The 177,396-nt window shown below is 70.0% G+C and carries 168 protein-coding genes, 1 tRNA gene and 1 other RNA gene (1 of these 170 only partly in view); 83 read left to right on the top strand and 87 right to left on the bottom strand.

Translation table 11 applies throughout. From position 1 onward, the window contains the following. Positions 1–113: 113 nt before the first annotated feature. Both JUB13_RS18020 and JUB13_RS18015 read left to right on the top strand, forming a co-directional pair. Positions 114–1,250 carry a carboxylate-amine ligase gene (locus JUB13_RS18020; RefSeq protein ID WP_207481447.1) on the top strand — a complete coding sequence of 379 codons (1,137 nt, stop codon included), beginning with the start codon at positions 114–116 and terminating at the stop codon, positions 1,248–1,250. Between the two features lie 89 nt (positions 1,251–1,339). Continuing rightward, a complete protein-coding gene (locus tag JUB13_RS18015; RefSeq protein ID WP_207481416.1) occupies positions 1,340–1,597 on the top strand; it encodes a DUF2312 domain-containing protein in 258 nt (85 codons plus the stop codon). Between the two features lie 75 nt (positions 1,598–1,672). On the opposite strand, the gene JUB13_RS18010 is transcribed toward JUB13_RS18015, so the two are convergent. Both JUB13_RS18010 and JUB13_RS18005 read right to left on the bottom strand, forming a co-directional pair. Further along, positions 1,673–2,635, bottom strand: coding sequence for an AraC family transcriptional regulator (locus JUB13_RS18010; protein ID WP_207481414.1), 963 nt, complete (start codon positions 2,633–2,635; stop codon positions 1,673–1,675). 279 nt (positions 2,636–2,914) lie between these two features. After that, positions 2,915–3,853: an AraC family transcriptional regulator gene (locus tag JUB13_RS18005; RefSeq protein ID WP_207481412.1), complete on the bottom strand. Its 939-nt coding sequence runs from the start codon at positions 3,851–3,853 to the stop codon at positions 2,915–2,917. Positions 3,854–4,056: 203 nt separating this feature from the next. Between JUB13_RS18005 and JUB13_RS18000 the strand changes: the two genes are divergently transcribed. Genes JUB13_RS18000 through JUB13_RS17985 form a run of 4 tightly spaced genes read left to right on the top strand, consistent with a single transcriptional unit; the run spans position 4,057 to position 8,391 of the window. Then, positions 4,057–4,671: a (2Fe-2S)-binding protein gene (locus JUB13_RS18000; RefSeq protein WP_207481410.1), complete on the top strand. Its 615-nt coding sequence runs from the start codon at positions 4,057–4,059 to the stop codon at positions 4,669–4,671. A 3-nt stretch (positions 4,672–4,674) separates the two neighbouring features. Then, positions 4,675–5,670 (top strand): FAD binding domain-containing protein, encoded by a 996-nt coding sequence (locus JUB13_RS17995; protein ID WP_207481408.1) that lies wholly within the window; start codon positions 4,675–4,677, stop codon positions 5,668–5,670. Positions 5,671–5,672: 2 nt separating this feature from the next. After that, complete coding sequence (locus tag JUB13_RS17990; RefSeq protein WP_207481405.1) at positions 5,673–7,895, top strand: xanthine dehydrogenase family protein molybdopterin-binding subunit; 2,223 nt, start codon at positions 5,673–5,675, stop codon at positions 7,893–7,895. A 16-nt stretch (positions 7,896–7,911) separates the two neighbouring features. Then, complete coding sequence (locus JUB13_RS17985; protein ID WP_207481403.1) at positions 7,912–8,391, top strand: hypothetical protein; 480 nt, start codon at positions 7,912–7,914, stop codon at positions 8,389–8,391. Positions 8,392–8,522: 131 nt separating this feature from the next. On the opposite strand, the gene JUB13_RS17980 is transcribed toward JUB13_RS17985, so the two are convergent. The 5 genes from JUB13_RS17980 to JUB13_RS17960 all read right to left on the bottom strand — a co-directional run bounded on the left by JUB13_RS17980 (position 8,523) and on the right by JUB13_RS17960 (position 18,317). Further along, positions 8,523–8,918 carry a (R)-mandelonitrile lyase gene (locus tag JUB13_RS17980; RefSeq protein ID WP_207481402.1) on the bottom strand — a complete coding sequence of 132 codons (396 nt, stop codon included), beginning with the start codon at positions 8,916–8,918 and terminating at the stop codon, positions 8,523–8,525. A 197-nt stretch (positions 8,919–9,115) separates the two neighbouring features. Beyond that, positions 9,116–11,998 (bottom strand): ATP-binding protein, encoded by a 2,883-nt coding sequence (locus JUB13_RS17975; protein WP_207481400.1) that lies wholly within the window; start codon positions 11,996–11,998, stop codon positions 9,116–9,118. 168 nt (positions 11,999–12,166) lie between these two features. Beyond that, positions 12,167–15,658 carry an indolepyruvate ferredoxin oxidoreductase family protein gene (locus JUB13_RS17970; RefSeq protein ID WP_207481399.1) on the bottom strand — a complete coding sequence of 1,164 codons (3,492 nt, stop codon included), beginning with the start codon at positions 15,656–15,658 and terminating at the stop codon, positions 12,167–12,169. 273 nt (positions 15,659–15,931) lie between these two features. Beyond that, the gene (locus JUB13_RS17965) at positions 15,932–16,495 is read right to left on the bottom strand and encodes a dihydrofolate reductase family protein (RefSeq protein ID WP_207481398.1); all 564 of its coding nucleotides are present in this window, start codon (positions 16,493–16,495) and stop codon (positions 15,932–15,934) included. Beyond that, positions 16,488–18,317 (bottom strand): AMP-dependent synthetase/ligase, encoded by a 1,830-nt coding sequence (locus tag JUB13_RS17960; RefSeq protein ID WP_207481397.1) that lies wholly within the window; start codon positions 18,315–18,317, stop codon positions 16,488–16,490. The genes JUB13_RS17965 and JUB13_RS17960 overlap by 8 nt, the downstream gene beginning before the upstream one ends. 80 nt (positions 18,318–18,397) lie before the next feature. Between JUB13_RS17960 and JUB13_RS17955 the strand changes: the two genes are divergently transcribed. The 3 genes from JUB13_RS17955 to JUB13_RS17945 all read left to right on the top strand — a co-directional run bounded on the left by JUB13_RS17955 (position 18,398) and on the right by JUB13_RS17945 (position 22,472). Next, positions 18,398–20,206, top strand: a complete 1,809-nt coding sequence (locus JUB13_RS17955) for a M3 family oligoendopeptidase (RefSeq protein ID WP_207481396.1) — start codon at positions 18,398–18,400, stop codon at positions 20,204–20,206. Positions 20,207–20,284: 78 nt separating this feature from the next. Next, positions 20,285–21,625, top strand: a complete 1,341-nt coding sequence (locus tag JUB13_RS17950) for an ABC1 kinase family protein (RefSeq protein ID WP_456237114.1) — start codon at positions 20,285–20,287, stop codon at positions 21,623–21,625. Between the two features lie 64 nt (positions 21,626–21,689). Then, positions 21,690–22,472 carry a hydroxypyruvate isomerase family protein gene (locus JUB13_RS17945; protein ID WP_207481394.1) on the top strand — a complete coding sequence of 261 codons (783 nt, stop codon included), beginning with the start codon at positions 21,690–21,692 and terminating at the stop codon, positions 22,470–22,472. 21 nt (positions 22,473–22,493) lie between these two features. Here JUB13_RS17945 and JUB13_RS17940 read toward each other — a convergent pair whose 3' ends face one another. Further along, positions 22,494–24,755: a TonB-dependent receptor gene (locus JUB13_RS17940; RefSeq protein ID WP_236025031.1), complete on the bottom strand. Its 2,262-nt coding sequence runs from the start codon at positions 24,753–24,755 to the stop codon at positions 22,494–22,496. 176 nt (positions 24,756–24,931) lie between these two features. Beyond that, positions 24,932–26,017, bottom strand: coding sequence for a FecR family protein (locus JUB13_RS17935; protein ID WP_236025030.1), 1,086 nt, complete (start codon positions 26,015–26,017; stop codon positions 24,932–24,934). A gap of 207 nt (positions 26,018–26,224) precedes the next feature. Between JUB13_RS17935 and JUB13_RS17930 the strand changes: the two genes are divergently transcribed. The 4 genes from JUB13_RS17930 to JUB13_RS17915 all read left to right on the top strand — a co-directional run bounded on the left by JUB13_RS17930 (position 26,225) and on the right by JUB13_RS17915 (position 30,043). Next, entirely contained in the window at positions 26,225–26,737 is a 513-nt protein-coding gene (locus JUB13_RS17930) for an RNA polymerase sigma factor (protein ID WP_207481393.1), read from the top strand. Between the two features lie 304 nt (positions 26,738–27,041). Beyond that, positions 27,042–28,193 (top strand): Re/Si-specific NAD(P)(+) transhydrogenase subunit alpha, encoded by a 1,152-nt coding sequence (locus tag JUB13_RS17925; protein WP_207481391.1) that lies wholly within the window; start codon positions 27,042–27,044, stop codon positions 28,191–28,193. Between the two features lie 10 nt (positions 28,194–28,203). Beyond that, complete coding sequence (locus JUB13_RS17920) at positions 28,204–28,626, top strand: NAD(P) transhydrogenase subunit alpha (RefSeq protein WP_207481389.1); 423 nt, start codon at positions 28,204–28,206, stop codon at positions 28,624–28,626. Positions 28,627–28,639: 13 nt separating this feature from the next. Next, a complete protein-coding gene (locus JUB13_RS17915) occupies positions 28,640–30,043 on the top strand; it encodes an NAD(P)(+) transhydrogenase (Re/Si-specific) subunit beta (RefSeq protein ID WP_207481387.1) in 1,404 nt (467 codons plus the stop codon). 52 nt (positions 30,044–30,095) lie between these two features. On the opposite strand, the gene JUB13_RS17910 is transcribed toward JUB13_RS17915, so the two are convergent. Both JUB13_RS17910 and JUB13_RS17905 read right to left on the bottom strand, forming a co-directional pair. Next, entirely contained in the window at positions 30,096–31,466 is a 1,371-nt protein-coding gene (locus tag JUB13_RS17910) for an HlyD family type I secretion periplasmic adaptor subunit (protein ID WP_207481385.1), read from the bottom strand. A 10-nt stretch (positions 31,467–31,476) separates the two neighbouring features. Then, a complete protein-coding gene (locus JUB13_RS17905) occupies positions 31,477–33,198 on the bottom strand; it encodes a type I secretion system permease/ATPase (protein WP_207481383.1) in 1,722 nt (573 codons plus the stop codon). A 165-nt stretch (positions 33,199–33,363) separates the two neighbouring features. Here JUB13_RS17905 and JUB13_RS17900 point away from each other — a divergent pair, with 165 nt between their 5' ends. Next, complete coding sequence (locus JUB13_RS17900; protein ID WP_207481381.1) at positions 33,364–33,585, top strand: hypothetical protein; 222 nt, start codon at positions 33,364–33,366, stop codon at positions 33,583–33,585. Positions 33,586–33,753: 168 nt separating this feature from the next. On the opposite strand, the gene rpsU is transcribed toward JUB13_RS17900, so the two are convergent. Continuing rightward, positions 33,754–33,957, bottom strand: a complete 204-nt coding sequence (gene rpsU / locus JUB13_RS17895) for a 30S ribosomal protein S21 (protein WP_012974546.1) — start codon at positions 33,955–33,957, stop codon at positions 33,754–33,756. 175 nt (positions 33,958–34,132) lie between these two features. Here rpsU and def point away from each other — a divergent pair, with 175 nt between their 5' ends. Further along, complete coding sequence (def, locus tag JUB13_RS17890; protein ID WP_207481379.1) at positions 34,133–34,675, top strand: peptide deformylase; 543 nt, start codon at positions 34,133–34,135, stop codon at positions 34,673–34,675. 5 nt (positions 34,676–34,680) lie between these two features. Then, entirely contained in the window at positions 34,681–35,367 is a 687-nt protein-coding gene (locus JUB13_RS17885; RefSeq protein ID WP_207481377.1) for a COQ9 family protein, read from the top strand. Here JUB13_RS17885 and JUB13_RS17880 read toward each other — a convergent pair. From JUB13_RS17880 to ssrA, 3 genes are all read right to left on the bottom strand, one after another. Continuing rightward, entirely contained in the window at positions 35,337–35,690 is a 354-nt protein-coding gene (locus JUB13_RS17880) for a TfoX/Sxy family protein (RefSeq protein ID WP_207481375.1), read from the bottom strand. The two genes, JUB13_RS17885 and JUB13_RS17880, sit on opposite strands and share 31 nt — an antisense overlap. A gap of 26 nt (positions 35,691–35,716) precedes the next feature. Continuing rightward, entirely contained in the window at positions 35,717–36,208 is a 492-nt protein-coding gene (locus JUB13_RS17875) for an SspB family protein (RefSeq protein WP_207481373.1), read from the bottom strand. Positions 36,209–36,234: 26 nt separating this feature from the next. Next, positions 36,235–36,559, bottom strand: a transfer-messenger RNA (tmRNA) gene (ssrA, locus tag JUB13_RS17870). Between the two features lie 100 nt (positions 36,560–36,659). On the opposite strand from ssrA, the gene JUB13_RS17865 reads away from it, so the two are divergent. The 3 genes from JUB13_RS17865 to JUB13_RS17855 are packed head-to-tail and all read left to right on the top strand — an operon-like array spanning position 36,660 to position 39,317. Beyond that, a complete protein-coding gene (locus JUB13_RS17865; protein ID WP_207481371.1) occupies positions 36,660–37,622 on the top strand; it encodes an ABC transporter substrate-binding protein in 963 nt (320 codons plus the stop codon). A 7-nt stretch (positions 37,623–37,629) separates the two neighbouring features. Next, the gene (locus JUB13_RS17860) at positions 37,630–38,523 is read left to right on the top strand and encodes an ABC transporter permease (RefSeq protein ID WP_207481369.1); all 894 of its coding nucleotides are present in this window, start codon (positions 37,630–37,632) and stop codon (positions 38,521–38,523) included. Beyond that, complete coding sequence (locus tag JUB13_RS17855; protein WP_207481368.1) at positions 38,520–39,317, top strand: ABC transporter ATP-binding protein; 798 nt, start codon at positions 38,520–38,522, stop codon at positions 39,315–39,317. The genes JUB13_RS17860 and JUB13_RS17855 overlap by 4 nt, the downstream gene beginning before the upstream one ends. A 48-nt stretch (positions 39,318–39,365) precedes the next feature. Here the strand turns inward: JUB13_RS17855 and apbC are convergent, their stop codons facing one another. Then, complete coding sequence (apbC, locus tag JUB13_RS17850; protein ID WP_207481367.1) at positions 39,366–40,535, bottom strand: iron-sulfur cluster carrier protein ApbC; 1,170 nt, start codon at positions 40,533–40,535, stop codon at positions 39,366–39,368. Between the two features lie 143 nt (positions 40,536–40,678). Here apbC and hflK point away from each other — a divergent pair, with 143 nt between their 5' ends. The 5 genes from hflK to JUB13_RS17825 all read left to right on the top strand — a co-directional run bounded on the left by hflK (position 40,679) and on the right by JUB13_RS17825 (position 45,597). Next, entirely contained in the window at positions 40,679–41,854 is a 1,176-nt protein-coding gene (gene hflK, locus JUB13_RS17845) for an FtsH protease activity modulator HflK (protein ID WP_207481366.1), read from the top strand. A gap of 10 nt (positions 41,855–41,864) precedes the next feature. Further along, positions 41,865–42,836 carry a protease modulator HflC gene (gene hflC / locus JUB13_RS17840; RefSeq protein ID WP_207481365.1) on the top strand — a complete coding sequence of 324 codons (972 nt, stop codon included), beginning with the start codon at positions 41,865–41,867 and terminating at the stop codon, positions 42,834–42,836. Positions 42,837–42,892: 56 nt separating this feature from the next. Then, a complete protein-coding gene (locus tag JUB13_RS17835; RefSeq protein WP_207481364.1) occupies positions 42,893–43,078 on the top strand; it encodes a DUF2065 domain-containing protein in 186 nt (61 codons plus the stop codon). A 297-nt stretch (positions 43,079–43,375) separates the two neighbouring features. Then, positions 43,376–44,866 carry a DegQ family serine endoprotease gene (locus JUB13_RS17830; RefSeq protein WP_207481444.1) on the top strand — a complete coding sequence of 497 codons (1,491 nt, stop codon included), beginning with the start codon at positions 43,376–43,378 and terminating at the stop codon, positions 44,864–44,866. 161 nt (positions 44,867–45,027) lie between these two features. Next, on the top strand, positions 45,028–45,597 hold the full coding sequence (locus JUB13_RS17825) for a DUF2380 domain-containing protein (protein WP_207481363.1): 570 nt from the start codon (positions 45,028–45,030) through the stop codon (positions 45,595–45,597). Between the two features lie 407 nt (positions 45,598–46,004). Here the strand turns inward: JUB13_RS17825 and JUB13_RS17820 are convergent, their stop codons facing one another. Then, positions 46,005–46,895, bottom strand: a complete 891-nt coding sequence (locus JUB13_RS17820; protein WP_207481362.1) for a LysR family transcriptional regulator — start codon at positions 46,893–46,895, stop codon at positions 46,005–46,007. A gap of 190 nt (positions 46,896–47,085) precedes the next feature. On the opposite strand from JUB13_RS17820, the gene JUB13_RS17815 reads away from it, so the two are divergent. After that, positions 47,086–47,334 carry a hypothetical protein gene (locus tag JUB13_RS17815; protein ID WP_207481361.1) on the top strand — a complete coding sequence of 83 codons (249 nt, stop codon included), beginning with the start codon at positions 47,086–47,088 and terminating at the stop codon, positions 47,332–47,334. A gap of 82 nt (positions 47,335–47,416) precedes the next feature. Here the strand turns inward: JUB13_RS17815 and trxB are convergent, their stop codons facing one another. From trxB to JUB13_RS17795, 4 genes are all read right to left on the bottom strand, one after another. Then, positions 47,417–48,421, bottom strand: a complete 1,005-nt coding sequence (gene trxB / locus JUB13_RS17810) for a thioredoxin-disulfide reductase (protein ID WP_207481359.1) — start codon at positions 48,419–48,421, stop codon at positions 47,417–47,419. Positions 48,422–48,434: 13 nt separating this feature from the next. Beyond that, positions 48,435–50,354: a hypothetical protein gene (locus JUB13_RS17805; RefSeq protein ID WP_207481357.1), complete on the bottom strand. Its 1,920-nt coding sequence runs from the start codon at positions 50,352–50,354 to the stop codon at positions 48,435–48,437. A gap of 190 nt (positions 50,355–50,544) precedes the next feature. Then, positions 50,545–51,234, bottom strand: a complete 690-nt coding sequence (locus JUB13_RS17800; protein WP_236025029.1) for a 2OG-Fe(II) oxygenase — start codon at positions 51,232–51,234, stop codon at positions 50,545–50,547. A gap of 64 nt (positions 51,235–51,298) precedes the next feature. After that, the gene (locus JUB13_RS17795) at positions 51,299–52,279 is read right to left on the bottom strand and encodes a mitochondrial fission ELM1 family protein (RefSeq protein ID WP_328702958.1); all 981 of its coding nucleotides are present in this window, start codon (positions 52,277–52,279) and stop codon (positions 51,299–51,301) included. A gap of 179 nt (positions 52,280–52,458) precedes the next feature. On the opposite strand from JUB13_RS17795, the gene JUB13_RS17790 reads away from it, so the two are divergent. Further along, a complete protein-coding gene (locus JUB13_RS17790) occupies positions 52,459–52,971 on the top strand; it encodes an Lrp/AsnC family transcriptional regulator (protein ID WP_207481354.1) in 513 nt (170 codons plus the stop codon). A gap of 81 nt (positions 52,972–53,052) precedes the next feature. Then, positions 53,053–53,433, top strand: coding sequence for a response regulator (locus tag JUB13_RS17785; protein ID WP_207481352.1), 381 nt, complete (start codon positions 53,053–53,055; stop codon positions 53,431–53,433). 367 nt (positions 53,434–53,800) lie between these two features. Here the strand turns inward: JUB13_RS17785 and JUB13_RS17780 are convergent, their stop codons facing one another. The 4 genes from JUB13_RS17780 to carA all read right to left on the bottom strand — a co-directional run bounded on the left by JUB13_RS17780 (position 53,801) and on the right by carA (position 60,839). Beyond that, positions 53,801–55,582 carry a histidine kinase dimerization/phosphoacceptor domain -containing protein gene (locus JUB13_RS17780; RefSeq protein ID WP_207481350.1) on the bottom strand — a complete coding sequence of 594 codons (1,782 nt, stop codon included), beginning with the start codon at positions 55,580–55,582 and terminating at the stop codon, positions 53,801–53,803. Positions 55,583–55,687: 105 nt separating this feature from the next. After that, entirely contained in the window at positions 55,688–56,161 is a 474-nt protein-coding gene (gene greA, locus JUB13_RS17775) for a transcription elongation factor GreA (RefSeq protein ID WP_207481348.1), read from the bottom strand. Between the two features lie 68 nt (positions 56,162–56,229). Beyond that, entirely contained in the window at positions 56,230–59,469 is a 3,240-nt protein-coding gene (gene carB, locus JUB13_RS17770) for a carbamoyl-phosphate synthase large subunit (protein WP_207481346.1), read from the bottom strand. 167 nt (positions 59,470–59,636) lie between these two features. After that, positions 59,637–60,839: a glutamine-hydrolyzing carbamoyl-phosphate synthase small subunit gene (gene carA, locus JUB13_RS17765; RefSeq protein WP_207481344.1), complete on the bottom strand. Its 1,203-nt coding sequence runs from the start codon at positions 60,837–60,839 to the stop codon at positions 59,637–59,639. A gap of 256 nt (positions 60,840–61,095) precedes the next feature. On the opposite strand from carA, the gene JUB13_RS17760 reads away from it, so the two are divergent. From JUB13_RS17760 to JUB13_RS17745, 4 genes are all read left to right on the top strand, one after another. Continuing rightward, on the top strand, positions 61,096–61,551 hold the full coding sequence (locus JUB13_RS17760; RefSeq protein WP_207481342.1) for a GatB/YqeY domain-containing protein: 456 nt from the start codon (positions 61,096–61,098) through the stop codon (positions 61,549–61,551). A gap of 19 nt (positions 61,552–61,570) precedes the next feature. Continuing rightward, positions 61,571–63,538, top strand: coding sequence for a DNA primase (gene dnaG / locus JUB13_RS17755; protein ID WP_207481340.1), 1,968 nt, complete (start codon positions 61,571–61,573; stop codon positions 63,536–63,538). A gap of 132 nt (positions 63,539–63,670) precedes the next feature. Further along, a complete protein-coding gene (gene rpoD / locus JUB13_RS17750) occupies positions 63,671–65,635 on the top strand; it encodes an RNA polymerase sigma factor RpoD (RefSeq protein ID WP_207481338.1) in 1,965 nt (654 codons plus the stop codon). A 103-nt stretch (positions 65,636–65,738) separates the two neighbouring features. Then, a tRNA-Ile gene (locus JUB13_RS17745) sits at positions 65,739–65,814 on the top strand. Positions 65,815–65,955: 141 nt separating this feature from the next. Here the strand turns inward: JUB13_RS17745 and JUB13_RS17740 are convergent. From JUB13_RS17740 to JUB13_RS17695, 10 genes are all read right to left on the bottom strand, one after another. Continuing rightward, positions 65,956–66,309 (bottom strand): response regulator, encoded by a 354-nt coding sequence (locus JUB13_RS17740; RefSeq protein WP_207481336.1) that lies wholly within the window; start codon positions 66,307–66,309, stop codon positions 65,956–65,958. Positions 66,310–66,421: 112 nt separating this feature from the next. Continuing rightward, complete coding sequence (locus JUB13_RS17735; protein WP_328702957.1) at positions 66,422–68,773, bottom strand: PAS domain S-box protein; 2,352 nt, start codon at positions 68,771–68,773, stop codon at positions 66,422–66,424. 59 nt (positions 68,774–68,832) lie between these two features. Beyond that, positions 68,833–69,921 carry a cache domain-containing protein gene (locus JUB13_RS17730; protein ID WP_207481332.1) on the bottom strand — a complete coding sequence of 363 codons (1,089 nt, stop codon included), beginning with the start codon at positions 69,919–69,921 and terminating at the stop codon, positions 68,833–68,835. Positions 69,922–70,459: 538 nt separating this feature from the next. Continuing rightward, complete coding sequence (gene copM / locus JUB13_RS17725; RefSeq protein WP_207481330.1) at positions 70,460–70,825, bottom strand: CopM family metallochaperone; 366 nt, start codon at positions 70,823–70,825, stop codon at positions 70,460–70,462. Between the two features lie 97 nt (positions 70,826–70,922). Beyond that, on the bottom strand, positions 70,923–72,056 hold the full coding sequence (locus JUB13_RS17720) for a sensor histidine kinase (RefSeq protein ID WP_207481328.1): 1,134 nt from the start codon (positions 72,054–72,056) through the stop codon (positions 70,923–70,925). Then, positions 72,049–72,924, bottom strand: coding sequence for an alpha/beta fold hydrolase (locus JUB13_RS17715; RefSeq protein ID WP_236025028.1), 876 nt, complete (start codon positions 72,922–72,924; stop codon positions 72,049–72,051). Before JUB13_RS17715 ends, JUB13_RS17720 begins: the two co-directional genes overlap by 8 nt. A gap of 160 nt (positions 72,925–73,084) precedes the next feature. Next, positions 73,085–73,600, bottom strand: coding sequence for a GNAT family N-acetyltransferase (locus tag JUB13_RS17710; RefSeq protein WP_207481326.1), 516 nt, complete (start codon positions 73,598–73,600; stop codon positions 73,085–73,087). 36 nt (positions 73,601–73,636) lie between these two features. Next, positions 73,637–74,113, bottom strand: coding sequence for a DUF488 domain-containing protein (locus tag JUB13_RS17705; protein WP_207481324.1), 477 nt, complete (start codon positions 74,111–74,113; stop codon positions 73,637–73,639). After that, positions 74,110–75,066: a nickel/cobalt transporter gene (locus JUB13_RS17700; protein ID WP_207481322.1), complete on the bottom strand. Its 957-nt coding sequence runs from the start codon at positions 75,064–75,066 to the stop codon at positions 74,110–74,112. Before JUB13_RS17700 ends, JUB13_RS17705 begins: the two co-directional genes overlap by 4 nt. Next, complete coding sequence (locus JUB13_RS17695; RefSeq protein ID WP_207481320.1) at positions 75,063–75,731, bottom strand: DUF1007 family protein; 669 nt, start codon at positions 75,729–75,731, stop codon at positions 75,063–75,065. Before JUB13_RS17695 ends, JUB13_RS17700 begins: the two co-directional genes overlap by 4 nt. Positions 75,732–76,049: 318 nt before the next feature. Between JUB13_RS17695 and JUB13_RS17690 the strand changes: the two genes are divergently transcribed. Beyond that, entirely contained in the window at positions 76,050–76,718 is a 669-nt protein-coding gene (locus tag JUB13_RS17690; protein WP_207481318.1) for a LuxR C-terminal-related transcriptional regulator, read from the top strand. Between the two features lie 105 nt (positions 76,719–76,823). Here the strand turns inward: JUB13_RS17690 and gltX are convergent, their stop codons facing one another. The 4 genes from gltX to JUB13_RS17670 form a co-directional block, all read right to left on the bottom strand. Continuing rightward, positions 76,824–78,320: a glutamate--tRNA ligase gene (gene gltX / locus JUB13_RS17685; RefSeq protein ID WP_207481316.1), complete on the bottom strand. Its 1,497-nt coding sequence runs from the start codon at positions 78,318–78,320 to the stop codon at positions 76,824–76,826. A gap of 146 nt (positions 78,321–78,466) precedes the next feature. Continuing rightward, on the bottom strand, positions 78,467–78,919 hold the full coding sequence (locus JUB13_RS17680) for a hypothetical protein (protein WP_207481315.1): 453 nt from the start codon (positions 78,917–78,919) through the stop codon (positions 78,467–78,469). Then, positions 78,916–79,713, bottom strand: a complete 798-nt coding sequence (locus JUB13_RS17675; RefSeq protein WP_207481314.1) for an anti-sigma factor family protein — start codon at positions 79,711–79,713, stop codon at positions 78,916–78,918. The genes JUB13_RS17680 and JUB13_RS17675 overlap by 4 nt, the downstream gene beginning before the upstream one ends. Continuing rightward, positions 79,710–80,228, bottom strand: coding sequence for a sigma-70 family RNA polymerase sigma factor (locus JUB13_RS17670; RefSeq protein ID WP_207481313.1), 519 nt, complete (start codon positions 80,226–80,228; stop codon positions 79,710–79,712). Before JUB13_RS17670 ends, JUB13_RS17675 begins: the two co-directional genes overlap by 4 nt. Before the next feature lie 406 nt (positions 80,229–80,634). Between JUB13_RS17670 and JUB13_RS17665 the strand changes: the two genes are divergently transcribed. Both JUB13_RS17665 and JUB13_RS17660 read left to right on the top strand, forming a co-directional pair. Next, entirely contained in the window at positions 80,635–81,354 is a 720-nt protein-coding gene (locus tag JUB13_RS17665) for a Bax inhibitor-1/YccA family protein (protein ID WP_207481312.1), read from the top strand. Positions 81,355–81,463: 109 nt separating this feature from the next. Next, a complete protein-coding gene (locus JUB13_RS17660) occupies positions 81,464–81,904 on the top strand; it encodes a hypothetical protein (RefSeq protein ID WP_207481311.1) in 441 nt (146 codons plus the stop codon). Positions 81,905–82,448: 544 nt separating this feature from the next. Here the strand turns inward: JUB13_RS17660 and JUB13_RS17655 are convergent. Beyond that, positions 82,449–83,411 (bottom strand): GlxA family transcriptional regulator, encoded by a 963-nt coding sequence (locus JUB13_RS17655; protein ID WP_207481310.1) that lies wholly within the window; start codon positions 83,409–83,411, stop codon positions 82,449–82,451. Positions 83,412–83,546: 135 nt separating this feature from the next. On the opposite strand from JUB13_RS17655, the gene JUB13_RS17650 reads away from it, so the two are divergent. Continuing rightward, a complete protein-coding gene (locus JUB13_RS17650) occupies positions 83,547–84,266 on the top strand; it encodes a DJ-1/PfpI family protein (protein ID WP_207481308.1) in 720 nt (239 codons plus the stop codon). Between the two features lie 80 nt (positions 84,267–84,346). Here the strand turns inward: JUB13_RS17650 and JUB13_RS17645 are convergent, their stop codons facing one another. After that, positions 84,347–84,835, bottom strand: coding sequence for an Lrp/AsnC family transcriptional regulator (locus tag JUB13_RS17645; protein WP_207481306.1), 489 nt, complete (start codon positions 84,833–84,835; stop codon positions 84,347–84,349). Between the two features lie 136 nt (positions 84,836–84,971). Between JUB13_RS17645 and phhA the strand changes: the two genes are divergently transcribed. From phhA to JUB13_RS17630, 3 genes are all read left to right on the top strand, one after another. Continuing rightward, entirely contained in the window at positions 84,972–85,850 is an 879-nt protein-coding gene (phhA, locus tag JUB13_RS17640; RefSeq protein WP_236025027.1) for a phenylalanine 4-monooxygenase, read from the top strand. 141 nt (positions 85,851–85,991) lie between these two features. After that, on the top strand, positions 85,992–86,696 hold the full coding sequence (locus JUB13_RS17635) for an SDR family NAD(P)-dependent oxidoreductase (RefSeq protein ID WP_207481302.1): 705 nt from the start codon (positions 85,992–85,994) through the stop codon (positions 86,694–86,696). A 96-nt stretch (positions 86,697–86,792) separates the two neighbouring features. Continuing rightward, entirely contained in the window at positions 86,793–88,559 is a 1,767-nt protein-coding gene (locus JUB13_RS17630) for a monovalent cation:proton antiporter-2 (CPA2) family protein (RefSeq protein ID WP_207481300.1), read from the top strand. 99 nt (positions 88,560–88,658) lie between these two features. Here JUB13_RS17630 and JUB13_RS17625 read toward each other — a convergent pair whose 3' ends face one another. Then, positions 88,659–90,293: a fumarate hydratase gene (locus JUB13_RS17625; RefSeq protein WP_207481298.1), complete on the bottom strand. Its 1,635-nt coding sequence runs from the start codon at positions 90,291–90,293 to the stop codon at positions 88,659–88,661. Positions 90,294–90,456: 163 nt separating this feature from the next. Between JUB13_RS17625 and JUB13_RS17620 the strand changes: the two genes are divergently transcribed. Together JUB13_RS17620 and JUB13_RS31835 are read left to right on the top strand one after the other, a co-directional pair. Then, entirely contained in the window at positions 90,457–91,221 is a 765-nt protein-coding gene (locus JUB13_RS17620) for a tellurite resistance TerB family protein (protein WP_207481296.1), read from the top strand. 135 nt (positions 91,222–91,356) lie between these two features. Further along, positions 91,357–93,228: an Ig-like domain-containing protein gene (locus JUB13_RS31835; protein WP_207481295.1), complete on the top strand. Its 1,872-nt coding sequence runs from the start codon at positions 91,357–91,359 to the stop codon at positions 93,226–93,228. Between the two features lie 60 nt (positions 93,229–93,288). Here JUB13_RS31835 and JUB13_RS17610 read toward each other — a convergent pair whose 3' ends face one another. After that, entirely contained in the window at positions 93,289–93,771 is a 483-nt protein-coding gene (locus JUB13_RS17610; protein WP_207481293.1) for an Lrp/AsnC family transcriptional regulator, read from the bottom strand. 126 nt (positions 93,772–93,897) lie between these two features. Here JUB13_RS17610 and JUB13_RS17605 point away from each other — a divergent pair, with 126 nt between their 5' ends. Further along, on the top strand, positions 93,898–96,342 hold the full coding sequence (locus tag JUB13_RS17605) for a transketolase-like TK C-terminal-containing protein (RefSeq protein ID WP_207481291.1): 2,445 nt from the start codon (positions 93,898–93,900) through the stop codon (positions 96,340–96,342). Between the two features lie 57 nt (positions 96,343–96,399). Here JUB13_RS17605 and JUB13_RS17600 read toward each other — a convergent pair whose 3' ends face one another. Beyond that, complete coding sequence (locus tag JUB13_RS17600) at positions 96,400–97,347, bottom strand: DMT family transporter (RefSeq protein ID WP_207481289.1); 948 nt, start codon at positions 97,345–97,347, stop codon at positions 96,400–96,402. A gap of 88 nt (positions 97,348–97,435) precedes the next feature. Further along, positions 97,436–98,050 (bottom strand): cold-shock protein, encoded by a 615-nt coding sequence (locus tag JUB13_RS32080; RefSeq protein WP_207481287.1) that lies wholly within the window; start codon positions 98,048–98,050, stop codon positions 97,436–97,438. 314 nt (positions 98,051–98,364) lie between these two features. On the opposite strand from JUB13_RS32080, the gene JUB13_RS17590 reads away from it, so the two are divergent. The 3 genes from JUB13_RS17590 to JUB13_RS17580 all read left to right on the top strand — a co-directional run bounded on the left by JUB13_RS17590 (position 98,365) and on the right by JUB13_RS17580 (position 101,229). Then, on the top strand, positions 98,365–99,066 hold the full coding sequence (locus JUB13_RS17590; RefSeq protein WP_207481285.1) for a hypothetical protein: 702 nt from the start codon (positions 98,365–98,367) through the stop codon (positions 99,064–99,066). A gap of 338 nt (positions 99,067–99,404) precedes the next feature. Continuing rightward, complete coding sequence (locus tag JUB13_RS17585) at positions 99,405–100,499, top strand: porin (protein WP_207481283.1); 1,095 nt, start codon at positions 99,405–99,407, stop codon at positions 100,497–100,499. A gap of 121 nt (positions 100,500–100,620) precedes the next feature. Further along, entirely contained in the window at positions 100,621–101,229 is a 609-nt protein-coding gene (locus tag JUB13_RS17580; protein WP_207481281.1) for a GDSL-type esterase/lipase family protein, read from the top strand. A gap of 17 nt (positions 101,230–101,246) precedes the next feature. On the opposite strand, the gene JUB13_RS17575 is transcribed toward JUB13_RS17580, so the two are convergent. The 4 genes from JUB13_RS17575 to JUB13_RS17560 form a co-directional block, all read right to left on the bottom strand. Then, the gene (locus JUB13_RS17575) at positions 101,247–102,191 is read right to left on the bottom strand and encodes a DMT family transporter (RefSeq protein WP_207481279.1); all 945 of its coding nucleotides are present in this window, start codon (positions 102,189–102,191) and stop codon (positions 101,247–101,249) included. Continuing rightward, positions 102,188–103,663, bottom strand: coding sequence for an MDR family MFS transporter (locus tag JUB13_RS17570; protein WP_207481277.1), 1,476 nt, complete (start codon positions 103,661–103,663; stop codon positions 102,188–102,190). Before JUB13_RS17570 ends, JUB13_RS17575 begins: the two co-directional genes overlap by 4 nt. Before the next feature lie 164 nt (positions 103,664–103,827). Next, the gene (locus tag JUB13_RS17565) at positions 103,828–105,111 is read right to left on the bottom strand and encodes a cystathionine gamma-synthase family protein (RefSeq protein ID WP_207481276.1); all 1,284 of its coding nucleotides are present in this window, start codon (positions 105,109–105,111) and stop codon (positions 103,828–103,830) included. A gap of 101 nt (positions 105,112–105,212) precedes the next feature. After that, positions 105,213–106,637: a DHA2 family efflux MFS transporter permease subunit gene (locus JUB13_RS17560; RefSeq protein WP_236025026.1), complete on the bottom strand. Its 1,425-nt coding sequence runs from the start codon at positions 106,635–106,637 to the stop codon at positions 105,213–105,215. Between the two features lie 311 nt (positions 106,638–106,948). Here JUB13_RS17560 and JUB13_RS17555 point away from each other — a divergent pair, with 311 nt between their 5' ends. Continuing rightward, entirely contained in the window at positions 106,949–107,158 is a 210-nt protein-coding gene (locus JUB13_RS17555) for a hypothetical protein (RefSeq protein WP_207481272.1), read from the top strand. Here JUB13_RS17555 and JUB13_RS17550 read toward each other — a convergent pair. Next, positions 107,142–108,734, bottom strand: a complete 1,593-nt coding sequence (locus tag JUB13_RS17550) for a bifunctional metallophosphatase/5'-nucleotidase (protein ID WP_207481270.1) — start codon at positions 108,732–108,734, stop codon at positions 107,142–107,144. The genes JUB13_RS17555 and JUB13_RS17550 overlap by 17 nt on opposite strands. 327 nt (positions 108,735–109,061) lie before the next feature. Between JUB13_RS17550 and JUB13_RS17545 the strand changes: the two genes are divergently transcribed. Beyond that, complete coding sequence (locus tag JUB13_RS17545) at positions 109,062–109,571, top strand: TspO/MBR family protein (RefSeq protein ID WP_207481439.1); 510 nt, start codon at positions 109,062–109,064, stop codon at positions 109,569–109,571. 80 nt (positions 109,572–109,651) lie between these two features. Here JUB13_RS17545 and JUB13_RS31415 read toward each other — a convergent pair whose 3' ends face one another. Next, entirely contained in the window at positions 109,652–111,103 is a 1,452-nt protein-coding gene (locus JUB13_RS31415; protein WP_236025025.1) for an oxidoreductase, read from the bottom strand. A 231-nt stretch (positions 111,104–111,334) separates the two neighbouring features. Next, a complete protein-coding gene (locus JUB13_RS17535) occupies positions 111,335–111,523 on the bottom strand; it encodes a hypothetical protein (protein WP_207481269.1) in 189 nt (62 codons plus the stop codon). A gap of 129 nt (positions 111,524–111,652) precedes the next feature. Here JUB13_RS17535 and JUB13_RS17530 point away from each other — a divergent pair, with 129 nt between their 5' ends. Both JUB13_RS17530 and JUB13_RS17525 read left to right on the top strand, forming a co-directional pair. Further along, positions 111,653–112,693 carry an AI-2E family transporter gene (locus tag JUB13_RS17530; RefSeq protein WP_207481268.1) on the top strand — a complete coding sequence of 347 codons (1,041 nt, stop codon included), beginning with the start codon at positions 111,653–111,655 and terminating at the stop codon, positions 112,691–112,693. 100 nt (positions 112,694–112,793) lie between these two features. Continuing rightward, on the top strand, positions 112,794–113,336 hold the full coding sequence (locus JUB13_RS17525; protein ID WP_207481267.1) for a hypothetical protein: 543 nt from the start codon (positions 112,794–112,796) through the stop codon (positions 113,334–113,336). A 27-nt stretch (positions 113,337–113,363) separates the two neighbouring features. Here the strand turns inward: JUB13_RS17525 and JUB13_RS17520 are convergent, their stop codons facing one another. Together JUB13_RS17520 and JUB13_RS17515 are read right to left on the bottom strand one after the other, a co-directional pair. After that, entirely contained in the window at positions 113,364–115,661 is a 2,298-nt protein-coding gene (locus JUB13_RS17520) for a bifunctional salicylyl-CoA 5-hydroxylase/oxidoreductase (protein ID WP_207481266.1), read from the bottom strand. A gap of 121 nt (positions 115,662–115,782) precedes the next feature. Continuing rightward, positions 115,783–116,028, bottom strand: a complete 246-nt coding sequence (locus JUB13_RS17515) for a hypothetical protein (protein ID WP_207481265.1) — start codon at positions 116,026–116,028, stop codon at positions 115,783–115,785. Positions 116,029–116,224: 196 nt separating this feature from the next. On the opposite strand from JUB13_RS17515, the gene JUB13_RS17510 reads away from it, so the two are divergent. Beyond that, the gene (locus JUB13_RS17510) at positions 116,225–116,527 is read left to right on the top strand and encodes a hypothetical protein (protein WP_207481264.1); all 303 of its coding nucleotides are present in this window, start codon (positions 116,225–116,227) and stop codon (positions 116,525–116,527) included. A 45-nt stretch (positions 116,528–116,572) separates the two neighbouring features. On the opposite strand, the gene JUB13_RS17505 is transcribed toward JUB13_RS17510, so the two are convergent. Further along, positions 116,573–116,746 (bottom strand): hypothetical protein, encoded by a 174-nt coding sequence (locus tag JUB13_RS17505; RefSeq protein WP_207481263.1) that lies wholly within the window; start codon positions 116,744–116,746, stop codon positions 116,573–116,575. A gap of 351 nt (positions 116,747–117,097) precedes the next feature. Between JUB13_RS17505 and JUB13_RS17500 the strand changes: the two genes are divergently transcribed. Further along, on the top strand, positions 117,098–117,658 hold the full coding sequence (locus JUB13_RS17500; protein WP_207481261.1) for a hypothetical protein: 561 nt from the start codon (positions 117,098–117,100) through the stop codon (positions 117,656–117,658). A gap of 22 nt (positions 117,659–117,680) precedes the next feature. Here the strand turns inward: JUB13_RS17500 and JUB13_RS17495 are convergent, their stop codons facing one another. From JUB13_RS17495 to JUB13_RS17445, 11 genes are all read right to left on the bottom strand, one after another. Next, positions 117,681–118,472 carry a hydroxypyruvate isomerase family protein gene (locus tag JUB13_RS17495; protein WP_207481259.1) on the bottom strand — a complete coding sequence of 264 codons (792 nt, stop codon included), beginning with the start codon at positions 118,470–118,472 and terminating at the stop codon, positions 117,681–117,683. A gap of 10 nt (positions 118,473–118,482) precedes the next feature. Then, positions 118,483–119,787, bottom strand: coding sequence for a TRAP transporter large permease (locus JUB13_RS17490; RefSeq protein WP_207481257.1), 1,305 nt, complete (start codon positions 119,785–119,787; stop codon positions 118,483–118,485). Between the two features lie 7 nt (positions 119,788–119,794). Continuing rightward, complete coding sequence (locus JUB13_RS17485; RefSeq protein WP_207481255.1) at positions 119,795–120,310, bottom strand: TRAP transporter small permease; 516 nt, start codon at positions 120,308–120,310, stop codon at positions 119,795–119,797. Beyond that, entirely contained in the window at positions 120,310–121,374 is a 1,065-nt protein-coding gene (locus tag JUB13_RS17480; RefSeq protein WP_207481253.1) for a TRAP transporter substrate-binding protein, read from the bottom strand. The genes JUB13_RS17485 and JUB13_RS17480 overlap by 1 nt, the downstream gene beginning before the upstream one ends. Then, a complete protein-coding gene (locus JUB13_RS17475; RefSeq protein ID WP_207481251.1) occupies positions 121,371–122,282 on the bottom strand; it encodes an NAD(P)-dependent oxidoreductase in 912 nt (303 codons plus the stop codon). Before JUB13_RS17475 ends, JUB13_RS17480 begins: the two co-directional genes overlap by 4 nt. Next, a complete protein-coding gene (gene ilvD, locus JUB13_RS17470) occupies positions 122,279–124,003 on the bottom strand; it encodes a dihydroxy-acid dehydratase (RefSeq protein WP_207481249.1) in 1,725 nt (574 codons plus the stop codon). The genes JUB13_RS17475 and ilvD overlap by 4 nt, the downstream gene beginning before the upstream one ends. Positions 124,004–124,189: 186 nt before the next feature. Beyond that, a complete protein-coding gene (locus JUB13_RS17465) occupies positions 124,190–124,480 on the bottom strand; it encodes a hypothetical protein (protein ID WP_207481247.1) in 291 nt (96 codons plus the stop codon). Positions 124,481–124,670: 190 nt separating this feature from the next. After that, positions 124,671–124,961 (bottom strand): hypothetical protein, encoded by a 291-nt coding sequence (locus JUB13_RS17460; RefSeq protein ID WP_207481245.1) that lies wholly within the window; start codon positions 124,959–124,961, stop codon positions 124,671–124,673. 360 nt (positions 124,962–125,321) lie between these two features. Next, positions 125,322–125,639 (bottom strand): hypothetical protein, encoded by a 318-nt coding sequence (locus tag JUB13_RS17455; RefSeq protein ID WP_207481243.1) that lies wholly within the window; start codon positions 125,637–125,639, stop codon positions 125,322–125,324. Positions 125,640–125,836: 197 nt separating this feature from the next. Further along, complete coding sequence (locus JUB13_RS17450) at positions 125,837–126,964, bottom strand: lytic transglycosylase domain-containing protein (RefSeq protein WP_236025023.1); 1,128 nt, start codon at positions 126,962–126,964, stop codon at positions 125,837–125,839. A gap of 115 nt (positions 126,965–127,079) precedes the next feature. Further along, positions 127,080–128,015: a LysR substrate-binding domain-containing protein gene (locus JUB13_RS17445; protein ID WP_207481241.1), complete on the bottom strand. Its 936-nt coding sequence runs from the start codon at positions 128,013–128,015 to the stop codon at positions 127,080–127,082. 163 nt (positions 128,016–128,178) lie between these two features. Between JUB13_RS17445 and argE the strand changes: the two genes are divergently transcribed. The 9 genes from argE to JUB13_RS17400 all read left to right on the top strand — a co-directional run bounded on the left by argE (position 128,179) and on the right by JUB13_RS17400 (position 138,795). Further along, a complete protein-coding gene (gene argE, locus JUB13_RS17440; protein ID WP_207481239.1) occupies positions 128,179–129,333 on the top strand; it encodes an acetylornithine deacetylase in 1,155 nt (384 codons plus the stop codon). Positions 129,334–129,416: 83 nt separating this feature from the next. Then, a complete protein-coding gene (locus JUB13_RS17435; protein ID WP_207481237.1) occupies positions 129,417–131,021 on the top strand; it encodes an ABC transporter substrate-binding protein in 1,605 nt (534 codons plus the stop codon). 78 nt (positions 131,022–131,099) lie between these two features. After that, positions 131,100–132,077, top strand: a complete 978-nt coding sequence (locus JUB13_RS17430) for an ABC transporter permease (RefSeq protein WP_207481235.1) — start codon at positions 131,100–131,102, stop codon at positions 132,075–132,077. 3 nt (positions 132,078–132,080) lie between these two features. After that, positions 132,081–133,016: an ABC transporter permease gene (locus tag JUB13_RS17425; RefSeq protein ID WP_207481233.1), complete on the top strand. Its 936-nt coding sequence runs from the start codon at positions 132,081–132,083 to the stop codon at positions 133,014–133,016. Positions 133,017–133,026: 10 nt separating this feature from the next. Further along, positions 133,027–134,805 (top strand): dipeptide ABC transporter ATP-binding protein, encoded by a 1,779-nt coding sequence (locus JUB13_RS17420; protein WP_207481231.1) that lies wholly within the window; start codon positions 133,027–133,029, stop codon positions 134,803–134,805. Positions 134,806–134,834: 29 nt separating this feature from the next. Further along, positions 134,835–136,010 carry a metal-dependent hydrolase family protein gene (locus JUB13_RS17415; RefSeq protein WP_207481229.1) on the top strand — a complete coding sequence of 392 codons (1,176 nt, stop codon included), beginning with the start codon at positions 134,835–134,837 and terminating at the stop codon, positions 136,008–136,010. A 79-nt stretch (positions 136,011–136,089) separates the two neighbouring features. Continuing rightward, the gene (locus JUB13_RS17410) at positions 136,090–137,028 is read left to right on the top strand and encodes a bifunctional helix-turn-helix transcriptional regulator/GNAT family N-acetyltransferase (protein ID WP_207481227.1); all 939 of its coding nucleotides are present in this window, start codon (positions 136,090–136,092) and stop codon (positions 137,026–137,028) included. A 22-nt stretch (positions 137,029–137,050) separates the two neighbouring features. Then, positions 137,051–137,950, top strand: a complete 900-nt coding sequence (locus JUB13_RS17405; RefSeq protein WP_328702956.1) for a DMT family transporter — start codon at positions 137,051–137,053, stop codon at positions 137,948–137,950. Positions 137,951–138,000: 50 nt separating this feature from the next. Further along, positions 138,001–138,795 carry a 2-keto-4-pentenoate hydratase gene (locus JUB13_RS17400; protein WP_207481225.1) on the top strand — a complete coding sequence of 265 codons (795 nt, stop codon included), beginning with the start codon at positions 138,001–138,003 and terminating at the stop codon, positions 138,793–138,795. Between the two features lie 471 nt (positions 138,796–139,266). Here JUB13_RS17400 and JUB13_RS32075 read toward each other — a convergent pair whose 3' ends face one another. Beyond that, on the bottom strand, positions 139,267–141,291 hold the full coding sequence (locus tag JUB13_RS32075) for a lytic transglycosylase domain-containing protein (RefSeq protein ID WP_207481210.1): 2,025 nt from the start codon (positions 141,289–141,291) through the stop codon (positions 139,267–139,269). 195 nt (positions 141,292–141,486) lie between these two features. Further along, positions 141,487–142,152 (bottom strand): dienelactone hydrolase family protein, encoded by a 666-nt coding sequence (locus tag JUB13_RS17390; RefSeq protein ID WP_207481208.1) that lies wholly within the window; start codon positions 142,150–142,152, stop codon positions 141,487–141,489. A 93-nt stretch (positions 142,153–142,245) separates the two neighbouring features. Between JUB13_RS17390 and JUB13_RS17385 the strand changes: the two genes are divergently transcribed. After that, positions 142,246–143,313, top strand: coding sequence for a dienelactone hydrolase family protein (locus JUB13_RS17385; protein WP_236025022.1), 1,068 nt, complete (start codon positions 142,246–142,248; stop codon positions 143,311–143,313). 39 nt (positions 143,314–143,352) lie between these two features. Here JUB13_RS17385 and JUB13_RS17380 read toward each other — a convergent pair whose 3' ends face one another. Genes JUB13_RS17380 through JUB13_RS17350 form a run of 7 tightly spaced genes read right to left on the bottom strand, consistent with a single transcriptional unit; the run spans position 143,353 to position 149,279 of the window. Continuing rightward, positions 143,353–143,775: a RidA family protein gene (locus tag JUB13_RS17380; protein WP_211115581.1), complete on the bottom strand. Its 423-nt coding sequence runs from the start codon at positions 143,773–143,775 to the stop codon at positions 143,353–143,355. Then, positions 143,768–144,238, bottom strand: coding sequence for an acyl-CoA thioesterase (locus JUB13_RS17375; RefSeq protein ID WP_207481205.1), 471 nt, complete (start codon positions 144,236–144,238; stop codon positions 143,768–143,770). Before JUB13_RS17375 ends, JUB13_RS17380 begins: the two co-directional genes overlap by 8 nt. A 4-nt stretch (positions 144,239–144,242) precedes the next feature. Then, positions 144,243–145,910 carry an AMP-binding protein gene (locus JUB13_RS17370; protein WP_207481203.1) on the bottom strand — a complete coding sequence of 556 codons (1,668 nt, stop codon included), beginning with the start codon at positions 145,908–145,910 and terminating at the stop codon, positions 144,243–144,245. A gap of 25 nt (positions 145,911–145,935) precedes the next feature. Continuing rightward, a complete protein-coding gene (locus tag JUB13_RS17365; protein WP_207481201.1) occupies positions 145,936–147,129 on the bottom strand; it encodes an acyl-CoA dehydrogenase family protein in 1,194 nt (397 codons plus the stop codon). A gap of 1 nt (position 147,130) precedes the next feature. Further along, positions 147,131–148,009 (bottom strand): enoyl-CoA hydratase family protein, encoded by an 879-nt coding sequence (locus JUB13_RS17360; RefSeq protein ID WP_207481199.1) that lies wholly within the window; start codon positions 148,007–148,009, stop codon positions 147,131–147,133. After that, complete coding sequence (locus JUB13_RS17355; protein WP_236025021.1) at positions 148,006–148,509, bottom strand: MarR family winged helix-turn-helix transcriptional regulator; 504 nt, start codon at positions 148,507–148,509, stop codon at positions 148,006–148,008. The genes JUB13_RS17360 and JUB13_RS17355 overlap by 4 nt, the downstream gene beginning before the upstream one ends. Continuing rightward, positions 148,506–149,279, bottom strand: a complete 774-nt coding sequence (locus JUB13_RS17350) for an SDR family NAD(P)-dependent oxidoreductase (RefSeq protein WP_207481197.1) — start codon at positions 149,277–149,279, stop codon at positions 148,506–148,508. Before JUB13_RS17350 ends, JUB13_RS17355 begins: the two co-directional genes overlap by 4 nt. Positions 149,280–149,444: 165 nt before the next feature. Between JUB13_RS17350 and JUB13_RS17345 the strand changes: the two genes are divergently transcribed. Then, positions 149,445–149,846: a hypothetical protein gene (locus JUB13_RS17345; protein WP_207481195.1), complete on the top strand. Its 402-nt coding sequence runs from the start codon at positions 149,445–149,447 to the stop codon at positions 149,844–149,846. 75 nt (positions 149,847–149,921) lie between these two features. Here the strand turns inward: JUB13_RS17345 and JUB13_RS17340 are convergent, their stop codons facing one another. Beyond that, on the bottom strand, positions 149,922–150,308 hold the full coding sequence (locus tag JUB13_RS17340; RefSeq protein ID WP_207481193.1) for a PRC-barrel domain-containing protein: 387 nt from the start codon (positions 150,306–150,308) through the stop codon (positions 149,922–149,924). 81 nt (positions 150,309–150,389) lie between these two features. Next, positions 150,390–151,025, bottom strand: coding sequence for a septation protein A (locus tag JUB13_RS17335; protein WP_207481191.1), 636 nt, complete (start codon positions 151,023–151,025; stop codon positions 150,390–150,392). Positions 151,026–151,234: 209 nt separating this feature from the next. Here JUB13_RS17335 and JUB13_RS17330 point away from each other — a divergent pair, with 209 nt between their 5' ends. The 5 genes from JUB13_RS17330 (at position 151,235) to JUB13_RS17310 (ending at position 154,958) form a co-directional block, all read left to right on the top strand. Further along, positions 151,235–152,305, top strand: a complete 1,071-nt coding sequence (locus JUB13_RS17330; RefSeq protein ID WP_207481189.1) for a ParA family protein — start codon at positions 151,235–151,237, stop codon at positions 152,303–152,305. Positions 152,306–152,401: 96 nt separating this feature from the next. Then, the gene (gene ccoG, locus JUB13_RS17325) at positions 152,402–153,859 is read left to right on the top strand and encodes a cytochrome c oxidase accessory protein CcoG (RefSeq protein WP_207481188.1); all 1,458 of its coding nucleotides are present in this window, start codon (positions 152,402–152,404) and stop codon (positions 153,857–153,859) included. Between the two features lie 209 nt (positions 153,860–154,068). Next, entirely contained in the window at positions 154,069–154,278 is a 210-nt protein-coding gene (locus JUB13_RS17320) for a cold-shock protein (protein WP_207481187.1), read from the top strand. 120 nt (positions 154,279–154,398) lie between these two features. Then, positions 154,399–154,581: a hypothetical protein gene (locus JUB13_RS17315; protein ID WP_207481186.1), complete on the top strand. Its 183-nt coding sequence runs from the start codon at positions 154,399–154,401 to the stop codon at positions 154,579–154,581. Further along, the gene (locus JUB13_RS17310; RefSeq protein WP_207481185.1) at positions 154,578–154,958 is read left to right on the top strand and encodes a DUF6481 family protein; all 381 of its coding nucleotides are present in this window, start codon (positions 154,578–154,580) and stop codon (positions 154,956–154,958) included. The genes JUB13_RS17315 and JUB13_RS17310 overlap by 4 nt, the downstream gene beginning before the upstream one ends. Positions 154,959–155,066: 108 nt before the next feature. On the opposite strand, the gene JUB13_RS17305 is transcribed toward JUB13_RS17310, so the two are convergent. The 4 genes from JUB13_RS17305 to JUB13_RS17290 all read right to left on the bottom strand — a co-directional run bounded on the left by JUB13_RS17305 (position 155,067) and on the right by JUB13_RS17290 (position 159,091). Beyond that, on the bottom strand, positions 155,067–155,795 hold the full coding sequence (locus JUB13_RS17305) for a helix-turn-helix domain-containing protein (protein WP_207481184.1): 729 nt from the start codon (positions 155,793–155,795) through the stop codon (positions 155,067–155,069). Positions 155,796–155,984: 189 nt separating this feature from the next. After that, the gene (locus JUB13_RS17300; RefSeq protein ID WP_328702955.1) at positions 155,985–156,413 is read right to left on the bottom strand and encodes a response regulator transcription factor; all 429 of its coding nucleotides are present in this window, start codon (positions 156,411–156,413) and stop codon (positions 155,985–155,987) included. A gap of 136 nt (positions 156,414–156,549) precedes the next feature. Then, complete coding sequence (gene fixJ / locus JUB13_RS17295; protein ID WP_207481183.1) at positions 156,550–157,191, bottom strand: response regulator FixJ; 642 nt, start codon at positions 157,189–157,191, stop codon at positions 156,550–156,552. Further along, positions 157,181–159,091: a PAS domain S-box protein gene (locus JUB13_RS17290; RefSeq protein WP_236025020.1), complete on the bottom strand. Its 1,911-nt coding sequence runs from the start codon at positions 159,089–159,091 to the stop codon at positions 157,181–157,183. Before JUB13_RS17290 ends, fixJ begins: the two co-directional genes overlap by 11 nt. Positions 159,092–159,346: 255 nt before the next feature. Between JUB13_RS17290 and JUB13_RS17280 the strand changes: the two genes are divergently transcribed. From JUB13_RS17280 to JUB13_RS17265, 4 genes are all read left to right on the top strand, one after another. Then, on the top strand, positions 159,347–160,135 hold the full coding sequence (locus JUB13_RS17280; protein WP_207481182.1) for a rhomboid family intramembrane serine protease: 789 nt from the start codon (positions 159,347–159,349) through the stop codon (positions 160,133–160,135). A 173-nt stretch (positions 160,136–160,308) separates the two neighbouring features. Then, positions 160,309–160,818, top strand: a complete 510-nt coding sequence (locus JUB13_RS17275) for a molybdopterin-dependent oxidoreductase (protein ID WP_207481180.1) — start codon at positions 160,309–160,311, stop codon at positions 160,816–160,818. Positions 160,819–160,859: 41 nt separating this feature from the next. Then, a complete protein-coding gene (locus tag JUB13_RS17270) occupies positions 160,860–162,662 on the top strand; it encodes an ATP-binding response regulator (RefSeq protein ID WP_207481178.1) in 1,803 nt (600 codons plus the stop codon). Between the two features lie 69 nt (positions 162,663–162,731). Further along, on the top strand, positions 162,732–163,790 hold the full coding sequence (locus tag JUB13_RS17265) for an Ldh family oxidoreductase (protein ID WP_207481176.1): 1,059 nt from the start codon (positions 162,732–162,734) through the stop codon (positions 163,788–163,790). Positions 163,791–163,850: 60 nt separating this feature from the next. Here JUB13_RS17265 and JUB13_RS17260 read toward each other — a convergent pair whose 3' ends face one another. Further along, the gene (locus JUB13_RS17260) at positions 163,851–164,027 is read right to left on the bottom strand and encodes a hypothetical protein (RefSeq protein ID WP_207481174.1); all 177 of its coding nucleotides are present in this window, start codon (positions 164,025–164,027) and stop codon (positions 163,851–163,853) included. Between the two features lie 308 nt (positions 164,028–164,335). Here JUB13_RS17260 and JUB13_RS17255 point away from each other — a divergent pair, with 308 nt between their 5' ends. Beyond that, positions 164,336–164,638 carry a tetratricopeptide repeat protein gene (locus JUB13_RS17255; protein ID WP_207481172.1) on the top strand — a complete coding sequence of 101 codons (303 nt, stop codon included), beginning with the start codon at positions 164,336–164,338 and terminating at the stop codon, positions 164,636–164,638. Between the two features lie 30 nt (positions 164,639–164,668). Here JUB13_RS17255 and JUB13_RS17250 read toward each other — a convergent pair whose 3' ends face one another. Further along, a complete protein-coding gene (locus JUB13_RS17250) occupies positions 164,669–165,130 on the bottom strand; it encodes an HAD family hydrolase (protein WP_207481170.1) in 462 nt (153 codons plus the stop codon). 73 nt (positions 165,131–165,203) lie between these two features. Here JUB13_RS17250 and JUB13_RS17245 point away from each other — a divergent pair, with 73 nt between their 5' ends. Then, on the top strand, positions 165,204–165,545 hold the full coding sequence (locus JUB13_RS17245) for an HNH endonuclease (protein WP_207481168.1): 342 nt from the start codon (positions 165,204–165,206) through the stop codon (positions 165,543–165,545). A gap of 8 nt (positions 165,546–165,553) precedes the next feature. On the opposite strand, the gene JUB13_RS17240 is transcribed toward JUB13_RS17245, so the two are convergent. Beyond that, positions 165,554–166,747 (bottom strand): urate hydroxylase PuuD, encoded by a 1,194-nt coding sequence (locus JUB13_RS17240; RefSeq protein ID WP_207481166.1) that lies wholly within the window; start codon positions 166,745–166,747, stop codon positions 165,554–165,556. 163 nt (positions 166,748–166,910) lie between these two features. On the opposite strand from JUB13_RS17240, the gene JUB13_RS17235 reads away from it, so the two are divergent. The 4 genes from JUB13_RS17235 to JUB13_RS17220 all read left to right on the top strand — a co-directional run bounded on the left by JUB13_RS17235 (position 166,911) and on the right by JUB13_RS17220 (position 169,285). Then, positions 166,911–167,381, top strand: coding sequence for a Fur family transcriptional regulator (locus JUB13_RS17235; protein WP_207481164.1), 471 nt, complete (start codon positions 166,911–166,913; stop codon positions 167,379–167,381). After that, complete coding sequence (gene znuC, locus JUB13_RS17230) at positions 167,374–168,225, top strand: zinc ABC transporter ATP-binding protein ZnuC (protein WP_207481162.1); 852 nt, start codon at positions 167,374–167,376, stop codon at positions 168,223–168,225. Before JUB13_RS17235 ends, znuC begins: the two co-directional genes overlap by 8 nt. After that, positions 168,222–169,034 (top strand): metal ABC transporter permease, encoded by an 813-nt coding sequence (locus JUB13_RS17225; protein ID WP_407928154.1) that lies wholly within the window; start codon positions 168,222–168,224, stop codon positions 169,032–169,034. The genes znuC and JUB13_RS17225 overlap by 4 nt, the downstream gene beginning before the upstream one ends. 104 nt (positions 169,035–169,138) lie before the next feature. Next, positions 169,139–169,285: a hypothetical protein gene (locus tag JUB13_RS17220; RefSeq protein ID WP_207481160.1), complete on the top strand. Its 147-nt coding sequence runs from the start codon at positions 169,139–169,141 to the stop codon at positions 169,283–169,285. Here the strand turns inward: JUB13_RS17220 and JUB13_RS17215 are convergent. Then, complete coding sequence (locus JUB13_RS17215; protein ID WP_207481158.1) at positions 169,260–169,826, bottom strand: MarR family winged helix-turn-helix transcriptional regulator; 567 nt, start codon at positions 169,824–169,826, stop codon at positions 169,260–169,262. The two genes, JUB13_RS17220 and JUB13_RS17215, sit on opposite strands and share 26 nt — an antisense overlap. Before the next feature lie 159 nt (positions 169,827–169,985). On the opposite strand from JUB13_RS17215, the gene JUB13_RS17210 reads away from it, so the two are divergent. The 6 genes from JUB13_RS17210 (at position 169,986) to JUB13_RS17185 (ending at position 175,919) form a co-directional block, all read left to right on the top strand. Next, positions 169,986–171,659: an alpha-amylase family glycosyl hydrolase gene (locus JUB13_RS17210; RefSeq protein WP_207481156.1), complete on the top strand. Its 1,674-nt coding sequence runs from the start codon at positions 169,986–169,988 to the stop codon at positions 171,657–171,659. A gap of 90 nt (positions 171,660–171,749) precedes the next feature. Continuing rightward, positions 171,750–172,172, top strand: coding sequence for a hypothetical protein (locus tag JUB13_RS17205; protein WP_207481154.1), 423 nt, complete (start codon positions 171,750–171,752; stop codon positions 172,170–172,172). 115 nt (positions 172,173–172,287) lie between these two features. Continuing rightward, a complete protein-coding gene (locus JUB13_RS17200; RefSeq protein WP_207481152.1) occupies positions 172,288–172,608 on the top strand; it encodes a DUF1244 domain-containing protein in 321 nt (106 codons plus the stop codon). A 5-nt stretch (positions 172,609–172,613) separates the two neighbouring features. Further along, positions 172,614–173,876 carry a molybdopterin molybdotransferase MoeA gene (locus JUB13_RS17195; RefSeq protein WP_328702954.1) on the top strand — a complete coding sequence of 421 codons (1,263 nt, stop codon included), beginning with the start codon at positions 172,614–172,616 and terminating at the stop codon, positions 173,874–173,876. Between the two features lie 116 nt (positions 173,877–173,992). Next, positions 173,993–174,862, top strand: a complete 870-nt coding sequence (locus tag JUB13_RS17190; protein WP_207481150.1) for a manganese catalase family protein — start codon at positions 173,993–173,995, stop codon at positions 174,860–174,862. Between the two features lie 112 nt (positions 174,863–174,974). Next, positions 174,975–175,919 (top strand): NAD(P)/FAD-dependent oxidoreductase, encoded by a 945-nt coding sequence (locus tag JUB13_RS17185; RefSeq protein WP_207481148.1) that lies wholly within the window; start codon positions 174,975–174,977, stop codon positions 175,917–175,919. A gap of 38 nt (positions 175,920–175,957) precedes the next feature. Here JUB13_RS17185 and JUB13_RS17180 read toward each other — a convergent pair whose 3' ends face one another. Beyond that, entirely contained in the window at positions 175,958–176,731 is a 774-nt protein-coding gene (locus JUB13_RS17180; RefSeq protein ID WP_207481146.1) for a ferredoxin--NADP reductase, read from the bottom strand. 200 nt (positions 176,732–176,931) lie between these two features. Between JUB13_RS17180 and JUB13_RS17175 the strand changes: the two genes are divergently transcribed. Next, positions 176,932–177,102, top strand: coding sequence for a hypothetical protein (locus JUB13_RS17175; RefSeq protein ID WP_207481144.1), 171 nt, complete (start codon positions 176,932–176,934; stop codon positions 177,100–177,102). 67 nt (positions 177,103–177,169) lie between these two features. Here the strand turns inward: JUB13_RS17175 and JUB13_RS17170 are convergent, their stop codons facing one another. Next, a protein-coding gene (locus tag JUB13_RS17170; RefSeq protein ID WP_207481142.1) for a hypothetical protein crosses the window boundary here: on the bottom strand, positions 177,170–177,396 show its 3' end. Its footprint extends 286 nt past the window's final position; only the last 227 of its 513 coding nucleotides appear in the window; the start codon falls outside the window, past its right edge; it ends in the stop codon at positions 177,170–177,172.

Raw genomic sequence — 177,396 nt, 5'->3', positions numbered from 1 at the left:
CAACCCCCGAAGGCGAGGCCGAATGGGCAGCCCGCCTCGCCGATGCCCTGAAGCCCATCCTCGCCGATCCCGCACTCTACCGCGTCGAGCATTTCTGAGGACCCGCAATGGCAATCGCCCCGCCGAGCTTCACCCTGGGAATCGAGGAGGAATACCTCCTCGTCGACCTTCGGACGCGCGACATCGTCCCGGCCCCGCCCGAGGAGATGCTGGCGGCCTGCCAGGCCATAGCGCCCGAGCAGGTCCATCCCGAGTTCCTGCGCTGCCAGATCGAGGTCGGGACGAAGGTCTGCGCGACCCTGGCCGAGGCGCGCGCCGATCTCGCCAGGCTCCGCGGCACGATCTGCGAGGTCGGCTCGCGCTACGGGCTGGCGCCCATCGCCGCCTCGACCCACCCCTTCGCGACCTGGGCGCCGCTGCAGCACACGGACCGGGACCGCTACAACATGCTGGCCCGCGACATGGGCGCCCCCGCGCGGCGCCTGATGATCTGCGGCATGCACGTGCATGTGGGGATCGAGGATGCCGACCTGCGCATCGACCTCATGAACCAGGCGCGGTATTTCCTGCCGCATCTGCTGTCGCTCTCAACCTCCTCGCCGTTCTGGCAGGGGCACGACACCGGGCTGAAGAGCTACCGGCTGGCGGTCTGGCGCGAGATGCCGCGCACCGGCATCCCCGAGCATTTCCAGAGCTATGGCGAGTTCCGCCAGCAGCTCCAGATGCTGATCGACGCCGGCGTGATCGAGGACGGAACCAAGCTCTGGTGGGACCTCAGGCCCTCCTGGCGCTTCCCGACGCTCGAGATGCGGATCTCGGACGTGTGCACGCGGCTCGACGACGCCGTCTCCGTGGCCGCGCTCTTCGCCTGCCTGCTGCGTATGCTCTGGCGCCTGCGCACCCTGAACCAGACTTGGCGGCCCTACCGGAACCTGTTGATCGAGGAGAACCGGTGGCGCGCGCAGCGCTACGGGTTCGGGGACGGGCTCGTCGACTACGGCCGCGGCGCTGTCGTCCCCTATTCCGAACTGCTGGAAGAGATCCTCGCCCATACGGCCGAGGACGCCGAGGCGCTGGGCTGCGCCAACGCTCTCGCCAACGCCCGCGACATCGTGCGCCGGGGGACCAGCGCGGACCGGCAGCGGGCCGTGCGCCTGGACGCCCTGGCCGCCGGCGCGAGCGAGGAGGAGGCCTATCAAGCGGTGGTGGACTGGCTGATCCAGGAGACGCGCCACGGTCTCGACTCCTGAGCCGCCGGTGACTATAAGAACCTCCCCGAAAGTCCTACTCCTGCGGGCCGGTTCCTCCCCGGCCGATCTTCCCGAGGATGAGTGCGAGCATGGCTGATACGACAAACGACGTCGGCGGCATCGCGGGCGACCGCCTGAGGTCCTTCGTCGAGCGCATCGAGCGCCTGGAGGAGGAGAAGAAGGGTCTGCAGGACGACATCAAGGACGTCTACGCCGAGGCGAAGGGCACCGGCTTCGACGTCAAGATCATTCGGCAGATCATCCGGCTGCGCAAGCAGGCCAAGGAAGAGCGCCAGGAGCAGGAGGAGTTGCTGGAGCTCTACAAGGCCGCCCTCGGCATGGACTGACGACGCGGGTACCCGACGCGGACGCCCGGCCGGCCGCGCTTCCGGCTGGCCGGGCGTCCCGCCTCCTGCGCCGATTTACGCTGTGCCTTCCGCCAGCCAGGCGTTCTGTACGACCTCTGCCGGAATGGCATGGCCGTTCCAGGGGATGCTCCGCGTGGCGGCCATCGCGCCGGCCAGGTCCTTGCTGGGCGAGACCCCGAACTGACGCGTGTATTCGCGGCTGAACTGGGATGGGCTCTCGTAGCCGACCTTGAAGGCCGCGCCGGACACGGAATAGCCCGCGTTCATCAGCAGGTGGCGCGCCTCGGTCAGCCTCAGCTGCTTCTGGAACTGCAGTGGCGTCGTGCCGGTCACCGACCGGAAATGCTCGTGGAACGCCGAGACGCTCATCCCTGCCACGCGGGCCAGTTCGGCGACGCGCAGGGGGCTGGTGAACTCGCCCTTGATGCGGGCGATGGCCCGGGCGATCTGGGCGGCATGGGTGTTGGTATGCGCGAGGTCCTTCAGCATCGCGCCATGCCGGGAATTCAGCAGCCAGTAGTGGATCTCGCGCACGATCAGGGGCCGCAGCACCGGCACGGCCTCGGGCCGCTCGGTCAGGGCGAAGAGGCGCCGCATGGCATCCACGATCTGCTCGTCGCCTGCGAGCGTTTGCGCGGCGCAGCCCGCCATGTCCCCTGCCGGGAACCGGGCCTCGTGCACGAGCCCGCGCAGCTCCGCCATGTCCAGGTCCAGCGCCAGGGCGACATAGGGCTGCTCGGGGCTCGCATCGATGACTCGTCCGAGGACGGGAACGTCGACGCTGACGACCAGGGATTCCATCCGGCCGAAGTTCAGCGTGTTCCTTCCGACCACCAGCTGCTTCGTCCCCTGCAGGACGAGACAGAAGAGAGGCCGGTAGATCGTGGGCGTCGAAGTGCTGGGCACGCGGCTGCGCACCATCTTCAATCCTGCGACGGGCGTCGCGACGGGCTCATCGCCGAAACGGTTCGCATCCGCATAGGACATCACCCGGGCCGCAAGGTCGTCGAGCTGCATCAGATGCTCCTTCCGTCATCGTCGTCGCTGAACATCGTACCGCTTGCCTCATTGTGCGACTTGTGAATACGCCGTTCCGGAGGATCAGGCAGATTTCCCGGAACTTGAGGCAGGCTGCTCTACGCAGCCCCTGTCGAGGCGGACCGCCACCGGAAACAAGGCGTCCAGGGGCAGCGAGAAACCTGCAAGAATCGCGCTAGTCTCCGGCCCGGGCGACGGGCGCGTTGCCGGCGGGAAGCAGGTGCGGGGTGGCAATCCGCGTCTCCCTCGCTCCGGTCCTCAGCCCGGACCCGCGGGGCTGCGGCCGGCCAGACCGTTGCCGGCCGCGGCGACGGAGCCCCGTCCCGCTGACCGTGTGTCCCGGCGCGGCGAGGCGCCGAACATGCGCCCGTATTCGCGGGTGAACTGCGAGATGCTCTCGTAGCCGACGTCGAAGGCTGCCCGGCTGGCGGAATAGCCCTCGGCGAGCATCAGCCGCCGCGCCTCGATCAAGCGAAGCTGCTTCTGGAACTGGACCGGCGTGAGCGAGGTCACGGCCTTGAACCGCCGGTGAAAGGCGGAGGTGCTCATCCTGGCGGCCGCCGCGAGCCGCTGCACCGGGATGCGCTCGTGGAACTCGGCGCGCAGGATCCTGACCGCGGCCGCGATCCGCTGCGCATGGCTGTCCGGGAGCGCCAGCCTGCGGATCGCCGCGCCGTTACGCCCCGCGAGCAGCCAATAATGCAGCTCCTTCAGGATCGCCGGGCGCAGGGCCGGCGCCGCCTCGGGACGATCGAGCAGACGCATCAGACGCATGCCGCAATCGAGGGCCGCCGTCTCCGTGTCGTCCACGAACAGTGCCGTGCCTCCGCGGCCGGCCGGCGTCTCGGCGATCTCCAACTCCGCAGCGAGATCGCGGATGGCACCGACGTCAAGTTCCACCGCCAGCGCGATATAGGGCTCGTCCAGGGACGCGCGGACGATCCGTCCGGTGACCGGCATGTCATGGGCGACGATCACCGACTGTCCGGCGGAGAACTCTCCGGCCTCTGGGCCGACAGTCATCTGCTTGGTGCCCTGCAGCACCATGCAGACCAGCGGCCGGTAGACCGATCTCATGACGCCACCCGGCGCGCGCACGCACATCACGCGCACGCCGGCGATGGGTGCGACCGCCAGCCCGTCGGCATTCGCGTGCATGTCGGCATACCGGATGATCGCCTGCTTCAAAGCGTCCATGCGCCACCGTCCCCTGGTTGGACTGCATCTAATGCCGTGCCGGGATGCGCGCCAGCGCCACGGCAGCAATAGGCAAATTTCGTGTGGGATCCGGCAAGTCCCCGTCGAACCCATTCGGTATCGTTCCTACCCGGAGGTCGGCGCGGCACGAGTGCGAACCGACACACTCCATGCACGCTCCACAGCGCCTAGGGAGGTTGGTCATGAGCGATGCCGAAGGTGATTGCGGGACGCAGGGGCTGCCCCACCCCAATCGACGCGAAGTGATCGCTGCCGGCATCTCGCTGCCGGTCGTCGCGGGCGTCGCGAGCGGCATCGCCCAGCCGGCCTCGACACCGGCGCCGGAACGGATCCCCCTGCGCGTGACAATTAACGACGCCCCGTACGAGCTGAGCCTGGACCCGCGGACCTCGGCGCTGGACATGCTGCGCGAGCAGCTCAGCCTGACTGGCGCCAAGAAGGGCTGCGACCACGGGCAGTGCGGCGCCTGCACGATCCATGTCGACGGCCGCCGCGTCGTGTCCTGCCTGACGCCGGCGCTTCAGCTCGAAGGCCGGCAGGTCGTGACGATCGAAGGCCTTGCCCCTTCGTCCGGCGAACTGCACCCGATGCAGCAGGCCTTTATCGACCACGACGGCCTGCAGTGCGGCTACTGTACCCCTGGACAGATCATGTCAGCGGTGGCCTGCGTGCGCGAGGGCCACGCCGGATCGGCCGACCAAATCCGCGAGTACATGAGCGGGAATCTCTGCCGCTGCGGCGCCTATGCGGGGATCGTCGCCGCGATCCAGCAGGCCGCCCCCCGGATGGGGGGCTGAGCCATGCACCCCTTCACCTACACCCGCGCGGCCACCTCCGAGCAGGCCGTCCGCGCCCTCGCGGCAGCCGGGCCCGGCGCCCGCCTGCTTGCCGGCGGCACCACGCTCTACGACCTCATGAAGCTCGGCGTCGAGCGCCCAAGCCATGTCATCGACATCAACGCCGTGCAGGAGCTCTCTGGTTTCGACACCTCCGGCCCGCGCGAGCTGGTCTTCGGCGGCCTGTCGCGGATGAGCGACGTCGCCGCGGACAGGCGGCTGGTCGAGGGCTATCCCGCGCTCTCGGAGGCGCTGTGGCGCGCGGCCTCTCAGCAGCTCCGCAACATGGCGAGCCTCGGCGGGAACCTCCTGCAGCGCACGCGCTGCCCCTATTTCCGGGGCGGCGCGCCCTTCGCCTGCAACAAGCGCGAGCCCGGAAGCGGATGCGACGCCATCGGCGGGATCGACCGCGGCCACGCGCTGCTCGGCGGCAGCCGCTCCTGCATCGCCACGTATCCCGGCGACTTCGCGGTGGCCCTCGTGGCCTTCGACGGAGAGATCGACGTGCTCGGCCCGAATGGCGCCCGCAGCCTGCCCGTCGAGCAGCTCCACCGGGATCCCGGCGACACGCCGCATGTGGAGACCAGCCTGAGGCCCGACGAGGTCATCACCCGCATCCGCGTGCCCGCGACGCGCGCAGGCCGCGCCTCGACCTACCACAAGATCCGCGACCGCGAATCCTACGCCTTCGCCTTGGCCTCGGCCGCGGTGGGGCTGGAGATGGACGGGGACGTCGTCCGCCAGGCCCGGATCGCGCTCGGTGGCGTCGCGACAAGGCCGTGGCGCGCCCGCGAGGCGGAGGAGATGCTGCGCGGCCGGCGGCTGACCGGCCGGGCGGCCGAGGAGGCCGGGCGGATCGCCATGCGGGACGCGCAGCCGGGGAGCCACAACGAGTTCCGCATCGAGCTCGCGCGCCGCACGGTGGCGGACGCGCTGACGATTGCCGCGGGGAGGGCCTGAGCATGCCGGACGGGAAGTATCCGTCGACGCCGCGCGTCGACGCGTGGGACAAGGTCCGGGGCGCCGCGATCTATGCCGCGGACGACGCCCGGCCGCGCATGCTGCACGGCGCCCTCGCCGTCGCCGCGGTGAACCGGGGCCAGATCGTGTCCCTGGACGTGGAGCGCGCCCGCGCCGCGCCGGGCGTGCGCCTGGTGCTGACCCATCAGGACATGCAGGGCGTCCAGTCGGCGGGCTTCCTGCTGGGCGGTGGCTTCGCCTTCCAGAGCTTCCAGCCCATGCTCTCGCCGGCGATCCACTACCGCGGGCAGCCTATCGCGCTCGTCGTGGCGGACACCGTCGAGGCAGCCCAGCATGCCGCGTCGCTGGTCGCAGCGACCTACGCGGTCGAGCCCTTCCAGCTCTCGCTCGATGCCCCGGCGCAGGACATTGTCGCGCAGCATGGCTCGCCGCTGCCGCAGGCGACGTATGCGGACAAGGTTGCGGGCGATGCCGACGGGGCCTACGCCGCGGCGGCGGTGAAGGTCGATGCGACCTATCTCAGCCCGCCCCAGCATCCGAATCCGCTCGAGCTGCTCTCGACGGTGGCCGAATGGCGTGACGGCACGCTGATCGTCAAGGAGGGCTCGCAGAACTCGGGGGCCGTGCGCCATGGCCTCGCGCGGCAGCTCGGCCTGGACCCGGCGCGGGTCCAGGTGCTTTCGCCCCAGGCCGGCGGCGCGTTCGGCCAGAAGAACTCGCACCAGTCGCACACCGTCCTGGCGGCCGTTGCTGCCCGGCGCCTCGACGCCCCGGTCAAGCTCGTCGTCAGCCGCTCCCAGGGCTTCCACGGCGCGAGCTTCCGGCCGGCGAGCCGCCACCGCGTCAGGCTCGGCGCCGACCGCGCGGGCAGGATCGCGGCCGCGATCCACGAGGCCGACCAGCAGACCTCGCGCCACGATCTCTTCCCCGCATCCTTCACCGAGATGACGGCGCGGCTCTACGGCATCCGGAACTTCCGGGGGCACGAGCGCATGGTGCGGACCGATGTCCAGACGCCCGGCTACATGCGCGCGCCCTTCGAACATCCTGCCGGCTTCGCCTTCGAGTCGGCCATGGACGAGCTGGCCTACGCGCTGGACATGGATCCGGTCGCCCTGCGCCTCGCCAACGACACGACTGTGGACCCTCTCACCGGACGGCCCCTGTCCTCGCGCCATCTCGCCGAGTGCCTGCGGCGTGGCGCGGAGCGGTTCGGCTGGGCCCGGCGGAGCATGGCGCCCGCTTCCATGGTCGAGCGCGACGGCACGGCCATCGGATGGGGCGTCGCCTGCGGCGCCCACAAGGCCGCGGCCTCCCCTGCGGCCGCCCGTCTCGAGGCCTTCGCGGACGGCCGCATCCGCCTGGCCGTCGCGGGCCACGAGATGGGGCAGGGCATCCGCACCGCCCTTGCGAACGTCCTGGCCCGCCGCCTTTCGGTCGATCCGCGCACGATCGAGATCATCGTCGGGGACACGCGCGCGGCGGACCAGCACCTGACGGCGGGCTCCTGGGGCACGGCATCCGCGACGCCCGCAGCCGATGCCGCGGGCGAGCGGCTGATCCAGGCGCTCCGCTCGCTGGACCCCGGCTATTCCGGCGGTGCGCCCGCCGAGGTCTTGCGGCGCGCGGGGCGCGCCAGCGTCGCGGTGGAGGTCGCCACGAAGGCGCCGGGGCAGCCGGACGCGGTGTTCCAGCGCCTGCAGGGTGGACTTCCGGCCGTGCAGGGGCCGGAGTTTCCGGATTTCGTTTCCATGAGCTACGCCGCCCATTTCGCGGAGGTCAGGGTGGAGCCGCGGACCCGGCGGGTGCGCGTGCCGCGGATCGTGACCGTCGTCGACTGCGGGCGGGTGGTGAGCCCGCGGACCGCCGAGAGCCAAGTGCGCGGCGCCGCAATCTGGGGCCTCGGCAGCGCGCTGCGGGAGATCAGCGAAACCGATGGTCGCTATGGCGGCTTCGTCAACGCGGACCTGGCCGAGTACGTGGTGCCCGTTCACGCCGACGTCCCCGAGATCGACGTGGGCTTCATCGACGAGCCGGACCCCAGGCTCAACGCCCTCGGCGTCAAGGGGCTCGGCGAGGTCGCGATGACGGGCGTCGCCGCGGCCCTGGCCAATGCGGTGCACCACGCGACGGGCCTGCGGATCCGCGAGCTGCCGATCCGCCTGGACCAGCTCCTGGCCGCCCCGGCCGCACGGCCGACCTGACGGGGCGCCCCCAGCGTTGGCCGCGAGGGGCGTCGGGCAGGGCGGCGCCCGCACCATTGGCATCGGGGACGGGCTGCGGGGGGCCGCCCGCGGGCTCGGGCCTGGCCCGGGTTCAGGCCGTAGCCGGGCTGCGCGCGACCAGAGAAAAGCGTTCGGCCGCCTGGTCGACCACGATGCCGCTGGCGGGCACGAACAGCGCGCCGAAGCCGCGGATGTGCGGCTCGCGCCGCCTCAGCTCGGCGCATCCAGCCGCTCGATCCTGAGGCCGTTCTCCGACGCGCGGTCGTGCAGGGCTTCCATCCGGCCGAGCTGGTCCTCCGAGGCCGCGACCAGAAGCTTGGCGCTCGCGGCAGACGGTCATGGTCGCGGCCGAGCCCTCGCGGCAGAACCGGCCGCCGCGGCCGAGGTTCTTTCTGCCGCCGGCGGGCTCGCCAAGGAGGCCGAAACGCTTCGGGCCGATGTCAACGGCTTCATCGCCGTGGTGCGCGCCGCCTGACCGTGCGCATCACCTGACGACATGCTGCGGCCGCGGCCCAGGCGCCGCGGCCGTCCTTTTTCCGGGATCATCCGACCCGACCGGATCCCGCCGCGGCACTCGGCCCGGACGGCAGGCGCGGGGAATGCGCCTTACCGGCCGTACTGCTCGTCTGTCACCTTCTCCAGCCAGTCGACGGCCCGGCCGTCGAGCTGCTCCTGGATCGCGATATGGGTCATGGCGGTGGTCGGCGACGCGCCGTGCCAGTGCTTCTCGCCAGGCGGAAACCACACCACGTCGCCAGGGCGGATTTCCTCGATGGGACCGCCCTCGCGCTGACACCGCCCGCAACCGGCGGTCACGATCAGGGTCTGGCCCAGCGGGTGGGTATGCCATGCGGTCCGGGCACCGGGCTCGAACGTGACGCTCGCGGCGGCCGCACGGGCGGGCGCGCTTGCCTGGAACAGCGGGTCGATGCGGACGGTCCCCGTGAAGTACTCGTCCGGCCCGCGGCCAGAGGGCTGGGAGCCGGCTCTCCTGAGTTCCATTGCCTTGATCCTTCCTTTGCCCTGCATGCTGCGCCGCCGACGGCGATCAATCCAGGGGACCCGGGGGCGGACGATCCGGGACGGGGCTGCGCCCGAACGCCCATGCCTGCATCAACCTGCGCCTGCCGACCTGCGGCGGCCTGTATCCATGGGAGTTTCGAGACGGACGGCCGCGGTGGCAAGGGGCGGCCGCGTGGTCACGCGTGCTGTCGCACGACGCCGGCGAGGGCCGCCTGCAGCACGTCCGGCGCGACCGGCTTGCTGATCACAGTGTGGCCGGAGCTCCGGATCTCGCCCATGGCCTCGGCCGAGGTCTCGCCGGTCAGGACGATGGCGGGAACCGTGACGCCGATCTCGGACCGCACGGCCTTGATCACCTCAAGCCCCGTCTCTCCGGCGCGCAGGCGATAGTCCGCGAGCATCACGTCGGGCCTGAGCCCCGCCGTCCCGCGCAGGGCGGCCACCGCCTCCTCCATGGAGGCCGCGGGTGTCACCTCGTAGCCCCATTCGCGAAGCACGATCTCCAGCCCGGCGCGCACCAGTGCATCGTCCTCCACCAGCAGGGCCTGGCGCCCGCCGCCGTCCTGGGACTGCCGGGACAGCCGCTCCTCCGGCCGGTAGGCCACCGCCGAGACGACCGGCACCGAAACGCTGAAGGTCGAGCCTTCGCCAAATCGGGATTCGACCGAGACCGGAATGTCGAGCAGCCGCGACAGGCGCTGGACGATCGCCAGGCCCAGCCCCAGCCCGCGGCTGCGGTCGCGCTCGGGATTGCCGACCTGGTGGAACTCGTCCCAGATGCGGCCGAGATGATCGGGCGGGATGCCGGGCCCGGTATCGGCCACCGAGATCTGCAGCAGCGGCCCGTCCAGGCGCGCGTCGACGGCGATGCGTCCGTCGTCCGTGTACTTGATCGCGTTCTCGATCAGGTTCCCCAGCATGCGTCCCAGAAGCCCGGGGTCGGTGCGCACCACCGCCTTGCTGTCCGCGATCCTGAGCTCCAGCCCCTTCTGGACGGCGACCGGACGGTGAATCGCCAGCTCGTCCAGGACGCGCGACAGCGGGAACTCCTCGACATGGGGAACGATCAGGCCCGCGTCGAGGCGCGACATGTCCAGCAGGGTGTCCAGGAGGTGCCGCATGGCATCCGCCGCCTGGCGCGCCGTCGCGAGGATCGTCCGGCCGAGCGGCGAGGCCACGTGGTCGGCGAGCGTCGGCAGGAGAAGGACCAGGCCCTGGACAGGCTGGCGCAGGTCGTGGCTCGCCGCGGCGAGGAAGCTCGACTTCGCGCGATTGGCCCGTTCCGCCGCGATGCGCGCCTCGACCGCGGCGCGCTTGGCCTCCTCCATGGCCCGCTCTGCCTCGATCGCCGCCGTCACGTCGGAAACGACGCCGATCAGGCGCACGGCCCTGCGCGTCAGGCCCGTCCCCGTGAAGATCGCGCGTCCCTTGGTGGCGACCCAGACGACGGTTCCGTCAGGGCGGATGCACCGGTGCCGCAGGTCGTAGTCCCCGCCGCCCGCGGGGTCCAGGGCCGCCTCGAAGGCGGCGCTGGTCCGCTTCCGGTCGCCGGGATGGACGAGCGAGCGGAACAGCTCCGCCGTCACGGGGACATCCGGCGCGACGCCCAGGAGCTCTCGGTGGCGGTCCGACCAGGTCAGCGCATCCGTCGTCAGGTCATGGTCGAAGAGACCCAGCCGTGCTGCCTGGAGCGCGACGTGCAAGCGCTCGGCGCCGATGCGCGATGCCGCCTCCGCCTCCTTCTCGGCGGTCACGTCGAGCAGGACGCCGTCCCACACCACGCCGCCGCCGGGTTCGGCCCGGGTATGAGCGTAGCTGCGCAGCCAGTGCGAGCGCCCCGCGATGATCACCTCGTATTCGAGGTCGAAGGCCGTCAAGGTCCGTGCGGTATGCGCCAGGGCCGTGCGCCAGGCCTCCGCCGACGCCTTGGTCATGCTGGCGATCAGCAGCCGGACCAACCCGGGCCCGTCGGTGAACTCGACCCCGAGCGTCGCCGCGAGGCCGGCGCCATTGCTGATGAACGGAAACTCCATGCTCCCGTTCGGATGGCGGATCCGCCGGTAGATCATGCCGGGCAGGTTCGCCGAGATGTCCGCGAGCCGAGTCTCGATGGCGCGTTCCGTCGCGAGTACATCGAGCGCGCGCTCGGCCGCGCGGCGCCGGTAGATCGTATGCCCCACGCTGAAGGCGAGCAGGCCGGCGAGAATGGCTGCAAGCACCCCGCCGCCCATCACCAGGATGACCGGTGCTGGGCCGGGACCCGCTGCGCCCCGCGGAATGGCCGCCACGATCGTCCAGTTCGCGAGCTGGGTCGGGATCGCGAAGCCTTCGTACCAGGGGCTGCCCGGGGGATCGCTGAAGAAGCCGGGTGCAATGGTGTCCGTGCCGAGCCCGGCCCAGGCGGAGGTGGGCGGGGCGGGCAGGGGGAGCCCCGGCTCGGGCAGGGCCGCTCCTGCCCAGGCGAACAGACGGTGCTCCACGTCGAAGGCGGCCGCCTGCCAGTTTCCGCGCGGAAGCTGGTCGCGCAGCAGGTCGGCGAAGACGCCGGCGCGCACCACCGCGGCGAGCACCTGGCGGACCTCTCCCCCGCGCACCACGGGGACTCGGATCACGATCACCGGCTCGGGCCAGTCGGACGAAGTGACGAGATTGCCGACGAAAGGGCGGGCAAGGTCGAAGGCGGTCCTGAGGTCATCTGCGTCCGCGGGGCGCGTGCCGGCAGCTGGGGGGCGCGTGTCGAACAGCTTCCGGTCGCGGTCGACCAGGATCAGGTCCAGCCAGTCCCTGCGCTGGTCCAGCGTACGCCGCGCATGCTCACCGAAATTCGCGAGGTCGAGGGTGTCGAGCTCGGGCGATGCCGCGAGCGCTTTCAGCGCCTCGATCTCGTTTCCGACCTGCCGGTCCACTGCGAGCTGAAGGCGCTCGGCATAATGGCGCAGCGTCGCGTCGCGCGAGCGACCCTGCTCCCGGATGTAGAGCCCTGCGACCACGATCGCGAAGATCAGCAGCGGCAGGGCCGCCGTCAGCATGGCGATAGGCAGGCTCAGTCGGATCTTCATGCAGTCGTCGCCTCCCCTGCGGCAAGAGACGACGATTAGGGTTAACGGCTCATTAACCTTCCACGGCTCTATGCCTTCAGGTCAGACTGCCTGCGCGACCAGGCGCGACGCCCGGGGCGGCAGCCTTGTGGCGGCGGCCGCCACCCAGCGACCGCTACACGGCAACCATCACTCGGCGGCCAGCCGCGGGGCGGGCTCAGGCCGCCGGAAGGCTTCCATCAGGCGCGCCTCCCGGTCCTTGGCGGCCTTGGCGCTGGCCTCCTTGATGTGTCCGTAGCCGCGGATGTCCTCGGGAATCGAGGCGATCTCGACCGCGAGGCGGTGGTTGTCGGGGGTGAGCCCGTCGAGCAGCTCGGCCACCGTTCGCTCGTACTCCGCGATCAGCCGGCGCTCCATCTTCCGCTCCTCGGTCCATCCGAAGGGATCGAGACGCGTGCCGCGCAGCCGCTTCATCCGGGCCAGCACGCCGAGCGCCTTCAGCATCCAGGGGCCATAGGTCTTCTTCCGGGGCTCGCCGGTCGCCTCGTCGGCCTCGGCCAGCAGCGGCGGCGCCATATGGAATTCGAGCCGGTAATCGCCCTCGAAGGTGTCGCGGAGCTGCTTCAGGAAGGTTCCGTCGGTGTAGAGCCGGGCGACCTCGTACTCGTCCTTGTATGCCAGGAGCCTGTGATAGGACCGGGCGACCGCCTCGACGAGCCCGCCGTGCCCGCGCGCCTTCTGTCCCTCGACGGTCCGCACCCAGTCGACGAGGTGCCGGTAGCGTGCCGCATAGGCCTCGTCCTGATACTCCGCCAGATGCGCTATGCGGCGGGCGATCATTTCGTCGAGCCCCTGGGACAGGCGCCGGTGGGCAGGGGTCGCCGTCTCGCCGGCTTCGCCGCGCGGCGCCGCGGCCGCCTCGACCGCCGCCAGATCCACCGCGGCGCGACGGCCCCACAGGAAGGCGCTCCGATTCATCTCGACCGCAACGCCGTTCAGCTCGATCGCGCGCAGCAGCGCCTCGTCGCTGAGCGGGATCAGGCCCTTCTGCCAAGCATAGCCCAGCATGAAGGGGTTGGCGGCGATGGAATCCCCCAGCAGCGCTGCGGCCAGCCGGCTGGCATCGATCACGAACAGGTTCGAGCTGCCGCCGACCTGCGCCTCCACGTCGGCCAGGAGCTGGCCGACGGGAACCTTGAAGTCGCGGTTGCGCGTGAAATCGGCGGTGATGGTGTCGGTCGCGTTGATCACGGCGACCGTCGAATCTGGCGCCATCTTGGACAGGGCGTCGCCGCCGCCCGCCACGACCACGTCGCAGCCGAGCACGACCTTGGCCCCGCCGGCGGCGATGCGGACCGCATGGATCTCGTCCTGACGGGGCGCCAGCCGGATGTGGGTCGTCACCGGACCGCCCTTCTGGGCCAGCCCGGCCTGGTCGAGCACCGTGCAGCCCTTGCCCTCGAGATGGGCGGCCATGCCGACCAGGGCGCCGATGGTCACGATGCCGGTGCCGCCGACGCCGGTCACCAGGATGCCGTACGGGCCCTTGAGCTGCGGCAGGGTCGGCGCGGGCAGGGAACCCTGCCAATCGCCGCCCGCGCGTCCGGCCGAGGACTTGCGAACTTTGCCGCCATGCACGGTCACGAAGCTCGGGCAGAAGCCCTTCACGCAGGAGAAGTCCTTGTTGCAGGTGGACTGGTCGATCTGCCGCTTGCGCCCGAACTCCGTCTCGACCGGCACCACGCTGAGGCAGTTCGACTTCTTCGAGCAGTCGCCGCAGGCCTCGCAGACCTGCTCGTTCACGAAGACCCGCTTGGGCGGGTCGACCATGATCCCGCGCTTGCGCCGGCGCCGCTTCTCCGAGGCGCAGGTCTGGTCGTAGATCAGGATGGTGACGCCCTCGGTCGCGCGCAGCTCCTTCTGGACGCGGTCGAGGTCGTCGCGGTGATCCACGCTCGTGCCCGCGGGCAGGCCGACCGGGCCCTGGTACTTCTCGGGCTCGTCCGTGACCACCATGATGCGCTTCACGCCCTCGGCCGAAAGCTGCTTGGCGATCATGGGCACGGTCAGGGGACCGTCGTGCGGCTGGCCGCCGGTCATGGCGACCGCGTCGTTGTAGAGGATCTTGTAGGTGATGTTCACCTTGGCGGCGATGGCGGCGCGGACCGCCAGGATGCCGGAGTGATAGTAGGTGCCGTCGCCGAGATTGGCGAAGACGTGGTTCTCCTTCGTGAAGGGCGCCTGGCCGATCCATGGCACGCCTTCGCCGCCCATCTGCGTGAAGGTCTCCGTCCTGCGGTCCATCCAGGTGACCATGTAATGGCACCCGATTCCGCCCAGGGCGCGCGAGCCCTCGGGGACGACGGTCGAAGTGTTGTGGGGGCAGCCAGAGCAGAACCACGGCTTGCGCTCGACCGGCGCCTTGTGCGCCTTGGCCTTCTCCTGGCGGTCCAGGAACTCCACGCGCTGGCGGATGCCCTCGTGGTCGAGGAAGCGCAGCAGCCTCCGCCCGATCGTCACGGCGACCCTGGCGGGCGAAAGCTCGTTGTAGGAGGGAAGCAGCTCGCCACCCTGCTCGTCGAACTTGCCGACGACGCGCGGACGCACCTCGGGCCGCCAGTTATAAAGCTGCTCCTTGAGCTGGTTCTCGATGACGGCGCGCTTCTCCTCGACGACCACGATCTCGTCGAGGCCCTCGGCGAAGTGGCGCATGCCGTCGCGCTCCAGCGGCCAGGGCATGGCGACCTTGTAGACCGTCAGGCCGATATCGGCCGCCATCTCCTCGGAGATGCCGAGGTCGTCGAGAGCCTGGCGGACGTCCAGGTAGGACTTGCCGGTGGTGACGACGCCCAGGCGCGGGCGCGGCGACGGGATCACGATTTGGTCGAGCCGGTTGGCCCGGGCGAAGGCCAGCGCCGCATAGAGCTTGTACTTCATCAGCCGCTCCTCCTGCTGGAGGGGCGGGTCGGGCCAGCGGATGCTGAGCCCGCCGGGCGGCATCTCGAACTCCGGCAGCACGAGCTGGACGCGTGCCGGATCGACGTCGACCGAGGCCGAGCTGTCGACGGTCTCGGCGATCGTCTTCATGGCGATCCAGCAGCCGGAATAGCGGGACATTGCCCAGCCGATCTGGCCGTAGTCCAGGATCTCCTGCACGCCGGCAGGGTTCAGCACCGGGATCATGGCCGCGACGAAGGCGTGCTCGGACTGGTGGGGGAAGGTCGAGGACTTGCAGGAATGGTCGTCGCCCGCCAGCAGCAGGACGCCACCGTGTCTAGATGTGCCGGCGGCGTTCCCGTGCTTGAAGACGTCGCCAGAGCGGTCGACGCCCGGGCCCTTGCCGTACCACATCGAGAAGACGCCATCGACCGTGGCGTCGGGGAACAGGGCGTTCTGCTGGCTGCCCCACACGGCCGTGGCGCCGAGCTCCTCGTTGACCCCCGGCTGGAAATGGATCTGGTTTCCGGCGAGGAACTTGCGGGCCTTCCACAGGGCCTGGTCCAGGCCGCCCAGCGGCGATCCCCGGTAGCCCGAGATGAAGCACCCGGTGTTCAGCCCCGCCGCGGCATCGCGCTGGCGCTGCACCATGGGCAGGCGGACCAGCGCCTGGGTTCCGGTCAGGAAGACGCGCCCCTTTTCGAGGGCGTACTTGTCGTCGAGCGAGACAGCCGCGAGCGCCATTGCCTGTCCTCCTGCGAACACCCGGCCCCAGGGTCGGCACCCGGGCCGGGTGCGGTTCCGCATAATCGGTTCGCCCCCATGAAAGGTAACGTCTGCTGCCCTATCCCACAATTGGCAGGCCTGATGCTGGCGAAGAAAGCAAGGACCCGTCGCTGGCGCCTGCCGGGCGGCATGGGTCTTGCCATGGCGGCCCTGCGCCGGAACTTTCCCGTCCCGCCGTCCGGTGCATAAGCCTCCGGCGCCGCGTCCGGCCGGTCGAATCGCCGCCGGCAGTCAGTCCGGGACCGGACCGTAGGTCAGCCGGACCATGCCCATGGGGAGGGCCGCCGTGCCCTCCAGCCGCAGCCGGTGCCGGCGCGCAGAGCGCGGGAACAGCGGAATGCCCTCTCCCAGCAGCTCGGGCACGATGAAAAGGTCCAGCCGGTCGATCGCGCCGATATCCATGAAGGCCTGCTGCAGACCGGCGCCTCCGACGATCCACGCATCGCCCGCCCACGCACCGTCCTGGCCGCCCCGGCGCAGCGCCCCCGCCAGCCCGGGAATCCCGCCGTTCCAGGCGGCGACGTCCTCGGGCGGGTCGTGCAGCGGGCGCGAGGTCACCACGATGCCGCGCTTCCCGGGATAGGGCCAGCCGATTCCGAAGCCCATGGCCTGTTCGAAGGTGGTGCGCCCCAGCACCACGGTCCCGATCTCCGCTATGAAGGCGCCGTAGCCGGCCTCCACCTCCTGATAGGGCGCGAGCCATTCGACCCCGCCGTCCGGTGTCGCGATGAAACCGTCGAGGCTGGCGGCGATGTAGCCGCGGATGCGCGGCGCGGTTTGCGGCGGCTCAGCCATAGAGCGCGTCCAGCCGGTCCATGTAGCGCTGGCGGATCACGTGGCGGCGGATCTTCAGCGTCGGCGTCAGCTCGCCGTTCTCCACCGAGAAGGGCTCGGGCAGCATCGCGAAGCGCCGGATGCGCTCCAGGGGAGCCAGGCCGCGGTTCACGCGCTCGATCGCCTCGCCGACGACCTTGCGGAACTCGGCATCGTCGGCGAGCTGCGCCATGTCCCCAGGGTGGTCGTGTCGGCGCGCCCAGGCCAGCGCCGTCTCACGGTCCGGGACCACCAGCGCCACGAGGTAGGGCCGCCGGTCGCCGCTCACCATGACCTGCCCGATCACGGGCTCCAGCGTCAGCAGGTTCTCCAGGCGTTGCGGGGCGACGTTCTCGCCGCCGGAGGTGACGATCAGGTCCTTCTTGCGGTCCGTGATCACCAGGGAGCCGTCGTCCTCGACCCGGCCGATGTCGCCGGTCCGCAGCCAGCCGTCCTCGACTGCCCGCTCGGTCGCGGCCTCGTCGTTCCAGTAGCCCAGCATGATCTGGGGGCCGCGCACCTGGATCTCGCCGTCCTCGGCGATGCGGATCTCGGTGCCGAGCACAGGCGGGCCCACGGTCTCGTGGCGGATCCGGCTGGGCCGGTTCACGCTGATCAGCGGTGCCGCCTCGGTCTGGCCGTAGCCCTGCAGGATGCGCAGGCCGAGCGCGTGGAAGAACAGCCCGAGCTCGGGGCTCAGCGGCGCGCCGCCGGACACGAAGGCCTTGAGCCGGCCGCCGAACCGCGCCCGTGCCTTGGACCGGACCAGCCTGTCCAGGGCCCAGTCCTGCACCGCGTCGAGCGGACCCAGGCGCCCGCCCTGGCGGTAGCGCCGCGACCCGAGTTCCAGCGTCTTCTCGAAAAGGGCGCGCCGCAGGCGGCCGGCCTTCTGCATGTCGCGCTGGATGCGCGCCTGCAGCACCTCGTAGAGGCGCGGCACCGCCGTCATGATGGTGGGCCGCATCTCGGTCAGGTTGGCGGCGAGCCGGTCCACGGATTCCGCGTAGGCGATCTCGGCGCCCAGCGACAGGGCGAAGAACTGGCCGCAGGAATGCTCGTAGGCATGCGAGAGCGGCAGGAAGGAGAGGAACCGCTCCTGCTCCAGCCCCAGCTCCAGGATCAGCTCCAGCGCGGCCCGGCAGTTCGCCATCACGTTGGCGTGGCTCAGCAGCACGCCCTTGGGGGCGCCGCCGGTCCCGGAGGTATAGATGATGCAGGCGGGATCGTCGCGCCCGAGATCGCGCCAAGCCTCGGCCGGGTCGGCGGCGTCGGGCGTGCCTGCGGGATCGGCCGCGCCGCGCTCCAGCAGCTCGTCCCAGCCCAGCACGCTCACGTCCGGCCGCCCGGCCTGGGGCACGGCGTCGAAGCCGATCAGCGTCACCGGACCGGCAAGCTGCAGCGCCGCCGGCACCACCTTGCGCATCAGGGCCGGCGTCGAGACGAGGACCACCCTGGCGCCGCTATCCCCGAACAGGTGGACGTAGTCCTGCGTGGTGCTGGTGGTGTAGGCGGGCACGGTGATGGCGCCCAGCGCCATGGTCGCGAGATCCGCCTCCAGCCATTCCGGGCGGTTCTCCGCCACGATGGCGACGCGGTCGCCGCGCCCGACCCCCAGCGCGGCGAGGCCGCGCGCGGCGGCCCGCACCCGGCCGGCGGTCTCGGTCCAGGACCAGGCGCGCCATTGCCCGTCGCGCTTGGCCTGGAGCAGCGTCGCGCCGCCGCTGCGCGCGGCCTGGTCGAAGAACATGGCGGGGAGGGACGGCCAGCCATTGAACCGGGCCCTCAGCACGTCGGGATCGATCATCTCTGGGATCTAAACCAATCGCTGGGTTGGCCGAAGCCGCAGACCTGCTTATATCGGCAGTTCCGAAATGGAGGAAGAGCATGACCGGTTCCGCCAAGGCCGTCGGCAATCAGCAAGACCCCGCGCTGGGGCAGCTTCCGAGCTGGAACCTCGACGACCTCTACCCCGGTCCCGAGAGCGCGGCGCTGGCGGGCGACCTGGACCGGATGGACGGCGCCTGCAAGGACTTCGCGAAGCGCTATGCCGGCCGGCTGTCCGGCATGAACGGCGCCACGCTGGGCCGGGCCGTCGCCGAGTACGAGGTAATCGACGAGACGCTTTCGCGCATCATGAGCTACGCGAACCTCGTCTATGCCACGGACATGAGCGATCCGAAGACGGCGAAGTTCTTCCAGGGCATCCAGGAGCGGGTCAACGCGATCTCCACCCACCTGTTGTTCTTCACGCTGGAGCTGAACCGCCTGGACGACGCCCAGGTCGAGGAGGCGCTGAAGGCGCCGGAGCTCGCGCGCTACCGCCCGTGGCTTCGCGACCTGCGGGTCTTCCGCAGGCACCAGCTCTCCGACGAGCTCGAGCGGCTGCTCCACGAGAAGTACGTGACCGGCCGGGCCGCCTGGAACCGGCTCTTCGACGAGACCATCGCCGGGCTGCGCTTCCAGGTGAGCGGCCGCGACATGACGGCGACCGAGGCGCTGAACTGCCTGTCCGACCGAGACGGCGCCAAGCGGCGCGAGGCGGCCGTCGAGATCGGCAAGGTCCTCGGCGCGAACATCCGCACCTTCGCCCTGATCACCAACACCCTGGCGAAGGACAAGGAGATCGAGGACAAGTGGCGGGAATACCCGCAGCCCTGGTCCAGCCGGAACCTCGGCAACCATGTCGAGGACGAGGTCGTCGACGCGCTGGCCACGGCGGTGAAGTCGGCCTATCCCAGCCTCTCGCACCGCTACTACCGGCTCAAGGCCAAGTGGTTCGGCGGTGACCGGCTGGACTACTGGGACCGCAACGCGCCGCTGCCGGACGACGAGGACCGCGTGATCCCCTGGGACCGTGCCCGCGACATCGTGCTGGACGCCTATGGCCGCTTCTCGGGCGACCTGGCGGCGGTCGGCAGGCGCTTCTTCGACAACGCCTGGATCGATGCGGGCGTGCGCCCTGGCAAGGCGCCGGGCGCCTTCGCGCATCCGACGGTTCCCTCGGTCCACCCCTACCTGCTGCTGAACTACCAGGGCAAGACCCGGGACGTGATGACGCTGGCCCACGAGCTCGGCCACGGCGTCCACCAGGTTCTTGCCGGCCGGCAGGGGCACCTGCTGGCGGACACGCCCCTGACGCTGGCCGAGACCGCCTCGGTATTCGGCGAGATGCTGACCTTCCGCTCGCTGCTGGATGCGGAGAGCGACCCGGTGCGCCGCCGCACCATGCTGGCCTCCAAGGTCGAGGACATGCTGAACACGGTCGTGCGCCAGATCGCCTTCTTCGACTTCGAGCGGCGGATCCATACCGAGCGCCGCCAGGGCGAGCTGACGCCCGAGCGGATCGGCGAGATCTGGCTGGACGTGCAGACCGAGAGCCTGGGTCCGGCGCTGCGCTTCGACGAGGGCTACCGCAGCTACTGGTCCTACATCCCGCACTTCATCCATTCGCCCTTCTACGTCTACGCCTACGCCTTCGGCGACTGTCTGGTGAACTCGCTCTACGCGGTCTACCAGGACGCCCACGAAGGCTTCGCCGAGCGCTATCTCGCCATGCTCTCGGCAGGCGGCACGCTGCGGCACAAGGATCTGCTGAAGCCCTTCGGGCTCGATGCCTCGGATCCGGCGTTCTGGCAGCGCGGCCTCGGCGTGGTGCGCGGCTTCATCGACGAGCTCGAGGCGCAGAAGGGCTGATCCCTTCGGGTCGGACGGAAGGCGGCGCCGGCACTGGCCGGCGCCGCCCGCGCGCCCCATCTTCCTCCCATGAGCGACATGAGAGACGACAACAGGCTGGGCGGACGGCTTGCGCGCTACGCCCGGGTCGGAAGCGCCATGGCCGGCGTCGGGGCGCGCCTCGCCGGCGAGCGGTTCCTTGGCATCCGCCTCGAGAAGGCCGAGCACGCGGCGGATCTGCGCGCAGCTCTCGGAGGGCTGAAGGGGCCACTGATGAAGGTGGCGCAGCTTCTTTCGACGATCCCGGACGCCCTGCCCAAGGAATACGTGCAGGAGCTCCAGCAGCTCCAGTCCGACGCCCCGGCGATGGGATGGCCCTTCGTGCGCCGGCGCATGGCGGCCGAGCTGGGGCCGGCCTGGCGCGGACGCTTCGCCAGCTTCGAGCAGCACGCCGTATCGGCCGCCTCGCTCGGGCAGGTGCACCGGGCGACGGGTCTTGATGGGCGCCAGCTCGCCTGCAAGCTCCAGTACCCCGACATGCAGTCGGCCGTGGAGGCCGACCTGCGCCAGCTCAGGCTGGTCTTCTCGATCTACGAACGCGCCGACCGCGCGATCTCCACGCGGCAGATCCACGCCGAGATCGCCGCCCGCCTGCGCGAGGAGCTCGACTACGACCTGGAGGCCCGGCACATGGCGCTCTATGGCGCCATGCTGGCGGGCGTCGAGGGCGTGCACGTGCCGGAGCCGGTCGCCGCGCTCTCGACCCGCAGGCTGCTGACCATGACCTGGCTTGACGGGCGGCGCATCCTGGACTTCGTGCGCGAGGAGCCGGAGGCCCGAAACGACCTTGCCATGAACATGTTCCGGGCCTGGTACGTCCCCTTCTACGGCTATGGCGTGATCCACGGGGACCCGCATCTCGGCAACTACACGGTCCGGCCCGACCGCGGCATCAACCTGCTGGACTTCGGCTGCGTGCGCGTGTTCCGGCCGGACTTCGTGGGCGGCGTCCTCGACCTCTACCGCGCGCTCGACCGCGGGGACGAGGAGCTGGCCGTCCATGCCTACGAGGCCTGGGGCTTCAGCAATCCCAGCCGGGAGCTGATCGAGGTCCTGAACCTCTGGGCGCGCTTCGTCTACGCTCCGATCATGGACGACCGGGTGCGCTCGATCGAGGAGACCAACAGCACGGTCTACGGCCGCGAGACCGCCGAGAAGGTGCACCGGCGCCTGCGCGAGGTCGGCGGGGTCGAGATCCCGCGCGAGTTCGTCTTCATGGACCGGGCGGCGATCGGACTCGGGGCCGTGTTCACGCATCTCAAGGCCGAGATCAACTGGTATCGTCTCTTCCACGAGCTCGTCGAAGGCTTCTCGGTCGAGACGCTCGCGGCCCGGCAGGCCGAGGCGCTGACCCGCCACCGGGTGCCACTGCCGGCCTGAGCGTCCGTCCCGGACTTGGCCTGGACAACCCGGGCGGCCACGAGATAGGGGAGGGGGAGGCGCGATGATCCGGCTTTCGGCGAATCTGGGTTTCCTTTGGCCGGACCGGCCACTGCTGGACCGCATCGACGCTGCGGCCCGGGCGGGCTTCCGGGCCGTCGAGCTGCACTGGCCCTACGACGTGCCGGCGGCCCGGGTGCGCGAGGCCTGCGCGCGCAACGGCCTTGCCCTGCTGGGGCTGAACACGCCAGTGGGCGATGCCGCCGCGGGCGAGTTCGGCCTAGCGGCGGTTCCCGGGCGCGGGCGCGATTTCCGGGATGGCTTTGCCCGCGCGCTGGACTACGCGCGCGAGGCGGGGGCGGGCGCCATCCACGTCATGGCGGGCGTGGTGGCCCCGGGGAGCGAGGCGGCCGCGCGCGATGCCTTCGTCGAGAACCTGGCCGGCGCCGCGCCTCAGGCCGAGGAGGCCGGCGTGGTCCTGCTGCTGGAGCCCATCAATCCCGTCGACAAGCCGGACTATTTCTATGCCCGCGCCGAGGACGCCCTGCCCGTGATGGACGCCGTGGGCAGTCCCGCCCTGCGCCTGATGTTCGACTGCTATCACGCCCAGCGCACGACGGGCGACGTCACGCCCCGGCTGGCGCGTCTCATGGACCGGATCGGCCATGTGCAGATTGCGGCCGCCCCCTCCCGCGCCGAGCCCGACGAGGGCGAGCTTGACCACCGCGCCGTCTTCGCGGCGCTGGAGCGCCTCGGCTATGCCGGATGGGTCGGCTGCGAGTACAGGCCCCGCGCCGACACCGACGCGGGGCTGTCCTGGATCGGACGCCTCGGGCTTTCCCTTTGAGGTCGTCCGGGCCGGGCGGGCTCAGAACTGCGCCGAGGCCGTGAAGAGGAAGGCGCGTCCCGGCTGGTAGAGCGGCGTGACCGTTCCGAACTCCTGCCCGTATGTCGCGCGATCCGCATAGGTCTCGTCGAACAGGTTGCGGATATCGGCCCTGAGCAGAAGGTTCGAGTAGGCCGACGGCTGGTATTCCACGAACAGATTGAAGACCTCGTATCCCTCGAGCGGGCGCTGGTCGGCCAGCACGTCGTCGTAGTCCAGCACGATCTCGAGATCGGCGCCGAAGGTCAGGTTCCAGTCCGCGACGGCATGCGCCCCACCCAGGGTCAGGATCCGCCCCATGGGTGTCGCCAGATAGGTCCCGGTATCGGAATCGGCAGGCTGGCCATTGATGGTCACGTCGATATCGGCGTATTTCGCGCGGACATAACCGGTGTTCCAGGCGTAGCCGATCCCGATCTCGTAGCCTTCGGAACGCACGTCATGGGCCTGCGTCGCGCTCGCGACGGCGAAGCGCGCCGCCCGTGCGTCATCGATGTCGGTGCGGAAGACGCGGCCTTCGGCGGTGACGCCCTGGTAGCGCGCTTCCAGGCCGGCCGTCACGTTGTCGGACGTCACGGGCTCGGGGCCGCGGGCTCCGTAGCGCCATGCCGTGTTCATGATGAAGTTCTCGGCCAGGGGAATGCCGCCCCAGCTGTGCGAGTAGCCGGCCTTGGCGGTCAGGAACTCGGGGTGGAGGTCGAATTCGCCCGAGGCGTTGTAGCTGACACCCGAGTTGGTCCAGTCCTCGCCGGTGGTTCCCTCGAAGACCTGGCGGTCGCCGCGCAGGCCGGTCGACAGGCGCAGCCGGTCGACGGGCGCTACGCGTGCCTGGGCGTAGAGGCCTGTGTTGTTGGCGCGCTCGCCGACGGAATAGGTCTCGTCCTCGTAGGTCCCCTCGTCGCGATAGAAGTCGGCGCCGGCGGTGATCGATCCGAAACCGAGCGAGAACCGGTTCTCGACCTTGCCGTTGAGCGAGCTGGTCTCGCCGCCGCCGGGATAGCTGCCGGGCACGGTGCTGGCTCCGACGGGGCGCGTGAAGATCGTCGTGTCCACGTCCGAGCGGCCGTAGGCGAGCACGACCTTCGGGTCCCACAGTTCGGTCGGGCGCGTCTCGGTGAAGGTGAACACGGCGTTCTTGCGGTCCAGCCTGTAGTCGCGCACGCGCGGCTCCCAGGCCGGGCGCCCCGAGATTGCCCCGATATTCGCGCGGAACGGCCGCGAGGCATCGTCGCGGACCTGCTCGTAGCTGAGCTGGAACCGGCTGCCGGCCTCGGTCTCCATGGCGACCTTGCCGAGCCCGCTCACGAGGTCCGTCGCCGTGCCGCGGACGGTCTCTCCGTTTCCGGCCTCGAACCGGCCGCCCTTTCCGTAGGTCGCGTAGCCGAGCGCCTCGAAGCCCTGATGACGGCCGTAGCCGGCACCGCTGGTGGTCAGGCTCGGCCCGTTGGTGTTGAGCGTGGATTTCACGAAGGCGCCGACGCCGTCACCCTCCAGGAGGTCACGCGCGTCCTTCGTCTCGTAGGCGATCGCGCCGGCCAGCGCTCCGGGGCCGGCGTCGGCGGGGGCCACCCCGGCATCGACGCGCACGACCTTCAGGAAGGCGGGATCGATCAGCGTCGTCCCGTTGTGATGGAAAACCTTGTTGTTCTGGCGGCTGCCGTCGACGGTGACGGCAAGGTTCGTCTCCTCGACGCCGTTCACATACACCTTCTGCGACATCGGGACGGAACTGCCGACCCGGATCGACGGCTCGCCGGCGAAGACATCGCGAATGTCCGTGGGGTTCTTCCGGTCGAGATCATCCTGCGTGATGAGGGTCTGGCCGATCCCCGACCCATGGCCGGCCGCAGAGACCGTGACGGGGTCCAGCATCATCGCGCCCGTGGCCGCGGACGGCCTTGCAGCGGGCGCCGGATCCCCCGTCGCAACGATGGATGCGGTGGATGGGCCGGCCATGCGCAAGCCAAGCCCCGTCCCGGCCAGAAGCGTCTCCAGGGCGCGGGCGGGCGTCATCGTTCCATTGACCGCGCTCGAGGTGCGCCCGGTCGCCAGCGCGCTGGCGTAGCCGACCTGCCAGCCTGTCTGACGCGCGAAGGCGTCCAGCGCCGATGGCAGCGGCTGGGCGGGGATCGTAAACTCCATCCGGCCGGCGTCACCGGCCTGTCCCGGCTGCTGCGCCAGCGCCCCGACCGGCATGGCCAGCGCACCGCCGAGAGCGGTCGATGCCATGAGGGCGAAAGCCATGTGCCGGGCGACTGCCCCCTGCACGCGTGGTGTGGCTTTCCGTGGCGACGCCGTCCGGCAGTGCATACCTCTGATCTCCTCTCTCGTGCTGTCCACGGGGAGGCGATCGCACCAGCCGAAAGCCGCCCCGTTTCGGCAGACGTTCGAGGGCGGCATTTCTCACAAAAATAGGGAACCTATCCCAGGACGATCAGGCCGCCGGGCAGGACCGTCATGCGGATCCCGGTGATCGCCGCGAGGGAGCGGAGCGCGCCGACCGGATCCTCCAGGCGGTAGTTTCCGCTGACCCGCTGCTGGTTGACGCGTCCGTCGAGGACCAGGATAGGGGCCGCATGGTACCGTCTCAGATTGTCCACGACCGCCGACATGGGCTGCTCGTGGAAGACGTACCGCCCCTCGCGCCAGGCCAGCGCCAGCTCGGGCCGGACGCGGGCGACCGGCGACAGACCAAGGGCCGACGCGATCACCTGCTCGCCGGGAGCCAGCGGCTGCGTCCTGTCCGGCTGCTCGTCGTCCCGGACGGTGACGCGGCCGCGCTCGAGGAAGACGGAGTCCGCGTCCCCGTCCGTGCGGACGGAGAAGGCGGTCCCCGTGACCTCGACCGTGCTGAACCCGGCCAACACGTGGAACGGCCGGGACGGGTCGGGGACCACGTCGAAGAACGCTTCGCCCCTTAGCAGCCGGACGTGCCGCCGGCCTTGGCCGAAGTCGAGCGCGACGGCCGATGCGGTGTTCAGGAGCAGGCGCGATCCGTCTGGCAGGCCGATCTCAAGCCGATCTCCCGCGGCGGTCGCGAAGTCGGCGCGCCAGTCCACGGTCAGCGCCGGCACGAGACTGAGGGCGAAGACGGCCAGCAGCACGGCAGCCGCGAGGGAGCCCAGGCGGACCCAGGCGCGGGCCGGCCTGCGCCTGCGGGCGGGCATGCGGGCGACGGCATCCCGCGGGAGGGCCGGGAAGGCATCATCCTGTAGCGGCGAATGGCCGTGGCTCGCGAGCGTTGCCGCGGTCAGCTCGGGCATCCGGCTGATGCTCGCCAGCCGGTCGAAGGCCGCGGCGTGGCGGGGATCGCTCCGGCGCCAAGCCTGGTAGGCGGCAAGCGTCTCGGCGTCGGCGGCCGCATCCTGCAGCGTGACGAACCACGTGAGCGCCGCGTCGGCGATGGGGTCCGGGTGCCGATAGGCGTCTGCTTCCGACCTGCCTGTGTCCTCCGGCTCCTGCCGCACCCGGGTCATCCGCCGCTCTGTCTCGAAGCTTGTATCCATCTTAGACGCACCAGCCGGCCCATGTCACAAAGCAGCCCGTCGCCTTGACAGAGTAAATCCGCGAATGATAATCGTTCGCATAATTGTCCTGCATGCCTGCGGCGCGAAGGGCTAGCACGTCCCACGTCGCTGCGGTCGGCAGCCACGCGCCGCGCGGGCGCTCATTGGTTGGGCAAGACGGGGCCTCGGAGAGACGACAGCCTGACCATGCCGGCAAGTCTGAACGCCATCTACCTCGATCATCGGCATTCCCTTCTCGGGCGGGCCATGAGGATCGTGCGCGACGTGCAGACGGCCGAGGATCTGATCCAGGAGAGCTATCTGCGGGCCCGGCGCGCGGCGGAGAGCGGACAGATCGACAACATCGTCGCGTTCCTGCACCGCACGGTCCACAACTTGGCGCTGGACCACATCCGGCGCCGGAGGACGAAGGAGCGCTTCGAGGTTCCGTGCGAGGACTTCGATCCGCTGCAGATCGCGGCCGAGATCCCATCGGCGGAAGAGCATCTGCTGCACCGCGAGCGGCTCGGCAGTTTCAAGGCGGCCCTCGACGCGCTTCCAGAGCGGGCGCGCCGCGTGTGGGTCCTCAACAGGGTCGAGGGCTGGACCTATCCCAGGATCGCCGAGCATCTCGGCGTGTCCCCGGGAACGGTATTCAACGACATGAAGCTCGCGATGGGGCATTTTCTCGACGCCCTGTCCCGTTCCGGGCGCGACTGATCCCGGCGCGCGGGTCGCGGGAGCAGCCGTCGACCCCGGAACGCACCGTCCGTCCACCCATTCGCCACGACATCATGGCCGTGACTCCAGGCCCCTGGACGCGGCTGCTTGTCGCGTCGCGCAAGCTTTGCTCGTCCGAAATTAGCGTTCTCTGTATGTGAATTCTGCCTCCCAGCCCAAGCCGCGTTGAACAAGTCCGCCATGGTTCCCGTGAAACTTCACAAATGAGATTCGTTAGGGCATGGTGCCGTCGCCATCGAGCGGCGCCCTGGCAGCGGCGCAAGCGTTCAAGGGGTGTGACAGGATGAAGATCGCCGTTCTCCGGGAACGGCGCGCCGGTGAACGGCGCGTCGCGGCCTCCCCGGACACCGTGAAGAAATACAAGGCGCTCGGCCTGGACGTCGCCGTCGAGACAGGTGCCGGGGAAGGGGCCTCCGTCCCGGACCAGGCCTTCGCCGACGCCGGCGCGACCATCGCTCCGGATGCCGCTGCGACCCTGGCGGATGCCGACGTGATCCTGAAGGTCCAGCGGCCGATGACCGCTGCCGAGGGGCTGGACGAGCTCGCCGGCGCGAAGCGCGGCGCCGTCCTGATCGGCATCCTGAACCCCTACGGCGCGCGCGACCTGCTGCCGGCGTACAACGCGGCCGGGGTCACCGCCATGGCGATGGAGCTGGTGCCGCGCATCACCCGCGCCCAGGTGATGGACGTGCTGTCGTCTCAGGCTAACCTGGCGGGCTACCGTGCCGTGCTGGACGCCGCCTACGAGTTCGGCCGCGCCTTCCCCATGATGATGACCGCGGCCGGCACCGTCCCGCCCGCGCGCGCCTTTATCATGGGTGTGGGCGTCGCGGGGCTGCAGGCGATCGCGACCGCGAGGCGCCTGGGCGCCGTGGTGTCCGCGACCGACGTGCGCCCCGCCGTCAAGGAGCAGGTCCAGTCCCTCGGCGCGACCTTCGTCGCCGTGGAGGACGAGGAGTTCCGCCAGGCCGAGACGGCCGGCGGCTATGCCAAGGAAATGAGCAAGGAGTACCAGGCCAAGCAGGCCGCCCTCGTCGCCGAGACGCTGCGGAAGCAGGACCTCGTGATCACCACGGCCCAGATCCCGGGCCGCCCGGCGCCCCGCCTGATCACCGACGAGATGGTGCGGACCATGCGGCCTGGCGCCGTCATCGTCGACCTGGCGGTCGAGAGCGGCGGCAATGTCGAGGGCTCGGTCGCCGGCGAGGTCGTCGAGCGCCACGGCGTGAAGATCGTCGGCCACACCAACGTGCCCAGCCGCATCGCGGTCGACGCCTCCGCCCTTTACGCGCGCAACCTGCTGGCGCTGGTCCTGACCTTTTTCGACAAGGACAAGGCTTTCGCGCCGAACTGGGACGACGAGATCCTGAAGGCGGTCACCCTGACCCGAGACGGTGCCGTCGTCCATCCCGCCTTCGCCACCACGCCGGCCTGAGGGAGGCCCCATGAACCCAGAGTCCATCTCCCAGAGCGCGGCCGACCTCGCGACGACCGCGCGCACCCTGGCCGATCAGGCCGCAGCGCTGGCCAACCAGACGACCCAGCTCGCCGCGGCGGGCGCCCACGAGGGCCCCGGCTTCTTCGTGTTCGGCCTGACCGTCTTCATGCTGGCCTGCTTCGTCGGCTATTACGTCGTCTGGCGCGTGACGCCGGCCCTGCATTCGCCCCTGATGGCGGTCACCAACGCGGTGTCCTCGGTCATCATCGTGGGCGCCATGATCGCGGCCTCGCCCGAGACCTTCAACTTCTCGACGGTGATGGGCTTCCTGGCGGTGATCCTGGCCTCGGTCAACATCTTCGGCGGGTTCATCGTCACCCAGCGGATGCTGGCGATGTTCAAGAAGAAGCCCCAGCCGGCAAAGTCCTGAGGAAGCAAGACCCATGGCAACCTTCGCCACGCTGGCCTATCTCGTCGCCGCCGTCTGCTTCATCCTCGCGATCAAGGGACTCGCAAGCCCCGAGACGGCGCGCCAGGGCAACTTCTTCGGCATGGCCGGAATGGCCATCGCCATCGTCACCACGCTGATCCTGCCGGGGGCGCTCTCCGGCCTTTCGTACGTCCTGATCTTCGCGGGCATCGTGATCGGCGGCGCCATCGGCACCATCGTCGCCCAGCGGATCCAGATGACGGCGCTGCCCCAGCTCGTCGCCGCCTTCCACAGCCTCGTGGGCCTCGCGGCGGTGTTCGTCGCCCTGGCCGCGTTCTACACGCCCGAGGCCTACGGCATCGGCCGCTTCGGCGAGATCCGGGCCGGCTCGCTGGTCGAAATGGCGCTGGGCACGGCGATCGGCGCCATCACCTTCACGGGTTCGGTGGTCGCCTTCGCGAAGCTGCAGGGCCTCGTCAGCGGCAAGCCGCTGGTCTTCCCGATGCAGCATCCGCTGAACGCCGCGCTGGGCGTGCTGCTGCTGGTCCTGATCATCTGGCTGTGCCTCAGCAACGCGCCGGCCGCGATGTGGCTGATCGTGCTGGTCTCGCTGGCCTTGGGCCTGCTGCTGATCCTGCCCATCGGCGGCGCCGACATGCCCGTCGTCGTCTCCATGCTGAACAGCTATTCCGGCTGGGCGGCGGCCGGCATCGGATTCACCCTGGAGAACAACCTGCTGATCATCACCGGCGCGCTGGTGGGATCCTCGGGCGCGATCCTGTCCTACATCATGTGCAAGGGCATGAACCGCTCGATCTTCAACGTGATCCTGGGCGGCTTCGGCGGCGAGGCCACCACGGCGGGCGCCGCCGGGGGCGGCGAGCGCGGCGCGGTCAAGTCCGGTTCGGCCGAGGACGCGGCCTATATCATGAAGAACGCCCAGTCGGTGATCATCGTCCCCGGCTACGGCATGGCGGTGGCCCAGGCGCAGCACGCCCTGCGCGAGATGGCCGATGTCCTGAAGCACGAGGGCGTCCAGGTTCGCTACGCGATCCATCCCGTCGCGGGGCGCATGCCCGGGCACATGAACGTGCTGCTGGCCGAGGCGAACGTGCCCTACGACGACGTGCTGGAACTCGAGGAGATCAACCGGGACTTCGGCCAGACCGACGTGGCCTTCGTGATCGGCGCCAATGACGTCACCAACCCCGCCGCCAAGACGGACCCGGCCTCGCCGATCTACGGCATGCCGATCCTGGACGTGGAGAAGGCCAGGACGGTGCTGTTCATCAAGCGCTCCATGGCCTCGGGCTATGCCGGCGTCGAGAACGAGCTGTTCTTCCGACCCAACACCATGATGCTCTTCGGCGACGCCAAGAAGATGACCGAGGAGATCGTGAAGGCGCTCGAGAGCTGAGCGCCTTCACGGGGGCACCCGCCGGGCCGGCCGTGGCCGGCCCGGCACGCCCTCAGCTCTCGCGGAAGCTGCGGCGCAGGCTGTCCAGGAACGGCTGGACGAGATAGTCCAGCATGGTCCGCTCGCCGGTCGCGATCATCACCTCCGCCGGCATGCCGGGCGTCATGGCGAGACCGGGCGCCAGCCGGGCCATCTCCTCCCGGGGCACCACGACGCGCGCCAGGAAGTAGGGCTGGCCGGTGCGCTGGTCGGTAAGCCGGTCGGCGGTCACGTCGCGCACCGTGCCGGTCAGGCGCGGAAGGTTGCGCTGCTTGAAGGCGCTGAGCACCACATGCGCCTCCAGCCCCACATGGACGTCGTCGATGTCCATGGGCGAGACCTGGGCATCGATCACCAGCTCGGCATCGGCCGGGACCACGTCCATGATCGGGTCGCCCGCGCGGATCACGCCGCCGCTGGTGGTGATGCGCATCTCCATGACCTGGCCGGCCACCGGGCTGCGCACCAGCGTGCGCTCCAGGGCGTCGCGGGTCGCCTGGATCTCGCTGCGCGTGGTCGCGAGCTTGGTGCGGGTGTCCGCGAGATCGGCGCCCACCTGGTTCTGCCAGCGCTCGGTCTCTGCCAGGATCTGGGCGCGGGCCTCGCCGATGGCCTGCTCGGCGCGGGCGATCTCGGCGCGGCTGGTCGCGCGGTCACCCTCGATATCGGCCTTGGCGCGCTCCAGCGCCAGCAAGCGCGGACGGCGCTCCAGCCCCTTGTCGACGAGCTCGCGCACGCCCTTGGCCTCCTCGACGATCAGGGCGAGCTGGGCATCCTGGCTGCGAATGCGCGCCTGATGGCCGGCGATCTCCTCGCGGAGCTGCAGGATGCGCTGGTCGAGCACGACCTCCTGGCTGCGCCGCGCCGCGCGGCGGGTCTCGAACAGCTCGCTCTGCAGCGTCACCACCTCGACCACGCGCGGGTCGGAGCTGGCCGTCAGCTCGGCCGGGAAGGCCGGTGCCGGCAGGTTCTTCTGCTCGGCAACCAGCCGCGCCTCGATCGCGGACAGGATGCGGACCTGCTGCTCCAGCGACTCGTTCTGGGAGCGCGCACGCACGTCGGCGAGCCGCAGGACCGGCTGTCCCGCCGCGACCTGGGTGCCTTCGCGAACCAGGATCTCGTCGACGATCCCGCCTTCAAGGTGCTGCACGGTGCGGCGCTTGCCGTCGGGTGCCACGACGCCCGAGGCGACCGCGGCGCTCGTCAGCGGTGCCTGCCATGCCCAGCCGCCGAAGCCCCCGAAGAAGATCGCGATGGTCAGCCAGCCGACCCGGCGCAGCCCGCGCACGCTCTGAGAGGCGGTGGCCGGAAGCTCGGGGAAGGCGGCCGCGGTGCGCGGCGCGGGAAGGGCGGTGGCCGGCGCGCCGGTCGTCAAGCTCGACATGTTCAGTTCCTCACTCGCCGCCATTGCCCGAAGCAATGGCGGCCTGCTGGCCGGCGGCGCGCAGCGGCGCGACCTTGGGACGCGACAGGCGCGCCAGGACGGCCTCGATGGGGCCGAACAGGCGTAGCATGCCGGCCTCCATCACTGCCGCGTGGTCGCAGGCCTTCAGCAGTCCGGTCCGGTGCGTCACCACCAGGACGGTGCAGCCCTCGTCCTTCAGCCCCAGCAGGGCGCGGGCGAGCGCTTCCTCCCCCTCGGAGTCGAGGTTGGCGTTGGGCTCGTCCAGCACCAGCAGGCGCGGACTGCCGTAGAGGGCGCGGGCCAGCGCCACGCGCTGCCGCTGCCCCGCCGAAAGCCGTTCGCCGAAGCGCCCGATCTCGGTCTCGTAGCCTTCGGGCAGGCGCAGGATCATCTCGTGGGCGCCGGCGCGCCGGGCGGCCTCGACCACCGCCTCGGCCGGGCCATCGCCCATGCGCGCGATGTTCTCGGCGACCGTGCCGGCGAACAGCTCGATGCCCTGGGGCACATAGCCGATATGGCGGCCGAGCTCGTCGGGCGACCAGCGGGCCACGTCGGCGCCGTCAAGGCGCACCGCGCCCTGGCTAGGCTTCCAGGCACCGACCAGCAGCCGGCACAGGCTGGACTTGCCCGATCCCGACGGGCCCATCAGCGCGCAGACGCTGCCCGGCAGCAGCTCGAAGGAGACCTGGCGCAGGATCGGCGTCTCGCCCGCGCGCCGCTGGAACCCGACATTCTCCAGCGTCAGGCGGCCCAGGGGGGCGGGCAGGGAGGTGCGCTGGCGCTCGACGGGCACGGTCGCGAGCAGCCGGCTGAAGCCGCGCCAGCCGGCCCGTGCCGCGACGAACTGCTTCCAGGCGCCGATCGCCTGCTCGACCGGCGCCAGTGCGCGGCCCATCAGGATCGAGGCCGCGATCATGCCGCCGCCCGTCAGCTCGTGCTGGAGCACCAGCCACGCGCCGACGCCCAGCAGCAGGATCTGCAGGACCTGGCGGACGGCCTTGGTGATGCCCAGCAGGATCGCCGAGCGCTCCTCGGCCTGGCCCTGGCGGGACAGCGTCAGCGCGTGCAGCCCCGTCCACCGGCGCATCAGCGTGCTGCCCATGCCAAGCGCGTGGATGGACTCGGCGTTCCGGATCAGCGCATCCGCGGTGTCGCGCTCGCGCTGCGCCGCCTCGCGGTTGTCCCGCAGGGGAGCCCGGGTCAGAGCCTCGTTCAGTACGGCCAGGCTGAACAGCACCACGGCTCCGGCCAGCGCGACCGCGCCGAGCCAGGGATGCATGATCCAGATCACCGCGAGGAACAAAGGCAGCCAGGGCGCGTCGAACAAGGCGTTGATGCCGTTCCCGCCGATGAAGGAGCGCACCGCGGCGAGGTCCGACAGGCCACGGCTGCCAGCATCGACCCCGCGCAGCGTCAGCACTTGCGAGGCCGCGAGGATCGGCGGAGACAGGCGCCGGTCCATCCAGCCCGAGAGCCGGCTCAGCATGCGGCCGCGCAGCATCTCCAGGACCGCGTAGATCGCCAGCGCGAAGCAGGCGACCACCGTCAGATAGACCAGCGTCTCGACCCGGCCGGCGCTCAGCACGCGGTCGAAGACCTGCATCATGTATATGGAACCCGTCAGCAGCAGGAGGTTCAGGAAAAGGCTGAACACCCCGACCACGACCAGTTCGCGCCGGAGCCCTCTCAGAAGGTCACGGACCTGGTCCACGCATCCCTCGCACTGAATTTACCCTGCGGCAGATAAAGCTTCTGGAGCCCTCGGAAGGAAGGCGTGCATACGGGGGCCGACTAACTCTTTGGATGCCGCGACCGGAGATGCCCCTGCGCTGTTGAGTGCATGACGGAGTTATCCCGGCACGCATCAGGAGGCGGAATGAGCGGCGGAGAGAACGAGATGGACCGGGCCCCGGCAGGCGGTGGGGCAGGCCGTGACAAGGCTGTGCCACAGGGAACGCCGGCGGAAGGCACGGGCATCGATACCGGCATCGACGAGGACGGGAACGCCGGCACCGATGGAAAAATCAGCAGCGGCGGCTCCGGCTCGCTGCGCACGCCGCCCAGCGGCGCGACGGACGAGGGGCGAGACTACCCTTGAGCCCCGGCACGGGCCGGGTCCGGGCAGGCGGGTCCGCGGATGGACCCGGCCGGGTGGGGTCCGCGGCCCGCGCGAACGCCGAAAGCCGCCACCGTACCGGACGGGGCGGCCAAGACATCGGCCTGGCGACGGCGCTCCCTGGCCGGGAGCGCGCTGCCGGAACGGGCTTTAGTAGCCCTCGCGCTCCATGCGCTTGCGGAGGAGCTTGCGCGTGCGGCGCACGGCTTCCGCCTTCTCGCGGGCGCGCTTCTCCGACGGCTTCTCGTAGTTCCGACGCAGCTTCATCTCGCGGAAGATACCCTCGCGCTGCATCTTCTTCTTCAGCGCGCGGAGGGCCTGATCGACATTGTTGTCACGAACCAGAACTTGCACGTTCGTTATCTCTCCTTCCGTTGAGCCGAAAGCGGAAACGGCTTGCGGCGCACCGCCGTCAAGGTGGCGCGCCTTCTATCATGTCCGGATGCCCTGGGAAAGGGACAAATCGGGCTAGGACGCGCCCTCGCGACGCGGCCTTTGCATCGCGCGACCATACACCGGATACTGAGGCATGGCCATCCTGAAGATCGCCCGCATGGGGCATCCCGTCCTCCGGCGCGTCGCCGAGCCGGTCGCCGATCCCGCCGACCCAGAGATCCTGCGGCTCGCCCGCGACATGGCGGAGACGATGCTGGACGCCGGCGGCGTCGGACTTGCCGCGCCGCAGGTCCACGTGCCGCTGCGGCTGATCGTGTTCCGGGTCCCGCAGGACCGGGTCGGCGAGGGCGAGGAGGCCGCGCCGGGCATCAGCATCCTGATCAACCCCGAGATCGAGCCTCTGGGGGACGAGACCCTCCTGGCCTGGGAGGGGTGCCTGTCAATTCCCGGACTGCGCGGCGCCGTGCCGCGCCATGCGCGGATCCGCTACACCGGGTTCGACATCGGCGGCAACCCGGTGTCGGTGGAAGCCGCGGGCTTCCATGCGCGCGTGGTCCAGCACGAGCTCGACCATCTCGACGGCGTGCTCTATCTCGACCGCATGGAGGATTTCGGGCGCCTCGCCTTCGAGGAGGAGATGCGCCGCTACCACCTGCCCGAACCCACGGAAGGCTGAGCGACATGACGGGAGCCGCTTACGACGAGACCGAGACGGCGTTGCGCGACGAACTGTTGCTGGCGACGCTGCCGAACATCGCCTTCGACGGCTGGAGCGCCGAGGCCCTGCGCGCGGGCGCAGCCTCCGCCGGGCAGGACTGGGCGACCGCCCGGCGCCTGTTCCCCGAGGGCGTGCCCGAGCTGGTCGACCATTTCGCCGACTGGGCGGACAGGCAGATGCTGGCCGGGCTCGCCACCCTGGACCTGGATTCCATGCGCGTGCGAGACCGGATCCGGACCGCCGTGCGGCTGCGCCTGGAGATCCTCGCCCCGCACCGCGAGGCGGTGCGGCGCTCCATCGCCTGGTTCGCGCTGCCGCAGAACGCGTCGCAGGGAGTGCGGCAGCTCATGCGCACGGTGGACCGCATCTGGATTGCGGCCGGGGACGTCGCGACGGACCACAACTGGTACACGAAGCGCGGCCTGCTCGCAGGCGTCGTCTCGGCGACGACGCTCTATTGGCTCGATGACGCGTCGGAGGATCTCGGCGACAGCTGGGGCTTTCTTGACCGTCGCCTGGACGACGTGATGCGCGTCGGACGCGCCACCAGCCGGATCGGCGGGCTCGGCAATCTCGGACGCATCGCCAGGGTGCTGCCCTCGCCCGCGCGGTTCCTGCGTCAGTTCCGCCGCGACATGCGGGAGGCCTGAGCGCCGCGCGGGCTCCGTGGCTTCCGGGGCGCCGCGGCGTCCCGGGTCCTGCGGGCGGCCTCGACCGCCAGCCGGGCCCAGGGCAGCAGCGCCTCGGGATCCTCGAGCGCGTCGTCGGGCGGCGGGTAGTAGGGCAGGGCGGGCCTGTCGGCCATGGGGCGGAAGGGCTCCAGCCCCTCGGCCTCGAAACGGGCGCGGGTGACGTCGTCAGCCTTCAGGTACAGGACGTCGTCCGAGACGATCGCGAAGAACAGCCCGCCGCAGCGGAGGCCCCAGCCCCCGAACATCCTGCGCGCCGTGACGTCACCGAGGGGCGCCAGCATCTCTAGGGCGAAGCGGAGGAAGTCGCTCAGTGCTTCTTCCTGAAGGCGTCGAGCGCCACGACCTCGCCCTTCTTGGGCGGCTCCTCCGGGCGGGCGGCCTCGGCCACGCGCTCGGTCACCTCGGCCTCGATCTGGTCGACGGCATCCGCCGCGTCCGCCGCGTTCAGCGGCTGGAACTGCAGGGCGAAGTTGACAGAGGGGTCGGCGAAGGTGGTGATCGCCGAGAACGGCACGACCAGCCGCTCGTGCACATTGTTGAAGCTCAGCGTGACGCCGAAGGCCTGCTCCGTCACCTCAAGCGCGTAGAACTGGTACTGCAGCACGATCGTCATCTCGGACGGGTACTGCTCGCGCAGGTAGGGCGGGATGTCGACCCCGGAGTGCCGGGTGCGGAAGGTGATGTAGAAATGGTGATTGCCGGGAAGCCCGTGATCCGCCGCTTGGCGCAGGGCCTCGCGGACGACGCCGCGCAGGGCGCTTTCCACCATCACGTCGTAGCGCAGGTACTCGGTGCCCATCGGATCCCAGCGTCGCCAGAGAAGCGAGTGGGGGGACTTCTGTTGCCCGGCGCCCCCCGAGCCGCGCGCTACTTAGCCGTTAGGCGGCAGCGCGGAGTGCAACGTTGTCGTTGGCACTTCTGAGATGGCCCGATAACGGCGGAACCATGCCGAGCGAAAACTATGCCTTTACCACGCGCGTCGATCCTATTTCGCCCCCCAAGGTCCGTGCTCCGGAGAACACGGTGGATTGGTGGAGGCGCCGGGTACCGCCCCCGGGTCCGCAACGCTTATTCCACACAGCGTTTATCGCCATAGTCGGGCGAACCCGACGAACCCAATATAGGGGCTTCGGCGGGCCGGCAAAAGGGGGGAACTTCGGTCCCCTCGCGCGGCTCGGCGTCCGCTCGGCGATTGACGGGGGCCCCGCCGCGGTCTACCGCGTAGGGAAACAGCACACAGGGAGCCTTCCATGCGCGTCCTCCGCGCCGTCCTGCCGGCGCTCGCCCTCGCCGTGGCGGCATTTCCGGCTGCCGCCCAGCAGCCGATCGTCGCGATCACCGCGATCATCGACCATCCCTCGCTGGATGCGGTGCGCGAGGGCGTGCGCGCCAAGCTGCGCGAGGCCGGCTACACCGAGGGACGGGATCTCCGCGTGGAATACCAGTCGGCCCAGGGCAACCCGGCGACGGCTTCCCAGATCGCGCGCCAGTTCGTCGGGATGAACCCGGCCGTGATCGTGCCCATCGCCACCCCCTCGGCCCAGGCCGTCGTCGCCGCGACCCGCGACGTGCCGGTCGTCTTCTCGGCCGTCACCGACCCGGTCGGGGCCCAGCTCGTCCGCGACATGGCCAAGCCTGGCGGCAACGTCACCGGCGTGTCCGACTTCCCGCCCGTGGCCGACCACCTGAAGCTGATCGCCGAGATCCTGCCCGGCGCCAAGCGGATCGGCGTGCCCTACAACCCCGGCGACGCCAACTCCGTGAGTCTCCTGAAACACCTGAAGGAACTCGCGGCCCCGCTGGGGCTGACGGTGGTCGAAGCCACCGCGAACAGGACGGCCGAAGTCCCCGCCGCCGGGCGCAGCCTGCTCGGCAAGGCGGACGCAATCTACACCATGCTCGACAACACGGTGATCTCGGCGCTGGAATCGCTGATCCTTGTGGCCAACCAAAACCGCATGCCGATCTTTTCCGGCGACGTCGAAAGCGTGAACCGGGGCACCATCGCCAGCATCGGCTTCGACTACGGGGATATCGGTCGCCAGACCGGCGAGATCGTCGTGCGGGTAATCAAGGGCGAGAAGCCCGGCGCCATCCCGGTTGCGCTCGCGGCGAAGCGCGACCTGGTGGTCAACCCGAAGGCCGCCGCGACCCAGGGCGTCACCCTGCCGCAGGCCGTGCTGGCCCGCGCCAGCAGGGTCGTCGGGCAGTAGGACGGCGATGAGCCAGATCGCGCTGCTGGGGGCCGTCGAGCTGGGGCTGGTCTATGCGCTGGTCGCGCTGGGCATCTACCTGTCTTTCCGGGTCCTGGACTTCCCAGACCTCACCGTCGACGGGAGCTTCCCCCTGGGGGCTGCCGTCGCCGCGACGCTGATCGTCTCCGGGCACGATCCCTGGCTCGCCACGGCCCTCGCGGTGATCGCCGGTGCGGCCTCCGGCGTGCTGACGGCGGTGCTCGCCGTGCGCTTCGGGATCCTCCACCTGCTCGCCAGCATCCTCACCATGATCGCGCTCTATTCCGTGACGCTGCGGGTCATGGGGAGGCCGAACGTCGCGATCCTGACGCAGGACACGGTGCTGACCCCGTTCTACGGGATTGGCGTCACGGACGCGGTGGCGCGTCCGCTCGCGGTCGGGATCTTCGTGGTCGCTGCGGCCCTGCTGGTGGCGGCCTTCCTGGAAAGCGGCGTCGGGCTCGCGATGCGGGCCACCGGTGCCAATCCGCGCATGGCCCGGGCCCAGGGCGTCCCGACTGGCCTGATGGTCGGGGCCGGCATTGCCATCAGCAACGGTCTGGTGGCGCTCGGCGGCGCGCTTTTCGCCCAGGCCAACGGCTTCGCGGACGTGACGGCCGGCGTCGGAACCATCGTCGTCGGCCTGGCCGCCGTGATCGTGGGCGAGACGGTGGTGCGCACGCGCTCGATCCTGGGGGCGCTGATCGGCTGCGTCGTCGGATCGATCCTCTACCGGATTGCCGTCCAGCTCGCCCTCTCGGCCGATGCCGTCGGGCTGCAGGCCTCGGATCTCAACCTGGTCACCGCGGTGCTGGTCGCCGCGGCGCTGGTGCTGCCGCGCATTCGCCGGCGCAGGAGCGCGGGGAGGGCCGCCGCATGATCACGGTCCGCTCGGTCGAGGTCGTCTTCGGCCCGGGCACCCCGCTGGAAAAGCGGGCGCTGCGCGGTGTCGACCTGCAGATCCCCGCGGGGGAGTTCGTGACGGTGATCGGCTCCAACGGGGCCGGAAAGTCGACGCTGCTTGGCGTGCTCGCGGGCGACGTGCCCGTGGCCGGCGGCAGCGTCGCCATCGACGAGGTCGACGTGACCGCGTGGCCGACGCCGCGCCGCGCCGGCTTGGTCGCGCGCGTCTTCCAGGATCCGCTGGCGGGAAGCTGCGCGACGCTGACCATCGAGGAGAACATGGCCCTGGCGGCGGCGCGCGGAGGCCGCCGCGGCTTCGGCCGAGCCCTGGACCGGCGCCGGCGCGAGGAGTTCCGAGCCCGGCTGGCCGAGCTCGGCCTCGGGCTCGAGAACCGGCTGGGGGACCGGATGGGGCTCCTCTCGGGCGGGCAGCGGCAGGCCGTCAGCCTGCTGATGGCGACGCTCGCGCCTTCCAGGATTCTGCTGCTGGACGAGCATACGGCGGCGCTCGACCCCGGCACGGCCGGCTTCGTCCTGGATCTCACGCGCCGCATCGTGGCCGAGCATGGGATGACCGCGCTGATGGTGACGCACAGCATGCGCCAGGCGCTGGATCTCGGAACCCGCACCGTGATGCTGCACGAGGGGCGCGTGGCCCTCGACGTGGCTGGCGCGGAGCGGGCCGGGATGGACGTCCCCGACCTGCTCGCGCTGTTCGCCCGCAGCCGCGGCGGCGAGCAGATCGCTGACGACGAACTGCTCGCCGGCTGACCGGCTGATAGGCTGACAGGGAGCCGGGGTGGCGCCCCCGGCCGGCCCTCAGCCCACGACGATCCGCGGAGCGGCGCGTCCCGAACCCCCGGCGCCCTGGCCCGAGAGCTTCTCCCAGACTCGCGCGGCGAGCGCCAGATAAGCCTGCGCATGGGGGCTGTCGGGCGTGCTCACGACGATCGGACGGCCCTCGTCGCTGGTCTCGCGGATCTCGATGTCGAGCGGGATCTCGCCCAGGAATTCGGTGCCCAGCCGCTCGGCCTCCTTGCGCGCCCCGCCATGGCTGAAGATGTCCGAGCGGTGGCCGCAGTTGGGGCAGCAGAAATAGCTCATGTTCTCGATGATGCCGAGCACCGGCACGTCGACCTTGCGGAACATGTTGAGCCCCTTGCGCGCGTCCAGCAGCGCGATGTCCTGCGGTGTCGAGACGATCACCGCGCCGGCCAGAGGCACCTGCTGGGCCATGGTGAGCTGCGCGTCGCCCGTGCCCGGCGGCATGTCGACCACCAGCACGTCCAGCTCGCCCCAGTCGACGTCCCGCAGCATCTGCTGCAGCGCGCTCTGCACCATGGGGCCGCGCCAGATCATCGGGGTGTCCTCGGCCACCAGGAAGCCCATGGACATGACGCGCACGCCGTAGTTCTCCATGGGGCGCAGCGTCTTGCCGTCGGGCGAAGTCGGGCGGCCCGAGATGTTCATCATGCGCGGCATGGACGGGCCATAGATGTCGGCGTCCAGCAGGCCGACGCGCTGGCCGTTGGCGCGCAGGCCGAGCGCGAGATTGACCGCCGTCGTCGACTTGCCGACCCCGCCCTTGCCCGAGGCGACAGCGACGATGTGGCGCACCCCGGGCACCAGCGCCCGCTGGCCGCCCGCACCCTGGCCGGGTGCCTGCGCGCCTGCGGGACCGTGAGCATGGCCATGCGAATGTCCCTGCGCGTGGCCGTGGCCGCCGGCGGCGCTGGCCTCTCGGTGCGCGGTCAGCACGGCGGTCACGGACCTGATGCCCGGTATGGCTTCCACGGCCTTCTCGGCGCTGCGCCGCAGGGGCTCCAGCGAGGGGCCGCGCTTGGGGTCGACCTCGAGCGCGAACTGGACCATTCCGTCGCGGATCGCCATGCCCGAAACCATGCCCAGGGAGACAACGTCCGCCTTCCGGTCCGGGTCGATCACGGTCCTGAGGGCGGCCAGGATCTGCGATTCCGTGATCTCTGCCATGTTGAAAACTCCGATCTTTTCCCGATATTGGCGGTATTGTCCTGCCGGCCCGTGGGCGCGGTCGGCATATAAGGCCGGCGGAGCTGCCTGCATAGACTGGCATCCACCCACCGGCCCTACAAGAACGAGAGGATGGACCGGCCATGCCGTGGAACAGTCAGGGAGGCGGTGGGGGGCCCTGGGGCCCGCCGCCAGGGGGGAACAACCCTTGGGGGCGCCCGAGCGGCGGCCCGACGCCACCCGACATCGAAGATTTCCTCCGGCGCGGACAGGACCGTCTGAAGCGCGTGATGCCCGGCGGCTTCGGCAGCGGGCGCGGGTTCGTGATCATCGCCCTGCTGCTGGTCGTGGCCTGGGCGGCCACCGGCATCTACCGCGTCGATTCCGACGAGAAGGGCGTGGTGCTGCGCTTCGGGCAGTGGGTCCGCACCGAGGAGCCGGGCCTGCGCTACCGGCTTCCCTATCCCATCGAGACCGTGCTGCTGCCCAAGGTCACGCGCGTCAACCGGATCGAGGTCGGCTTCCTCACCGGGGCCAGCGACCGGCGCGGCATCGGCGAGCGCGACGTCCCGGACGAGAGCCTGATGCTCACGGGCGACCAGAACATCATCGACATCGACTTCACGGTGCTCTGGGTCATCAAGGACCCCGGCGAGTTCCTGTTCAAGATCAGGGATCCCGAGAACACCGTGAAGAAGGCCGCCGAAAGCGCGATGCGCGAGGTGATCGGCCAGACCGACATCCAGCCGGCCCTGAACGAGGCGCGCCAGCAGATCGAGACCCAGACGCGCCAGACGCTGCAGAGCATGCTGGACGAGTACCAGTCGGGCATCGAGATCACGCAGGTCCAGCTCCAGAAGGTCGATCCGCCCGCTCCGGTGGTGGACGCCTTCAACGACGTCCAGCGCGCCGCTCAGGACCGCGAGCGCCTGCGCAACGAGGCCGAGGCCTACCGCAACGACGTGATACCGCGCGCCCGCGGCGAGGCGGAGCGCCTGATCCAGGAAGCCTCCGCCTATCGCGAGCAGGTCGTCAGCCTGGCACAGGGTGACGCCCAGCGCTTCACCTCGGTCTACGAGGCTTACCGCGCCTCGCCGGACGTGACCTCGCGGCGGATCTATCTCGAGACCATGGAGCAGATCCTGCGCGGGACCAACAAGGTGATCATCGACGGCCAGGGCACCGAGGGCGGGCAGAGCGTCGTGCCTTATCTGCCGCTCGACGCGCTGCGCCAGCAGCGTTCCCAGGGGCCGGGGGCTCCCCAGCAGGGGCAGCAGCCGTCCCTGCAGCAGCCGCAGCCGCAGCAGCAGCGCCGGTGAGGATCGCGAGATGACCAGAAAGCTCACCTACGCCGCCCTGGCGCTCGTCGTCGCCCTCGTGGTCGCCTCGGCCTCGCTCTTCACCGTGACCGAGGCGCAGCAGGCGCTGGTCCTGCAGTTCGGCCAGCACGTCCGGACCATCCAGTCGCCCGGCCTGCACGCCAAGATCCCGCTGCTGCAGACCGTGGTGATGTACGACTCCCGCGTCCTCGACCTGGATCCCCCTGCCGAGCAGGTGATCCTGGCGGACCAGCGCCGTATCGAGGTCGACGCCTTCGCCCGCTGGCGGATCACCGATCCGCTGCGCTTCTACCAGGCCGTGCGTTCCGAGCAGGTGCTGGGACAGCGGCTGAACACCGTCGTGAACTCGGCGCTGCGCCGCGTGCTCGGCAACGTGACCCTGCTGGCGGTGCTCTCGGACGAACGCGCCCAGGTGATGACCGACCTCCGCAATCAGGTGAACGCCGAGGCGCGGGGCTTCGGCATCGAGATCGTCGATGTCCGGATCCGCCGCGCCGACCTGCCGGACGAGACCAGCAATGCGGTCTTCGCCCGGATGCGTTCGGAGCGCGAGCGCGAGGCGGCCGAGGCGCGCGCCCAGGGCCAGGAGCAGGCCCAGCAGATCCGCTCGCGTGCGGAGCGCGAACGCACGGTCATCGTGGCGGAGGCGCAGCGCGACGCGCAGATCCTGCGCGGCGAGGGCGACAACCAGGCCCTGCGCATCATCTCCGAGGCCGTCGGCCGCGACCCGGAGTTCTACTCCTTCTACCGCACGCTCGAGGCGTACCGGAACGCACTGAACCGCGACGACACCACGATGGTGCTCTCGCCGACGGGCGATTTCTTCCGGTATTTCAGCGACATGCAGGGCCGGGCCGCGACCGCGGCCGAGGCGGCGCGCCCCGGCGGCGTGCCGCCAGCCGCGACCGGCGCACCGCCCGCCAACGCCGCGCCCGGCAGCGCGGCCCAGGCGGCGCAGTAGGGCCGGGGTCCCGGGCGATGGCCCGGGACCAAGGTCCCCGCGCGGGGCGGCTGCACATGGACGACCTTCTGACCGCGCTCGCGCTCGTGCTGGTGATCGAGGGCAGTCTCTACGCCCTGTTCCCCGGCACCATGCGCCAGGCGCTGGAGGCGGCCCTTGCCCTTCCGGCCGGGGTCGTCCGGACGGCCGGACTCGTTGCAGCCTGCCTGGGCGTCGGGCTAGTCTGGATGCTGCGCGGCTGAGGGGCCGCGCACCGGGGCGGGAGCGCGCCATAGTTTCGACGAAGCTGTATGGTGCGATGGGCGGGAACGTACCTCGCTTGAAGGTGGCGGTACGCTCCCATACATCCTTCATGCGACGTCGTTTTCCGGGCATACGGTCCCGGGCGCGTCTCAAGGCCGAGGCGCCGATCACCGGGCGGTTCAGGTGAGAGCAAGGAGAGACCTTTCGTGACCATACGCGCTCGTCGGACCGCGGCCGCGGCGGCAGCCGCCGAATCCCTCCATGCCCAGTCGTCGCGGGTCCTGGCGGCTTGGCTCATGGCGCTCCCGCTGCTCGCGGCTCTGCTGCTCGGGCCGGGCCTGGCCCACGGACAGGTGACGCCGCGGCCCAATGCGCCCGAGAGCTTCGCCGCCCTGGCCGAGCGGCTCCTGCCGGCCGTCGTCAACATCTCGACGACCCAGAATGGCAACGGCGAGCAGCCGGGACCGCGCGGAGAGAGGCGCCTGCCCGAGATGCCGCAGTTTCCGCCGGGCTCGCCCTTCGAGGAGTTCTTCCGCGACTTCTTCGAGCGCAACGGCCCGCCGGACCGAGGCCAGCCGCAGCGGCGCGCGACTTCGCTGGGCTCCGGCTTCATCATCGATCCCGCTGGCCTGGTGGTCACCAACAACCACGTGATCCAGGACGCCGACGAGATCTCGGTGATCCTGCACGACGACACGAACCTGAAGGCGGAGCTGGTCGGCCGCGACCCGAAGACCGACCTTGCGGTGCTGCGCGTCAAGGCCGACAAGGCGCTGCCCTTCGTCCGGTTCGGCAACAGCGACGAGATGCGCGTGGGCGACTGGGTGCTGGCCATCGGCAATCCCTTCGGCCTCGGCGGCACCGTCACCGCCGGCATCATCTCGGCCCGGGCGCGCGACATCAACGCCGGCCCCTATGACGACTTCCTGCAGACGGACGCGTCGATCAACCGTGGCAATTCCGGCGGCCCCATGTTCAACATGCGCGGCGAGGTGATCGGCATCAACACGGCCATCTTCTCGCCGACGGGCGGGTCGGTCGGCATCGGCTTCGCGATCCCGTCCTCCCTGGCGCAGCCGGTCGTCGCCCAGCTCCGCGACTTCGGCAAGACGCGCCGCGGCTGGCTGGGGGTCCGGATCCAGGCTATCACGCCCGAGATCGCCGAGAGCCTGGGGCTGCCGCGGCACACGGGCGCGCTGGTCGCCAGCGTCACGCCGGACGGCCCGGCTGCGCAGGCTGGCATCAAGGCCGGCGACGTGGTGCTGACCTTCGACGGCAAGGAGGTCGGCGAGATGCGGCGGCTGCCGCGCGTGGTGGCCGAGACGTCGGTCGATAAGCGCGTTCCCGTGACGATCTGGCGGAACGGCCGCCAGGAGAGCCTACAGGTGAAGGTCGGAGAGCTCGAGGCGGCCGAGGAATCGGGCGTGCTGGCCAATGCCCCGGCGGACCGCACCGGCCCCGGACGGAACGAGCGCGGGCAGCCCAGCGAGACCGTGGGCCAGGTCGGCCTGAAGCTGACGGGCCTGACGCCCGAGGCCCGGCGCCAGTTCAACATCGGCGAGCAGGTCAAGGGCGTCGTCGTCTCGGAGGTCGCGCCCGACAGCCCGGCCGCCGAGAAAGGCATCCGCGCGGGCGACGTGATCGTCGAAGTCGCGCAGGAGGAGGTTCGGGCGCCGCAGGACGTGGCGGCGAAGCTGAAGGCCGCAAAGGATGCCGGGCGCCGGTCCATCCTGCTTCTGGTGGATCGGGGCGGCGACCTCCGCTTCATCGCGCTCGGCTTGGGCTGAGGCGGCAGAGGCGGCCATGGAACGAGGGGCGGCCCCGCGGGGCCGCCCTTTCTTTTTGCCTTTCTGGCCCGAAGTAGGATGGTCCGGCGCCGCGCGCCGGTGTCCCATGGGCGGAGCACTGCCGCTGCGCGGCGGGATCGCGTCTTCGGGAGGGCCAAGCCTTGGCAGGACCGCTCCAGCCCCGTTTTCCCACCGTCGTACGGATCCTGGCCCGCGCGCTGGCCTGCGCCAGCCTGGCGGTTCCGATCGTGGCCACGGCCCAGGGGAGCGGTGCTCAAGGCGCGGGCGTCGCAGGCCCCGGTGAGGGGATCGCCGTGGCGATCGTCGAGTTCGCCAATCAGGACACCGCCGGCGAGGACGGCGAGCGCACGGCCAGTCATGCCGCGCGCGTGCGGGACTTCTCGGGCCTCCTGGGACGGACGCTCGCGGCCCGGGGCCGCTTCAAGGTCGTCGCGCTGCCCTGTCCCGGAGCAGGGTGCCCGTCGGCCGGCACGACCTTCCAGGAGGTGCTGCAAGAGGCCAGGGGCAGCGGGGCCAAGCTCCTGGTTCATGGCGGCATCCACAAAATGAGCACGCTGGTCCAGTGGGGCGCCGTGGAAGCCGTCGACGTGGAGCGCGGGCAGCCCGTGCTCGAGCGCTCCTTCTCGTTCCGGGGCGATACCGACGAGGCCTTCCGACGCGCGGCGGAGTTCATCGCGCGTTATTTCGAAGCGCTCCCGGCGGCGCGCTGAAGCGCACCTGCATAAGTAAGTGGCCGTTGGCGACGCTGAAGATCCGGAATCCGGGCCTTTTGCAGGCGCGGCGCGCTCGTGCGGCGGCGCCCGGTGGGCGCAGCGGAACTTCCGGCGGCGCAAAAAAAAACGCCGCCAGGTCAGGGACTTGGCGGCGAGTTGAACAGGGAGGCTTCACGTCTGGGAGACGCAGGGTCCGAAGACCCAACCCCGGGCCGGAGCCCGAGGCGAAACGTGGTTGCTGCGTCGCAGCACCCACGGCCTATTAATTGGTCACGGCCTGCCCGACTTCCATGCACAAAATCGCCGCGCCACATATGCGCGTGTTGCATGGCTCGCGCTGAATACGAATGTAATTTGCAGACCTAGCCATACGGCGCTCCCGAACGGGCCGGGAGCGCCGCCGCTCAGAACGCGGTTTCGGCGACCTTGCGCACGAGGAAGTCGCGGAAGACCGCGATTCGCTTGGAATTGCGCAGCTCCTCGGCATAGACGAAATAGGCCTCGACCTGCGGCCCGTCCACGTCCGGGAGAACGCGCACGATCTCGCGGTCGCCCTCGACCATGTAGTCCGGCAGGGCGGCCATTCCGAGGCCGCTCTGCACGGCCTTGTAGACGGCATAGGCGTTGTTCACGCGCAGGATCGCCTTCCGCCCGCCTTCGGGCGCGTTGCCGGCCTCGAGCAGCCAGTTCACGTTGGAGGTCGGCCAGCGCGCATCCGGTGGGAAGGCAAGAAGGTCGTGGTTGTCCAGCTCCTCCACCGTCCGCGGCATGCCCCGCCGCTGGATGTAGCTGGCATGGGCGAAGATGTGGAAATTGACCGTCATCAGGTGGCGCTGCACCAGGTCGGGCTGACGTGGCGCCGACATGCGAATCGCGATATCCGCCTCGCGCATGCCGAGATCGAGCTCGCTGTCGTCCAGAAGGACGGTGAGCTGCACGTCGGGATAGATCGACAGGAACTCGCGGATCCGGGGCACCAGCCAGGTGGTTCCGAAGCCGACGGTGGTCGTCACCTTCAGCGGGCCGCGCGGATGCTCGCGGCTTTCGGAGAGCATGGCCTCCGTCATGGACAGCTTGGCGAAGACTTCGCGGGCCGTCCGGTGCAGAAGCTCGCCCTGCTCGGTCAGGATCAGGCCGCGCGCGTGCCGGTGGAAGAGCGGTACGTTCAGGCTTTCCTCGAGCGCGCTGATCTGACGGCTGACCGCCGACTGGCTGAGGTTCAGCGTCTCGCCGGCATGCGTGAAGCTGCCGGCCTCCGCGACAGCGTGGAAGACCCTAAGCTTGTCCCAGTCCATGACCATCCCGTTGGCGCGGGCCGGCGGAGGAATTCTGGCCGACCCCGTTCGTCTTGGGCGGACCGTTAGGCCGCGTCATGCGATGATATAACGCAACCTCGGGCGAAATCACGTACATCCCGGGGGTTTATTGCTTCGTGAGCAAGTTTCCGCCCGAAAACCGGGCGGTCGCGTTGGGAAAGAGGATGGAATGGCCGAGCAACTGGACCTCGTGGACCGGCTCTGCGACTGGCTCGAGGAGCTGTCGGACGAGCAGCGCGAATCACTGACCCCCGAAGACATTGCGCGTGCGGTGCCCGAGGTGGCGCGCCTCGGCGACGAGGACATCCATCTGGTCGCCGAGACCTTCCTGTCCCGCGTCGACTATGCCGAGACGCCGGTTCGGACCATGCACGATCTGCTGGTCGCGGCCCGCGCCGCCGCAGGCGGGCCGCGCTGAGTTCAAGCGGTTGGAGGCGGTGCGGGGTCGCTCCGAACCTCGCACCCGCTTCGGGCACGCCGCGGCCGCACGGCTGCCGGCGCTACTCCCAAGCCCCGATCATGTCCCTGCGGCGCCGCTCCTCGCTGGCGGCCGGCCCGGCTTCGTGCTCGGCCAGCCACTTCTCGGCCTCCAGGGCGGCCATGCACCCCATGCCGGCCGCCGTGATCGCCTGGCGGTAGACCTTGTCCCGGACATCGCCGGCGGCGAAGACGCCGGGAACGCTGGTGGCGGTCGAATCGGGCCGCGTCAGCACGTAGCCCTGATCGTCCATCTCGACCTTGCCGCGGAAGATGGCGGTGGCCGGGTCGTGGCCGATGGCCACGAAGACGCCGTCCGTGGGCAGGTCGCTCAGCGTGCCGGTCTTCACGTTGCGCAGGCGCACGCCGGTCACGCCCTTGGGCGGGCCATCCTCGCCCAGGATGTCCTCGACCACGCTGTCCCAGACCACCGAGACCTTCGGGTTGCGGAGCAGGCGGTCCTGAAGGATGCGCTCGGCCCGGAAGCTGTCGCGGCGGTGCACCACCGTGACCTTGCTGGCGTGGTTCGTGAGGTAGAGCGCCTCCTCGACGGCGGAATTGCCGCCGCCGACCACGACCACCTCCTTGCCGCGGAAGAAGAAGCCGTCGCAGGTCGCGCAGGCCGAGACGCCGAAGCCGGCGAAATGCCGCTCGCCTGGCAGGCCGAGCCAGCGCGCCTGGGCGCCGGTCGCGATCACCACCGTGTCGCCGGTGTAGGTGTCGCCCGAATCGCCCTTGGCAAGGAAGGGATGCCGGCTGAAGTCGACCTCGGTGATCACGTCGAAGACCATGCGGGTCCCGACATGCTCGGCCTGCTTCTGCATCTGCTCCATCAGCCAGGGGCCCTGGATCACGTCCGCGAAGCCGGGATAGTTCTCGACATCGGTCGTGATCATGAGCTGGCCGCCGGGCTGCATGCCCTGTACGACCATGGGCGCCAGATTGGCGCGGGCGGCATAGATCGCGGCCGTATAGCCGGCGGGGCCCGCGCCGATCACGAGGACCTTGGTGTGGTGGTTCTGGGGCATCGGGGCGGTCTCGTCAGAATCCGAACATGTGGTCGAGGCTGAAGGCGGCCTCGCCGGCCATCAGCCCATGATAGCCGAAGAGGCGGCAGGTCAAGTCCCTGATCAGCACGTAGGCATCCGGACCGGCGGCTGCCAGCTCCTCGGGAGAGAAGGTCGCGCTGGCCTGGAAGAGGTGCGAGCCCGAGGCCGGGATCTCCACCCGGCGGCGCGCCACCTCGCGCCCGTCGGCCCCATGCAGGATCAGGTCGGTCTCGCTGACGGGGCGCCACGGCGTGGAGTTCGGATAGACCAGGCAGCAGAAGGCATCGTGCCCATTCCGCCCGAGGCGAAGGAACAGCCTTGTCGTCAGCCCGGGCGGCCGGCCGGCGTAGCTCTGCGGCTCGTTCCGGTAGGTCAGCACGGTGTTGTAGATGTGCGAGCCGAAGCTGGTCTCGGCGCCGTGGCCGCCATGGCGCTGCTCGTAGCGGAAGATCGCGTGAAGCCAACCGTCGCCTTGCTCACCGGCTTCCCAGTCGTAGACGATCTCCATGTGCCCGCGGCCCGATGGAAGGCTGGCCCCGGCAGTGGCCATCCAATCGTCGACCTCGAGCGCGACGCTGTCACGGCGCGCAAGGTTGCCGAAGCGATGTTCGGCGACCTGGCGGCCCGTGGCGTCGAACAGCAGCGCCTTGATGGGCAGATGCTCCTGGCTGCGGGCCATGGGCGTCGGCAGGGCGATGGTGCGGAAGCGGTCGAGCGGCAGGACCGGCGCCGGCAGGATGAAGCCCTTGCCCATCAGCCCGGCGAGCCGCGGCAGGCGCGGATCGGGCCGCGTATCCGTGCGCTCGACATTGGCGTGGGCGATGCGGGTCCGCCCCGAGGCCGCGAGGACCTCGTAGCGGGGCCGCACGAAGTGGCGGCCCGCCACGACCTCGAGCTGCTGCGGCCAGCGGGCGTCCGGCATCAGCCGGCCGACGTCGAGCGCCACCGTCCCGAAGGGCGGCACCACCTGCGGATAGGGGACGAAGCTGTCGTCCCGGCCCATCAGGTTCAGACCGATCGCGCCCGCCGGAATCGGGCAGGGGTGGCTGTTCTGGACCCAGAGCAGGACCCGCTCGCCGTCGCGCGGCGCCGGCAGCCCGGCATAGTAGTCGGACGGCCAGGCGTTGGCGTCATGGGTGCAGGACAGCTCCTCGGCCGCATCGCCGTAGGTGTCGAGCGCGTACTTGACGATGTCGTGCCCGGCCGCGCCCAGCACATGCACGAAGAGGGATCCCGTGAACTCGGGCAGGCCGAAGCGCGCCCGGACATCGGCGCTGTCCACCACGACGGTGGCGTTGGTGCCGGGCAACGGGTCGGTCCATTCGGCCAGTGTTGCGCCCTCGGCGTCGAGCAGACGGCACCAGAGGCGCTGGCCGCCGGTGCCGCCATAGGCTGCCCAGTAGTTGGCGGTGACCAGGCGCGTGTGCCGCCCGGCGCCGTCGCGGAAGAAGACGAAGTTGGTGGCCCAGTTGATTCCGGCGAGATAGTTGCGCCGGTCGCTCAGCATCTCGGCGGGCAGGCGCATCGCGTCCAGGGTCAGCACGGCGGCGCCAGGCGGAATCAGGTGGGCTGCGTTGGCCGTGGGCCGGTCTGCGTCGAAGGTCGCGACCAGCACGGCGCGCGCGCCGCTGGCGGGCAGCTCCGTGACCGGCTTCGCGACTGTTCCAAGGAGCTCCGCCCCGACCTTCTCCACGTCCTGAACGTAGATGCCAGCGATCCGCACCCGCGACAGGTCGTAGAGCTCGGTGAAAGAGGCCAGGAAGCCGTAGGGGTCGTAGATCGCGACCGGGCCCGCCGCCTCCAGCCGCGCCACGAGGTCACGGGCGAGGGGGGCCGCCACCGGGTGGCCGGCTGCCTTGAAGAAGCTGCTGCCGCCGCTGGTGTTGCTGAAGGTCTCGATCCTGAGGGCCATGCGCTGGGACTCGCCTTGAAGAGCTCGCGCCGGGACGGCCGCGGAATGCCCGCCCGGACGCTCGCAGCCCCCCGTTGTGCTCGGATCCGGACCGCCCTGTCAACGACCGGTCTGTTTCAGCTGTTTCAACGGCGGGTCTGCCGATGGCTCCCGACGGCGATGTCCCTCCGGGCGGCTCGGCCGCCGCGGCTCAGGCGACCGGGGTGTCGGGAAAGGCGAGTTCGTGCCGCGCGCGCCATTCCGAGGTGACGTAGTTGACGATGATGGACTTGCGCACGCCGCGGATCGGCCGCTTCCGGAAGCCGTGCCACGACCGGTCGGAGGGCACGAAGATCAGGCCCCCATTGAAGGCGAAGGGGGCGCTGTAGAGGAACTTGTCAGGGCCGTCCAGCACGTCGGTTCCCCAATCCTCGGTCCCCGGGCCGCTGGAGAGATAGACGAGCATGGTGTAGCGCTTCACGCCGATGTCGGTATGCGGCTCCAGCCAAAACCCGTCGGTGTCCTGGCAGTACTCGATCCTTAGCGAGGTCCCCGACAGGTCGATGCCGCAGCTCCGCTCGATGGCGTCGACCGCCGCGCCACCCTGCAGCGTGCGGGCCAGACGGTCGCAGACCGCAAAGCGCTCGCGGTTCTCGGGCGAGAAATAGACCCGGGTCTGGTTGTTCGTGTCGCGTTTGCCGCGGGTATCGCCGATCTCGGCGGGGGAGAAGGGCAGTGCCGCGATCCCGGCTGCCATGTCCTCGGGCAGGACGTCGCTCAGCAGCCAGTGCGGGTAGGGCCGCGGGCGCAGCTCGGCCGCGGCGAGGCTCGCGACGAAGCGGGATGCCGTCTCCGCGTCCTGAGGGAGAGCGGGCGGGGCGAGATCTGCGGTCGGGGCCATGGTCGGCGTCGTGGCTCGGTTTGCGAGTGATGCCAACCCGAGATACGCGGCCCCGGCCGCGAACTCAATCCGCGCCGGCGGGGGCGAGACGTTTCGCCGCGAGCCGCCGGCGGACCTCCCGCGCCACGTCGGCCGTGTCGTCCAGGGGAGGGTAGGTCCAGGTCTCGAGCTCGCCCGTGAAAGCGCGGATGATGCCATCGGCGCGCAGCCCGTCGTGGAAGCTCCGGAACTTGTCGGAGCCGCCTTCGAGATCGACCACGTAGACGGGTTTTCCCGTCGACGCCGCCTCCGAGACCATGGACACGCTGTCGCAGGTGACGACGACGTAGTCCGCCAGTCCGAGATAGCCGAGATAGGGGTTCTCGCCCTTGCCGTCCCAGACGACGGCCGGCTTGCCGGCCAACCGCTCGCGCAGGACCTTCTCGTTTGCGGCGCCGGTGCGGCGTGACGGCGTCACCATCAGGCCGGCGCCGTGCCGGTCGCACAGCATCGCGAGGCGGTCGGCCAGAGTCGCCGTGATCTCGGGCGTCAGGGCGTAGACGCCGTTGTCCCCGCCCACCAGCACGGCCACCCGCGGGCGCGGCAGGTGGGCGAGCTGCGGCGCAAAGCGCTCGGCGGCCGCGTCCAGCGCCGCCTTCGTCACGTGGTGCAGCGCGCCGCGCGTCACCATCACGTTGGGCCCCCGGAGCCGGTCATGCCGCGGCACGACGACGAGATCGAAGTTCCTCGGCGAGATCTGCGGCTCCTGGATCTTCACCGTGAAGGTCCTGCCGCCGCTGAGTTTGCGTGCGGCCAGCAGCGGCGCGATGGAGCTGCGCCCGGTCCCGATCATCAGGTCTGGCCATGGTGGGGCGATGGGGTCTCCGCCGGGCCCCGCGGCAAAGCGGCTTCCCAGCTTCAGGAACGGGCTGAGCTGGCGCCATGGCGTGCGCAGCTTGACGCGCTTGACCACCGGGTCGAGACCGAGCGCCCATGCGAGGCCGAGGCACTGGTTCTCCATCCCGGCCGCGCCTTCCGACACGACCCAGCAGGTGAGGGACTGCACGATCCAGCGAGCTCCTGTTCCGGGCGGGCGCCTGCCCATGCGGCATCCCAGGCAATCCACGATGCTCCGGCATGGGCCGCCGGCTTATAAAGTTTCACTCTTGTGCGGAAGCGGTATCTTGGCGTACACCAAGCCTCACGCAATATCCTTTCCAAACCGACACTATCCGAGAGACCCAAATGCGGCGAGTCAAGCTCGACCGGATCGACCGGCGAATCCTGCGCGACCTCCAGAACGACGGCCGCATGACGAACGTCGAACTGGCCCGGCGGGCCGGAATCTCGGCGCCGCCTTGCCTGCGTCGCGTGCGTGCGCTGGAGGAATCCGGCTATATCCGTGGCTACCACGCCGACATCAATCCCGAGGCGCTCGGCTTCGGGGTCACGGTGTTCGCGCAGGTAGGGCTGACCAGTCAAGCGGAAGCCGACCTCAGGAAATTCGAAGAGCTCGTGAACAGCTGGCCGCTGGTGCGCGAATGCCACATGCTGGCCGGCGAGACCGATTTCCTTCTCAAGATCGTGGCCGAGGACTGGGACGCCTATCAGCGCTTCCTGACCACCAAGCTGACCGCGGCCCCCAACGTCAGCCACGTGAAGTCGGCCCTGGCCATCCGCAACTCCAAGTACCTGCCCGGAGTTCCGATCGACACGGAGGTCGGGGATATGCCGGAAGAGGCCGAGTTGGAGGAGTAGGCTCTTACTTTCCGGAGGATTGTGCCGCCCTCGGCGGGACGGCACTTTCTGGGCCTCGTTTCGGTTTCGCCGCGGGATGCGATGTCTCTTTCGCACACAAAGCTCCAGGGAAAGCGCATCCTCGCTGTCGAGGACGAGCTTCTTGTCTGCATGGATCTCGAGGCGATCCTCGAGGGCGCCGGCTGCGTGGTGATCGGCCCTGCGGCAAATCTCGACCAGGCGCTGGACCTGGCCCGGTCCGAGTCGATCGACGCGGCGGTGCTCGACGTGAACCTCGACGGGCGCCCAGTATTTCCGGCAGCCGAGATCCTGCGTGAGCGCCAGGTGCCGTTCGTCTTCGCTTCGGGCTACGGCGGCGAGCTCAGCGTGCCGGAGCTGCTGCGCGGCGTTCCCCGCGTCGCCAAGCCCTATTCCGATGATGCGATCCTGGCGGCGCTGTCCCAGGCGATCCACGGAGCCTAGGGCGATCTAAGGCTCGCCCCGAACCTCGAATCGCTGCCAACTCGTTGAAGCTGAAGCGGTTGAACGCGATCTGGTTCCACGCCGGATCGCGATCCGCTCTATGCCGCGCCCCGCGGCTGCAAGTCACGCGCGCAGGCGGTCGTGACGCCGATCCGGCCAGACCAGGAACACGATGGCCCTCGCCAGCGCCCTCCGTCTCAGGGGCTCGCTGCGCGGCGGCTTGTTCCGAAGCAGCGCTCTCGCCTGCAGTCGGCATGTCGCACGGATCGCCGCATTCGTCGTAGTCGATTTGGCCAAGTCCGCCCCCATAACTCTAACGAAGGTACTACATTCCTTCGTATGAATCTAGGAATTCGAGCGGAATGCCTCAGAAACTGATGGCGAAGCGCGTGCCGGTGGGCAGCCGCTCGACCGAGAGCCGGCCCTCCACCTGACGCATCAGCGCCGATACGAGCTTCATGCCCAGGGTGCGGGCCCTCGTCGGGTCGAAGTTGTCAGGCAGGCCGACGCCGCGATCGCTGACCGACAGGCGGTGGCCACCCTCCGGCAGCGCCTCGAAGACGACCTCCGCATAGGCCGGGGCCTCGCCGGGATAGGCATGGTGCAGTACGTTGCTGAGCAGCTCGTTGGCCACGAGGGCCAGCGGGACGACCCGTTCGGTGGGCAGCTCCACGCGCGTCGTACGCACCTCGATGGTGCAGTCCCGGCCGCTCAGAACGGCGCCCCGTTCCGCGTCCTTGCAGAGTCCGCACAGGAAATCGCCGAACTCGACGGCCGAGACGCGTCCTGTCCGGTACAGGCGCTCGTGCACGTTCGCGACCGTCAGGACCCGCCGATAGGCCTCGCCGAACTGGACCTCGGCCGCCTCGCCGAGCATCCGCCCCTGGAGGTTCAGGAGGCTCGCGACGAGCTGGAGGCTGTTCTTGACGCGATGGTGAACCTCGCCGAACAGCTCGCGGGAACGCGCCAGCGCCGCCTCCTTCTCGGCCAGGGCCTGGGCCAGCGCGTCCTGCTCGAGCTTGCGCCGGGTGATATCCATTGCGACGCCGATCAGGCGCTGCGGCCGTCCGTTCTCGGCGTCCAGCGCCTCGCCGCGGACCGCCAGCCAGGTCACCGGGCCGTCCTCGGCGCCGACGCGGATCTCCACGTCGATGGGCTGGCGCCTGAGCCGCGCCTCGGTCAGCGCCTCGACCAGCGTGGGGCGGTCATCGGGATGGACCTGCTCCAGCAGAAGCGGCGCCGGAAGTGGCCCGGGCCCCGCGATGCCGAACAGGCGGTCGGTCTGGGGGGAGCGCTCGACCAGATCCGTTTCCAGGTCGATTTCCCAGTCGCCCATCAGGGCTGCGGCAAGGGCCAGACGGTGGCGCAGCTCGCTGGCCCGCAGGTCGCCCTCGGCCCGCTTCAGGGCGCTGATGTCGCGCCAAGCCGCGACGCCACCCACGATCGCGCCCGAGGCGTCGCGCACCGGGCCGGCGCTGCACAGGATCGGTATGCGCCTTCCGTCGGCGTGCTCCAGCAGAAGCTCGGTGTCTGTGATGACCTCTCCGTACCACGTCGCCCGGGTCAGCGGCATGTCCTCGTCCGCGGCGGGCGTGCCGTCCGGGCGGAAGATCCTCCAGGCCGTCACATGCTTGTCCGCCGTAAGGCCGAGCACGGCCTCGGGCCCGCCCCCGGCCTGGGCGAGGCCATAATCGCTGACGAGCCGGACCGTGACGTCGGGCCCCTCGGCGATGATCAGGCCTTCCGGCAGGTAGCGCATCAGCGCATCCAACCATCCGGAGGCGCGGTCGACGTCGGCGAGTTGGGCCCCGCCACCGAGCAGCACGAGGACAGCGGGGCCGTCCGGCCCCGCCAATGCCATCAGGATCACTTCGCGGGGGACGTCCGCGATAGTCAGCGCGGGCAGGCGATGCCACATGCCGGCATTCCGGACGCCTTCGACCAGGGCCGGGTCCAGGTTGGGGATCGCATCCGCCAGCGCCGTGCCGACCGCGGCGGGAAAGCCGCGGGACACATGCGCGATCCGGGGCCCGGGCCAGCTCAGCAGCGCGGCCGGGACCGGGAGCTCGTCGAGCGCGGCGAAGCCCGGGGCGAGCGTCTCCGAACCCTGAACCGGGGCGCGGCCCGCCCCGGTGAGCCTCTTTTTCATGAATGAAGTCCCGAACCGATTATGTCCCGCCGGTCAGCACAAGCTTGCGCGAGACCACAGGCCTTGGACATGGCTCGGTGGGGGTATGGCGAAAGACCGGCGAGCCTACTTGAACTCGACCTTGACGATCTCGTAGCTCTTGGAACCGCCGGGCGTGCTGACCTCGACCATGTCGCCGACCGACTTGCCGATCAGGGCGCGGGCCAGCGGCGAGGTCACCGAGAGCAGCCCCTGCTTGATGTCGCTCTCGTCCTGGCCGACGATCTGGTAGGTCGTCTCCTCGTCGGTGTCCTCGTCGGCGATGGTCGCCGTCGCGCCGAACTTGATGACGTCGCCCGACAGCTTCGAGACGTCGATCACCTCGGCCCGGCTGATCTTGTCCTCGAGCTCCATGACGCGGCCCTCGATGAAGCCCTGCCGCTCGCGGGCCGCGTGGTACTCGGCGTTCTCCGACAGGTCGCCGTGCTCGCGGGCCTCGGCGATCGCCTTGATCACCGCGGGGCGCTCCACCGCCTTCAGGTGCCTCAATTCCTCCTGAAGCCGGTTGTAGCCGGCCGCCGTCATCGGAACCTTTTCCATTTCACGGTCCACTAGCGTTGACGGGAATACGCGGCACGGCCGGGGGCCGTACCGTCACGCCCGGTTCTTCAATACGATCCGCTGAGGTATGACTGCAGCGGGGCCACTTCAAGGCTGCCGTTCCGTAGTGCCGCGATCGCCTCCACGGCCGCCCGGGCGCCTGCCACGGTGGTGTAATACGGAATGTTATTGACCAGAGCTGTCCTGCGCAAGCTGAAGCTGTCGGCCAGCGCGACGGCGCCCTCGGTCGTGTTGAAGACGAGATTCACCCCGCCGTCGATCATTGCATCGACGATATGCGGCCGCCCTTCGACGACCTTGTTCACCCGGACGCAATTCAGCCCCCATTCGCCGAACTTCTTGGCGGTCCCTTCGGTGGCGAGGATCCGGAAGCCCATCTCGGCGAGGCGCTTGGCGGCAGGGAAGACCGCGGCCTTGTCGCGGTCCTTGACCGAGATGAAGACCGTGCCGCCCAGCGGCAGGGTCACGCCGGCGCCGAGCTGCGACTTGGCGAAGGCGCGGGCGAAGTCGCGGTCCAGGCCCATGACCTCGCCCGTGCTCTTCATCTCGGGGCCAAGGACGATGTCGACGCCGGGGAAGCGCGCGAACGGGAACACGGCCTCCTTGACCGCGGTGTGCGGCGGGAAGGGGCCCTGCAGGCGGAAGTCAGCCAGCTTCTCGCCGGCCATCACGCGCGCCGCGATCTTCGCGATCGGGGTGCCGGTCGCCTTGGCGACGAAGGGCACGGTGCGCGAGGCCCGCGGGTTTACCTCCAGGATGAAGACGGTTCCGTCCTTCACCGCGAACTGCACGTTCATGAGGCCGCGCACGCCCAGCGCCTCGGCCAGCATGCGGGCCTGCTGTGAGATCTCGTCGACAGTGGGCCGCGGCAGCGAGTGCGGCGGCAGCGCACAGGCGCTGTCGCCGGAATGGATCCCGGCCTCCTCGATGTGCTCCATGATGCCGGCAACGTAGACCTGCTCGCCATCCGCGACCGCGTCGACATCGACCTCGATCGCGTCCTGCAGGTAGCTGTCGATCAGCACCGGGTTCTTGCCCGAAACCTTCACGGCCGTGCCCATGTAGCGGCGCAGGCCGGCCATATCGTGCACGATCTCCATGGCGCGCCCGCCGAGCACGTAGGAAGGGCGGATCACCACGGGGAAGCCGATGCGCTCGGCAACGGCCTCGGCCTCCTCGAGGCTGCGCGCGAGGCCGTTGGCGGGCTGCTTCAGGCCGAGCCGGTGCAGGAGCTGCTGGAAGCGCTCGCGATCCTCGGCCAGATCGATGGCGTCGGGCGAGGTGCCGAGGATCGGGATCCCGGCCTTCTCCAGCGCATCGGCCAGCTTCAGCGGCGTCTGGCCGCCGAACTGGACGATGGCGCCCAGGACCTCGCCCCTGGCCTGCTCGCCGCGCACGAGCTCGATCACGTCCTCGGCGGTCAGGGGCTCGAAGTAGAGCCGGTCCGAGGTGTCGTAGTCGGTCGAGACGGTCTCGGGGTTGCAGTTGACCATGATCGTCTCGTAGCCGGCCTCGCGCAGGGCGTAGACGGCATGGACGCAGCAGTAGTCGAACTCGATGCCCTGGCCGATGCGGTTGGGCCCGCCGCCCAGGATCACGACCTTGCGCCGGTCGGTGGGCTGCGCCTCGTTCTCGGAGACGCCGAGCCCGTCGGCCTCGTAGGTCGAGTACATGTAGGGCGTGTCCGAGGCGAACTCGGCCGCGCAGGTGTCGATGCGCTTGTAGACCGGCCGGACACCGGACGAACGGCGCGCCTCGGCCACCTCCGCCTCGGTGGTGCCCGCCAGCGCCGCGAGCCGCGCGTCCGAGAAGCCCATGGACTTGATCCGCAGCCAGCGGCGGGAATCGGCCGGCAGCCCGCCGGCACGGATCTCGGCCTCGGCCGCCACGATGCCCTCGACCTGGCGCAGGAACCAGGGGTCGTATTTGCAGATCGCCTGAACCTCCTCGACCGAGAGCCCTGCCCGGAAGGCCTGGGCGATGGTCAGCAGGCGGTCGGGGGTGGGCTTCGCGAGCTGCGCGCGGATGGCCGCCGCGTCGCCGTCGCCGATCGCGACCTCGTCGAAGCCGGTCAGGCCCGTCTCCATGGAGCGCAGGGCCTTCTGGACGCTCTCCTGGAAGTTCCGGCCGATCGCCATGGCCTCGCCGACCGACTTCATGCTGGTGGTCAGCGACGGGTCCGAACCCGGGAACTTCTCGAAAGTGAAGCGCGGCATCTTCGTGACGACGTAGTCGATCGTCGGCTCGAAGCTGGCCGGGGTCACCCCGGTGATGTCGTTGCTGAGCTCGTCCAGCGTGTAGCCCACGGCGAGCTTCGCGGCGACCTTGGCGATGGGGAAGCCCGTCGCCTTGGAGGCCAGCGCGGAGGAGCGGCTGACGCGCGGGTTCATCTCGATCACGACCAGACGGCCGGTATCGGGATTCACCGCGAACTGGACGTTGGAACCGCCGGTGTCCACCCCGATCTCGCGGAGCACCGCGATCGAGGCGTTCCGCATGATCTGGTATTCCTTGTCGGTCAGCGTCAGCGCCGGGGCCACGGTCACGCTGTCGCCGGTGTGGATTCCCATGGGATCCAAGTTCTCGATGGAGCAGATGATGATGCAGTTGTCGGCGCGATCGCGCACGACCTCCATCTCGTACTCCTTCCAGCCCAGCACCGATTCCTCGATCAGCACCTCGCTGACCGGGGAGGCGCGCAGGCCGCCGCGCACGATCTCCTCGAACTCAAGCTTGTTGTAGGCGATGCCGCCGCCCGTGCCGGCCAGCGTGAAGGAAGGCCGGATGATCGCCGGCAGGCCGACCGCCTCCAGCGCCTCCAGCGCCTCCTCGTAGGTCTTCACCAGGCGCGACTTCGGGCTTTCGAGCCCGATCTTGTCCATGGCGTCGCGGAACAGCAGCCGGTCCTCGGCCTTGATGATCGCCTCCTCCTTGGCGCCGATCAGCTCGACGCCCAGGCGGGCCAGGGTGCCGTCGCGCGACAGGGCCATGGCGGTGTTCAGCGCGGTCTGGCCGCCCATGGTGGGCAGCAGCGCATCCGGCCGCTCGCGTTCCAGGATCTGCGCCACCGTCGCCGGCGTGATCGGCTCGATGTAGGTGGCGTCCGCCAGGTTCGGGTCCGTCATGATCGTGGCGGGGTTGGAGTTCACCAGGATGACCCGGTATCCCTCCTCGCGCAGCGCCTTGCACGCCTGGACGCCCGAATAGTCGAATTCGCAGGCCTGGCCGATCACGATCGGCCCGGCGCCGATGATGGCGATGGACTTGAGGTCAGTGCGTCTGGGCATGGTCGGGCGCTCGGGTGTTGGCGGACGCGCAAAAAAATCCCTCGCGGTCGAGCCGGGAGGGGGGCGGCGATCGGTCGATCCTTATAGAGGCATCGTCCGATGGAGTGAAGACCCCGCGGGTACCCCTTCAGGGCGTTCGCGGGGCATCGCGGACCTGCGCCCCGGGCTCACGAGCCGCGGCTGTCGATCAGGTCCATGAAGCGCTTGAAGAGGTAATGGCTGTCCTGCGGCCCGGGCGAGGCCTCGGGATGATACTGGACCGAGAAGACCGGCCGGTCCTTCACCTTGATGCCCTCGTTGGTGCCGTCGAACAGGCTGACATGGGTCACCTCGGCCTCGGGCGGCAAGCTCTCTGGCACCACCACGAAGCCGTGGTTCTGGCTGGTGATCTCGACCTGGCCGGTCGCAAGGTCCTTGACCGGATGGTTGGCGCCCCGGTGGCCGCGGTCCATTTTCTCGGTCCGCCCGCCCAGCGCCAGGGACAGGATCTGGTGCCCCAGGCAGATGCCGAACATCGGCACTCCGCTGTCCAGCAGGCCACGCACCGTCGGCACGGCATAGGCGCCGGTCGCGGCCGGATCCCCGGGGCCGTTGGACAGGAAGACGCCGTCGGGCTTCTGCGCGATCACCTCCTCGGCTGTGGCCGTCGCCGGCAGCACCGTGACGCGGCAGCCCGCAGCCGCCAGGCAGCGCAGGATGTTGCGCTTGGCGCCGAAATCCAGCGCGACGACATGGCGTGTCGGCGCGTCCTGGGTGCCGTACCCGCTGCCGAGGTCCCAGAGCGTCTCGCTCCAGGTGTAGGTCTGGCGGCACGACACCTCGCGCGCCAGATCCATGCCTTCGAGGCCGGGCCACTCGGCGGCCTGGCGCCACAGCGCCTCCAGGTCGAGCCTGCCGTCCGGCGCATGGGCGACCACGCCGTTGGGCGCGCCGCCGTCGCGGATCAGCCGGGTCAGCCGGCGCGTGTCGACGCCCGTGATGCCGACGAGGTCGTAAGACTTCAGCCACTCGTCCAGGTGCCGGGTCGCGCGCCAGTTGGAGGGCTCGGTGACGTCGGCCCGCAGGATCAGGCCGCGCGCCGCCGGCGTCGTCGTCTCGACGTCCTCGGCGTTTGTGCCGACATTGCCGACATGGGGAAAGGTGAAGGTGATGATCTGGCCGGCGTAGGACGGGTCGGTCAGGATCTCCTGGTAGCCCGTCATGGAGGTGTTGAAGCAGACCTCGCCGACGCGGCTTCCGAAGGCCCCGACGCCACGTCCCCACAGCACGGTTCCGTCGGCCAGCACGACCGCGGCGGTCGCCCCCTCGGGGCGGGCGGCCGCAGCGGCCCGGAGCTTCTCGGCGGGGCCGGCGGGGATCGGGTCGGTCATCGGCTTACCTCGTAGACGGCGCAAACGGCGGGCGGCACATGGGTTCCGCGAGGGCAGCGGTCAACCCCGGACCTGCTGCCGAGGTCCGGTGCGCCGCGTGTGCTAGAGCAATCGCACCGAAGGGTCAAGGGGACTCACCCGCGGGGTGGCCCGGGCGGGGTGCCTCACGGGATCGGCGGGCTTTCCGAGGCCCGGTGGCGGCGGCGCCTGTTATCGTCTAGGATCCACCGCTCCCATACCCGAGGATACCGAAGACATGCTCCGCACCCGGCTCAACGAGGCCCTCAAGGAGGCCATGCGGGCCAAGAACCAGCGCGCGATCTCGACCGTGCGCCTGATCCTGGCGGCGCTGAAGGACCGCGACATCGCGGCGAGGACCCGGGGCGTGACCGACGGCATCGGCGAGGACGAGATCCTCCAGATGCTGCAGACCATGATCAAGCAGCGCCGCGAGGCGATCGCCCTCTACGAGCAGGGCGGCCGGCTGGAGCTGGCCGAGCAGGAGCGCGAGGAGATCGTCGTGATCGAGGGGTTCATGCCCCGCCAGCTCTCCGAGGCCGAGGCGCGTGCCGCGATCGCCGCCGCGATCCAGGAGACCGGCGCTGCCGGCATCAAGGACATGGGCAAGGTGATGGCCGAGCTGCGCGCGCGCTACGCGGGGCAGATGGATTTCGGCAAGGCCAGCGGCTGGGCGCGCGAGGCGCTCGGCTGACCGCGCGGCCCGGCCCCCTATGGCCTTCCCTCCGCAGTTCCTGGACGAGCTGCGGGCGCGGCTGACGCTTTCCGACATCGTCGGCAAGCGCCTGCGCCTGATCCGGGCCGGCCGCGAGTTCAAGGCGCCGTGCCCTTTCCACAACGAGAAGACGCCCAGCTTCTACGTCAACGACTCGAAGGGCTTCTTCCACTGCTTCGGGTGCGGTGCGCACGGCGACGTCGTGGGCTTCGTGATGCGCCACGACAATCTCGGCTTCGTCGAGGCGGTCGAGCTGCTGTCCGGGGAGGCCGGGCTCCAGGTCCCGCGGGCGAACCCCGAGGAGCTGCGCCGGATCGAGCGGCAGAGGAGCCTCTACGACCTGGTCGAGGCCGCCTGCCGGTTCTTCGAGGAGCGGCTGCGCCGGCCCGAGGGGCGGGTGGCGCTGGACTACCTGATGCGCCGCGGAGTCACCGAGGACGAGATCGTCCGCTTCCGCCTTGGCTACGCCCCTGCCGACAGGATGGTGCTGCGCTCGCACCTTCTGAAGACCGGCTTCACCGAGGACGACGCGGTCGAGGCGGGCGTGCTGCGCCGGCCGGATGGCGGCGGCGACGCCTACAGCTTCTTCCGCGACCGCGTGCTGTTCCCGGTCCAGGACCGGCGCGGGCGCGTCGTCGCCTTCGGCGGCCGCATCCTGGACGGTGACGGGCCGAAATACCTGAACTCCGCGGACAACCCGCTCTTCCACAAGGGCCGCCTGCTCTACAACATGAGCCGGGCGCGGGCCGCGGCCGGCGACGGCAAGCCGGTCATCGTGGCCGAGGGCTACATGGACGTGATCGCGCTCGTACGTGCCGGGTTCGAGGGCGCCGTGGCGCCGCTGGGCACGGCGCTGACCGAGACGCAGATCCTGGAGCTCTGGAAGCTGTCCCCGCCAGGACGCCGGGTCCCGATCCTGTGCTTCGACGGCGACGCCGCCGGCCGGCGCGCGGCGTTCCGGGCGGTGGAGCGGGTGCTGCCACATCTGGTGCCGGACCAGACCGTCCGTGTCGCATTCCTGCCGGAGGGGCAGGATCCCGACGACCTGGTGCGGACGGCCGGAGCTCCGGCCATGCAGGAGGTCCTCGACCGGGCGCGGCCGCTTTCGGACGTCCTCTGGGACATGGAGGCGCAGAGCCGCGCGCTCGACACCCCCGAGGACCGCGCCGGCTTCGAGGCCGCGCTCGAGGAGCGCGTTCGGCTGATCGCGGACAGGACGGTCCAGGCCCATTACCGCAACGAGATCCGCCAACGCCTGCGCGAGGCCTTCCAGGCACGCCGCTCCCCGTCTGGCGGTGGTGGCGCCGGTGCCGGTGGCGAGGGCAGGGCGGGCTCGTTCAGGTCGGGACCGGCGCCGCTGGCCGTGAGCGCGCCCGACGCCCGGAGCAGCGTCAGCTACGCCGAGTTCAAGCCGCGCCCCTTCCGCGGCCGGCCGGTCAGCCTGCTGCCCCAGCCGCGCGAGGTGCGGGTGACGCGCCGCGCGATGCCGGCCCTGAAGGAGAACCGCGAGCGCGTCCTGCTGGCGCTGCTGCTGAACCACCCCTCGCTCTTCGACGAGGTGGCCGAGCAGGCCGTCTTCGCCTCCTCCTCAGAGGGCCGATATCAAGGGATCTGGCGCGCGGTGGTAAGTGCGCTGACCCATGATTCCCTGCTTGACGCGCAGTCGCTTTATAGCCATTTGTGCGACCTGGGCTTTTCCGGAAGTTTGGAAGAATTGCTCGGCGCAGGGTTGTTTGACCACCCACGGTTCGCCGGCCCGCAGGCAACGCCCGAGGAGGCGCGCCGGTGCTGGGATCACGTTTGGGCATGGGCGCTCAGGGAGCATTTGGAGGCCGAACTCGAGGAGGCCAGGAACGCGCTGGCTCGCGATCTCAGCGAGGCGAACGTCCTTCGCCTTCAGGGGGTCAAGGGCGAGTTGGAGGGTCTGAAGACCGGGTCGTCCGATCCGGACTTCGACGGCCGGTAAGAGCCGGGTGAAAGAGAGAGCGCGAAGCTTGGCAGAAAGGCCGGTCGTTGACGGTTGGGAGCGAGGCGGGTCGCGGAAGACGCGAAGCCCGTCCTGTTGCGTTCGAGTTTCCTGAGCGGGGGCAGTTGCCGTATGGCCACCAAGACGACGACCAGCACGGACGTTTCGGAGAACCGGGAAGAGTCCGTGGACGGCCCGCTGATGGACGGGATGGTCCAGTCGATCAAGAAAATGATCGCGCGTGGCAAGGAGCGGGGCTACGTCACCTATGACGAGCTGAACGCCGCGCTCCCTCCGGACCAGTCGTCCTCCGAGCAGATCGAGGACACCATGGCGATGCTGAGCGAGCTCGGCATCAACATCGTGGAGGCCGAAGAGGCCGAGGACGCCCAGGCGGCGGCCGAGGCTGACGGCGAGGGCGGCCGCGCCGTCGGCAACCTGGACGACGACGACATCGGCCGGACCGACGACCCCGTGCGCATGTATCTGCGCGAGATGGGCTCGGTCGAGCTGCTGTCCCGCGAGGGCGAGATCGCGATCGCCAAGCGGATCGAAGCCGGCCGCGAGATGATGATCGGCGGCATCTGCGAGTCCCCCCTGACCGTCCGCGCGATCATGGAGTGGCACGACGCCCTGAACGAAGGGAAGATGCTGCTTCGCGACATTATCGATCTGGACGCGACCTATGGCGGCGGTCCCGAGGGCGGCGAGATGCCCGAGGGAACCGAGGCCGCCGCCCCGGCCGCGGATGGCGCCGCCCCCGAGGAGGGCGCCGAGCCCGAAATGCCCGAGGGCGAGGAGGAGGGCGAAGGCGACGACGAGGCCAATGCCCTGTCGCTCTCGGCCATGGAGGCGGCGCTCAAGCCCCAGGTGCTGGAGACCTTCGAGAAGATCGCGGCGACCTACGACAAGCTGCACCGGATCCAGGAGGAACGGCTCCAGGCGATCCAGCGCGGCGAGGACCTGCCCAAGGGCCAGGACAAGAAGTACGACAAGCTCCGCCACGAGCTCGTCGAGCTCGTGAACAAGGTGCGCCTGAACAACGCCCGTATCGAGCAGCTCGTCGAGCAGCTCTACGGCATGAACCGCCGCCTGCTCGGGCTCGAGGGCAAGCTGCTGCGCCTGGCCACCGAAGCCAAGGTGAAGCGCGAGGACTTCCTGCACCACTATTTCGGCAACGAGCTCGATCCGGCTTGGGTGGACCGCGTGCGCGGCCTGTCCGGCAAGGCCTGGCAGCGCTTCGTCGAGAAGAGCCTGGACGACGCCGTGGCCCTGCGCGAGCAGGTGGCCATGGTCTCGCGCGAGTTCGGCCTGCCCGTCGCCGAGTTCCGGCGAATCGTCTCGACCGTCCAAAAGGGCGAGAAGGAGGCGAGCCGCGCCAAGAAGGAGATGGTCGAGGCGAACCTGCGCCTCGTGATCTCGATCGCGAAGAAGTACACGAACCGCGGCCTGCAGTTCCTGGACCTGATCCAGGAGGGCAACATCGGCCTGATGAAGGCCGTGGACAAGTTCGAGTACCGCCGCGGCTACAAGTTCTCGACCTACGCCACCTGGTGGATCCGGCAGGCGATCACCCGGTCCATCGCGGACCAGGCGCGGACGATCCGCATCCCGGTCCACATGATCGAGACCATCAACAAGCTGGTGCGCACCAGCCGCCAGATGCTCCACGAGATCGGCCGCGAGCCGACGCCGGAGGAGCTGGCGGAACGGCTGATGATGCCGTTGGAGAAGGTTCGCAAGGTCCTGAAGATCGCAAAGGAGCCGATCAGCCTCGAGACGCCCATCGGCGACGAGGAGGACTCCCATCTCGGCGACTTCATCGAGGACAAGAACGCGGTTCTGCCGCTGGACGCCGCGATCCAGGCGAACCTGCGCGAGACCACGACCCGCGTCCTCGCAAGCCTGACGCCCCGCGAGGAGCGCGTGCTGCGCATGCGATTCGGCATCGGCATGAATACCGACCACACCCTGGAGGAGGTCGGCCAGCAGTTCTCGGTGACGCGCGAGCGCATCCGGCAGATCGAGGCGAAGGCCCTGCGAAAGCTCAAGCACCCGAGCCGTTCGCGCAAGCTGCGCTCCTTCCTGGACACCTGATCTCCGGTCCGGGCGGGCCTCGTTCGGCCCGCCCGCCCAGTTCCGCGGCGGTGTTGACGCCATGCGCCGCGGACGCCACAGTGCGCCACGCCGCGACGGGCGTGGGCCTGTAGTTCAGCGGTTAGAACGCGCCGCTCATAACGGTGTTGTCGTCGGTTCGAATCCGGCCGGGCCCACCACTCCGCCGACGCATCCGCCACTTGCAAGGGCAACCCATAACTTGCCCGGGAAGCACGACCCGGGGCGGGGTGCTTGTCGCTTCCCGAAGCGGGACGGGCGCTCGAGGGCTTGCTGCGGACGAACAGGTCGCGGGTCCAGCCTCAGGCTATGCGCTTCACCGTGTCAGCAAGCTTTTCGGGCATGAAGGGCTTTGCGATGAAGGCGTAGGGCCGGACCGCAGCCATTTCCTTCATCAGCCAGCCGTCGATGTGCCCGCTGACGAAGATCGAGCGGATGCCCCAGCGTACGTAGCCGTACGAAGCGACGTCGATGCCGCTGCCGATGCCGTCGAGCTCCACGTCCACGAGCAAGGCGTCCGGTCGAAGCGCCTCGATCATGCCGTAGGCAAGGGTCGCCGAACCGGCGGTCCCCACCACCTCGTGTCCGAGATCCTCGAGCATCTGGCGGAGCACCTCCGCCACGACCTCATCGTCCTCAACAACCAGAAAACGCATTTCACACCGTCGCGGCCACGGGTCGCGAGCTTCATTCATTGGTTCAAAAGGAACCGGGCTCAGGCATCTCGGCGGCCGGCGCATGCAAAGGGATGGGGGTGGCGCCGGACGGCTAAGGCAGTCGGTTCGGGCTGGTGCCCCCGGCTTCCTCCAGGCACTGCAGGATCGCGAGGTGCAACTGGTCCGGCAGGATCGGCTTGAGGGCCAGGTCCATGCCGCGCGCGGCGATTTCGGAGCGCGCCTCGGGACTGCTCTCGCCGGTCAGGATGATTCCGGGCACGCGCCGGCCGAGGCGCTCCCGCACCCGCTCGACGGCCTCCAGCCCCTTCACATTTCCCCGAAGCCGGTAATCCGAGACCACGACGTTCGGGATGCGTCCCGACCGCTCGAGGACATCGAGCGCCTCCTCGGTCGATGCGGCGGACAGCACCGCGTATCCGAACTCCTCCAGCATCGCCTCGACTGCGAGGAGGACGATCGCATCGTCGTCGATCGCCAGGACGAGACGTCCCTTTCCATCCTTCTCCTGGGGGGCGACGGCAGGGGCGGGGGGCGAGGCGGCGGAGGTTCCGAGCGGCACCAGGACCGAGAAGGTCGAGCCTTGTCCCGGTTCCGAGCGGACCTGGATCTCATGGCCGAGCAGGCGCGAGAGCCTTCGCACGATGGCCAGGCCGAGCCCGAGACCCAGCGTCCGATCGCGCTCGGGATTGCCGACCTGATGGAACTCCTCCCAGATGCGCTCGAGCTGGTCGGCCGGGATGCCGACGCCGGTATCCCTCACCTCGACGCGGATGCCGTCCCCGGTCGGCTGGCATTTGAGGCTGACCCGCCCCTCCGGCGTGTAGCGGATCGCGTTCTCGACAAGGTTCCGGACCATGCGCCCCAGCAACGTGCGGTCCGTTCGGACCACGACCCCGCAGGGCGTCTCGACGTCGATCACAAGTCCCTTGACCTCGGCGACCGGACCATACGCCGCTGCAATCTCGTCGAGCACGGGCCCCAGCGCCACATCCGCGATCTCCGGTTCGACGGCGCCCGCATCCAGCCGGGAAATGTCCATCAGGCTGTCGAGAAGGTCCTTGAGGGTGTCGAGCCCCTGCTGGAGCAGGGCCAGATGCCGGCGCCCGTCCTCGTCGACATGCCGGGCAAGGACGCCCGACATGAGCAGGACCGACTGGATGGGCTGGCGCAGGTCATGACTGGCTGCGGCAAGGAATTTCGACTTCGCGAGGTTGGCCTTCTCCGCCTCGTCCTTGGCGGCCGCGAGCTGCTGCTCGGCGGCCTTCCGGTCGGTGATGTCGCGGCCTACGGCCTGGATCTCGGAAAGATCCCCGCGTTCGTCGACGATCGCGTACCCGTCCCAGGCGTACCAGCGCGGCCCGGCGACGGACAGCACCGTGTTCTCCACAATCGCGCGATGGCCCGGAGACGTAAGCGTGCTCCGGATCGCCTGCTCCGTCGCCGAAACGGTTTCATGCCCGATGAACTCGTCCCACGGGGCTCCGATCAGGTCTTCCCGGGAGCGGCCGAGCACCTGGCAGGTCGTGTCGTTGACGAAGGTGAACCGCCCGGCTGCGTCGAACCGGAGCACCATGTCGGTCTGGGACTCCACGAGACCTCGGTAGCGCTCCTTGCTGTTCCGCAGCGCCTCCTGTGCGGCCCGCTCCGGCGAAACGTCGATGATCGTGATGACGCCGCCCTGGACCGTGCCGTTGGCACCGCGGACGGGCGCCGCGTCCACACGCACCCACGCCGTTGATCCGTCGCCCCGGCGATAGAGCAGCTCCTGCCCATTGACGGGTTCGCCGCGAAGTGCCCGCGCCATCGGAAGCTCGTGCGGCTCGAGGCGGCGCCCGTCCGGGAGGAGAATCGGCCAGTCCTGGTAGGCCGCCACATTCGGCGACGGCAGCACCGGATGTCCTAAGATCCGCTCCACCCAGGCATTGCCCATGACGATGCGTCCGCTCGGTGCCTCGGCCAGGATCACGCCGACGGGCATTGTCTCGAGGATCGCCGACAGACGGGCGCGCTCGGCCTCGATCTGCGCCAGGAGTTCCTCGCGCTCCCGCTCGGACGCCTTGCGCGCGCTCACGTCGCGCATGATGCCGGTGAAGAACGTCTCGCCACCAGCGGACCAGGACGCGACCGAAAGCTCAAGCGGGAAGACTGAGGCGTCTTTGCGACGCCCCTCAACCTCGCGCCCGACGCCGATAATCCTTCGTTCCCCCGTTGCGAGGTGGTGGGCCAGGTAGCCGTCGTGGGCCGTTCGATGCGGCTGCGGCATGAGCAGGCTGATGTTGCGGCCGACGATCTCCTCCGCCGCGTAGCCGAAGATCCGCTCGGCGGCCTTGTTGAAGAACAGCACCGTGCCGCGGGAGTCGATCACCGCCATGGCGTCGACTGCGGTGTCGACGACGGAGCGGTAACGGGCCTCGGCGCCCTCAGCGGTGGTCGTGGCCTTCACGAACTGCCTGCTTGCATCGGCGAGGGTCCGCCAAAGGCGATCGAGCTCGGCTACGGGAATCATGTCCGGGGGGAGACGGGCACCCCGGAGGCCAGGGCCGATCCAGCGGCCTCGAGCGCCACCAGTGGCCGGGAGATGCGGCGCGCGGCAACGGCCGCGAACATGAACGAGGCGATCAGGAGGACCGCACCGAGCCCCGCAGCGGTCGCAAGCGTGTGGGCGAACCTCTCTTCGATCTCGCCGCGTGGTGCACCGATGAACAAGGTCCAACCGGACATCCGCGATGCCTGGAAGGCAGCCACCACTTCCTGTCCATCGAGGGCCGCTCCCCGTGCCAGCCCCGTGTCGTCGCTCTCCCGCGCAGCGACGAGCCAATCCGGCCCCGGCCTGCCGAGGAACGCGTCCGGATCCCGGTTTCGCGCAAGCACCCGGCCTTTGCCATCCAGCGCGACCGATATGCCTGCCGAATGCCTGTGGATCTCGGCGAGCATCGCGCTCCAGGAATCCGGGGCGATCATGGCAGTGAGCGTGTACCGGGGGCGGCCGTCACGGAGGACCGGGACCGTTATGGGGATCATGGGCCTTCCCGCGACGGCCCCCACGACCAAATCTGAGACGACGGGCTGCCTGGTCTCGCGCACCCGTTCTATGGCTTCGAGGTGGGCTGCCCGCGGAAGGACCGTGCCCGGCGCACGGGCCGTGTGGACCAGGATCTGCCCCATCTCGCCTTCCAGCGCGATGTTTGCCCAGTGCGAACGCTTCCCGAGAATAAGCCGTGCGCGGTCGTGGAAGGCGACGAGATCGCCCCGGTCGATCTCGGGCGAGGTCGCCAGCATCTCCAGCGCGGAGATGTTGGCTGCGATCTCGCGATCGACGGCCAGCGCGAGCGCCTCCGCCGTGCCCTGCGGGCCGTGCGTCACCGCCTTGCGCTGCTCGGCTACCAACCAGGAGGTGAGCACCGCGCCGAGGGCGATCATCGGAACCAGGGCCGCCAGGACCAGGACCAGCAGATGCCCCCGGAGGGTCAGTCGCGGGAAGCCAAGCTGCATCTGGTGAAAGTCCTGTCGAATACGGATGGCCCGCCCGCCTGTCGCCCGCCGCGGTGCCTCTGCTGCTTCAATTTCGAAGCTTTGGCGGCTCAGCAACATGGCCGCGCATGGTTAATGATTCATCACTGAACGAATTGGGAAAAGGAGGGGGGCGAGCGGCGATATCGCCCAAGGCCGAGGCTGGCGAAGAAGGCCCTTCGTTGGGCAACGGAAACACATCGTTCGTGGACCACCGGCCGGCACCACGGCCTAGTCCAGGATGCCGAAGACTCTCCCGAACAGCAGCAGGAGCACCATGGCGGCAGTCAGAATGAGCAGCACCGCGTCATTGCTCATTGTTTTGCGTCCCGATGGCACGGGAAACCGGCGGTGCCTATGCGCGGCCGAACTGCCCACCGGTGCGCGATGCTGCCTTCGATCAGTTGTGGAAGGCTGCGTCTGAACCGTCTTATCGAAGGCGCCGACGGAATACACATTCGTGCATTGGCGTCAGGGACTGCCAAAGTTCCCTCATCCCGTGAACATGCGCACCGGGGAAAAACAATCCTGAGTCTCTATCTCCCCAATTTGCAACCGAGGTATGTCGGAAGCATCATGCTTAATGATGAGTCGAGGTCCGCGCAAGAAACTCTCCCGATCAGCGCCGGGTGCCGTTCCCCAGCAGCCAGTCCTGGAGCTCAGCGATCTCCGCCTGCTGCTCCTTCACGACCTTCTCGGCCATCTCGCGGAGCCGGCGGTCCTTTCCGTCGCTGAGATAAGCCTGCGCCATGTCGATGGCGCCCTGGTGATGGGCCGCCATCATGCGGGCGAAGTCGTGGTCGGGATCGCCGGTCAGGCCCTGGGTCATGTCCCGGTTCATTCTCTCCATGGCCTGCATCATCTCGCGTGAGGAGGCGCCGCCGGCCATGCCATGGCCTGGCATCGTGCCGTGGGGCTGCTGCGCGAAGACGGGGCCGGCGAGCACGGCCAGGAGGGTTGCCGCGGCGAGGCATCCGAGGTGCATGCTGTGATCCCTGGATCCGGATGGAGGATCCCGGAACAACAGGGCGGGGCGGCGGTCCTTCCGCCTGCGCCGTTAAAGTCGGGTTCGCCGGGACCGCTCAGGCCTTCATGAGGCGCAGGCGGAAACCGAAGGTCGTGCCGCGGCCGGGCTCGCTCTCGACCTCAAGCCGGCTGCCGTAGAGCCCGAGCAGCCGCTGGCAGATCGCAAGGCCAAGGCCCGCGCCGCCATGCTCCAACCCGGTTTCGTAGCTCTCCTGGGTGAAGGCCTCGAAGATCCTGTGCAGCCGTTCCGCGGCAATGCCGATCCCGGTGTCCGAGACCCGGAAATCCAGCAGGACCGAATCGCAGAGATCGGCCGCGAGCCACGCCTCGGCCCGGACGGAGCCCACGCGCGTGAACTTCACGGCATTGCCGAGCAGGTTGCCAAGGACCTGGCCGAGCTTCACGGGATCCCCTATCAGCCGATCCGGGATCGCAGGGTCCGTCTCGGCCGTCAAAGAGAGTCCCTTTTCCTCGGCTCGTGGGCGCAGCAGGTCGCAGCTCCGCGCGACCAGCTCGCGCAGGTCGAACTCCCGCTCCTCGGGGACGAGGCCGCCGGCCTCGATGCGGCCGGCCCGGAGAACGTTGTCCGAGAGGTCGAGCAGCGTGCGCGCCGCCTGCTGAACGAAGCGGAGGAACTCCTGCTGCTCGTCCGAAAGGTCGGTGTCGGCGAGCAGCGCCGCTCCGCCCAGGATGCCGTTAAGGGCGCTGCGGATGTCGTGCCCGACCATGTGGACGAGCTCGGCCTTGGATTCGGCTGAGCGCTCGGCCCGGGCCCGGGCGCGCAGCAGGTCGCGCTCGAACTGGCGGCGCTCGGTCGCGTCCAGGATCGTGAAGCGGAAAAGGACCGGCGCGCCGTCGGCGTCCAGCTTGGCCGCCCCGGTCAGGAGCACGGGGATCCTCCGCCCCTCCGGCTCCAGCAGGTCGAGCGCGACCTCGTGCATCTGGCCCTGCATCCGGAGCATCGGGAACAGGTGCTTGTCCCAGAAGACCCGGCCCGCGATGCTCAGGAGCTCCTGGATCCGGATCCGTTGCAGGACCTGGTCCCGCCGGCGCCCGGTCCAGGCGAGCAGCGTGTCGTTGGCCGCGACGATGGTGCCGTCCGGACGCGTCGAGAGGAGGCCGCAGGGGGCCTCATCGTAGAACTCGAGGATGTTCTCGACCGTGGTTTCCGGCAGGCGCGTCTCAGCCATGGCGGATGCCGAGATAGGTCCGGATGGCCGCGATGGTGTCTTCGGGTGCGCTCAGCTGCGGGCAGTGCCCGGAGGCCGACAGCGTGACGAGCCGGCTGTCCCGCATCGCGCGGTGCATGTAGGCTCCGACCGTCTCGGGTGCGATCACGTCCTGGGCGCACTGCAGGATCAGCGACGGCGTCCTGACCTGGGGGAGGTCCTCGCGGTTGTCGGACAGGAAGGTGACCCGCGCGAAGCTCCGCGCCACCTCGGGGTCGGTCCGGCAGAAGCTCGCCTCCAGCTCGGCCGTCAGATCCGGCCGCTCCGGGTTTCCCATGACCAGCGGCGCCAGGGCGGCGGGCCAGCCGAGGCGGTTGTTCTCGAAGAGCTCGAGCAGCTCGTCAATGTCCTCGGGTTCGAAGCCGCCGGCATAGCCCTCGGCGTTCAGGTAGCAGGGCGAGGGTGTCACCAGCACCAGGCGGGAGAACCGGGTCGGCTCGCGGATCGCAGCCAGAAGGCCGATCATTGCGCTAACGGAATGACCGATGAAGACCGCATCCTTCAACGACAGGGCCGCGCAGATGGCCAGAAGGTCGTCGGCATAGCCCTGCAGCGTCCGGTGCCGGACGGGATCGAACGCCTCGGCCGGTGCGCCCCCGCAGCCGGGCCAGTCGAACAGGGCGAGCCGGTGCGTCGCCGAGAAGGCAGGGGCGACCAGCCGCCAGATGTTCTGGTCGCAGCCGAAGCCATGGGCGAAGACCAGGGTTTCGGCACCGCTCCCGGCGACGGTCACGTTGTGGCGCAGCAAGGGATCCCGCAGGGCGGCGGGGCTGGCGGCGGGCGATGCCCGCTCGTCCTGCTCGCGGCCCGGTCCACGTGAGCCGATCATGGCAAGCCCGCGTCTCGATCTTGGCCGAACATCCGCACTCCTCCCATGCCGTTCGCAGTGCACCGCGATTGCACCCAAAGGATGATCTTTGGATTATATACCGAAGGCGGAGGATTGCATGCCTTCGAAGCTCGGTCCCCACAAATGAGCGGACCGGTCGCTATGGTGCCGGCGCCAGATTACACCCGAAGAGCTTCTTTGCCGTAGCGTCCCCTGGCAGCTGGACCATTCTCTCGAACTCCATGCCGAGCGTCTGGAGCAGGCGGATCGAGCGCTCGTTCCCCGGCGCCGCGATCGCGACGATGCGCGTCACGCCCAGCCGGGTATCGGCGTAGTCCAGCGTGGCGGCCGCGGCCTCGCGGGCGTAGCCGCGGCCGTGATGGCGCGCGAGGAAGGCGAAGCCGAGTTCGACCTCGTCCAGGTCGTCGCGGCGGAGCAGGCCGCAGACCCCGATCGGCTCGCCTGCCTGCCGGAGCGCCGTCAGGTAGAGGCCGAATCCGAACCGGGCATAGAGGGCGGCCGGGCCCGTCGCGATGTATCGGCGGGCGTCGTCCAGCGTCCGGACGCCGCGGTCGCCGATGAAGGCGAGCCAGGACGGATCGCTGAGGAGTTCCAGGATGAAGTGTGCGTCGTCCTCCACCATGCGGCGCAGGACCAGCCGCCGCGTCTCGATCACGGGATCCGCTGTGCTGTCCTTCAGGGGCGCACTCCTTCAGACCCGCAGGTGCTCGACGCGAAAGCCGAAGCGGTCGCGCAGGGCCTCGGCGACGCGACGGCGATGGCAGATGCAGGGATCCGCCTCGAAGCACAGCAGCGCCGCCGGCCGGACGGCTGCGATCTCCGCGGCCTCGCGCAGGGCGAATTCCGCAGCCGGCTCCTGCATGCGCTCCTCGACGATGCGCCAGAAGGTCTCCCAGTCGCGCCGCCGGTTGGCAAGCCGGCCCTCCTTGGGTGTGCCGAGGGGCTTCAGGTGCACATAGTCGATGCCGGCTGCGGCCAGCGACGCGCGCAGGGTCCCCTTCGAAAAGCCGGCCCTGCGCGACAGCGGCAGGTCGCGCACGTCCACCACCACGGCCACGCCGGCCTCCCGCAGCGTTGCCAGGAAGCGGTCGAAGCCGCTGGCCTCGTAGCCGATCGTGAAGACGACCGGACCGCTCTGCGCACCGACTGCGCCCGGGGATTCGCTCATCGCAGCAGGCCCCCGACCGGCGCTGGCGGCGGCGCCGTCAGCAGCGCCAGACCCAGCAGCAGCATCAGCGTCCAGCCCAGGAAGGAGAGCAGGGCTCCGGCCAGCGCCGCGCGGCGGCCGCCCGCGGCGGCCAGCGCGCCACGGCGCAGTCCGGCCGCCAGCACGGCAAGGGCCGACACGGTCACGGCCGTGCCCAGCCCCATCGCAAGCGCAGCGGCGATGCCCGCGGGATAGATGCCGAGCGCCCGGGAAAAGACCAGCGCCAGGATCGCGCCGGAGCATGGGCGAAGGCCCACGGCCAGGATCGCCGCGGCGGCCCCGCGCCAGGATCCCTCCGCCGCCTGGGGCGGCGGCATGTGGGAATGGCCGCAGCCGCAGTCCGGCCCGTGGGCATGCCCGTGGTGATGGTCGTGGTGATGGCCGTGCTCGTGTCCCGCGGCGGCGCTGGATGCTGCCGCAAGCCGCACGCGCAGCGCCGCGCGCACCGCCATGACGGCTCCGAAGGCCGCGATGGCGGCGAAGCTCGCGCGCTCCAGCCAGAGCGCGGCCGCCTCGGCCCCGCGGGCCGTAGTCTCGAATACGAACAGCGCCCCGGTGACGAGAGCGATGGCCGTCAGCGCCTGCACCATCGAGGCCGCGAAGGCCAGTGCCACGGCGCGCCGCAGGAGGCGCGTCTCCGCGAGCGCGTAGGCGGAGACGACGGCCTTTCCGTGCCCGGGGCCCGCGGCGTGCAGCACGCCGTAGAGGAAGCCCGCCAGCGCCAGCGGCCCCGCGCCCGCCCATCCCGTCTGCTGCACCGCGCGGAGCGCTGCGGTCAGCGATTGCTGCAGCGTGCGCTGGCCTGCGACGATCGCCGCGGAGAAGGGGGGATCCACGGCCGGCATCAGCAGGAGCGCCATGGCAATCACCGCCACGGGCAGGGCCACGGCGAAGCCGGTGCGCAGTGCTCTCATCGGGAAGACCCGCAATCGACGGCGATCCAGCGGGCAAAGCGGGCCCCGATGCTGGCATCCACGTCGTCCTCGGGGCCGATGTCGAGCTGTCGCGCCGTGGCGTCGGGGACGTAGCGCGGCCCGCCGCCAGCCGCCGGGTCGGGTCCTGGCACGGCCCGGCAGTCCGGCGGCGCCGCGCCGGCGGTTGCGAAGCCGTCGCGCTCCAGCGGCGTGACGTCGATGTAGAAGGTGGGGTCGAAGCTGGAGAAGGTGACGCGCGTCCCGCGCGGATCGACGGGCTCGGCCAGCGGGAGCGTGAAGCGCATTTCGATCCGACCCTGTTCCAGGCGCGAGGCGTGCGCCCCGGCGGGGCCCAGCGGGATGCGACGGCCATCGCTCTTGAGATAGGTGAAATAGCTCCACTCCGCGAGCTGCGCCAAGTTCTCGGCCGCCAGCGGCGCCAGCTCCTCGGGGTCGATGCGGCCGTCGCCGTTCGTGTCCAGCCCGTCCGAGGCGTAGGCGCTGTACATCTCGTCGAACAGCCAGAGCATCTCGATCGCCGCAATCCGCTGCGCATTGTCGAAGCGCAGCGTGGCGCCATACACGACATAGGCGTGGGGATGGGCTGACGCGACGTCCGGTGCGGCAAGCAGGATGCCGGCCGTCGCGGCGGCGCGGATGGACAAGCTGTGCCGGCCCTGCGGCATAGGTGACACCCCGGTCGTCTGCCAGATTCCTCGGTCGCGGGTCATAGATCCCCTCGGCCGCGGGCAGTCTATCCCACCCCCTCGGAGCGGGGGAAGGGCGCGGAAATCCTCGGAAAACGGGGGAGGTCGATCTCGACCTGGGCAGCCCGGCCACCCGTCATAGCTCCGGCCTTTGCGCCCGTGCCGGGTGCCTAGCCGGAAAAATCGGTTAAGATATTCCTAACGGAGTATTGGCCAGCTCGCCGCCGACGGGGTAAACATAGTGCAACGCTAACTAATTTGAAGCCGAAGCCGCCCATGCAGCCCGTGACCGTCGCCCTGATCGACCCGAACAAGCTGTTTCGCGAAGGCCTGAAGGCCCTTCTGCGAGGCGGCGATTTCCAAATTGAAGGCGAGGCCGCTTCGATCGACGAGGCGCTGGCCCCGCTTTCCGCCAATCCGCCGCAGCTGATCCTGGTCGATCCGGCCAGCATGGGCGACGTGTCGGATTCCATCGGCCGCCTGCGGGCGATGCTGGCGCAGACGCGGATCGTCGTGTTGACGACCGTGCTCGAGCCGCAGAACCTCGCCGCCGCGATCCAGGCGGGCGCCGACGGCTTCCTGATGAAGGACGTCTCGCCGGACGCGTTGCAGCAGTCGCTGCGCCTGGTGATGCTCGGCGAGAAGGTGTTCCCGACCCATCTCGCGGCGCTGCTTGTCAGCGGCCGGGTGCAGGGCGGCGAGCTGGCGGTGCCGGCCTCGCGCAAGGGCCTCTCCCCCCGCGAGGTGGAGATCCTGCGCTGCCTCGTGAACGGCGACAGCAACAAGATGATCGCCAACCGGCTGGGCATCACCGAGGCGACCGTGAAGGTCCACCTCAAGAGCCTGCTGCGCAAGATCAGCGCGTCCAACCGCACTCAGGCCGCCATCTGGGCGCTGAACAACGGCCTGGCCGAGGAGAACGCGGCCCTCGTCGCCGCCGGCTGAGGCCGGACGGCTTCGGCAGAAAAGCAAAGGGCCGCGCGGTCTCAGCCGCGCGGCCCTTTGCCTTTTGCGGGGATCGGCCGCCCAGCGGCGGGCCGCTACCGGGCCTTAGCCCTCCTCGGCCTCGTCCTCGGCCTTCAGGAGGGCCTTCCAGGCATCGGCCTCGGAGGAGGTGACGCCGCCCAGCGTCTGCAGCGCCTGGCGCAGCCGCTCGCGGCAGATGTCGCGCCCCAGCAACGCCATGGAATCGAAGAGCGGCGTCGATCCCGGGCTGCCCGTGATCGCGATGTAGAAGGCACGGACGGCATCCCGGAACTTGGCGCCGATCCGGTCGCCGGTGTCGCGGAGGACACGCTCGATGGCGGGCAGCTCCCACGCGGGCAGCGCATCGAACTGCCACATGGCGAGCTGGTAGGCTTGGCGCTGCTGGAGCTCGGAGAGCTTGTTGTCGCGCAGGCGCTCGACCGGCAGGTTCAACGTCCCGCTGAAGAAGAAGGACACCAGAGGTCCGAGATCGCTCAGCCGCTCGATCCGCGTCTGCGCCAGCGCCGTGATCGGCAGCAGGTAGTCGCGGTTCAGGGCCCATGCCTCGACCCGTCCGAGCAGGGCCGCGGGATCCATGGTCTCGCGGATGTAGCGCCCGTTCAGCCAGTTCAGCTTCGCGACGTCGAAGACCGGACCGCCTAGCGAGATGTTGTCGAGCTCGAACTGGCTGACGAGCTGGTCGAGGGTCGCCATTTCCTCGCCCTCGGCCGAAGACATGCCGAACAGGCCAAGGAAGTTCAGCATCGCCTCGGGCAGGTAGCCCATGCGCTTGTAGAACAGGATGCTGGTCGGGTTCTTGCGCTTGCTGAGCTTGCTTCGGTCGGCGTTGCGCAGCAGCGGCAGGTGCCCGAGCGCCGGCATCTCCCAGCCGAAATACTCGTAGAGCAGCTTGTGCTTCGGTGCCGAGGAGATCCATTCCTCGCCGCGCATCACGTGGGTGATGCCCATCAGGTGGTCGTCGACCACATTGGCGAGGTGGTAGGTCGGCATGCCGTCGGACTTCAGCAGCACCTGCATGTCTACGGTCGCCCATTCGATCTCGATGGGCCCGCGCCGCAGGTCGTCGATCACGCAGACACCCTCGGAGGGAACCTTCATGCGCACGACGAAGGGCTTGCCGGAGGCGCGCTCGGCCGCCTCCTCCTCAGCCGACAGGTGCAGGCAGTGGCCGTCGTAGCGCGGCCGCTCGCCGCGGCGGCGCTGCTCGGCGCGCATCTGCTCGAGCCGCTCGGCCGTGCAGTAACAGCGGAAGGCGTGCCCGCCGGCGATCAGCCTGTCCACGTGCTCGCGGTAGATCTCGGTGCGCTCGCTCTGCCGGTAGGGGCCGTGCGGGCCGCCCACGTCGGGCCCTTCGTCCCAGGACAGGCCGAGCCAGCGCAGTGCCTCGAGGATCACCTTCTCCGACGCGGCCGAGCTGCGCTGCTGGTCGGTGTCCTCGATCCGCAGCAGGAACTCGCCCCCGTGCTTCTTGGCGAAGCAGTAGTTCATCAGGGCGACATAGGCCGTGCCTACGTGCGGGTCGCCGGTCGGGGAGGGCGCGACGCGCGTGCGGACTTTCATGGATCGGCGTTCCTGTGGCGGGCCGTGGGGCGGCCGTGAAGGCCGGCGGCACGTTATTCGGTGCGATGGCCTTAATCAAGCGCGCCCCCCAGGCGCTGCAGGGCCGCTGCCCGGCGGCGCTACGTCCGGGGAGGGGCGCCCCTGGCTCAGCCGCGGCTGACCGGCAGGCGCGTCGCCGTGGCGCCATGGCGATAGATCACGCTGGAGATGGCGCCGTCGCGGCAGGCCAGGGTGATCGCGTCCGGCAGCCGTCCCCCGGCGAGGCGTGGCGGCAGCGTCAGGACGCCGTCGCGCAGCCGCGCCTCGCCTTCCGCCGCCAGGGCGGGATCGAAGCGCACGAGCACGGGCGGTCCGGCGCCGGGGACCGAGATGGGGCCCAGCAGCAGCGGCACCTGGGCGGGCCCGGACAGCAGCTCGGGCGGCAGCGAGAGGGTATCGCCGCCCGAGATCCCGCAGGGCGTCGCGGCCAGAAGAGTCGGCGGGTCCGTCTCGGCCCGGCCGGTCATGTACCCCGCGAGGCAGGCGACACCCAGCGCCGCCAGCCCGGCGAGCACCGCTCCCCGACCCGGCGTCAGCGACGTGCTGCCATCGGGGGTCATGGCTGCGGCAGGCTTGCCTTCTCGATACGGCGCCAGGGGGCCGCGATCTCGGCGGCAATGCTCTGGATCTGGAGGTCCGTGGTCCGCGCCGCCAGGACGTAGCTCAGGCTCTGGTCGCTCCAGTAGCCGAGCTTCACCCCATGGTGCTCGACGACCACGGGGGCGGTGTTGCCCTCGTAGCTGTGTGGCCAGATCGAGAGCGTCATGCGGTGGCCTGTGCGGTCCTCGTAGACGAGATGGGCCAAGGGGCCCTCGCGGGTGCCCAGCAGCCGCCCGCCGACGAGGTCGATCCCGATGGCGTCCAGCGTGGGGACGGGCACGGGCTCGCCGAGCCGGTCCGAGAACCAGGCTGCCATCTCCGCGCGCCGGCCGCCTTCCATCTCGACGGCATGGTCCTTCAGCTCGGCGAAGACCTCGTGCGCGCCGGCCGCCTCGGTCACGAAGCTGGGCAGCGGGTCGCTTGCCTGCTCGTAGGCCAAATGGGCCATCCATCCTGCGCCCATTACCAGCAGCACCGCGGCGGCCCTGGCCAGCACGGCGGGACGGCGCGCGGCGCGGCGGTGGACCAGCCGGCGGGCGAGCTCCGTCACCAGGGCATCGGTCTCGGCCGGCGCGGGGCCGGGATCCATGGCCGATGCCGCCTCGCGCAGGAGCGTCCGGTCCGCCATCTGGCCGGAGACCTCGGCGCGGGCATCGTCATCGACGGCGAGCAGCGCTTCGACACGGGCCGCCTCCTTGGGGGAGAGCCGCCCGTCCACATAGGCCTGCAGCTCCGCCTCGTTCACGGCGTTCATGGCGCGCGTCCTCCGACCAGGCGCAGCCGGGGCAGCCGGGCGCCCTCCATGACGCGCCGCAGCGCTTCGCGCCCGCGCGCCAGACGGGACATGAAGGTGCCCAGCGGCACGCCCATGACCCGGGCCGCGTCGGCATAGCGCATATCCTCCACCGCGACCATCAGGATCGCCTGGCGCTGCGCCTCGGGCAGGGTTTCCAGCGCCTCGAGAGCCTGCCGCGCCTCCACCCGCAGGGCCTGGGAGGCCTCGGCCACGGCGTTCGGCAGCCCCGGCCGGGCCGCCTCGCGCACCTGGCGCTTGCGCAGCGCGCTCAGATGAAGGTTGTGCATGATCTTGAAGAGCCAGGCGCGCAGGTCCGTTCCAGGCTCCCAGCCGTCGGCCGCGGCGATCGCCCGCATCAGCGTCTCCTGGACCAGATCCTCGGCCTCGTCGCGGTTGCGCGTCAGCACCAGCGCGAAGCGCCGCAGGCTTGCGGTGTGGTCGTGAAGAAGATCGACCGTCGATCGCTCGTCCATGGCTGTCCTGGTCTCCGTCCCCACACCAACGCACCAGCGCTGAATTTAGTCCCAATCGTCGGCGCGCCAAAGGGGGTTGCCCCGGCGCGCCGCGTTCCGACCCTCCACCCGGTCCGGAACGCGGCGCTCCGACAGGTGGAGAGGGCGGGGCACCTGCCGGCACCCCGTCCCGGCGCAACGCCGGAACCGGGGCCCGTCTGCAGGCACGGGGAGATCGGAACCCGTGCCTGCGGACAGTTCGAGAACGCCGAGGCGCGCACTTTCATCCGCCCGGAAATCAGACGGATGAAAGGCGGGGGGCACGCGTTGTCGGCATCAAGGTGAAGTCCGAGCCCGCCTCGCCGCGGGAGGGCGACTGGAACACAACCCGCCGTCGGCGGGCGATGAGGATGAAGGAAGGGGAAGCATGGCTCTTTGGGCGAACAGGCCGGCTGCGGCCGGCGCACGGGTCGACCAGGACGTCTTCGACGCCGGTCTGCGGGCGCACATGCTGCGCATCTACAACTACATGGCGGTCGGCCTGGGACTGACCGGACTCGTGTCGTTCCTGGTGGCGAACAGCCCGCTCGGCGCGGCGATCTTCGGCAGTCCGCTGCGCTGGCTTGCCATGCTGGCCCCGCTCGGGTTCGTCTTCTTCATGTCGTTCAAGGCGGACAGCATCAGCTTCGCGCGGCTGCAGGGGCTGTTCTGGGCCTTCTGCGCCGTCATGGGCGTGTCCATGGCCTCGATCTTCATGGTCTTCGCGGGCGCCGACATCGCGCGGGCCTTCTTCTCGGCGGCGTCGGTCTTCGCGGCGGCGAGCCTATGGGGCTACTCGACCCGCAAGAGCCTCGACGGCATCGGCAGCTTCATGTTCGTCGGCCTGATCGGCATCGTCGTGGCGAGCCTGATCAACATCTTCGTCGGCTCGACGGCGCTGCAGTTCGCGATCTCGATCGCGGCGGTGGTGATCTTCACTGGCCTGACCGCCTGGGACACCCAGCGCCTGAAGGAGCAGTACGCCGAGAACTACGGCTACGAGGCCGCGGGCAAGCTCGCCGTGATGGGCGCGCTGTCGCTGTACCTGAACTTCATCAACCTGTTCCAGTCCATGCTCATGCTCTTCGGCATGAGCCGCGACGAGTGACGGACCGGCCGCAGCAATAGGCCGACAGGACTGGCCACGGGGCCCGGGAGCGATCCCGGGCCCTTCTTCGTCCTGGCCTCCTGCCTCGCCTTCGGGCAGGGTGCGGCCCATGTCGGACCGCCCTTACCTTGATCCCGATGCCGATCCCGACGCCGCGCCCACGGCCGTGCGGAGCTGCGGCGCCTGCACGATCTGCTGCAAGCTCGTCGCCGTGCCGGAGACCGGTAAGCCCAACGGTGCATGGTGCCCCGCCTGCATTCCGGGCACGGGCTGCGGGATTCATGCGATCCGCCCCCAGTCCTGCCGGAATTTCGAGTGCTTCTGGCTGATGGAGACGGCCTTTCCCGACGACCTGCGGCCGGACCGTTGCGGCGTGGTCGTGGCCTTCAACGACGATCCCGACAGCGTCGTCCTGCACGTGGACCCCGATCGTCCGGAGGCGTGGCGGACCGAGCCGGGATCACACCTGGTGCCGGCGCTCCTTAGGGTCTACGAACGGCTCTTCATCGTCTGCGGCGACGACAGGACCATGGTCACCCGCGCGTCCTGACCCTGGTTCGCCCAGTCTTCGGCGAGCAGTGGCCATTGTGGAAAACCTTGTGAGCAATGGATCGGCGATGCCGGCAACTAGGTGCCGCATGAAGGCCTCCACGGCCCCTTGCCGGTAGTCTATTGTGCGCTGCACACCGCAGAAACGGCTGCTTTGCGCAAACATCGTCATGAAGTCGTAACAAGGGAAACGCGGATGGCGGGGCCTTCGCAGGGATGTGAATAACCTGGGGTTGACCTCCTCGCGGTGGCATAGCTGGTCGCCTATGGCATGTCTTCAGAGATGTCGGCGCCGGATCGCGCAGTGGCATCCGGCTTGGTTCGCATCTATTCGGTCGCGGCCTGCCTCATCCCTCCTGCCGCCGGTCCGTATCCTCAATCCTTACGGCAATGCCGCGAACCGAGGGCCGCGCTCTTGACGCAGCTTTCATGCGCTCCGTCCAAGACTGGGCACGGCATCATGCCGCCTTCTCCTTTCGCGGATCGTGGCGGCCGGCGCAGCATGCCACGATGCCCAATCTGGTGCTTTCCGGGTGCAGATTCGATCAATCGCTGAAGCGATGGCGATAGTCGGAAGGAGCGCTTCCAAACGTCTCATGGAAAGCGCGGCGCAGGGTTTCCTCCGTGCCGAAACCGCAGCGATCGGCAATCCGCTTCAGGGGAAGCTCTGTTTCGACGACAAGCTGGCGTGCGACTTCGATCCGGATTCGTTTCACGGCCTGGGCAGGGGTGATGCCGGTCTGCTCGCGGTACTTCCGGGAGAAGCTGCGTTCGCTCATGCCGACCTGTTCCGCAAGACGCGGCAACGACAGCTCGGTGGACAGGTGCTCGCGGATCCAGGCATGCAGGTTCGGGAAGCGATCATCGGATGCCTGCAGGGTCAGCATGGCGCTGAACTGGGCCTGCCCGCCCGGTCGCTTGAGAAACATGACGAGGTGCTGCGCAACGGCAAGCGCCAGCGCGTGGCCGAGATCCTCTTCGACGAGAGCGAGCGTCAGGTCGATTCCGGCCGTCACTCCGGCGGACGTCCAGACATGGCCATCCCGAATGAAGATTCTATCGGGCTCGACCTTGGCCAGTGGGAAACGCCGCGCCAATCGCTCGCAATACTCCCAATGCGTCACCGCCCGGCGCCCGTCCAGCAAACCGGCGGCCCCGAGCAGGAAGGCCCCGGTGCAAACCGCTGCCACGCGGCGTGATGCGCGGGCCCGGGTCGCGACCCAGGAAACCAGATCCGTGTCTTCGGCCGCGCGCATGACGCCCTGGCCGCCGGCGACGATGAGGGTGTCGACGGGATCGTCAGTCCCGGACAAGGCATCGGTCGCGAATGAGAGCCCGGCCGTCGCCCGAATATCCGGTTTAGGTGCGACGACGCGCATGACGTATGACGACGCCCGTCCCTGGCGTCCCAATTGCTCGTTAGCGGAGCTCAGCGCCTGAAGGGGCCCCGCGACGTCGAGCAGTTGAACGTCAGGAAAGCACAGGATCTCTACCTTCCTGACGGTCATGGCCCTTTCTCCGGCTTTGGTCGAACCGAGGCCAAGCTCTACCACACTGGCGGAAATCGTGGGCTGATTGGCGATTTCGCCAGACGTCACGCTCGTAGACTGGCCCTGGCGCCAATCGAGGATGGGCATTCCACGATGAACGACGGTCCGAAGACGATAGAGATCGGTGCACTGGTGTTTCCGGGGATCGACCAGATCGATCTGACCGGCCCTTTCGAGGTGCTGTCCCGCATGCCCGGTGCCAGATACCGCCTCTACGGGCTGACCAGCGACCCGGTGCGCGATGTCATGGGGCTGCTTCTGACACCCGACGCCGCGCTCGCCGAGGCCCCCCGGCTCGACATCCTTCACGTTCCCGGAGGACCCGGCCAGCAGGCCCTGATGGAGGATGAGCGGGTGATGGACTGGCTGCGGCAGAGCTCCGCCGATGCCGGCCGTGTTCTCTCGGTCTGCACGGGAGCACTGCTGCTCGGCGCGGCGGGGCTTCTGAAGGGCCGGCGAGCGACCACGCACTGGGCATCGCATCACCTGCTGCCGTACTTCGGTGCGACGCCCGTCGATCAGCGCGTCGTGGTCGATGGAAAATGGACCTTCGCCGCCGGCGTGACCGCCGGCATCGACGGCGCGCTGCGACTGGCGGCTGATCTGCTGGGCGACGAAATTGCCCAGGAAATCCAGCTCGCGATCGCCTATGCGCCCGAACCTCCGTTCCAGAGCGGAACGCCGGGAAACGCCCCGCCCCAGGTCCTGCAGACGGCGCGCAAGGCCGTGGCGTCCCTGACCGCGCAGCGGCAGGCCACGGCGGAACGTGTCGCCGAGCGCCTGGGTATCGATGCCGGAACGCTCGATATGTGAAGGGAAGAAAGCCGATGAACGGGTCTCTGGATCGGCGATCGCTTCCGGCGATCACCGCCCGTTGAATCTACGGACATCCTCTAGTCCACCAGGGTCACCGGCACCGCCGGGGCATCCTTGACGGTGTTCAGCACGATCGACGAGCGCACGTCCTTGACCCCGGGCAATCGCGTCAGCCGCTTGAGCACCGTGTCGCCGAGATCGTCGAGGTCCCGCGCCACCACCCGCAGCAGATAGTCGTGGTCGCCGGTCAGCGCGTGGCACTCCGTCACCTCGTCGAGCCTGTTCACGGCCTCGCTGAAGCGCGCCACCGTCTCGTCCGTGTGCTGGTGCAGGTTGATCTGGACGAAGGCCTGGACGCCGAAGCCGGCAGCGCGGCGGCTGATGCGCGCGCCATAGCCCTCGATGAAGCCGTCCTCCTCCAGCGCCTTGACCCGGCGCAGGCAGGGGGAGGGCGCCATGCCGATGCGCTCGGCCAGGTCGACATTGGCGATGCGTCCCTCGGCCTGGAGGATCCGCAGAATCCGGCGGTCCGCATCGGACAGCGGCCGTTTGTTGCGCACGGTCATGATGGCGCGTTCCTGCCCGGATCCCGGTCACGAAGTGACCAGAATTACCCCATTGCGCCGCAATGAAGTCAAGTCTGGACCGGTGCTGCACCCTACAATGCTGGCCGTGCCAATCATCTGGCCGATGGAGGAATGCATGGAGAAGGTCAAGCACGGGCTGGCGGCCGGCGAGCCCGGCCGTCCCGAGAACCCCGACTGGACGATCGACCAGAACTGGGATTCCTACACGGCCGTCGACCACGGCGTGTGGCGCACGCTTTACGAGCGGCAGTCCCGTCTGCTGCCGGGCCGCGTCTGCGCGGAGTTCCAGCGCGGCATGGCGGAGCTGCCGATCGGCCCCGATGAGATCCCGGATTTCCGCCGCCTGTCCGAGGCGCTGGGCCGCAGGACCGGCTGGAGCGTCGTCGCGGTCCCCGGCCTGGTGCCGGACGAGGTGTTCTTCGACCATCTCGCGAACCGCCGGTTCCCTGCCGGGCATTTCATCCGCCGGCCGGAAGAGCTCGATTATCTCGAGGAACCCGACGTCTTCCACGACGTCTTCGGCCACGTGCCGCTGCTGACGGACCCGGTTTTCGCCGACTTCCTCCAGGCCTACGGCCTGGGTGGCCTGCGCGCGCAGTCCATGGGCGTGCTGCCGAACCTGGCGCGGGTCTACTGGTACACGGTGGAGTTCGGCCTCGTCCGCGAGGGCGGCGACCTGCGGATCTTCGGCGCGGGCATCGCGTCCTCGGGCGGCGAGACCCTGTTCTCCCTCGAGGATCCGTCGCCGAACCGCATCGCCTTCGACCTGGAGCGCGTGATGCGCACCCGCTACCGGATCGACGACTATCAGGAGACCTACTTCGTGATCGAGGGCCTCGACGACCTGCTCGCGCTGGCCGAGATCGACTTCGCGCCAATCTACGAGCGCGTCCGTGGCGCCGCGGAATACGAGCCCGGCGACATCCTGCCGACGGACCGCGTCCTGACCCGTGGCACCGGCGCGTACCACGCCGCGCGGCGCAAGGTCGCCTGACTCCCGGCACGATGGCTGGAGCGGATCGTGATCCGGTGTGGACAGCTGGTTGCGTGAACCCGCTCCAGCTTCGATGATCTGGGGGCGAACCGAGGTCAAGGGCGAGCCCCGGGCCGCTCCAGGCCATAAATGGAGGACCGGATGGACTTCAGGGACCGTGCCGTGCTCGTCACGGGCGCCGCCGGCAATCTCGGCAGGGCCGTCGCCGCAGGCTTTGCGGCGCGCGGCGCCCGGCTCGCGCTGCTGGGACGCGACCGCGCCTCGCTGGAGCGGACTCATGGCCCCGATTCGGCGGACAGGCTGCTGCTGGCCGCCGACCTGCGCGACGCCGCGGCGGTCGAGGCAGCCGTCGCGGAGGCCGCCGCGCGCTTCGGCGGGATCGACGTCCTCTGCAACATCGCGGGCGGCTTCCGCATGGGCGAGGCCGTGCACGAGACCTCTGCCAAGACCTGGGACCTGCTGATGGACATGAACGCCCGCAGCGTGCTGAACGCGTGCCGGGCCGTGGTGCCCCGGATGCTGGCGGCCTCGCGGGGCAGGATCGTGAACGTGGGCGCCGCCGGGGCGCAGAGAGGCGCCGCGCGCATGGGCGCCTATACGGCTTCCAAGGCCGCCGTGCAGCGCCTCACCGAGGCGATGTCGGCGGAGCTGCGCGAGCGCGGCATCAACGTGAACTGCGTGCTGCCCAGCATCATAGACACGCCCGAGAACAGGGCCGGCATGCCTGGCGCCGACCCCGCGCGCTGGGTCTCGCCCGAGGATCTGGCGCAGGTCATCCTGTTCCTCGCCTCGGACGCGGCGCGGGCGATCCACGGTGCGTCGGTTCCCGTGACCGGGCTGAGCTGAGGCGTCAAGGCAGGGACGCGGCATCGCTCCTGGCGGGCTCCGGCACGGACGCGCTATATCGTCGCGGCCGTCCATTCCGAAGGGGCCCGCGCCTCCATGCTCACCGTCGTCGTCCTTCTCGCCGCAGCCGTGCTGATGGTGCCGATCGCGCGGGCCCTCGGCCTCGGCAGCGTACTTGGCTATCTCGCTGCCGGCCTGGCGATCGGGCCGGCGGGCCTCGGCCTGGTGGGCGACGTGGAGGCGATCGCACATGCCTCGGAACTCGGCGTGACGCTTCTGCTCTTCCTGATCGGGCTCGAGCTGCGGCCGGCACGCCTCTGGGTGATGCGGCGGTCCGTCTTCGGGCTGGGCGGGGCGCAGGTCGTGGCCTCGGCAGCGGCGATCGGCCTTGCCGCCTGGATGGTCGGACTGCCGCCCGAGGCCGCCGTCGTGTCCGGCTTCGGACTGGCCCTGTCCTCGACGGCCATGGTCCTGCCGATGCTGTCCGAGAAGGGCATCGTGCGGGCACAGGCCGGGCGCGATTCCTTCTCGATCCTGCTGTTCCAGGATCTCGCGATCATTCCGGCCGTGGCGCTGCTGCCACTGCTCGTGGGCGGAGAGGCACTGCCGCGCGATCCCTGGGGAGCCGTCGGCATCGGCCTCGCCGCGGTCGCCGCGGTGCTGGTCGGCGGCCGCTTCCTGATCCGCCCGATCTTCCGCCTGGTGGCCGCCGCCAGGGCGCCCGAGATCTTCACGGCCACGGCCCTGCTTGTGGCGGTCGGCACCGCGGCGCTGCTCTACACGGCGGGGCTCTCGAGCTCCCTGGGAGCCTTCATGGCCGGCGTTCTGCTGGCGGATTCCGAGTACCGGCACCAGCTCCAGGCCGATATCGAGCCGTTCGAGGGCCTGCTGCTGGGGCTCTTCTTCGTCTCCATCGGAATGGGCGCGGATCTCGGCGCCCTCATCGCGGATCCCTGGACCGTCGCAGCGATGGTCCTGGGGCTGGTTGGCATCAAGATGCTGGTCGTCCACGGCCTGGCCCGGGCCATGGGCCACGATGCGCTGTCGGCCTCGCGCATGGGCGTCGTCCTGGCCCAGGGTGGCGAGTTCGGGTTCGTCCTCTTCGGGGCCGCGGCCAGCGAGGGGATCCTCGGCCGCGCCGATGCGAGCCTGCTGATGCTCGTGATAACCCTCTCGATGCTGACGACGCCGGTGCTGTTCGCGTTCGAGGAGCGCTGGCTGGCGCCGCTGCTGAGCCGGCGCCCCAGGCGCGCCTACGACCAGATCGAGGAGACCGGCAACCCGGTCATCATCTGCGGCTTCGGCAGGGTCGGGCAGATCGTCGGACGCATCCTCAGCCTGCGCGGCATTCCCTACACGGCGCTCGACATCGACAGCGAGCAGGTGGATCTCGTCCGCCGGTTCGGGAACACGGCCTATTTCGGCGATCCCTCGCGCCCGGACATCCTGAGGGCCGCGGGCGCCGAGGAGGCGCGGCTTCTCGTGGTCGCGCTCTCCAACGTCGAGGCCTCGCTCAAGGTGGTGGAGGTCGCGCGGCGCATGTTCCCGCACCTCGTGATCCTGGCCCGCGCCCGCAACCGGCGGCACGCGCACCTGCTGATGGATCTCGGCGTCCGGCTGATCGTGCGCGAGACGCTGCATTCCAGCGTCGTGCTGACAGAGAAGGTCCTGGCCGAGCTGGGGGTGCCGCAGTCCGACATCAACCGGACCATGCAGGCCTTCCTGGACCTGGACCAGCGCACGCTGGAGGCGCAGCACGCCTTCTATCAGGACGAGAAGCAGATGATCCAGACGTCGCGCCAGGCGATCCAGGAGCTGATGGACCTCTTCGAGGCCGACCGCCGGGAGCGCCAGGGCCCCTGAGGCGACTCGAGGATTGCCCCGAACCCCGGACGCCGCCAACTCATCGAGCCTGGAGCGCCGGGGCTTCGGAGCGCCGGGCCTTGGGGCCCGACGGGGGTCTCAGCCGAGCTTCAGCTCCTGGAAGAAGTCGTTGCCCTTGTCGTCGATCACGATGAAGGCCGGGAAGTCCTCGACCTCGATGCGCCAGACGGCCTCCATGCCGAGCTCGGCGAACTCGACGCACTCGACCTTCCTGATGCAGTCCTGGGCCAGCCGGGCGGCCGCGCCGCCGATGGAGCCTAGGTAGAAGCCGCCGTGGCGCTTGCAGGCCTCGCGGACCTCCGCGCTGCGGTTCCCCTTGGCGAGCATCACCATGGACCCGCCCGCCACCTGGAACTGGTCGACGAAGCTGTCCATGCGCCCAGCGGTCGTAGGTCCGAAGGAGCCCGAGGCGAAGCCGTCGGGCGTCTTGGCGGGGCCGGCATAATAGATCGGATGGTTGCGGAAATAGTCCGGCAGGCCCTGCCCGGCCTCGAGCCGTGCCCGGAGCTTCGCATGCGCGAGGTCGCGGGCGACGATCAGCGGCCCGGTCAGCGAGACCCGCGTGCGGATCGGATAGCGGCTCAGCGTAGCCCGGATCTCGTCCATAGGCCGCGTCAGGTCGATCCGGACCACCTCGTCCGCCAGGTGTTCGTTCCCGATCTCCGGCAGGAAGCGGGCCGGGTCGGTCTCGAGCTGCTCCAGGAAGATGCCGTCCCGGGTGATCTTGCCCAGCGCCTGCCGGTCGGCCGAGCAGGAGACGCCGATCCCGATGGGCAAGCTGGCGCCGTGGCGGGGCAGGCGTACCACGCGGACGTCGTGGCAGAAATACTTGCCGCCGAACTGGGCGCCGATGCCCATGATCCGCGTCAGCTCATGGATCTGGCGCTCCATCTCCAGGTCGCGGAAGGCGTGGCCGAGCTCGGAGCCCTCGGTCGGCAGCGCATCGAGATAGCGCGCGGAGGCGAGCTTGACCGTCTTCAGGGTCGTCTCGGCGCTGGTTCCGCCGATCACCACCGCAAGGTGATAGGGCGGGCAGGCGGCGGTGCCGAGCGAGCGGATCTTGTCCTCGAGGAACTTCAGCAGCCGGTCGGGGGCGAGCACCGAGGGGGTCGCCTGGAACAGGAAGGTCTTGTTCGCGGATCCGCCGCCCTTGGCCATGAAGAGGAACTTGTAGGCGTCCTCGCCTTCCTCGTAGATCTCGATCTGGGCCGGCAGGTTGTTGCGCGTGTTGCGCTCCTCGAACATCGAGACCGGCGCGAGCTGGCTGTAGCGCAGGTTCCGCTTCAGATAGGCATCCCGGGCGCCGGACGCGATCGCGCCGTCGTCGCCGCCGCGCGTCCACACGCGCCGGCCCTTCTTGCCCATCACGATGGCGGTGCCGGTGTCCTGGCACATCGGCAGGACGCCGCCAGCCGAGATGTTCGCGTTCTTGAGCAGGTCGAGCGCGACGAAGCGGTCGTTGGCCGAGGCCTCGGGGTCCTCAAGGATCGCCGCGAGCTGGGCCAAGTGGCCGGGGCGCAGCAGGTGGTTGATGTCGACGAAGGCCTGCTCGGTCAGCAGGCGTAGCCCCTCCGGATCGACCTTCAGCACCTCCTCGCCTTCGAAGACGGCGGTGGAGACATAGTCCGAGGTCAGCTTGCGGTAGGTCGTCTCGTCCTTGCCCAGCGGGAACAGGCTGGCCGCGGAACGGCCGAGGCTGGAATCGTCCGGCATCTTCGTCCTCATTCTTCTTGGGCCGCAGGGGGCATGGGGCGGCTCGGGCGCAGTTATACACGCGCCCCTGCCGGCCGCAATGTGGTGCGACCGCGCACGGGACGAAGGCCCGGCGCCGCTGTTTGCATGGGTCCTTGAGCGACGAAACGGATGGAGGGATCCGATGGCGGATCTGACGCGTCTTCTCGGCTCCATGCTCGCGACCGGGATGGCCGGCCGCAGCCACCGCGGTGGCGGCTTCGCAAGGGCGCCCTTCGGCGGTTCGGGGGCGGGCGTACTGGGCGGTCTCGGCGGGCTGGGCGGCATCGCCGGCGCGGCGGCCGGGCTCGGCGCGGCGCGGGCGGCCACGGGGGGCGATTCCCGCAAGGCGCTCGGCCTCGCGGCGCTGGGCTATCTCGCCTACAAGACCTACCAGGACGTCCAGGCGCAGCGCGCGAGCCAGCCTGCGCAGGGGGCTGCCACCCCGTCCACGGGCCCCTCTGCGGAACGGCCGGCGGAGGCCGGCGGCCCCTCGCTCGGCGAGAGGCTCGGCGCGCTGCTGGGCGGCGGGCCCAAGGAGCCTACGGCCTATCCCGAGGCGCAGATCGGCGACGCCAAGGCGCTTCTACTGATCCGTGCAATGGTCGCCGCGGCCAATGCCGACGGCCGCATCGACGAGGGCGAGCGGCGCCGCATCCTCGACCATCTCGACCGTGCCGGCGCCGGCCCCGACGAGCACCAGGTGCTGGAGCAGGAGCTGCGCCGCCCCGTCGCCATCGACCAGCTCGTGGCGCAGGTCGACGGGCCCGAGACCGCCGAGCAGGTCTATCTCGCCTCGACCCTTGCGATCGAGGCGGACTCGGCGGCCGAGCGGTCCTACCTGCAGTTCCTGGCGGCCCGGCTGGGCCTTCCCGAGGACCGCGCGGAGGCCCTGCGCCACGTGGCCTGACGTCCGGTCCGGCGGGTTCGGCATAGTATTGCGCCGACCGTGGGACAAATTTTCGATATACCTGCTTCGTCACGGGGCCGGCCGCGCCGGTGCAATTAGGGTCCCTCTCCGAAAGTTCCTCAACCGGAGAGAGAGATGCCGAACGCGATCTGGGTCGGCCCCAACGACGCCTACAAGACCCTGTCCAGCGCCATCGCCGCGAGCGCCGCGGGCGATACGATCTATGTGCGCGCGGGCACCTACGTGAACGACTGGTCGAGCATCACCAAGCCGCTCACCATCGTCGGCGTCGGCGGAAAGGCCGTGCTTCAGTCCACCGGCAACATTCCCAACGGAAAGGCGATCCTGGTCACCCGCGCCGACGTGACGATCGACAACGTCGAGTTCGCGGGCGCGAAGGTTTCGGACCAGAACGGCGCCGGGATCCGGCACGAGGCCGGCAACCTGACCATCCGCAACAGCTATTTCCACGACAACGAGAACGGGATCCTGGCGGGCGACAACGCCGCCGGCCGCATCACCATCGAGGGTTCCGAGTTCGCCCGCAACGGCTATGGCGACGGCTACACCCACGGCATCTACGTGAACAAGATCGACCAGCTCACGGTGACGGGAAGCTACTTCCACGACACCCGGATCGGTCACCAGATCAAGAGCCGCGCTGCGAACACGCTGATCGAGGGCAACCAACTGACCGACGGTGGCACGGGCACGTCGAGCTACCTCATCGACATGCCGAACGGCGGCAACGGCATCGTGCGTAACAACGTGCTCCACAAGGGGGCGGGCGCCGACAACAACGTGATGATCGCCTTCGGGATGGAGGCGCCGCGCGCCACCAACAGCCTGACGGTCGAGGGCAACACCTTCACATCGGATCTCGCGGGCACGGTGGCGATCAAGAACGCCACCACGGCGACGGCCCTGGTGTCCGGGAACGCCATGAACGATCCCCAGATCACCACCACCGTCTCCGGGCCGCACAAGCTCGTCACCACGCCCACCCCGATGCCGGGCAATGCCGCGCCGGTCGCCAATGACGACGTCGGCGCGACCATCGGCACGGCCGCCGTGAAGATCGCGGTGCTCGCCAACGACCACGATGCCGACGGCGACGTGCTGTCGCTGGCCTCCGTGGTGAAGCCCGCCCATGGCACCGTCGTGATGAACGGGGACGGGACCCTGACCTACACCGCCGATAGCGGCTTCGCCGGGACGGACAGCTTCGGCTACACCGTGAAGGACGCGAAGGGCGCCACCGATACGGCGGTCGTCAAGGTGACCGTCGGCGCCGCCCCCACGCCCGTCCCGCCGCCCGCGCCCGATCCCGTCGAGCCCCCGGCCTCCGGCGAGTTCGACTTCGCCGCGCGCGATGCCGTGCCGACCGCCACCCAGATCGGCGGCGCGGTGTCCAAGGCCGCCAGCTACACGTTGACGTCCAGCCAGACGAACCTGGTGCTGACGGGCACCGGCAGCTATTCCGGCACAGGTAACGGCGGCGACAACGTGATCGTCGGCAACGAGGCCGCCAACACGCTCCAGGGCAACTGGGGCAACGACCGCCTCTATGGCGGTGCGGGCAACGACCGACTCTCGGGCGGCAGCGGCGACGACGTCCTGTTCGGCGGCAAGGGGAACGACGCCCTGGTCGGCGACGGCGGCAAGGACTACCTGGCCGGCGGGTCCGGGGCCGACCGCTTCGTGCTGTCCATCGCCAGCCAGAGCGGCCGCGGTGCCGATCACCGCGACGTGATCCTCGACTTCGTCAGGGCCGAGGGCGACAAGATCGACCTGTCGGGCATGGATGCCAGCACCAAGGCCAGCGGCAACCAGGCGTTCTCGTTCCTCGGCACGGGCGCCTTCACGGACAAGGCAGGCCAGCTCCATGTCGCCGGCACCGACGGCGGCGTGCTGGTCGAGGGTGACGTGAACGGCGACAAGGTCGCCGACTTCCAGATCGAGGTCCAGGGCGTCACGGGCCTCCAGGCCTCCGACATCATCCTCTGAGCCGCCTCAGGGCATCAGGGAAAGGAACGGCCGGCGCCCGACGGGGCGCCGGTGTTCCTCTCAGGTCTCGCAGTGATGAAGGGGCAGGGCGGTGTCGTAGCGCACCTGCTTCAGGGCGAAGCTCGACCGGATGCTGGCGATGCCCGGGATCCGCGTCAGGTATTCCTTCAGGAAGCGCTCGTAGGTCGGCAGATCCGGCACGACGACCCGCAGCAGGTAGTCGGCCTCGCCAGTCATCAGGTAGCACTCCAGGACCTCCGGCCGTTCCATCACGGCCGCCTCGAAGGCGTCCAGCCGGTCCTCCACCTGCCGTTCCAGCGTCACGTTCACGAACACGTTCACGGGCAGGTTCACAGCCGCCGGGTCCACCAGGGCCACGTAGGTGCGGATCACGCCCGCATCCTCCAGCGCCTTCACGCGCCGCAGGCAGGGCGAGGGCGAAAGGCCGACCTCAGCGGCGAGATCGTTGTTGGCCATGCGGCCATCGCGCTGGAGCGCATCGAGGATCTTCCTGTCGATCCGGTCGATTCTGAATTTTGGCATCCGATGCCGTCTCCATCGGAATAGTGAAATTCTCTTCCAAAAGAGTGACGCATTGCGCACGGCTTCGCAAACACCTGTCGCGGCGGGGGTGCTAATCTGCGCCTGAAAACCCGACAGGAAGATGCCATGGACGCCGTGCCCCCCCGGTCCGCCGATCTCCCCACCGCCCCTTCCGCGGACGACCTGGCCTGCCTCCGGGAGCTCGAGCGCAAGATCCTCTGGCTCGCCTCGTGGACGATCCACAACGCGAACCACGTCCGGCCGAACCTGGACGGGCTGAAGGTCGGTGGCCACCAGGCCTCCTCGGCCTCCATGGCGACGATCATGACGGCGCTCTACCTGTGGGTGCTGCGGCCCGAGGACAGGGTGGCGGTGAAGCCGCATGCCAGCCCCGTCTTCCACGCCATCCAGTACCTGCTGGGCAGGCAGAGCCGCGAGAAGCTCGAGGCGTTCCGCTCGTACAAGGGCGCGCAGTCCTACCCGTCGCGGACGAAGGACGTGGACGACGTCGATTTCTCCACCGGCTCGGTCGGGCTCGGTGTCGCCCAGACGCTCTTCGCCTCGCTCGTGCAGGACTACCTGAAGGCCAAGGGATGGGCGCCCGAGCTGCCCGAGGGGCGCATGGTGTCGCTGGTGGGCGACGCCGAGATGGACGAGGGCAACATCTTCGAGGCGCTGCTCGAGGGCTGGAAGCACGGACTGCGCAACACGTGGTGGATCGTCGACTACAACCGGCAGAGCCTGGACGCCGTGATCCGCGAGGGGCTGTGGGAGCGGCTTGAGAGCATCTTCCGCGCCTTCGGCTGGGACGTGGTGATCCTGAAATACGGCGAGCTCATGCAGGAGGCCTTCCGTGAGCCCGGCGGCGAGCGGCTGAGGACCTGGATCGACACCTGCCCCAACCAGCTCTATTCGGCGCTGACCTTCCAGGGCGGGGCGGCATGGCGCAGGCGCCTGCTGGACGATCTCGGCGACCAGGGGCCGGTCACGGCCCTGATCGAGCGGCGATCGGACGAGGAACTCGCGCGGCTGATGGGGAATCTCGGCGGGCACGACCTGCCCTCGATTCTGGACGCCTTCGCCCAGGCGCGCCGCCATAACCGCCCTGTCTGCTTCATTGCCTACACCATCAAGGGGTTCGGCCTGCCGCTGGCCGGCCACAAGGACAACCACTCCGGCCTGCTGACGCCGCAGCAGATGGACGGCTACCGGGCCGCCCAGGGTGTCCGCCCCGGGCATGAATGGGACCCCTTCGAGGGGCTGGCCCTGCCCGAGGCCACGTTGCGCGGCTTCCTGGACCGCGTTCCCTTCGCGGCCAAGGGGCACCGGCGCTACGCGGCGCCCGTCGTGCCGGTGCCGGACGCGCTGCCGGTGCCGTCGGGACGCGTGCTGTCGACGCAGGCGGGCTTTGGCCAGATCCTGAACGAGATCGGACGCGAGCGGAGCCCGCTGGCCGAGCGGATCGTCTCGACCGCTCCGGACGTCACCGTCTCGACAAATCTCGGGGCCTGGGTCAACCGCCGCGGGCTCTTCGCCAAGGAGGCCATGGCCGACCTGTTCAAGCGCGAGCGCATCCCTTCGACCTACAGCTGGGAGTTCTCGCCCCAGGGCCAGCATTTCGAGCTCGGCATCGCCGAGTCCAACCTCTTCATCCTGCTCTCTGCGCTGGGCCTGTCACACTCGCTATTCGGCGAGCGGCTGCTGCCGGTCGGAACCCTCTACGACCCCTTCATCTATCGTGGGGCCGACGCGCTGAACTATGCCTGCTACCAGGATGCGCGCTTCATGGTGATCGCGACGCCCTCGGGGGTGACGCTGGCGCCGGAGGGCGGCGCCCACCAGTCCATCGGGACGCCGCTGGTCGGCATGGCCCAGGACGGGCTGGCCTATTTCGAGCCCGCCTTCGTGGACGAGCTTTCCGTGATCATGCGCTGGGCCTTCGACTACATGCAGCGCGACGGCGAGGGGCAGCCCGACGAGCGGAGCTGGCTGCGCGACGAGACGGGCGGCTCGGTCTACCTGCGCCTGTCCTCCCGTGCGCTGGAGCAGCCCGGGCGCAGCATCGATCCCGAGCTCCGGCAGGACATCATCGATGGCGCCTACTGGATGCGGCGCCCGGGCCCCAACGCCCAGGTGGTGGTCGCCTATACCGGCGCGGTCGCGCCGGAGGCGGTCGAGGCCGTGGGGCTGCTGGGCGAGGATCGCCGCGATGTCGGCCTGCTCGCCGTGACCTCGGCGGACCGGCTCCAGGCCGGGTGGAGTGCCGCCCAGCGGGCGCGCGAGCGCGGGCTCGTGCATGCTAGGTCCCATATCGAGCGCCTGCTCGACGGCGTGCCCTCCCACTGCGCCCTGGTCACGGTCGTGGACGGCCATCCGGCGACGCTGGGATGGCTGGGCTCCGTGCTTGGCCACCGGACGCGCGCGCTGGGTGTCGAGCATTTCGGCCAGACCGGCACCATCGCCGACCTGTACCGCCACTACGGCATCGACGCGCAGGGGATCGCGCTTGCAGCCCAGGCCATCTCGCCCGGCCGGCCGGTGCGCCACCTGCGCAGCGCCGGGATTGGCTGAGCCCCGAAGCGGCTTGAGGTTCGCCCTGAACCCCGGGCCGCTTCCGACCCGCTGAGGCTAGGGCTGGGTTTCGCCCGCCGCCGGGACCGGGGCAGCGTCGGTGCGCGCAAGCGGGGCCCGGGCAAGCGGGGTCCGGGAGGGCGACCTGCGCCCTTCGGAGCGCAGGTTCCACAGGATGCCCGCGATGATCAGGCCGGCCCCCGCGAAGACCAGCGGGTCGAGCGGCTCGCCGTAGAACTGCCACCCCGCGAGCGCGATCAGCGGGATCCTCAGGAAGTCCAGCGGCACGACCGTCAGCGCGTCGCCGTGGCGGTATGCATTGGTCAGGCACCAGTGGGAGGCGAGGCCACCGAGCGTGATGCCCGCGAGCGCGCCGGCATGCTCGGGCCCCAGCCCGGACCAGCGCGCGGGATCGCTGCCCAGCAGGGCCAGCGGAAACTGGATCAGGTTCATCCAGAACAGGATCGTGAAGGTCCCTTGGATGCGCGTCAGCGACTTGGTGGTGACGCTCGCGCCGGCGAAGGCGATCGCGCCGCCCAGGACGACCAGCGCCGCAGGCTGGATCGTCTCGGCACCCGGGCGCAGGATCACCAGGACTCCCGCGATCCCCAGCACGACCGCGGCGATCCGGCCGGATGTCAGCCGCTCGCCCAGCACCAGCGGCGCCAGCACCGCGACCCAGGCGGGCGTGGTGAACTCCAGCGCGAAGACGGTCGCGAGAGGCAGGAGCGTGACGCCCAGCGACCAGGCGTATGTGCCCGCGAAATGGATGAGGTTGCGGACCGCATGCAGGGCAGGGCGGCGTGGCGCCAGCGCCGCGCGGAGGCCGGGCCGCGACAGCGCGATGCCCGTCAGCAGCACGAGGGCGATCCCATACCGCAGCGACAGGATGTCGAACACCCCGATGGTCCGGGACAACTCGCGCACCGCGACGGCCGTGGCTGAGAACGCCACAAGGGCGCCGCCCATCCACGCCACCACGGCGGGAACGTTCCGATCGGTCAAGGCACGGCCAACGAGAAACTACGCGGGCGAACGTCACCGTCGCCCGAAGGGATTCCCGCCGCCCGGAGGCGGCGGGAAAGGCCTGCCGTCAGATCAGCTCGATGCTGGCGGCTTCCGGACCCTTGTTGCCCTGGCGCACCTGGGCGCGCACCGGCGCGCCTTCGGCGAGCGTGGCGAGGCCGGAGCGCTGAAGGGCCGTCATATGGACGAAGATGTCCTTCCCGCCGGTGTCGGGCGCAATGAACCCGAAACCCTTGTCGGGATTGAACCACTTCACCGTGCCTTCGACAGGCTCGGTCGGGCCCTGGTCGCGGTCGCCGAAGCCGCCGCGCGAGAAGCCGCCGGCCCGCGGAGCGCCGCCGCCGAAGCCGCCGCGGCCCGAGGACGGGGTCGCCGTCGTCAGGTCCACGTCATGCACGGCGCCGACCTGCGGACCCTTCTGGCCCTGGACGAGATCGACCGTGAGGGTTGCGCCTTCGGGCAGATCCTGGTGGCCCAGGAAAGCCAGCGTCGAGGCGTGGAGGAAGGCGTCGGCGGAGCCGTCCTCAGGTTGCACGAAGCCGAAGCCCTTCGTCGCATTGAACCACTTGACCGTGGCCTTCACGTTGCTGGCGATGGGGGTGGGCTGATCGAAGGAACGGCGCGGCCGGTCGAAATCGCGGCGAGGCTCGTCGAACGGGCGGCGGGGCTTGTCGAAGCGCATGGGAAACACTGCTTTATTCTATCACGGGTGTCGTAGGTTAAGGGTAGCGGGGCCCGTTGGCAAACGCCCGATGGGCCAGGAACACGGTAAAGAGACGTTTTTCCCCATAATCGCCTAGCGGAAGGGCCGTGGCCTATGCCCTAGGTGCAGGAGAAGCAGTCCGATTCGATCCGTTTTCCTTGGATCGGAAAACGACTCGGCGGTTCCCGGTCCGCTTCAGGGATCCTGACGCCTTCGCGATCGGATGTCACTGGAAAGCTGATGCGGGAAATGGTTAAGTCTGGGCGCCTAACCCCAATTTGCATGCCAGGCCCATGAACAAGTCCGTCGTGATCGTTACGGCCCTCGCCGCCGCCGTGCTCGTCGGCTGCACGTCCAAGAACGAGCCGCCGCCCTCGGCCGCGGCGGCCGAGCCGCCTCCCGCTCCGGTCAAGGACCTGCTGACGGAGCCGCCCAGCAGCTTCCACGTGGCCGCCTTCAATGCGACGCCGACCTCGTGCACGGGCGAGAGCGGCCGGCACTGGGCGACGGTCGGCCTGCAGGTCGAGATGATGGTGACCTCGCTGAACTGCGGCGCCTATTTCGGCAATCCCAACGCCTATGCCGAGTACCGCGCCATGGCCGGCCAGAACTCCGAAGTGCTGGCCGGCGCGACGCGCGCCGTGGCGGCCTCCTTCGGCAAGGGTCAGGACGGCATCCGCCGCTTCGACAGCGAGCAGACGCGCGTCGCGAACGCGCTGGCGCTCAGCGCCGGCGGGTTCAACCAGGCCGCCTTCTGCGAGCCTCGGCGCGAGTGGTTCGAGCGGCTGAAGAAGGCGACCCGCGCGGAGCTCGAGGCGTACAGCGCCGTCGTGGCGCCGGCGCTGTGCGCGCGCCAGCAGGTCGTGCTGGCCGAGGCCGAGGCTGCCCGCAAGCTCGCTGCCGAGGCGAAGGCCAAGGCCGATGCCGAGAAGAAGGTGGCCTCCAAGGCCAAGAAGGCCCCGGCCGGCAAGAAGCAGGTGGCCTCGTCCAACTGAGTCGGCGCGCGGCGCCCGCGCGCCGCGTCCATGATCGACGGCCCGGTGCGCGAGCGCCGGGCCGTTCTGTTTTCGGGTCAGTCCTCGAACGCCGTTTTCTTGGTCAAACCTGTAGGCAATTGCCCAAGGAATAGTCCCTGCCCGGTGGGACTCAATAATCGCCCTAATACCTTGGTTGCCGCACATGTGGCTGGATCGCCACACGGCTGCCCAACTTTGCCGCGAAAGCCGCGCGCCGACTCTTACAATTGCAAAAAAGAGGATACGGTCCTCCCCCGTGAGCGACTTGGTCGGCTCGACCAAGAGGGGTTTTGGGCTTCCAACCTAGGGACCGAACAATGAAGAAAATCCTCCTCGGCACTGCGGCCCTGCTGGGTACGGCGGTGATGGCGCAGGGTGCGGCTGCGCAGGTTACCGTGAAGTTCGGCGGCGACATCCGGTTCGACGCTGCCTGGATCGACGACGACCTGAGCAATGCCAAGGACGTCAACTTCGTGCAGGAAGTGCGCTTCCCGATCTCGGTCGAGGGCAAGACCGACAACGGCCTGACCTACGGCGCCTTCATCCGCCTGCGCAACAGCGGCTCCAACCACGGCGCGAGCTCGACGCCGAGCGCGACCAACGGCGAGAACTTCTACGCCGAGCGCAAGTACGTCTATGTCGAGAGCGCCTTCGGCCGCGTCGAGATGGGCGACGAGTGGGGCGCGGTCACCAAGCTGTCGGGCTTCGCTCCGGCAGTCGGCATCGGGCAGCTCGACGGTGACTGGGGCAAGTGGTCGGACTTCGGTCTCTTCCAGTACGTTCCCGCCGCCTACTTCGACCGCTCGACCAAGGTCACCTACTACACGCCGCGCCTCGTCGGCGTGCAGGCCGGCGTCAGCTACACCCCGAGCGTGGGGCAGATCGGCGACAACAACAGCCTGGCCCGCCGCCTGAACACGGCGACCGCCTATCAGGACCGGGTCGAGCTCGCGGCCAACTACAAGGGCGAGTTCGGCGGCTTCACGGTCGACCTCGGTGGCGGCTACGCCTTCGCCGACGAGACCAGCGTCGCCCTCGACAGCTACAAGAGCTGGAACGTCAGCGCCGCGGTCGGCTATGCCGGCTTCATCGTGGGCGGCACCTACTTCGACAACAACCGCACCCTGGAGTCGCTCCTGGACATCGCGGACCTCGAGAACAAGGGCTGGAACGCCGGCGTGTCCTATGACGCCGGGCCCTTCGCTCTCGGCGTCTCGTACGGCCGGACCAACTCGGAGTCGGCGGACGGCACGATCGGCGACGACAGCATGTGGGCGATCGGCGGCACCTACAGCGTTGCCCCGGGCCTCGCGCTGCAGGCGGACGTCTATCTGCTCGACTCCGACAACGCCTTCGGCGGGACGGGCAACGACGCGACCGTCGTCATGCTGCGCACGAACCTGCTGTTCTGATCGCCGAGGATCGCTCATCGGGTCAGGGGGCCGGCTTCGCCGGCCCCCTTTTTCTTTGCCCCTTTCATTGCCCCGCCGAGCCGAGGTTGTTCCTGTCCGCGCCCGGGCTCATTGTCGCTGTATGCGCATCTGCTTCATCGGCGACAGCTTCGTGAACGGGACGGGCGACGACGCCTGCTTGGGCTGGGTCGGCCGGATCGGCGCCGCGATGCGTGCCGCAGGCTGCGACGTCACGCTCTACAATCTCGGCGTCCGGCGCGACACCAGCGCGGATATCGCCCTGCGCTGGCGCCGCGAGGCGGAGGCCCGGCTCCCGGCGGACCAGGACGGACGGCTGGTCTTTTCTTTTGGCGCGAACGACTGCGCGGCTGGCGACGACGGCGCGGCGCGGCTGCCGCTGTCCGTCTCACTGGCGAATGCAGGGGCGATCCTGGCCGCGGCACGCGCCTGGCGGCCGACGCTGATGCTTGGGCCGCTGCCCGTGGGCGACGCCGGGACCGACCCGCGCATCGGCATCCTATCCCGCGAACTCGGTCCCCTCTGCGCGCGGCTGGACGTTCCCTATCTCGCGGTCTTCGACGCGATGCGGGCATGCGCGCCATGGAGGGACGAGGCCGCCGCGGGCGACGGCAGCCATCCCGGCGCCAAGGGATACGCGGCGCTGGCGGAGCTGGTCGGCAGCTGGGCTGCCTTGCGCGACTGGATGGCGGCCTCGGCGACCGAGCGCTGAGGCCGGCGCCTCCGCCTTCAGCCGCGCCGCGCGGGCTGGCGTCGGTTGACCAGGAAGATCCCGGCGCAGACGAGGACCAGCGACAGGACGAGAAAGGCCGAGACCCGCTCGCCCAGAAGCAGCGCCCCCGCAAGCACGCCGAAGAGCGGCGTCAGGAACGAGAAGGCTGAAAGGCGGCCCGCGGGATACTTCGCGACCAGCCGGAACCAGGCGAGATAGCTCGCGAAGGCCACCACCAGCGTCTGGAAGGCGAAGGCCACCAGCACCGTCGCATCGAGCGGGCCGGCTGCGGCCTCGCCCAGGAGAGGGGAGAGCGGCGTGAGCGTCAGCGCGGAGACCGCGAGCTGGTACAGCAGGACCTTCTCGGCCGGGGCGCGCACCAGGCGCGTGGTCTTGATCAGCAGCGTCGTCGCCGCCCAGAACGCCGCGGCGACGAGAAGCATGGCATCGCCCGCCAGCTCGCGTGCGGTGGGAAGCCGGAGGGCATCCCCGAAGGCCAGCGCCACGCCCGCGAAGGCGCAGACCAGGCCAAGCACCTGGATCGCGCCCAGCCTTTCTCCGGGAATCAGCACATGGGCGCCGATCGCCACCATGAAGGGCGCCGTATAGATGAACAGGACGCCACGGGATGCCGTCGTGTGGCCGAGGCCGACATAGATCAGGCCGAATTCGGCGGCGAACAGCGCGCCGGCAAGGAGACCCGGCAGCAGGGTGCCGTCGCGTGCGAAGATCGGTACGCCGCGCCAGGTCGCCCAGCCCCAGACGAGCGCCGCCGCCAGCGCCGAGCGCAGACCGCATTGCAGGATCGGCGGCATTCCCGCCAGGGCCGCCTTGACCGCGACCTGCTGCAGGCCCCAGCACAGGCACAGCACGGTCATCGCCACCGCGGCGGCCAGGTCGAGCTCGGTTGCCGGCTGATTGGCCGCGCGGATGGCGTCCCGGCCGCGCGGCTCCGCGGTCATTCGGGGACGCTCGGAGCGGCGATGCCCGCGTGCTGGCGCAGCGGCCGTTCCTCGACACGGGCGAACAGGGCAAGGCCCGCGACCAGGATCGCCGCGACGGCCCAGAACAGGACCGCGAATGCCGAGCCGATGGCGGCCCTGGCCTCGGCCGAAGGCGTCGCCCGCGCGAGCTCCTCGAGCGTCGCTGCACCCGACCCTGGCATGGCACCGGCGTAGAGGCCGAGCACCAGGGCCGACGCCGCGGCGATCAGGACCGCGCCGCCCAGGGCGCGGGAGAAGCTGATCGTCCCGCTGACCGTGCCGAGGTCCCGCCCCTCGACCGCGTTCTGCGCGGCCACCATGCTGCACGGAAAGATCGGCCCCATGCCAAGCCCGGCGACCATCAGCAGCGCCGATGCCGCCCAGGGCGTCACGGCCTGCGCCTCGAAGCCGAGCACGATCAGCGCCAGGACGGCTACCGGCAGGCCGATCAGGGCCGGAAGCTTGTAGCGCCCCGTGGTCTTTGTGCTGCGGCCGGCGAACCCGGCGCCCAGGGTCGTCGACACCATCAGCGGGATCATCAGCAGCCCGGACTCGCTGACGGGAACGCCCAGCGCCATCTGGAGGTAGACCGGCGCCAGAACGGCGACCGCGAGATAGCTGCCGAAGACCAGGAAGAGCGAGGACAGAACCGGCCCGATCACCGGATGCGTGACGAAGCGGGGCGGCAGGATCGGCTCGGCCGAGAAGCGCTGCTTGATCGCGAACAGGACGGCGAAGCCCGTGGCGGCCAGGGCCAAGCCCAGCGATGCCGGCGACAGCCAGGGAAAATCCTTCCCCGCGAGCGAGAGCAGGAGAAGCAGCGCCACCGTCCCGGCCGAGAGCAGCAGGATCGCCGCATAGTCGATGTGGGCCCGGCGCCGGTTCGAAGGTAGGCGGCGCAGAGCCCGGTCGCAGATCGCCAAGGCCAGCATCGCCAGGGGCACGTTGAGCCAGAAGATCCACTCCCAGCCGACATGCTCGGCCAGGACGCCCCCGACCGAGGGGCCCAACAGCCCCGCCACCGCCCAGACGCCCGAGAAGAACGCCGCGTAGCGGCCGCGCTCGCGCGGGGGGACGACGTCGCCGATCACGGTCTGGGCGAGGGTGATCAGCCCGCCGCCGCCGATCCCCTGGAGCCCGCGCGCCAGGATCAGCGTCAGCATGGTGGGCGCCAGGGCGCAGAGGACGGAGCCCGCGAGGAAGACCAGCAGGCTCGTCGCCAGCACGGGCCTCCGGCCGTAGACGTCGCTGAGCTTGCCGAAGATCGGCGTCGCGCAGACCGAGCTCAGCAGATAGGCCGTGACGACCCAGGAGATCAGGTCGAAGCCGCCGAGATCGGCCGCTATGGTCGGCAGGGCGGTGGCGACGATCGTCTGCTCGAGCGCGGCCAGGAACAGGGCAAGCAGTGCGCCGGTCAGGATCGTCTTGATGTCGGCTTGGCTGGGGGGCATCGGATAGGGAGCCTGAGAATTCGGCGGGCCGGCGGGCTCGGGCCCGAAGAAGCCCTAGGACGGTTCGTCGCAGCCATCAAGCGCGCACTGGCCGGCGCTCCGCGGCCGGCGGGCATGGCAGGTCTGCACCCCCCATGCCCGCCGGCCTCGTCGGCATGCGGCGGTCAGCCGGCCGCCTCCAGCGCCTGGGTCAGGTCCGCGATGAGGTCGTCGGCATGCTCGATGCCGATGGACATGCGGATGGTGGCGTCGGTGATGCCGATGCGCTCCCGGGTCTCGCGCGGGACCCCCGAATGGACCGTCGTCGACGGATGGCAGACCAGGGATTCGGTCCCGCCCAGGCTGACCGCGAGCTTGAAGATCCGCAGCGCGTTCAGGAACCGGAACGCCTCGGCCTCGCCGCCGGCGATGTCGAAGGAGAAGGTCGTCCCGGCAGCCGTGCACTGGCGCTCGAACACCGCGCGCTGCGGGCTGCCGGCCGCCAGCAGCGCCGGGTAGTAGACATGGCCCACCCGCGTGTGGCCGGCCAGGAACCGGGTCACCGCCTCGGCGTTCCGGCAGGCGGCCTGCATGCGCAGGGACAGCGTCTCGAGCGAGCGGCCGATCATCCAGGCCGAGTGCGGGTCGAGCTGCGTCCCGATGGCGCCGCGCAGGAGCTTCACGGGGCGTACCAGCTCCCGGGCGCCGAGCACCGCCCCTGCCACCAGGTCGCTGTGCCCTCCCACGTATTTGGTGAGGGAATAGACGACGAGATCGGTGCCATGGCGCAGCGGCTTTTGGAAGATCGGGCCCAGCAGCGTGTTGTCGCAGACGACGAGCGGCCGGTGCCCCTGGCGCTGCGCGATCTCGTCGGCGACGGCGCGGACCAGCGGCAGGTCGACCAGGCTGTTCAGCGGGTTGGACGGCGTCTCGACCAGGATCACGGGGACGCGGCCACGGGCCATGGCGGCCTCGGCCGCGGCGCGGACGGCGCCGCCGTCCACGCCGTCGGAGAAGCCCTCGGATCCGATGCCGAACGGCGCGAGCGTCTTGGCGACCAGCGTCTCGGTCCCGCCGTAGAGCGGCTGCGAGTGCAGGATCACGTCGCCCGGCCGCGCATAGGCCATCAGCGTGGTCGCGATGGCCGACATGCCGCTGGAGAAGATCGCCCCCATCTCGGCGCCTTCGTAGACCGCAAGGCGGTCCTCCACGATCTCGCTGTTGGGGTGGTTGAACCGCGAGTAGACCAGGCCCGCCTCGGCGCCGGGCGGCGGCTCGCGCCGGCCCGCCGTGTAATCGAAGAAGTCGCGCCCCTCCTCGGCCGAGCGGAAGACGAAGGTCGAAGTCAGGAAGATCGGCGGCTTTACCGCGCCTTCGGAGAGCGCGGGATCGAAGCCGTAGCCCAGCATCAGCGTCTCGGGGTGAAGCTGGTGCGCGCCGATCCGGTCCTTGTGGTAGGTGTCCGTCATGGGTGTGTTCCTCCTTGTTCGGCTCGGCTTACCAGCGTGTCCCGCCGTGCACATGGCCGTGGTTTAGCGGGCGGGCCCCCGCGCGTCCACGGCCCTCGGCCTCAGTCCGAGGCGTCGGGCTGCAGCGGCGCGGGGCTCCGATAGCCGCTGACCGCGTCGCCCGCGCCGGGTGGCAGAGTGCGGAACACCAGCACCGAGGACAGTGCCACGAGGCCGATGGCCGCGAAGGCGATCGCGAAATCCTGCGCCTCGGGGACGCTGCCGCCGCGCCCGATCATCACGAGCTGGACCAGCGCGGCGCCCAGCCCCACGCCCAGCGTCAGGAAGAGCTGCTGGGCCGTGCTCGACAGGCTGCTGGCCTGGCTGACGCGCCGGTCGGGGATGTCCGCGAAGGCAAGGGTGTTCACGCTGGTGAACTGCAGCGAGCGGAAGAAGCCGCTGACCAGCAACAGGACGAAGATCGCGGCGGGTGGTGTATCGGGGCGCAGCAGGCCGTAGGCCATGATCAGCAGCCCGCTCAGCACGGCGTTCCCGACCAGCACCGGACGGAAGCCGAAGCGGCGAAGGATCGACGGGGCGGTCGCCTTCATGGACAGCGCGCCGACCGCGCTGGCCAGGGTCAGCAGTCCGGAATCCAGCGGCGACAGGCCGAAGCCGAGCTGCAGCATCAGCGGAAGCAGGAGCGGAATCGCGCCGATGCCGACGCGGTACACCGCCCCGCCCAGGATGGCGACGCGGTAGCTCGGGATCCGGAACAGGTCGACGGGCAGGATCGGCCGCGTGACCCGCCCGGCATGCCTGACATAGAGAAGCAGCAGCCCCAGGCCGAGCGCCGCGATCGCGGCCGTCGCCGCGGGCGGCATCAGCCCGCGCCCGACGGTCTCCACCGAGAGGACCACCAGGGCGAGGCCGAGGCCGCTGAGAATCCAACCCATCAGGTCGAAGGGAGGCGGATCCTCGGTGCGGTCGTCGGGGACGAAGGCATAGGCGAGTGCGAGGCCGGCGAGGCCGATCGGCAGGTTCAGGTAGAAGATCCAGCGCCACGAGGCATAGGTCGCGATGAAGCCGCCCAGCGGCGGGCCGAGCACCGGCCCCATCAGCGCCGGCAGCGTCACGAAGGCCATGGCGCGCACGAGGCCGCTGCGCGGCGTCGAGCGGATCAGCACGATCCGACCGACCGGCGACATCATCGCCCCGCCGATGCCCTGCACGGCACGCGCCGCGATGAGCTCGACCAGGCTGCCAGCTTGGCCGCACAGGGCCGAGCCCAGGGTGAAGATCACGATGGCGGCCATGAACACGCGCCGGGCTCCGTACCGGTCCGCCATCCATCCGCTCAGCGGGATGAAGACGGACAGGCTCAGAAGGTATGCCGTGATCGCGCCACTGAGATGGAGCGGGCTGGCGTGCAGCGCCTCGGCGATGGTCGGCAGCGCCGTCCCGATGATCGTGGAATCGAGCTGCTCCATGAACAGCGCCGCCGCGATGATATAGGGGACCAGCAGCGGCTTCTCGGCGGATCTCAAAGCAGAACTCGTCTGGGCGGAACTCGTCCGGGCGGAACGCGCCTGGCCGCACGCCATGCGAAGCGTCAGGGCGGCCGATCATGCGCCCGACGGCGCCGCGGGAGGACTGCGCATTGGTCTTGGGTGCCCGGCGGAAGGCGTATGGGCAGGCGGTCGGTTCTCGGCAACGCCCGATCTACGGGCTGCGCCGATGCGCAAACAGGCAGCGGAACATCTTTTCGCTGTCCCGACAGGAACGCGACCGAAGATTGCAACCACTGTTCGGCGGAAGACGGCTAGGCTCCAGCCATTGATTGCACTTGTAGGCAGCCATGGACTTCACCGACATCGCAGCGAGATGCCGCGACGCGATCCAGGATCTGCGCGGCCTATCCGGTCCCGAGACGGCCGGAGAGCGTGCACAGCTCGCGCGGACGATCCGCACCCTGCGCGCCGCCATCCACGCCATGCCACGGCGGGGCGGGGCGCCCTTGCGCGCCGGCCCGCCCCCTCGCCAGCTCCGCGTCAGTTCCGGCGCGTGATCCTTCCCTCGATAGCGGGCGCGACCGGTCCGTGGGCCTTGATGTAGTCGGCGACCACCATCTCGATGTTCGGGCCGTAGTCGTAGGCGTTGCGGCCCGCCGCGAAGACGGCGTAGCCGTCGCCGCCCGTGCGCATGAAGTTGTTGGTCGCGACCTTGTAGGTGGCGCTGGGATCGAGGGGGGCATAGCCGCCGGACGTGCGGATCTCGACCGAGCTGATGCGGCCGCCCTCGGGCTTCGCCGCGTCGAATGCGAAGCGCATTCCCGCTACCTGCGGGAAGCGGCCGGTACCCGACGCGTTGGGGTCATGGGCGCGGCTGACGCCCAGCTCGAGCGCCTTCAGCAGGTCGGCCCCGCTGAGCTCCACCGTCGCAAGCGTGTTGGAGAAGGGCAGAACCTCGATCACCTGTCCCATGGTGACCTGGCCTGCTGGAATGCTGGTACGGATGCCGCCGCCGTTCATGATGGCGACCTGCGCCCCGCGGCTGCTGGCGCCCCAGAGCAGCGCGTCGGCGACCAGGTTGCCGATGTTGCACTCGGTTGCGCGGCAGGCGGCGGCCTGGAGCTCGACGGTTGCCTCGCCCACGGGCTGCCTGCGGAGCTGGGCGAGCGGCACGCTCAGCTCCTCCACCTTGCTGGCGACCTCCGGGTCCTTGGCGATCCCGGGGGACAGCAGGATCGGCTTTCCCTCCCAGCGGACCGGCACCCCGGCATCGTCGAAGGTGACGTCGATCTGGCCGAGATACAGGCTGTAGGCGGCGGCCTGGACGACGAGCGACGGCGCGCCCGAGGGCGACTTCACCACGGTGGGGTAGGGGCCGCCCGCCTTGGCGTTGCCGGTCTCCAGCAGCGTGTGGCTGTGCCCGCCGACGAAGACGTCGACGCCATCCACCTGTGCGGCAAGCTTCAGGTCCTCGCCGTAACCGACATGGGTCAACGCGATGATTCGCTTCACGCCGCGGGCGCGCAGCGTGTCCACAGCCTTCTGCAGCGCCTCGGCCTCGGGCGCGAAGCTCACCGTGGGGCCCGGGGTCGAGGTGATCGGGGTGTCGACGGTGGTGAGGCCCACGACGCCGATCCGGCCGTCAGGCCGGTCGATGATCGTCCAGGGCTTGTACTTGCCGCGGAGCTTCGGCTCGCGCCTGGTATCCAGGTTGGCGCTCAGCACCGGCCAGGGCGCGTAGTCGAGATAGGGCGCAAGGCCGCCGGGCCCATCGTCGAACTCATGGTTGCCCAGCGTCTGCGCATCCGGCTTCAGCATGGACAGGATCGTCTGCACCGCGCCCGACTTGTAGAAGGTGTAGTAGAGCGTGCCCTGATACTGGTCGCCGGCATCGAGGAACAGCGAGTCCGGAGTGCGCAGCTCGCGCAGCTTGGTCTGGAGCCGGGCGGCCCCGCCCAGGCATTTGTTTTCGGCCCGGTCCTTGTCCGTGCAGAAGGATCCCTGGGAGGTCGTCTCGTCGTAGCGCGCATGCACGTCGTTCACGTGCAGGATCCGCAGCGTCGTCTCGGCCGAGGCCGTCGCGGGCAGGCCGGCGAGAAGAGCCAGGATCGGCAGGGACTTCAGCGGGGTCATGGGCGGTCCGGCTTCCTGTTCGAGGGGCCGCCCCCAGGGGGTGTCCGGGCCTGGGCCCGGCCGCCCGCAGGAGGCGTGGGAAAGAGCTAAAAGCATCTTTGCTGTCCCCGCAAGCGGGCCCCGGGACCGTGTTACGGCTATCACCATTTTCAGCCTCCCGGTTGCCCCGAGCCCAACCCGACCTCGCGCGGCCATGATGCGATGGCGCCCGGCGCGCTCGCCGTGATCGAGGGGCGGAGCAGCGGCGATGCCGAATCCGGCGCGCGGGGCGCCCGCCCGCCAGGGCCCGGTCTTGACCCGCGCCATCGGAGCACCAGCTTGTCTGAGATGCAGACCATGGATCTTGCGCCCCGCCCCACGTCCGGCCCTGCCGCCCAGGTCGCGGCCTTCGTCGCCTTCCTTGTGGCCGTGGCCGTGGCCGGCGCCATCGGCTCGGCGGCGACGCTGCCATCGATTCCGACCTGGTATGCGGGGCTCGTGAAGCCCGGCTTCACGCCGCCCAACTGGCTGTTCCCGCCGGCCTGGACGGCCCTTTACGTGCTGATGGCCGTATCCGCATGGCTCGTCTGGCGGCAAGGCGGCCGGGTGCCGGTGCGCGGCCCGCTCGCCGCATGGGGCATCCAGCTCGCCCTCAACGCCCTGTGGTCGGTGCTGTTCTTCGGCCTGCACAGGCCCGGGCTGGCGCTGGTCGAGATCCTGCTGCTGTGGGCCGCCGTCGCATGGACGCTGCTGTCCTTCCGTGCTGTCAGCCGGCCGGCCGCCTGGCTGCTCGTGCCCTACCTCCTGTGGCTCAGCTACGCCGTCGCTCTGAACGCGGGCGTCTGGCTGCTGAACTGAATGGCAGCCTGCGAGCCGCGCTTCGCCTGGACATCGGCCCGTCCCGCGTCCGGCATGGCGCCGGAGCCGCGGGACGGGGCCTAGGGGGTCCAGGCCGGGGCGACCAGCCGCCGCCGGCCGTCCTCGGTGAGCATCGCGCCGGGTTCGTCCAGCGCCTGGCGGTCCCACAGCCGGCAGGTCACCGCCTTGTGCATCTGGTCTAGGCCCTCGCAGTAGTTCGTGTAGGCGCAGACCCTGACCGTATCGCCGCGGCCCAGCCGCACCTTCAGGAACCAGTCCGGGTCGGCCAGCGCCTGGCGGGCCAGCGCCACCAGGTCGGCCTCGCCGCGCCGCAGGATGGATTCGGCCTGCTCGAACCCGTGGATGCCGCCGGCGACGATCACCGGGGTGGTATGGCCCGCCCCGCGGAGCCCGGCGCGGATCCGCGCCGTCGGATCCAGGTTTCGGCCGTAGGGCCCGCGGGCGTCGGAGATGAACTGCGGCATGCACTCGTATCCCGAGGGGCCGGTATAGGGATAGGCCGCGGCGCCGGGCTTGGGCTGGGCCGCATCCTCGAAGCGCCCGCCCCGCGAGGTCGACAGGAAATCCATTCCAGCCTCGGCGAAGCGGGCGGCGAACCAGGCGGCATCCTCCACGGTGCCGCCGCCGGGGATGCACTCCTCGGCCAGGAAGCGGCAGCCGACCGCGAAGTCCCGCCCGACCCGCTCACGGACCCGGGCATGGACTTCCAGCGGCAGGCGGACGCGGTTCCCCGGCGGCCCGCCATAGCCGTCGGGCCGGTCGTTCCGCGCCGACAGGAACGAGGCCATGGTGTAGGCATGGGCGTAGTGAAGCTCGACGCCGTCGAATCCCGCCTCGCGCGCGCGCCGCGCCGCCTCGGCGAAGAGCCCGGGCAGCACCCGCGGCAGGTCGCGCACATGCGGCAGATGCATGTCGGTCACCCGCTCGCGATAGCCCATGCGCAGGGTCTCGCGTTCCCGTTCGTCCAGGACGGCCTCGGCTTCAGCGGCCGGCATTTCCAGCAGGCGGCGTCGCACCGCCTCCTCGGGCCAGTCCCGCGCGCCGAGCGCTTGCCGGTGCCGGTCCGTGACCGCCAGATGCGACAGGAAGAACTTCTCGGGCGTGGGGCGCCGCCGGATCGCCAGGAAGTCGATGACCTGGATCAGCAGCCGCGTCTGCCCTTCCGACGCGCGGCGCACCGTCGCGGCCAGCTCGGCCAGCCCGGGAACGAAGCGGTCGTGCCCGATGCGCAGCAGCGGCCCCGATGGCACGTCGCGGATCCCCGTGGCCTCGACCACAATGGCGCCGGGGCGCCCGCGCGCCAGGCGCTCGTACCAGGCCAGGACCCTGGGTGTGACGAACCCTTCGGGGCTCGCGCGCCAGGGCACCATGGCGGGAACCCAGGTCCGCTGTGCAAGGGCCAGCGGCCCCAGCGCCACGGGCTGGAACAGGAGGGACGCGGCGGCCTCCTGCGCGTCGGGCCAGCGGCCCGGGCGGGGCGGGTGCTCGATCCGCTCGGGCGGTCTCCACATCCCTGGGCGGCCTCCGGCACGATACTTCAAGCTTAAAACATCATCACGAAGCTAACCACGCGGATGGGGCGCCCGTCCAGCGGCGAAGCGGTAGACCCGTCCCGGCGCGAGGCATGGGCCAGGTGGCGGCAGGGGATCGCGAGTGGTGTCGGAACGGGCGGGGCGGGGCCGACGGATGGGGAAGCGGCGCCTCGAGCGCCGCGGGAGCAGGGCAGCGTGGCGGCGTGCCGCTCAGACCCGGATGTCGAGAAGCTGGCCGCGACCTGTGCGTTCCGCCTCGGCCTTGCGCGCCCGGTCCTCGGCGGCGGGATCGGTCTTCGGCTCGGACGACGGGTCCGGCAGGCCGGCGCGCGCCTGGGCGGCCGGCGAGATCGCCGCGAAATCGGCGGGCGAACGCATCACGTCGGTGATGGCGGACATCGCTGGTACCCCCTCGTCCAATGCACCGACTTTAAACCTTTTCCCGGGAATCGCAACCCGGGCGGGGCGCCGCACGTTCCCCATCGGGGATTCGAGGCAGGGAGCCGGTGCATGGACGGCGGAGGGGGTGTGCAATCCGCGCCGCGGAGCGAGGTAGCGTTCCTGCGCAAGGTCCTGATCGTGGCCGGCGTGGGTGCCGGCGCCTTCGTGCTCTGGCTGGTCCGGGACGTCATTCTCCTGGCGATCGCGGCGGTGGTGATCGCGACCCTGCTGGTCGCGGCATCCGAGCCGTTCCAGCGCTATGCGCGGCTGCCGCGGCGCTGGGCGCTGCTGCTCAGCGGCACGCTGATCCTGCTGGCCCTCGCGGGGATGGCACTGCTCGTCGGCGCCGAGCTGCGCGAGCAGGTGCACGAACTTGTCGACCGCCTGCCTGACGCCGCCCGGACCATCGAGGAGCGCCTGGGCTTCCCGCTCATCGGCGATCTTCCCGATGCCTCCTCGGTGCGGGAGCTGGTCTCGGGCGACCTGGCGAGCTGGATGCTCTCCTACGGGACGACCCTGCTGGGCGGGCTGTCGGGCATCGTCCTGATCGCGATCACCGGTGCCTTCCTGGCCGGCGACCCCAGCGAGTACGTGCGTGGCGCCGTTAAGCTCTTCCCCAAGGCGCAGCAGGCGCGCGTCGAGGGGGCGCTGGCGGATTGCGGGCGCGCCCTGCGCCTGTGGCTCATCGCGCAGCTCGTCGCCATGGCGATCGTCGGCCTGCTGATCGGCGTTGGCGCCTGGGCGGTGGGGCTCCCGGGCCCGCTGGCGCTCGGCCTCTTCGCTGCGCTGGCCGAGTTCGTGCCGGTGATCGGGCCGATCGTGGGCGCGGTGCCTGCCCTGCTGCTGGCCCTGACCCAGGGCCTCGGCCCCTTCGCCTGGACGCTCGGCCTGTTCCTGGCGGTCCAGCAGCTGGAATCCAATGTGATCACCCCCATTCTCGAGAAGCGCATGGTGTCGCTGCCGCCCGCCCTGCTGGTGCTTTCGGTCGCGGCCTTCGGCGCGCTGTTCGGCATCATGGGCGTGATCGTGGCGGCCCCGCTGACCGTCGTCTGCTTCGTGCTCGTGAAGAAGCTCTACGTGCGCGAGACCCTCGGCGAGGCGACCGAGGTGCCCGGCGAGCGGCGCTGAGGACCGCCGCCTCGGCCGGGCATCTCTTTCGCGCCCGACCGACGGCACGGCACATGCATCCCTGGCGGCCAGTCAGTCGGCAATCAGGGGGGATACCGCCGTGACCATCATTTCCTCGGGCCAGGGCCCGTCAGTCTTGGGACTGCGGCGGCTGGACACAAGTCAGATACGTGCCGTCCCTTCCTCGGAACTGCCCGACAATCTCTACACCCGGCTGATTGCCAGCCAGACAGCGCTCCTCGAGCACAAGTATTCGCAGCCCCCAGATCTGTCGGATAGTCCGGCATATAAGAAGTATGCTCGCGTGGTTGTGAGTGGGAAGGTCGTGGCCGAACTCGATAACAACGGAATTCTAGCGACGTCGAATGCCCTTGCCACCAAGCTCAAGAGCCTGCCAGGTGACGTGAACGGCGTGACCGGGCCGATCCTTGCCCAGGCCCGGGCGGAATTTATTGCCCGGCAGCTCGGGGGCGAGATCGAGAAATTCCCTACCGCCCTGACGCAGTCAGCCTACAACGCCATCGCGAAGCCTGTGGCGCGGATCGATCGGGCGGCCATGGAGCGGGATCCCATGTTCCAGCAGCTCCAGAAGACGATCTCGGCGCGGACCCTTTATCTCGCACAGCAGGGCGGGGCGGCCTGAACGTCGCAGCCCTGGCCGGCGCCGCGGTCAGGAGGGGGCCTCCTGGCCGCCGCCCGCCGCCCTCCGCGACCGGGTCCTGAGAAGCTGGTCCCGTCCGGCGCGGTACTGCACGGGCCAGGGCTGCGCGTCCTGGCCGAGCTGCGCCGCCGCATGCAGCGTCCAGTACGGGTCGGCGAGGTGAGGACGGGCCAGCGCGCAGAGATCGGCCCGGCCCGAGGCGATGATCGCGTTCACATGGTCGGGCTCGATGATGTTGCCGACTGCCATGGTCGCGATCCCGGCCTCGTTCCGGATGCGGTCCGAAAACGGCGTCTGGAACATGCGCCCGTAGACCGGGCGGGCGCGGGTCGAGGTCTGGCCCGCCGAGACGTCGATCAGGTCCGCGCCGGCCGCCGCGAAGGCGCGCGCAACCGCAACCGCGTCCTCGGGGCCGATGCCGTCCTCGCACCAGTCCGTCGCCGAGATCCGCACCGACATCGGCCGCTCCACGGGCCAGGCGGCACGCATGGCGGCGAAGACCTCAAGAGGGAAGCGCAGGCGGTTCTCCAGGCTGCCGCCGAATTCGTCGGTGCGCCGGTTCGTCAGCGGGGTGATGAAGGCCGAGAGCAGATAGCCGTGGGCGGCGTGCAGCTCGATCATGTCGAAGCCGGCTTCCACCGCCATCAGCGTCGCGCTTCGGAACTGCGAGACCACCGCGTCCATGTCGTCGCGGGTCATCTCGCGCGGGATCTGGTTCGCCGGGCTCCAGGCGACGGGCGAGGGGCCCATCACCGGCCAGTTGCCGGTCTCCAGCGGCAGGTCGTAGCCGTCCCAGCCGCGCCGGGTCGACCCCTTGGGCCCGCTATGGCCGAGCTGCAGACAAATCCGCGCGCCGGTGTGATCGTGCACGAAGCCCGTGATCCGCTGCCACGCCGCGACGTGCTCCGGCGCGTACATGCCGGTGCAGCCCGGGCTGATCCGACCCTCGGGGGAGACGCAGGTCATCTCGGTCACCACGAGGCCGGCGCCGCCCTGGGCGCGTGCTCCGAGATGGACGAGATGAAAATCTCCGGGCGTGCCGTCGACCGCGCTGTACATCGCCATGGGCGAGACGACGACGCGGTTCGCGAGATCCATGCCGCGCAGCCGGAACGGCGTGAACATGGGGGGAACCGGCTCGGGCGCGGATGCTCCGGCGCGCGCGGCGAGCCAGCATTCCACCTGGTCGACATAGCCGGGGTCGCGCAGGCGGAGGTTCTCGTGGCTCACCCGCTGGCTGCGCGTCAGCAGCGAATAGGCGAACTGCTCGGGCTCGAGCGCGGCGTAGCGCGAGACGTTCTCGAACCATTCCATGGAGTTGCGCGCGGCGGACTGCAGCTTCAGCACCTCGACCCGGCGCTCCGCCTCGTACGCGCGGAGCGCCGCCGGCACGTCCCCCGGCCGCTCGCCGAGGATGCGGGCGAGGGCGATCGCGTCCTCGAGCGCCAGCTTTGTCCCCGAGCCGATGGAGAAGTGCGCCGTGTGGGCCGCGTCGCCCATCAGCACGATGTTGTCCTTGACCCAGGTGCGGTTGGAGATGCGCGGGAAGCTGATCCATTCGGAGCCGCGCAGGTGCCGGCTGTTGGCCATCAGGCCCTGGCCGTCGAGCAGCTCGGCGAAGTGCCGCTCGCAGAAGGCGATGCTCTCGGCCGTACCGGTCCTGTCCAGGCCGGCGCGCTGCCAGGCTTCGCGGGTCGTCTCGACGATGAAGGTCGAGGTCTCCCCGTCGAAGCGGTAAGCATGGGCCTGGAACCAGCCGGCGTCCGGCACCTCCACGAAGGCGAAGGTGAAGGCGTCGAAGAGCCGGCGCGTGCCCAGCCAGATGTAGCGGTTGGGCCTGACGTCGATCTCGGGGAGGAAATGGTCGGCATGGCGGCCGCGCGTCCGGCTGTTCACGCCATCGGCGGCGACGATCAGGTCCGCATCCGGGAACTGGTCCGGGTCCGCGACCTCGGTCTCGAAGACCAGTTCGACGCCGAGCTCCTGGGCCCGGCGCTGCAGGATCGTCAGGAGCTGGCGGCGGCCGATCCCGCAAAACCCGTGCCCGTGCGATCGGATCCGCGACTTCTTGAAGTGGATGTCGATCGCGTCCCACTGGGCGAGGCTCGCGATGATCTCCTGCTTGGTCGGCGGATCCGCCGAGGCGAGGTTCTGCAGCGTCTGGTCCGAGAAGACCACGCCCCAGCCAAATGTGTCGTAGGGGCGGTTGCGCTCGTAGACCCGGATATGGTGGGCCGGGTCCGCCTTCTTCATCAGGATCGAGAAGTACAGCCCAGCCGGCCCGCCGCCGATGCAGACGATCCGCATGCCCGATCCTCCCACCCTGCCGACCGGGGATAGTTTAAGCCTGAAATATCCTGCGACAAGGAGGAAAGCTGCGCCCACGACGGGCGACCAGCGATCGGCAGCGGCATTGGGGCCCAGCCTGTCAGTCCGGCTCGTCCTCGTCCTCCGCCATGACGGCGTCGATCTGCGTCTCGAGCAGCTCCACGACCTGGTCCGGGGTGTAGCCGATCTCGCGCGCGAGCTGGGCGCCGACCTCGTAGATCGCGCTCACCAGGATCGGCAGCGGCAGGCCCCGGACCTCGCCCTCGGCGACCACCATGCGGAGCTGCGGCACCAGCAGCTCGGCCCAGGCCGCGGCGGCCTCGTGCTCGTCCATCGCCCCGTTCATCTTCGTGCTCGTCTCCTCATGCCCAAGCCATATGGACCGTGCCGGCGGCCTATAGCCGAACGGACCGGCCTTGTCGCGGGGCGCGGTGAGTCTCCCCGGCAACACCCTGCGGCGACGTGCTTGCGGCTACCACTTCGGCGTGGACGCGGGACTCGGCCCTGGGCAGCATCCGGTCCTCCGACATTCGAGGACAACCATGGCATCGCGCAGGCCCGCACCTCCCCCGTCCAACCACGAGCTCCATGCCCGCCGCTTCGCCGCCGCCGTGGCGCGCGGCGTGTCCCGCGACGCGCGGCCCCTGCCGGAGCCGACGGAGCTTCCAGGCGGCCTCCTCGCCTTTCCCGAGGTCGTCAGCTACGCCGCCGAGGACGGCACGCTCTCCCCGGTCCCGCCGGCGGGCGAGGGTGCGCGCTACCGGGCGGTGGTGCATGACGTCGCCATGTACGACCGGCTGGTCTCCGCCGGGGCCATCGGCCCCCGCAGCTTCTGGAGCCGCTGAGCGTCACGCGGCACGGCCGGGAAGGGCTCTGCCCTCCCGGCCGGCTCAGTAGCGCGCGCCGCCGGCGCGCCGGACCAGTGCCTTGTAGTCCTCGTCGATGCGCTTCGCGCGCCGCCGCCGCACCAGGTGGAGGATGTAGGCCACAGCGAGCGCCGCCAGCGCGGCGAGGGACGCAGCGAAGACCGCCGCGGAGGCCATCAGCGCGGTCGGGATATCCATGTTCAGCGCCCCATGCTCCGTTCGGCGCGGGCATGTGCGCGGATGCAGGCTGGCAGGCGGGAGGAGACGGCAGCGGATGCGGTCGGCTTCCGGGACACGTTGGCGGCTCCGAAGGAATGGGGGCGCCAAATTGCCATTCCGGCCGCGTGCCGAGCGGGGCAAGCGCGTGACAAAGCGCTTGGCGCCCGCGCACCCGCCGAGGTCGCGTCGATCAAGGATTTCGACGCGCCCCAAGGACACCGGCAAGGGTGGTGCCGCCTCCGGTTCTGGCAACCAGAACGGGCCGGCCGCCGTTTCCAGCCTGAGCGCCGTGCTTCCGGCCCGGCGCGGATGGCTCCGGAACGGTGTGCGATGCGGTTCGTCGACCTGGTGACGCGGTCTGTCTTCGCTCTGGTCAGCCTGATTCTGATGCTGCTCGCCGCCGCCCTGATCGTGTCCGGCGCCGGCGACGTCCTGACCGTCTTCGGCGCGGGCGGAGGCGCGCTTGGCTCTGCGCTGCTGGAGGCCGTCGGCTACACGATCATCGCGATCGCCATCTTCGACGTGGCCAAGTACCTGCTGGAGGAGGAGGCCATCCGGGGCCGCGAGCTCCGGCATGCGGGCGAGGCCCGCCGCAGCCTGACCAAGTTCATCTCGACGATCACGATCGCCGTATTCCTCGAGGCGCTGGTCGCCATCTTCGAGGCGGCGAAGCAGGACATGGCGATGATGCTGTACCCCACCCTGCTGCTGTTCTGCGGGGTCCTGCTGGTGGTCGGGCTCGGCATCTACCAGCGTCTCAGCGCATCGGCCGAGGCGGAGATCGGCGGCGCCCGGGAAGAGGCCAGGGACGAGGCCGAGGCGGAGGCGGCGCGGCAGGAGGAGGAGGGCGCGCAGCAGGGCGGCCGGGTCGGGCGCCTCGCGGGACACTGAGCGCGCCGCTCGCGGGCTGGCCTTAGCCGATCTCGGCGAGCAGTCGCCGGAATTCCGGAAGCCAGCCGAGGCCGTCCTCCGTCCGCCCGACCGGCCGGTACTCCGCCGAGACCACGTCGTCGTACCGGGCCGCTCCCAAGGCGCGCAGCGCCGCAGCGAAGTCCAGTCCGCCGGTTCCCGGCTCGTGGCGACCGGGCGCGTCTGCGAACTGCACGTGGCCGATCCGAGGCCCCGCGCGCCGGACCGCTGTCTCGAGCGAAGGCTCCGTCAGGGCCATGTGATAGAGGTCGAACTGCAGGTGCAGGTTCGGATGGTCCGCCGCCGCGATGGCCTGGAGCGCGTGATCGAGGCCCGTCAGGAGGAAGCCCGGCACGTCGATGGGGTTCACGGCCTCGACCTGCACCGCGATGCCGGCTTCGCCGAAGCGATCGCCCGCGGCCCGCAGGTTGGCGGCAAGTGTCCGCATGACCCGTGCGTCGCCCATATCCGGCGGCCGTCCGGCCAGGACGTTCACCTTGCGCACGCCCAGCGGGCGCGCGTAGCTCAGGCACAGATCGACCGCCGCGCGGAACTCGGCCTCGCGGGATGGAAGCGACGCCAGCCCGACCTCGCCGGCCGCGAGATCGCCGGCGGGAAGGTTGATCAGGACCAGCGGCAGGCCCGCATCCTCGGCGGCGGCGCGCAGGGCGTCGACGGGCTGGTCATACGGGAACTGGATCTCGACCGCATCGAAGCCGGCCGCCGCGGCCGCGGCGAAGCGACCGGCGAGCGGGCGCTCCGTGAACAGCATGGACAGGTTCGCTGCGATCCGCATGCGGGTGCCCTCAGGGCGCGGCCAGACGCGGCAGGAACAGCGCGGTCGCGGGGAAGGCGATCAGGATGGCGAGCCGCACCATGTCCATGGCGATGAAGGGCATGACGCCCCGGAAGATCGTCCGGCCGGGGATGTCGCGGAACAGCCCCTTGATCACGAAGAGATTGATGCCGACCGGTGGCGAGATCATCCCGAGCTGGGTGATGAACACCACGTAGATGCCGAACCAGACAGGGTCGTAGCCGAAGGAGGTGACGATGGGGAAGAAGACCGGCACGGTCAGGAGCACCATCGACAGCTCCTCCATGAAGGTGCCGAGCACGACGTAGATCACGGTGATCAGGGCGATCACGCCGATCCCCGGGAGGCCCCAGCCCGTCACCAGGCCGCTCAGGACGTTCGTCAGCCCCGTCACGTTCAGGAAGTTCGAGAAGACGATGGCGCCGATCAGCACGAAGAACAGGTTGGCCGTGACCTTGGCCGTCTCGGTCACGGCCTCCACCAGGGTGCGGACCGAGAGGCTGCGGTTGACGAGGGCGATCACGAGCGCCCCGAAGGCCCCGATGCCGGCCGCCTCGGTCGCCGTGAAGATGCCGCCGTAGATGCCCCCGATCACCACAAGGAACAGGATCAGCGTCTTGTAGATCTCGCGCAGCGCGCTCCGCCGCTCCGCCCAGGAGGACCGTTCCCCCCTGGGTCCCGCCTCCGGCCGGAGGGCGCAGACGATGGCGATGGTCACGATGTAGAGGACGGCGCCGAGCACGCCCGGCACGATCCCCGCGATGAAGAGCTGGCCGATGTCGGTGCCCGTCTGGATGCCGTAGAGCACCATCAGCACCGAGGGCGGGATCAGGATGCCCAGCGTGCCTCCCGCGGCGATCGCCCCGGAGGCGAGATCGTCGGCATAGCGATAGCGCCGCATCTCCGGCATTGCGACCCGGCCCATGGCCGCCGCGGTGGCGATGGAGGAGCCCGAAAGCGCGGCGAAGCCCGCGCAGGCGGCGATCGTCGCCATGGCGAGCCCGCCGCGGAGGTGGCCGAGGAAGCGGTAGCAGCTCCCGTAGAGGCGTCCGGCCTCGCCGGAGCGGACGATCAGCTCACCCATCAGGATGAACATGGGCACGACGGAAAGCTCGTAGCTCACCGGGGTCATGCTGACGGTCTGCCCGACAGTGGAGAATGCAGCCCGCCAGCCCAGGGCCACGATGGTGCCGACCCCGCCGGTGATGATCATCGAGATCCCGATCGGCCAGCCGATGGCGATCAGGACCAACAGGGCCGCGAATCCCAGCGCGGCGATGCTCCAGGGTTCCATCATGTCCTCAGCTGGGCGCCCGTTCGCCCAGGAACAGCGCGCGCATGGCGCGGATCAGGAACAGGGCCACGAGCAACCCGAGAATGATCGACGCTCCGGCGGGGATCGCTCCGCGCGGCACGCCGAGCTCCAGCGTCCGCTCGCCGGAGCCGAACAGGCGCTCGCCGTAGAGCCAGGCCCGCCACGACAGGATTCCGCAGGTCAGGGCCGAGGCGATCTCGCCGGCCGCCGTGCTGAGGGACTGCAGGAAGGGCGGCATCCGCTCGTACAGCACGGTGACGACCACGTGCTCGCGCCGCCATGTGACCGCCGGCAGGGCCAGGAAGACGATGGCGGCCATCATCAGCTCGATGGCCTCGAAGGCGCCCGTGAGCGGGCGGTTCGCAAGGAACCGGCCCGCGACGTCCAGGACGGTCACCGCCATCATCACGGTCGCGATCAGTCCCGCGACGAAGGCGAGCGCCCACATCGCGCGGTCCAGCCTCGCCGCGAGACCGTGCCCGTGCACGCGGCCTGACGCCATCACGGCTCCTTGAGGCCGGGGATGTTGACCCGGCGCTCGTTGCGGTAGGACTGCGCCATGACGCGGGCGTAATCGAGGATCTCCGGGCCGGGCAGGCTGCGCTTCTGCGCCTCCGCGAGCCATTCCTGCTCCATGACCTTCAGCGTCTCCTTGGCCTTGGCGGTCTCCTCGGCCGAGAGGGTGTAGGTCTGGAGCCCCTGGAGCGCGTTGAAGGCCCAGCGGTCACCGGCGCTCCAGGCGAGGCCGGCGCGGATCGCGATGGCGAGGCCCGAATGCTTCTCCACGGCCGCCTTCTGGGACGGCGTCAGCTGGTCCCAGACGCCCTGGTTGAAGGCCAGCCAGAAGGTGTCGGTGTAGAGGCCGCCGGGAAAGCGGATGGCGCTCTTGATCACGGGGTGGATGTTGAAGAACACCAACGATTCCGCGGGGAAGGTGATGCCGTCGGCGATGCCGCGCGTCATCGCCTGCTGGGCCTCGGTCGGCGGAAGCTGCACCGGCGTGGCGCCGAGCATGGACACGATGCGCCCGGTCACGTTCCCGCCGATCCGGATCTTCTTCCCGGCGAGATCGGCCAGCGAGGACACCTTCTCCGAGCGCATGAAGATGTAGGGCTCGCTGTGCACCCACAGCCCGACCACCTTGGCGCCCTTGTGCTCGCCGTAGCGCGCGCCGTAGCGCTCGTAGGTCAGCCAGGCAGCGGCGCTGCCCGCCGCCGGGTCCGGCGACATGAAGGGCAGCTCCATCACCTGCGTCATGGGGAAGCGGCCGGGATTGTGCCCGGACACACCAAAGCCGACGTCGACCGCCCCGTCGAGCACGAGGTCGAAATACTGGGGCGGGCCGGCGAGCGCGCTCGACATGATCTCGAACTTGAGCTCGCCGTTGGTCTCCCTCTCGATGGCGCGCGCCCACGGCTCGATGATGCCGCTGACGTTCAGGTGGTGCATCGGCAGCCAGTTGCCGACCCGGATGGTGCGGCTCTGGGCATCCGCGGTGGACGCGCCCGTCAGCAGGGCCAACGCCGTGAGGGCCATTGCCACCACGCCCGAGATCTTCGCCATCATCTTTCCCCCTGATCCTTTCCCTGGTCCCGCGCGCCGAGCTTGTAGATTTCCAGCGCGTCGCTTTCTTGGCCCCGGCTCGCCGCGAGCATGCGGAAGAGCTGCGCCGCGAGCCCGGCCATCGGCACCGGCGTCCCTGTCCCGACAGCAAGGTCGAGCGCGGTGTCGAGGTCCTTGAGCATGGTGTGGGTGTGGCCCAGCGGCGGGTCGTGGATGCCCGCGGCCATGCGCGGCACGAAGAGCTGCAGAGGCTTTGAATCCGCGAAGCCGCCGGCCAGCGCCTGGGGCAGCCTGGTCGGGTCGATCCCCGAATTGGCGGCAAGACGCGTCGCTTCGGCGAGCACCGCCATGCCGCAGCCGACGATCACCTGGTTGCACAGCTTGGTTGTCTGCCCGGTGCCCACCGGACCCATCAGGGTGAAGCGCTGGGCCATCAGCAGCACATGCGGCTCGACCCGTGCGAAGTCGGCGGGATCGCCCCCGGCCATCACGGCCAGCGTTCCCTTCTCGGCGCCGTCGACACCGCCCGAGACCGGGGCGTCGATCCAGCGCATGCCGTTCGCGGCCTCCAGCCGCGCCGCAATGGCCCGCGTGGCGTCCGGACGGATCGAGGAGAAGTCGACCACCAGCTTTCCATGGCCGGGCAGGGTGGCAAGCCCGGCCGGGCCGAAGACGACCTCCTCGACGGCGGCCGTATCGGTGACGCAGAGGAAGACGATGTCGGCCTCGGCCGCCACGCCGGCCGGTCCGTCCGCGACGCGCGCGCCGGCGTTGCGTGCCGCCTCGGCCTTGGCGGGCGATCGGTTCCACACCGTCACCGTCCGGCCGGCCGCAAGCAGGCGGCGCGTCATCGGAAGGCCCATAAGCCCGAGCCCGACGAAGCCCAGGCGCTCGCCGCCGATGTCGCTCATTCCCGCTCCCCGCCGTGATCAGGACGGTCGGCCGGCCAGACGGCGCCGCCCGCATGGGTGACGGCGCCGATATCGGCCTGGCTGACGGTCTGCATGTATTTCGAGAGCAGCCCCGCGCGGTGCCGCGGCGGCGGCGCCACCCACCCGGCACGGCGACGGGCCAGCTCGGCCGCGTCCACGAGCAGGTCGAGCCGGCGCGCCGCCCCGTCGACCCGGATCCGGTCGCCGTCGCGCACCAGGGCGAGCGGCCCCCCGGCCGCCGCCTCCGGCGCGATGTGGCCGACGCAGATCCCGCGCGTCGCGCCCGAGAACCGGCCATCGGTCAGAAGGGCGACCTTTTCTCCCATCTGCTGGCCGTAGATCAGGGCGGTGACGCCGAGCATCTCCCGCATGCCGGGTCCGCCGCGCGGACCCTCGTGGCGGATCACCAGGACGTCGCCCTCGGCGTAGGCGCGCCGGCGCACGGCGTCGGCGCAGTCCTCCTCGCTGTCGAAGACCCGCGCCGGCCCCTCGTGAACGAGCGTCTTCAGCCCCGCGACCTTCAGAAGCGCACCGTCGGGCGCAAGGTTGCCCTTCAGCACCGCAAGGCCGCCGTCCGGGCGGATTGCCTCGGCCACGGAACGGATCACGCGTCCGTCCGGCTCGGGCGCGCCCGCATGCTCCTCGGCGAGGCTGCGGCCGGTGACGGTCGGGCAGGTGCCGTCGAGCACGCCCGCCTCGATCAGCGCGCGGATGATCACCGATGCGCCGCCGACCTCGTGGACGTCCTTGGCGACATATCTGCCGCCGGGACGCAGGTCGCCGATCAGGGGCGTCCGTGCGAAGACCTCGGCCACGTCGTCGATGGTGAACCGGATCCCGGCCTCGTGGGCGATGGCGGGGATGTGCAGCGCCGCGTTGGAGGATCCGCCGGTGGCGGCCACGATGGCGCAGGCATTCTCGAGGGATCGGGGTGTCACCAGGTCGCGGGGCAGCGGCCCGCCGCGGCGGATGATCTCCATCACGAGCGCGCCGGCGCGCCTGGCGATCGCGGTGCGGGCTGCGTAGACGCCGGGCACCATGGACGCGTTGGGGACCGTCAGGCCGAGCGCCTCGGACACCATGGCCATGGTGTTCGCGGTGAACTGGCCGGCGCAGGCGCCGACCGTCGGCTTGCACACGCGCTCCAGCTCGGCGAGGCTGGCCTCGTCCATGGCGCCGGTCTGCACGGCGCCGACCGCCTCGTAGGCGTCCAGGACTGTGACGTCGCGCCCCCGGAACAGGCCCGGAAGCGCGCTTCCGCCATAGAGGAACACGCCGGGGACGTTGCAGCGGACCAGCCCCATCATGGCGCCCGGCAGCGTCTTGTCGCAGCCGCCGAAGGCCACGAGCCCGTCATAGGCATGGCCGTGGACGACGGCCTCGATCGAATCGGCGATCAGCTCGCGGCTGACCAGGGAGAACTTCATGCCCTCATGGTTCATGCCGATCCCGTCCGAGATCGAGATCGTCGTGAACTCGCGCGCCGTGCCGCCGGCCTCGGCGATTCCTTGCTTCGCGGCCTCTGCCTGCGGGCCGTGGGTCATGTTGCAGGGGGTGATGTCGCCCTTCATGCTGACGACGCCGACCATCGGCCGCGCGATCGCGGCGTCGTCGAGCCCTGTGGCGCGCATGAAGGCGCGGTGCGGCGTGCGGTCGAGACCCTCGCGCGTGACATCGGAGCGCAGACGGGGTTTCGACATTCTGGGGCCTCGGTGCGCGACAGGACACCGGTACTCTATCGGCTCGCAGGGCTGCTGCAAGCGGTTTGCCCATCACCCGTTATGCAGCCGGCGGCGCTGTGCGAAAGCGTTGCGCCAGGCGGCCCGCTGATGTCCGGACCGGCCGGCACGCGCCGTCGGTCCCGGGGGGACTCGGTGCGTGGGGATTCAGTCCTGGGGACGTTCAACGAGCTGGACCGCGCGGGCGGACACCGCGCGCAGCCGGGCCGCGTCGGCATGGGCGGCGTAGACCGGCGCGCCCTGGAGCGCGGGGTGCAGCGCAGTGGCGGCGGCGCGGCGGCAGGGGCTTTTCGCGAGAAGGCGCGAGCCATCGGCATGGGCGGCGTAGACCGGCGGTCGCTGCAACGCCGGATGCAGCGGCGTGAGGTCGGTCGCCCGGGCGATGTCCGGCAGGATCGCCGGCGCGAGCGCGGCGAGGCTAAAGAGGATGATCTTCATGGTGCACCTGCGATGGTTCGACTGGGGCGCTCGCGCATCGGGAAACGAGCGCAGCACTGCCATTCGTCGCATCGCAGATTGCGGGACGATTTCGTCCCGTGGCGATCCGGCTACGACTGAAGCCGGCGGGATCGCGGCCGCGCCGGGTGGCGTCGCACGGCCCGGTGCCGGGCCGTGCGCTCGCGCAACCTTATTCCGGCTTCTGGACGAGCTGGACCGGCGTCAGCACGGCGGCCCGCAGCCGCATCGCATCGGCATGCGCGACATAGGCCGGCGCGCCCTGCAGCGCGGGATGCAGCGCGGTGACCACCGTCGGCATGCGCTCGGCGGGCGCCACGAGGCGGGCGCCATCGGCATGCGCGGCATAGACGGGCGCGGCGAGCAGCGCCGGGTGGAGCGGGGTGAGATCGGCCGCAAGGGCGGCGCCGGACACGGTCGTCAGCGCGATGGCCGCGGTCATGGAGGTGATGAAGGTCTTCAAGATGCACCTGTATCGGTTCGGATGGATGGCTCGCGCATTAGCGGCTCTGAGCTCGGGTCCCAGCGGGACGTCTCCATTCCGGAAGCGCCCGCTATAAATAGCGCAGCTTTGTGCGGCGCACCATGGGACAAAATGCTGCAGGCCCACTTGTCATAAAGACGAAGGCAAGCATTTCTTTGGGTCGCTGATCAATTCTGGAGCCAACCATCACCATACCCTGCTCTGCAGTGATTGTTGGTTGGTGGGGCGAATATTCTTGGGGGGGGCGACTCGCTCCAATCCGCCTGTTTCTTTCAATGCCCGTTTCCGGACCGAAAGGGGCGCGTGGTGGTGCGCCGGCGCAATTCTCTGCCGGGTTTTCTACGCGGTCGGCGCATTCACGAGCCCCGGGGCGTTCAGCGCGTCTTTGAGACCCTTGAGAAGCATCATGAACGCGTTCTGCCGGATGTCGCTGGACGCCAGGATCGTCGAGGCGCCGGTGAGCCACAGGACGAAGATGGGCAGCATCGGAGGATCGCTTGCCAGCAGGCTGATCAGAAACGATGCCAGGTTCGAGGACACGGTCCCGACGAGCTCCAAGCAGAAGGCGCCGCGATTCGTTGCCCAGTCGCCTCGCCACTGGGCCAGAAGGCCGTCACGCGTCCCGTTGGTGTCGTTGGCAAATGCTGCGGAGGTCAAGCTCCCCCTCAAATCGCGAAGGAATGTGCGGCGCGGTATAGGGTGTGATGCTTAACCGGAGGTGAACTGCCACGCCGTGACCGGTGACGGGGATGAGCCATCATGTAGAGGCGGCGCGGATATCAATCCGTGCCGCCTCTACATGATTGTTTGGCATTGCGGCCGTCGGCCCGGCGTTCAAATGGCCAGTGCGGCCATCAGTCCAGATCCTCGGCCGGGACGCAGGCGCCGGACGTGCGGCCCAGGCTGCCGCAGGCTTTCCAGCCGCCCTGCGGGACGAAGCGGACGACGACGCGCCGCGGCGGCTCCGCATCGGTCTCGACGGCCTTTGGCGCAATGGGTGCGGCAGGCGGGGCCAGCTCAGCGACCTGCACGCGGGGGGCCGCCCTGTCCATACCGTCGCGGGGCCGGGCGGATGCGGACAGGACGGGTGCAGACAGGGGGCGCGCCGAGGGGGCGGGCGATGCCGGCTCGGCCATCGCCACGGCGGTGGCGGACGGCGCGGACATGCCCGGCTTCGGCCGGCCGGGCGGTGGCGTCACGGCGACGACGACGGTCTCGACGGCTGCCGCCTTGTCCTCGGCCCGGGCGATCATGCGCGCCTCGCGGGCCTCGCTGACCTGGGCCAGCGCCGTGGCCGAGACCTGCAGCGGGCTGGTGGAGGGCAGGTCGGGCAGAATGGCGACGAGCGTGTTCGTCGACAGGATCTCGTCGGGCCGGCGCGGCGCCGCCTTGCCGACGACCGGGGCCAGCGCCGCATGATAGGCCCGCGTCTCCGCAGGCAGCTTCCGATTCCTGGTCAGATGCTTGTAGTAGCAGCCGGGGCCGCAGTTGTAGGCCGCCAGGAAACCCGGCGAGCCGAAGACTTCGTAGAGCTCTCGGATATAGGCGGTGCCGGCCAGCACGTTGTCGCGTGGATCGGTCATGTCGGGACCGAGGTCGTAGCGCCAGCGCAGCTCCTCATACGTGTCCGGCATCACCTGCATCAGGCCAATCGCGCCGGCAGGGCTGGTGACCGGACGGCCGTCGACGAAGGCTCGCCCGCCGCTCTCGCGCTTCATCACCGCCCGGATCCAGAGTTCGGGAACGTCGAAGCGCTCGGCCGCCTCGCGGATGTGCCGGCCCCAGGGGTCCTTGGGATCCGTGGGCTCGTCTGCCGCAGCTGGGGCAGGCGCTACGGCGGTCGTCGTCGCGACCGGCGGCGGGGCCGGCATGCTGGTCCCGGCGCAGGCGCTCAGCACGGCTCCGGTCAGGGCGAGAAGGCTGAAGCTGCGGATCTGTCCGGCGAAGGGGAGTGCGCGGGCGGGGAGTTCGGTCGGAAGCATGTCGGCCGTGCAGCTGTGGCTCAGGGCGGCCCGGGGCAGGCTCGCACCCTCTAACCTCCGGAAAGCTCCTTTCGATTGGATTAATACAAATGATTAAGACGACATGGGGCGGGCATCATCCGGCTTCCGGCTCGATGAGGGCATCGGGGCCGTTCAGAGCCGGCGGGCTCTCGCGTAGCTGCGCGCGCAGGCAGCGGGCGAAATCCTGGACGAGCGGCGAATCGCTGCCGGCCTCCGGCAGGCACAGCGCGTAGGTGAAGCGCAGGTCCACCTCCAGGGGGCGGAGCACGACGCCGTTGGCGGTCCATGTCTGCGCCGCAAAGGGCTCGAGCAGCGCGATGCCCAGCCCTGCGGCGACCAGCGCATAGGCGGTGTGCGAGTGCGGGGTGGAAACGATGCGCCGGGGGCGCACGCCGGCCGCCTCGAACAGGCGGTCGACGCGGCTCCAGTCCAGCGGGACCGAGGGCATGAGCCCGACATAGTCCTGGTCGTGGAAGTCGTGGATCGAGACCGCCGGCTTCTCGGCCAGGGGATGCCCTGCCGGCAGGGCGCAGAGGAATCGCACGGTGATCAGGGGCTCCTGGCGCACCCCCGCCACCACGGCGAAGCGCACGGACATGGCGAGATCGGCCTGCCTGTTCTGCAGCATCTCCTGGATCTCGGGCGGGTGCAGCACCTCCAGGCTGATGCCGACTCGCGGGTTCCGGGCCAGGAAGCGCTTGATGGCGCCCGGCATCACCGCCGAGGAGAGGACGGGCAGGGCGCAGACCGTGAGCTGGCCCGTCCGCGCCTCGCGGATCTGCTCGGCGGCGCGCTCCAGCGTCTCGAGGCCCAGGAACGCGCGGTCCACGGCCTTGTAGAAGCGCAGCCCCTCGTCCGTCGGAGCGAGCCGTCCTCCCTGCCTGCGGAACAGCGGGAAGCCCACGGCGTTCTCGAGATCCGCGATCAGTCGGCTGGCCGAGGGCTGTGCGATCGACAGCAGGTTCGCCGCGCCCGTGACGGAGCCCGTCATCATAGCCGCACGGAAGGCCTCGACCTGACGGAACCGCATGCTGCCCTCATCCTGGATCCATGTTACATCCATAGTATTTGCGTATGAATCGTGCGGGAAAAGCTATTTGACACTCTGATTTCGCCCTCCTCATAGTTTCACCGGCAATTTTCGCTCCGGGCGGGCCGCCGGCGGGCGGTGTGGGCAGGGAAAGGACGCGGGTTTGGACGGTATTTCGAGGGAGATGATCGCCCGGCTGGTCGGCTTCGACACGGTCTCGCGGCGGTCCAACCTGCCGCTGATCCACTGGGTGCGGGACTATCTCGCCAGCCACGGCATCGAGAGCCGCCTGGTTCCCAGCCCGGACGGCGAGAAGGCGAACCTCTTCGCCACCATCGGGCCGCGCGTCGAGGGCGGTGTCATCCTGTCGGCGCACACGGACGTGGTTCCCGTGGACGGGCAGGCCTGGGATACCGATCCGTTCTCGCTGGTCGAGCGGGACGGCCGCCTCTACGGCCGCGGGACCGCCGACATGAAGAGCTTCCCGGCCGTGGCGCTGGCGCTGGTGCCCGAGATGCTGAAGGCCGGCCTTCGGCGCCCGGTCCATCTCGCCCTCTCCTATGACGAGGAGGTCGGCTGCATCGGCGCGCCCTTCATGATCCACCGGATCGTCGAGGAGCTGCCGCGTCCGGGCGCCGTGATCGTCGGCGAGCCGACCAGCATGGAGGTCGTGGTGGCCCACAAGGGCTGCTATGCGCTGCACACCCGTGTGATCGGCCACGAGGCTCATTCGAGCCAGCTCCAGCGCGGGGCGAGCGCCGTCATGACGGCGGCGCGGCTCGTTACCTTCATCGACGACATCTGCGCCGAGAACCGGGCGGCCGCGGATCCGGCCTCGCCGTTCGAGCCTCCCTACACGACGCTCCATGTCGGCAAGATCCAGGGCGGGACTGCGCTGAACATCATCTCGCGGGAATGCGAGTTCCTCTGGGACATCCGCACGGTGCCCGGCGACGACGCCCACCGCTACATCGCGCGCGTCGAGGCGTTCTGCCGCGAGAGGCTGCTCCCGGCCATGCGCGCGGTGGCGCCTGAATGCGACATCCGGACGGAGCTTCTGGCCGGCGCGCCCGGGCTGATCGCCGAGCCCGAGGGCGAGGCGGCGCAGATCTGCCGGGCGCTGACCGGACGCAACGCGATGACGGTCGTGCCCTACGGCGCCGAGGCAGGGCAGTTCCAGGAGGCCGGATTCTCGACCGTGATGTGCGGGCCCGGCTCCATCGACCAGGCCCACCAGCCCAACGAGTTCATCGAGATCTCCCAGGTCGCCGCCTGCGAGCGGTTCCTGCGTGGGATGATCTCCAGGCTGGCCGCGTGAGGCGGCCGTCCGGCAGGCGGCCGGCAAGAGCCGCATAGCCCGGCCACGACAATTCGCCAGACAGGGAACAGGAGGCAGCAGCCATGACCATCACCGCGACCCTTCGACGATCCGCCGCCGCCATCGCCCTGCTGGGGGCGCTCTGCGCCGGCGCCGCCGAGGCCAAGACCCTGCGCTGGTCCTACCAGGGCGACGCCACGACCATGGATCCCCACGGTCTGAACGAGACCTTCACGCTGGGCGTCCAGAGCAACATCTACGAACCCCTGGTCGGCTACGACGAGAAGCTGCAGCTGACGCCGCTGCTGGCCGAGAAGTGGGAGAATCCCGAGCCCAACAAGTGGGTCTTCCACCTGCGCCGGGGCGTGAAGTTCCACAACGGCAGCGACTTCACCGCGGACGACGTGATCTTCTCGTGGAAGCGCTCGCTGACCGAGGGCTCAGACATGAAGGGTTACGGGGCCAAGGCCTCGGAGATCCGCAAGGTCGACGACTTCACGATCGAGGTCCTCACCAAGTCGCCGAACCCGATCCTGCCGCGGGAATGGGTCTTCCTCTACATCATGGACGAGGACTGGTCGAAGCAGAACAACACGACCGAGGCGACCAACGTCAAGAACGCGAACCAGGGCAACTACGCCAACCTGAACGCCAACGGCACCGGTCCCTTCATGGTGGCCGAGCGCCAGCCCGACGTGCGGACCGTCCTGAAGCGGAACCCCAGCTACTGGGACAAGGGCATCAGGACCAACGTGGACGAGGTCGTGTTCACGCCCATCACCCAGCCGGCGACGCGTGTCGCGGCGCTGCTGTCGGGCGAGATGGACGTGATCCAGCCGGTGCCGGTGCAGGACTGGGACCGCCTGGACCAGGCGCCGGGCGTCAGCCCGCTGACCGGCGCCGAGGCCCGCGCGATCTTCATCGGCATGGACCAGGCGCGCGACGAGCTTCTGTATTCCAACGTCAAGGGCAAGAACCCCTTCAAGGACATCCGGGTCCGCGAGGCCGTGGTGCGCGCCGTGAACCTGGACGCCATCAACAAGCAGATCATGCGCGGCGCCGCCGTGCCGCTGGGCTCGCTGATCCCGCCCGAGCTCAACGGCTATGACAAGTCCTTCGGCGAGCCCTACAAGCCCGACCCCGACAAGGCGAAGAAGCTGCTGGCCGAGGCCGGCTATCCCAACGGCTTCGAGGTCTCGCTCGACTGCCCGAACGACCGCTACGTCAACGACGAGAAGGTCTGCCAGGCGGTGGCGGGCATGCTGGCGCGCGTCGGCATCAAGGTGAACCTGCTGGCCCAGACCAAGGGCAAGTACTTCGGCAAGGTGCTGGCGCAGGCCGGCTACGACACCAGCATGTACCTGCTGGGCTGGACCGCCGCGTCCATTGATGCCCACAACTCGATGCTGAACCTCGCGTCGTGCCGCAACAAGGACACGCAGGCCGGCCTGTTCAACCTCGGCGGCTATTGCAACCCCAAGGTTGACGCGCTGACCGAGAAGGTCGGCAGCGAGACCGACCAGGGCAAGCGCAACGCGATGATCAAGGAGGCCTGGGAGATCGTGAAGGCGGACTACGGCTATCTGCCGCTGCACGCCCAGCCAATGTCCTGGGGCGTCCGCGACGGCGTGAAGGTGGTCCAGCGCGCCGACGACGTCCTCGACCTCCGCTCGGTCGTGCTGCCGTAATTTCCCGAGGCGGCCCGTGGATCCTTCCAGCCCTCGACGCGAGGGAGGCGGGACCCGCGGGCCGGAGGCCCATTCGCCATGATCTCCTTCGTCCTGCAACGCGTGTTGCAGTCCGTGCTCGTCATCCTGGCGGTGGCGCTGATCGCCTTCTCGCTGTTCCGCTACGTCGGCGACCCCATCAACGCCATGGTCGGCCAGGACACGACGCTCCAGCAGCGCGAGGAGCTGAAGGAGCGGCTCGGGCTGAACGATCCCTTCGTGGTCCAGTACGGCCGGTTCGTGGCGAATGCGGCGCAGGGCGAGTTCGGGATCTCCTACCGGCACCGGCGGCCCGTGAGCGAGCTGCTGGCCGAGCGCCTCCCGGCGACGCTCGAGCTCTCGATCGTCTCCATGGTGCTGGCTCTGGCCCTCGGCATTCCCATGGGCGTCTACACGGCCCTGCGCCGAGACGGCGCGCTCGCCAAGTCGTTCATGACGATGTCCCTGGTGGGCGTGTCGCTGCCGACCTTCCTGATCGGCATCCTGCTGATCCTGGTCTTCGGCGTGATCCTGCGCTGGCTGCCGACCTTCGGGCGCGGCGAAGTCGTCGACCTCGGCTGGTGGAGCACGGGGCTGCTGACGCGGTCCGGGCTCGCGGCGCTGATCATGCCCGCGATCACGCTGGCGCTGTTCCAGATGACGCTGATCATGCGGCTCGTGCGCGCCGAGATGCTGGAGGTGCTGCGTGCCGACTTCATCAAGTTCTGCCGCGCGCGTGGCCTGCCCAGCCGGCTCGTGAACTTCCGTCACGCCCTCAGGAACACGCTGGTGCCGGTGATCACGATCACCGGCCTCCAGCTCGGCTCGATCATCGCTTTCTCGATCATCACCGAGAGCGTCTTCCAGTGGCCCGGCATGGGCCTGCTGTTCATCCAGGCCATCGGCACCGTCGATATCCCGGTCATGGCGGCCTACCTGTGCCTTATCGCGCTGTTCTTCGTCCTCATCAACCTGATCGTCGACCTGCTGTACTTCGCGGTCGACCCGCGGCTGCGCGTGCGCAGAGGAAGGGCCTGAGCCATGGCGGAGATCCAGGCCGAGACTCGCGGCAGGCTGGCATCCCTGGCGGACAGCGACCTCTGGCACAGCTTCAAGGGCTCGCCGGTCACGATCGCCTCGGCCCTTGTCGCCCTGCTGCTGGTGCTGGGGGCGCTACTGGCCCCTGTGGTCGCGCCGCACAACCCGTTCGACCTCGCCTCGCTCGACATCATGGCGGCGAACCTGCCCCCGGTCTGGGCCGAGGGCGGCGATCCGGCCTATCCGCTGGGCACCGACGACCAGGGGCGCGACGTGCTGTCGGCGATCCTCTATGGCGCCCGCATCTCGCTGCTGGTGGGCTTCGCCTCGGTTCTGCTGTCCATCCTGATCGGCGTGTCGCTGGGGCTCGTCAGCGGCTATGTGGGCGGGCGGCTGGATGCGGTGATCATGCGCGTCGCCGACGTGCAGCTCTCCTTCCCGGCGATCCTGATCGCGCTGCTGATCGACGGGGCAGCGCGCGGGCTGCTCCCGCGCGACCTGCACGAGAGCCTCGCGCTCTACGTGCTGGTCTTCGCGATCGGCTTCTCGGGCTGGGTGCAGTACGCGCGCACGGTGCGCGGGGCCACCATGGTCGAGAGCCGGAAGGAATACGTGCAGGCCGCCCAGATCATCGGGATCGGGCCCGCCACCATCCTGCGGCGCCACATCCTGCCCAACGTGATGGGACCGGTGCTCGTCATCGCGACGATCCACCTCGCCATCGCCATCATCACGGAGGCGACGCTGAGCTTCCTCGGCGTCGGCGTGCCGCCGACCTCTCCCTCGCTGGGGACACTGATCCGGTTCGGCAACGAGTACCTGTTCTCGGGCCAATGGTGGATCTCGATCTTTCCGGGGGTCGTCCTCGTGCTGCTGGTGCTCTCGGTGAATCTGCTGGGGGACTGGCTCCGCGACGCGCTCAATCCAAGGCTTCGCTGAGGCAGGACCCATGTCGCTCCTGGAGATCAGGGACCTCGAGGTCCAGTTCCCGACCCGCCGCGGCCTCTTCGTTGCGGTGGCGGGCGTCACCCTGACGGTCGAGCCCGGGCAGATCCTCGGGGTCGTCGGCGAGTCCGGGGCCGGCAAGTCGACGATCGGCAACGCCGTGATCGGGCTGCTGGAGCCGCCCGGGCAAATCGGCGGCGGACAGGTGCGCCTGGACGGCCGGCGCATCGACGACCTGCCGGATGCCGAGAAGCGGCGGATCCGCGGCCGGCGGATCGGCATGATCTTCCAGGATCCGCTGACCTCACTCGACCCGCTGCAGACCATCGAGAGCCAACTCGTCGAGACGATCCAGATCCATCTCGGCCTCGACCTGGCCGCGGCTAGGTCCCGGGCGGTGGACCTGCTGCGGCAGGTCGGCATTCCCGAGCCCGAGCTGCGGGTGAAGCAGTACCCCCACCAGTTCTCGGGCGGCATGCGCCAGCGCGTGGTGATCGCGCTGGCACTGTGCGCCGAGCCCGAGGTGGTGATCGCGGACGAGCCGACCACCGCGCTGGACGTCTCGATCCAGGCGCAGATCCTCGACCTGCTGCGCCGCCTGTGCCGCGAGCGCAGCGTGGGCATGATCATCATCACCCACGACATGGGCGTGATCGCCGAAGTCACCGACCGTGTGGCCGTGATGTATCGCGGCCGCGTCGTCGAGGAGGGGCCGACCGCCAAGATCCTGGGCGACCCCGACCACGCCTACACCCGTGCGCTGATCGGCGCCGTGCCGCGCCCGGATGTGCGGCTGCATCGCTTCCCCTATGTCGACTATATCGAGGGCTTGGCCGGCAAGCCGCGGGCGACGCTATCCCTGCGCGAGCACTGGCTGGGCCGCTCGCGCGACTTCGGGCAGGCTCCAGGCCGGGACGGAGGTCCGCTGCTGGAGATCGAGGGGCTGGGCATCCGGTTCCCCATGAACAACGCCTGGCTGCCGCGCAACCGCCGCTACCTCGATGCCGTCCAGGACGTGGCCTTCTCCATCGGCGAGGGCGAGACCTTCGGCCTCGTCGGCGAGAGCGGCAGCGGGAAGTCGACCATCGCCCGCCTGATCACGGGTCTCTACCGGCCGAGCACCGGCCGCATCCGCTTCGCCGGGACGGAGGTTTCCGCCCTGACGCGGGACCGCGACCTGAATCCGTTCCGGCGGCAGATCCAGATGATCTTCCAGGATCCCTTCTCGTCGCTGAATCCGCGCCTGCGGGTCATGGACATCGTCGCGGAGCCCATCCGCTTCCACCGCCTCGCGGGCAGCCGGCGGGAGGTCGAGACGGTGGTCCGCGACCTTCTGGAGCATGTGGGGCTGGGCGCCCGGGCCGCAGAGAAGTTCCCGCACGAGTTCTCGGGCGGGCAGCGCCAGCGCATCTGCATCGCCCGCGCGCTTGCCACCCGTCCCCGGTTCCTCGTGTGCGACGAGCCGACCTCGGCGCTGGACGTGTCGATCCAGGCGCAGATCCTGAACCTCCTGAAGGACCTCCAGGACGAGCTGCGCCTGACCATGCTGTTCATCAGCCACGACCTGCCGGTGATCCGGCAGATGTGCGACCGGGTCGGCGTGATGCGGCACGGCAGGCTGCTGGAGATCGCTGCGACCGAGGATCTCTTCGAGCGGCCGCAGCACCCCTACACGCGCGAACTGCTGTCGCTGATGCCGCGTTTCGACGGGCTGTCGCGGGAGGGGCTCCAGGTCGAGGATTCCGGGGACGCCGCGTCACCTTCGGCACGCGATCTCGGGTGAGCGCGACCGCGTAGCGGAAAGGGGCGGGAATGCTGTTTCGGGGTGGGTCGGTGTTCGACGGCCGCGGCGGGTTCGTCGAGGGGGCGGGCGTGCTGGTGGAGGACGGCCGCATCCGGCGCGTTGGCCCGCTGGCGGAGTTCGCGGGCTATGCGGGGCCCGTGGTCGACACCGCTGGCGGCACGCTGCTGCCGGGACTGATCGATTGCCATGTCCATCTCTGCTATACCGGCAGCGCCGATCCGCGGGCCGCGCTGGAGCGGATGTCCGCTGCGGAGATCACGCTCACGGTTCTCGCCAACGCCCAGGCGAGCCTGAGCGGCGGCATCACCGCGGTGCGCGACTGCGGCGGCAAGGACCATCTGGAATTTGCCGTGCGGGATGCGATCGAGCGCGGCGTGTTCCCCGGCGCGGCCATCCGCGCCGCCGGCCGCATGATCTGCATGACGGGGGGCCACGGCAACCAGTGGGCCCGCGTGGCCGACGGCTCGGACGAGATCGTGAAGGCCGTGCGCGAGCAGGTCCATGCCGGCTGCGACCTCGTGAAGATCATGGCGACGGGCGGGGTGATGACGCCCGGCGTCGATCCGCGCGACGCCCACTACACGGCCCCCGAGATGGCGGCCGGCGTATCCGAGGCCAGGCGCCTTCGCCGCCGCACCGCGAGCCATGCCCAGGGCACCCAAGGCATCCTGAACGCGGTCCGGGCCGGCATCGATTCGATCGAGCACGGCATCTACATGGACGAGCAGTGCCTGGAGGAGATGCTGGCCGCCGGGACCTTCCTGGTTCCGACGATCGCGGCCGTGCGCAACATCCTCGGCAACGCGGATCGCGGTATCCCGTCTTACGCCGTGGAGAAGGCCCGCGCGGTCGCCGAGCGCCACCGGGAATCCTTCCGCATGTACCATCGCGCCGGCGGGCGGATCGCCATGGGCACGGATGCGGGCACGCCCTTCAACCTCCACGGCGCCAATGCGGTCGAACTCGCCTACATGGTCGATTGGGGCATGAGCCCGGCCGAGGCCCTGATCGCGGCCACCAGCCGGGGGGCCGAGCTGATAGGCTTCGATGACCGCGGCGTGATCGCCGAGGGCGCCCTGGCCGATCTGCTGCTGGTCTCCGGCAATCCGGTCGAGAACATCTCCCGCGCCGCCGACCGCGCCCATCATCGCGGAGTGTGGAAGGCCGGCGTTCCGGCCGGCTGAGCGGGGTCCCGCTATAGAAAGTTGACTCCGTCAACAAAGTTGTTGATCCTGTCCATCGTCACTGGTGGAGGGCGCGGCGATGAGCCATGGGCCTGGACAGGACCTCGAGGCTGCGATCGCAGCCGTACGCCGATTCAGCCGGTTCTACACCCGCCAGATCGGCCTCCTCGACGAGGGGCTGCTGAAGAGCGAGTTCTCGCTGACGGAGTGCCGGGTCCTCTACGAGCTCGCCCATCGCGCCGGACCGAGCGCGGCCGAGCTCGGCCGGGATCTCGGCCTCGACGCCGGCTATCTCAGCCGGATCCTCAGGAAGTTCGAGGCGCGGGGCCTCGTCACCCGCGCGCCGTCTGAGGCCGATGGGCGCCAGTCCGTGCTCGCCCTCACCGAGGCGGGCGGGGAGGCCTTCGCGCCGCTCGACCGGGCCTCCCACGACGAGGTCGCGGTCATGCTCGGCGGGCTCGGGCCCGAGCAGCGGGCACTGCTGGTCAGGTCCATGGCAGCCATCGAAAGGCTGCTCGGTCAGGGCGGCGAGCCACGCGTGCCCTATGTGCTGCGGCCGCTCCAGGTCGGCGACATCGGCTGGATCACGCATCGCCAGGGCCTTCTCTACGCCCGCGAGTACGGCTGGGACGGGACCTACGAGGCGCTGGTCGCCGAGATCGCGTCCGGCTTCGTGAAGAACTTCGATCCCAGGCACGAGAGCAGCTGGATCGCGGAGCGCGAGGGTGAGGTCGTCGGCTCCGTCTTCCTCGTCCGCCAGTCCGAGGAGGTCGCCAGGCTCCGCCTGCTCTACGTCGAGCCCGAGGCTCGTGGGCTCGGCATTGGACGCCGCCTGGTCGAGGAGTGCATCCGTTTCGCCCGCGCCAAGGGCTATCGGACGCTCACGCTCTGGACCAATGACGTCCTGGTGGCGGCCCGGCGCATCTACGAGACGGCAGGCTTCGTCCTGACGAAGGAGGAGCGGCACCATTCCTTCGGCAAGGACCTGGTCGGGCAGCACTGGGACCTCGCCCTTTGACCGCGGCGCCGGTCGGGCCGCCGTGAGCGCCGCGCGCGAGCGCCTGGCACTCGCCGCGGCCGCCGCGACCGGGATCCAGGTCGGGGCGGCGATGGTTGCGACCCGCGCGGTGGTCGACGATCTGGGGCCGGCCTCGCTGGCCTGCCTGCGCTATGCCATCGGGGCGCTGTGCCTTATTCCGCCCCTGCTCGCCCTGAGACGCGTGCGCTTCGCTCCGCGCGATTTGGCCGCGGTCATGGCGCTCGGCATCGTGCAGTTCGGCGTCGTGATCGCGCTGCTGAACCTAGGCCTGCAGGCGCTTCCGGCCGCGCGGGCCGCGCTGATCTTCGCGACCTTCCCGCTGCTGACCATGCTGGCCGCAGCACTGCTCGGGCGCGAGCGGCTCGATGCCCGGCGCGGCACCGGCGTGCTCCTGACCATCCTGGGCGTCGGTGTGGGACTCGGCGAGCGGCTGGCCGAGGGCGGCGGAGCGGGGCAGGGCGAATGGCTCGGAGCGCTGGCCGTGCTCGGCGCAGCCGCGAGCGGCGCCGTCTGCTCGGTGCTCTACCGGCCCTATCTCGCCCGTTACCCGACGCTGCCGGTGGGCGCGTGGGCGATGCTTGCCTCGGTCGTCTTCCTAGCCGGCTTCGCGGTGCCCGAGGGGTTGTTCACGGACGCGTCGCGGCTCGGTACCGCGGGCTGGGCCGCGGTGACCTTCATCGGCCTTTCGAGCGGCGGCGGATACATGCTGTGGCTCTGGGCGCTCAGGACGATCTCGGCGACGCGGGTGACCGTGTTTCTCTCGCTCAGCCCGGCAACGGCTGCGCTCCTAGGGGCCTGGCTTCTTGGCGAGCCGCTGACCCGGGGCACCGTCGCCGGTCTCGCCTGCGTGGCGGCGGGGCTGTGGCTGGCGACGCGTGGAACGGCCGGCCATGTGCGATGATGCCCGCGATGATCGTGGGCGGGCGGCTCTGGACGGAACGGGGGACCGGAATGAAGGAAGAGGCGCGGCGCGAGGCGGCGAGGCTGATCGCGGATCTGCGGCTGCGGCGCGGCATCCGTCCGCCGCGCGGTGCGCTGCCGCCGGAGCTGCGCCCTGCCGACCTGGCCGAGGGCTACGCGGTCCAGGCAGAGGCCCGCGGGCTGATCGCAGCCGGGCTCGGCCGCCCTGCCGGTTGGAAGGTGGGATCGACCTCGCCGGGCATGCAGGCCTTCCTGGGCATTCCCTATCCCTGCGCGGGGACGCTCTATGCGAACAGGGTCCGGCGCGGCGAGGCGCGCGTGGCGCTGCAGGATTTCTTCCGCCTCGGCCTCGAATGCGAGGTGGCGGTGCGGCTCGGGCCCGGCATCGGCGGCGCCGAGCCTGAACCCGCGGCCCTGCTTCGCCATGTCGAGGCGGTGATGACCTCCATCGAGATCGTGGAGTGGCGCTGGGCCGAGGATGCGGAGGCGGGCGTCGCGACGCTCGTCGCCGACGACTTCTTCTCGGCCGGCTGCGTGCTGGGGCCGGACGCGGATCCCGTCTGCCTGGCCGGCGATGCGGGGTTTTCCGGGCGCATGCGCCTCGACGGGGTGGAGCGGCTGGCAGGCCCGGCCTCGGCGATCCTGGGCCATCCGCTGAGATCGCTGGCCTGGCTCGCGGAGCATCTGCGTGCACAGGGCACGCCGCTCGCGCCCGGCGAGGTGGTGACGCTGGGCGCGGTCGCCGCCCCCCTGGTCGTCGAGGCGCCCGGGCGGGTGGTCGCTTCCTTCGATGGGCTAGGCGAGGTAGCAGTGGTGGTCACTTGACCGCTTGGCCGCCGCGCACTTTCGCCGCGGCCGGGACTCGTCCGGGACTGGTCAAGATGGCGCCACCCTCAGGATTGGAGGCCAGGATGGAGATCCGCCCACCCGCCGGGTCGCCGACGCGCCGTGGCTCGTCCGGGTATTTCACGGGAACGGTCCTGCAGGATCTGATCATCGAGGCGCCGGAGCCGGCGCGGCTCCGTTCGTACCGGGTCACCTTCGAGCCCGGTGCGCGTACGGTCTGGCACACCATCCGCTGGGACAGGCGCTCCATGTGCTCGCGGGCTCGGGCCGGGTGCAGAGCTGGGGCCGACGCGTGCGCGAGATCCGCGCCGGCGATACCGTCTGGATCTCGCCCGGCGAGAAGCATTGGCACGGCGCGGCGCCGGAGACCGGCATAGCTCGACGGCGCCATGGTCGAATGGCTCGAGCCCGTGAGCGACGAGCATTACGCCGCCGCGCCGTCCTGACGGATCAGCTCGCGCTGCCGCGTCCTCCCGAGAAGGTCGCCACATGGGGGGCAACCCGCGCCGCGTTGCCAGACAGCCGCGTCCGATAGACCAGCGTCGCCTCCAGCACGCGCTGGACGTAGTTGCGGGTCTCCTTGTAGGGGATGCTCTCCACCCAGTCGGCGACGTCGATGCTGCGCTCGCGGGGATCGCCGAGCCAGTTGACCCAGCTCCGCACGCGGCCGGGGCCGGCATTGTAGGCTGCGGCGGCCATCAGGACGCTGCCGTCGTACTGGCGCAGCAGGTCGGCGAGGTAGGTGCTGCCGAGGCGCAGGTTGTGGGCGGGGTCCTGGTGCAGCGCCTTGGCCGAGTGCTTGGCGCCGATCCGCTTGGCCATGGCTGCCGCGGTGTCCGGCATGACCTGCATCAGCCCGGCGGCCCCGACGGGGCTGCGCGCCTGCGCTGCGAAGGAGCTTTCCTGGCGGATGATGGCATGCACCAGCGCCGGGTCGGCGCCCTGGATGCCCGTCTGGTTCGCGAGCGTAGGATAGCCGCTGCGGCCCAGCAGGTGCCCGTGGCGCGCTGCCTTGCGCGCCACGGCGATCTGGAGGTCGGTCCGGTCGATGGAGCGCGCCAGCGCTGCAACCAGCGTCAGCTCGGTCGGCGATTCCGCCTCCTCCATGGCGCGGCGGACGAACAGCGCGGCCTGGTCGCCGCGCCCGCGCCGGTCGAGGACGCGCGCGGCGATCGTCAGGTCCTTGCGCTCGAAGGCGGCCTCCTCCTGCGGCGTCGGGTCCGGGTCGCCCTCGTTCGGCAGGACGGCGGTGGGATCGAGCCTTACCAGGGCGAGCTGGCCGTGGAACAGGCCAGGCGAGCGCCCCGCCTGCTGGTACCAGCGGGCCGCCGCCTCCTTGTTGCCGAGGGCCTCCGCCGCGCGCCCGGCCCAATAGGAGGCCCGCACCTTCTCGAAGGCCATGGCGGCCGGGTCGGAGAAGGCGGCCTCGGCGTGCCGCAGCGCATCCGCATGATGGCCGAGCTGGGCGGTGGCGAGCCACGCCGCCATGAGCTGGGCCTGCACGTGGTCGCGTCCCTGGGCCAGGCGGTGGGCGTTCACGACCGCATAGGCGCGCCGGGCGTCGCCGCCCTCGAAGATGTCCCGCGCGGCTGCCTCCCGTTCGGACCACCACTGGTCCGGGCGGTCAGGATCCTGGGGCTGCTTGGCCAGGAGCTCGGCGGCCTCGTGGCTGTCGCCCTTCAGGCGGTGCCACCGGGCGCGCGCGAACAGAAGGCCGGGGTCGTCCTGGACCGCTGGCGGGAGCGCCGAGAGGATTCCCCTGGCATCGCCGCGGCCGGCCGCGAGGTCCAGCCGCGCGATCGCGAGCTGGCCATGGGCCGCGTCGACGAGACCGAGCATCCGCTTCGCAGCCTCCGTCTCGCCGTCCCAGACCAGACGGTCCAGCCGGCGGCGGTGCTCTGACGGGCGCAGGCGGTCGGCGAAGCGCGTCAGGAAGGACGCCTGCTCGGCGGAATCCAGGTCGCCCGCGACCCAGTGGTCGCGCAGCAGCGCGTCCGCCGCCGCCCGGTCGCCCGCTTCCTCCTGGGCCGCAGCCGCGCGGATCACGCCCGCCGTGGACACCGGCGGGTTCTTCTGGAAATAGGCGAGCACCCTGTCGGTCGGCCAGGCGCTCGGCAGCACCCGCTCCATGCGGGTACGCATGCGGATCTGGCCGGGCCAATGGTGATGAGCCGCCAGGAACTCGGCCATCTCCTCGAAATCGATTATGGCGCCGCTGCCCATCAGCAGGGTCCATATCGCCAGGTCCCGCTCCATCCGGGGCGACGCGGGCGCTGCGACGAGCGCCGCCGCCTTCGCGACCGTCTTCTTGGCCGGCGCCGGCGTCTTGGCCCCTGCACCCTTGGATGCGGCGGTCTTGGATGCGGCAGCCTTCGATTTCGCCGGCGCTTCGGCGGCATTGGCCATTCCCGGCGCGGTGGCCAGCAGGGTGGCGCAGAGCAGGGCGCGGGCCCACCGGTTCCCGAATCCCTTCACGGTCCTCATCCTCGTCACCCGACGTCCAGCCCAAGGCACCGGCACCGTCCCGCCCCGAGGGCAGGGCGGTGCCACCAATAATCATCACATACAATTCATTTCCGATTGGTCACCAGCAAGCCGGCCGATGCGGATAGGCTGGAAAGGCTTGGGGACCTGCGGCTGGGCGGGCTGCCGGGCCGGAGGGGCTGACCCTCAGCCGAGATGGGTGCCCAGGAAGTCGAGCGTGCGGCGGAGGGCCGTCTCGGCAGCATCGCGATCGTAGGAACCGCGCTGGTCGCAGTTGAAGCCGTGCCCTGCGGCGTAGAGATGGACCGGCAGGTCGGGATGGGCGCGGCGCAGGCTTTCGACGTCCGTCAGCGGGATCGCATGGTCCTGCTCGCCGAAATGCAGCATCACGGGGCAGCGCGGCGTCTCGTCCGCCAGCTTGGCGATGCCGCCGCCGTAGTAGGAGACCGCCGCCGAGAAGCCGTCCAGCCGCGTCGCCGTGGCCCAGGCCAGCAGGCCGCCCCAGCAGTAGCCCACCACCGCCGCCTTCAACCCGGGCTCGACGGCGCGCGCGGCAGCGATGTCGGCGAGCGCCTGGTCCAGCTCGATCCTGGAGCGGAGTTCGAGGCCCCGCTGGATGTCCGGCTGCTGATAGCCGAGTTCCACGGCGCGCTCCGCCCGGTCGAAGAGGGCAGGCGCCACGGCGGTCCAGCCCTCCTCGGCGAACCGGTCGCACACGCCGCGGATGTGGCTGTTCACGCCGAAGATCTCCTGGGCGACCACCACCAGCCCTCGCGGCTGACCGCCGGGATCGGCCCGGTAGGCGGAAAGGCGGTGCCCGTCCGCGGCGGTCAGCTCGATCCTCGTTCCCATGTTCGCGTCCTCGTTCGCCGGGCCGGTTGATTCCGGCCCCGTTCGCGCCAGATTGTAGTTAACGCAGTCTTTCCGTCCACGCCGGAGTCGTCCTTGCCGCCCACTCCGCTCGGGATCGCGGGCGCGATCCTGGCCCTGCTGCTCGTCCTCGCCGCCCCGGGGAACGCGGCCCCCGGGGCGGCGGGCGCGGCACCGGGGCAGGTCTCCCTGGACGGGCCCTGGCCCGAGGCCCGACCGGGCGCCGGCATCGAAGGGCAGGCCGTCACCTTCCCGAGCCGCTCGCCCTTCATGCCGGCCGACATGGCCGACCCCACCGCTGCGCCCGAGACGATGGCTATGGGGACGCTCTTCCTGCCGCCCGGCGACACGCCCGCGCGCTCTCTGGCCGCCGTCGTGCTGCTGCACGGGTCGGGGGGCGTGCTGGCGGCACGGGAACTGACCTACGGCGCCCAGCTCGCCCGCATGGGCGTCGCGGCCCTGGTGGTCGATTCCTTCGCCGCGCGCCGCGACCTCGCGACGGGGTTCGTGCAGCGCATCCTTGAGATCACCGAGAGCATGATCGTGGCCGACGCCTATGCGGGGCTGCGCTACCTCGCGGGATTGCCGACGGTCGATCCGGGCCGGGTGGCCCTGGTCGGCTTCTCCTACGGCGGCATGGCGGCGATGTACGCGCTGAACGCCGGCGTCGCCGGCCTGATGGCGCCGGACGGGCTGCGCTTTGCGGCGCACGCGTCCTTCTACGGGCCGTGCATCGCGCGCTTCGAGGATACGCGGACGACCGGGGCGCCGATGTTGATGTTGTGGGGCGATGCGGACGAGCTGATCGACGCCGCGCGCTGCGAAACCGTGGCCACGGAGATGCGTGAGGGCGGAAGCCGGGTCGAGACCCGCGTCTATGCCGGCGCGGTCCACCAGTGGGACGGGCCCTGGGGGCGACGGCCCACCGGACGGCTTCTGACGAACTGCCGCTTCGCGGTCGGTTCCGACGGCACGGTGCGCGACGAGAACACCGGCTTTCCCATGGCGGGGGCGCTGATGCGCAAGGCGCTGCTGGCGCTCTGCGTCGAGGACCGGCCCTACCAGATCGGCCGCGACGACGCCGTGCGCGCCCTGTCCACCCGGGATCTCGGCCGTTTCCTGGACGCGGCGATCGGCGGCTGAAGGGCGGTTTGGGCCGATCCCGCCCCAGGCGGTCCCGACCTAGTCGGGGATGACCGCCGTCGCCTCGATCTCGACCTTGGCCTCGGGCTCGACGAGGGAGACGACCTGCACCAGCGCCATGGCGGGGAAATGGGCGCCCATCACCGCGCGGTAGGCCTCGCCGACCTCGCGCTGCGCCTGCCGGTAGGCCGCCATGTCCGTCACGTACCAGGTCATGCGGGTCACGTGCTCGGGGCCGGCGCCCGCCTCGGCCAGCACGGCCGCGATGTTCCGAAGGGCCTGCAGGACCTGGCCAGGCAGGTCCGCGGCCGCGAAGCGCCCGGTTTGGTCCCAGCCGATCATGCCGCCGACGAAGACGGTCCGCCCGCGGGCCTCGATGCCGTTGGCGTAGCCGCGCGGGCGCGGCCAGCCCGCCGGCTGCAGGACGCGATGCACCGCCGGCGTCCGCGTGCCCTCATCCATGGGCGCTCTCCCTGCATTGCTCGCGATAACGCTCCAGCGCGGCGCGGAGATCGTCCGGGATCTCCATGGCGCGCTGGGTCTCGAGCGAGGTCGCGACGGTGACCAGCCGGCCGGCCAGGCGGACCTCCCCCGTGGGCTCGTGCTCGCCCAGGAAGCGCAGGCTGAGCGAGCTGCGGCCGATCCGTTCGACCATGATCCCCAGGGTCAGCGTCTCTCCCATGCGGCTCGGCCGCGCGAAGTCGCACTCGGCGTGGACGATCGGCATGCCCCGGCGCTGGCCGAGGATCCAGGATGCGTAGTCGATCCCCAGGCACTGGCTGAACCAGTCTTCGATAAGCCCGTTGAACATGTCGAAATAGACCGGGAAGTAGACGATCCCTGCCGGGTCGCAGTGCGAGAAGCGGATCAGCCGGCGGGCCCGGAAGGCGCCCTCGGGAAGCCGATCGGGCAGGGCGGAGGTCATCGGTTCAGCTTGCCTTTCGCTCAGGTTCCTGCAGCTCCCGCAGCCTGAAGCGCTGCACCTTGCCGCTTTCGGTACGCGGTAGCGCCTCCATGAACGCGATCGCGCGGGGATACTTATAAGGCGCGATCTGCTGTTTCGCGAAGTCCTGAAGCGCCTTTACGGTGGTGGCATCGGCGGACGTGCCCGGCCGCAGGACGACGAAGGCCTTCACGATCTGGCCGCGATCGGCGTCGGGAACGCCGACGACGGCGCATTCCTGCACGTCCGGATGCGCCAGCAGCGCCTCCTCGACCTCCGGCCCGGCGATGTTGTAGCCCGAGGATATGATCATCTCGTCGGTGCGCGCCTGGTACCAGAAGTAGCCGTCCTGATCCATGAGATAGGCGTCGCCCGTGATGTTCCAGCCGTTCCGGACATAGGACGACTGTCGATGGTCGGCGAGGTAGCGGCATCCCGTCGGGCCGCGCACGGCCAGCCGGCCGACATGGTTCGGCGGCAGCGGCGCGTCGTGCTCGTCCAGGATGCAGGCCTGGTAGCCCGGGATCGGTCGCCCGGTCGCCCCCGGGCGGATGTCGTCGCCCGCGGCCGAGATGAAGATGTGCAGCATCTCGGTCGCGCCGAGCCCGTCGATGATCCCGATGCCGGTCGCGTCCTTGAAGGCCTGCCAGGTCGGCAGGGGCAGCGTCTCGCCGGCCGATACGCAGCAGCGCAGGGACGAGGCGTCGTGCTCCGGCAGCAGCCGGAGCATCGCCCGGAAGCCGGTGGGGGAGGTAAAGCAGATGCTGGCCCGGTGCTCCTGGATCGCCTGGGCCAGCAGCGCGTCAGGGGTCGCCTTTTCGAGCAGCACCGTCGCCGCGCCGATGCGCATTGGGAAGGTCACGAGGCCGCCGAGACCGAAGGTGAAGGCGAGAGGCGGGCTGCCGCAGAAGATGTCGTCGGGGCTTGGCTTCAGGACGTATTTCGGAAAGCAGTCGCAGATCGCCAGCACGTCCCGGTGGAAGTGCATGGTTCCCTTGGGAACGCCGGTCGTCCCCGAGGTGAAGGCGATCAGGCACACGTCCTCGGCCGCCGTGTCGACGGCCGTGAATGTATCGGGCTTGGAGCGTGCCAGCGCCTCCAGTCCTGCAGGCGCCGAACGCGCCTCGCGCGCCTCGGGCGCCTCGCCGTTGAAGTACCGGATGGTCCGCAGGGTGGGCGCCGCCGGGCGCGCGGCCTCCAGCTCGGCGGCGAGGCGGGCGTCGCACAGCGCGAACTCGACGCGGGCCTTCTCGATCATCACCGCGAGCTCGCGGGCGCGCAGCAGCGGCATGGTGGCGACAGCGATGGCGCCGGCCTTCATCACCGCGAACCAGCAGGCGACCATCATGGGATTGTTGGCCGACCGCAGCAGGACGCGGCTGCCCGGCACCACGCCCATGTCCTCGGTCAGCACGTGAGCGATGCGGTTCGCCTCGGCCATCAGCCGCGCATAGGTCCACGTTTCCGCGGGAGTGATCAGGCAGCGCCTTCCGCCATGCCCGGCCGCCACCACGCGGTCCAGCAGCTCGACCCCGCAGTTCAGCCGGTCCGGGTATCGGAGCTCGGGCAGGTCAAAGACCATCGCCGGCCACTGGTCCCGCGGCGGCAGGTTGTCACGGGCGAAGGTGTCCACATGCGCGGTGTAGCCCTGCATCTCGTGCTCCCCTCTTCCGTGACGGTCATGTCCCCGGCCGGCCGGGTCCCCCGGTCGTCCGCGCCGACAGGAGCTGCCGGGCGATCACGACCCGCTGCACCTCCGAGGCGCCCTCGTAGATCCGCAACGGCCGGATCTCGCGGTACAAGGTCTCGACGACGGAATCCCGCACGACACCCAGCCCGCCCAGGAGCTGCAGCGCGCCGTCGACGACCCGCTGGGCGGCCTCGGTCGCGTAGAGCTTTGCCATGGCGGCCTCGCGGGTGACGCGGTCGGCGCCGGAATCCTTCGTCCAGGCGGCGCGGTAGACCAGCAGCGCCGCCGCATCCACCTCGGTCGCCATGTCGGCAAGCCTGTGCTGGCTCATCTGCAGGTCGCCGAGCACGCCGCCGAAGATCCTGCGCGTCGCGCAGCGCCCGACCGCCTCGTCCAGCGCGCGGCGGGCGAAGCCGAGCGCCGCGGCACCGACCGTGGAGCGGAAGACGTCCAGAGTCGCCATGGCGATGCGGAAGCCGTCGCCGGGCCGGCCTATCAGGTTGGCGGCGGGCACGCGGCAGGCCTCGAAGCGCAGCGTGGCCAGCGGGTGCGGGGCCGTCACCTCGATCCGCTCCGCAACTGTCAGGCCGGCGCTCCCCGCATCGACCATGAAGGCCGAAAGGCCCTTGGCGCCAGGGCCCTCGCCCGTGCGCGCGAAGACGACGTAGTGGTCCGCGATGCCGCCGTTGGAGATCCAGGTCTTTGTCCCGTCGATCACCCAGGAATCGCCATCCGGCCGGGCGGTGGTCGCGGTCGCCGCCACGTCCGAGCCCGCCTCCGGCTCCGAAAGGGCGAAGGCGGCGATGCTCAGCCCCTGGCGCACGGGCGGAAGATAGCGGTCCTTCTGCGCATCCGAGCCGAACAGCGTGACCGGCCCGGTCCCCAGGCCCTGCATGGCGAAGGCGAAATCGGCGAGGCCGGCATGCCGGGCCAGGATCTCGCGGGCGAGGCAGAGTGACCGCACATCCAGCCGGTCCCGCGCACCGCCATGGGACGCGGGAACCACGAGGCGCAGCCAGCCGGCCTCGCCGAGATCGCGGACCAGCGTCCGGCAGGCCACGTCCAGGTCCGCACCATGCGCCGGCTCCGTGCCGCCCGAGCCCGCCCAGTCTTCGAGCCACGCGGCGAGGTGGCGGTGCTCGTCCTCGAAGAAGGGCCAGGACAGGAAGCTGCGGTCGGGCATGTCAGTCGCCCTCGAAGACCGGGGCGCGCTTTTCCGCGAAGGCCTCGTAGGCCCGGCGGAAATCCCCCGTGGCCATGCAGATCGCCTGGGCCTGAGCCTCGGCCTCGATGGCCTCGTCCAGCGGCATGGACCATTCCTGGTGCAGCATGCGCTTTGTCATGCCGTGCGCGAAGCTGGGGCCGTCGGCGATGCGGCGCGCCATCTCCGTCGCCTCGGCCAGCAGCGCCGCAGGATCGCAGAGCCGGTTGTAGAAGCCCCAGCGCTCGGCCTCCGCCCCGTCCATGGACCGCCCGGTGTAGAGCAGCTCGGCCGCCCGGCCCTGGCCGATGATGCGCGGCAGGATCGCGCAGGCCCCCATGTCGCAGCCGGCCAGGCCGACGCGGGTGAAGAGGAAGGCGACCTTGCTGGCGGCCGTGCCGTAGCGGAGGTCCGAGGCCATGGCGATGATCGCGCCCGCGCCGGCGCAGACGCCGTCCACCGCCGCGACGATCGGCTGCGGGCAGGCGCGCATCGCCTTGACCAGGTCGCCCGTCATGCGCGTGAAGCGCAGCAGCTCGGGCATTGCCATCCTGGTCAGCGGGCCGATGATCTCGAAGACGTCCCCGCCCGAGCAGAAGTTGCCGCCGGCGCCTGTCACCACCACCGCCTTGATCTCCCCGTCCGAGGCGAGGGCGCGGAAGGTGTCGCGCAGCTCGGCGTAGGATTCGAAGGTCAGCGGGTTCTTCCTTTCGGGCCGGTTCAGCGTCACGGTCGCGACCTTGCCCTCGACCCGCCACAGGAAACGCCGGGCCCGATACGCCGCGAGAGGGGCTGCCGGGGCGGGCGCCGGGGATACGGGACCTGTGCCGTCGTCCTCGGGGAGCGGCCCGGGATCGGTCATGGCGTCTCCTCCCTTCGCAAGCTTGCGCGCACGGACCGCTTGGCCCGGCCGAGCAGATCCATGAGCTGCGCGATCTCGTCTGCGTCGAGCCCCGAAAAGAACCCCGCGATCCATGCCTCATGCGCCCGCGCCATCTCGGCAAAGGCCTGGCGTCCTCGGGGCGTCAGCCGGATCACGGCGGAGCGCCGGTCGCCGGGCGCGGCTTCGCGGCTGACCAGGCCTTCGGCAACCAGCCGGTCGGCGACCCCGGTGACGTTGCCGTTGGAGACCATCAGGCGGCGCGACAGGGCCCCCATGGTCAGCCCCTCGGGCGCCCGGTCCAGCGCCGCCATCATGTCGAAGCGGGGCAGGGTGACGGAGAAGCGGTCACGCAGCCGGCCGCGCACCTCGCCCTCGACCATGCTGGTGCAGGTCAGCAGGCGCAGCCACAGGCGCAGTTCGGGCTCGTGCCGCTCGGCCGCTGTCTCGTAGTCCGACGGGATCGCGCCCTCGGCCATCATCCGACCTCCCCGCCAGCGACGGCGATCGCCTGGCCAGTCAGGGCGTCCGTGCCGGGACCACACAGGAAGGCCACGGTCTCCGCCACCTCCTCGGGCCGGACCAGCCGGCCCTGTGGATTGGTGCGCGTAAGGTCGGCCAGGGCGGCCGCGCGCGTCCGTCCCGTCCGTTCGGCGATCCGGTCGACGGCCCCGCCGACCAGGTCCGTATCCGTGTAGCCCGGGCAGACCGCGTTGACGGTTACTCCGCTGCGCGCGGTCTCCAGCGCCAGCGCGCGCGTCAGCCCGATCACCCCGTGCTTGGCTGCCACATAGGCCGCGACATAGGGATAGCCCTTGAGGCCTGCGGTGCTGGCGACGGTCACGATGCGGCCCCAGCCTCGCTCGGTCATCGCGGGCAGGGCGAGCCGGCAGCCCGTGTAGACCGACGTCAGGTTCAGGGCGAGCATGGCGTCCCAATGGGACCGGTCCAGGGCGCGGAATGGCGCGGAGAGCGCGGCGCCCGCATTGTTCACCAGGATGTCGACGGGCCCGTTGACGTCCTCGGCCCTGGCGAAGGCGCGGGCAAGCGCCGCCTCGTCAGTGACGTCGGCCGCCACCGCGGTGCCGCCGATCGCGGCCGCAAGCCCCTCGATCGGCGCGGCGGTGCGGCCGACCAGCGTCACCCGCGCGCCCCGCGCAGCGAGCATCCGGGCGATCGCGGCCCCGATGCCGCGTCCGGCCCCGGTGACCAGCGCATGCCTCCCGCCCAGCGTCGCCGAGGATCCCTCCATGCGGCAGCTCCGTCCGCCGTAGATCTTTTAAGCCTAAAATATACGGAAGGGGCTGGCAAGCACGCGAAGGGCACGCGGGACGATTGCCGCGCGCACCGGTTGAAGTGACGAAGCGTGCCGCCGCCTAAGGCGGACCCGGCACGTCCACATCTACTGGAGGACTGCATGAAGACGACCGTTCTGAAGTCTGCCCTCGCTGCCAGTGCGGCCCTGTTCATCGCTGGCGCCGCGATGGCGCAGAGCAGCACCGGCGGCGCCACTGGCGGCAGCACCGGAGGCACCAGCAGCGAGACCTCGAGCCGCCCGACGACCCCGGGCGCCGCGACGGGCGCCACCGGCTCCGGGACGAGCCTGAACGGGACCACGGGCAGCAGCGCCACGGGGCAGTCGACGACGGGCAGCATCATCTCGGGCACGCAGAACGGCCAGGGCGAGACGGGTGCCCGCACGGGCACCGACACCTCGAGCGGCGGCGCCGCTGGCGGCGCGGGCAGCGGCGGTGCCTCGGGTGGCGCGTCCGGGGGTGGCGCGTCCGGGGGTGGTGCGTCCGGCGGCGCGGCCCGCTAACCCGGCCCAGCGCTTCCGACAGGTCCCGGCCCGGTCCGCTCCGGCGGTCCGGGCCGCTTCTTTTGCGGCCGGCGCCTATGGCCGCCCGGCGATCCGCCCATCCAGCTGGTCGTCCAGGCGCAGGGCGTTGGGTGCCGACAGCTTCAGCCGCGACGCGTCCATGCGCGCGACATGGCCGCGGCCCTCGTCGACGACGATCTCCCGTGGCTGGCCGTCGGGGGCGACTTCCACATCCTCGACCTCGCCCAGCCTTTCGCCCTGCGCATCAAGGACCGCCATCCCCAGCAGATCCTCGAGCCCAACGGGCGCCGCCGAGCTTCCGGTGTCGCCCAGCCGCGGGTCGGTGGGCGCCACCACGTCGGGCGAGGCGATGGAATCCTGCGGGGCGCAGGCATAGGCAGCACCGGCGCCGCAGCAGATGAAGGCCGCCGCAATGAGGGAAGTCCGGAGAGTGCTCCGCATGGCCGGCTCCGCGGGGGGAATCCTATCGAATCCAACAGCCTGCGGGCCACTTTGTCTTGTCCGCGCGGCCGGCGGCGATGCTCAGGCTGCGGCGGTCTGGGTCTCGCCCGTCGCTTCTGGCAGGTGGTGGCGCCGGACGTAGGGCCACATGGCGGCGACGAAGACGGCGTCCAGGGGAAGCACCGCGAAGACCTTGAAGTTGACCCAGGCGTCGAGAGGGAAGCTCCGCCAGACGGCCTCGTTCAGCACGGCCATGAAGGTCAGGAACAGCGCGACCCGGAGCGTCAGGCCCCGCCATCCGGACGGGGTCAAGGACAGGGCGTCCCCGAAGACCATCTGCATCAGCGGTCGTCCGGTGGCGACCGCGTAGAAGGCCGCCGATGCGAACAGGCCGTTCACGATGGTCGGACGGATGAGGATGAACATCTGGGCATCGAGCGCCAGCGTCAGCCCGCCGAAGACCAGGACCAGGACGGTGCCGATCAGGGGCAGCAGCGGCAGCTTCCCCTCGCGCCGGTAGGAGATCAGCGCCGCCAGCAACGTGACGCCCATGTAGGCGCCGGTCGCCGCGAATATCCCGGCATGCTGGTAGGCCGTGAAGAACACGAGCAGCGGCCCGATCTCGAGCGCGAGCTTCCAGAGCACCGGCCCCACGGCGAAACGGTGCCTGCGCGGTGCTGCCGCCGAGTGGGCTGCCGTGGCGATCGGCTGCGTCATGACGAGCTTAACGCCCGAGCCGGGCCCGCGTTCCGGGTGCTGACGATCAGGCGGCGCGACCATTCCGGGTGCGCTCCGATCGCGCCGGGCCGCAGGACTTGCAACTGCCGGGGTCTTGGGGTAAGCGCCCCAGGCGGGGCCGGCAGGCCGAATCCGGTCCCGCGCCGCCGATCTTCCGGCGGCCGCCTATGAACCGCCCGGGATGCCCCATGTCCGAGACCGACCCTGCAGCCCCGTACACGCTGGCCGTCTACAACCACAAGGGCGGCGTGGGCAAGACAACGGCCTCGCTGAACCTTGCCGTCTGCCTCGCCGCCGCCGGGTTCCGCTGCCTGCTTGTCGATCTCGACCCCCAGCAGAGCAGCACCACGATCCTGGCGCGCAGCGGGACCTCGCCGAACCTGGTCGACGTGATGCGGCGGACGGCGGTGATCGACGACGCCGCGCACCAAACGCCCGTCGAGAACCTGTGGATCATCCCGGCGACACGGTCGCTGACCCTGCTGGAGAGCGGGCTGGACGAGCGCATCCGCCCGAACCAGGGCCTTCGGACCATCCTGTCCTTCTCGCAGCGGCGCTTCGACTTCATCGTGATCGACTGCCCCCCGGCCATGGGGCTGCTTTCGATCAACGCGCTGGTGGCGGCGGATTCCGTGGTGATCCCGACGACCTCGGGCGCCTTCTCGCTCCAGGGCGTGCACCGGACCAACGAGACGGTGACCGCGCTGCGCGGCGGCATCGCGCCCTGGCTCGGCGTCCTCGGCATCGTGATCACGCTGTTCGAAGGTTCGCAGCGCGACCGGCAGGTCGTCGGCGAGCTGACCAGCGGCTTTCCGGGGCAGGTCTTCCGGAACCGCATCCGTTTCGACCCCGAGGTCCAGAAGGCCGAGGTGAAGCGCCAGCCGGTCGGCGTCTTCAACCCGATGGCGCCAGCCACCCGCGACTATGCACAGCTGACCGCCGAGATCGTCGGACGGCTGCACCGGCTGCGCAAGCTCGGCGACGGCGAGTTTTCCTTCGAGGAGGTCGCGGCGCGCATCGAGGCGAACCTGGTCCGGCCCGATTTCGCCCGGCTCGACGATGCCGGGCCGCCGGTGGAGTCTCCGGCGCCCGAGGCCGCCGAGCCCGAGCGCAAGCGCGACGGCGCTTCCGCCGCGAAGGCGCGGGCGGGCATCGGCGGGATTGCCGCCGGGTTCCTCGCGGGGTTCCTGTGCGGCGGCGCGGTTGGCCTGCTGGTCGGGCCCCGGGCGCTGGCGGTGCTGACGGCGGCGCTCGGCTGAATCCGGCCGGGGGTTGACGCAGGTCAAGCTCCCGGTGCCGCGATCGTGCTCTGGTGCGGGTGATCGAATCCTCCCGCTGCCGCAGGGTGCGTCGCCGTGTCCGTTCCAGCCTCGTCCAGCCCCGCCGCCCCCGCGCTCTACGCAAGCCGCACCAAGATCTTCCCCAAGGCCGTCGACGGCTTCTACCGGCGGCTGAAATGGGCGCTGCTCTGGCTGCTGCTCGCGGTGTACTACGTGGCGCCCTGGGTCCGTTGGGACCGCGGGCCGGACGCGCCGAGTCAGGCGATCCTGGTGGATCTCGAGCAGGGGCGGCTCTTCTTCTTCATGATCGAGATCTGGCCCCAGGAGGTGTACTACCTGACCGGCCTGCTGATCCTGGCCGCGGTCGCCCTGTTCCTGGCGACGTCGCTGGCAGGGCGTGTCTGGTGCGGGTACGCCTGTCCCCAGACGGTCTGGACCGACCTGTTCCTGTGGGTCGAGCGCAAGATCGAGGGCGACCGTGCCGCGCAGATCCGCCTCGACCGGGCGCCCATGAGCGTCGGAAAGGCCGTGCGCAAGGTCGCCAAGCACACGGCCTGGCTGGTGATCAGCCTGCTGACCGGCGGCGCATGGGTGATGTACTTCACCGACGCGCCGAGCCTGCCTCACGACATCATTGCGGGCCAGGTGCCGATGACGCTGCTGTTCTTCGTCGGCCTGTTCACCTCGACGACGTACCTGCTGGCGGGGTGGGCGCGCGAGCAGGTCTGCGCCTACATGTGCCCCTGGCCGCGCATTCAGAGTGCCATGCTCGACGAGCACAGCCTCGTCGTCACCTACCAGGCCTGGCGCGGCGACGAGCGCGGCCCGCGGCGCAAGTCCGAGAGCTGGGAGGATCGCAGCGCCCGCGGCCTCGGCGATTGCGTGGACTGTTCCCAGTGCGTCCAGGTCTGCCCGATGGGCATCGACATCCGCGAGGGCGCGAACGCCGACTGCATCAACTGCGGCCTTTGCGTCGATGCCTGCGCGCCGATCATGGACGCCGTCGGCCGGCCGCGCGGCCTGATTGCATACGACACGCTCGCGAATTCGGCCGCCCGTGCCGAGGGGCGGCCGACGCGGTGGACGCCATTCCGACCGCGCACCATCGTCTATGCGCTGATGATCGTGGTCATCGCGGCAGTCATGGGCGGCACGCTCCTGCTGCGCCCGCGCCTCGACATCTCGGTCCAGCGCGACCGCGCACCGCTCTTCGTCCAGCTCTCGGATGGCTCGATCCGCAACGGCTACACCGTGAAGATCAGCAACATGACCCGGCAGCCGCGCCGGTACGAGCTGGCCGTCGAGGGGCTCGCCGACGCCCGGATCCATGTCGCCGGCGACGACGCGGCCGGGGCGACGGTGCTCGCGGCGCGGCCCGATTCCGTCGCGACTTTCCGCGTCACGGTCGATGTTCCGCGTGAGGTGGCGGCCTCCGCCTCGGCTCCGCTGGACTTCGTGCTGGTGGACCACGAACGTCGCGAACGCGCGGTCTATGGAAGCGTCTTCATGGCCCCGGACGGACCGCGCCGCTGAAGGGAGGGCGCCGACGGCGGGCCGCGCCGGCAGGACGGGCATTGCGTACCGATTGGCGTTGTATGCCGCCGTGCCGCCCCCCATATTGACGGAGTCGAAGTGCTCTGGGGTATGCGCTCTCCAGCCCGCTCGGGTCTGGGTCTCTTCCCGAAGTGATTTGATGCTGTCCGCATGTCGCGGGGCAGCAACGCCAGAAAGGGAACAGACCCATGGCCAACGGTATCGTGAAGTGGTTCAACTCCACCAAGGGCTTCGGCTTCATCCAGCCGGAAGACGGCTCGGCTGACGTCTTCGTCCACATCTCCGCGGTCGAGCGTGCCGGTCTCGGCAATCTCAACGAGGGCCAGAGGCTGTCGTTCGAGGCCGTGCGTGATCCCCGGCGGGGCAAGGTGTCGGCCGAGAACCTCCGCGCGCTCTGAGTGGCGCCGGTAGGATCGGAGAGGGCGGCTTCTGCCGCCCTTTTTTTCACGTCGCCCGCGCCGCGGCCGGCAGGCCGGCGCCCGAGCTTCCCCGGCAACTGCTTCATCGGAGACGCAGCGATGGCCTTCAGGCCCAACTACAACCAGCAGCGCGCCGATCGGAACCGGGTGAAGGAACAGCGCAAGCAGGACAGGCTGCAGCGCAAGGAGGCCGAGGCCGTGCGGCGCAGGACCGAAGGTCCCGAAGCGTCGGGCGGCGAAGACGCGGCCCCGGACTCCATTCCCGACAAGGACCCAGAATGAGCGGCTTCAAGAATCCAGGTTTCAACGACCGCCTGAGCGCGGCCGCCAATGCCCGCAAGGCGCAGTTGGCGAAATTCCATGCCAGGCCGGAGATCACGGATCCCGGCTTTGCGGAACGGCAGGCCGAGCGCCAGGCGCTTCGCGCGGAGCGCGATCTCCGCATCGCCGCCCGCATGGCCGAGCGCGAGGCCGAGAAGGCGCGGGCAGCTGCCGAGGAGGCGGCGCGCCTTGCCGCCGAGGAGGCCGCCCGGGTCGCGGCCGAAGCGATGGCTGCCCAGGAAGCCGCGGAACGCGCCGCGCGCGAGGTGGCCCTGGAGGCCGAGCGCAAGGCCGCCCGCGACGCCCGCTATGCCGCCCGCAAGGCGCGCCAGCGCTGAAGCGGGACAGGCACTCCGGACCGCTCCGGTTCGGCGCGAAAAAACCACAAGGCCCGGCGGATAGCTCCGCCGGGCCTTTCCTTATGCCGGGGCCGCCGGGGGAAGGCTTCAGGCGCCCTCGGCCAGGCTCGCAACGGTCTCGGGGTCGCAGAGCGCGATCTTGTTGCCGTCGAGCAGCCGGATCGTGCCGGCCGTCTTCAGCTTGGTGATGGTGCGCGAGACGGTCTCGATGGTCAGGCCAAGATAGTCCGCAATGTCGGCCCGGCTCATGGGCACATGCAGCCGCGCCGGGTCCTTGCCCTGCCGCGCCCGGCGACGCGACAGCATCGTCAGGAACGAGCAGATCTTCTCGACCGCGTTCTTGCGGCCCAGCAGCAGCATCTGGTCCTGGGCGGCGATCAGCTCCTCGGCGGTGACGACCAGCAGGCGCTGGCGCAGCGCGGGGTGCTCGTCCATCACGGCGTCGACCCGCGAGCGGGACATGCGCCGGACGGTCGCCACCGTGACCGCCTCGGCCGTGTAGAGGTAGGTGTCGCCGAAGGCCAGGCCGAAGAAATCGCCGGCCTGAAGAAAGCCGACGATCTGGCGCCGGCCGTCGGGCAGCAGCTTGTGGATGCGGACGACGCCGTCGACCAGGCGGAACAGCGCGTCGGCCGAGCCGCCCTGGTGGAAGATCGCGATATCGCGGTCGACGACCGAAGTGGTGGCGATGGCATCCAGGGGATCGGCTTCGGGCCGGCTGGACGGGAAGGGCAGGACGCGAGCCATCGCCGCCGGGAACGGCATGGGCGGGCGTGCCAGGGTCGGGGCTGCGTGCATCGCTGCGCTGGGTGCCATCTGTCTATTCTCCCGGCCCTGGCGACGGGCCGATCCCGTCATCGTTTCTGGGATGAAGCTACGAAGGCGGCGCCGGGGGAGAAAGTTGGGGATCTTACGTAAGTAGGATCCCGTATATGCCCTTAGGCCGGGGCGCGCGGCTGGGTGGCGCGGCCGTGCGCGCGGCGTCCCTCCGGTTCCGGCGGGAAGTCAGACGTGGCCGTGGTGGCTGCCGAGGCCGGTACCGCCCCCGGCGGCGCCCGGCGCCGCGTTCGGCAGAAGCTGCCGGATCGTGTCCAGCAGCGCCTCGTCTTCGAAGGGTTTCTCGAGGATGGCTGAGACACCCATCTTGCGTGCCCGGGCAAATGTCTCAGGGTCGCCGCGGCCGGTGACCATGATAACCGGCATCTTGCCGAGCTGGTCGCCGTACTTCTCGAGGAATTCCAGGCCGCTCATGACCGGCAGGTGCAGGTCGAGCAGCAGGCAGCCCTCCTCGCCGTCGAAATCGTCGATGAAGTCCCGGCAGGAGGCATAGTCGCGGACCCGAAGCCGGCAGGCTTCGAGCAGCACCTTCATGGAGTCCCGGACCGGCTCGTCGTCGTCGACGATGAAGACCAGTTCGTCGTTGAAAGCACCCACTGCGACCTCCAGGTTCCGGCGGGATCAGTGATCCGCGCCAGCCGATCCGCGACGGGTATCGACGGGACCACGATATTGGGGCCGCACCCCTTCGGAAAATAAGGGGTTTTCCCTACCAGGGCCGATTTGATCCAGGTCAGCGCTCCGCAGGGGTGATCCCTGCCGAGATCGCCATGCGGACGAGCTTCGGCAAGCTGTCGGCCTGCATCTTCTCCATCACGCGGGCGCGGTGGATCTCCACGGTGCGCGGGCTGATGGAAAGCTGGTACGCGATCACCTTGTTGGGATGTCCGGCGACGAGCCCCTCCAGGACCTCCCGCTCGCGCGGGGTCAGGATCGCCAGCCGCTCCAGAACCTCGGGCGCGACCGCCGCAGGGGGGGCGGCCGGGGCGGGCGTCTTCACGGCCTCGGTTCGCGACATCGCCGTCCGGATCGTCGAGAGAAGCGCATCCTCGTCGAAGGGCTTCTCGACGAAGTCGATGGCGCCGGCCTTCATGGCCCGCACGGCCAGGGGCACGTCGGCGTGGCCGGTCATCACGATCACCGGCAGCGGACAGCCGGTTGCGCGCAGCCGCTCCTGCACCTCGATCCCGTCCATTCCCGGCATGCGCACGTCGATCAGCAGGCAGCCGCTGCGGGATGGCGCATCGGAGTCCAGGAATTCGGGCGCGGAACCGAAGGTCCGCACGCTCAGCCCTGCGGATTCCAGCAGCATCGACAGGGAATCGCGGACCGCCTCGTCGTCGTCGACCACGAAGACCTCGGGCTCAGCCGGCATGATGGTGCTCCGCCTCGGATGCGCCGGGGATCGAGAGATGGAAGGTCACGCCCCCGCCGGGCGTCGGCTCCGGCCAGAGGCGCCCTCCATGGGCGTTCGCGATGGAGCGGCATATCGACAGGCCCAGTCCCATCCCCTTCTCCTTGGTCGTGACGAAGGGCTGGAACAGCTTCTCGGCGACGTCGGGCGCCAACCCGGGACCGGTGTCGCTGACCGTGATCAGCACGCCGCCATCGGCAGCAGGCCGGGTCTCGACCGTCAGCTCGCGTCGCTCCGACGCGCCCATGGCCTCGATGGCGTTGCGCATCAGGTTGATGACGACCTGCTGGATCTGGATCTTGTCCACCTGCACGCACAGCGGCTCGGGATGCAGGCGCAGGCGGGTCCGTGCGGCGCTTTCCCGCACCCCGATCAGGGCGAGGGCGGCCGCCTCCTCCACGACCCTGTTCAGGTCCTCGGTCGCGGTCTCGTTGCGGCCTTTCTCGATGAAGGCCCTCAGGCCCCGGATGATGCCGCCCGCGCGGCTCGCCTGGCCCATGGCCTTGTCCATGGTCTCGATCGCGCGCTCGGCTCCCGGCAGGCCGGAGGCCTGGACGAAGCGCTTGGCCGCCTTCACGTAATTGATGACGGCCGTCAGCGGCTGGTTCAGCTCGTGCGCAAGAGCCGATGCGAGCTGGCCCATGGCGCTGATGCGGCTGACATGCAGCAGCTCGCCCTGGAGATCCTGGAGCCGCTTCTCGGTCTCCTGGCGCTCGGTCAGGTCGCGCACGAAGCCCGTGAAGAGGCGCCGACCTCCGGTCGAGATCTCGCCTACGGCGAGTTCCATCGGAAAGGTGGAGCCGTCCTTGCGCTGGCCCACGACGATCCGCCCGATGCCGATGATCCGCCGCTCGCCGGTGGCAAGGTACCGGTTCATGTACCCGTCATGGCCCGTGCGGTAGGGCTCGGGCATCAGACTGCTGACGTTGCGCCCGACCACCTCCGCCGCGGACCAGCCGAATTGGCGCTCCGCCGCCGGGCTGAAGGAGACGATGACGCCACGGGCATCGATGACGATGATCGCATCGGGGACAGTGTCCAGGATCGAGGCCGTGCGCGCCTGGCTCTCCTCGAGCGCCAAGCGCTCCAGCCGCCGCTCGGTGATGTCCTGGACGATCCCGAACAGGCGGCGGACACCGCCGGCCTCGGTGATTTCGACCTCGTCCCGGACATGGCGGACCTCGCCGTCCGGGCGAATGATCCTGTACTCGCGCTGGACCGTACCGCTCGGCCGGCCGAGCGCCGCATCGGCCCGGGCGACATCCTCGGGATGCAGCGTGGCGCGCCAGGTCTCGAGGCTCGGCCTGAAGGTCGCGGGATCGCGGCCCCAGATGACATAGACCTCCTCGGACCACTCGATGGCGCAGCCGGCGCCCTCGCCCTCGAGCTGCCACCATCCCATGCGCGCGATCCGGAGCGCATCCTTCAGCCGCTGGCCGCCCTCGCGGATCGCGGCCTCGGCCCGCTTGCGCTCGGTGATGTCGCGCACGATGCCCACGAAGATCCGGCGCCCGTCCTCCGCGGCCTCGCCGATCGAAAGGTCCACCGGAAAGGTCGTGCCGTCCTTGCGGCGGCCCTCGACCTCGCGGCCGATGCCGATGATGCGGGCCTCGCCGGTCTCGAGATACCGGCGCATGTAGGTGTCATGGGCGCTCTGATGGGGCTCCGGCATCAGCACGCTGACGTTGCGCCCGATGATTTCCTCGGCCTGCCACCCGAAGATGCGCTCGCAGGCGGGGTTGAATGTCAGCACCCGTCCCTCGGTGTCGATCACCACGATGCCATCTGGGACGGTGTCGATCATCGCCTGGAGGCGGGAGCGGCCCTGCTCGGCGGTCCGCAGTCGGTTGGTGTCGTCCATCTCTGCTGCATCGCATGCGACGCCGCCGGGCGCCGCTCATCCGCTGGTTGACATTAAGCTATGCAGTTGCGCCCGGGATGTCACCCGTGGCGAGCGGTCGCGCCTTCCTTCGGCGCAGCATCGCGACACCGGAGGATGCCATCGGCGGAGGGTGCCGTTGGGCGCCTTGCGGATCCGAACGGCTGCGGCGATTGTTCTGTTCTCGGCCCCGCGCGAGCGGGGCGTCCCCGCCGCCGGGCCCGAGAGAGCGACCCGATGTTCTTCCTCCCGATCTCCGACGACAACCCGACGCGGCGGGCGCCCGTGGTCACGCTGCTGATCATCGGGCTCTGCATCGCCGTGTTCCTGTGGCAGCAGTCCCTGCGGCCCGATGCGCGCGACGCCGCGGTCTACGCCTTCGGCGTAATTCCGGCAGTGCTGTTCGGCATCGCCGCGCTGCCGCCGGAACTGTCGGTCCTTCCCCCCTGGGGCACGATCGTCACCTCCATGTTCATGCATGGCGGCTTCATGCACGTGATCGGCAACATGCTGTACCTCTGGATCTTCGGGAACAACGTCGAGGACAGCATGGGCCGCGGCCGATTCCTGCTGTTCTACCTGCTCTGCGGGCTGGCCGCGGCCATGGCGCAGGCAATCGCCGATCCCAGCTCCGAGGTGCCCATGATCGGCGCCAGCGGTGCCATCGGCGGCGTCCTCGGCGCCTATATCGTGCTGCACCCCCAGGCCAATGTGCGGGTCTTCGCCTGGATCATCATCTTCGTGCGCATGATCAACGTTCCCGCGGTGATCGTCCTCGGGATGTGGTTCGCAGGACAGCTCCTCAGCGGCTTCACGACGCCCACCGACGGCGGCGGGGTCGCCTTCTGGGCGCATGTCGGCGGCTTCGTCGCGGGAATGGCGCTGATCCCGTTCTTCCGGGACCGCCACGTACCCCTGTTCCAGGGCGCGCACACCCGCCCGTTCGCGGTCATGCCTCCCCCGGGAATGCCGCGGCGGGGCGGAAGCGTGCCCCAGGCCGGAAGCCGGCGCTGGCCCAGGGGATAGCGCGCCTGCCGGCGACGCGTCGTGCTGGCCGGGGGGCGCTCTCCAAGGCTATGGTGCCGAGATTCCCGATCCCACAAGGTGCCAGTCTCGAAGGTGTAGTGTCGGCAAAACATCTCAGCCGGTTCACACGGACCCTCGTATATTTGCGGCGAAGGCCAGACGGGGGTGTTGCCTTGCTGTTGCGGTCCGCCGCTGCGTTGCTGCTGTATCTTGTCGCGCACATGCCTCTTGCCGCCTTGGCCGAGGGCTTGGCCGCGCCGACGGGGCGCGTCATCCTTACGGTCGAGGGCGCCGTGTCGCACACCAATGCCGGCACGACCGCTCAGTTCGACCGCGAGATGCTGGAGCGGCTCCCGCAGCACGAGATCGAGACGAGCACGCCCTGGGCGTCCCAGGTCGTCCGGTTCGCCGGCCCCCGGCTGAGCGACGTCCTCGATCTCGTCGGCGCGCGCGGGGCGCGCCTGCATGCGACAGCCCATAACGACTACAAGGCCGAAATTCCGGTGGCCGACGCGGCGAAGCACGGCGTCGTCCTGGCCCTCAAGGCGGACGGGCGCTACCTTTCCCTGCGCGAGCGGGGGCCGATCTGGATCGTCTATCCCCTGGACAGCGATCCCTCGTTGGTCGAGGCGGGCGCCGGGGACCGGATGGTCTGGCAACTCGCGCGGCTGCGCGTCGAATGAAGGCGAGGGCCTCACTCCGGCGGGGACGGATCGCGGCCGCCATGGTCCTGATCGGGCTGCTCGCCGGCGGCTTCGGATCCGTCTGGCTGGTCTCCAGCGAGCGCGAGCGGGCGGCCGAGGCCCTGCGAACCGGCACCTGGATCGTCGTCCAGGCCGAGGTGGAATCGCTGCGCCTGCTCGACGCGCTCGCTGGCTTCGAGATCGGCGACGTCGACCGCCAGGAGATGATCGACCGGCTCGACATCTTCTGGAGCCGCATCCCGCTGATGCTCGACGGCACCGACTCCCTCGCCGTGGCGCGCGTCGGGCATCGGGAGACCGCGGCCGAGATCCTGGGCGAGCTGCCCGCGCTCGAGGAACGCATCGCCACCTTCAGCCCTGGCGATGGCAGCTATTCGGCGCTGCGCCGGGACGTCGATTCCATGCGCGCGCGGCTTCACGACGTCGCCCTTGAGGTGCTCGGACGCCGGAGCGACAGCGGGGACATCCAGCGGCTCCTGGACAGCTACACCCTGATCACGGGCTGGATGGTCGTGGCGCTGCTGAGCGGCGCCGCCCTTTTCGGAATGCTGTTGCGCCAGCTCCGCCGGTCGGCGGAGCTCATGGAGGAATCCCGGGAGGCGGCCGCGGCAGCGGCGCGCTCGGCGGCGGCGGCGCTGGAGGCCGACAGGGCCAAGTCGCGCTTCCTGGCCGCGGCCAGCCACGATCTCAGGCAGCCGCTGAACGCCGCGGCGCTGCTGCTGGGGGCGCTGCGCACGCGGATAACGGACCGCGCGGCGATTCCGCTCGTGGAGAAGGCGTCCTACGCGCTCGGCCGGCTCGGCGAGCAGCTCAACATGTATCTCGACCTCACCAAGCTGGATACCGGCGCGATCCGGCCGGAGGTCCGGGCGACGCCACTCCAGCCCATCCTGGATTCCGTCGCAGCCGGCTTCCGCGAACTCGCGGCGGAGAAGGGGTTGCGTTTCCGCCTCGTGCCGACATCGCTCTGGATCCGCACGGATCCCGATCATCTCGAGCGCGCCCTGTCCAACCTGGTCTCCAATGCCGTGCGCCACACCGCTTCGGGCGGCATCCTGCTGGGCTGCCGGCGAAGCGGCGACCGGGTGCGCATTGACGTGATCGACAGCGGCCCCGGCATCCCGGAGGACCAGAGGGAACGCATCTTCGAGGAGTTCTTCCAGATCGGGAACACGGAGCGCGCCTCGGAAGGCGGTCACGGGCTGGGCCTGGCGATCGTCGATCGGGTCCTCAGGCTACTCGGGCATCCGCTAGACCTGCACAGCGAGCTCGGCTGCGGCAGCCGGTTCTCGGTCTGGCTCCCCCAGGCCGAGTCGCAAGCCGACGCGCACGGCGTCGGGGACGAGGACGCGGCATCGCGCCCCGCCGCCCCGCGCGAGCAGGTGCGGGTCCTGGTCATAGAGGACGATGGCCTGGTGGCCGAGAGCCTGTGCCTCGTGATCGAGAGCCTGGGCCATCGCTGCGTCACCGCCTCCTCTGCCGAGGAGGCGGTGACGCTGACGGCCGAGGGCGTGCCGGTGCCCGACCTGATCATCGCGGACTACCGGCTTCCCGGGCTGAGCGGGCTCGACGCGATCCGCGAGATCCGCGCCATGGCCGGGCGCGTCATTCCCGCCGCCCTGGTGACGGGAGACACCGACCCCGGGCTCAGGACCATGGCCCTGGCCGAAGGGGTCGGCTTCCTCGTCAAGCCGCTGTCGCCGGACCAGGTGGCGGGGCTCCTGAGCGGGGTGGCGGCCGCGCAGGAGGCAAGGCAGGTACCGGCCCAGACGGGGCAGAGCCTGGCACGTCGCGGTTCCGTCGAGGTGTCCAGCATGGCATAAGGCGGGCCCGATGACGCCCCGGGTTCTTCCAGGACCCTCGCGCGACCCTGCCTCAAGGACGCCGCCGTGATGGACGAGACCCGGTACCACGTCGATTCCCTTGCCGCCTTTACTGGAGAGCTGCTGGCAGCCGCCGGCATGGCACCGGCCAAGGCCGAGGCCGTCGCCCGCCTGCTGGTCCAGACGGACATGCTGGGCCGCCACACCCATGGCGTCGCCCTGGCTCCGCTCTATGTCGAGCAGCTCGAGAAGGGCCTGATGACGCCCGACGGCGAGCCGGACTGCCTGCGCGACACCGGCTCGACGATCGTCTGGGACGGCAACTACCTGCCTGGCCTATGGCTGGTCGAGCGTGCACTGCAGCTCGGCCTGCAACGCATCGCGACCCATGGCGTCGTCACCTTCGCGATCCGGCGCAGCCATCATATCGCCTGTCTGGCGACGCTGGTGAAGCAGGCGACGGACCGCGGCTGCGTCGCGATCCTGATGACGTCGGACCCGGCCTTCGGCTTCGTCGCGCCCTATGGCGGGCGCGAGCCGCTACTGACCCCGAACCCCTTCGCCATCGGCTATCCCGGCACGCGCACCCCCGTTCTGGTCGACATTTGCGCGTCCATCACCACCGTCTCCATGACGCGCCAGAAGGCGGCGACCGGCGAGCACTTCGAGCACGAATGGCTGCTGGATGGGCAGGGCAGGCCGACCCGCGATCCCCGGGTGCTGGAACAGACCGACCCGCGCGGCAGCATCATGCTGCTGGGCGGGCTCGAATACGGGCACAAGGGCTTCGGTCTGGCCCTTATGGTCGAGGCGCTGACCCAGGGGCTGGCGGGTTTCGGCCGGCGGGATTCGGAGAAGCGTTGGGGCGGAAACGTCTTCCTGCAGCTCTTGGATCCCGAGGCCTTCGCAGGGCGGGAGGTTTTCCTGGCGCAGATGGACCACCTGACGGAGCGCTGCCACGAGAATGCGCCGCTGCAGGACGGCGTTCCCGTGCGCATGCCCGGAGAGCAGGCAGAGCGCAACATGGCGGCGGCGCGGCAGGCAGGCGTGCGCCTGGCTCCGTTGACGGTGCAGCGGCTTTCGGACGCCGCGGGACGCTACGGCATCGCCCTTCCCGGGACCACCTGACCCGGCGCAGGCGGCCTGAGGTGTTCGCGCCGGCGTCCCGGCGTCCGCGCGCGGGCCGCGTCAGGCGGCCAGGCGGTCGAGCGCGCCGCTGCGCCGCAGGCGCTCGCGCATTCCGACGACCAGCGTCAGGACATCCTCGGCCGAGACACCGTCGCGCAGCATCACTGCCTGGATCACGGGGTCCTGCACCATTTCCGCCACCAGGGGCTCGCGGCGGGGCTTGGTTTCCTTGTTCATCGGTTTCCTCCCCGGCTTTGTTGGGCCGGCTGTCTATCCCAACCTGTCCAGGGATGCCACTGCGAGGAAGGTCTATCTCCTTCCGGCAGAGGGCACACGGCCGTGGGACCCGCGCCGTGCCCAGTCCGTGCCGTGCTGTTGGTCCGACGTCGCAGTTCCCTGGAACACTGTCAAAATTCGTTACAGACTCGTGATGGATTTCCCTCCAAGTCCTTGAGCGGACCCCATTTTTTGCGCTGGCCCGCTGATTGCTTCGAGGCGAACATCTGGCCCGTGCCTAAACGTGGCCGCATGCCCGAGGAGATTGGATGGAACCGGCGGACGCCCTTGCCGAGATTCCCGAAGCGGTCCGGTTCGGAGACCGGCTCGGACTCGGCTTCTCCTGTCTGGAGATGGGCCTTCACGAGGAGGCCGCGCACCTGTTCGAGCAGGCGCTGTGCCTGCGCCCGGCCGATCCGGCGGCGCTCGCCCATCTGGCCCTGTGCCGCTGGCAGCTCGGTGACGAGGAGGGGTGTCGTGTCCTCGCAGCCCGCGCCCAGGGCATGCTGGCCGGCGCCGTTCCCCGTCGCATCGGCGGCAGCCGCCGCCCGGCGCTGCGCATCGTGCGCTGATGCGCGCGGGGCACCACCGTCTGCTACTGGCTAGAAGCCGAGACCCCTGAGCCGGGCGATCGTCTCGTCGACGCCCCGGTGGAGGACGCCGACGCCACCCATCTGCTCCCACGCCGCGATGTTGGACGGCCGATCGTCCACGAGGATGTCGCCGGGGCGCCCGTAGCGGGGCTTTTCGGCGGCCCGGCAGCAGATGATCCGGTCCGTCTCGAAGTGGTGGCGCACCCAGGCGATCTTGCTGGGCTCGCAGGTGCGGTCCCCGACGAGGATCCCGGTCAGGAAGGTCGGGTCGTGCGGTCGGCAATGCTCCCACAGCCGGTCGGCGCCGGGGAGCAGGGCCAGCCGCGACCAGAAGCCCCGCGTGCGATGGATGCGCGCCCACATCTCGCGGCGCGGCAAGGCGTGGACGGGCCGCCCGAACAGCTTCTCGACGGCGCCTTCGAAGTCTGCGAAGACCCCGTCGAGGTCGAGGAAGAGGGCAGGAGCTGTCATCGATCTTCGGTCCAGGGGTCGGACGGGATGGTCGCGAAGCGCATGTCGGCGCGACGAATTCGGAGGGGGCGCCATGACGCGCGAGGACTACCAGTTGATGGACATCTCCCAGGGCGGCCTCTGCTTCTATTGCGGGAAGCCCATGGGCGCTGCCGCGACCGACGACCACCTGATCCCCCGCGCCTATGGCGGCGCCGATCTGCCGGGTAACGTGGTGCTTGCACACCGTCGCTGCAACCAGCTCAAGGGGGACCGGCTTCCAACTGTCGACGAGATCGACCGCCTGGTCGCGCAGCGGCGCCGGAGCCGGCTCGGCATCTGGCCGCCGCTGCTGGCGCTGCGCGATGCCGAACCCGGTGGCGAATGGGTCGCCGTGGCCCGCGCCATCGCCGATCTCGGGCCGCCTGGGGCCTGATCAGACCATCAGGGCAGCCGGGCGCCCTGCGCGATCCAGCGGCCGAGCAGCGCGCGCTCGTCGACCGTCATCTCGGTCACGTTGCCGAGCGGCATCGCCTCGGTCGCCACCGCCTGCGCATAGATGGCGGGGGCCTGGGCTGCTATGGCCGCCGCCGTCTCAAGGACCACGCCCTTGGGCGGCGCATCGAAACCCTCATGGCTCGGCCGCGCCGCGTGGCAGCCTGCGCAGCGTCGCTGCACGACGGCCTCGACGTCATTGAATGCGACCTGACCGCCGGCGGCGGGAGCCGCCGGACGCTCGGGCCGGGCGGACACGGCGAGCGCGACCAGCGCCGCGGCGGCTGCCGGGATCAGCCAGGGACGGTTGCGGCCGCGGTTCCGGAGGTTGAAGTAGTGGCGGACGAGGATGCCGATGGCGAACAGTCCCGCCAGGACGGCCCAGTTCCAGCCATGGCCGAACGTGCCGGGATAGTGGTTGCTGATCATGGTGAACAGCACCGGCAGCGTCAGGTAGTTGTTGTGGAATGACCGCTGCTTGCTCTGGGCGCCGAGGACCGCCATCGCGGCGTCGGGTGGGCGACCTTCCAGCATGCCGCCGACGATGAGGCGCTGGTTCGGGATGATCACCATCAGCACGTTGGCTGCCATGATGGTGCCGAGCATGGCGCCGACCAGGATATAGGTCGCCCGGCCCGTGAAGACCTGCGACAGACCCCAGGCCACAGCCACCGTCCAGACGAAGACCAGCGCGCCCACCATCAGGTCGTTGCGACCCTGGAGCCTGCGGCAGGCTGCGTCGTACAGGATCCAGGCCAGGACCAGCACGGCCAGGGCGATCACGACGCCGAGCCACGGCGCCAGCCCTATCCCGGGCTTCACGAGATACGCGGACGCGCCTGCGAAGTAGATCAGGCACAGCAGCAGGAAGCCGGAGATCCAGGTGGCGTAGGCCTCCCACTTGAACCAGTGCAGGTCTGGCGGCAGCCGAGGCGGGGCGACCAGGAACTTCTGCAGCTGGTAGAAGCCGCCGCCATGGACCATCCAGACCTCGCCATGCACGCCTTCGCGGTGTTCGATGGGCGGGCGCAGGTGATTCTCGAGCCAGATGAAGAAGAACGACGTGCCGATCCAGGCGATGCCGACGGTGACGTGAATCCACCGCAGGGCCAGGTTCAGCCAGTCCGAGGCGAAGGCGTCCATGAAGGGCGGGGCTCCCGAGCGTTCCGGTTCGAAGCGGGTTCCAGCTTCCCGGAAATGCCGCGCGAAGGGAATGGCCTGCGCGGCGCTGACGCGGCGGGACCGCTGCGGCGGTGGATCTCGGCAGGGGTTTCGGAGGGGGTGGTGCAATGTTATATGATTGCGCATGGCCGAACACGATCACGACCTCTGCATCCGCGACGCGCTGGACTCCGCCGAGGCGCTCTGCGCCCGGCGGGGCGCCCGCCTGACCACGTTGCGCCGGCGCGTCCTCGAGCTCGTCTGGCAGTCGCACCGGCCGGTCGGCGCGTACGACCTGCTCGCCCGCCTGGGGGAGGGGCGCGACCGCGCGGCGCCGCCTACTGTGTACCGGGCCCTGGATTTCCTGATGGAGCAGGGGCTGGTCCACCGCATCCATTCGCTGAACGCCTTCGTCGGCTGCCCGTCGGCGCGCGAGGGCCATGCGGCCCGGTTCCTGATCTGCACGGATTGCGGCGAGGCGACCGAGTTCGAGGACGAGCCGCTGCAGCGCGACCTCGAACGCATCGGGACTGCACGCGGCTTCCGGATCGACGGGCAGGTGATCGAGCTGCAGGGCCTGTGCTCGCGGTGCGCGGCGGAGCGCCCCGTTGCCTGAGGGTGCCGCGCGGCGCGGCGAACTCGTGCGCCTGGATGGCGTGACCGTCCGCTTTGGCGGGCGCCCGGCGCTGAGCGCCATCAACCTGGATCTCCATGCCGCCGAGGTGGTGACGGTGATCGGTCCCAACGGTGCCGGCAAGTCGACGCTGGCACGCGTCGTCCTGGGTCTCGAGGCGCCGGAGGCGGGCCGGGTGTGGCGCCGTCCGGGCCTGCGCATCGGCTACATGCCGCAGCGCCTCGTCGTCGATCCGGTGCTGCCGCTGCCCGTCGGACGCCTGCTGACGCTGACCCGCCGGGCTTCGGCGCGCGAGGTCGCGTCGGTGCTGGACGAGGTCGGAGCAGGGCATCTCGTCGGGCGGGCGGTGCAGACGCTGTCCGGCGGTGAGATGCAGCGGGTGATGCTGGCGCGCGCGCTGGTCGGCGGGCCCGACCTTCTGGTGCTGGACGAGCCCGCCCAGAACGTCGATGTGGTCGGCCAGGCCGAGCTCTACGACCTGGTCGCCCGCTTCCGGCGGGAGCGCGGCTGCGGCGTGCTGATGATATCCCACGACCTGCACGTGGTCATGGCGGCCACCGACCGGGTCGTGTGCCTTCACGGCCATGTCTGCTGTTCGGGCGCCCCGGAGGATGTCGGCCGCCATCCGGAGTACCTGGCGCTGTTCGGGCCGGCGGCGGCCAGCAGCCTCGCGGTCTATGCCCATGCCCATGGGCACCGCCACACCGCCGACGGCAGGGTCGAGCCGCTGGACGCCTGCGGGCACGACCATAGCCACGATCATTCGCATGCCCACGAGCACCCGCACGACCACTCCCGTGCCGCGCCCGGGACGGTCCAGCCGTGATCCCGCCGCTCGACGACTTCCTGGTCCGGGCGCTGCTCGGCGGGCTCGGAATCGCCCTGGTGGCGGGGCCGCTGGGCTGCTTCGTCGCCTGGCGGCGCATGGCCTATTTCGGGGACACCCTGGCCCATGCCTCGCTGCTCGGCGTGGCGCTCGGCTTCCTGCTGTCGGTGGACCCCCTGGTGGGGATCCTCGGCACTTGCGCCGTGGTGGCGGTCTCGGTGGTGCTGCTGCAGGAGCAGCGGCGCGTCGCGACGGACACGCTGCTGGGGCTGATGTCGCACTCGGCGCTGGCGCTCGGCCTCGTGGTGCTGGGGCTGCTGCCCGGCGTGCGGGTCGACCTGAGCGGGTTGTTGTTCGGCGACATCCTGTCTGTGTCGCCGTCCGACCTTGCCTGGATCTGGGGCGGCGGCGCGGCGGTCCTGGCCGGCCTCGCCTGGCTCTGGCGACCGCTGCTGGCGCTCACGGTCCATGAGGAGATGGCACGGGCCGAAGGGATCCCGACGCTGCGCGTCAGGCTCGTCTTCACCCTGCTCCTGGCGGGGGTGGTCGCGATCGCGATGAAGGTCGTCGGCATCCTGCTGATCACGGCGATGCTGATCCTGCCGGCCGCGGCGGCGCGCCCGTTCTCCACGACGCCGGAGCGGATGGCGCTGCTGGCGGCGCTGGCGGGTGCGGCCGCCGTGGGGCTGGGGCTCTGGGGCTCGCTCGCCCTCGACACGCCGGCGGGGCCGTCGGTAGTCGTCTCGGCCCTCGTGCTGTTCCTGGCGGGGCAGGCGGCATCGCTCGCCGGTGGACGGCGCGGCACCTAACCTCAGCCTGGTTTCCGGCCATCCGGCCGGCGCGAAGCGCTGGCCGCAGGGGCACTGTCATGGCATCCTATGGAAAATGGGATGCTCTCCGGGGGGAGGTCCAAATGGATATCTGGATCACGTTCTTCGGGGTCGTGGTGATCGGCGGCGCCGTGGTCTTCCTGTTCCTGCGCCGTGACCGCGGCGCAGGTTCCGAGCAGCACACGCCGGACCGCGAGCCGAGCCTTACCAGCCGCGGGCCGCGTCGCTAGCCCCGGGACCTCCGGCGCCTCCATCAGCGCCGCGCGAGACATCCGGCTGCTCGGCCTCCGCCATTCCCTTCCAGTCCTGGAAGAGCCCTTTCAGGACAAGGTCCAGCGTCGCCGAGAACCCGGCCAGGGTTTCGGGCGCCAGGACAGAAAGGCGCGCGACCAGGCTGCGCCGCGGATCGCCCTCCAGGACGGCGTGCCCTTCCTGCGTCAGCTCCAGCAGATCGGCCCGCCGGTTGGCGGGGTTGGCCACGCGTGTCAGCAGGCCCTTTTCGACCAGGGTGCGTACCGTCCGCGCGACCGGGCCCAGATTCATGCCCTGGAACCGCGCGAGCGCGGCCGTTGTCCTTTGCGCCGGCACAGCCTCCGCAAAATAACGTAGTGCCGACCATTGGGCGGGATAAAGGCCGCCCGCATGCCCGACGGAATGGATTAGCCTTGATGCCCGTTCGAGTTGCGCAGCAACCTCGATGGCGGAGACTTGGGCTGTCATGAAAATGTCATCTTTCCATTCCGGCGCTCTGGCAAGGTGCTCATTAATCACATGGCGACATATTCCGCCGGATTATGCCAACACGTCCGATATGTCGCAAATACTTCCGTGTCGCGCGGCGCGCGCTGTGGCGGTCATCACGGTTCCTTAACGCCGTCTCCGGCACAGTGCGGATCCTGACCCAGCCGTGGGAGCCCGCGTTCCGTGCCCATGCCTCAGAAGACCTGCTCGGCCGCCTGGCTTGAAGGCGCCGCCCTGTACCAGATCTGCCCGCTCGTCTTCGCCGACGGGAATGGCGACGGCGCCGGCGACCTCGACGGCATCCGCCGCCGGCTCGACCATGTGGTGGCGCTCGGGGTCGATGCGGTCTGGCTGACGCCGTTCTATCCGTCGCCCTTCGACGATTTCGGCTACGACATCGCGGATCATCGAGCCGTGGACCCGCGGCTTGGCACGCTCGAGGATTTCGACCGCCTGGTCGAGGCCGCTCATGCGAGCGGGCTGCGGCTGCTGGTCGACCTGGTCTGCGGCCACACTGCGAAGGCCAATGCCTGGTTCCAGGCCAGCCGGCGCGAGCGCGGCGGCCCGCATGGCGACTGGTATGTCTGGGCCGACCCGCGCCCCGACGGCTCGCCGCCCAACAACTGGCTCTCGGTCTTCGGCGGCCCCGCCTGGTCCTGGGATCCCCTGCGCCGACAGTATTACCTTCACCATTTCCTGCCGAGCCAGCCGACGCTGAACCTCAGGTCCGCGGCGGGCGAGGCGATGCTGGAGACCGCCGATTTCTGGCTGGACCGCGGCGTCGACGGCTTCCGCATCGATGCCGTCGATTTCCTGATGCGGGACCCGGAGCTGCGCTCCAACCCGGCGGCTGCCGATCCGCCGCCGGCGATCCCGACGAAGCTCTTCGGGATGCAGGTCCATGCCTGGGACATGATGCACGCCGATGTGCTGGACTTCCTGGAGCGGCTGCGCGCCCGGGTCGAGCGCCGTCCGGGCGCCGTGCTCGTGGGCGAGCTGTCGAGCCAGCCCGGACACGGCGACCGCCTGCGCCGCTACACGGCGCCCGGGCGGCTGCATGCCGCCTATACGCTGGGCCTTGCCAAGACCGCCTTCACGCCCGACGCGTTTCGGGCGGCGCTGATGGCGGCGGGGACGGGCACCACATGCTGGAGTCTGTCCAACCACGATGTCGAGCGCGCGGCGAGCCGCTGGCTGCCGCCGGGCGCCGACCGCGCGCGCTTCGCCGCCTTCCTCGCGCTGCTGACCTGCTGCCTGCCCGGGGTGATCTGCGTCTATCAAGGCGAGGAGCTGGGCCTGCCCCAGGCGGAGCTGCGCCTGGACGAGCTGCGCGACCCCTTCGGCCTGAACTACTGGCCGGAATTCCCGGGCCGCGACGGCGCCCGCACGCCGATGCCTTGGTCCGCCGAGACCGTTGAACCGGCCCCCGGCGCGGCCTGGCTGCCGGTGCCCGAGGCGCACCGCGCGCTGGCCGCGGACCGGCAGGCCGGGCTTCCGGGCTCGACGCTGGAGGTCTGGCGTGCATGCCTGGCCCTGCGGCGGGCCTGGCCGGCCCTGGCCCATGGCCGGATCGACCTCATCGACGAGGACGGGCCGATCCTCGCATTCCTGCGCGAGATCGATGGCGAGGCGGTGATGTGCCTGTTCAATCTCGGCACCCGCGCGGCGGACTACGTGCTGCCCGAGGGCTCGGACTACGCGCCGCTCGAACTGCCGGTTCCGGGGCTGCCGCCCGTGCCGCGCCGCATCCGCGGCGGCGGGCTCGTCACCGTCCCCGCCCTTGGCGCGGTTCTGGCCCGGCGCGAGGGCGCGTCCGGCGGGGTCGCCGTGGCCGCCCCCGAGGCCGTTCCCGTTCCGGGCTGAAAGGTCCCGTCTTCGTCCCTTGACCGCGCGGCCCCCCGGCGGCAAACAGCTTGGTCCCCACGGGACCCTTCCTCAGCAGAAGCGACGCTCATGACCGACATTCCGACCCCCGACGCCCTGGCCCGCCTCGACGGCGCGCTGCTGCGCATCGACGCCGCCATCGACGCGGTGACCTCCCGCCTCGACCGCTCGCGCCAGGACCGCGACGCCGTGGCCCGCGAGCGCGACCAGGCCGTGGCCGAGCTGGAAGCCCTGCGCGTCCGCTACGACGCGCTGCAGGTCAAGGCCGAGCAGGCGGCCCTGCGCATCGATGCGCTCATCGAGGCTGTCGAGCGCGCGCTGGCGGCGCCCGAGGCCGGCGAGAGCGCACCCGCCATCGCCGAGACCACGCCCGCCGCGACGGACGCCGTCCCCGCGCCGGCCGCCGTCGAGACGGCCCCGGCCGACCCGCAGGCGCAGCCGGTCCAAGGCTACGGGTACGGCTACACGCCCATGGCGCAGGCCGGCCGCTGAAACCGGCCCGCCCGGCCGCACCCGCGGCCGGGCGGCTTCCGCCCCGCGCGGCCTTTCTGCTAACGTGGCCGCCCACCGGGAGCAGGCCCGCCCCGCGGTGCCGAGGAGCATCACGATGGATCAGCAGACACGCACGGAACTCGAGGCGGCGGCGTTCCGCGGGCTGGTCGAGCATCTGCGCCAGCGTACGGACGTGCAGAACATCGACCTCATGAACCTTGCCGGATTCTGCCGGAGCTGCCTGACCAAATGGTACGTGGCGGCCGGGAAGGAGCGCGGGATCGAGGTGCCGCCCGAGGAGGCGCAGCTCGCCGTCTACGGCATGCCCTATGCCGAGTGGAAGGCGAAATACCAGACCGAGGCCGCGCCCGAGAAGCTCGCACGCTTCGAGGAGACGAAGCCGCTCCACGCCAAGATCAGCGGCCACGCGAAGTAGCGGCCGTGTCCAGCGCCCGATCGGCGGCCGACTGCTTCGCGCCCGACGCCGACATGCTGCGCGCCGACGTGGCCGTGACGCGGCTGCTCGACGCGGTCGAATGCCGGGCCGCCATCGAGACGGTGCCGCTCCGCGCGGCGCTCGGCCGCGTGCTGGCGGAGCCCGTGGTCTCGCCCGTGACGGTCCCCCCGCGGGACAATTCGGCGGTCGACGGCTTCGCGGTGAACGCCGAGGACCTGCCCGCCGAGGGCGTGGTCCTCCTGCCAGTCGCCACCCGCATCGCTGCCGGACAGATCGCGACCTCCGCCCTCGCCCGCGGGACGGCCGCGCGCATCTTCACGGGGGCGCCGCTGCCCCCCGGGGCCGACACCGTGATCCCCCAGGAGGCATGCCGCGTCGAAGGCGGGCAGGTCGCGCTGCCCGGCGGCATCCGGCGGGGGGCCAATCGGCGACCGGCTGGCGAGGACGTGCGCGCCGGCGCCGTGGTGCTGGAGGCCGGCCGCAGGCTGCGGCCGCAGGATCTCGGCCTGGCCGCGACCGTCGGCCGTGCCAGCCTTCCGGTGCGCGCACGCCTGCGCGCGGCCGTCTTCTCGACGGGCGACGAGCTGCGCGAGCCCGGCGGCGAACTGCCCGACGGTGCCATCTACGACAGCAACCGTTTCACCGTCTCGGCCCTGCTGGAGCGACTCGGGGCCGCGGTGACGGATCTCGGCATCCTGCCGGACCGGGCCGACGCGGTGCATGCCGGCCTGCGCGACGCGGCCCGGGACCACGATCTGATCGTCACGTCCGGCGGCGTCTCGACCGGCGAGGAAGACCATGTGAAGGCTGCGGTGCAGGCTCTCGGCGGGCTGCACTTCTGGCGGGTCGCCGTGCGGCCCGGCAGGCCGCTGGCGGTCGGTATCGCCGAGGGTGTGCCCTTCGTCGGACTCCCCGGCAACCCGGTCGCAGCCATGGCGACTCTGCTGATGCTGGTACGGCCGATGGTCCTGAAGCTGATGGGGGCGGAGTTGGGGCTGCCGGTCCCGTGGCGCGTGCCGGCGGCCTTCGCCTTCAAGAAGCGGCCGGGTCGGCGGGAATGGCTGCGCGCACGCCTGGTGGCAGCGCCGGATGGGAGCGTGCGGGCCGAGCGCTTTCCCAACGAGGGATCGGGCATCCTGACCTCCATGGTCTGGGCCGGCGGACTCGTGGATCTGCCCGAGGATCTTCCCGCTGTGGCCGAAGGCGACGTCGTGGACTTCCTCCCGTTCGAGGCGCTCCTCGGCTGAGCGCCGCTAATTCTACCGAAGGCATATCTACTGAAGGCATATCCCGATTCCGCAGCCCTACAGGGCACCATTCCTCCTGTTGCCGGGGCATCTTTTCGCGAGAAAGGGATTGTCCCGTGTATTACCACGACAAGCGCCTCCAATATCCCGTGCGCGTCGAAACGCCCGACCCGCTGTTCGCCCGGCAGCTCCAGCAGGCCATCGGCGGAATCGAGGGCGAGATCCGCGTCTGCCTGCAGTATTTCTTCCAGGCGTGGGGCGCGCGCGGTCCCGACAACAAGTACCGCGACATGCTGCTGAACACGGCGACAGAGGAGATCGGCCACATCGAGATGCTGGCGACGGCCGTCGCCCTGAACCTCGAGAACGCGCCGCTTTCCCTGCAGGAGTCCGCGGCCGCAGCAAACCCGGTGGTGAACGCCGTGATGGGCGGCGAGCGCCCGCGTCACATGGTCGAGGGCATGCTGCAGAAGCACCTGCTGTCGACCGGCCTCGCGGCGTTCCCCGGCAATGCGGACGGTCTTCCGTTCGACTGCTCGCACGTCTACGCCAGCGGCAATCTGGCGGCGGACATGTACGCCAACGTGACGGCGGAGGCGACGGGCAGGATCCTGGCGGTCCGGCTCTACAACGCCGCCCATGATCCCGGCATGAAGGACATGCTGAGCTTCCTGATCGCGCGCGACACCATGCACCAGCAGCAGTGGCTGGCCGTGATCGAGGAACTCGGCGGCACCAAGGCGCTGCCGATCCCGAACAGCTTCGACCAGAACCTGGAGAAGCGCGAGTTCAGCTACGCCTTTGTCGGCACGGACCGGAACGACGTGCCGCCGCCGCGCGGCCGCTTCACCGAGGGGCCGTCCCTCGACGGTCGTGGCCAGTTCTCGGCGATCCGGAACGAGCCGCTTGGCGAGGAGCCGGTGCTCGGGCCGGCGCGCGAGGGCTCGGGCGCGCAGCGCGAGCAGATCCAGCCCGGCAAGACCTGACCGGGAACGCGGGGGCAGTCGCGGTGTTGCCCCCGAGGCGGATCGCGGCCGGGCAGCCATGCCCGGCCGCGTGAGGCCGCCCATTCCTGCGACGCGCCCTCCGGAATCCCAGATGATGCTCGACTGTCTTGTGATCGGGGGCGGTCCCGCGGGACTCACCGCCGCGATCTATCTCGCGCGCTTCCGCCGCAGCACCCTGGTGGTGGATGCCGGTGAGAGCCGGGCCGCCTGGATCCCGGTCTCCCACAACCACGCGGGCTATCCCGAGGGCATCAGGGGCAAGGAGCTGCTCGGCGCCATGCGCCAGCAGGCAGAACGCTACGGGGCGGATTTTCGCGGCGGGCGCGTCGAGTCGCTGGAGCGGCTCGGCACCGGCGACGGCGACGGGTTCCGGGCGAGGCTCGCCGACGGCGGCGAAATCGATGCCCGCTTCGTGCTGCTGGCGAGCGGAATCGTGGATCTGATGCCCGAGATGCCGGCGCTGTACCAAGCCGTCCAGCGTGGACTGATCCGGCTCTGTCCGATCTGCGACGCCTTCGAGGTGATCGATCACCGCATCGCCGTGCTCGGCCATGGTGCGCATGCCGCGCGCGAGGCGCTCTTCATGCGGACATACAGCCCCAACGTGACGATCCTGTCGCTGGGGATACCGCCCGAGCTGCCCGAGGGGGAGCAGGCTCGCCTGCGCGACGCAGGCATCCGCTGGCTCGACAGCCCCGTCCGCGAGATCGGCGAGGAGGCCGGCCGCGTCGCCGTGCTCACGCTCGAGGATGGCTGCGTGTACAGCTTTGACACCGTCTACTCGGCGCTGGGCATTGCCCCACGCCGCCAGCCCGTGCTCGGCCTTCAGCCGGAATTCGACGAGGACGGCCGCCTGCTGGTCGGGGACCGCCTCGAGACGAGCGTGCCGGGCCTGTTCGCTGCCGGCGACATCGTCAGCGGCCTGAACCAGATCAGCGTGGCCATGGGGCAGGCCGCCATCGCCACGACCGCGATCCACAACCGGCTGCGCGCGCTGCAGGGCGGATGGAGCGAAGGTCCGGCACCGCGGGCATAGTCTCGCGGCGGCGCCCCGCGGACCTCACTTCTCCGCGCTCACTTCTCCACGAAGGCCTTCTCGACGACGTAGTGGCCCGGGGCATTGCCGCTGCCCTCCACGAAGCCGCGGGCTTCCAGGATGGAGCGCGTCTCCTGGACCATGTCGGGGCCGCCGCAGATCATGACGCGGTCCGTGGCGATGTCGAAGGGAGCGGCGCCGATGTCCTGGAACAGCCGGCCGCTCTGGATCAGGTCGGTGATCCGGCCGGTATGCTCGGACGGCTCGCGCGTCGTCGTCGGATAGTAGGTGAGCTTCTCGGCAGCCATCTCGCCCAGGATCTCGTCTTGGGGCAGCGTCTCGCGCAGGTAGTCGCGATAGGCGTGCTCGCGTTCCCAGCGGCAGGTATGGGTCAGGATGATCCGCTCGAACCGGTCGTAGATCATGGGGTCCTTCACGATGCTCAGGAACGGTGCGAGACCCGTGCCCGTGGCGAGCAGGTAGAGCGTCCGTCCCGGCAGCAGGTTGTCGGCGACCAGCGTTCCCGTGGCCTTGCGCCCGACGAGCAGCGTGTCGCCCTCGCGGATGTCCTTGAGGCGCGAGGTCAGCGGGCCGTTGGGCACCTTGATGCTGAAGAACTCGAGGCTGTCCTCGTAATTCGCGCTCACCATGCTGTAGGCGCGGACGAGCGGCTTGCCGTCGATCATCAGGCCTATCATCGCGAACTGGCCGTTCTCGAAGCGGAAGGCGGGCGAGCGCGTCGCCGTGAAGGAGAAGAGATCCTCGGTCCAGTGATGGACCCGCAGGACGCGTTCCTCATAGAAGGCTGACATCACGAATTCCCGGGAGCGGCGTCGGACGGAGCGGGCTGCCTCGCTCCGGTGCTGCCATGTCTAGGTGGTGCCAGGGAGCGCGCCGCGGCGCAACGGGCTTTGCGGCGACACAAGCGCGCAGCCGCCGTGTGCCGGCCCGTCGCGACGCCAGGGGGCGTTCCACTGTTGCAGGTCTGGGAATACCAGAGACGGAGGACGCCATGGCCGAGAAGCCCACGCAGATGAACCCCGGCGACGAGGCGCCGCCTGGAACCCCCGGAACCGGCGAGGACATCTGCCCGGTCTGCGGCGGCACCGGTCGCACCGACCAGGCGGTCTGCCGGAACTGCGGCGGCACCGGGCGCATCGTCGAGGGCATCGGCGGCGCCTGACCCCCGCGTCGGAGCTCCGCGCCTGACCCTCGCGGGTGCATCTTCCGGGTCGGGCGCGGACCCGGCGTCAGTGGAGCGGCACTGGCCCGCGGGGCAGCACGGTCCATGCTGCGGCGGGCCGCTCCTCGTCCTCCGTGTCGCGCAGCGTGTCGATCAGCGCCTCGCGGTCGGGGGTGCCGCCGAGAATATCGGGAATGCGCCGCGCCAGTGCCCGGATCGCCGCATCGAGGACCGCGTTGTCGGGCGTCGCCCCATTGAGGGCGAGGCACGTCGCGGCCGCGTTCTCGACGAGTG

It is taken from the genome of Arenibaculum pallidiluteum (assembly GCF_017355985.1).
Taxonomy (GTDB): domain Bacteria; phylum Pseudomonadota; class Alphaproteobacteria; order Azospirillales; family Azospirillaceae; genus Arenibaculum; species Arenibaculum pallidiluteum.
The sequence above is the reverse complement of the archived record's forward strand: the minus strand, read 5'-3'. Positions and strand labels throughout refer to the sequence as shown.

Excerpts from the sequence above, each read along its gene's own strand:
- JUB13_RS17740 (WP_207481336.1), bottom strand. The coding sequence starts at position 66,309 with ATGCGTTTTCTGGTTGTTGAGGACGATGAGGTCGTGGCGGAGGTGCTC.
- JUB13_RS17240 (WP_207481166.1), bottom strand. The coding sequence starts at position 166,747 with ATGGACGCCTTCGCCTCGGACTGGCTGAACCTGGCCCTGCGGTGGATT.
- phhA (WP_236025027.1), top strand. The coding sequence starts at position 84,972 with ATGGAGAAGGTCAAGCACGGGCTGGCGGCCGGCGAGCCCGGCCGTCCC.
- JUB13_RS17660 (WP_207481311.1), top strand. The coding sequence starts at position 81,464 with ATGTCGGACCGCCCTTACCTTGATCCCGATGCCGATCCCGACGCCGCG.
- carA (WP_207481344.1), bottom strand. The coding sequence starts at position 60,839 with ATGACCGACCCGATCCCCGCCGGCCCCGCCGAGAAGCTCCGGGCCGCT.
- JUB13_RS17200 (WP_207481152.1), top strand. The coding sequence starts at position 172,288 with ATGGATCAGCAGACACGCACGGAACTCGAGGCGGCGGCGTTCCGCGGG.
- JUB13_RS17790 (WP_207481354.1), top strand. The coding sequence starts at position 52,459 with ATGCGGCGAGTCAAGCTCGACCGGATCGACCGGCGAATCCTGCGCGAC.
- JUB13_RS18005 (WP_207481412.1), bottom strand. The coding sequence starts at position 3,853 with ATGGACGCTTTGAAGCAGGCGATCATCCGGTATGCCGACATGCACGCG.
- trxB (WP_207481359.1), bottom strand. The coding sequence starts at position 48,421 with ATGCCCCAGAACCACCACACCAAGGTCCTCGTGATCGGCGCGGGCCCC.
- JUB13_RS17210 (WP_207481156.1), top strand. The coding sequence starts at position 169,986 with ATGCCTCAGAAGACCTGCTCGGCCGCCTGGCTTGAAGGCGCCGCCCTG.
- JUB13_RS17180 (WP_207481146.1), bottom strand. The coding sequence starts at position 176,731 with ATGTCAGCCTTCTATGAGGAACGCGTCCTGCGGGTCCATCACTGGACC.
- JUB13_RS17335 (WP_207481191.1), bottom strand. The coding sequence starts at position 151,025 with ATGACGCAGCCGATCGCCACGGCAGCCCACTCGGCGGCAGCACCGCGC.
- JUB13_RS17350 (WP_207481197.1), bottom strand. The coding sequence starts at position 149,279 with ATGGAGGGATCCTCGGCGACGCTGGGCGGGAGGCATGCGCTGGTCACC.
- JUB13_RS17310 (WP_207481185.1), top strand. The coding sequence starts at position 154,578 with ATGAGCGGCTTCAAGAATCCAGGTTTCAACGACCGCCTGAGCGCGGCC.
- JUB13_RS17715 (WP_236025028.1), bottom strand. The coding sequence starts at position 72,924 with ATGATCGGCTCACGTGGACCGGGCCGCGAGCAGGACGAGCGGGCATCG.
- JUB13_RS17255 (WP_207481172.1), top strand. The coding sequence starts at position 164,336 with ATGGAACCGGCGGACGCCCTTGCCGAGATTCCCGAAGCGGTCCGGTTC.
- JUB13_RS17505 (WP_207481263.1), bottom strand. The coding sequence starts at position 116,746 with ATGGATATCCCGACCGCGCTGATGGCCTCCGCGGCGGTCTTCGCTGCG.
- JUB13_RS17970 (WP_207481399.1), bottom strand. The coding sequence starts at position 15,658 with ATGGCGCTCGCGGCTGTCTCGCTCGACGACAAGTACGCCCTCGAAAAG.
- JUB13_RS17920 (WP_207481389.1), top strand. The coding sequence starts at position 28,204 with ATGAACCCAGAGTCCATCTCCCAGAGCGCGGCCGACCTCGCGACGACC.
- JUB13_RS17520 (WP_207481266.1), bottom strand. The coding sequence starts at position 115,661 with ATGCGGATCGTCTGCATCGGCGGCGGGCCGGCTGGGCTGTACTTCTCG.
- JUB13_RS17990 (WP_207481405.1), top strand. The coding sequence starts at position 5,673 with ATGCCGGACGGGAAGTATCCGTCGACGCCGCGCGTCGACGCGTGGGAC.
- JUB13_RS17555 (WP_207481272.1), top strand. The coding sequence starts at position 106,949 with ATGGACTTCACCGACATCGCAGCGAGATGCCGCGACGCGATCCAGGAT.
- JUB13_RS18015 (WP_207481416.1), top strand. The coding sequence starts at position 1,340 with ATGGCTGATACGACAAACGACGTCGGCGGCATCGCGGGCGACCGCCTG.
- JUB13_RS17290 (WP_236025020.1), bottom strand. The coding sequence starts at position 159,091 with ATGGACGACACCAACCGACTGCGGACCGCCGAGCAGGGCCGCTCCCGC.
- JUB13_RS17670 (WP_207481313.1), bottom strand. The coding sequence starts at position 80,228 with ATGGACGAGCGATCGACGGTCGATCTTCTTCACGACCACACCGCAAGC.
- JUB13_RS17590 (WP_207481285.1), top strand. The coding sequence starts at position 98,365 with ATGAACAAGTCCGTCGTGATCGTTACGGCCCTCGCCGCCGCCGTGCTC.
- JUB13_RS17355 (WP_236025021.1), bottom strand. The coding sequence starts at position 148,509 with ATGATGGCCGAGGGCGCGATCCCGTCGGACTACGAGACAGCGGCCGAG.
- JUB13_RS17450 (WP_236025023.1), bottom strand. The coding sequence starts at position 126,964 with ATGCTTCCGACCGAACTCCCCGCCCGCGCACTCCCCTTCGCCGGACAG.
- JUB13_RS17365 (WP_207481201.1), bottom strand. The coding sequence starts at position 147,129 with ATGCCCGACCGCAGCTTCCTGTCCTGGCCCTTCTTCGAGGACGAGCAC.
- JUB13_RS17490 (WP_207481257.1), bottom strand. The coding sequence starts at position 119,787 with ATGGAACCCTGGAGCATCGCCGCGCTGGGATTCGCGGCCCTGTTGGTC.
- JUB13_RS17565 (WP_207481276.1), bottom strand. The coding sequence starts at position 105,111 with ATGACGGACACCTACCACAAGGACCGGATCGGCGCGCACCAGCTTCAC.
- JUB13_RS32080 (WP_207481287.1), bottom strand. The coding sequence starts at position 98,050 with ATGCGCTTCGACAAGCCCCGCCGCCCGTTCGACGAGCCTCGCCGCGAT.
- JUB13_RS17495 (WP_207481259.1), bottom strand. The coding sequence starts at position 118,472 with ATGCGGATCGCAGCGAACCTGTCCATGCTGTTCACGGAGCGCCCGCTC.
- JUB13_RS17410 (WP_207481227.1), top strand. The coding sequence starts at position 136,090 with ATGAGCCATGGGCCTGGACAGGACCTCGAGGCTGCGATCGCAGCCGTA.
- JUB13_RS17260 (WP_207481174.1), bottom strand. The coding sequence starts at position 164,027 with ATGAACAAGGAAACCAAGCCCCGCCGCGAGCCCCTGGTGGCGGAAATG.
- apbC (WP_207481367.1), bottom strand. The coding sequence starts at position 40,535 with ATGGCAGAGATCACGGAATCGCAGATCCTGGCCGCCCTCAGGACCGTG.
- hflC (WP_207481365.1), top strand. The coding sequence starts at position 41,865 with ATGACCAGAAAGCTCACCTACGCCGCCCTGGCGCTCGTCGTCGCCCTC.
- JUB13_RS17515 (WP_207481265.1), bottom strand. The coding sequence starts at position 116,028 with ATGAACGGGGCGATGGACGAGCACGAGGCCGCCGCGGCCTGGGCCGAG.
- JUB13_RS17550 (WP_207481270.1), bottom strand. The coding sequence starts at position 108,734 with ATGACCCCGCTGAAGTCCCTGCCGATCCTGGCTCTTCTCGCCGGCCTG.
- JUB13_RS17545 (WP_207481439.1), top strand. The coding sequence starts at position 109,062 with ATGCAGACCATGGATCTTGCGCCCCGCCCCACGTCCGGCCCTGCCGCC.
- JUB13_RS17205 (WP_207481154.1), top strand. The coding sequence starts at position 171,750 with ATGACCGACATTCCGACCCCCGACGCCCTGGCCCGCCTCGACGGCGCG.
- JUB13_RS17535 (WP_207481269.1), bottom strand. The coding sequence starts at position 111,523 with ATGTCCGCCATCACCGACGTGATGCGTTCGCCCGCCGATTTCGCGGCG.
- JUB13_RS17835 (WP_207481364.1), top strand. The coding sequence starts at position 42,893 with ATGGACGACCTTCTGACCGCGCTCGCGCTCGTGCTGGTGATCGAGGGC.
- JUB13_RS17270 (WP_207481178.1), top strand. The coding sequence starts at position 160,860 with ATGGTCCTGATCGGGCTGCTCGCCGGCGGCTTCGGATCCGTCTGGCTG.
- JUB13_RS17610 (WP_207481293.1), bottom strand. The coding sequence starts at position 93,771 with ATGCCAAAATTCAGAATCGACCGGATCGACAGGAAGATCCTCGATGCG.
- JUB13_RS17730 (WP_207481332.1), bottom strand. The coding sequence starts at position 69,921 with ATGTTGCTGAGCCGCCAAAGCTTCGAAATTGAAGCAGCAGAGGCACCG.
- JUB13_RS17480 (WP_207481253.1), bottom strand. The coding sequence starts at position 121,374 with ATGATGGCGAAGATCTCGGGCGTGGTGGCAATGGCCCTCACGGCGTTG.
- JUB13_RS17485 (WP_207481255.1), bottom strand. The coding sequence starts at position 120,310 with ATGGCGTCAGGCCGCGTGCACGGGCACGGTCTCGCGGCGAGGCTGGAC.
- JUB13_RS17900 (WP_207481381.1), top strand. The coding sequence starts at position 33,364 with ATGAGCGGCGGAGAGAACGAGATGGACCGGGCCCCGGCAGGCGGTGGG.
- JUB13_RS17250 (WP_207481170.1), bottom strand. The coding sequence starts at position 165,130 with ATGACAGCTCCTGCCCTCTTCCTCGACCTCGACGGGGTCTTCGCAGAC.
- JUB13_RS17650 (WP_207481308.1), top strand. The coding sequence starts at position 83,547 with ATGAACGACGGTCCGAAGACGATAGAGATCGGTGCACTGGTGTTTCCG.
- greA (WP_207481348.1), bottom strand. The coding sequence starts at position 56,161 with ATGGAAAAGGTTCCGATGACGGCGGCCGGCTACAACCGGCTTCAGGAG.
- JUB13_RS17380 (WP_211115581.1), bottom strand. The coding sequence starts at position 143,775 with ATGGATGAGGGCACGCGGACGCCGGCGGTGCATCGCGTCCTGCAGCCG.
- JUB13_RS17360 (WP_207481199.1), bottom strand. The coding sequence starts at position 148,009 with ATGACCGATCCCGGGCCGCTCCCCGAGGACGACGGCACAGGTCCCGTA.
- JUB13_RS17570 (WP_207481277.1), bottom strand. The coding sequence starts at position 103,663 with ATGCCCCCCAGCCAAGCCGACATCAAGACGATCCTGACCGGCGCACTG.
- JUB13_RS17575 (WP_207481279.1), bottom strand. The coding sequence starts at position 102,191 with ATGACCGCGGAGCCGCGCGGCCGGGACGCCATCCGCGCGGCCAATCAG.
- JUB13_RS17720 (WP_207481328.1), bottom strand. The coding sequence starts at position 72,056 with ATGGCTGAGACGCGCCTGCCGGAAACCACGGTCGAGAACATCCTCGAG.
- JUB13_RS17925 (WP_207481391.1), top strand. The coding sequence starts at position 27,042 with ATGAAGATCGCCGTTCTCCGGGAACGGCGCGCCGGTGAACGGCGCGTC.
- JUB13_RS17760 (WP_207481342.1), top strand. The coding sequence starts at position 61,096 with ATGCTCCGCACCCGGCTCAACGAGGCCCTCAAGGAGGCCATGCGGGCC.
- JUB13_RS17965 (WP_207481398.1), bottom strand. The coding sequence starts at position 16,495 with ATGGCTGAGCCGCCGCAAACCGCGCCGCGCATCCGCGGCTACATCGCC.
- carB (WP_207481346.1), bottom strand. The coding sequence starts at position 59,469 with ATGCCCAGACGCACTGACCTCAAGTCCATCGCCATCATCGGCGCCGGG.
- JUB13_RS17690 (WP_207481318.1), top strand. The coding sequence starts at position 76,050 with ATGCAGCCCGTGACCGTCGCCCTGATCGACCCGAACAAGCTGTTTCGC.
- JUB13_RS17235 (WP_207481164.1), top strand. The coding sequence starts at position 166,911 with ATGGCCGAACACGATCACGACCTCTGCATCCGCGACGCGCTGGACTCC.
- JUB13_RS17625 (WP_207481298.1), bottom strand. The coding sequence starts at position 90,293 with ATGCCGGACGATTCCAGCCTCGGCCGTTCCGCGGCCAGCCTGTTCCCG.
- JUB13_RS17805 (WP_207481357.1), bottom strand. The coding sequence starts at position 50,354 with ATGGCCCTCAGGATCGAGACCTTCAGCAACACCAGCGGCGGCAGCAGC.
- JUB13_RS17800 (WP_236025029.1), bottom strand. The coding sequence starts at position 51,234 with ATGGCCCCGACCGCAGATCTCGCCCCGCCCGCTCTCCCTCAGGACGCG.
- JUB13_RS17245 (WP_207481168.1), top strand. The coding sequence starts at position 165,204 with ATGACGCGCGAGGACTACCAGTTGATGGACATCTCCCAGGGCGGCCTC.
- JUB13_RS17915 (WP_207481387.1), top strand. The coding sequence starts at position 28,640 with ATGGCAACCTTCGCCACGCTGGCCTATCTCGTCGCCGCCGTCTGCTTC.
- hflK (WP_207481366.1), top strand. The coding sequence starts at position 40,679 with ATGCCGTGGAACAGTCAGGGAGGCGGTGGGGGGCCCTGGGGCCCGCCG.
- JUB13_RS17885 (WP_207481377.1), top strand. The coding sequence starts at position 34,681 with ATGACGGGAGCCGCTTACGACGAGACCGAGACGGCGTTGCGCGACGAA.
- JUB13_RS17340 (WP_207481193.1), bottom strand. The coding sequence starts at position 150,308 with ATGCGGAGCACTCTCCGGACTTCCCTCATTGCGGCGGCCTTCATCTGC.
- JUB13_RS17955 (WP_207481396.1), top strand. The coding sequence starts at position 18,398 with ATGACCGGTTCCGCCAAGGCCGTCGGCAATCAGCAAGACCCCGCGCTG.
- JUB13_RS17475 (WP_207481251.1), bottom strand. The coding sequence starts at position 122,282 with ATGAGCGACATCGGCGGCGAGCGCCTGGGCTTCGTCGGGCTCGGGCTT.
- JUB13_RS17675 (WP_207481314.1), bottom strand. The coding sequence starts at position 79,713 with ATGAACGCCGTGAACGAGGCGGAGCTGCAGGCCTATGTGGACGGGCGG.
- JUB13_RS17815 (WP_207481361.1), top strand. The coding sequence starts at position 47,086 with ATGGCCGAGCAACTGGACCTCGTGGACCGGCTCTGCGACTGGCTCGAG.
- JUB13_RS17855 (WP_207481368.1), top strand. The coding sequence starts at position 38,520 with ATGATCACGGTCCGCTCGGTCGAGGTCGTCTTCGGCCCGGGCACCCCG.
- JUB13_RS17995 (WP_207481408.1), top strand. The coding sequence starts at position 4,675 with ATGCACCCCTTCACCTACACCCGCGCGGCCACCTCCGAGCAGGCCGTC.
- JUB13_RS17830 (WP_207481444.1), top strand. The coding sequence starts at position 43,376 with ATGGCGCTCCCGCTGCTCGCGGCTCTGCTGCTCGGGCCGGGCCTGGCC.
- JUB13_RS17400 (WP_207481225.1), top strand. The coding sequence starts at position 138,001 with ATGAAGGAAGAGGCGCGGCGCGAGGCGGCGAGGCTGATCGCGGATCTG.
- def (WP_207481379.1), top strand. The coding sequence starts at position 34,133 with ATGGCCATCCTGAAGATCGCCCGCATGGGGCATCCCGTCCTCCGGCGC.
- JUB13_RS17510 (WP_207481264.1), top strand. The coding sequence starts at position 116,225 with ATGGCATCGCGCAGGCCCGCACCTCCCCCGTCCAACCACGAGCTCCAT.
- JUB13_RS17950 (WP_456237114.1), top strand. The coding sequence starts at position 20,285 with ATGAGAGACGACAACAGGCTGGGCGGACGGCTTGCGCGCTACGCCCGG.
- JUB13_RS17960 (WP_207481397.1), bottom strand. The coding sequence starts at position 18,317 with ATGATCGATCCCGACGTGCTGAGGGCCCGGTTCAATGGCTGGCCGTCC.
- JUB13_RS17500 (WP_207481261.1), top strand. The coding sequence starts at position 117,098 with ATGCGGTTCGTCGACCTGGTGACGCGGTCTGTCTTCGCTCTGGTCAGC.
- JUB13_RS17630 (WP_207481300.1), top strand. The coding sequence starts at position 86,793 with ATGCTCACCGTCGTCGTCCTTCTCGCCGCAGCCGTGCTGATGGTGCCG.
- JUB13_RS17680 (WP_207481315.1), bottom strand. The coding sequence starts at position 78,919 with ATGACCCCCGATGGCAGCACGTCGCTGACGCCGGGTCGGGGAGCGGTG.
- JUB13_RS17315 (WP_207481186.1), top strand. The coding sequence starts at position 154,399 with ATGGCCTTCAGGCCCAACTACAACCAGCAGCGCGCCGATCGGAACCGG.
- JUB13_RS17305 (WP_207481184.1), bottom strand. The coding sequence starts at position 155,795 with ATGGCACCCAGCGCAGCGATGCACGCAGCCCCGACCCTGGCACGCCCG.
- JUB13_RS17875 (WP_207481373.1), bottom strand. The coding sequence starts at position 36,208 with ATGGGCACCGAGTACCTGCGCTACGACGTGATGGTGGAAAGCGCCCTG.
- JUB13_RS17945 (WP_207481394.1), top strand. The coding sequence starts at position 21,690 with ATGATCCGGCTTTCGGCGAATCTGGGTTTCCTTTGGCCGGACCGGCCA.
- JUB13_RS17880 (WP_207481375.1), bottom strand. The coding sequence starts at position 35,690 with ATGCTGGCGCCCCTCGGTGACGTCACGGCGCGCAGGATGTTCGGGGGC.
- fixJ (WP_207481183.1), bottom strand. The coding sequence starts at position 157,191 with ATGCCGGCTGAGCCCGAGGTCTTCGTGGTCGACGACGACGAGGCGGTC.
- JUB13_RS17705 (WP_207481324.1), bottom strand. The coding sequence starts at position 74,113 with ATGAGCGAATCCCCGGGCGCAGTCGGTGCGCAGAGCGGTCCGGTCGTC.
- JUB13_RS17860 (WP_207481369.1), top strand. The coding sequence starts at position 37,630 with ATGAGCCAGATCGCGCTGCTGGGGGCCGTCGAGCTGGGGCTGGTCTAT.
- JUB13_RS17330 (WP_207481189.1), top strand. The coding sequence starts at position 151,235 with ATGTCCGAGACCGACCCTGCAGCCCCGTACACGCTGGCCGTCTACAAC.
- JUB13_RS17420 (WP_207481231.1), top strand. The coding sequence starts at position 133,027 with ATGTCGCTCCTGGAGATCAGGGACCTCGAGGTCCAGTTCCCGACCCGC.
- JUB13_RS17345 (WP_207481195.1), top strand. The coding sequence starts at position 149,445 with ATGAAGACGACCGTTCTGAAGTCTGCCCTCGCTGCCAGTGCGGCCCTG.
- JUB13_RS17605 (WP_207481291.1), top strand. The coding sequence starts at position 93,898 with ATGGACGCCGTGCCCCCCCGGTCCGCCGATCTCCCCACCGCCCCTTCC.
- JUB13_RS17665 (WP_207481312.1), top strand. The coding sequence starts at position 80,635 with ATGGCTCTTTGGGCGAACAGGCCGGCTGCGGCCGGCGCACGGGTCGAC.
- JUB13_RS17390 (WP_207481208.1), bottom strand. The coding sequence starts at position 142,152 with ATGGGAACGAGGATCGAGCTGACCGCCGCGGACGGGCACCGCCTTTCC.
- JUB13_RS17280 (WP_207481182.1), top strand. The coding sequence starts at position 159,347 with ATGTTCTTCCTCCCGATCTCCGACGACAACCCGACGCGGCGGGCGCCC.
- JUB13_RS17645 (WP_207481306.1), bottom strand. The coding sequence starts at position 84,835 with ATGACCGTGCGCAACAAACGGCCGCTGTCCGATGCGGACCGCCGGATT.
- JUB13_RS17415 (WP_207481229.1), top strand. The coding sequence starts at position 134,835 with ATGCTGTTTCGGGGTGGGTCGGTGTTCGACGGCCGCGGCGGGTTCGTC.
- JUB13_RS31835 (WP_207481295.1), top strand. The coding sequence starts at position 91,357 with ATGCCGAACGCGATCTGGGTCGGCCCCAACGACGCCTACAAGACCCTG.
- JUB13_RS17445 (WP_207481241.1), bottom strand. The coding sequence starts at position 128,015 with ATGCGGTTCCGTCAGGTCGAGGCCTTCCGTGCGGCTATGATGACGGGC.
- gltX (WP_207481316.1), bottom strand. The coding sequence starts at position 78,320 with ATGAAAGTCCGCACGCGCGTCGCGCCCTCCCCGACCGGCGACCCGCAC.
- JUB13_RS17435 (WP_207481237.1), top strand. The coding sequence starts at position 129,417 with ATGACCATCACCGCGACCCTTCGACGATCCGCCGCCGCCATCGCCCTG.
- JUB13_RS17370 (WP_207481203.1), bottom strand. The coding sequence starts at position 145,910 with ATGCAGGGCTACACCGCGCATGTGGACACCTTCGCCCGTGACAACCTG.
- JUB13_RS17265 (WP_207481176.1), top strand. The coding sequence starts at position 162,732 with ATGGACGAGACCCGGTACCACGTCGATTCCCTTGCCGCCTTTACTGGA.
- copM (WP_207481330.1), bottom strand. The coding sequence starts at position 70,825 with ATGCACCTCGGATGCCTCGCCGCGGCAACCCTCCTGGCCGTGCTCGCC.
- JUB13_RS17375 (WP_207481205.1), bottom strand. The coding sequence starts at position 144,238 with ATGACCTCCGCCCTGCCCGATCGGCTTCCCGAGGGCGCCTTCCGGGCC.
- JUB13_RS31415 (WP_236025025.1), bottom strand. The coding sequence starts at position 111,103 with ATGTGGAGACCGCCCGAGCGGATCGAGCACCCGCCCCGCCCGGGCCGC.
- JUB13_RS17865 (WP_207481371.1), top strand. The coding sequence starts at position 36,660 with ATGCGCGTCCTCCGCGCCGTCCTGCCGGCGCTCGCCCTCGCCGTGGCG.
- JUB13_RS17930 (WP_207481393.1), top strand. The coding sequence starts at position 26,225 with ATGCCGGCAAGTCTGAACGCCATCTACCTCGATCATCGGCATTCCCTT.
- JUB13_RS17700 (WP_207481322.1), bottom strand. The coding sequence starts at position 75,066 with ATGAGAGCACTGCGCACCGGCTTCGCCGTGGCCCTGCCCGTGGCGGTG.
- JUB13_RS17185 (WP_207481148.1), top strand. The coding sequence starts at position 174,975 with ATGATGCTCGACTGTCTTGTGATCGGGGGCGGTCCCGCGGGACTCACC.
- JUB13_RS17635 (WP_207481302.1), top strand. The coding sequence starts at position 85,992 with ATGGACTTCAGGGACCGTGCCGTGCTCGTCACGGGCGCCGCCGGCAAT.
- JUB13_RS17910 (WP_207481385.1), bottom strand. The coding sequence starts at position 31,466 with ATGTCGAGCTTGACGACCGGCGCGCCGGCCACCGCCCTTCCCGCGCCG.
- JUB13_RS17580 (WP_207481281.1), top strand. The coding sequence starts at position 100,621 with ATGCGCATCTGCTTCATCGGCGACAGCTTCGTGAACGGGACGGGCGAC.
- JUB13_RS17780 (WP_207481350.1), bottom strand. The coding sequence starts at position 55,582 with ATGAAAAAGAGGCTCACCGGGGCGGGCCGCGCCCCGGTTCAGGGTTCG.
- JUB13_RS17935 (WP_236025030.1), bottom strand. The coding sequence starts at position 26,017 with ATGGATACAAGCTTCGAGACAGAGCGGCGGATGACCCGGGTGCGGCAG.
- JUB13_RS17425 (WP_207481233.1), top strand. The coding sequence starts at position 132,081 with ATGGCGGAGATCCAGGCCGAGACTCGCGGCAGGCTGGCATCCCTGGCG.
- dnaG (WP_207481340.1), top strand. The coding sequence starts at position 61,571 with ATGGCCTTCCCTCCGCAGTTCCTGGACGAGCTGCGGGCGCGGCTGACG.
- JUB13_RS17465 (WP_207481247.1), bottom strand. The coding sequence starts at position 124,480 with ATGAAGATCATCCTCTTTAGCCTCGCCGCGCTCGCGCCGGCGATCCTG.
- rpoD (WP_207481338.1), top strand. The coding sequence starts at position 63,671 with ATGGCCACCAAGACGACGACCAGCACGGACGTTTCGGAGAACCGGGAA.
- JUB13_RS17430 (WP_207481235.1), top strand. The coding sequence starts at position 131,100 with ATGATCTCCTTCGTCCTGCAACGCGTGTTGCAGTCCGTGCTCGTCATC.
- JUB13_RS17980 (WP_207481402.1), bottom strand. The coding sequence starts at position 8,918 with ATGGAACTCAGGAGAGCCGGCTCCCAGCCCTCTGGCCGCGGGCCGGAC.
- JUB13_RS17655 (WP_207481310.1), bottom strand. The coding sequence starts at position 83,411 with ATGACCGTCAGGAAGGTAGAGATCCTGTGCTTTCCTGACGTTCAACTG.
- JUB13_RS18010 (WP_207481414.1), bottom strand. The coding sequence starts at position 2,635 with ATGCAGCTCGACGACCTTGCGGCCCGGGTGATGTCCTATGCGGATGCG.
- JUB13_RS17785 (WP_207481352.1), top strand. The coding sequence starts at position 53,053 with ATGTCTCTTTCGCACACAAAGCTCCAGGGAAAGCGCATCCTCGCTGTC.
- JUB13_RS17940 (WP_236025031.1), bottom strand. The coding sequence starts at position 24,755 with ATGGCTTTCGCCCTCATGGCATCGACCGCTCTCGGCGGTGCGCTGGCC.
- JUB13_RS17820 (WP_207481362.1), bottom strand. The coding sequence starts at position 46,895 with ATGGACTGGGACAAGCTTAGGGTCTTCCACGCTGTCGCGGAGGCCGGC.
- JUB13_RS17975 (WP_207481400.1), bottom strand. The coding sequence starts at position 11,998 with ATGAAGATCCGACTGAGCCTGCCTATCGCCATGCTGACGGCGGCCCTG.
- ilvD (WP_207481249.1), bottom strand. The coding sequence starts at position 124,003 with ATGTCGAAACCCCGTCTGCGCTCCGATGTCACGCGCGAGGGTCTCGAC.
- JUB13_RS17620 (WP_207481296.1), top strand. The coding sequence starts at position 90,457 with ATGGCGGATCTGACGCGTCTTCTCGGCTCCATGCTCGCGACCGGGATG.
- JUB13_RS17585 (WP_207481283.1), top strand. The coding sequence starts at position 99,405 with ATGAAGAAAATCCTCCTCGGCACTGCGGCCCTGCTGGGTACGGCGGTG.
- JUB13_RS18000 (WP_207481410.1), top strand. The coding sequence starts at position 4,057 with ATGAGCGATGCCGAAGGTGATTGCGGGACGCAGGGGCTGCCCCACCCC.
- JUB13_RS17175 (WP_207481144.1), top strand. The coding sequence starts at position 176,932 with ATGGCCGAGAAGCCCACGCAGATGAACCCCGGCGACGAGGCGCCGCCT.
- JUB13_RS17320 (WP_207481187.1), top strand. The coding sequence starts at position 154,069 with ATGGCCAACGGTATCGTGAAGTGGTTCAACTCCACCAAGGGCTTCGGC.
- JUB13_RS17220 (WP_207481160.1), top strand. The coding sequence starts at position 169,139 with ATGGATATCTGGATCACGTTCTTCGGGGTCGTGGTGATCGGCGGCGCC.